The sequence below is a fragment of the Archangium violaceum genome, from assembly GCF_016887565.1.
Lineage (GTDB): Bacteria > Myxococcota > Myxococcia > Myxococcales > Myxococcaceae > Archangium > Archangium violaceum_B.
Window position 1 is genome coordinate 7,758,455 of sequence record NZ_CP069396.1, and the last position, 229,188, is coordinate 7,987,642.

The 229,188-nt window shown below is 68.9% G+C and carries 192 protein-coding genes, 6 tRNA genes and 2 pseudogenes (1 of these 200 running past the window's edge); 91 read left to right on the forward strand and 109 right to left on the reverse strand.

What is annotated here, in order from left to right; translation table 11 throughout:
• Positions 1–22: 22 nt before the first annotated feature.
• Both JRI60_RS55185 and JRI60_RS30815 read left to right on the forward strand, forming a co-directional pair.
• Positions 23–478, forward strand: a pseudogene (locus JRI60_RS55185) (MFS transporter); the annotation flags it as partial.
• A 43-nt stretch (positions 479–521) separates the two neighbouring features.
• Positions 522–725 (forward strand): hypothetical protein, encoded by a 204-nt coding sequence (locus JRI60_RS30815; RefSeq protein ID WP_204219512.1) that lies wholly within the window; start codon positions 522–524, stop codon positions 723–725.
• Between the two features lie 186 nt (positions 726–911).
• Here the strand turns inward: JRI60_RS30815 and JRI60_RS30820 are convergent, their stop codons facing one another.
• Entirely contained in the window at positions 912–1,817 is a 906-nt protein-coding gene (locus tag JRI60_RS30820) for a LysR family transcriptional regulator (protein WP_204219513.1), read from the reverse strand.
• A 190-nt stretch (positions 1,818–2,007) separates the two neighbouring features.
• Between JRI60_RS30820 and JRI60_RS30825 the strand changes: the two genes are divergently transcribed.
• The gene (locus tag JRI60_RS30825) at positions 2,008–2,457 is read left to right on the forward strand and encodes a cyclophilin-like fold protein (RefSeq protein ID WP_204219514.1); all 450 of its coding nucleotides are present in this window, start codon (positions 2,008–2,010) and stop codon (positions 2,455–2,457) included.
• A 209-nt stretch (positions 2,458–2,666) separates the two neighbouring features.
• On the opposite strand, the gene JRI60_RS30830 is transcribed toward JRI60_RS30825, so the two are convergent.
• From JRI60_RS30830 to JRI60_RS30840, 3 genes are all read right to left on the reverse strand, one after another.
• Entirely contained in the window at positions 2,667–3,914 is a 1,248-nt protein-coding gene (locus JRI60_RS30830; RefSeq protein WP_204219515.1) for an imm11 family protein, read from the reverse strand.
• Positions 3,915–3,925: 11 nt separating this feature from the next.
• Positions 3,926–5,290, reverse strand: coding sequence for an AHH domain-containing protein (locus JRI60_RS30835; RefSeq protein ID WP_430384329.1), 1,365 nt, complete (start codon positions 5,288–5,290; stop codon positions 3,926–3,928).
• A gap of 129 nt (positions 5,291–5,419) precedes the next feature.
• Positions 5,420–5,495: transfer RNA gene (locus JRI60_RS30840), tRNA-Thr, on the reverse strand.
• A 332-nt stretch (positions 5,496–5,827) separates the two neighbouring features.
• Here JRI60_RS30840 and JRI60_RS30845 point away from each other — a divergent pair.
• Positions 5,828–7,378: a Glu/Leu/Phe/Val family dehydrogenase gene (locus tag JRI60_RS30845; protein ID WP_204219517.1), complete on the forward strand. Its 1,551-nt coding sequence runs from the start codon at positions 5,828–5,830 to the stop codon at positions 7,376–7,378.
• Positions 7,379–7,466: 88 nt separating this feature from the next.
• On the opposite strand, the gene JRI60_RS30850 is transcribed toward JRI60_RS30845, so the two are convergent.
• Positions 7,467–7,829: a PilZ domain-containing protein gene (locus JRI60_RS30850; protein WP_204219518.1), complete on the reverse strand. Its 363-nt coding sequence runs from the start codon at positions 7,827–7,829 to the stop codon at positions 7,467–7,469.
• 180 nt (positions 7,830–8,009) lie between these two features.
• Between JRI60_RS30850 and JRI60_RS30855 the strand changes: the two genes are divergently transcribed.
• Complete coding sequence (locus JRI60_RS30855) at positions 8,010–8,672, forward strand: DUF6066 family protein (protein ID WP_204219519.1); 663 nt, start codon at positions 8,010–8,012, stop codon at positions 8,670–8,672.
• Positions 8,673–8,681: 9 nt separating this feature from the next.
• On the opposite strand, the gene JRI60_RS30860 is transcribed toward JRI60_RS30855, so the two are convergent.
• From JRI60_RS30860 to JRI60_RS30890, 7 genes are all read right to left on the reverse strand, one after another.
• A complete protein-coding gene (locus JRI60_RS30860) occupies positions 8,682–10,142 on the reverse strand; it encodes a trypsin-like peptidase domain-containing protein (RefSeq protein WP_204219520.1) in 1,461 nt (486 codons plus the stop codon).
• 131 nt (positions 10,143–10,273) lie between these two features.
• The gene (locus tag JRI60_RS30865; RefSeq protein WP_204219521.1) at positions 10,274–10,885 is read right to left on the reverse strand and encodes a nucleotide exchange factor GrpE; all 612 of its coding nucleotides are present in this window, start codon (positions 10,883–10,885) and stop codon (positions 10,274–10,276) included.
• A gap of 50 nt (positions 10,886–10,935) precedes the next feature.
• A complete protein-coding gene (locus JRI60_RS30870; RefSeq protein ID WP_204219522.1) occupies positions 10,936–11,181 on the reverse strand; it encodes an RNA polymerase sigma factor region1.1 domain-containing protein in 246 nt (81 codons plus the stop codon).
• Positions 11,182–11,295: 114 nt separating this feature from the next.
• Positions 11,296–13,353: an ATP-dependent zinc metalloprotease FtsH gene (ftsH, locus tag JRI60_RS30875; RefSeq protein WP_204219523.1), complete on the reverse strand. Its 2,058-nt coding sequence runs from the start codon at positions 13,351–13,353 to the stop codon at positions 11,296–11,298.
• A gap of 207 nt (positions 13,354–13,560) precedes the next feature.
• Positions 13,561–14,523, reverse strand: coding sequence for a hypothetical protein (locus tag JRI60_RS30880; RefSeq protein ID WP_204219524.1), 963 nt, complete (start codon positions 14,521–14,523; stop codon positions 13,561–13,563).
• A 1-nt stretch (position 14,524) separates the two neighbouring features.
• Complete coding sequence (locus JRI60_RS30885) at positions 14,525–14,932, reverse strand: (deoxy)nucleoside triphosphate pyrophosphohydrolase (protein WP_204219525.1); 408 nt, start codon at positions 14,930–14,932, stop codon at positions 14,525–14,527.
• A 68-nt stretch (positions 14,933–15,000) separates the two neighbouring features.
• A complete protein-coding gene (locus tag JRI60_RS30890; RefSeq protein WP_204219526.1) occupies positions 15,001–16,152 on the reverse strand; it encodes a serine/threonine-protein kinase in 1,152 nt (383 codons plus the stop codon).
• 246 nt (positions 16,153–16,398) lie between these two features.
• Between JRI60_RS30890 and JRI60_RS30895 the strand changes: the two genes are divergently transcribed.
• From JRI60_RS30895 to JRI60_RS30910, 4 genes are all read left to right on the forward strand, one after another.
• Positions 16,399–16,818 carry a helix-turn-helix transcriptional regulator gene (locus tag JRI60_RS30895; RefSeq protein ID WP_204219527.1) on the forward strand — a complete coding sequence of 140 codons (420 nt, stop codon included), beginning with the start codon at positions 16,399–16,401 and terminating at the stop codon, positions 16,816–16,818.
• Between the two features lie 118 nt (positions 16,819–16,936).
• Complete coding sequence (locus JRI60_RS30900) at positions 16,937–17,446, forward strand: cytochrome c-type biogenesis protein (RefSeq protein WP_204219528.1); 510 nt, start codon at positions 16,937–16,939, stop codon at positions 17,444–17,446.
• Positions 17,443–18,378, forward strand: a complete 936-nt coding sequence (locus JRI60_RS30905) for a tetratricopeptide repeat protein (RefSeq protein ID WP_204219529.1) — start codon at positions 17,443–17,445, stop codon at positions 18,376–18,378. The genes JRI60_RS30900 and JRI60_RS30905 overlap by 4 nt, the downstream gene beginning before the upstream one ends.
• A gap of 163 nt (positions 18,379–18,541) precedes the next feature.
• Positions 18,542–22,075 carry an Ig-like domain-containing protein gene (locus tag JRI60_RS30910; protein ID WP_204219530.1) on the forward strand — a complete coding sequence of 1,178 codons (3,534 nt, stop codon included), beginning with the start codon at positions 18,542–18,544 and terminating at the stop codon, positions 22,073–22,075.
• On the opposite strand, the gene JRI60_RS30915 is transcribed toward JRI60_RS30910, so the two are convergent.
• The 3 genes from JRI60_RS30915 to JRI60_RS30925 all read right to left on the reverse strand — a co-directional run bounded on the left by JRI60_RS30915 (position 22,072) and on the right by JRI60_RS30925 (position 25,644).
• Complete coding sequence (locus tag JRI60_RS30915; protein ID WP_204219531.1) at positions 22,072–23,283, reverse strand: GNAT family N-acetyltransferase; 1,212 nt, start codon at positions 23,281–23,283, stop codon at positions 22,072–22,074. The genes JRI60_RS30910 and JRI60_RS30915 overlap by 4 nt on opposite strands.
• A 79-nt stretch (positions 23,284–23,362) precedes the next feature.
• Entirely contained in the window at positions 23,363–24,538 is a 1,176-nt protein-coding gene (locus JRI60_RS30920) for a DegT/DnrJ/EryC1/StrS family aminotransferase (RefSeq protein ID WP_204219532.1), read from the reverse strand.
• Positions 24,526–25,644, reverse strand: coding sequence for a GNAT family N-acetyltransferase (locus tag JRI60_RS30925; protein ID WP_204219533.1), 1,119 nt, complete (start codon positions 25,642–25,644; stop codon positions 24,526–24,528). Before JRI60_RS30925 ends, JRI60_RS30920 begins: the two co-directional genes overlap by 13 nt.
• 224 nt (positions 25,645–25,868) lie before the next feature.
• Here JRI60_RS30925 and JRI60_RS30930 point away from each other — a divergent pair, with 224 nt between their 5' ends.
• A complete protein-coding gene (locus tag JRI60_RS30930; protein WP_204219534.1) occupies positions 25,869–27,275 on the forward strand; it encodes an FAD-dependent oxidoreductase in 1,407 nt (468 codons plus the stop codon).
• Positions 27,276–27,303: 28 nt separating this feature from the next.
• On the opposite strand, the gene JRI60_RS30935 is transcribed toward JRI60_RS30930, so the two are convergent.
• The 6 genes from JRI60_RS30935 to JRI60_RS30960 all read right to left on the reverse strand — a co-directional run bounded on the left by JRI60_RS30935 (position 27,304) and on the right by JRI60_RS30960 (position 33,971).
• Positions 27,304–28,383 carry a gluconeogenesis factor YvcK family protein gene (locus JRI60_RS30935; protein ID WP_204219535.1) on the reverse strand — a complete coding sequence of 360 codons (1,080 nt, stop codon included), beginning with the start codon at positions 28,381–28,383 and terminating at the stop codon, positions 27,304–27,306.
• An 87-nt stretch (positions 28,384–28,470) separates the two neighbouring features.
• Positions 28,471–29,856, reverse strand: a complete 1,386-nt coding sequence (locus tag JRI60_RS30940) for a sugar transferase (RefSeq protein ID WP_204219536.1) — start codon at positions 29,854–29,856, stop codon at positions 28,471–28,473.
• Positions 29,857–29,938: 82 nt separating this feature from the next.
• Positions 29,939–30,676 carry a CpsD/CapB family tyrosine-protein kinase gene (locus JRI60_RS30945; RefSeq protein WP_204219537.1) on the reverse strand — a complete coding sequence of 246 codons (738 nt, stop codon included), beginning with the start codon at positions 30,674–30,676 and terminating at the stop codon, positions 29,939–29,941.
• Positions 30,677–30,716: 40 nt separating this feature from the next.
• Positions 30,717–32,138: a GumC family protein gene (locus tag JRI60_RS30950; protein WP_204219538.1), complete on the reverse strand. Its 1,422-nt coding sequence runs from the start codon at positions 32,136–32,138 to the stop codon at positions 30,717–30,719.
• Positions 32,139–32,180: 42 nt separating this feature from the next.
• Positions 32,181–33,332 (reverse strand): hypothetical protein, encoded by a 1,152-nt coding sequence (locus JRI60_RS30955; protein ID WP_204219539.1) that lies wholly within the window; start codon positions 33,330–33,332, stop codon positions 32,181–32,183.
• A gap of 60 nt (positions 33,333–33,392) precedes the next feature.
• On the reverse strand, positions 33,393–33,971 hold the full coding sequence (locus JRI60_RS30960) for a polysaccharide biosynthesis/export family protein (RefSeq protein WP_204219540.1): 579 nt from the start codon (positions 33,969–33,971) through the stop codon (positions 33,393–33,395).
• Between the two features lie 361 nt (positions 33,972–34,332).
• Here JRI60_RS30960 and JRI60_RS54655 point away from each other — a divergent pair, with 361 nt between their 5' ends.
• The 3 genes from JRI60_RS54655 (at position 34,333) to JRI60_RS30975 (ending at position 38,631) form a co-directional block, all read left to right on the forward strand.
• Positions 34,333–34,527: a hypothetical protein gene (locus JRI60_RS54655; protein WP_204219541.1), complete on the forward strand. Its 195-nt coding sequence runs from the start codon at positions 34,333–34,335 to the stop codon at positions 34,525–34,527.
• Between the two features lie 190 nt (positions 34,528–34,717).
• A complete protein-coding gene (gene treZ, locus JRI60_RS30970; protein WP_239469810.1) occupies positions 34,718–36,598 on the forward strand; it encodes a malto-oligosyltrehalose trehalohydrolase in 1,881 nt (626 codons plus the stop codon).
• Positions 36,595–38,631: an amylo-alpha-1,6-glucosidase gene (locus JRI60_RS30975; RefSeq protein WP_204219542.1), complete on the forward strand. Its 2,037-nt coding sequence runs from the start codon at positions 36,595–36,597 to the stop codon at positions 38,629–38,631. The genes treZ and JRI60_RS30975 overlap by 4 nt, the downstream gene beginning before the upstream one ends.
• A gap of 107 nt (positions 38,632–38,738) precedes the next feature.
• Here the strand turns inward: JRI60_RS30975 and JRI60_RS30980 are convergent, their stop codons facing one another.
• Together JRI60_RS30980 and JRI60_RS30985 are read right to left on the reverse strand one after the other, a co-directional pair.
• Positions 38,739–39,197, reverse strand: a complete 459-nt coding sequence (locus JRI60_RS30980) for a DUF6918 family protein (protein ID WP_239469811.1) — start codon at positions 39,195–39,197, stop codon at positions 38,739–38,741.
• 121 nt (positions 39,198–39,318) lie between these two features.
• Positions 39,319–39,843 (reverse strand): hypothetical protein, encoded by a 525-nt coding sequence (locus JRI60_RS30985; RefSeq protein ID WP_204219543.1) that lies wholly within the window; start codon positions 39,841–39,843, stop codon positions 39,319–39,321.
• A 126-nt stretch (positions 39,844–39,969) separates the two neighbouring features.
• Between JRI60_RS30985 and JRI60_RS30990 the strand changes: the two genes are divergently transcribed.
• Positions 39,970–40,827 (forward strand): SDR family oxidoreductase, encoded by an 858-nt coding sequence (locus JRI60_RS30990; RefSeq protein WP_204219544.1) that lies wholly within the window; start codon positions 39,970–39,972, stop codon positions 40,825–40,827.
• Positions 40,828–40,834: 7 nt separating this feature from the next.
• On the opposite strand, the gene JRI60_RS30995 is transcribed toward JRI60_RS30990, so the two are convergent.
• Positions 40,835–41,818 (reverse strand): 3-oxoacyl-ACP synthase III family protein, encoded by a 984-nt coding sequence (locus JRI60_RS30995; RefSeq protein WP_204219545.1) that lies wholly within the window; start codon positions 41,816–41,818, stop codon positions 40,835–40,837.
• Between the two features lie 20 nt (positions 41,819–41,838).
• Positions 41,839–43,077 (reverse strand): cytochrome P450, encoded by a 1,239-nt coding sequence (locus JRI60_RS31000; RefSeq protein ID WP_204219546.1) that lies wholly within the window; start codon positions 43,075–43,077, stop codon positions 41,839–41,841.
• A gap of 329 nt (positions 43,078–43,406) precedes the next feature.
• Here JRI60_RS31000 and JRI60_RS31005 point away from each other — a divergent pair, with 329 nt between their 5' ends.
• Positions 43,407–44,792: a cellulose binding domain-containing protein gene (locus tag JRI60_RS31005; RefSeq protein WP_239469812.1), complete on the forward strand. Its 1,386-nt coding sequence runs from the start codon at positions 43,407–43,409 to the stop codon at positions 44,790–44,792.
• Positions 44,793–44,839: 47 nt separating this feature from the next.
• Here the strand turns inward: JRI60_RS31005 and JRI60_RS31010 are convergent, their stop codons facing one another.
• Positions 44,840–47,440, reverse strand: a complete 2,601-nt coding sequence (locus JRI60_RS31010) for a response regulator (RefSeq protein WP_204219547.1) — start codon at positions 47,438–47,440, stop codon at positions 44,840–44,842.
• 419 nt (positions 47,441–47,859) lie between these two features.
• Here JRI60_RS31010 and JRI60_RS31015 point away from each other — a divergent pair, with 419 nt between their 5' ends.
• A complete protein-coding gene (locus JRI60_RS31015) occupies positions 47,860–49,572 on the forward strand; it encodes a glycoside hydrolase family 71/99-like protein (protein WP_204219548.1) in 1,713 nt (570 codons plus the stop codon).
• Between the two features lie 67 nt (positions 49,573–49,639).
• Here JRI60_RS31015 and JRI60_RS31020 read toward each other — a convergent pair whose 3' ends face one another.
• Positions 49,640–50,359, reverse strand: a complete 720-nt coding sequence (locus tag JRI60_RS31020; protein WP_204219549.1) for a hypothetical protein — start codon at positions 50,357–50,359, stop codon at positions 49,640–49,642.
• Between the two features lie 350 nt (positions 50,360–50,709).
• On the opposite strand from JRI60_RS31020, the gene JRI60_RS31025 reads away from it, so the two are divergent.
• Positions 50,710–52,044 carry a replication-associated recombination protein A gene (locus tag JRI60_RS31025; protein WP_204219550.1) on the forward strand — a complete coding sequence of 445 codons (1,335 nt, stop codon included), beginning with the start codon at positions 50,710–50,712 and terminating at the stop codon, positions 52,042–52,044.
• Between the two features lie 273 nt (positions 52,045–52,317).
• Here JRI60_RS31025 and JRI60_RS31030 read toward each other — a convergent pair whose 3' ends face one another.
• Positions 52,318–52,923: a malonic semialdehyde reductase gene (locus tag JRI60_RS31030; RefSeq protein WP_204219551.1), complete on the reverse strand. Its 606-nt coding sequence runs from the start codon at positions 52,921–52,923 to the stop codon at positions 52,318–52,320.
• 103 nt (positions 52,924–53,026) lie between these two features.
• Between JRI60_RS31030 and JRI60_RS31035 the strand changes: the two genes are divergently transcribed.
• The 4 genes from JRI60_RS31035 (at position 53,027) to JRI60_RS31050 (ending at position 57,140) form a co-directional block, all read left to right on the forward strand.
• Complete coding sequence (locus JRI60_RS31035; protein WP_239469813.1) at positions 53,027–53,911, forward strand: LysR family transcriptional regulator; 885 nt, start codon at positions 53,027–53,029, stop codon at positions 53,909–53,911.
• A 384-nt stretch (positions 53,912–54,295) separates the two neighbouring features.
• Complete coding sequence (locus tag JRI60_RS31040) at positions 54,296–54,397, forward strand: kelch repeat-containing protein (RefSeq protein ID WP_204219553.1); 102 nt, start codon at positions 54,296–54,298, stop codon at positions 54,395–54,397.
• 276 nt (positions 54,398–54,673) lie between these two features.
• On the forward strand, positions 54,674–56,104 hold the full coding sequence (locus JRI60_RS31045) for a carotenoid oxygenase family protein (protein ID WP_204219554.1): 1,431 nt from the start codon (positions 54,674–54,676) through the stop codon (positions 56,102–56,104).
• A 40-nt stretch (positions 56,105–56,144) separates the two neighbouring features.
• Positions 56,145–57,140: a helix-turn-helix domain-containing protein gene (locus tag JRI60_RS31050; RefSeq protein WP_204219555.1), complete on the forward strand. Its 996-nt coding sequence runs from the start codon at positions 56,145–56,147 to the stop codon at positions 57,138–57,140.
• Positions 57,141–57,230: 90 nt separating this feature from the next.
• On the opposite strand, the gene JRI60_RS31055 is transcribed toward JRI60_RS31050, so the two are convergent.
• Complete coding sequence (locus JRI60_RS31055; RefSeq protein ID WP_204219556.1) at positions 57,231–58,367, reverse strand: HEAT repeat domain-containing protein; 1,137 nt, start codon at positions 58,365–58,367, stop codon at positions 57,231–57,233.
• A 477-nt stretch (positions 58,368–58,844) separates the two neighbouring features.
• On the opposite strand from JRI60_RS31055, the gene JRI60_RS31060 reads away from it, so the two are divergent.
• Positions 58,845–59,138 carry a hypothetical protein gene (locus tag JRI60_RS31060; RefSeq protein WP_204219557.1) on the forward strand — a complete coding sequence of 98 codons (294 nt, stop codon included), beginning with the start codon at positions 58,845–58,847 and terminating at the stop codon, positions 59,136–59,138.
• Positions 59,139–59,481: 343 nt separating this feature from the next.
• Here the strand turns inward: JRI60_RS31060 and JRI60_RS31065 are convergent, their stop codons facing one another.
• The 4 genes and pseudogenes from JRI60_RS31065 to JRI60_RS55190 all read right to left on the reverse strand — a co-directional run.
• Complete coding sequence (locus JRI60_RS31065; RefSeq protein ID WP_204219558.1) at positions 59,482–59,808, reverse strand: hypothetical protein; 327 nt, start codon at positions 59,806–59,808, stop codon at positions 59,482–59,484.
• Between the two features lie 10 nt (positions 59,809–59,818).
• On the reverse strand, positions 59,819–59,962 hold the full coding sequence (locus JRI60_RS31070; protein ID WP_204219559.1) for a hypothetical protein: 144 nt from the start codon (positions 59,960–59,962) through the stop codon (positions 59,819–59,821).
• A gap of 515 nt (positions 59,963–60,477) precedes the next feature.
• Positions 60,478–60,663 carry an RICIN domain-containing protein gene (locus JRI60_RS31075; RefSeq protein ID WP_204219560.1) on the reverse strand — a complete coding sequence of 62 codons (186 nt, stop codon included), beginning with the start codon at positions 60,661–60,663 and terminating at the stop codon, positions 60,478–60,480.
• A 73-nt stretch (positions 60,664–60,736) separates the two neighbouring features.
• A pseudogene (locus JRI60_RS55190) lies at positions 60,737–61,000 on the reverse strand (RICIN domain-containing protein); the annotation flags it as partial.
• A gap of 159 nt (positions 61,001–61,159) precedes the next feature.
• On the opposite strand from JRI60_RS55190, the gene JRI60_RS31080 reads away from it, so the two are divergent.
• Positions 61,160–62,101, forward strand: coding sequence for a phosphotransferase (locus tag JRI60_RS31080; RefSeq protein WP_204219561.1), 942 nt, complete (start codon positions 61,160–61,162; stop codon positions 62,099–62,101).
• A 30-nt stretch (positions 62,102–62,131) separates the two neighbouring features.
• Here the strand turns inward: JRI60_RS31080 and JRI60_RS31085 are convergent, their stop codons facing one another.
• Positions 62,132–62,947, reverse strand: a complete 816-nt coding sequence (locus JRI60_RS31085; RefSeq protein ID WP_204219562.1) for an SIR2 family NAD-dependent protein deacylase — start codon at positions 62,945–62,947, stop codon at positions 62,132–62,134.
• 320 nt (positions 62,948–63,267) lie between these two features.
• Here JRI60_RS31085 and trpS point away from each other — a divergent pair, with 320 nt between their 5' ends.
• The 3 genes from trpS (at position 63,268) to JRI60_RS31100 (ending at position 69,502) form a co-directional block, all read left to right on the forward strand.
• Positions 63,268–64,290 (forward strand): tryptophan--tRNA ligase, encoded by a 1,023-nt coding sequence (gene trpS, locus JRI60_RS31090; protein ID WP_204219563.1) that lies wholly within the window; start codon positions 63,268–63,270, stop codon positions 64,288–64,290.
• Between the two features lie 138 nt (positions 64,291–64,428).
• Positions 64,429–69,276 (forward strand): CARDB domain-containing protein, encoded by a 4,848-nt coding sequence (locus JRI60_RS31095; protein WP_204219564.1) that lies wholly within the window; start codon positions 64,429–64,431, stop codon positions 69,274–69,276.
• On the forward strand, positions 69,254–69,502 hold the full coding sequence (locus JRI60_RS31100; RefSeq protein ID WP_204219565.1) for a hypothetical protein: 249 nt from the start codon (positions 69,254–69,256) through the stop codon (positions 69,500–69,502). Before JRI60_RS31095 ends, JRI60_RS31100 begins: the two co-directional genes overlap by 23 nt.
• Before the next feature lie 252 nt (positions 69,503–69,754).
• Here JRI60_RS31100 and JRI60_RS54660 read toward each other — a convergent pair whose 3' ends face one another.
• A complete protein-coding gene (locus JRI60_RS54660) occupies positions 69,755–69,877 on the reverse strand; it encodes a hypothetical protein (RefSeq protein ID WP_275439031.1) in 123 nt (40 codons plus the stop codon).
• 87 nt (positions 69,878–69,964) lie between these two features.
• On the opposite strand from JRI60_RS54660, the gene JRI60_RS31110 reads away from it, so the two are divergent.
• From JRI60_RS31110 to JRI60_RS31165, 12 genes are all read left to right on the forward strand, one after another.
• Entirely contained in the window at positions 69,965–70,300 is a 336-nt protein-coding gene (locus tag JRI60_RS31110) for a putative quinol monooxygenase (protein ID WP_204219566.1), read from the forward strand.
• A gap of 121 nt (positions 70,301–70,421) precedes the next feature.
• Positions 70,422–71,096 (forward strand): spermidine synthase, encoded by a 675-nt coding sequence (locus JRI60_RS31115; RefSeq protein WP_204219567.1) that lies wholly within the window; start codon positions 70,422–70,424, stop codon positions 71,094–71,096.
• 111 nt (positions 71,097–71,207) lie between these two features.
• On the forward strand, positions 71,208–72,653 hold the full coding sequence (locus tag JRI60_RS31120; RefSeq protein WP_204219568.1) for an MATE family efflux transporter: 1,446 nt from the start codon (positions 71,208–71,210) through the stop codon (positions 72,651–72,653).
• Between the two features lie 276 nt (positions 72,654–72,929).
• Positions 72,930–74,150, forward strand: coding sequence for an inositol-3-phosphate synthase (locus tag JRI60_RS31125; protein WP_204219569.1), 1,221 nt, complete (start codon positions 72,930–72,932; stop codon positions 74,148–74,150).
• 3 nt (positions 74,151–74,153) lie between these two features.
• On the forward strand, positions 74,154–75,086 hold the full coding sequence (locus JRI60_RS31130; RefSeq protein WP_204219570.1) for a hypothetical protein: 933 nt from the start codon (positions 74,154–74,156) through the stop codon (positions 75,084–75,086).
• A gap of 42 nt (positions 75,087–75,128) precedes the next feature.
• A complete protein-coding gene (locus tag JRI60_RS31135; RefSeq protein ID WP_204219571.1) occupies positions 75,129–76,166 on the forward strand; it encodes a Gfo/Idh/MocA family protein in 1,038 nt (345 codons plus the stop codon).
• A complete protein-coding gene (locus JRI60_RS31140; protein ID WP_204219572.1) occupies positions 76,157–76,990 on the forward strand; it encodes a hypothetical protein in 834 nt (277 codons plus the stop codon). The genes JRI60_RS31135 and JRI60_RS31140 overlap by 10 nt, the downstream gene beginning before the upstream one ends.
• A complete protein-coding gene (locus JRI60_RS31145) occupies positions 76,987–78,462 on the forward strand; it encodes a YcaO-like family protein (RefSeq protein ID WP_204219573.1) in 1,476 nt (491 codons plus the stop codon). Before JRI60_RS31140 ends, JRI60_RS31145 begins: the two co-directional genes overlap by 4 nt.
• Positions 78,459–79,325 (forward strand): sugar phosphate isomerase/epimerase family protein, encoded by an 867-nt coding sequence (locus tag JRI60_RS31150; protein ID WP_204219574.1) that lies wholly within the window; start codon positions 78,459–78,461, stop codon positions 79,323–79,325. Before JRI60_RS31145 ends, JRI60_RS31150 begins: the two co-directional genes overlap by 4 nt.
• Positions 79,322–80,608: a glycosyltransferase family 4 protein gene (locus JRI60_RS31155; protein ID WP_204219575.1), complete on the forward strand. Its 1,287-nt coding sequence runs from the start codon at positions 79,322–79,324 to the stop codon at positions 80,606–80,608. The genes JRI60_RS31150 and JRI60_RS31155 overlap by 4 nt, the downstream gene beginning before the upstream one ends.
• Positions 80,605–81,402, forward strand: a complete 798-nt coding sequence (locus JRI60_RS31160; protein WP_204219576.1) for a PIG-L deacetylase family protein — start codon at positions 80,605–80,607, stop codon at positions 81,400–81,402. Before JRI60_RS31155 ends, JRI60_RS31160 begins: the two co-directional genes overlap by 4 nt.
• 62 nt (positions 81,403–81,464) lie before the next feature.
• Positions 81,465–82,874, forward strand: a complete 1,410-nt coding sequence (locus JRI60_RS31165; RefSeq protein WP_204219577.1) for an FAD-dependent oxidoreductase — start codon at positions 81,465–81,467, stop codon at positions 82,872–82,874.
• Between the two features lie 33 nt (positions 82,875–82,907).
• On the opposite strand, the gene JRI60_RS31170 is transcribed toward JRI60_RS31165, so the two are convergent.
• Positions 82,908–83,489 carry a TIGR02265 family protein gene (locus JRI60_RS31170; RefSeq protein ID WP_204219578.1) on the reverse strand — a complete coding sequence of 194 codons (582 nt, stop codon included), beginning with the start codon at positions 83,487–83,489 and terminating at the stop codon, positions 82,908–82,910.
• Positions 83,490–83,515: 26 nt separating this feature from the next.
• Entirely contained in the window at positions 83,516–85,012 is a 1,497-nt protein-coding gene (locus tag JRI60_RS31175) for an amidase (protein WP_204219579.1), read from the reverse strand.
• A 117-nt stretch (positions 85,013–85,129) separates the two neighbouring features.
• Between JRI60_RS31175 and JRI60_RS31180 the strand changes: the two genes are divergently transcribed.
• Complete coding sequence (locus JRI60_RS31180; protein ID WP_204219580.1) at positions 85,130–85,567, forward strand: EVE domain-containing protein; 438 nt, start codon at positions 85,130–85,132, stop codon at positions 85,565–85,567.
• Positions 85,568–85,661: 94 nt separating this feature from the next.
• Here JRI60_RS31180 and JRI60_RS31185 read toward each other — a convergent pair whose 3' ends face one another.
• The 5 genes from JRI60_RS31185 to JRI60_RS31205 all read right to left on the reverse strand — a co-directional run bounded on the left by JRI60_RS31185 (position 85,662) and on the right by JRI60_RS31205 (position 89,605).
• Complete coding sequence (locus JRI60_RS31185) at positions 85,662–86,273, reverse strand: hypothetical protein (protein ID WP_204219581.1); 612 nt, start codon at positions 86,271–86,273, stop codon at positions 85,662–85,664.
• A 73-nt stretch (positions 86,274–86,346) separates the two neighbouring features.
• On the reverse strand, positions 86,347–87,807 hold the full coding sequence (locus tag JRI60_RS31190) for an amino acid permease (RefSeq protein WP_204219582.1): 1,461 nt from the start codon (positions 87,805–87,807) through the stop codon (positions 86,347–86,349).
• A gap of 63 nt (positions 87,808–87,870) precedes the next feature.
• On the reverse strand, positions 87,871–88,455 hold the full coding sequence (locus tag JRI60_RS31195; protein ID WP_204219583.1) for a hypothetical protein: 585 nt from the start codon (positions 88,453–88,455) through the stop codon (positions 87,871–87,873).
• A gap of 26 nt (positions 88,456–88,481) precedes the next feature.
• A complete protein-coding gene (locus JRI60_RS31200) occupies positions 88,482–89,057 on the reverse strand; it encodes a hypothetical protein (protein ID WP_204219584.1) in 576 nt (191 codons plus the stop codon).
• The gene (locus tag JRI60_RS31205; protein ID WP_204219585.1) at positions 89,054–89,605 is read right to left on the reverse strand and encodes an RNA polymerase sigma factor; all 552 of its coding nucleotides are present in this window, start codon (positions 89,603–89,605) and stop codon (positions 89,054–89,056) included. The genes JRI60_RS31200 and JRI60_RS31205 overlap by 4 nt, the downstream gene beginning before the upstream one ends.
• 112 nt (positions 89,606–89,717) lie before the next feature.
• Here JRI60_RS31205 and JRI60_RS31210 point away from each other — a divergent pair, with 112 nt between their 5' ends.
• Positions 89,718–90,161: a GNAT family N-acetyltransferase gene (locus tag JRI60_RS31210; protein WP_204219586.1), complete on the forward strand. Its 444-nt coding sequence runs from the start codon at positions 89,718–89,720 to the stop codon at positions 90,159–90,161.
• Position 90,162: 1 nt separating this feature from the next.
• Here the strand turns inward: JRI60_RS31210 and JRI60_RS31215 are convergent, their stop codons facing one another.
• The 5 genes from JRI60_RS31215 to JRI60_RS31235 form a co-directional block, all read right to left on the reverse strand.
• Complete coding sequence (locus JRI60_RS31215) at positions 90,163–90,750, reverse strand: tetratricopeptide repeat protein (protein ID WP_204219587.1); 588 nt, start codon at positions 90,748–90,750, stop codon at positions 90,163–90,165.
• A 105-nt stretch (positions 90,751–90,855) separates the two neighbouring features.
• Positions 90,856–92,949 (reverse strand): caspase family protein, encoded by a 2,094-nt coding sequence (locus JRI60_RS31220; RefSeq protein WP_204219588.1) that lies wholly within the window; start codon positions 92,947–92,949, stop codon positions 90,856–90,858.
• Positions 92,946–93,752: an ActD protein gene (locus tag JRI60_RS31225; RefSeq protein ID WP_204219589.1), complete on the reverse strand. Its 807-nt coding sequence runs from the start codon at positions 93,750–93,752 to the stop codon at positions 92,946–92,948. Before JRI60_RS31225 ends, JRI60_RS31220 begins: the two co-directional genes overlap by 4 nt.
• A 1-nt stretch (position 93,753) precedes the next feature.
• The gene (locus JRI60_RS31230) at positions 93,754–94,233 is read right to left on the reverse strand and encodes an RNA polymerase sigma factor (protein ID WP_204219590.1); all 480 of its coding nucleotides are present in this window, start codon (positions 94,231–94,233) and stop codon (positions 93,754–93,756) included.
• A gap of 127 nt (positions 94,234–94,360) precedes the next feature.
• Positions 94,361–95,155 (reverse strand): SDR family oxidoreductase, encoded by a 795-nt coding sequence (locus tag JRI60_RS31235; RefSeq protein ID WP_204219591.1) that lies wholly within the window; start codon positions 95,153–95,155, stop codon positions 94,361–94,363.
• Positions 95,156–95,330: 175 nt separating this feature from the next.
• On the opposite strand from JRI60_RS31235, the gene JRI60_RS31240 reads away from it, so the two are divergent.
• The 3 genes from JRI60_RS31240 to JRI60_RS31250 are packed head-to-tail and all read left to right on the forward strand — an operon-like array spanning position 95,331 to position 100,472.
• Positions 95,331–96,662 (forward strand): sensor histidine kinase, encoded by a 1,332-nt coding sequence (locus tag JRI60_RS31240; RefSeq protein ID WP_204219592.1) that lies wholly within the window; start codon positions 95,331–95,333, stop codon positions 96,660–96,662.
• Positions 96,663–96,707: 45 nt separating this feature from the next.
• The gene (locus JRI60_RS31245; RefSeq protein WP_204219593.1) at positions 96,708–98,447 is read left to right on the forward strand and encodes a DEAD/DEAH box helicase; all 1,740 of its coding nucleotides are present in this window, start codon (positions 96,708–96,710) and stop codon (positions 98,445–98,447) included.
• 54 nt (positions 98,448–98,501) lie between these two features.
• Positions 98,502–100,472, forward strand: a complete 1,971-nt coding sequence (locus JRI60_RS31250) for a putative metal-binding motif-containing protein (RefSeq protein ID WP_204219594.1) — start codon at positions 98,502–98,504, stop codon at positions 100,470–100,472.
• A 48-nt stretch (positions 100,473–100,520) separates the two neighbouring features.
• Here the strand turns inward: JRI60_RS31250 and JRI60_RS31255 are convergent, their stop codons facing one another.
• The 4 genes from JRI60_RS31255 to JRI60_RS31270 form a co-directional block, all read right to left on the reverse strand.
• Positions 100,521–101,075, reverse strand: coding sequence for a DsbA family protein (locus JRI60_RS31255; protein WP_204219595.1), 555 nt, complete (start codon positions 101,073–101,075; stop codon positions 100,521–100,523).
• 309 nt (positions 101,076–101,384) lie between these two features.
• Entirely contained in the window at positions 101,385–103,022 is a 1,638-nt protein-coding gene (locus JRI60_RS31260; RefSeq protein ID WP_204219596.1) for a sigma-54-dependent transcriptional regulator, read from the reverse strand.
• A 64-nt stretch (positions 103,023–103,086) separates the two neighbouring features.
• Positions 103,087–104,028 carry a GGDEF domain-containing protein gene (locus JRI60_RS31265; RefSeq protein WP_239469814.1) on the reverse strand — a complete coding sequence of 314 codons (942 nt, stop codon included), beginning with the start codon at positions 104,026–104,028 and terminating at the stop codon, positions 103,087–103,089.
• A gap of 122 nt (positions 104,029–104,150) precedes the next feature.
• Positions 104,151–104,429: a glutaredoxin family protein gene (locus JRI60_RS31270; protein ID WP_204219598.1), complete on the reverse strand. Its 279-nt coding sequence runs from the start codon at positions 104,427–104,429 to the stop codon at positions 104,151–104,153.
• A 22-nt stretch (positions 104,430–104,451) separates the two neighbouring features.
• On the opposite strand from JRI60_RS31270, the gene JRI60_RS31275 reads away from it, so the two are divergent.
• On the forward strand, positions 104,452–105,624 hold the full coding sequence (locus JRI60_RS31275; RefSeq protein WP_204219599.1) for a DUF4388 domain-containing protein: 1,173 nt from the start codon (positions 104,452–104,454) through the stop codon (positions 105,622–105,624).
• 73 nt (positions 105,625–105,697) lie between these two features.
• Here the strand turns inward: JRI60_RS31275 and JRI60_RS31280 are convergent, their stop codons facing one another.
• Both JRI60_RS31280 and JRI60_RS31285 read right to left on the reverse strand, forming a co-directional pair.
• The gene (locus JRI60_RS31280) at positions 105,698–107,341 is read right to left on the reverse strand and encodes an ELWxxDGT repeat protein (protein WP_204219600.1); all 1,644 of its coding nucleotides are present in this window, start codon (positions 107,339–107,341) and stop codon (positions 105,698–105,700) included.
• Between the two features lie 213 nt (positions 107,342–107,554).
• Complete coding sequence (locus JRI60_RS31285) at positions 107,555–109,039, reverse strand: penicillin-binding transpeptidase domain-containing protein (protein ID WP_204219601.1); 1,485 nt, start codon at positions 109,037–109,039, stop codon at positions 107,555–107,557.
• 139 nt (positions 109,040–109,178) lie between these two features.
• Between JRI60_RS31285 and JRI60_RS31290 the strand changes: the two genes are divergently transcribed.
• The 3 genes from JRI60_RS31290 (at position 109,179) to JRI60_RS31300 (ending at position 113,300) form a co-directional block, all read left to right on the forward strand.
• The gene (locus JRI60_RS31290; protein ID WP_204219602.1) at positions 109,179–110,066 is read left to right on the forward strand and encodes an ABC transporter permease; all 888 of its coding nucleotides are present in this window, start codon (positions 109,179–109,181) and stop codon (positions 110,064–110,066) included.
• Positions 110,063–110,977, forward strand: a complete 915-nt coding sequence (locus tag JRI60_RS31295) for an ABC transporter ATP-binding protein (RefSeq protein ID WP_204219603.1) — start codon at positions 110,063–110,065, stop codon at positions 110,975–110,977. The genes JRI60_RS31290 and JRI60_RS31295 overlap by 4 nt, the downstream gene beginning before the upstream one ends.
• A 337-nt stretch (positions 110,978–111,314) precedes the next feature.
• Positions 111,315–113,300: a DsbA family protein gene (locus tag JRI60_RS31300; protein WP_204219604.1), complete on the forward strand. Its 1,986-nt coding sequence runs from the start codon at positions 111,315–111,317 to the stop codon at positions 113,298–113,300.
• A gap of 133 nt (positions 113,301–113,433) precedes the next feature.
• Here the strand turns inward: JRI60_RS31300 and JRI60_RS31305 are convergent, their stop codons facing one another.
• The 4 genes from JRI60_RS31305 to JRI60_RS31320 all read right to left on the reverse strand — a co-directional run bounded on the left by JRI60_RS31305 (position 113,434) and on the right by JRI60_RS31320 (position 117,660).
• Positions 113,434–113,820: a RidA family protein gene (locus tag JRI60_RS31305; protein ID WP_204219605.1), complete on the reverse strand. Its 387-nt coding sequence runs from the start codon at positions 113,818–113,820 to the stop codon at positions 113,434–113,436.
• Between the two features lie 108 nt (positions 113,821–113,928).
• Positions 113,929–114,606 (reverse strand): YsnF/AvaK domain-containing protein, encoded by a 678-nt coding sequence (locus JRI60_RS31310; protein ID WP_204219606.1) that lies wholly within the window; start codon positions 114,604–114,606, stop codon positions 113,929–113,931.
• Between the two features lie 50 nt (positions 114,607–114,656).
• Positions 114,657–115,235, reverse strand: a complete 579-nt coding sequence (locus JRI60_RS31315; protein WP_204219607.1) for a hypothetical protein — start codon at positions 115,233–115,235, stop codon at positions 114,657–114,659.
• 211 nt (positions 115,236–115,446) lie between these two features.
• Positions 115,447–117,660: a RelA/SpoT family protein gene (locus tag JRI60_RS31320; RefSeq protein WP_204219608.1), complete on the reverse strand. Its 2,214-nt coding sequence runs from the start codon at positions 117,658–117,660 to the stop codon at positions 115,447–115,449.
• Between the two features lie 119 nt (positions 117,661–117,779).
• Here JRI60_RS31320 and JRI60_RS31325 point away from each other — a divergent pair, with 119 nt between their 5' ends.
• Positions 117,780–118,853 (forward strand): FHA domain-containing protein, encoded by a 1,074-nt coding sequence (locus JRI60_RS31325; RefSeq protein WP_204219609.1) that lies wholly within the window; start codon positions 117,780–117,782, stop codon positions 118,851–118,853.
• A gap of 15 nt (positions 118,854–118,868) precedes the next feature.
• Here JRI60_RS31325 and JRI60_RS31330 read toward each other — a convergent pair whose 3' ends face one another.
• Positions 118,869–120,725, reverse strand: coding sequence for a serine/threonine-protein kinase (locus JRI60_RS31330; RefSeq protein ID WP_204219610.1), 1,857 nt, complete (start codon positions 120,723–120,725; stop codon positions 118,869–118,871).
• Between the two features lie 139 nt (positions 120,726–120,864).
• On the opposite strand from JRI60_RS31330, the gene JRI60_RS31335 reads away from it, so the two are divergent.
• A complete protein-coding gene (locus tag JRI60_RS31335) occupies positions 120,865–121,623 on the forward strand; it encodes an FHA domain-containing protein (RefSeq protein ID WP_204219611.1) in 759 nt (252 codons plus the stop codon).
• Between the two features lie 62 nt (positions 121,624–121,685).
• Here JRI60_RS31335 and JRI60_RS31340 read toward each other — a convergent pair whose 3' ends face one another.
• The gene (locus tag JRI60_RS31340; protein WP_204219612.1) at positions 121,686–122,048 is read right to left on the reverse strand and encodes a TraR/DksA family transcriptional regulator; all 363 of its coding nucleotides are present in this window, start codon (positions 122,046–122,048) and stop codon (positions 121,686–121,688) included.
• Positions 122,049–122,177: 129 nt separating this feature from the next.
• Between JRI60_RS31340 and JRI60_RS31345 the strand changes: the two genes are divergently transcribed.
• Positions 122,178–123,059 (forward strand): DNA integrity scanning protein DisA nucleotide-binding domain protein, encoded by an 882-nt coding sequence (locus tag JRI60_RS31345; protein ID WP_204219613.1) that lies wholly within the window; start codon positions 122,178–122,180, stop codon positions 123,057–123,059.
• 99 nt (positions 123,060–123,158) lie between these two features.
• Here the strand turns inward: JRI60_RS31345 and JRI60_RS31350 are convergent, their stop codons facing one another.
• The 9 genes from JRI60_RS31350 to dnaK all read right to left on the reverse strand — a co-directional run bounded on the left by JRI60_RS31350 (position 123,159) and on the right by dnaK (position 136,934).
• The gene (locus tag JRI60_RS31350; protein ID WP_204219614.1) at positions 123,159–124,298 is read right to left on the reverse strand and encodes an acyl-CoA dehydrogenase family protein; all 1,140 of its coding nucleotides are present in this window, start codon (positions 124,296–124,298) and stop codon (positions 123,159–123,161) included.
• A 27-nt stretch (positions 124,299–124,325) separates the two neighbouring features.
• Positions 124,326–125,522: an acyl-CoA dehydrogenase family protein gene (locus JRI60_RS31355; protein ID WP_204219615.1), complete on the reverse strand. Its 1,197-nt coding sequence runs from the start codon at positions 125,520–125,522 to the stop codon at positions 124,326–124,328.
• 33 nt (positions 125,523–125,555) lie between these two features.
• Complete coding sequence (locus tag JRI60_RS31360; RefSeq protein WP_204219616.1) at positions 125,556–127,640, reverse strand: 3-hydroxyacyl-CoA dehydrogenase NAD-binding domain-containing protein; 2,085 nt, start codon at positions 127,638–127,640, stop codon at positions 125,556–125,558.
• 35 nt (positions 127,641–127,675) lie between these two features.
• Positions 127,676–128,875 carry a 3-oxoadipyl-CoA thiolase gene (locus tag JRI60_RS31365; protein WP_204219617.1) on the reverse strand — a complete coding sequence of 400 codons (1,200 nt, stop codon included), beginning with the start codon at positions 128,873–128,875 and terminating at the stop codon, positions 127,676–127,678.
• 4 nt (positions 128,876–128,879) lie between these two features.
• Positions 128,880–129,434, reverse strand: a complete 555-nt coding sequence (locus JRI60_RS31370; RefSeq protein WP_204219618.1) for a PspA/IM30 family protein — start codon at positions 129,432–129,434, stop codon at positions 128,880–128,882.
• Positions 129,435–129,447: 13 nt separating this feature from the next.
• Positions 129,448–131,757, reverse strand: coding sequence for a vWA domain-containing protein (locus tag JRI60_RS31375; RefSeq protein WP_204219619.1), 2,310 nt, complete (start codon positions 131,755–131,757; stop codon positions 129,448–129,450).
• 14 nt (positions 131,758–131,771) lie between these two features.
• On the reverse strand, positions 131,772–134,297 hold the full coding sequence (locus JRI60_RS31380; protein ID WP_430384414.1) for an AAA family ATPase: 2,526 nt from the start codon (positions 134,295–134,297) through the stop codon (positions 131,772–131,774).
• A gap of 107 nt (positions 134,298–134,404) precedes the next feature.
• Positions 134,405–134,812: a thiol-disulfide oxidoreductase DCC family protein gene (locus tag JRI60_RS31385; RefSeq protein WP_204219621.1), complete on the reverse strand. Its 408-nt coding sequence runs from the start codon at positions 134,810–134,812 to the stop codon at positions 134,405–134,407.
• Positions 134,813–135,014: 202 nt separating this feature from the next.
• Complete coding sequence (dnaK, locus tag JRI60_RS31390) at positions 135,015–136,934, reverse strand: molecular chaperone DnaK (protein ID WP_204219622.1); 1,920 nt, start codon at positions 136,932–136,934, stop codon at positions 135,015–135,017.
• Positions 136,935–137,279: 345 nt separating this feature from the next.
• On the opposite strand from dnaK, the gene JRI60_RS31395 reads away from it, so the two are divergent.
• Positions 137,280–138,371, forward strand: coding sequence for a diacylglycerol/lipid kinase family protein (locus tag JRI60_RS31395; RefSeq protein ID WP_204219623.1), 1,092 nt, complete (start codon positions 137,280–137,282; stop codon positions 138,369–138,371).
• 136 nt (positions 138,372–138,507) lie between these two features.
• Here the strand turns inward: JRI60_RS31395 and JRI60_RS31400 are convergent, their stop codons facing one another.
• The 4 genes from JRI60_RS31400 to greB all read right to left on the reverse strand — a co-directional run bounded on the left by JRI60_RS31400 (position 138,508) and on the right by greB (position 141,906).
• The gene (locus JRI60_RS31400) at positions 138,508–139,269 is read right to left on the reverse strand and encodes an SAM-dependent methyltransferase (RefSeq protein WP_204219624.1); all 762 of its coding nucleotides are present in this window, start codon (positions 139,267–139,269) and stop codon (positions 138,508–138,510) included.
• Between the two features lie 81 nt (positions 139,270–139,350).
• On the reverse strand, positions 139,351–139,668 hold the full coding sequence (locus tag JRI60_RS31405) for an HP0495 family protein (RefSeq protein ID WP_204219625.1): 318 nt from the start codon (positions 139,666–139,668) through the stop codon (positions 139,351–139,353).
• A 27-nt stretch (positions 139,669–139,695) separates the two neighbouring features.
• Complete coding sequence (locus JRI60_RS31410) at positions 139,696–141,018, reverse strand: PhoH family protein (protein ID WP_204219626.1); 1,323 nt, start codon at positions 141,016–141,018, stop codon at positions 139,696–139,698.
• Positions 141,019–141,333: 315 nt separating this feature from the next.
• Positions 141,334–141,906 carry a transcription elongation factor GreB gene (greB, locus tag JRI60_RS31415; RefSeq protein WP_204219627.1) on the reverse strand — a complete coding sequence of 191 codons (573 nt, stop codon included), beginning with the start codon at positions 141,904–141,906 and terminating at the stop codon, positions 141,334–141,336.
• Positions 141,907–142,093: 187 nt separating this feature from the next.
• On the opposite strand from greB, the gene JRI60_RS31420 reads away from it, so the two are divergent.
• Positions 142,094–142,166: transfer RNA gene (locus tag JRI60_RS31420), tRNA-Lys, on the forward strand.
• A 5-nt stretch (positions 142,167–142,171) separates the two neighbouring features.
• A tRNA-Glu gene (locus JRI60_RS31425) sits at positions 142,172–142,244 on the forward strand.
• A 277-nt stretch (positions 142,245–142,521) separates the two neighbouring features.
• Here JRI60_RS31425 and JRI60_RS31430 read toward each other — a convergent pair.
• The gene (locus JRI60_RS31430; protein ID WP_204219628.1) at positions 142,522–143,403 is read right to left on the reverse strand and encodes a LysR family transcriptional regulator; all 882 of its coding nucleotides are present in this window, start codon (positions 143,401–143,403) and stop codon (positions 142,522–142,524) included.
• Between the two features lie 74 nt (positions 143,404–143,477).
• On the opposite strand from JRI60_RS31430, the gene JRI60_RS31435 reads away from it, so the two are divergent.
• A complete protein-coding gene (locus JRI60_RS31435; RefSeq protein ID WP_239469816.1) occupies positions 143,478–144,467 on the forward strand; it encodes an NAD(P)-dependent alcohol dehydrogenase in 990 nt (329 codons plus the stop codon).
• Positions 144,468–144,827: 360 nt separating this feature from the next.
• Here the strand turns inward: JRI60_RS31435 and JRI60_RS31440 are convergent, their stop codons facing one another.
• Both JRI60_RS31440 and sitA5 read right to left on the reverse strand, forming a co-directional pair.
• Positions 144,828–145,442: a hypothetical protein gene (locus tag JRI60_RS31440; RefSeq protein WP_204219629.1), complete on the reverse strand. Its 615-nt coding sequence runs from the start codon at positions 145,440–145,442 to the stop codon at positions 144,828–144,830.
• A 7-nt stretch (positions 145,443–145,449) separates the two neighbouring features.
• Complete coding sequence (gene sitA5, locus JRI60_RS31445; protein WP_430384415.1) at positions 145,450–147,012, reverse strand: SitA5 family polymorphic toxin; 1,563 nt, start codon at positions 147,010–147,012, stop codon at positions 145,450–145,452.
• A 216-nt stretch (positions 147,013–147,228) separates the two neighbouring features.
• On the opposite strand from sitA5, the gene JRI60_RS31450 reads away from it, so the two are divergent.
• Together JRI60_RS31450 and JRI60_RS54665 are read left to right on the forward strand one after the other, a co-directional pair.
• Positions 147,229–147,465: a DUF3606 domain-containing protein gene (locus JRI60_RS31450; protein ID WP_239469817.1), complete on the forward strand. Its 237-nt coding sequence runs from the start codon at positions 147,229–147,231 to the stop codon at positions 147,463–147,465.
• A complete protein-coding gene (locus tag JRI60_RS54665) occupies positions 147,458–147,592 on the forward strand; it encodes a hypothetical protein (RefSeq protein WP_275439032.1) in 135 nt (44 codons plus the stop codon). Before JRI60_RS31450 ends, JRI60_RS54665 begins: the two co-directional genes overlap by 8 nt.
• 103 nt (positions 147,593–147,695) lie before the next feature.
• Here JRI60_RS54665 and JRI60_RS31455 read toward each other — a convergent pair whose 3' ends face one another.
• Positions 147,696–148,289, reverse strand: coding sequence for a dihydrofolate reductase family protein (locus tag JRI60_RS31455; protein WP_204219632.1), 594 nt, complete (start codon positions 148,287–148,289; stop codon positions 147,696–147,698).
• A gap of 129 nt (positions 148,290–148,418) precedes the next feature.
• Positions 148,419–149,258, reverse strand: a complete 840-nt coding sequence (locus JRI60_RS31460; RefSeq protein ID WP_204219633.1) for a class I SAM-dependent methyltransferase — start codon at positions 149,256–149,258, stop codon at positions 148,419–148,421.
• Between the two features lie 127 nt (positions 149,259–149,385).
• On the opposite strand from JRI60_RS31460, the gene JRI60_RS31465 reads away from it, so the two are divergent.
• The 3 genes from JRI60_RS31465 to ygiD all read left to right on the forward strand — a co-directional run bounded on the left by JRI60_RS31465 (position 149,386) and on the right by ygiD (position 155,139).
• On the forward strand, positions 149,386–151,350 hold the full coding sequence (locus JRI60_RS31465; protein WP_204219634.1) for a PAS domain-containing sensor histidine kinase: 1,965 nt from the start codon (positions 149,386–149,388) through the stop codon (positions 151,348–151,350).
• A gap of 84 nt (positions 151,351–151,434) precedes the next feature.
• Positions 151,435–154,113 (forward strand): hypothetical protein, encoded by a 2,679-nt coding sequence (locus JRI60_RS31470; protein ID WP_204219635.1) that lies wholly within the window; start codon positions 151,435–151,437, stop codon positions 154,111–154,113.
• A gap of 96 nt (positions 154,114–154,209) precedes the next feature.
• The gene (gene ygiD / locus JRI60_RS31475; protein WP_239469818.1) at positions 154,210–155,139 is read left to right on the forward strand and encodes a 4,5-DOPA dioxygenase extradiol; all 930 of its coding nucleotides are present in this window, start codon (positions 154,210–154,212) and stop codon (positions 155,137–155,139) included.
• A 26-nt stretch (positions 155,140–155,165) separates the two neighbouring features.
• Here the strand turns inward: ygiD and JRI60_RS31480 are convergent, their stop codons facing one another.
• Genes JRI60_RS31480 through JRI60_RS31490 form a run of 3 tightly spaced genes read right to left on the reverse strand, consistent with a single transcriptional unit; the run spans position 155,166 to position 159,263 of the window.
• On the reverse strand, positions 155,166–156,059 hold the full coding sequence (locus JRI60_RS31480; RefSeq protein WP_204219636.1) for a LysR family transcriptional regulator: 894 nt from the start codon (positions 156,057–156,059) through the stop codon (positions 155,166–155,168).
• A gap of 17 nt (positions 156,060–156,076) precedes the next feature.
• Complete coding sequence (locus tag JRI60_RS31485) at positions 156,077–158,059, reverse strand: ATP-binding protein (RefSeq protein ID WP_204219637.1); 1,983 nt, start codon at positions 158,057–158,059, stop codon at positions 156,077–156,079.
• A gap of 4 nt (positions 158,060–158,063) precedes the next feature.
• Positions 158,064–159,263, reverse strand: a complete 1,200-nt coding sequence (locus JRI60_RS31490) for an ABC transporter substrate-binding protein (protein ID WP_204219638.1) — start codon at positions 159,261–159,263, stop codon at positions 158,064–158,066.
• Positions 159,264–159,545: 282 nt separating this feature from the next.
• Here JRI60_RS31490 and JRI60_RS31495 point away from each other — a divergent pair, with 282 nt between their 5' ends.
• The gene (locus JRI60_RS31495) at positions 159,546–160,589 is read left to right on the forward strand and encodes a hypothetical protein (RefSeq protein ID WP_239469819.1); all 1,044 of its coding nucleotides are present in this window, start codon (positions 159,546–159,548) and stop codon (positions 160,587–160,589) included.
• Positions 160,590–160,592: 3 nt separating this feature from the next.
• Here JRI60_RS31495 and JRI60_RS31500 read toward each other — a convergent pair whose 3' ends face one another.
• Entirely contained in the window at positions 160,593–161,654 is a 1,062-nt protein-coding gene (locus tag JRI60_RS31500) for an alpha/beta hydrolase (protein WP_204219639.1), read from the reverse strand.
• Between the two features lie 390 nt (positions 161,655–162,044).
• Between JRI60_RS31500 and JRI60_RS31505 the strand changes: the two genes are divergently transcribed.
• Both JRI60_RS31505 and JRI60_RS31510 read left to right on the forward strand, forming a co-directional pair.
• Positions 162,045–163,160, forward strand: a complete 1,116-nt coding sequence (locus tag JRI60_RS31505) for a M35 family metallo-endopeptidase (RefSeq protein WP_204219640.1) — start codon at positions 162,045–162,047, stop codon at positions 163,158–163,160.
• A 69-nt stretch (positions 163,161–163,229) separates the two neighbouring features.
• Positions 163,230–163,697 (forward strand): MaoC family dehydratase, encoded by a 468-nt coding sequence (locus tag JRI60_RS31510; RefSeq protein ID WP_204219641.1) that lies wholly within the window; start codon positions 163,230–163,232, stop codon positions 163,695–163,697.
• Positions 163,698–164,004: 307 nt separating this feature from the next.
• Here JRI60_RS31510 and JRI60_RS31515 read toward each other — a convergent pair whose 3' ends face one another.
• The 4 genes from JRI60_RS31515 to JRI60_RS31530 form a co-directional block, all read right to left on the reverse strand.
• Positions 164,005–165,123 (reverse strand): polysaccharide deacetylase family protein, encoded by a 1,119-nt coding sequence (locus JRI60_RS31515; protein WP_204219642.1) that lies wholly within the window; start codon positions 165,121–165,123, stop codon positions 164,005–164,007.
• A 38-nt stretch (positions 165,124–165,161) separates the two neighbouring features.
• A complete protein-coding gene (locus tag JRI60_RS31520; protein WP_204219643.1) occupies positions 165,162–166,913 on the reverse strand; it encodes an NADase-type glycan-binding domain-containing protein in 1,752 nt (583 codons plus the stop codon).
• Between the two features lie 181 nt (positions 166,914–167,094).
• A complete protein-coding gene (locus tag JRI60_RS31525; protein WP_204219644.1) occupies positions 167,095–168,279 on the reverse strand; it encodes an aminotransferase class I/II-fold pyridoxal phosphate-dependent enzyme in 1,185 nt (394 codons plus the stop codon).
• Positions 168,280–168,415: 136 nt separating this feature from the next.
• A complete protein-coding gene (locus JRI60_RS31530; RefSeq protein ID WP_204219645.1) occupies positions 168,416–169,981 on the reverse strand; it encodes a glycoside hydrolase family 16 protein in 1,566 nt (521 codons plus the stop codon).
• Between the two features lie 169 nt (positions 169,982–170,150).
• Here JRI60_RS31530 and JRI60_RS31535 point away from each other — a divergent pair, with 169 nt between their 5' ends.
• Together JRI60_RS31535 and JRI60_RS31540 are read left to right on the forward strand one after the other, a co-directional pair.
• Complete coding sequence (locus JRI60_RS31535; protein ID WP_204219646.1) at positions 170,151–170,627, forward strand: hypothetical protein; 477 nt, start codon at positions 170,151–170,153, stop codon at positions 170,625–170,627.
• A gap of 48 nt (positions 170,628–170,675) precedes the next feature.
• Entirely contained in the window at positions 170,676–171,260 is a 585-nt protein-coding gene (locus JRI60_RS31540; RefSeq protein WP_204219647.1) for a hypothetical protein, read from the forward strand.
• A 55-nt stretch (positions 171,261–171,315) separates the two neighbouring features.
• On the opposite strand, the gene JRI60_RS31545 is transcribed toward JRI60_RS31540, so the two are convergent.
• From JRI60_RS31545 to JRI60_RS31580, 8 genes are all read right to left on the reverse strand, one after another.
• Positions 171,316–173,496, reverse strand: coding sequence for a PAS domain-containing protein (locus JRI60_RS31545; protein ID WP_204219648.1), 2,181 nt, complete (start codon positions 173,494–173,496; stop codon positions 171,316–171,318).
• 298 nt (positions 173,497–173,794) lie between these two features.
• The gene (cysI, locus tag JRI60_RS31550; RefSeq protein WP_204219649.1) at positions 173,795–175,492 is read right to left on the reverse strand and encodes an assimilatory sulfite reductase (NADPH) hemoprotein subunit; all 1,698 of its coding nucleotides are present in this window, start codon (positions 175,490–175,492) and stop codon (positions 173,795–173,797) included.
• A 12-nt stretch (positions 175,493–175,504) separates the two neighbouring features.
• Complete coding sequence (locus JRI60_RS31555) at positions 175,505–177,328, reverse strand: assimilatory sulfite reductase (NADPH) flavoprotein subunit (protein ID WP_204219650.1); 1,824 nt, start codon at positions 177,326–177,328, stop codon at positions 175,505–175,507.
• On the reverse strand, positions 177,325–178,992 hold the full coding sequence (locus JRI60_RS31560; RefSeq protein ID WP_204219651.1) for a sulfate adenylyltransferase subunit 1: 1,668 nt from the start codon (positions 178,990–178,992) through the stop codon (positions 177,325–177,327). The genes JRI60_RS31555 and JRI60_RS31560 overlap by 4 nt, the downstream gene beginning before the upstream one ends.
• Positions 178,992–179,909, reverse strand: coding sequence for a sulfate adenylyltransferase subunit CysD (gene cysD, locus JRI60_RS31565; protein WP_204219652.1), 918 nt, complete (start codon positions 179,907–179,909; stop codon positions 178,992–178,994). The genes JRI60_RS31560 and cysD overlap by 1 nt, the downstream gene beginning before the upstream one ends.
• Positions 179,902–180,696: a uroporphyrinogen-III C-methyltransferase gene (gene cobA, locus JRI60_RS31570; RefSeq protein ID WP_204219653.1), complete on the reverse strand. Its 795-nt coding sequence runs from the start codon at positions 180,694–180,696 to the stop codon at positions 179,902–179,904. The genes cysD and cobA overlap by 8 nt, the downstream gene beginning before the upstream one ends.
• Positions 180,693–181,334, reverse strand: coding sequence for a precorrin-2 dehydrogenase/sirohydrochlorin ferrochelatase family protein (locus JRI60_RS31575; RefSeq protein WP_204219654.1), 642 nt, complete (start codon positions 181,332–181,334; stop codon positions 180,693–180,695). Before JRI60_RS31575 ends, cobA begins: the two co-directional genes overlap by 4 nt.
• Positions 181,335–181,355: 21 nt before the next feature.
• Complete coding sequence (locus JRI60_RS31580) at positions 181,356–182,093, reverse strand: phosphoadenylyl-sulfate reductase (RefSeq protein ID WP_204219655.1); 738 nt, start codon at positions 182,091–182,093, stop codon at positions 181,356–181,358.
• Between the two features lie 406 nt (positions 182,094–182,499).
• Between JRI60_RS31580 and JRI60_RS31585 the strand changes: the two genes are divergently transcribed.
• Together JRI60_RS31585 and JRI60_RS31590 are read left to right on the forward strand one after the other, a co-directional pair.
• Positions 182,500–182,901, forward strand: a complete 402-nt coding sequence (locus tag JRI60_RS31585) for a VOC family protein (RefSeq protein WP_204219656.1) — start codon at positions 182,500–182,502, stop codon at positions 182,899–182,901.
• Positions 182,902–182,916: 15 nt separating this feature from the next.
• Positions 182,917–183,723 (forward strand): MOSC domain-containing protein, encoded by an 807-nt coding sequence (locus tag JRI60_RS31590; RefSeq protein WP_204219657.1) that lies wholly within the window; start codon positions 182,917–182,919, stop codon positions 183,721–183,723.
• Positions 183,724–183,744: 21 nt separating this feature from the next.
• Here the strand turns inward: JRI60_RS31590 and JRI60_RS31595 are convergent, their stop codons facing one another.
• A complete protein-coding gene (locus JRI60_RS31595) occupies positions 183,745–187,875 on the reverse strand; it encodes a protein kinase domain-containing protein (protein ID WP_204219658.1) in 4,131 nt (1,376 codons plus the stop codon).
• A gap of 183 nt (positions 187,876–188,058) precedes the next feature.
• Between JRI60_RS31595 and JRI60_RS31600 the strand changes: the two genes are divergently transcribed.
• The 3 genes from JRI60_RS31600 (at position 188,059) to JRI60_RS31610 (ending at position 191,833) form a co-directional block, all read left to right on the forward strand.
• A complete protein-coding gene (locus JRI60_RS31600; RefSeq protein ID WP_204219659.1) occupies positions 188,059–188,994 on the forward strand; it encodes a YihY/virulence factor BrkB family protein in 936 nt (311 codons plus the stop codon).
• A 161-nt stretch (positions 188,995–189,155) separates the two neighbouring features.
• The gene (locus JRI60_RS31605) at positions 189,156–190,673 is read left to right on the forward strand and encodes a hypothetical protein (protein ID WP_204219660.1); all 1,518 of its coding nucleotides are present in this window, start codon (positions 189,156–189,158) and stop codon (positions 190,671–190,673) included.
• Positions 190,673–191,833, forward strand: coding sequence for an ARPP-2 domain-containing protein (locus JRI60_RS31610; RefSeq protein WP_204219661.1), 1,161 nt, complete (start codon positions 190,673–190,675; stop codon positions 191,831–191,833). The genes JRI60_RS31605 and JRI60_RS31610 overlap by 1 nt, the downstream gene beginning before the upstream one ends.
• On the opposite strand, the gene JRI60_RS31615 is transcribed toward JRI60_RS31610, so the two are convergent.
• Together JRI60_RS31615 and JRI60_RS31620 are read right to left on the reverse strand one after the other, a co-directional pair.
• The gene (locus tag JRI60_RS31615) at positions 191,807–193,357 is read right to left on the reverse strand and encodes a cyclic nucleotide-binding domain-containing protein (RefSeq protein WP_204219662.1); all 1,551 of its coding nucleotides are present in this window, start codon (positions 193,355–193,357) and stop codon (positions 191,807–191,809) included. The two genes, JRI60_RS31610 and JRI60_RS31615, sit on opposite strands and share 27 nt — an antisense overlap.
• 16 nt (positions 193,358–193,373) lie before the next feature.
• Positions 193,374–194,558: a M24 family metallopeptidase gene (locus tag JRI60_RS31620; RefSeq protein WP_204219663.1), complete on the reverse strand. Its 1,185-nt coding sequence runs from the start codon at positions 194,556–194,558 to the stop codon at positions 193,374–193,376.
• A gap of 144 nt (positions 194,559–194,702) precedes the next feature.
• Here JRI60_RS31620 and JRI60_RS31625 point away from each other — a divergent pair, with 144 nt between their 5' ends.
• Complete coding sequence (locus tag JRI60_RS31625; protein ID WP_275439033.1) at positions 194,703–195,443, forward strand: PPC domain-containing protein; 741 nt, start codon at positions 194,703–194,705, stop codon at positions 195,441–195,443.
• A 75-nt stretch (positions 195,444–195,518) separates the two neighbouring features.
• Here JRI60_RS31625 and JRI60_RS53630 read toward each other — a convergent pair whose 3' ends face one another.
• On the reverse strand, positions 195,519–196,187 hold the full coding sequence (locus tag JRI60_RS53630) for a hypothetical protein (protein WP_239469820.1): 669 nt from the start codon (positions 196,185–196,187) through the stop codon (positions 195,519–195,521).
• A gap of 189 nt (positions 196,188–196,376) precedes the next feature.
• Positions 196,377–197,123: an endonuclease III domain-containing protein gene (locus tag JRI60_RS31635; protein WP_204219665.1), complete on the reverse strand. Its 747-nt coding sequence runs from the start codon at positions 197,121–197,123 to the stop codon at positions 196,377–196,379.
• A gap of 147 nt (positions 197,124–197,270) precedes the next feature.
• Here JRI60_RS31635 and JRI60_RS31640 point away from each other — a divergent pair, with 147 nt between their 5' ends.
• The 5 genes from JRI60_RS31640 (at position 197,271) to JRI60_RS31660 (ending at position 201,648) form a co-directional block, all read left to right on the forward strand.
• Positions 197,271–199,109 carry a sensor histidine kinase gene (locus tag JRI60_RS31640; RefSeq protein ID WP_204219666.1) on the forward strand — a complete coding sequence of 613 codons (1,839 nt, stop codon included), beginning with the start codon at positions 197,271–197,273 and terminating at the stop codon, positions 199,107–199,109.
• Positions 199,106–199,828 (forward strand): response regulator transcription factor, encoded by a 723-nt coding sequence (locus JRI60_RS31645; RefSeq protein WP_204219667.1) that lies wholly within the window; start codon positions 199,106–199,108, stop codon positions 199,826–199,828. The genes JRI60_RS31640 and JRI60_RS31645 overlap by 4 nt, the downstream gene beginning before the upstream one ends.
• Before the next feature lie 133 nt (positions 199,829–199,961).
• Positions 199,962–200,654, forward strand: coding sequence for an energy transducer TonB (locus tag JRI60_RS31650; RefSeq protein WP_239469821.1), 693 nt, complete (start codon positions 199,962–199,964; stop codon positions 200,652–200,654).
• Between the two features lie 156 nt (positions 200,655–200,810).
• A complete protein-coding gene (locus JRI60_RS31655) occupies positions 200,811–201,173 on the forward strand; it encodes an energy transducer TonB (protein ID WP_239469822.1) in 363 nt (120 codons plus the stop codon).
• A 172-nt stretch (positions 201,174–201,345) separates the two neighbouring features.
• Positions 201,346–201,648: a hypothetical protein gene (locus JRI60_RS31660; protein ID WP_204219669.1), complete on the forward strand. Its 303-nt coding sequence runs from the start codon at positions 201,346–201,348 to the stop codon at positions 201,646–201,648.
• Here the strand turns inward: JRI60_RS31660 and JRI60_RS31665 are convergent.
• Entirely contained in the window at positions 201,635–202,027 is a 393-nt protein-coding gene (locus JRI60_RS31665) for an Ig-like domain-containing protein (RefSeq protein WP_204219670.1), read from the reverse strand. The two genes, JRI60_RS31660 and JRI60_RS31665, sit on opposite strands and share 14 nt — an antisense overlap.
• A gap of 323 nt (positions 202,028–202,350) precedes the next feature.
• Here JRI60_RS31665 and modA point away from each other — a divergent pair, with 323 nt between their 5' ends.
• From modA to JRI60_RS54670, 4 genes are read left to right on the forward strand one after another with little or no spacing between them, the layout of a single operon-like run.
• Positions 202,351–203,193, forward strand: a complete 843-nt coding sequence (modA, locus tag JRI60_RS31670; protein WP_204219671.1) for a molybdate ABC transporter substrate-binding protein — start codon at positions 202,351–202,353, stop codon at positions 203,191–203,193.
• A gap of 42 nt (positions 203,194–203,235) precedes the next feature.
• On the forward strand, positions 203,236–205,584 hold the full coding sequence (locus JRI60_RS31675; protein WP_204219672.1) for a M28 family peptidase: 2,349 nt from the start codon (positions 203,236–203,238) through the stop codon (positions 205,582–205,584).
• 3 nt (positions 205,585–205,587) lie between these two features.
• Entirely contained in the window at positions 205,588–206,265 is a 678-nt protein-coding gene (gene modB / locus JRI60_RS31680) for a molybdate ABC transporter permease subunit (protein ID WP_204219673.1), read from the forward strand.
• Entirely contained in the window at positions 206,247–207,335 is a 1,089-nt protein-coding gene (locus JRI60_RS54670; protein WP_204219674.1) for an ABC transporter ATP-binding protein, read from the forward strand. Before modB ends, JRI60_RS54670 begins: the two co-directional genes overlap by 19 nt.
• Before the next feature lie 15 nt (positions 207,336–207,350).
• Here JRI60_RS54670 and JRI60_RS31690 read toward each other — a convergent pair whose 3' ends face one another.
• On the reverse strand, positions 207,351–207,752 hold the full coding sequence (locus JRI60_RS31690) for a response regulator (protein ID WP_204219675.1): 402 nt from the start codon (positions 207,750–207,752) through the stop codon (positions 207,351–207,353).
• Positions 207,753–208,254: 502 nt separating this feature from the next.
• Here JRI60_RS31690 and JRI60_RS31695 point away from each other — a divergent pair.
• The 6 genes from JRI60_RS31695 to JRI60_RS31720 all read left to right on the forward strand — a co-directional run bounded on the left by JRI60_RS31695 (position 208,255) and on the right by JRI60_RS31720 (position 216,396).
• Positions 208,255–209,220, forward strand: a complete 966-nt coding sequence (locus JRI60_RS31695; protein ID WP_204219676.1) for an efflux RND transporter periplasmic adaptor subunit — start codon at positions 208,255–208,257, stop codon at positions 209,218–209,220.
• Between the two features lie 2 nt (positions 209,221–209,222).
• Positions 209,223–210,170, forward strand: a complete 948-nt coding sequence (locus tag JRI60_RS31700; protein ID WP_204219677.1) for an efflux RND transporter periplasmic adaptor subunit — start codon at positions 209,223–209,225, stop codon at positions 210,168–210,170.
• Complete coding sequence (locus JRI60_RS31705; protein ID WP_204219678.1) at positions 210,160–212,388, forward strand: peptidase domain-containing ABC transporter; 2,229 nt, start codon at positions 210,160–210,162, stop codon at positions 212,386–212,388. The genes JRI60_RS31700 and JRI60_RS31705 overlap by 11 nt, the downstream gene beginning before the upstream one ends.
• 90 nt (positions 212,389–212,478) lie before the next feature.
• The gene (locus tag JRI60_RS31710) at positions 212,479–212,739 is read left to right on the forward strand and encodes a mersacidin/lichenicidin family type 2 lantibiotic (RefSeq protein ID WP_204219679.1); all 261 of its coding nucleotides are present in this window, start codon (positions 212,479–212,481) and stop codon (positions 212,737–212,739) included.
• A gap of 153 nt (positions 212,740–212,892) precedes the next feature.
• Positions 212,893–213,132 (forward strand): mersacidin/lichenicidin family type 2 lantibiotic, encoded by a 240-nt coding sequence (locus JRI60_RS31715; RefSeq protein ID WP_204219680.1) that lies wholly within the window; start codon positions 212,893–212,895, stop codon positions 213,130–213,132.
• 36 nt (positions 213,133–213,168) lie between these two features.
• Positions 213,169–216,396, forward strand: coding sequence for a type 2 lanthipeptide synthetase LanM family protein (locus tag JRI60_RS31720; RefSeq protein WP_204219681.1), 3,228 nt, complete (start codon positions 213,169–213,171; stop codon positions 216,394–216,396).
• 1 nt (position 216,397) lies between these two features.
• Here JRI60_RS31720 and JRI60_RS31725 read toward each other — a convergent pair whose 3' ends face one another.
• Positions 216,398–217,219: a WecB/TagA/CpsF family glycosyltransferase gene (locus JRI60_RS31725; protein WP_204219682.1), complete on the reverse strand. Its 822-nt coding sequence runs from the start codon at positions 217,217–217,219 to the stop codon at positions 216,398–216,400.
• Positions 217,220–217,346: 127 nt separating this feature from the next.
• Positions 217,347–218,036 carry a response regulator transcription factor gene (locus tag JRI60_RS31730; protein ID WP_204219683.1) on the reverse strand — a complete coding sequence of 230 codons (690 nt, stop codon included), beginning with the start codon at positions 218,034–218,036 and terminating at the stop codon, positions 217,347–217,349.
• A gap of 492 nt (positions 218,037–218,528) precedes the next feature.
• Between JRI60_RS31730 and JRI60_RS31735 the strand changes: the two genes are divergently transcribed.
• Positions 218,529–219,044, forward strand: coding sequence for an Hsp20/alpha crystallin family protein (locus JRI60_RS31735; RefSeq protein WP_204219684.1), 516 nt, complete (start codon positions 218,529–218,531; stop codon positions 219,042–219,044).
• A 78-nt stretch (positions 219,045–219,122) separates the two neighbouring features.
• On the opposite strand, the gene JRI60_RS31740 is transcribed toward JRI60_RS31735, so the two are convergent.
• Positions 219,123–219,635: a DUF2267 domain-containing protein gene (locus tag JRI60_RS31740; protein ID WP_204219685.1), complete on the reverse strand. Its 513-nt coding sequence runs from the start codon at positions 219,633–219,635 to the stop codon at positions 219,123–219,125.
• A 189-nt stretch (positions 219,636–219,824) separates the two neighbouring features.
• Between JRI60_RS31740 and JRI60_RS31745 the strand changes: the two genes are divergently transcribed.
• Entirely contained in the window at positions 219,825–220,589 is a 765-nt protein-coding gene (locus tag JRI60_RS31745; protein ID WP_204219686.1) for an RDD family protein, read from the forward strand.
• 1 nt (position 220,590) lies between these two features.
• A complete protein-coding gene (locus tag JRI60_RS31750) occupies positions 220,591–221,562 on the forward strand; it encodes a stage II sporulation protein M (protein WP_204219687.1) in 972 nt (323 codons plus the stop codon).
• A 55-nt stretch (positions 221,563–221,617) separates the two neighbouring features.
• Here the strand turns inward: JRI60_RS31750 and JRI60_RS31755 are convergent, their stop codons facing one another.
• Together JRI60_RS31755 and JRI60_RS31760 are read right to left on the reverse strand one after the other, a co-directional pair.
• Positions 221,618–222,505 (reverse strand): hypothetical protein, encoded by an 888-nt coding sequence (locus tag JRI60_RS31755; RefSeq protein ID WP_204219688.1) that lies wholly within the window; start codon positions 222,503–222,505, stop codon positions 221,618–221,620.
• A 131-nt stretch (positions 222,506–222,636) separates the two neighbouring features.
• Positions 222,637–223,596: a carbon-nitrogen hydrolase family protein gene (locus JRI60_RS31760; RefSeq protein WP_204219689.1), complete on the reverse strand. Its 960-nt coding sequence runs from the start codon at positions 223,594–223,596 to the stop codon at positions 222,637–222,639.
• A gap of 66 nt (positions 223,597–223,662) precedes the next feature.
• Here JRI60_RS31760 and JRI60_RS31765 point away from each other — a divergent pair.
• The 3 genes from JRI60_RS31765 to JRI60_RS31775 all read left to right on the forward strand — a co-directional run bounded on the left by JRI60_RS31765 (position 223,663) and on the right by JRI60_RS31775 (position 223,894).
• Positions 223,663–223,733 (forward strand) — tRNA-Ile (locus JRI60_RS31765).
• A 12-nt stretch (positions 223,734–223,745) separates the two neighbouring features.
• Positions 223,746–223,816, forward strand: a tRNA-Ala gene (locus JRI60_RS31770).
• Between the two features lie 9 nt (positions 223,817–223,825).
• A tRNA-Ala gene (locus JRI60_RS31775) sits at positions 223,826–223,894 on the forward strand.
• Between the two features lie 10 nt (positions 223,895–223,904).
• Here JRI60_RS31775 and JRI60_RS31780 read toward each other — a convergent pair.
• The 4 genes in view from JRI60_RS31780 to JRI60_RS31795 are tightly spaced (at most 40 nt apart) and all read right to left on the reverse strand, a layout consistent with a single transcriptional unit that may run on beyond the window.
• The gene (locus JRI60_RS31780) at positions 223,905–225,341 is read right to left on the reverse strand and encodes a DUF92 domain-containing protein (protein WP_204219690.1); all 1,437 of its coding nucleotides are present in this window, start codon (positions 225,339–225,341) and stop codon (positions 223,905–223,907) included.
• A gap of 40 nt (positions 225,342–225,381) precedes the next feature.
• Positions 225,382–226,872 carry a DUF4340 domain-containing protein gene (locus JRI60_RS31785; RefSeq protein ID WP_204219691.1) on the reverse strand — a complete coding sequence of 497 codons (1,491 nt, stop codon included), beginning with the start codon at positions 226,870–226,872 and terminating at the stop codon, positions 225,382–225,384.
• 20 nt (positions 226,873–226,892) lie between these two features.
• Positions 226,893–228,527 (reverse strand): GldG family protein, encoded by a 1,635-nt coding sequence (locus JRI60_RS31790; RefSeq protein WP_204219692.1) that lies wholly within the window; start codon positions 228,525–228,527, stop codon positions 226,893–226,895.
• Between the two features lie 8 nt (positions 228,528–228,535).
• Positions 228,536–229,188, reverse strand: partial view of an ABC transporter permease subunit gene (locus JRI60_RS31795; RefSeq protein ID WP_204219693.1) — the 3' portion only. Its footprint extends 67 nt past the window's final position; the window shows 653 of its 720 coding nt (coding positions 68–720); its start codon lies beyond the right edge, outside the window — the gene reads right to left on this strand; its stop codon occupies positions 228,536–228,538.

Consider the following 229,188-nt stretch of genomic DNA (forward strand, 5'->3'; position numbering starts at 1 on the left):
CCTGGGGGCCGGCACGTTCCTGATGGGAACGACCGAGTTCATCACCGCGGGCCTGCTGTCCGAAGTCGCACGCGATCTGGGAATCTCGGTCGCCAACGCGGGGATGATGATCACGGTGTTCGCCATCGGCATGATCGTCGGATCCCCTCTCATGGCGATCGCGACCCTCCGGCTTCCGCGCCGGGTCACGCTGAGTCTCGCGCTCGGTATCTTTGCCATCGGTCACGTCGTCCTGGCTGCGAGCTCGAACGTCACGCTCCTGCTGGGCGCTCGTTTTGTCACGGCCCTCGCAACCGGTGCGTTCTGGTCGGTGGCCGCGGTCGTCGCGGCGCGTGCCGCCGGCGACAAGGCGAGCGTCCGCGCCATGGGGATCGTGCAGGCGGGAGGAATGCTCGCCGTCGTGCTCGGCGTCCCGCTAGGCGCGTTCGCAGGCCAGATCATGGGGTGGCGCGGCCCGTTCAGGGCGCTCGCCGTGCTGGCGGCTGTCAGCGCCGTCATTGTCTACCGCATGGTGGCGCCCGATGACGCGAATCAACCTGGGCACGGCGATCGGCTCGTGGATCGCCGGGATCGCTCTGGAGACGTTCCTGGGTGCGACGGGACCCGTCGTCGTGGGAACCGTCATCGCCGTTCTCTACTTCATTCCGCTGGGTCTTCTGGTTGCCAGGGAGCGAACCGCTGTACCGCTCCGGCGGAGTCCACACCCATCGTCAAGCAGGGCTTGATGGCCCGTTTCCATCCCGACAAGCCGCTCGTGCCCGTGACCATCGAGCGCCGCGAGCCCGGCTCTCTTCGCCAGGAGTCCTCGCCCTCTTCCCCACGTTCCGGAGCCTCGGACTTTGGCGGTGCGGCCCGTGGGGCCGGTCGCTGCGCAGTTCATCGTGGCCAGCGCACCCGAGAGGTGCATGGCGTCACATCCTCATCGCGGCCAGCTCCTTGGCCGTCTCGACGAAGAGGCGGAGCGGGCCGGAGCGCTGCGCGCGACTTGGGTAGTAGAGGAAGAAGCCGGGGACGGTGGGCGCGTAGGCCTCGAGCACCCGCACGAGCCGCCCGGAGCGCAGATGCTCCTGCACCGCCGGCTCGAAGGCGTACGCCAGGCCCAGCCCCTCGGCCGAGAGCGCCACGCTGGTCTGTTCGTCGTTGGTGGCGACGCCGCCGCGCACCGGCACGCGCCAGTTCCTGCGCCCGCGCTCCAGCTCCCATGCGTAGGGTGTCCCGGTCGTCTGTGAGCGCAGGATGACGCATTGGTGGCGCAGCAAGTCCTCGGGACGTTCGGGAGTCCCATGGCGCGCGAGGTAGCCGGGTGCGCCCACCACCACGAAACGGAAGGGGTTGGTCAGTCGCACCTGCACCATGTCGCGCTCGAGGAACTCGCTCAGGCGTACGCCCGCGTCGTAGCCTTCCGCGACGACGTCCACGAGGCGATCCTCGATAACGATGTCCACCTCCACGCGCGGGTGGCGCGCGCGGAAGGTGGGCAGCACCGGGGTGATGACGAAGGGCACGGCCGTGCGCGGGACCGACAGCTTCAGCCTCCCCACGGCCTCCCCGGGCTGCGCCGACACCCCTTGGAGCGCGGCGAGTGCTTGCCCCAGGCCTGGGCCCGCGTCCTCCACCAGTCGCCGCCCCGCCTCCGTCAGCGCCACGCTGCGGGTGGTGCGGGTGAGCAGCACCACGCGCAGCTGCTCCTCCAGCTGCCGCACCGACTTACTCACCGCGGCCGTGGAAACGCCGAGCTCGCGTGCCGCACCGCGGAAGCTCTTGAGGCGCGCGACGGCAAGGAACACATGGAGCTGCGGGAGGAGAACCGTCTTCATTGCAGTGGCTCCTGCGAAGCGCCGGTGGAGAGCTCCGTGACGGCCCGGCGGAGGAATGCAGCGACGTTCGGCGAAGAGGCCCTCCACTTTCAACCACCAGTTAACGGCCCGTTCGCGCCTCGCCAGCTAGTCCGCGGAGGGCACGGGGCGTACTCCTTCCATCAAGCCTGCGTCTTCAAGGAGGAAGAACATGAAGCTCTTCGCCGCAACGCTCATCTCACTGCCGCTGCTCGGCGCAGCGCTCGCCCAGACCCACCCCAAGGGCGCGCCCGCTTACGAGGCAAAGACCATGAAGATTCGACTGACGATTGGAGAGGCGGTCCTGACGGCCACCCTGCGCGACAACGAGACCACGCGCGACTTCGTATCCCTGCTGCCACTGACCCTGACCCTCAAGGACTACGCGGCAACCGAGAAGATCAGCGACTTGCCGAGGAGGCTGTCCACGAAGGGCACGCCTCCAGGCACCGATGCCTCGGCCGGAGACATCACCTACTACGCCCCCTGGGGGAATCTGGCCCTGTTCTACAGGGACTCCGGCCATGCGAGCGGGCTCGTCACGCTCGGGAAGATCGACGGTGGCGTCGAAGCCCTGAGGGAGCCCGGTCCGCTGAAGGCGAGGATCGAGCTCGTCAAGTAGGTGAGCAGCACCACGCGCAAGTGCTCCTGGAGCTGGCGCACGGGCTGACGGGCCGGAGCCGTGAAGGCGCCGAGTTCGCCCACTCCGGACGTCTACGAGGAGCCCGTGCCATCACCCAGGAGCCGGTCATGACTGCGTTGTCACAGCCCGAGGTGTCCCATCACGGACTCCAGGCACTGCCGCGGGCCACCACGCCGACACTGCGGCCCCTACGCCACGGGCTTCCTTTTGAGACGGGACAGGTGCTCCTCGCCGCTCTCCACGAAGCGTCGTGCCAGCTCGGCCAGGCCCTCTGCGCCATGCTCCAGCAGGTACGCCAGCTCCGAGGGCAGCAGCACCTTGACGGTGACGAGCTTCACCTCCCCATACGGTGTGGAGAAGTGACTCGGCAGCGTGCGTGACTCCACGCCCAGCAGCACGGCCACCCTGCCCTCCTCGGTGACGAGGGACTTGGGCATACCCTTTCCGGACACCTCCATGGAGAAGAGGCCCGCCTTCACTCCCTCGCGCACCTGCTCGTGCTCCGCGACTTCATCCGCCACACGGTCCAACAGCAACAGAGGCCACCCCTTCGAGATGTCCTTCACGGCCGCGTCCACCTCCAGGGCGAGTTCCAAGCCGAAGCCCACAGAGGGCTCCAGGCGCTCGATGAAGGGGTCCGAGAGTCCGTGCGTGACCAGCAGCGTACGCCCCGCCCCGCGACGGATGACGCTCCAGAGCTGCCGCTGGCCCGGCCACGCACCGCTCATGGCGATGGGCATGAAGACCTCTTTGTCCAGCGACCCCAGGGTGCGCCAGGCCGTCTCACGAGCGGTGTCCGCGGCCTCGAACAGCTCACGGCGCTTCCGGTGCCGCTCGAGTTCCTCCGGAGTGTTGACAGCCGGGCCTGTGACCTCCGTGAACCGAATGCCCGTAGCGCCCACGCGCTCCAGGGCCTGCTTGACGTCCTCGGAGACAATGAGATCTCCCTCATAGCCCCGGGTGCGAAACACCTGGGCGTCCCCCACCTTCGTGGGATCGATTCGCATGGCATACACAACCCGGTAGGTTCCCGTCATCTCCGGGCGCCCGTCTTCCGGCTTCCAATACTGCACCTCGCCGGACTTCTCATCGTCGATGCATTTCACGAGGTGCGTACAAACCAGGATGTAGAACGGCTCGGCGTGCGCTTCGACATCCACTGGGATGAGCTGCATGTCACCAGGAGCCATCGCGGCGAAGATGGATGCGACTCTGGCGCTGACGACAGGGACCCCAAGGCCCGCCTCGGTGAAATCCAGCACCGTCCCCTCTCCTCCACGGAGGGGAATTCTGAGTCGCCCGTCTATAGGGAGCGGCGTCCCCTTTCTGAACAGCCAATCGTCCAGATTCCGGCCCTGAGCATCCATGGGGGTGCCCAAGTCCCAGCGTCCGGGAATGTAGACATCATCATTGAGTCTGAAGTACCGCTTCAACATAGCGCCAGTCCTCAACGCGCAGCGCCTTGGGTGAGAAGCTTGTAGATCATGGAGTCCTTGTCGGTGAGTTCCCGCGCCAACCTTCGGAGTTGATCGACGAGCGCAACCCGACATTGCTGGGTGTTCTGGCAGCTTGCCGTCGCTCGTTCCAGTCGCCTGTAGACCTCCTCGTGATACGCCTGAGGGTGAGGCCCCGTGTGTCCGGGAAGTTGGACCTTGTTGGCCGGGTCCTCCATCGACATGCCTGCCTTGTCGAAGATCTGCTTGAACCGCTGCGTCCAGGGCCCGCCGCGCAAGGTGGACTTCTCGTTCTCGACGGTGGCGATGTGGTGCACCTCCGGCTTTTTTTTCGGCGGGTCCGCGCGAGCGGGAGAGCCCCTCGCAGCCATGCTCAAGACGTTGGCGGGCAGAGCGACACTGAAGGTGCCCTCGGCCACGGCGACCTTCACCTTGTCCGCTTCCTGCACTGCCGTGAGCACGTCTCGGATGCCGGCATGGGACTCGAGCGCTCCGGCGGCTTTCGCGAAGCCCGGCAGCTTCGGGGCCTTGGACACCAGCGCCGCCGTCTCCCCCACCGCCGCCGTTCCCAGCAGCAGGAGAATCCGCACGCTGTTGGGCCCGATGACCTTGCCGAAGCGCTCTCCCGCCTCGCGCAGCTCCGCGAATGTGCCGGCCTCCGCCGCTTCTTCCCAGAGCTTGAACCAGGCCCGCACCAGGTCGAAGAGCTCCCAGCCCAGGTAGCCCCACATGAGCAGGGCGAGTGCAGCGGCCACGCCTTTAGAGACGGGCTCGGGTGCCGCGACCAAGGCGAGGTATCCGATGATGGTGACGCTGAGCGTCGTCCACAGCTGCGTCGTGGAGAACATGGAGCGCAGCTCCGTGTCCCGGGCCTCCAGCGCCGCATTCACGGAGAGCGCCAGGGCCAGGTCGCGCTTGTCCTCGCCGTCCAAGCCCGGCCCATCCTTGAACAACCCGAGGCAGTCGCCCGGAGTGCCTTGCCGCTCGCAGAAGCGCCCGTAGGACCGCGCCAGGGGCGTGCGCCACTCCTCGCCCGTGAGTGGAACGGAGGCCAGCGCCAGCTTCCGGTGGAGGTAGAGCGGGAAGTGGGAGCCGGCCACCCTCAGCGGCATGTTCAGCACCAGGGTGGTGAGGGCTTCGTTGAGCTCGAAGTCACTCACCTGCACTGCCCCGAATCGGGTGGGCAGGGAGAGGCGAACCACCTCGCCCTCTACCTCCGCTTCAGCCATGACAGGCCGCACGTGAGGCACGCCCGTGACGCACGCGGCGTGCAGCAAGAGGACGATGAGGGCCCAAGCGCCCAGCCAGGGGCGCTGCCGCGTGCCTGCCGGACACGGACCAACAAGACGGGTGGACACGCCGCACCTCCGAATCCGAGGACTGGCCCCAGGATGACAGAGGGGCTCGATGGGCACGGGAGGAGGCGGGAGACGCCGGAGCCAGAAAAGAAAAAGGGCCGCCAGACTCGCGTCTGGCGACCCTCTTTTTGGAGCCGACACCCGGATTTGAACCGGGGACCTACTGATTACGAATCAGTTGCTCTACCGACTGAGCTATGTCGGCACAAGGACGACGCTTTTTGGCGTCACCGATGTGGGCGCGCGAAGTAACACGCCCCTCCAACCACGGCAAGCACTTCTTTCATTCCACCCCACTTCCGACCCCACCCGCCTTCCGACTGGCCCCACCCGACCCCGTCCACGGCCAGCCAGAGACCAGGCGAGCAAACAGGCGGAGACCCCCCGTGAATGACACGCCGCGTTGGCTAACTACTTGAAAAAACTAAAACTTTGCTCCCCAATAAGTCCGTCCAGCGATTGACCCATGCTGGCTGCTATGCACATAAGGGCCCCGCCTCTACCCAATCGCCTCAACCCCAAGGAGCGATTTTTCACATGGCAAGCGAAGAGAACTTCATGCGCGCCCCGGCCCCGACGCCGAAGCGCACCGTCTACACGGAAGCGATGGAAATCTTCCATCGCGCCGCGGACCTCATCGGTCTGGACAAGCGCGTGCGCCTCGAGCTCGAGGAGCCGGACTACGAGCACATCTTCTATGTCACCGCGAAGCTGAAGGATCGCCTGGTGCCGCTCGCCCCCGAGCAGGCCCGGGACTTCTCGGACCTCCAGGTCACCCAGGTCCGCAACCCCGAGGGCCTGGAGCGTCTGGCCGACGGGAAGATCATCCTCAACGGCCGCGCCCTGCTCGGCTCGGACGTCTCCATCCGCCGTGGTCACCTGCGCCTTCCCGACGGCCATGTGTACCAGCTCGTTCCCGGCGAGTCGCAGCGCTTCAAGGCCTACCGCGTCCAGCACAACCAGGCCCGCGGCCCCTACAAGGGCGGCATCCGCTATCACCGCGAGGTCTCCCTGGACCTCTTCAAGGCGCTCGCCGCGGAGATGACCTGGAAGACCGCCATCTCCGAGGTCCCCTTCGGCGGTGGCAAGGGTGGCATCCAGATCGACCCCCGCTCCTACGGCAAGGAGGAGCTGGAGAACATCACCCTGCGCTTCATGTACAAGCTCAAGGGACTGATCGGCCCCAACATCGACATCCCCGCACCCGACGTGGGGACGAACGGGGACATCATGGCCCTCATGTACCGCCAGTACTCGGACGGCGAGCGCGAGCGGCACAACCTGCGCGGCATCGTCACCGGCAAGGACGTGCGCATCGGCGGCTCCGAGGGCCGTGCGGCCGCCACCGGCCAGGGCGTGGCCTTCTGCATCGAGGACTACTACGCCGAGAAGGGTGAGACCCTCAAGGGCAAGAGCTTCATCCTCCAGGGCTTCGGCAACGTGGGCAGCCACGGCGCCGCCATCCTCCAGCGCATGGGCGCCCGCCTGCTCGCGGTCAACGACGCCGACGGCACCATCTACAACGGTGACGGCATCGACGTGCCCGCACTGCTCGCCTACGTCAATGACCCGAAGAACCTGCGCCGCAGCGTGCTCGGGTTCCCCGGCGCCCAGAAGATCGACAAGAAGGACTTCTGGGAGGTCCAGGCCGACATCTGCTTCCCGGCCGCCCTCGGTGGCGAAATCACCGCCGACGTGGCCGAGCGCCTCAAGGTGAAGCTGGTGGCCGAGGGCGCCAACGGCCCCACCACCCCCGAGGCCGACCGCGTCCTGCAGAAGCGCGGCATCGACATGATCCCCGACATCATCGCCAACGCCGGTGGCGTGACGGTGAGCTACTACGAGTGGATCCAGAACAAGCGCATGGAGCGCTGGAGCGAGGGCGAGGTCAACCAGCGCCTCGAGCACGCGATGAAGCGCAACTACCGCATCATCCGCGACATCTCCCGCAACCAGTCGCGCCGCACCGACTCGCACGACAGCCGTCCGTTCTGCATCGGCAAGGAAGTGGATCCGCGCTGCGCCGCGATGATCCTCGCCCTCAAGCGCATCGAGGCCCACTACCTCCTCGAGGGCTTCTCGCAGTAACTCCCGGGTAGCTCCGGAAGCACGAAGGGCACGGCTGCTCCTGGCGGCCGTGCCCTCTCTCTTTTCGCACCGCCCTCCCCCACAGGCCTCAGTGCATGACGCGCTCGCGCGCCACCAGCAGCAGCGGTGCGTCCTCCTGCACCTCGTACGCGACGATCCGCAGCCCCACGCCCCGCGTGTTGCCCTCGCGCCCGTCCTTGCGCCCGTACGCCAGCGCCACCTGGTAGCGCACCTCGCACAGGCACGTCATCTCCGTGCCGTCCTCGCCCGCGAACGTCACCTTCACCCGCTCGCCCAGCGACAGCTGCTCCCGCGTCTCCACGAACATGCCCTGGGCGCTGATGTTGCGTCCGATGCCTCGGCTCAACCCCCCCTCCGTGGAGAGGTAGATGGTGAAGACCTTGTCGAACCGCAGGTGCGTGCGTCGCTCTCGGACCTGTACTTCCGCCAAAGGGTGCCTCCGGGTAGGTGGACGGTGACGCAGAAACTACATGGTGCGGACATGTAGTCAAACTATCCACCAACCCATACCGGCACGTACCACTACGTACCCGCATCCGAAGTGCCCGGACACGTGACGGGGTGGCACCATCGGCCCCGCCCTTACCCCTCAATCAGGAGCATCCCCCGCGTGAGAAGACTCTTCCTGGCCGCCCTCCTCCTCGTGCCCACGCTCGCCCTGGCGGACGTGGATGCGCGCTTCGCCCGCCTGAGAGATCAGGCCGAGCCCCTGGGCAGCCTCACGTCCTTCCTGGAGAAGTACATCGGCGAGTGCGCCAGCATGTTCTCCGGCCCCAACTGCCGGGCCAGCTCCGAGGAGTTTCGCGGAAAGTACGAAGGCAAGAAGCTCTACATGATCATCGGAGAGGATGCGGCGACCATGCTCAGCCCGGGGCCGTACCAGCCCGGCTCGGGCAACTACACCATCCAGGTCGTCCCGTACTTCCCCGGGGGCTCCTACGCCCTCACCCAGGGCCAGCCCACGCAGACGGACGCGGACGGCAACCCGCTGCTCCCGCTCATCCGCATCACCGGCACCACCCCCGAGGGGTGGACGGCCATGGACTTCATGCGCCTCTTCTCCTCGCGCCAGGTGCGCGCCCAGCTCATCTTCACGCCCCAGGGGGTGTGGAGCCTGCCGCGCAAGCGGGGCGTGGGGAAGACGACCGGTGTGGCCGCCCGCATGGAGGCCATCCTCCTCACGCACGCGCGCACCGGCGAGACGCTCGGCCTGTGGTTCGCCGAGGAGCCGCCCGCCGCCGGGGGCGCGAAGAAGGCCCCCAAGAAGAAGTAGCCAGGGGGCTCAGGGCTCCAGCACGACGTACTGCTGCACGTCCCCACGCTGCACCCGCAGGAGCACCGTCGAGCCCGCGCCCTTCTCCAGCGCGCCCTTCACCGCCGCGATGTCCTTCACCTTGCGGCGGTTGACCTCGGTCACCACGTCCCGGGTCCGCAGCCCCGCGCGCGCCGCCGGGCTGCGGGGCGTCACTCCCGACACCAGCACCCCCTCGTAGGGCTCCAGCCCCATGGGCGCCGCCACTTCGGGGGAGAGATCCCTCAAGAGGAGGCCGAGCTCGCCCAGGTTGCCCGGGCTGGCCATCGCCGCCAGCACCTCCTGCGCGGGGCGGGCGGCCAGCTTCAGCGTCACCTCCTGCTGGGCACCTCCGCGCACCAGCGTCAGCTTCGCCTCCGTGCCCGGCGCCAGCATGGCCACCTTGCGCAGCAACTGCTGGTACGAGTCCACCTGCCTGCCGTTCACCGCCACCACCTGGTCCCCCACCCGCAGCCCCGCCTGCGCCGCCGGGCTGCTGGGGTACACCTCCTTCACCACCGCGGCGCGCTGTTGCGGCGTGCCCACCTGGGACCGCTCGTCGATCACCACGCCCATCCAGCCCCTCTGCAGCTGGCCGTTCTTGCGCAGGTTGGGCAGCAGATCCTTCACCATGTTGATGGGCACCGCGAAGCCGATGCCCTGCCCCTGGCTGATGATGGCCGTGTTCACGCCCACCACCTCGCCCCTCATGTTGAAGAGCGGCCCGCCCGAGTTGCCCGGGTTGATGAGCGCGTCCGTCTGGATGAAGTCGTCGAACGGCCCCACGCCGATCACCCGCTCCTTGGCGGAGATCATCCCGTGCGACACCGAGTGATCCAGCTCGAACGGGCTGCCAATGGCCACCACCCAGTCGCCCACCTCCAGCCGGTCCGAGTCTCCCAGGTACACCGCCGGCAGGCCCGTCAGCCCCTGTCCCATCAGCCGCAGCAGCGCCACGTCCGTGGAGGAGTCCCGGCCCACCACCTCGGCGGGGAACTCGCGCCCGTCCGCCAGGCGCACGACGATCTCCTCCGCCACCGAGTCCCCACGCGCCACCACGTGGTTGTTCGTCACCACCAGCCCGTCCGGCGTGAGGAGGAAGCCCGAGCCCGTGTTGCTCATACGCGCCAGGCCCCGCAGGGGATCCTGCGTCGTCCCCTCGGCCTTGATGTTCACCACCCCCGCCTCCACCGCCCGGATCAGCGGCGCCAGCGAGGTGGGCGGCACGAAGCCCGGCAGCATCGGCTCCTTGGAGACCCACTCGCGCCACAGCCCCATCGGGCCACTGCGCACACGGGTGGAGTCCTCCACCCAGGCGGCGTGCTCCCGTGCACGTGCCTCGAGCCAGGGAGCGAGTGGCCCCCGTTGCTGCGCGCCCGCCCGGAGAGCGGGCATCAGCGCCAGCAGCGCGAAGAGGAGGAGGAAGGGAAGAGAACGGCGGATGGGGGGCATGGCGAAGGGTCGAACAGCCACTCCCTCCGCCTATTTCCCGGAGTGTCCGGGTTCCCGTTCACGGTGTGGAGGGGCGAGGGAAACAGACCCTCACCCTAGCCCTCTCCCAGAGGGAGAGGGAACAAACACGGTCAGGCCTGGGCGGGGGCGACGTACTTGGCCACCTTTACCCGCGCCGGACGAATGATCCGATCCTTCAGCCGGTACCCCGCACGGGCCTCGGCCACCACCTTCTGGTCCTCGTCCGGATTGGGGGTGATCTCCATGTCCGTGGCCTCCGCCGTGTTCGGATCATACGGCAGGCCCACCACCTGGATTCGCTCGATGCCCGTCTGCTGCAGCTTCGACAGCAGGCCGTCTCGGATCATCTTCACGCCCTGCGCCAGCGGCGAGGACGTATCCCCTCCGCTCATGGACAGGCAGCGATCCAGCTCGTCCACCGCCTCCAGCAGCGTGGTGGCCACGTTGCCGCGCTCCACGTCCATCATCCGCTCGCGCTCGCGCGTGAGGCGCTGCTTGAACTCCTCGCGATCCTTCATCAACTCCTGGTAGGCGCGCGCCAGTTGATCCACGCGCTTCCGGGTCGCGTCGAGCTCCGTCTCCAACCGCTGCCGCTCCACATCCGCCGCGGCCTCCTGGGCCGGCTGCTGCTCGGCGGACGTCTCGGGCGTCGCGGTGGCCGCGGCGGCTTCCTGTCCCTGTGCCTCCTGGGGCGGACCGTCGGTCCGGGGATTGCCATTCATGCGCCGAACCTAACCAGCCCTGGAGGTGTGTCAACGTACGGACGGCGGGGCTAGTGCTCGGCGGGCGCGGAGGGCGGCTCGGACATGAAGCCGTGATCCACCTGTCCGGTCACCTCGTCGACGATCTCCACCTGGGCCGCCCGGAGCGAGTAGTACAACAGCCACCTCTCGGCGGCCGTGAGGGTGCCGGCGGGCAGTGCCTTCTCGATCTCCTGCACGGTCAGACGGCCCTCACGCAGCCCCTTCGCGAAGAGTGCCTTGCGCGCCGTATAGCTCTTCCCGATTCTATTCTCCACGGCCACTCCCTCCTTCCCGGGCAAGATAATTTCGCCCTTCCAACACCGCAGAACATGCGGCGTGGAAGGGCGAAGGCAAGCCCGGAGGGCAGGCGACCAGGCGCCTGCTGGGCCTCAGGCGTCCGGCAACTTCCCGTCGGAGTGCTGGATGCCAGGAGGAGGCGGCTCCTCGCCGCCGGCCGGGTGCGCGGAGATGACCTGGCGGGCCTCGGGGTGCAGCAGGCCCTTCACCGCGGTGGCCTTGGGGCCGAGCAGCTTGAGGATCTCCTCCTCCTCCACCACCTCGACGGCGAGCAGCCGGGCGGCGAGCGCCTCCACCTTGTCCCGGTGCAGGGTGAGCACCCGGCGGGCCCGGTCGAGCGCCTCGGAGACCATCTTGCGGATCTCCTCGTCCACCATGCGCGCCGTCTGCTCCGAGTACGTGCGGACCTCCGGACCCAGGGCCGAGCGCAGGAAGGCATTCTGCTGCTCCGCCCCCAGGGCCACCGGCCCCAGCGAGCTCATGCCGTAGTCGCGCACCATCAGCCGGGCGATCTCCGTGGCCTGTTTCAGGTCATTGGAGGCACCGGTGGACACCTCGCCGATGAAGATCTCCTCGGCGGCGCGCCCGCCCATCATCGAGGCCATCTTGTCGCGCAGCTCGTCCAGCGACATGAGGTAGCGGTCCTCGAGCGGCATCGACATGGTGTAGCCCAGCGCGGCGATGCCGCGAGGGATGATGGAGATCTTCGTCACCCGCTCGGCGTGCGGCAGCATCCAGCCCACCACCGCATGGCCCGCCTCGTGGTGAGCGACGATCTCCTTCTCGCGCTCGTTCATCCGGCGGTTCTTCTTCTCGAGGCCCGCCACCACGCGCTCGATGGCCTCCTCGAACTCGGCCCGGGTGACGTTGTCGCGGTTGCGGCGCGCGGCCAGCAGGGCCGCCTCGTTCACCACGTTGGCCAGATCCGCGCCCGCGAAGCCCGGGGTGCGCGAAGCGATGGACTTGAGGTCCACGTCCGGTCCCAGCTTCACGCCCCGCGAGTGAATCTCCAGCACCCGCTCGCGGCCGCGCTTGTCCGGCCGGTCCACCAGCACCTGCCGGTCGAAGCGGCCCGGACGCATGAGCGCGCTGTCGAGGATCTCCGGCCGGTTGGTGGCCGCCAGGATGATGAGGCCGGCGCGGCTGTCGAAGCCATCCATCTCCGCCAGGAGCTGGTTGAGCGTCTGCTCGCGCTCGTCATGGCCGCCGGCCACACCCGCGTTGCGGCTCTTGCCGATGGCGTCCAGCTCGTCGATGAAGATGATGCACGGCGCCTTGGCGGTCGCCTGGGCGAACAGATCCCTCACCCGGGCGGCGCCCACGCCGACGAACATCTCCACGAACTCGGAGCCCGAGAGGCTGAAGAAGGGCACACCGGCCTCCCCCGCCACCGCGCGGGCCAGCAGCGTCTTGCCCGTGCCCGGCGGGCCCACCAGCAGCACCCCCTTGGGGATGCGGCCGCCCAGCCGGCGGAACTTCTCCGGCGTCTTGAGGAACTCGACGATCTCCCGCAGCTCCTCCACCGCCTCGTCCACGCCGGCGACGTCCTTGAAGCCCACGCCGGTGTCGGACTCGGCCTGCACCTTGGCCCGTGTCTTGCCGAAGCTCATGACGCTCTGCGGACCCTGGCCGATGCCTCCGGCCATCCGCCGCATCATGAAGCTCCAGAAAAGGAACGCGAGGCCCAGCGGCAGCAGCCAGATCCACAGCACCTCGGAGAAACTGGACTGGGGCACGGCTTCGTACTGGACCCCCTGCTGCTCCAGCAGCGGGACCAGCTCCTCGTCGCCCTGGACGCGGTAGGCCAGCCACGGCAGGGCGCTGGGCTCGCTGCGCAGCGGCCCGGGACCGGTGGCCTGGCTGTCGGCCGGTGGCTGCGTGGAATCCTTGAGGATTCCCTTGACCCACTCCTGCGACAGCTGCACCCGGGAGAACTTCCCCTCCGTGATGGCTTCACGGAACCGGCTGTAGCTCACCCGCTGCACACCCGCGTCCTGGAAGACGTTGCGGAACAACATGAAGCCCAGGACGAGCAATATGATGTAGCCAAGCGGAGAGCCGAACCTGAAGCCCTTGTTGGGAGGTGGTGGCTTTTCCTGCTTCTTTCCGCGAGGGCTGATCCCCGGCGGTAGCGTGTTCTGAGGCTTCATCGTCTGCGCACTCCCCCTCCCCCATTCCACGCACCCCAGGTGGTACGTGGTACGACGACCCTGCGGGCAAAAGATGTTCACACTCGCCCGCCGGTCAACCCGACATGCGATACACATCCGGGTATCTGAGGTAACGCCGGAACAGCACCCGTCCATCCAGCCAGCAGCACTGCTCACCAGCTGACACCCTCCCCACGGAGGCACCGGTCAGCGGCAGTCCACCCGGTACAGGAGTTGGCCAGCGAACTCGGAGCCGAGCACGAAGGAGCGGCCACCGGGCAGGTAGGTGATGGCCTCGGATTGAGCCTGGCTGGGGCCGGGCACCTCCGCTACCTGTCCCTGCACGAGCTCCTCCAGGCCGCTGGCGCCGGGACGGCGCACCTCCCACACGCGGGTATAGGTGCGCAGCACCAGGCGCTGCCCCGACTCGTGGAGGTCCGCCGCGGTGGTGCGGAAGTCAACGTTCCCCGGTGCGCGCAGCTCGCCCAGGCGCGTGGCCTTCGCCACCGTGCCCGGCGCCAGCCCGTCCAGGGCGAAGACCTCGCCCAGCGAATCGCGCGCCTTGGTGATGACCGCCAGCCGGGCGGTGCGCGGCTCCAGGACGAGCGCCTCGGCGTCGTGGGGCTTGTCCGGATAGGTGAAGGGCAGCGTCTCCACGGGGACGGTGGCATCGGCCACCTGCTCCGGCTCCGGGAAGCGGAAGACGCGCACCTGCGCGCGGCGCTCGAAGTTGTCGCCGGTATCAGCCAGATAGATGCAGGAGCGCTGCTCGCCCGGAGCGCACGGCCCCACGGCGATGTCCTCCAGGTCCATCCGGGGGATGTCCTTGGGCTCCACGCCGGTGAGCGTCAGGGTGGCGCGCACCGTGCCCAGCTCATCGATGGCGAAGACCTGGAAGGTGTTGCCGGAGTCGTTGTGGGTCCACAGCACGCCCGGGTGGCGGGAACTCGCGGCGAGGCCGGACAGCTCGGCCAGCACCAGGGGGACGCGGCCGACGTCCGGGGGCTGGCCCACGACATGGGGCTCCCCATAGAGCCGGCAGCCGGGCAGGCCCTCGGCGGCTGGGTAGCGCGAGTCGGTGGTGGCGAGGGCCGCCTCGGGGCTGGACGACTTCTTCGTCGTACAGGCCCCCAGGAGCAGCCCCGTGAGCACCAGGACACGCCCGCGCACGTCAGGCTTCCAGGCCCAGCAGCTTGGCCAACGTCTTCGCGTCCGCGTCGGGGAACTGGTACTTCGACATCTCATCCAGTGCCACCCAGCGGTGGTCATGCACACGCAGGTGCTGGATGGCGGACTCGGGGCTGGTGAGCCGGCAGTGGTAGACGCGGAAGTCGATGTCGTACGTGGGGTACTCGTGATGGGTGTGGAGCGCCTGTTCCCCCACCTCCACCTCCACGCCCATCTCCTCGCGGATCTCCCGGGCGAGCGCCTGGGGATCCGACTCCCCTTCCTCCACACGGCCTCCGGGGAACTCCCAAAGCAGGGGCAACGTGGCCTTGGGAGGGCGCTGGGTGATGAGGTAGCGGCCCTCGGCGTTCTGCAGCATCGCGCCGACGACGCGGATGTGACGGCGAGCCATCTCCGGACTCCTTCTCGCGCAAGCGGGAAGGCGGCGGACTAACACGGCCCGGGGCCCCAGGCCAAGCCTCAGGGCTCCCGTCCAGGCCCCCCGCGACGTCCCCGGGACGAACCCCGGCCCCGTTTCGAGCGGCTGGAGTCCTCCAGATCCCCCAGGGCGGCGGCACGCAGGGCGGCCACCTCCGCCACCAACTCGGCGCGTCCGAACCGATGACCGGCGCGCCACTGGTAATCGCGGAGCGCCTGAGCCACCTCCGCCCCCGTTGCATAACGGTCCTCCCGCCGCCGCGCGAGCATGCGGTGGAGGATGGGGCGCAACCCCTCGGGCAGCGAGCCCGTCGCCGCCTCCACCTCCCGCGCTTCCAGCTGGCGCAGCCGCTTCATCAGCTCGCCGGTGCGCGTGGGGCCCAGCTCCTCCATGGTCGACAGGCGGCTGGCGCCGGCGTCCCCGCGGGTGCGCAGCTGACGGCCGAGCAGCTCCGCCTCGTGGCGCTCGGTGGCGTCCAGCAGGTGCCGCCCGGTGAGCAGCTGCAGGAAGACGAGGCCCAGGGAGAACAGATCCGCGCGCCCGTCGAGCAGCTCCATCATGGCCCGCTCCGGGGAGCTGTAGGCCAGGTCTCCGATGTCGCTGTCGCCCTCGGTGGAGATGCGACCCTCGAGACGGGACCAGGCCGCCCCGAAGTCGATCAGCTTCACCTCGCCATGCTGGCCCAGGAGGATGGACTGGGGCGTCACGTCCCGGTGGACGACGCCCAGGGACTCCCCGTCGTCATTGAGGAGCGAGTGCGCGTAGTGGAGCGCCTCTGCGACCTCGGAGGTCACATGGCAGCAGAAGGCCTCGGAGAAGGAGCGGCCCGATTTCGCGGCCTGACGCACGAGGTCACCCAGGGCAGGGCCCTCGCAGTAGTCCATGAGGAGGAGCGGCTCCGCCGGAGTGCCGGCGAGCAGCTGGACCGAGACGATGTTGGGGTGGCGCAACCTGCCGCCCAACCGCGCCTCCTCCACCAGACGCTGGTAGTCCTCCTGGCGCACGACGCGGTTGAGCCGTTTCAGGACGGTATAACCTCCCGTGCCCTGACGGTAACGCTGGCGCGTGAGCACCAGTTCTCCATGATGGCCCTGGCCCAGCGAGCGTACGAATTCGTAGCTCGCCAGCCCGGCATCCAACACCACCGGAGACGTGGTGCGCTGGGGGTTGTCAGGGGACGACCGGATCGACATGCGGGGAACTCCTCGGGAGGGTGTCGGCGAGATGACCCGGAAGGTAAACCTGGACCCCGGCGGTCACCAAGAACGATGACGCGGGGGGGTGCGGAAAAGTTGGGGCGCTGACCTCGAAAGTCGGGTCTACCTCGCAGATGACTCTTGAAGTCACCACTTTTCCGGTTATCTTTGAAGTCAGGTCGGTCCGGGTGTTCCGGGCCGTACGCCTTCTTCCAATCAACTCCTACTTCAGGACTGCACGGTATGGCTCTCCCACGAGGACTGGCGGCCACCATTGGGACCGCGGCGCGGGCGGCACGAATTCGAGCCAATCTCACTCAAGAGGACGTGGCCGAGCGCGTGGGGCTGGCCACCGAGGTCTACGGACGACTGGAGCGCGGCGGAATGCTGCCCAGCGTGCCCACGCTCAAGAAGCTGTGCGAGACACTGCGAATCCCCTCGGACGTGTTGTTGGGGTTGCAGCCCGCACAGGAGAACTTCTGGACCAAGGAGGCTCCGGCCCGGCCGGTGGAGGAGCCCGCGGAGATCCGCCGGCTGGTGAGGACGGTGAAGAAGCTGGAGCCGGCCGAGTTCCGCCTGCTCAGCCTCATGGCCACCGGCCTGGTGCGGCTCAGACACATGAGACAGAGCCGGGGACAGGAGGACGCCTCGCCCTCCCAGTAGGCCTCCCTCTCACCCCCGGGCGGCGGGCGGACGGGCGATGAAGTCGCTCCCCTGCCCTCGGGTTTCCCTGGGCAACACCCGGCCTGTGACGATAGGTAGGCCGGACCCCGGGTAACCCATGACCGCCGCCCTTCTCTCATTGACGCTCTTTCTCGCCTCGGGCCAGTTCGCGCCCCAACAGGCCGGGAGTGAACCCCTCGCGCCACCTCTGGAGATGCGCGTGCAGAAGCTCGGCAAGGAGCTGCGCTGCGCCGTGTGCCAGGGCCTCTCCGTGGCCGACAGCCCCTCCTCCATGGCTCGCGCCCAGCTGGACAAGATCCGCGAGCTGGTGGCGCAGGGCCAATCGGACCAGGAGGTCCGTGACTACTTCGTGGCCCGCTACGGCGAGTGGGTGCTGCTGCAGCCCACGGCCGAGGGCGTCAACCTGCTCGTGTGGGTGGGCCCGGTGCTGCTGCTGCTGGGCGGCGCCTACGTCATCGCGCGGCAGGTGAAGCGCGGCGAGCCGTCCGCTCCGACGGCCTCCACTCCGACGGCCTCCACGCCCGCGACGCCCGCGGAGCCCACCCCGTCCACGACCGACGCCGTGGACCCGTACCTTCAGGCCGTGCGCCGGGAGCTGGATCAATGAACCCGCAGACGTCCACCAACTGGATTCCTGGACTCGTCGTGCTCGCGGTGGGCTTCATCGCCGCGGCGTTGTTCCTGCTCACCCAGCGCCGCAAGGGCGGGCCCGCGCAGGAGTCCGTGAAGGATGGAGCGCTCGAGGATCTGGAGAGGCGCTACCAGTCGCTGATCGAGCAGCTCAAGGAGCTGGCGGCGGACAAGCACTCGCTGGCGCCGGAGCGCTACGAGGCGGAGCGGACGCGGCTGGAGCAGGAGGCGGTGGCGGCGCTGCGCGCGAGGGACGAGCACCAGAAGAAGCAGGGAGCGAAGGGGCCCGAGCCACGGACGGCGCCGGTGACCACGGGCTTCCTGTCGCCCCAGCTCAAGGGAGCGCTGTGGGGCGGGGGCATCGTGCTGTTCTTCGGAATCCTGGGCTACACGCTGGTGTCCGAGCAGCGCGCGCGTGGCGAGGACGACACCGCGACGGGCCGGGTGCCGCCGGGGATGGGGGCGAACGGGCAACAGCAGCCGCAAGAGGAGGACGCGGAGCTGGCGCAGGCGTGGGAGAGGCTGAAGGAGAACCCGTCGGACCTGGAGACGGCGGCGCTGCTGAGCCACGAGCTGATCCGGCGGCAGATGTACGAGGACGCGGAGCGCGTGACGCAGCGAGGGTTGGCGGTGGATCCGTTCAACGTGGAGCTGCGGGTGCACCAGGGAGTGCTGAGGGCGGTGAGAGGAGACGAGGCGGGAGCGGAGCGGGAGCTGGTGACGCTGGTGGACACGTACCCGGACGCGCAGGAGTCGTTGCTCTTCCTGGGGGCGCTGGCGATGAGGCAGGGGAACAAGGCGAAGGCGCTGGAGTACTTCGAGCGATTCGCGGTGGAGGTGCCGGCGAACCTGCAGCCGCCGCCGTTGCTGGCGGCGATCCAGCAGCTCCGAGGAGAGCTGGGAAGGTAATGACCCGACAACCACCCCTCTCCCGCCGGGAGAGGGACGGGGTGAGGGTACCGAGCATCCCAGGTTGAGCCCGTGAATGCCCCCTCTCCCTCTGGGAGAGGGCTGGGGTGAGGGTCAACGAACCCGCGCCCGAGCTGTCATCCCCTGGACCTGGAGTGGCACGATGCAACCCGTGCTGGCGAAGTCCTACAGGTCGCTGCGGAAGCTGTCCGAGGGAGGAATGGGAGAGGTCTTCCTCGCCCTGACGACCAATCCGCTCCGCAAGCACATCGTTCTCAAGAAGCTCAAGCTGGATCCCGAGGATCCGTACGGCCGGGATCGCTTCCTGGACGAGGCGCGGATCACGTGCGCGTTGCGCCACCGGAACATCGTGGAGGTGTACGACGCGTTCGAGAACGGGGGCGAGCTGTACCTGGAGATGGAGTGGATCCGGGGGAGGAGCCTGAGGCAGGTGGTGGACACGCTCCACCGGCAGCCGGTGCCGCCGCGAATCGCCGGGGCGATCGTCCACGACGTGTGCCGGGCGCTGGACGCGGCCTACCGGACGGAGGGGCGAGACGGACGACCGCTGGCGGTGATCCACCGGGACATCACGCCCAACAACGTGATGGTCAGCTTCGAGGGGGTGGTGAAGGTGATCGACTTCGGTCTCGCGAGGGCGGCCAGCACGCTCTCGGGGACGGCAGGGGTCGAGCGCGGAACGCCCGAGTACCTGTCTCCGGAGCGGGCGAAGGAGATCCTCCGGTACACGGATCCCCCGGGAGAGAGCGCGCCGGATGAAGCGCGGGAACCGGAGCCGCTCGATGGCCGGAGCGATCTCTTCTGCGCGGGGCTGTTGCTTCACGAGCTGCTCACGGGCAGGTCGCTGTTCGGCGGGCCGCCGCCGCGAGGAGACCTGACGCCCGAGGAGAGACGGGCCTGGCAGAACGAGGCCCTGCGCCGGATCGTCCGGTGCGAGGAGCCGCTGGAGGGGCTTCCCACGGAGCTGGAGCCCATCGTCCGCAAGGCGCTCGCGAGGGAGAGGGAGGCGCGCTACGCGACGGGCCAGGAGATGGCGGACGCGCTGCGCGAGGCGGTGGGAGCGGTGGAGGCCGCGGAGCTGGCGGGCTTCCTGCGGCAGTGCTTCCCGGATGGCCTGGAGAAGCTCGCGGCGTTGGAGGCGGCCATCGAGGCGGAGCCGCTGCGCCTCGTCCCCGTGCCCGAGGCACCGCCCGTCCCAACGGCTCCGCCCAGAGCGCCCGAGCCGCCCACCCAACCAGCCCGTTCACGGAGTTGGCTGCTCGCGCTTCCCGTGCTGCTGGCCCTGGTCGCGGGAGTGGCCTGGTGGCTGTGGCCGGGCGTTCAGCCGAGCGCGCGGCATTCCACGGTGGACGTCGTGGTGGCCGACCCGCGCAACCTGGTGGGGAGCAAGGTCACGGTCATCGTGGGGGTGAACGACACCGAGGGCCGGCCCCTGCCGGAGCAGCAGGTGTGGCTCACGGTGGTGGGCGCGTCCGGGACCTCGAAGCGCTTCCAGGGAGTCAGCGAGGGGACGGGCACCGCCCGGTTCGAGTTCTCCTGGCTGGCCCCGGAGAAGGTGACGCTCTCGGTGCTCGTCAACCCGGGCCCTCGCGAGGTGCCGTTGGAGGGGCAGCCGGTGACCTTCACGGCCGGCCTTCCGGACGCGGAGAACTCCTCGTTCATCGAGGTCTCCAAGAAGGCGCCCGTCGGGGAGGAAGCCGTCTTCAAGGTGGCGCTCCGGGATGCGGGGAACCATCCGACGGCCGGATGGGAGGTGACCTTCACCGTCGAGGGCGGCGACGACGCGCGGGAGACCCAGGTGAAGGCGGATGAGCGGGGCATCGCGGAGCTCCGCTACCGGACGAAGTGGGCGGGTGCCCGGAAGGTGGGCGCCAGCGTCGTCACGGAGAACGGGCGGCGGGAGCTGCAACCGGTGGAGGTGTCGTTCGAGGCCGGGCCACCGCACGAGCGGGAGTCCACCCTCGAGGTGCGCGTCGCGCCGAAGCCTTCCGGGAGCGAGCAGCTGCCGGTGGCGGACGGGCAGGAGCCGGTCGAGCTGGAGGTGACGGCACGGGACGAGTACGGCAACCCCGTCTCCGGTTGGCCGGTGCGGCTCGAGGTCCCCGAGACGGAGGGGTACACCCTGGAGCAGCCCGCGGTCACGGACGAGCAGGGCCACGCGAAGGGCATCCTCCGCACGACCCGGACGAAGCCGGTCCACGTCCGGGTGCTCCTGTCCGAAGGCCCCCGGCCCGTGGAGCTGGGCGCGGACGTGACGTTCGCCCCCGGGGCGCCCAACTCGAAGCGCTCCGGGTTGTTGGCGAAGCCGGCGAAGGTCACCCTGAGCGGGAAGAACCGCTCGGTGCTCACGGCCACGGTGCAGGATGCCCACGGCAACCCCATCCCGGGGCTGGTGGTGCGATTCGAAGCCAGGGGGACGGGCAGCCGGGTCGAACCACGGGAGATGACCTCGGACGAGGAAGGGCGCGCCTCCGTCAACCTCTGGTCCACGCGGATCGGGAAGAAGTCCGTGGTCGCGACCGTCCATCGCGCCGGGCGGCGCGAGGTGCTGTTCTCGTTGCAGGCGGAGGTCCTCTTCGAGGCGAGCGCCCCCGGCGCGGACAAGTCCACCCTGAGCGCCAACACGGAGACGGCCGCGGCGGACGGGAAGGAGGCCATCACCGTGACGGCGGCGGTCCGGGACGCGAACGCGCATCCCGTGCAGGGCCGGTACGTCCTCCTCTCCTCCAGTGACGCCGAGGGCCAGTTCGATCGGCGCCTGGGGCCCACGGATGCGCGAGGGCTCGTCACCACGAGCCTCACGTCCACCCGTGCGAAGGAGATCACCTTCTCGGCGGTGATCGAACCCCTGCGGCCCGAGGAGCAGGCGATGCCCCTCGGCGATCAGGTGACGGTGCGATTCGTCTCCAGTGCGCCCGACGCGAACCTCAGCCGCCTGACGGCCTCGGCGAGCACCCTGACGGCGGGAGAAACCAGCACGCTCCGGTTCGAGGTGATGGACGCCAAGGGCCGCCCCATCCCCGGCGCGAAGGTGCAGTGGAAGGCCTCGGATGCGAAGGCGCGCTTCCAACAGCGCGACCTCTCCACGGATGAACGGGGGCTCGCGAGCGCGATCCTCCTCCTCACGAACGCCGGGAAGACACGCGTCACGGTGACGGCCGAGCTCGAGGGCCGCGCCGCGACGAAGGACACCGATATCGCGGTGGGCAGCGGGCCCGTGGACACGGTGAGCCTGACGACGGACACCTCCGGGCTGCTCGCGGATGGGCGAGCCACCGCGACCCTCACGCTCCTGGCGAAGGACCGCTACGGCAACCCGGTGGAGAACCAGGAGATCGTCGCCTGGGAGGGCGTGCAGCCGGAGGATGGATTCAAGCCGGCCGCGTCCACGACCAACGCGGCCGGAGTGGTGACCGCGACGCTCGCCACGAGCAAGGCCGGCCGGAGGTCCCTGAAGGCCGTGGTGGGCCGGGGTGACAAGGCGCTGTCGGCGGAGTGCGCACTGACCTTCGAGGAGCCACCGAGCCAGGTGGACGGCGACGCCTCACCGGAGGCGGAGAAGCCCTCCACCGCCCAGACCGAGGGTGCTCCCGGCCAGGAGCTCGCGCCTCCAGCGCCGGAAGGCACGTCCCCGGACGAGGAAGAATCGGAGGCGAGCACCGCCCCCGTGCCCTAACCGCGCACCGCGGCCTTCCTGCGCCGCCACCGGCGTACCCGCTCGACCATGTCCTGGGGCAGCACGAGTTTGGCCACGTCGCGCACCTGCTTCATCGCCTCCTCGCGCCGCACGAGCCACTCCCCTCCCCCGCCCGGCGAGAGCACCCGCACGGACACCGTGCGCCGCTGCTGCGTCGTCCAGTCGGACTTGTAGGACTCGGTGCCTCGCAGGAAGTCGTACTCGGTGAGCCCGGACTCGATGGCGTCGCGGAACGTCTCTCCCACGAGCACCAGCCCCACGCTGCGGTTGCGCCAGGCGGGGTCATACCCGGACTGGAAGTAGATGAACGAGTCCCGGTGGAGGATGCCGTACACCGAGGCCACCGCCTGACCGCCCACCTTCATCGTGTAGAGGCGCAGCCGGCCCCGCTCCGCCAGCAGTTGCGTGGCATCGCGATGGAAGGCCTCGACGCCACTCCCCTTGATGCCCTGCGAGCCCCCGTCCGACTCCCACCGCATCGCGTGCAGCCGGAAGAAGTCCGTCAGCGGCGCGGCCAGCTCGCCCGGCGCCTCCGTCTTCTCGATGCGGTAGCCCTCCTGCTTCTCCAGCCACTTCTTCCGGCGCAGGTAGTTGTCCCGCCGGCTCGTGCGCCGCAGGAAGGCATCGAAGGACTCGCCCTTCGACAGCGGCTCGTAGGGGCACACGTACCGCGTCGACAGGCTCAGCTCCGCGCGGGTCTTCTCGAACGTCTCCCGCAGCACCCGCACCGTCACCGAGTCCTCTCGCAGGTCCGTCAGGTCCAGCACGTCCCACTGATCCCTCAGCTCCCATAGCGCCGTGGCGAAGAGACGCGCGATCTCTTCCTCGCGCCCCCGCCTCGCGACCACGTCCAGGTAGTCGCTGCCCACGTGCGTCTCGCCCAGGAAGGACAGCCGGCGCACCGGCCGCCCCAGCACCCACTGGTACTCGAAGCCCAGCGGCATCAACCCCACCAGCGCCCCGGTCCGGTCCTTGGCCTGCAGGATGAACGGCTTCCGGTCCGGCGCGATGCGCCTGCACCACGGGTACAGCCACTCCCACGCGTTGAAGGGGCCCGCGTTGCTCCCATCGAGCAGCGCGTTCCAGGCTCGCCTCAGGCCCGCGATCTGTGACAGCTCCCGCACCGCTCCAACGTCCAGCCACTGCGCCGGGCTCGGTGTCGGGGACAGTTCCGCTTCGTGAATCACGGTCTCGACCTCGTGTTTCGAGATACCCTCACCCCGACCCTCTCCCAGAGGGAGAGGGAGGGGTTTCTCAGTCTCAGACTCAGCCCGCGTGCTTGCGGTTGCGGCGATCCTGCGTCAGCGCGCCTCGCACCACCCCGGCCACCTCCGCCATCACCTCCGGCGTGAGATCCTGGTGACACGGAATCTCCACGATGCTCCGTCTCAGCTGCGCCACCTCCGGGAATGCCGACGCGTCGCACGCCGGGTGGAAGTGCCGCCAGAAGTCGATCGCCTCGATGCCCTTGGCGTGCAGCCTCGCCAGCACCTCCGCCTTGTCCTCCACCACCAGCGGGTAGAAGAGCGGGCTCACCCCCGCCGGCAGCTGGTTGAACAGCGGCTGCGACACGTCGCGCAGCCGCCCCAGCAGGAAGAAGTAGTTGCGCCGCCGCCGCTCGACGATCGCCTCCAGATCCTGCGCCTGGGCGATCCGCTTCGCGAACGGGCTCATCCCCAGGTCCACGTGCCGCCGATCGAAGTGCTGCGTGCCCGTGGCCACGCGCTCGATGTCCGCCGCCTTCACCGCCCCCTTGCCCAGGCTCCGGATGAAGCGGCGCACGCCCCGGCCGAACGAGCCTCCTCGCAGCTCCAGGTTCTGCAGCAGCGCGGACACCGTGTGGCTCAGCGTGGACGTGAAGGGCGGCTTGGGCGGCTCCGGCAGGCTGTACTGCCGGGGGCCGTTGACGGTGAGCGCCCCGCCGTGCGGCAGCGGCAGCGTCTTGTAGAGGCAGAAGATGCCGATGTCTCCCGTCGTCCCCAGCGGCACCGAGCCGTCCGCGCTCAACAGCGACAGCGCGCAGTCCTCGATGAGCGGCAGGCCGTGCTTGTCCGCCAGCTTGCGCATCTCGTCCACGGGGCCGGGGAAGCCCGCGTAGTGGGTGAGGTAGAGCGCCTTCGTCTTCGGCCCGATGCGCCGCTCCACGTCCTCCACGTCCACGTCCCAGCGGCTGCCCACCCGGTAGAAGCGCGGCGTGGCCCCGGCATCCGCCACGGCCTCCACCTCCACACCGTGGTGGTAGGCCGGCATCAACACCTCGCCCTTGTCCAGCCCCAGCATCTTCACCGTCGTCCAGACGGCGTTGCGGGCGAAGTAGAACCAACGGACGTTGGACGCGTGGAAGGGCATGAAGCCGCTCGGCTCCCGGTGGCCGAACAGCATGCCCGGCCAGAGCGTGGGCAGAGCGGGGACGAACAACCTCGAGTTCTTCACTTCTTCCATCGCGCCACCACCTCCCTGGCCACGGGGGCCCACCGGAACTTCGCCGCGCACAGCGCGCGGCCGTATGCCGTGTCGTTGAAGACGTAGAGCCAGGTGTGCCGGCGGACCTTGTCCGTCCAGTCCCGCTTCCACACCATGTCCGGCCCCAGGAAATCGAACTCGCGCAGGCCTCGCGCGATGCACTCGCGCAGTACCTCCTCCATGAGGAGCTGGCCCGGGCTGCAGTCGCCCAGCGACTCGTCGTAGCCGGGCTTGAGCAGGAAGTAGCGCCCGCCGTACTCCAGCCCGTACTGGAAGGCCACCGCGCGCCCGTCCAGCCTCAGGTAGTACAGCGCCAGCCGGCCCGCGTACCCCGCCTCGCGCGCCAGCTCCGAGTAGAAGCCCCGGGTGCGCCCATCCTGCGCCATGGCCGTGCCCCGCCGGCCCTTCCACCCGCTGGCCTCCAGCTCGAAGCCCTCCTCCAGCTTCACCTCCAGATCCAGCCCGCCCTCCACGCGCTCCACCGTGACGCGGCCCTTCTCTTCCAGCTTGCGGCGCCGGCGCCGGCAGTTCGCCTTGAACTTGGAGTGCAGCGTCTGCTGGTACGCCTCCCACGAGCCCGGCAGCGGGATGTAGGGCGATTGCAGCGACTCCCACGTCCCCAGGGGGAACCCCGCCGCGCTCGCCGCCTCGTACAGCTTCCAGCCCGTGCCACCCTCCGGCACGTCCGTGAGCAGCAGCACGTCCCAGCTCTTGTCCTGGCGCAGGTGCTCGAAGAACGCCGCCGCGGCGGCCTCGGGCTCGCGCGCCACCAGGTCGAAGCGGCACGAGTGCGGGTTGGCCGTGGCGGACAGCTGCCGCACCGGCACCCCGTACATCGAGCCCTTCCCGGCCATCAGCGGCAGGGCCGCGGTGAGGCGCCCCTCCCCATCGCGCTGCGTCAACACGCGCAGCCGCGACTCCGGGGCGAAGTTGTCCACCCAGATCCGGAGGAACTCATGACGGTAGAAGGGCTCGTTGGCCGTGGACTCCACGAGCGCGTTCCACTCCGGCTCCAGCCCCATGAAGGCGGTCCGGTCCGTCGCCTCGACGACGCGCGGCGCGGGAGTGAGCTGTCTGGCTTCCATGTGTTGTGTCCGGCTCCTGACGGCGCGGGGCCCCCGAGGTCCCGCGTGGGCCGCAAGGTGGTAACGGACGTGGCCGCCAACAACCCGCGCGCGTCGTTTCGCCCGCCCGAGCCGCCGAGCGGACAAGCGCGTCCGCCCATCTGTCGAGCAGACGAAACTCCGAGGCGATACGTCCCGGGTTGCCCGATTCGACTCCACGGCGGAGGTCGCCTAGGATCCGGTGCATGAGCACTCCGAACCCCACTCCCTCCAGGCCCGTGGGCGGGCACGCCATCGTCTATGGTGGCAGCATGGCCGGGCTGGTCGCGGCGGGCGTGCTGTCCCGCCTCTTCGAGCGCGTCACGTTGGTGGAGCGGGACCGCTTCGAGGACGGGCCCCAGCCGCGCAAGGGCGTCCCCCAGGGGATGCACATCCACGGACTGCTCACGCGCGGCATGAACATCCTCGGGGACGTCTTCCCCGGCTTCCGGGAGGACCTCGAGGCCGCCGGGGCCCAGTGCCTGGACATGACCGGGGATCACGCCTGGTACATGTCCGGCCTCTGGCGCCCGCGGCTCCAGAGCGGCGTCTACCTCCACGCGCAGAGCCGGCCCCTGCTCGAGTGGGTGACGCGCAAGCGGCTGCTGGCCCTGCCCAACGTGCGCCTCCTCGAGGGCCGGGAGGTGACCGGCTTCCTGACGAGCGCGGATCACTCCCGCGTCACCGGCCTCCAGGTCCGGGCCCCGGGTGGTGGCGAGGAGCAGACGCTCGAGGGCGAGCTGGTGGTGGACGCCAGTGGCCGCGGCTCGCGCACCCCCCAGTGGCTGGAGGCGCTGGGCTATCCCCGGGTGGAGGAGACGCGCATCCACGTCGACGTGGTCTACTCCAGCCGGCTCGTCCGGATGCCGCCGGGCTTCAAGCCGGGCTGGAAGATGCTGAACATCGCGCCCGAGCTGCCCAGGCAGCGGCGGCTGGGCACCCTCGTGAACATCGAGGGTGACCGCTGGCTGATCTCCATGTGCGGCTGGCTGGGCGATCACCCCACCCTGGACGACGCCGGTTACCTCGAGTTCGCCCGGAGCCTGGGCGATCCCTACCTCCACGACGTGTTGCGGCACACCGAGCCGCTCTCACCCATCACCGTCTTCCGCTTCTCCCACAACCAGCGGCGCCACTACGAGCGGATGCCCCGCTTCCCCGAGGGCCTGGCGCTGGTGGGAGACGCGTCCTGCTCCTTCAACCCCGTCTACGGCCAGGGCATGACCACGGCCGCGCTGCAGGCCTGGTTGCTGGGCGAGTGCCTGCGCCAGGGCCAGGGCGGAGCCGCCCAGCGTCACCGGCAGCGGGTAGGCCAGCTCCTCGAGGTGCCCTGGTCGCTCGCCACCAGTGGAGATCTCCGCTTCCCCGAGGTGGAGGGCAGGCGCGCGCCGACGAGCGGACTGTTGAACTGGCTCGGAGACAGGATCCACCGCCTCGCGAGCCACGACGAGGAGGCGCTCCGCGTCTTCGTCCGGGTGATGCACATGCTCGAGTCACCCACGGTCCTCTTCTCCCCGCGGATGGTGCTCAAGGCGCTCACCGCCCGGCCCGATGCCGCCGCCCTGAAACGGAGGCCGGAGCCGATCTCCGTCCCCCAGTCCCGGGCGGCGTGAGGGGCCCCGGAGTCGAGGCCCCACCCGACTACAGGCCGCTGCGCGCCATCTTCATCAGGCAGCGGGCCACCTTGCCGCTGTCGTGCCGGATCCGCGGACCCTCCTTGAGGAGATCCGCCTCCACCGGGACGACGCCCGCGCTGAGCAGGGCGCGGCGATCCACCTTCACCGGGTACGAGCCCTTGAGCGCGTAGCGACGGGCGGCCTCCTCGGAGGGCGCGCTGCCATTGATGAGCACCGCGTCCAGCACCGGGCCCACGTGGTCGATGACGGCGCGCACGTGGTCCAGGCAGTCCATGCCGTCCGTCTCGCCCGGCTGGGTCATCAGGTTGGCCACCATCACCTTCAGCGCCCGCGTCTCGCACAGCGCCCGGGCCACCCCGTCCACCAGCAGGTTGGGCATCAGGCTCGAGTACAGCGAGCCCGGGCCGATGGCGATGAGGTCCGCCGTGTAGATGGACTCCAGCAGTCCTTCCACCGGAGGCGGCGAGCGGGGGCTGAGCAGCACCTTGCGGATGCGGCCATGGGCGCGGCTGATGTTGCGCTCGCCCACCACCTCGGTGGCGTCCTCCATCTGCGCCACCAGCTGCACCGGCGACGTGGTGCTGGGCAGCACGCGGCCCTTCACCCCCAGCAGCTCCCCGGAGACGCGCACCGCCTCCAGGAAGTCGCCCTTGAGCTCGGCGAGCGCGGCGATCAGCAGGTTGCCCACCGCGTGGCCCGCCAGGCCCTTCTTCCCGCCGAAGCGGTACTGGAACACCTCGCTCAGGGGGTTGTTCGTCTTGCCCCCGGCCAGGGCCACCAGGCAGTTGCGCACGTCCCCGGGGGGCAGCACCCCGCGCGTGCGCCGCAGCCGGCCCGAGCTCCCCCCGTCATCGCTCATCGCCACCACGGCGGTGATGTCCAGACCCGGATCCCCCACCTTCGGCGAGGCCCGCCGGGCCAGGCCCTTGAGCACCATGGGAAGCCCCGTTCCTCCGCCCATGGCCACGATCCGCGTCGGCCGGACATCGAGCGCCTGCAGCAGCTCGTTCCGGTTCGCCGTCCGGCGCTCCGCGCGCGCATCCCTCTCCCACGCCTCTTCGAGAGACGATTCCGACTCGAGCATGTCCCCAACCCCTCTCCAACGCCCATCCGACATACCCACCGCCGGGCCCTCCCCGGCGGTGCCAGACACGAGCCCCTCCGGCCCGTCCTACCTCGCGCCCCGCGCCAACAACACGTGCCTCACCGTATGGAAGATGATGCCCATGTCCAGGAACAGCGAGCCGTTCTTCACGTAGTACAGGTCGAACTCCAGCTTGTTCCGCGCGTCCTCCACCGACGCCCCGTACGGGTAGCGGATCTGCGCCCACCCGGTCAGCCCGGGCTTCACCGCCTCGCGCAGTCCGTAGAAGGGAATCTGCTGCTTGAGCTGCTCGACGAAGACGGGGCGCTCCGGCCGCGGCCCCACGAAGCTCATGTCCCCCATCAACACGTTGAAGACCTGGGGAATCTCGTCGATGCGCGTCTTGCGGATGAAGCGGCCCACCCGCGTGACGCGATCATCATTGGCCCGGGCCCACACCGCGCCGTTCTTCTCCGCGTCCGTGCGCATGCTGCGGAACTTCCACAGCCCATACGGCTTGCCCCCCAGCCCCGTGCGCTCCTGCCGGTAGAAGATGGGGCCCTTGGAGTCCAGCTTGATGGCCAGCACCACCAGCACCAGGAAGGGCGCGGCGCACAGCAGCAGCGCCGAGGCCACGAGGATGTCGAAGACGCGCTTGGCCGCGCGCCGCACGGGCGAGACCGTCAGCTCGTCCGCGAAGGCGAAGTCGCTGGTGCGCAGGTGCGCCACCGGAATCCGGCGCAGCACGCGCTCGCAGAAGCCCGTGGCGTCGTACACCCGGCGCCCGGCCAGGCGGCAGCGCAAGAGCGCGTCCATCCACTGCCCCCCGCGCATGTCGTCCATGGCCTGCACCACGAACCCGGCCTTGTACCGCTCGGCCACCACGTCCACCGGCTCGGGCGGCCGCCCGTTGGCCAGCGGCGCGCGCGGGTCCACCAGGGCCACGACCTGGAAGGTGTCCTCGCCGCCCTGATCGATGAGCGTGGCCACCGCCCGCGCCTTGAGCCCATCTCCCACGATGAGCACCCGGCTGGGGCTGCCCACCACCGCGCGCAGAGAGGCCCTCACCAGCAGCGTCCCCGCGAAGGCCCCCACGCCGCCGCCCAGCAGCGCGCCCGGAGGCAGCCGCACCGGAAGAAGCGCCGGCGCCAGCATCATCAAGACCCCGACGAAGGCCGTCGTCACTCCCGCGGCCTTGAGCAACCGCGCCCCCCGGCCCCGGTCCTCCGCCGCCACCCTCAGGTCGTACAGATCCATCAGGTAGAGCGAGAACTGGAACGTGGGAACGAAGGTGGCCCCCAGCAGGACCAGCGCTGGCACGGACTGGGCCAGCGGCATGTGGGTGTTGGCTGGCGCCAGCATCGTCGCACAGCCCACCGCGCCCATCAGACAGGTCAGGGCGATGGCAGCGCCTTCGATGACGAAGAGCGTCAGCTTCCTGGATGAAAAGTAATGGTGGAAAACCCGAAGCACGTATCTCCCTCCGACCGCCGCACCGCCCCGTGCCACGACATCCGGCCGCGCGCCTCCTCTCACGCGGCCGGATGCGGACTCACTACTTCCTGACGTAGTTCTTCAGATACGGGGTGTCGCTCAGCTCCGCCCCGTTGAGCACACAGCCCAGGATGGGCGCGCCACCCAGCTGCTCCACGGCCTGGCTGACCGCCCGGGCCGGGGTGACGTTGGCGCGCACCACCATGAGCAGACCGTCCGCCTGGTGGCCCAGGATGGCCGAGTCCGCGAACGGCAGCGTGGGCGGCAGATCCAGGTACACCTCGTCGAAGTGCTCGCGCACCACCTTGAGGAACTGCTTCATCCTCGCGCTGGCCAGCGCCTGGGTGGGCTCCTCGGGCGTACCGCCCGCGGTGATGACGGCCATGCGCGTGGCCTGGAAGCGGCGCACCAGGTCACGGATCTCGCACTCCCCGGACAGCAGCTCCGACAGGCCCGGCCTGCCCCGGATGCCCAGCACGTCCGCCACCTGGCCGCGGCGCAGGTCCGCGTCGATGAGGAGGATGCGCCGCTCCGGATTGGCCCGGGCCGCGGCCAGGGCCAGGTTCACCGTCGTCACCGTCTTGCCCTCGCCGGGCATGGCCGAGGTGACGCCCACCACCTTGAGCGGTCGCAGCTCGCGCATCCGCTCCAGCCGGTAGTACAGGCTGCGGTACTGCTCCGCCGCGCTCGAGGCGGGCGCCGTCAGCGACACCACCCGCTTGTCCACCGCGTTCGGCGAGCCCGCGGCGTCGTCAACGCGAGGAAGGAAATTTCCCGCCCTCTCCATGGTCTGTTCCATCTTGTTCCTCTCCGATTCCGCGTTGTTCACCCGAAGACCCCTAGTTCAGCGGCGAGTCCGACGAAGACGGCGGCACCACCCCATTGCGCACTCCGGTCGCGGGCATCAGCACCCGCTTCTCCGCCTTGCCATGCATGTTCGGGACCACCGCGAGCACGGGGAGCGGCAGGCGATCGCGCAGCTCCTCGGTGTCTCGGATGCTGTCGTCACGCATCTCCAGCACCATGGTGGTGAGCACGCCCAGGGCCAGGGCGACCAGGAAGGCGATGATCATCCCGCTCACCCGGTCCGGCCTGGCGGCCACCGCCGGCACACCCGCCGGGGACACGACGTGGAAGAGGCTCTCGGCGCTCTTCAGCTCCAGATCCTGGGCGATCTCCGCCTCCACGCGGCGGGACACCACGCTCTGGTACTTGGTGCGGGCGATCTCGTAGTCGCGCTGCAGCACGCCCAGCTCATGGGCCCACTTCGGGGTGCGGTCCAGCCGCTGCTGGTACTCACCGGCCTGCTGGTGCAGCGCGTCGATGTCCTTCTGGATGGTGGCGATGAGGTCGCCCACGCGGGCGCGCTCCTGACGCTCCACCCACTGGCGGCCCTCGGCGTCCTTGCGCTTCTCACGCATGGAGGAGAGCTCCTGGGACAGGCGCTTCACCTCGGGGTGATCCGCCGTCCAGGAGGAGCGGGCGCCCACCAGCTGCTGGGTGAGCGAGTGCTCGGCGGACTCGAGACGGCCCGCCTCGCTGTCCGCGGCGTTGCGAGCCCGGGCCAGCTCGGAGCGCCGGGCCTCGGCCACGCGCAGCTCCTCGGACTTCGTCTGCAGCAGCGCGCCCACGCGCTCCAGCCCGCGCATGTTCATCTCCAGCTGCTCGGGCAGCTCGCCCAGGTGGTCCACCTTGAACTGGGCGATCTTCCGCTCCCAGTCGGTGACGCTCTTGGAGAGCGACGTCAGCTCGTCCTGGAAGAGCTGCGTGGCGCGGGCAGCCTGCTCCTGGCGCGACTTGAGCGCCTGCTCGGAGAAGAGCTGCGGCAGCCGGTTGGCCACCTGCGCCGCCACCTGCGGATCATTGCTCGCGTACGTCAGCTCGAAGGCGCTCTCGCCCTCCACGCGCACGGTGAGATCCTTGCGCATGCGGGTGACGGCCGCCTCGATGCCGTCCTCGGAGACAATCTCCGGATAGAGGTTCATCTCCTCGATGGCCCGCTGAAGGACCGGGCGCGACATCAGCTCCTGCCGGACGGTGAGCAGGCGTTGCTCCACCAGCTCACTGACGGTGCGCTGCACCATCTCCTCCCCCGGCCGCTGCGGCTGAACACGCACCACCGCCGTCGCCTCGTACACCTTCGGCTGGCTCAACACGATGGCGGCTCCCACCGCGAACACTGCCAGCACGATGGCCCCGACCAGCACCTTTCGGCGCCACAGTGCCTTCAGCACCTGGTCTGCCGTCATCCCACGCTCCATGTGCGCTCCTCCTCCTCGCTCCACCTTGTCGCTCCAGCTCAACTACCAGGCCGTCATGTGCAGGCGGACAGCCGCGACATTCCGGGTCAGGTTCACGTCTTCCGCGGCCTCTGCCACGCCCACCTGGGCGATGCGGTCCACGGCACCCTGCATCGACACATACCGATTGATCTTGAACTCGACTCCCGCTCCCAGCGCGTAGCCCTGGGCCACGCTCGAGCCTCCATTGAAGGAGAAGGCCCCCTCCCCCGGCGCCCGCCCGTTGCGGAAGAAGCTGGCGGCACCGTAGACGGACAGCCGCTGGGAGAAGTGGTGGTTGAACACCAGGCCCGCGTAGTCCGCCCACAACACGTTGGTGAAACCGCTCGCGCCCACCAGGTCATGGCCCGCGATGAGGCCCAGGTCGAAGCGCCTGGCCTCGTGCAGCAGCTCCAGCTTCACCCGGGGCACCAGGCCGCGGGTGCCATCCCCACCCAGATAGGACACCGGACCGCCGCGGGCCGTGAAGGTGGTCTGCCGGGTGAGCCGGTAGCGCAGGGCCGCGGAGACGCCGTGCGCCTGATCGAAGCTGTCGCCGAAGATGAAGCCCTGGTAGCGATACTCCGCGCCCAGGGAGAGCCTGCGCGTGGTGCGCAGCCAGAGCTCCGCGTACGGGTTGTGCACGAAGCCGGGGGTCTTGTCCCCGAAGAGCATTCGCACCCCCTCGAACCCGTAGCCGGCCCCCACGTCCACCTGCCGGCTCAGCCGCCCCGACACGTACAGCCGCGTCTGTCCGTAGAGGACGGGCTGGGCCGCGCGCGCCACGCTCTCGCGAGGCAGTGAGGCGGGATCCGTCACCCGGTAGATGCCTCCGGAGACCTCCACCCGCAGGCGGCGCGACAGCATCTTGCGCACCGACAACCCCAGGCGGTGGTCCAGGGTCACCTTCCCGGAACCGTGCCGCATGAGCAGGTCCGCCGCGTAGAAGCTCTCCAGCTTCAACGTGGGATCCTTCACGTCCAGCCCGAGCCGCGGTGTCACCTTCGTCATCAGCTGGCCATCGATGTCGCCCGTCGAGCTCAGACGGAAGTCATCGTCGTAGCGCTCCTCGAGCGACAGCCTGGCCCGAGGCTCCACCACCGTGGCCGCGAGCGCGGCCGGAGCGGCACCACACACCACCGCCGCCGCCACCCATCCCTTCCATGAACGTCTCACGGCACCCTCCATCCCCGCACTCCGACCCCGAAACCGCACGCCCCGGCCCCAGCCTCCGCACTACTTGACGATGACGGTGTCCCCCGGCCGCAGGATGAGCGGCTCGTACTTCTCCGGCTCGTCGACCAGGTCGCTGTAGCTCACGGGGATGTAGTTGCCGTCCTGGCCCGTGCGGCGCAGCACGACGATGCCCTCGCGATCCGCGAAATCGGTGAAGCCACCCGCCAGGGCAATGGCCTGCAGGATGGACACGCGGCCACGCAGCGGGTAGGCGCCAGGGTGGGCCACCTCGCCGGTGATGAAGACGCGGCTGCTGTTCACCTCGCGGACGATCACCGTCACCCGGGGCTCCTGCACATAGGACTTGAGGGCCTCGCGCAGCTCATCGGCCAACTCGGTGGGCGTACGGCCCTCGGCCTTCACCTCGCCCACCATGGGCATGGAGATGAAACCATCCGGGCGCACCGGCACGGTGCGCGACAGATCCGCGTCACGCCACACCGCCACATCCAGGATGTCCTCACGGCCGATGCGGTACGGCTGCTCCGCGTTGTCCACCCGCGCCGTGGCCTGGTGGGCGCACCCCGACAGGAGGAGCAATCCCAGCACCACCCACCACCTCGCGCTCGTTTTTCCCATCGCTCGCCTCTCCCCAATGTCCCTGTCATCCATCGGAAGGACAGGAACCATGTGTTCGGGGAGGGCCTTAGCAGCGGGTGTGCCAAAGGCCTCACGAAGGCAAAGTCCCCGGATCGTCGTGGGTTACGCGCTACAGCCAGTCGGAACCGGGCCGGATGTCCGGGAAAAAATTCCGACATTGGCCTCTGGGGCGGGAGCAAGGAACAGCCAATGGTGCCCTCGGAGAGGGAAAGACTTTTCCCAGGGTGTGCCGGGGTTTTGCCCATTTCCCGGGGGCGGGGCACGGCACGCCATTTGAATTCAGTTCCCGCGGAGCCCGGACTGGGAAGGGACGGGGCACCGAGGAGATTGGACGGCGGCTATGAACAAGGCGGCGGGAGCGGTGATCGCGATGTTCACGGTGGGGGCGGGGATGATGACGCTGCTCGGTTCGGTGCTGGGCGCCTATACGGAGGCGGCCACGCTGGCACTGATGGGCGTGGGCCTGCTCGCGGGGAGCTCGGTGTTGAGCAGCAGCAAGGAGGTGGCGCCGGCCGGAGTGGCGAAGGAGGCCTGAACGGGCCTGGTGGTTCGGGAGTTGGGGGGGAATCAGAGGGCCGCTCGAGGGTTCGAGCGCCCTCCCATCCAGAAGGACGAGCAAGCGCTCGACTCCCAAGGAGGGGTGCGAGGGGTGGTGAGCTTCCCCCCCTCGGCGGGTCTGCACACCCTGTACGTGAGTACATCCCGCTTCTGCTTGGGAGGTGCCAGTGGGGACCGGAAGCTTCCATCTCACCCTGGGTGCGCGCCCGCTCGATGATGGCCGCACGCATTTCCGTGTCTGGGCACCCCGGCGCCGCCGGGTGGACGTCTGTGTCCACGAGGCCAGTGGCCTGCGCTATCTCCCCCTGGAGTCCTCGGGGCGTGGCTACTTCGAGGGCACCCACCCCGTGCCCGTGGGCGGCCTCTATAAATACCGGCTTGATGGGGGAGAGTCCTTTCCGGACCCCTGCTCCCGCTTCCAGCCCGAGGGGCCCCATGGCCCTTCGCAGGTGGTGGATCCCTCGCGCTACGCCTGGAAGGACGGAGATTGGCGGGGCATCACGCTCGAGGGCCAGGTCCTCTATGAATTGCACGTGGGCACCTTCACGCCCGAGGGCACCTACGAGGCGGCGGCCCGCAAGCTGCCCCTGTTGAAGGAGCTGGGCATCACCACGCTGGAGTTGATGCCGCTGCACACCTGCCCGGGCCGCTTCAACTGGGGCTATGACGGCGTGCAGCTCTTCGCGCCCCACCCCGCCTATGGACGTCCGGACGAGCTGCGGCGCCTGGTGGACGAGGCGCACCGGCTGGGGCTCGGCATCATCGTCGATGTCGTCTACAACCACCTCGGGCCGGACGGGAACTACCTGTCCCAATACTCCGAGGGCTACTTCAACAAGAAGTACCCCAACGAGTGGGGCGACCCCACCAACTTCGATGACGGGGAGGCGGCCGGCCCCTCGCGCGACTTCTTCATCCAGAACGCCTGCTACTGGGTAGCCGAGTACCACTTCGACGGGTTGCGTCTGGACGCCACGCAGAGCCTGTACGACGCCTCGCCCCGGAACATCGTGGGAGAGCTGATCGAGCGGGTGCGCGAAGCGGCGGGCACGCGGCGCCTCCTGCTCATCGGGGAGAACGAGCCGCAAGACGTGAAGCTGGTGAAGCCGCCCGCGAGGGGAGGGTATGGAGCGGATGCCCTCTGGGTGGACGACTTCCACCACTCGGCGAAGGTGGCGACGACGGGCCGCTCCGAGGCCTACCTGATGGACTACTGCGGCACCGCGCAGGAGCTGCTGTCGTGCGTGCTGCGCAACTCGCTGTACCAGGGGCAGTACTACCAGTGGCAGAAGAAGCCCCGGGGCTCGCCGCTGCTGCACACCGAGGCCAGGCACGCCGTCTTCTTCCTGCAGAACCACGATCAGATCGCCAATGCGCTGAAGGGCGAGCGGCTGCAGCAACAGGCGGGACAGGCGCGGGCACGGGCGCTGACGACCTTCTTCCTGCTGCTGCCCCAGACGCCCATGCTCTTCATGGGGCAGGAGTTCTTCTCCTCCTCGCCCTTCCTCTACTTCGTGGACCACCACGCGGAGCTGCAGGAGCTGGTGCGCAAGGGGCGCAACGACTTCCTCTCCCAGTTCCCGAGCGCCCGCCGGGCCCTGGAGAAGGAGGGATACCGGGTCCCCTTCGGCGAGGAGGCCTTCCGCCTGTCCAAGCTGGACTGGGCCGAGCGCGAACGGAACACGCAGGCACTGGCACTGCACAAGGATCTGCTGAAGCTGCGGCGGGAGGATCCGGTGTTCGCGAGGCAGGATCTGAAGCAGCTCGCGGGGGCGGTGCTGTCGCCCCATGCGCTGGTGCTGCGCTATTTCGGGAGCGAGCAGGAGGGCGACCGCCTGGTCCTGCTCAACCTCGGGACGGAGCTGGAACTGGCCCCGTGCCCCGAACCGCTGTTGGCGCCACCCGCGGGAAATAAGTGGAACCTCCTCCTGGCTTCTGAGCAGGTCCGCTACGGCGGAATGGGAGCTCCGGAGTTCATGGACGGAGCGCGCATGCGAGTGGCCGGGCAGACGGCACTCGTGCTCGTGAGCGAGGAGACGAAGACGTGACCCCTGGAACTGAGTGCCCCTCCCTGCCCCGGATCGCCTTCGAGTGGCCCACGGGAACGGACTGGTCGGAGATCATCACCCGCGAGTGGCTCGTGACCAACGGCCGGGGTGGGTACGCCTCGAGCACGGTGGCACGGTGCAATACGCGGCGCTACCACGGGCTGTTCATCCCCGGCGTGGAGAAGCGCGGCCGCACGGTGCTGCTGGCGCGACTGTGCGAGCACGCCACGGTGGGCGGCAGGACGTACCGGCTGGACGCCGAGGAGAATGCGGACGGGACGCAGGTGTCCGAGTCCGCCAGTCTGCTGCGCGGCTTCCACCTGGACGGGCTGGTGCCGCACTGGACCTACCAGGTGGGCGAGACGCGCCTCCAGCGCAAGCTGACGCTGGTGCACGGGGAGAACACGCTCGTCATGGTGTGGGAGCACCTGTCGGGGCCGGAGGTGACGCTGCGGCTGCGGCCCTTCCCCGCCACGCGCATGCATGACGACAAGCTGCACCACTCGCCGCTGGAGCCCGTCGTGCAACTGAAGGGCTCGCTCCTGGAGATGCGGGCCGATGACAGCGCGCCGCCCATGCGGATGCGCCTCTACCCGCCATGTGCCGCGCCCTTCGTGGGACTCACCGAGAAGAGCGCGCCGCAGTTCTACCGGGTGGAGAAGGCACGCGGGTACGACTCGGTGGAGACACTGACGAGCCCGGGCTACTTCGAGTACACCCTGGGGCCGGGCGGGTTCCTGGCGATGGGCATCACCACGGAGGATCCGGTGGTGCTGGACCGGGATCCGCTGGAGACACTGGCGCTGGAGTACGAGCGCGAGCGGCGACTGCTGGTGCGGGTGCCGGAGGAGGCCCGGACGGGCGTGCCGGCGCGGCTGCTGCTGGCGGCGGATCAGTTCATCATCGACCCCATGCGCTCGGCGGACGATGCCTGGGCGCGCGCGGTGGGTCAGGACGCGCGCTCGGTGATCGCCGGCTACCACTGGTTCACGGACTGGGGCCGGGACACGATGATCTCCCTGGAGGGGCTGACGCTGTGCACGGGCCGGCACCGCACGGCATCGGCCATCCTCCGCACCTTCCAGCACTACGTGCGGGATGGTCTGCTGCCGAACCTCTTCCCCGAGGGTGAGAGCGAGGGCCTGTACCACACCGCGGATGCGACGATGTGGTTCTTCCACGCGGTGGAGCGGTACCTCGAGCACACCAAGGACGAGGAGCTGCTGCGGGACCTCTACCCGACGCTGGCGAAGATCATCGAGCACCACCAGAAGGGAACGCGCCACAACATTGGAGTGGATCCAGCGGATGGCCTGCTGAAGCAGGGCCAGGAGGGCTACCAGCTCACCTGGATGGACGCGAAGGTGGACGGCTGGGTGGTGACCCCCCGGCGCGGGAAGGTGGTGGAGATCAACGCGCTGTGGTTCAACGCGCTGCGGCTGATGGTGGACTGGTCGGAGCGGCTGGGGAAGGACGCGAAGCCGTACGCGGCGGCGGCGGAGCAGGCCTACGTGAACTTCAACCGGCGCTTCTGGAACCCGGAGCAGGGCTGCCTGTTCGACCTGGTGGACGGCGAGGACGGGAAGAACGATCCGGCGGTGAGGCCCAACCAGGTATTCGCCATCTCGCTGAGGCACCCGGTGCTGAGGCGGGACAAGTGGGAGCCGGTGCTGGAGAAGGTGCGCAAGGAGCTGCTGACACCGGTGGGCCTGCGGAGCCTGGCGCCGGGACACCCGGACTACAAGCCGAAGTACGACGGCGATCTACGGGCGCGGGACGCGGCGTACCACCAGGGAACGGTGTGGGGCTGGCTGATCGGCCACTACGTGGACGCGACGCTGAAGGTGAACGCGGACAAGGGAGCGGCGCGGGCACTGCTCAAGGGGCTCGAGGAGCACCTGGAGCACGCGGGCCTGGGGCAGATCAGCGAGATCTTCGACGCCACGGAGCCATACCGGCCGCGCGGGTGCATCGCGCAGGCCTGGAGTGTGGCGGAGGCGCTCCGAGTCTTCCTCAAGACCGGAGTGCACTGAACAAGAGGGGCCCCATCTCCCCCCACCCTCCCCTTTCCCCACCCCACCCCTCTCCCCCTGGGAGAGGGACAGGGTGAGGGTATCGGGAGGAATCAGGTTGCCCGCTCTCAGCCCGCGTGCTTCTCGATGAGCTTGCCGACGCGAGGAACAGCGGCCTCGACGTTCTTCTTGGCGGTGCCGCGGAGCTTCTCGTAGGTGCCCTTCACGAGGCCGCTCTGAGCGCGCTTGACCTTGCCGTCGGTGATGGTGAGGAGGGCATCGGCGACGCGCCCGGAGTTGGACGAGAAGTAGGAGGAGACCGGCTTGCCGGCCGTCCTGGCCTCCTGGAAGAGCGGGTCGAGCGCCGCGGCGAAATCAGGGAGCAGGTCGATGACGGCGTGACGGATGAAGCCGGGCTTGATGCCCTTCACGGCGCCATAACCCGCCTTGATGGCGAGACCGGAGATGCCGCTCTTGTCGGCGACCTCGGCGTCGATGAGCGAGCAGCAGTCGTCGACGACCGCCGTCTTCCTGGTCTCGTTGGTCAGTGTCTCGGTGAGTGACGCCATCGAATCCATGCCTTTCATTCGCCGGGAGCAAGGGCCCCGGCAGTGGAAGTCCCATCCGGCCCGGACGGGCGCATACCACACCCCACGCGCAGCCGCGCCCTCGATGCGGAAGCGGAGCGCGGGAAGTGAACAGGGAACGTCAGGGCGGTCCGTTGTAGGTGGGGTCATCACCGGGCACGTAGTTCTGGCCCCGGACGTCGTAGGTGCACTCGAGCCGCGAGCCGTCCTCGAAGCGCGCGTCGAACCGGCCCTGGAGGTTGTTGGCGTCCGCGAGCTCGACGGAGAAGGTGCCGCCCGTCAGGCGCGGCGCGTCGGAGGGCGCCGCCATCTTCCAGAGGGACACCGCGCCTTCCTGGGGCAGCCGTTGAGCCCACTCCTCCTCGGTCATGACGAGGGGCAGGTCCGTCAGCTCCTGGTCCGCCGGAAGCTTGATTTGCACCGCCAGGTCCAGCGCGCCGTCTCCGTAGCGGAGATGGAGGAGCGCGCCCCGGACGATCGCCGCCTCCTGCCGGGGCCGGAACGGTGCCGGGCGGATGTCGAGCAGGCTGTCCCCATCGATGCTGCCCCGGATGGGCGTGGCGCCCACGAAGCCCTCACACTCGCCGCTCGGTCCGCAGCCGGCGAGCAGCGCGGCACAGAGGCAGGAACAGAGGAAGCGAACCATCTGGACCCTCCAGGCTGGAAGTGGATTCTCCGCCCGCGAGCCTCGCAAGGGAGGCGTTCGAGGCACAAGGAAGCAATTCCACCCCTGTCGTCCCGGATGCAGCCGGCCCGGGCTACAGTGGGGCCCATGAACAACGTGCTGATCACGGGAGTCTCCACGGGAATGGGGCGGGCCGCGGCCGAGTATCTGGTGGCCCGGGGCTATCGGGTCTTCGGCAGCGTCCGGCGTGCCGAGGACGCGCGGGCCCTGCGCGAGCGGCTGGGGGACAACTTCACCCCGCTGCTCTTCGACGTCGCCGACGAGGCGGCCGTGAAGGCGGGGCTCGCCCAGGTGACCGAGGCGCTGGCCGGCGCGGGGCTCGATGCGCTGGTCAACAACGCTGGCATGGCCGTGTCGGGGCCGCTCATGTACCTGTCGGCGGAGGATCTCCGGCGGCAGTTCGACGTGAACGTGTTCGGGCTGATGAACGTGACGCGGGCGGCCCTGCCCCTGCTCGGCGCGCGCGAGGGGCACACCCATCCTCCGGGGCGCATCCTGAATATCAGCTCGGTCGGAGGGCGGCTGGCGTTCCCGTTCCTCGGGGCCTACACCTCCAGCAAGCATGCGCTCGAGGCCCTGTCGGACACGCTGCGGCGGGAGCTGCGCATCTGGGGCATCGACGTCATCGTCCTCCAGCCGGGCTCGGTGCGGACGGAGATCTGGGACAAGGCCGAGGCGCAGGACCTCTCGCCCTATGCCCGGACCCCGTACGGACCCATCCTCGAGAAGTTCCGCGAGTTCTTCATCGCCCAGGGCCGCAAGGGGCTGGCACCGGAAGTGATGGCGCGGCTCATCCAGCATGTCATCGAGACGCCCCGGCCCAAGGCACGGTACGCGGCGGTCCCCGACTACGTCTCGGGATGGGTGCTGCCGCGCCTGATGCCGGACCGGTGGCTGGACGCGCTCGTCGGCAAGCAGCTCGGCCTGGAGCGGCGGCGCCCCTGAGCCCCGCTCAGAAGCGGAGCACGTGGGCCATGGCCGTGAAGCCCGCGCCCATGCCCAGCATCAGCATGCGGTCTCCCCGCTGAAGCCTCCCCTCCTCCATCAGCTCCGCCAGGCAGATGGGAATCGACGCCGACGAGGTGTTCCCGTACCGGTCGGCGTTGACGGGGTGCTGCTCGGGGGAGAACCCCAGCTCCTTGCGGATCACCTCCAGCATGTCCATCTGCGGCTGGTGGGAGATCAACCAGCGCACGTCCTGGATGCCGACACCGGCCTCGGCGAGCGCGCGGTGACACACCTCGATGGGGAGCCGCAGGAACGCGCTCACGATGCCCCGCTCGTTGGCGTAGAGGATCTTCCCCGGGGGAATGTGAGGGAACTCCGGCATCGGCTCATAGTTGGAGCGGAACACGCTGCGGCACTGCTCGGGCATCGTGGCCCGCCCCGTGCCCTCCACGCCCGGCTCCTCGCTCCGCTCCAGCAGCACCGCGCCCGCGCCGTCCCCGAGGATGGCGGCGAACTTGTGATGCTGACCGTCCGCTCCGAGGTACACGTGCCGGGACTGGACCTCGCTCGACACGATGAGCACCCGCCTGGCGGCACCGCCGCGCAGGTACTGATTGGCCAGGTCGAGCGCCAGGACGAACCCCGTGCAGGCAATGGCGATATCGAAGGCCACCCCGGGCTTCAGCCCGGCCATGTGGGCGAGGTTGAGGGCGCCTCCACTCACCTCGCAGGTGGACGACGTCATGATGACCACGTCGATGGAGTCCGGGGCCACGGACGTCTTCTGGAGGAGTTGGCGGATCGCCGCGGCCCCCAGGGTCAGCGTCGTCTCCTCGGGACCGGCGAACCGCCGCTCGCGGATGCCGGTGGTGCTGCGCTCGAACCACTCCAGCGGGAAGGGAAAGCCGTGGGACTCCACGAGGTCACGGTTGGTGACGACCTTCTCGGGCAGGTGCCGGGTGGCGGCGATGATGCGCGTATGAGGCATGTCGGACTCCGTTCCTCGTCTCAGCGGAAGCGCACCTGGAGCGACTTCAAGGAGCGCACGGACAGGTTCTCGTGCCACTGGGGGGGCCCATCGCTCTCCAGGCGCAGCTCGGACACCCGGCGGCACAGCTCGCCGAAGACGATCGACGCCTCCAGGTGGGCCAGCGTCGAGCCCGGGCACGTGTGGATCCAATGGCCGAACGCGATGTGCTGGGTGCTGTCGCGGGTGATGTCGAAGCGATCCGGGTCGGAGAAGATCGCCGGATCCCGGTTGGCCGCCGAGGACATGAAGAAGATCAGGTCGTTCTTGCGGATGGTGCGGCCACGCAGGACCAGATCGCCGAGCGCCATCCGCGACAGCCGCTGCACCGGAGCCTCGTAACGGAGGATCTCATCGACGGCACCGCGCATCAGCGAGGGCTTGCCTTGCAGCAGGGCGAACTGCTCCGGGTGCTTCGCGAGCAGCAGGATGCCATTGCCCAGCAGGTTGCACGTGGTCTCGAAGCCGGCGAAGACCATCAGGATGCAGGTGGCGATGATCTCGTCGTCCTCGAGCGCCTCCCCCGCCCGCCGGGCGGCGATCAGGCCACTGATCAGATCCTGGCGAGGCTCCCGCTCGCGCTCCCGGATGAGGTCGCGCAGGAGCTCGGCGGTCTCCAGGACGCTGCGCATGGCCACGTCGGCGGTGGGGAGATAGGTGGCGGGCGGAGTGCCGAAGAAGTTGACGATGTCGATGGCACAGCGCTTGAGCAACCCGATGCTCTCGCGCGGCGCGCCGATGATCTCCGCGATGACGTAGAGCGGCAGCGGCAGGGCCAGATCGGCCATGACCTCCATCCCGCCCCGGGTGACGGCCGCGTCCACCAGCTCGCGGGCGATGCGCTCGATCATCGGCCGGAACCCCATGATGATGGGGCGGGTCATCGCCTTGGTGATGAGCGCGCGGAACCGGTTGTGGTCCGGCCGATCCAGCATGAGCGCCCACATCGAGAGCAGTCGGGTCAACGGCTGGAACTTGGGCCGGTGCTGCTCCGGGAACTGCAACAGGCGCGGGCTGATGCGATCGGCGGAGATGGAGGAATGGGCCAGGCCCGTGAGCACATCGTCATGGCGGGTGATCACCCAGGCCCGGATCTGCTCGCTGAAGTGGACCGGCTCCTGCGCACGCAGCCGGTGCAGCACGGGATACGGATCCTGCCGGAAGTCGGGTGACAGGAGGTCGTACTCATACTCGGGCGACCAGCGCTTCAGCGGCAGCATGGGAGTCCCTTCCGGCTTGCGGCCAACTCCGTTCGAGAGGAGGAAAACCATTTTAACCGGAAGGATTTTTCTTTCTGAGAGGTCAGGGATTTCATGACCCAGCTCCTCATGCTCTGTCTACTTCATAACGTGATGACTCGAACGCAGAGGTTGAAAAATTCCAGTGAGACAGGCAACCCAGGTCCGTAAGTCCCCCTCATCTAGAAGACCCTGACGGAGCGGCTCCGGGCACTCAGCCCCTCCGCGCTCCTGGGCCTCGGACATGAAAACCCGAAAAATCCGGCATCTGGCTCTTTCCGCACACCGGAACTCCACAAGGAGAAGAGTCGATGCAGAGCATGAGAAATGAGCAGGCGCGCCAGGGCACTCGCGGAATGCTTTTCGCCGCCGTGATGTCGGTGGTGGTGCCCTCGGGCGCGAGCCTGGCCGGGACGACGGACTTCACTGTCCAATACCAGAACTACAATGCCGCTGGCCCGAGCGACAACATCATCGAGGCCGGGGTGAAGCTTCGTAACAACACCGCGGCTTCCATCCCGCTGAGCAATATCGTTGTCCGGTATTGGCTCACGAAGAACGGCGCCACGACGGTGTCCCCCGTGTGCTGGTGGTGGAACCCGGCCTGCGGCGCGCTCGTCCTGAAGACCGGGAGCGTGTCCGCCACGGGAGCCGATCAGTACGTGGAGATTGGCTTCACCAGCAGCGCCGGAAGCCTGGCGCCGGGGGCCTCGACCCAGCCAATCGATCTTGGCATCACATTCGGCGGCGCCAGCGTCGACGAGACGGATGACTATTCCTACGCCAACCAGCTCTCCTTCGCCGACTGGAGCCGGATCACCGTGCACGACGTGGGCTCCACGCCCCTGGGAGGGCTGCGGGGCGGGACGCTCCCTGGAAGCGGCGGCGGCGGCGGAAACCCGGTGTCGGCCGAGTTCTTCGATGACTTCAGCTACACGGGGACCAGCGATTCCAACTTCACGAGCTGGTGGTCCATCCGGACCAACGCGGGGAAGCCGGGAGTCGACGGCGCGCAATGGCTGGCATCCAACGTGTCCATGGTCACGGATCCCTCCTCCTCCACCAACAAGCTGATGCGGCTCCGGGCGAGCACGAGCGGCTCCGGAGCGAGCACCTCGCACGTCGAGGTCATCTCCCGCTCCAAGAAGTTCCAGTTCGGGACCTACGCCACCCGGATGAAGTTCAACGACATCCCGCTGTCCGGCTCGCGCTTCTTCGCCGACAAGCCCATCGAGACCTTCTTCACCATCACCAACTACATCGACAACGATCCGAACTACTCGGAGCAGGACTTCGAGTACATGCCCAACGGCGGCTGGGGACAGGGCAACACCAGCACCATGTGGATGACGTCGTGGGAGACCACGACCGTGAGGACGTCGAACTCGCGCGCGGCGAGCCATGACGGCTGGCACACGCTCGTCCTCCAGGTCTCCAGCACGGGCATCAGCTACTACATCGATGGCGTGCTGTGGGTGTCGCACGCGGCCATGTACGCCCCGGAGACGACCCAGTACCTCGACTTCCAGCTCTGGTTCGACGAGCTCGACACCACCCAGGGCAGCACGCGGACCTATTACGAGGACGCGGACTGGGTCTACTTCGCCAAGGACGCGATCCTGACGCCCAACGAGGTCGCCACGAAGGTGGCCGGCTTCCGCTCCTCCTCCGTCACCCGCAGGGACACGGTTCCCTGAGCCCAGGGCCCCGGAGGTGCTCCTCCGGGGCCTGAAGGCGGCTCACCTCAAGGCAGGGTCACCGCCTGCTCGAGCGCCTGTTGGATCTGCGGAAGCGCGTAGGGCTTGGGCAGCACCACCACGCCCTCCAGGGGCTGCTCTCCCCTGGGGAGCGCCACGTGCCCATGGCCCGAGGCGAGGATGATCTTCATCCCGTTCTTCCTGCCCACCACTTCCCGTGCCAGATCCACGCCCGACGAGCCCGGCAGCGACACGTCCGTGAACAACACGTCGAAGTTGCTGGCCGCCATGGCTCCCTTGGCCTCCTCGGCGCTGGTGACCGCGAGCACCTCGTGACCCAGCAGATCCATCAGCTCGCACGCCGAGGAGCGCACGTCCTCGTCATCCTCCACCAGCAGCACGCGCAGCCGGCGCGACGCGGCGGGCACGGGGGCGCGCTCGGTCGTGGTGGGCGTGGTGGGCGTGGACGCCGCGCGGGGGGGTCCGCGGACCGCCAGCCGCTGCTGGCGGTTGTCGAGCAACTGCCGCAGCTTGCGGGCCAGGTCCTCCCGGCTGTAGGGCTTGCTCAGCAGCTGCACCCCCGCATCGAGCCGTCCGCCATGCACGATGGCGTTCTCCGTGTAGCCCGAGGTGAAGAGCACCTCGATGTCCGGGATGAGCGTCCGGGCCTGTTTGGCGAGCTCGGGGCTGCGCACCGGACCGGGCATCACCACGTCGGTGAACAACATGTCGATGGGGACACCACTCTGGAGGATCACCAGCGCGCTCTGCGCGTCCACGGCCTTGAGCACGCGGTAGCCCAGCTCGGTCACCATCTCCACCACCGTGGCACGCACCTCGGCGTCGTCCTCCACCACCAGGATGGTCTCCGTGCCACCCATGATGGGGCCGGTGACGACCTTGGCGTCCGCCGACTCGGCCTCCAGGGCGCGGGGCAGGTAGAGCTTGATGGTCGTGCCGTGCCCCACCTCGCTGTAGAGCTTGATATGGCCGCCGCTCTGCTTGACGAAGCCGTACACCATGCTCAGGCCCAGACCCGTGCCGCGGCCCTCGGGCTTGGTGGTGAAGAACGGCTCGAAGGCGCGCTCCATCACCTCTGGCGTCATGCCAGTGCCGGTGTCCGACACGGCCACCAGCACGTACTGGCCGGGCAGGACCTCGGGGTGCGCCCGGCAGTAGCGGTCATCCAACATGGCATTGCTGACCTCGATCGTCAGCTTGCCATTGTTGTCCATGGCGTCACGGGCGTTGATGGCCAGGTTGAGGATGACATTCTCGAGCTGGTTGGGGTCGATGGCCGTGTTCCACAGCCCCCCGGCGGTGACGGTCTCCAGCTGGACGTCCTCGCCCAGCGTGCGGCGCAGCAGCTCGTCCATGCCGCGCACCAGCCGGCTCAGGTTGACGACGAGCGGCTGGAGCGGCTGGCGGCGCGCGAAGGAGAGCAGCTGGGAGGCGAGCTTGGCGCCGCGGTCCACGGCGCGGGCCGCGGTCTGCACGCGAGTCATGGCGCGCTCGTTGCCCTCCACCTCGCGCTGCAGGAGCTGCAGGTTGCCGGCGATGACCTGGAGCAGGTTGTTGAAGTCGTGCGCCACGCCGCCGGTGAGCTTGCCCACCGCCTCCATCTTCTGGGACTGGTGGAGCAGTGCCTCGGTCTTGCGCCGCTCGGCCTCGCTCTCCTCGAGCGCGCGGGTACGCTCGCGGACCAGCTCCTCCAGGTGCTGCTGGTAGTGGAGCACCTGCGCCTCGGCGCGCGCCTTCTCGGTGACGTCCTGGCCGTAGACGAGGATGGCCTGGACGGGCCCTCCCTGCACGCGGACGGGCCGGTAGTCGAAGTCCACGACCATGTCCTCGACCGGACCGTCCACCTTCTTGCGGATGGCGACCTTGAAGCCCCGCATGCTGACCGACTCACCCTGGTAGAACACCCGCCCGAGCATGTCGAAGATGGCCTTGTTGCCCTCGAGCTCCGGGCGCGACTTGATCAACGACATGCCGATGACGTTCCGGTGGCCGAGGAACGGCAGGTAGTTGTCGTTGACCATCTCCCAGACGTATTCGGGACCCCGCAGGATGCCCACGGCCCCGGGGAACAGCTCGAGCAACTGGCGGAGGTAACGGCGCTCGTCATCCAGCGCCTTGTTGTTCTCCTGCACCGTCCACACCTGGCCCAGCAGGGTGGCGAGCTGATCCGGGGAGAAGCCCTCCCGCCGGTCCTCTCGCGCCCACTTCGCGGTTTCCGTGGAGCGCAGGTCCGTCACATCCACGGCGTGCTGGAGGATGAAGGCCACGTTGCCCGAGGAATCGAGCAGGGGCTTGTGGGAGAAGCTCCAGAAGCGCTCCTCGAGCACCGGCCCCTCCCGAGTGGAGCGCATGACGGGCTGGGCCAGCATCGGGACGAGGTCCGGCAGCCGCCGGGAGAGCACCCGCTCGAGCGACTCCCGGAACCGGCGCGGGCCATCGTCGCCCGGACCCTGAGCCACCTGGGGGAGCACCTCGAAGACGTTGCGGCCGACGACCGCATCGAGCCGCAGCGAGGTGGCCTCCAGGTAGGCCTGGTTGGCCGTGACGTACTTCAGCTCCCGATCCAGCACCATGAGGGGCGCGGGAGCGGCGTCGAAGAGCTTCTGGGAATCGATAGAGTCGAACATGGCGAACAGTGGGATGGTACCCCTCGGCTCCCTTGTCTGGTGGCGGAACGGCGTGCCTGGCGGCCCCCCAGGATACCGTCTTCGCGCAAACGAAGAACCAGAGAAGAATTCAACCCGGCGCGATTCCCTGGGACCCGGTGCGCACACGAAGCGGCCAGGCGTGCGGACACCTCCATCCCGTCCTCCCGACCGGGCCCCGAGCAACCGGGCGAGCCCACCCAACCAGCACCGGGAATACCATTTACATATTTAACGTCTTTTACTGGTTTGTTGATTCTTTCCGGTTGATGAGGGCTGTGCTACGGAGGGGCGCGCTGCGAGCAGCAGTCGTGCCGTTGTTTCATCGCGGCCTCGTTCCCGCTGTCCCTTCTCAATTCCAGACACGGTGTGGTGAGGCCCTCGAGCCAAGGAGCAGTCCCATGACGCATCGTCGTTTCATGAACGAGGGAGCGGGTGTGTTCGCCGCGCTCATGCTGGCGGGCTGTGGTTCGGCCTCATCCGATACCGGGAGCGTGGTCCGTGAGGGAGCCGCGGAGCCGACCGCCACCGTCACCGCGCCCGTGGCGGTGAGCAAGACTTTCACCAAGAAGATCTACGTCCACCTCATGCCCTGGTTCGAGAGCAATACCTCCTCGGGCAATGGCTCCTGGGGTGTCCACTGGACCATGGCCAACAAGAACCCCAACGTGGTCGACTCCACGGGCAGGAGGCAGATCGCTTCCTACTACTACCCGTTGATCGGGCCCTACGCGTCGGGCGACCAGGACGTGATCGAGTACCAGCTGCTGCTCATGAAGTACGCGGGCGTGGATGGCGTGCTCATCGACTGGCCCGGCACGCTCAATTGCGTGGACTACCCCAAGAACAAGCAGAACGCCGAGGCCCTCATCAACAAGACGGCCGCGGTGGGTCTGGATTTCGCCATCGTCTACGAGGACCACAACCTGACGCTGGCGCCCACCTACGGCTGCTCCGTTCCCGACAAGTACGCCGCGGCCCGCAATGACATGATCTACATGCGGGACAACTACTTCTCCCGTGGCAACTACATCAAGATCAACAACGCCCCCCTGCTGCTGGACTTCGGTCCGCAGACGTTCAAGTCACCGAGCGATTGGAGCAACATCTTCTCGCCGCTGTCGACCAAACCGACCTTCCTGACGCTCTGGTACCAGAACGGGGATGCGGGCGCCAACGCGCAGGGCGAGTACCCGTGGATCTACTCGGACTTCACGACCGGATTGCAGAACTTCTACAACAACCGTCCGCTGAACGTGAAGTTCGGCGTGGCCTACCCTGGCTTCAACACCTTCTACACGGCGGGTGGATGGGGCGGCCCGACCTGGGGCCTGCCCTACAATGGGACCGGCACCTTTGGCCAGACGCTGGACATGGCCAAGAACAGCGGCGTGAACTGGATCCAGCTCGCCACCTGGAACGACTACGGCGAAGGCACGATGCTCGAGCCGACGCGCGAGTTCGGTTATGGCTTCCTGACCACCCTGCAGCAGAAGCTCGGCGTGCCCTATGGGCAGAGCCAGCTGGAGCTCATCGCCAAATTCCATGAGCAGCGCAAGCAGTACGCGGGCAACGCGTCCAAGCAGGCTCAGCTCAACGAAGCCTTCAACTACTTCGTGGCCCTGCAGCCGGACAAGGCGGCGACCATTCTCGGAGGAGGCACCACGCCGCCGCCCAATCCCACGGTCACCAACGCGGGATTCGAGTCCGGCATGACGGGTTGGAACACCTGGTCACCCAATGGCACCGCCGGGGCCGCGTTCACCGAGACCTATAACGGGGGCTACAACAGCACCTATCACCTGACGCACTACAGCCCGGGGGCCTTCGAGACGTGGACCTACCAGCAGGCCTACAACATCCCCAACGGCAACTACCGGGTGCGCGCCTGGGTCCGCAAGGGAGGGGACTTCGGCTTCTCCCGGCTCCAGGCCAAGACGTGCGCCGAGTGCACTCCGGCGGCCACGAACCTCGGCACGTACAGTGCCTGGACTCAACTGGAGACGCCGACCATCTCCGTGACCGGGAACTACCTGGAGTTCGGCCTCCACACCCAGGCCACGAGCGGCAGCAGCTTCGTCCACCTGGACGACGTGCAGCTCATCCGCCAGTAGTCCCCGAGCCTACCCGCTGACCCGCTCGCGCCACCGGGCCGAGCGGGTCCTCCTTCAACGAGCTCGACTACCGGTCCTCGCGAGGCGTCGGCTCAGCCGCGTACGGCCAGGGCTGGGTCTTGTCGTACTGGACGCTCGTCCAATAGACGCGCAGCGCCGCCGTGTCATTGTAATACACGCGCGTCTCGATGAGGTCGAAGCAGGGATCGTAGAGGGCCAACCCGAAGTAGCACAGCTTGCCGCTCCCCATCTGGCAGTCCTTCATCTGGTCTCGACGGATGTTCGTCCGGGAGTACACCCTGCCGCCCACCCCGCCCGCCACGTCGATGGTGGCAACGACGTCCGAGCCCGTCGCGGCATTGTCGATGTCCATCGCGAAGACGGCGGTGTGCCTGCCAACGCCATAACTCCTGTCATACGGGCCGTACCACATGTGCCCGGCCACCTCGCTGCTGATGTTGACCGCCCACGTGTCCTCGCAGCCCCAGTCGTGACAATTCCCAGCCTCCCAATACCCGACGGAGTGCCCGATCCGGCCGTCGAGCGGATAGTAGAACTGCGGCTCTATCTGGCCCAGGAGGCACATGGGAACGCTCGCGCTACGGCTCTGCTCCCCTCCGGGGAGGGTGGAGGGCAGCATGATGATCTCCGACGGATCCGGCATCGGGGAGACAACCGCTGGCGCATTCCCCGCCGGGGCCTCGCCGGCCTCTCCTCCACACCCGAACACGGCCGTGGACACGCACAGGACCGCGAACCTCATCTTCCAGGACTTCGTTACCCTCATGACGCACTCCTCACGGTGAAGAACAGAACGGCGGAAGGCGGCTCTTTAATGATTCATCGCAAAGACTGTCAAGCATTCCAGACCGATGCGACGAATCACGCGAAGTGTGACAAGGAATGGATTCTGGCGTCACACGACTGGCCACGGATCCAATGTCTTGCTCAGAGGGGAGAGGCTCCCAGTGGAGTCGTGGGTCATGCCCCTGCGGCGGTAGAGCACATCGGCGCGCCTCCGCCCTGACACCGGCTGGCGCGTTTGTTAGGGTGCCGCCGGTTCTTCCCCCTGGTCCGGAACCGTCCCGGCGCAACCCGTCCGGGCCGGTTCCGGGCCGAAGCCGAGACGCTCTCCAGATGACCGCAGGACCCGACCTGTTCGCCGCTTCCGTCGATGTGAACCGCTTCGCGCCGCTCGCCGAGCGGATGCGCCCGCGCACCCCCGATGAGTTCATCGGGCAGTCCCACCTGCTCGGCCCTGGCGCTCCCCTGCGCCAGCTCATCGAGCGCAAGGCGCTCGTCTCCTCCCTGTTCTGGGGACCTCCGGGCGTGGGGAAGACCACGCTCGCGCGCATGCTGGCGGCGGGTGTCGACGCGGAGTTCGTCATCCTCTCGGCGGTCTCCGATGGCATCCCCCGCATCCGGGAGGTGGTGGCCGAGGCCGAGCGCCTGCGCAACCAGTACCACCGGCGGACCGTCGTCTTCGTGGATGAGATCCACCGCTGGGCGAAGAACGTCCAGGAGCAGGCCCTGCCCCATGTCGAGAGCGGGCTGTTGCTCCTCCTGGGGGCGACGACCGAGAACGTCAGCTTCGAGGTGAGGCCCGCCCTCATCAGCAGGTGCCGCGTCTTCCAGCTCCGCGAGCTCACCCCCGCGGACATCCGGACCGCGCTCTCGCGTGCGCTCACCGATGAGAAGCGGGGGCTCGGCGCCAGGCGGCTGACGGCGGGCGACGAGGCGCTCACCGTGCTGGCGGAGGGCAGCGGGGGCGACGTGCGCAAGGCGCTGGGGGCGCTGGAGCTCGCGGCGCAGCTCACCGCGGATGGCGGGGAGCTCACGCGGGAGATCGCCGTCCAGGCGACCGGCACGCGCCTGTCGCGGCACGACAAGGATGGGGATCAGCACTTCGACCTGCTGAGCGCCCTCCAGAAGTCGTGCAGGGGCTCCAACGCCCAGGGGGCCATCTTCTGGGCGGCGCGGCTGCTCCAGGCGGGGGATGACGTGGCGCTGTGGCGCCGGCTCAAGGTGATCGCCGTGGAGGACGTGGGGCTGGCGATGCCCGAGGCCATCAACATCGTGCGCGCGTGCGAGGAGAGCTTCTACTCCGTGGGCATGCCGGAGGGGCGCATCTTCGTCGCCCATGCCACCCTCACCCTGGCCACGGCGAAGAAGAGCAACCGGGCCTATCAGGCCATGGATGCCGCGCTGGCGGCCGTGGAGGCGCACCCCAACGCGGCCCCACCGCTCCACCTCCGCAACGCCCCCACGGAGCTCATGAAGGAGCTGGGGCACAAACAGGGCTATCAGCCGCCGTGGAACCACAAGGACCACTACGCACCCGGTCAGACGTACCTGCCCGAGCCGCTGGAGCGCTCCATCTTCTACCGGCCCAGCAAGGAGGGCCACGAGGCGGAGATCCACGAGCGGATGAGCCACTGGTGGCGTGAGGACAAGGCATCCCGGGGGGAGTGACCGCCTGCTCTTCTTCCTGGCTCTCCAAGGGAGTTTGAGGTTGAAGGTCGAGCGGCACCGTGGACGGTGCAACGACTTGCGCAGCAACCCCGCCCACTCCAGCCTCCGGGCGCGCTGACGCTTCCGGCACATGGCCCGAGCTGCCCCATCTGAAGCTGGTGCCTCCTCCTCGCCCGGGGCCGCCGCCGCGGAGAGCCCGCCCTCGCGCTCCTACCCCGAGCCCCGGGAGAAGCTGACACCGTCTCAGGAGAGCCGTCGGCTTCCGCGCGGCGCTCAAACAATCGTGCAGACTTCCTCGAAAGACAGGCGCGGTCCCCGCGGGTAGAGCTTCGAACTGTCACCATACCCGATCGTGCAGATGAAGTTCGATTTGAGGTTCGTGCCCGCGAAGAAGACCTTGTCCACCTCCGCATTGTAAAAGCCTGACATGGGGCAGACATCCAAGCCAAGCGCGCGGGCCGCGAAAATCAAGTAGGCTCCCTGGAGGGAGCTGTTGCGAAAGGCCGTGTCGTAGCTGAACCTGGGATCATTGACAAAGAAAGGCCTCGCATCATAGCTCGGAAAGAGCCGGGGCAGGTCTTCGTAGAATTTCTCATTGTAGGCAATAATTGCCGTCACGGGGGCCGATTTCACCTGCTCGATGTTGGACCCCATCAAGGCTGGATAGAGCCTGGCCTTCTCCGATTCACTCCGCACGAACACGATCCTCGCCGGTGCGGAGTTCACCGACGTGGGTCCCCACTTCATCAGCTCGTAGAGTTCCCGCAGGGTCTGCTCCGAGACGGGCTTGTTCTGCCAGAAATGATGGGTGCGGGCTTCGGTAAAGAGCTGCTGGATGGATTCCTTCGCAATGGTCCTGGTCATCGGGGTCTCGTTCATTTGATACCCCCATTCTTGGCCCGACAGACCACATTGAGAAGAGCGAAGAATCCCAATATATCTTCCGGATAGGCGAAAGATGAATCCGGACTTGAATGCAGCGATGATCTTCGTGAACGTGGTGAGGGCGGGAAGCTTCAGCAAGGCCGCTCGGAGCCTCGGTCTCTCCGTCTCCACCGTGAGTGACCGGGTGGTTGGCCTGGAAAAGGCCCTGGGGGTGAGCCTCCTGACCCGAACCACCCGGAAGTTGAAACCGACGGACGAGGGGGCCGCCTTTTTCAAGGAATCCGAAGCCGCGCTCCAGACCCTGCTGGGTGCCTTCGAAGGAGCCACGGCGGCCCGGCAGCACCCCACCGGTACCTTGAGGATCACCGCGCCCGCGGATTTTCCGCCCTCGGAGATATCCGCTGCCGTCATCGAGTTTCGGGAGAAGTATCCTCAGGTCAAGGTGGAGACCCACATCAGCAATCGCTACGTAGACCTCATCACCGAGGGATTCGATATCGCCATCCGGGGAGGGCACCTGGAGGATTCCGGCCTGCGCTCCAAGCGCCTCGGGGTGGGAAACCTGGTCGTGGTGGCGAGCTCTCGCTATCTCCAGGGAGCCTCGGCCATTCAGCACCCACGAGACCTCACGGCTCATCCGTGCATCGGCTTTGTGAGCAAAGAGGGAAACAAGGGCAACATGCTGTGGCACCTTCGCTCGGCGAGCGGAGAGGCCGTCCGGTTGAAGCCTGATTTCGTGGTCTCGTCTACGTCCTTCACCTGGATCCTGAGCCTCGTGAGGCGCGGGGCGGGATTGGCCCTGGTGCCCCAATCGCTGCTGAAGGAAGACTTCGCCAGGAAGAGGCTCGTCCGGGTACTTCCGGATTGGGCCACGGAGTATGCGCCGGTGCACCTTGTCTACCCTCCTCAACGCTTTTCTTCGCCCAAGGTGAGGGAAATGATCCCCATCCTGGAGAGGCACTTGCGCGAACTGTTTGCGTAGAGCCGCTCGGCCGCCCTGCTGAAGAGCCGCGCCGTTACATGGCCTTCTATCCCGCCTATACGCGACGGGGTGAGGGTATCGAGGATCGCGAGTTGAACCCGTGTATGCCCCCTCTCCCTCTGGGAGAGGGCTGGGGTGAGGGTCTACCGTCATCCACTCTTTGAATACACGGTGGATGAAGGTGCTGAAGCTGCTGCGGGTGGTGCCGGCACCATGCCCAGGCCCACCACGCTCATCAACCGTCCGCGGCGCGAGCCGGGGCCGGACGTGGCGGACGTTGGATTTCAGCCTGGCGTCGAGGGGGCGGATGGAACCCCGGCCTTCGTGTTCGGGAGGTGGCCATGAAGGCCGCATCGACCCGCGGCCCGGGAGGGGCACACGGCGGTGGTGCTGCCCACGGGTGAGGTGCTGATGGCGGGCGGCTCCTCGGCGAGTACCACGCTCTCCTCGGCCGAGCTGTATGACCCGGCCACCAACACATTGTAGTCCCAAGGTGAAGGTGGACAAGCACAAGCTTCCTCTCTCCTAGACTGCGAGTTTGCAATCCTGCAGTCACGGCCGAGACGAGTCCCCGGACGACCACGGCAATGCTGGACCGGGACTGACGGCAGGCAGACTCCTCCGGATGCGCAGTCAAGAATCCCGGACGCACGCGATAACGGTGGTTCGAGCCCCGGGCGTATGAGGAGCCCGGAGCGGCGAGGAAAGCCTCACGCCGACACCGCCGGTGCCATCCGCACCGGTCACCTCCGGAGAACCGCCATGGACCGCCGTCCTTCCATCAACCCCTACCTCATGGGCAACTTCGCGCCCATTCGCTCCGAGGATGATTTCACCCTGCAGGTCAGGGGCGAGCTTCCTGCCGGGATACGCGGCACGCTCTACCGCATCGGTCCCAATCCGCAGTTCGAGCCGCGTGACCCTCACCACCACTGGTTCGCCGGCGACGGAATGGTTCATGCCTTCCACTTCGAGGGCGGCACCGTGACCTACCGGAACCGGTACGTGCGGACTCCGAAATGGGAGTGGGAGCACGCCGCTGGACGCTCGCTGTTCGCGGGCTTCAATACGGCGCTCAATGATCCGCTTGCGCAGGGGCGGGACGCGGGGGTCGCGAATACCAACATCCTCCACCACGCCGGCCGGCTGCTGGCTCTGAACGAGTCCTCTCCTCCCTTTGAAGTCGCCCACGGGAGCCTGGAGCCTTGTGGCTATGTTTCCGGCCCTGGAGGACGCGTCACCGCGCATCCCAAGGTCGACCCCCGGACCGGGGAATTGGTCTGGTTCGCCTACGACGTCGGTGAAGCGCCGTTGAGTGCCACGGTCCGCTATGGGGTGACGGATGCCAGGGGCAGGGTCATCCGACGGGACGACTTCCAGGCGCCCTACTGCTCCATGATGCATGACTTCCTGGTGACCGAGCACTACGTCCTGTTCCCGGTCCTGCCGCTGACCGGAAGCGTGGAGCGGGCCGCGCGGGGCCTTCCGGCCATTGCCTGGGAACCCTCGCGCGCCGCCTATGTCGGCGTGATGCGCCGGGATGCCGACGTGTCGACGCTGCGCTGGTTCAACACCGAGGCGTGCCACGTCTTCCATCCAATGAACGCCTGGGAAGCGGACGGCAGGCTCTTCGCGGATGTCTTCCGTTATGACGCGGCTCCGATGTTCCCCCTGGCCGATGGCACTGCCGGCCCCCATGGAATGGCCCGCCTCTGGCGCTGGACCTTCGACCTGTCGGGCGCTTCGGACACCATTCGACAGGAGCCCATCGACGACCTGGAGGGTGAGTTTCCACGCTTCGATGAGCGCCGGACGGGCCTGCCCTACCGCCACGGCTGGTATGGCGCGGACCTCCACGGTGAGAACACCTGCGAGCCATTGCGCCTCAACGCCCTTGTCCACCTGGACGTGAAGACGGGCCAGCGGCAGGTGTATGCTCTCCCTCGCGGAGACCTCGTCTCGGAGCCCGTGTTCATCCCTCGCTCCGCCACTGCCGCGGAGGGAGACGGGTGGCTCACCGCGGTGGTGTGGCGGGCCGCGGAGAATCGCAGCGACCTGCTGGTCTTCGAAGCGCTGGACATCGGCCACGGCCCCATCGCGACCGCGGCCGTGCCACGGCGTGTCCCCTTCGGGTTCCATGGAAACTGGGTGGTGGACGCTTCCGCGCCACGCCCTGGTGCCCAGGAGGCTTGACGGGACGCCGGGGGTCGCGCAGAAAGAGGCCCGGTACCCCTTGACGACGCCCCCACTACCCATTGCCCGCTTCTCGACGGAGGCACTGCCCGAGGCGGAGCGCTTCGGGGCGTGGCACGACGCCATGTCGGCGCTGTACGAGGTCTCTTCCTCCACGGACGCGGCCCGGGGCCGGTTCCGTGCCAGGGCCACCTGCATCCAGCTCGGACCGATGATTCTGGGCACCATGCGCGCGGATGCGCTGGCGTATGAGCGCTCGCCCGCAAGAATCCGCTCGGACTCGCTCGACCATTTCATCCTGGGATTGGCCGACGGGGAGGTGCTGATCCAGGACCTGGGTCAGCCGCTGTCCCTGCCGATGGGGCCCCTGTCGGGCGCCTGCATTGTCCTGCCCCGGAGCATGATGGCCCAGGTGCTGCCCGCGACCGAGACGCTGCATGGTGCCCGGCTGACGGGCGGAATGGCGCGGTTGCTCCTGGAGCACACGCAGTCCCTGATTCGTGCCGCGCCTGCGCTGACGGCCAGCCAGGCGCCGCAACTGGCCCGCGCTACCCAGCAGGTCATCGCGGCGTGTCTGATGCCGACACGGGCGACCCTCGGTGGAGTCCGGCCACACCTCCAGGCCACGGCGCTGGTGCGCGCACGGCGCTTCATCGAGCTGAACCTGACGGAGCCGGACCTCTCGTCGGCGCGAATCAGCGCGGCCGTGGGAGTCTCGCGCTCGGTCCTCTACGAGCTCTTCGCGCCATTCCAGGGGGTCGCACGATACATCCTGGGGCGTCGCCTCGAGCGCATCCACTCCGCCCTGGCGGACTCCGGTGAGCACCGCCGTATCGCGGACGTCGCATCGGAATTCGGGTTGATGAACGAGGCCCACTTCAGCCGGGTCTTCCGGAAGCGATTCGGCTATGCGCCAAGGGAGATTCGCGGCACGGGGTTGGGAAGGCCGGTGCAGCCCCGTGCTCGGGGCGCAGACGCCGAGACCAGGTCTCAGCGCCTGGAGTTCCCGATGTGGGTCGAGCAGCTGCGTGAGTAGACGACGTCCCGGCGCTCACCACTCCGGCACCTTGTCGGCACCAACAACCGACTACGTCTCCGTCATGGTGTCATGGGCCATATCGAATTTTCATCCACCCCCGTCACCGATCTTCCCGAGGGCCAGACTCGCCTCCGAGCGAACCTGTTCAATCTCGCTCTTCTCCAAGTGGCGAAGCACGAGGACAGCACGCTTCCGCAATTCGCCGTTCCTCGTCTCCCTGGCGAGGACTCCGAGTCCATGCGGGACGAAAGCTCTCGCCGGCAGGGACGCGACTCCCGCCAGCTTCACGAGTGCATCCAGCGCGGCTCGGTCGCCATAGCGGCCTCCAAGGAGCTCTCCGATGACGAATGCCCCCATCGGATTGAAGCCCTTGTCGAAGTGGGCAACCAGCAATGGCCGGAGCGTCTCTCGCTGACTCGACGAGAGGAGATTCCAACTGTCTCCAACCTCTTTCACGAACTGCCAGGTGTCCTCGTGCATCCAGAATGCCGGATCAGCAAGAAGTGACGTGTATCGCTCGAACGCGTCTTCAGGGAATTTGTCGTACCGACACAGCCCGAGTTCGAGCTCTATCAAAAGGCTGAACAGCTTGCCTCCGGACCCAGCATGAACTTCTGCCCGAATAGCATCGAGCACATCCGCCGGTTCGCGCCCGATCGGTATGCCGTCAGGGGGCTGTGAGTTTCCTCGCTTGATCCATTCGATTGCCCTGGACGCCTCATCGCCCACGGAGCCCAGCCATCCTTCAACGGGCGTCTGGTCCCTGAGCATTCCTTGAAGCACTGGGACGATCGGCAGATATTTGGTCGAGCCAAGCGCATTGACGGCGCAGTATCGGACCTCGGGCGAATCGTCTTTCAAGGCCTCCTGAAGAGCATCGACGGCGGCTTTGAACTCCTTGGAATCGGTCTCGATCTTTTCGAACAAGTAGGAGATGCACTCCGCGGCCTGACCTCGAACCTTGGGGTGCTCCTTCTGGTCCGAGAGAATCCGGATCATGAGGTCCCACAAGCTGACGTCGCCATGCCAGGTCAGCGCATAGAGGATACCCTGTCGCACCTCGACATGCTCCTCGCTGGCGAGCAACTCGAGCAGCCTCGCCGTCGTCGAGCTGTCCGCCGAAAGCAGCTTCGCCGCCTCAACGATGTCCCCGCGGTCCGGTCCTCGGATGTTCCTCAGTGCGGCTTCCCTCTGCTCTTCGGGCAAGGGCTCTCTCTGACTCATACGCGTATTCCGATCTTCGCCACCCCATGGGAGTGGACCGTGTACCAGGAGCATAGGCGGCATGGGAGCCCTGTTGCGGGCGAGGGCCGGGGTAGGTGGTCGTCCAGGAGGGCCGCGCGACACGCATTGGACGGTGCAGGAGGGCCCCGAGGAGGCCCGCCCGTCGCGCTCCAGGCACACCCCTCCCCTGCGCAGGCGACCGCTCGCCTTGGGCTCCGCCAGAGAGCGCATCCCTCAGCCGTGCGTCACTCCCACAGCGCCTGCTGCGCTGGCCCCCTGGCTGCCGCATCTGAAGCTGGTGCCTCCTCCTCGCCCGGGGCCGCCGCTGCGGAGACCAGAAATGGTCGGACTCTCGCCTCCGGAGCAAACACGCCATGGACGCAGTCACGGCTGGGGCCTGGAGGCGTGATGGCGCAGCACATCTTCGGGCCGGACATGGCGACGCTGTAACACGGCATCCACGAGGTGTTCCCGCACGTGAAGGCGATTCCGTCGTACGGGAACGGGTTGACGGTGATGGCCTCGATGGACCCGCTAGAGCCGCGCCAGCGAGAGCTGTTCATGCAGCGCTATGACGAGGGCCGTGCGCTGCTGGGAACCATTGGCATCAAGAACGGGCTGATGGGCTTCGAGCGGCTGGTGCTGCTGGGAGACCAGACGCTGAAGGAGCTGTCCTCGCGCGCGCCGGCGTTCCGCAACAGCGACGACATGCCGGCGCTGGAGTTCCGCCGGCTCCCGGGCCAGTTGGGCCTCTTCTACTCGAACAACTGAACCCTCCTGCGCCCAACCGCAGGAGGGAGTCGATGCAGACGAAGTGCTCCCAGGAAGCCTCTCAGGGCGAGTAGAGCTCCGCCGAGGAGAGGTAGCTGCCTCCGGTGGTGTAGCCTCCCGTCACGAGCACTCTCCCCGAGGTCAGCAGGGTGGTGCCCGGAGCCGAGCGTGCCACGGACAGGGGCGCCGTCGAAGACCAGGTGTCGGTAGCGGGGTCATACTGCCGTTCGACTCGGCCAGGTCGACGACAATGGGTGTCATGTCGGAAGCGGAGATGGTGACCGTGACGCGAGTGACGTCCCTGGCGGAGAGGGCTTGCTGGACGGCGGCGGCGAAGCTGACGCTACCGGGCGCCTCCAGCGCGCGAGACACGGATCATCGCGTCGGCGCTCACGGGCAGTCCGTGATCCATGCGCGTACGGGTGATGTACTCCTCTCCGAGACCAGCGTTCGCCAGCTCGGTCAGCTCCCGCGCGCGTGCGGCGTTGGCCTTCTTGAATATGAAGTTCGAGGCGATCGAGACGACCATGCACGCCAACCCGGCCCAGACCGCCAACGCGCTGCCCTCGCCTCCCCCGACGCAGAAGAGCACGAGACCGAGCGCGAGCAGCGTGCTGCGCATCAACGCCGCAGCCACCGACTTCCTGCTGGTGGGGATGGGAACACCCACCCACCCCTCGCTATCGCTGGACCACGACGAAATAGCTCTCGATGGGAACGAGCGGCACGAGGTTGATGTGGAAGAACTTGGTCGCGACGTGACCCAGCTCCGGCACCACGTCCACCTTCCCGAACAACCACGTGCCTCTGACGGAAACCCCCATTTTTGTCTCCTGTTCGAACGCAATGGGCGAATCCACGCATCGAGGCGCGCCATCACCGCGAGTCCGCGCTCCCTACAATACCCCTCCGCCAACTACGACAACTTCATGATGGCGCTCGTGCCTCGGATTTCGCTCAAGCTGGCGGGAGTCGTCGTGTTCGTCGCCACGACGGTCTACTATCTGCTTCCCGAGCATCCAGTCAGGGCCCTTTTCCTGGCAGTGGCTGGCGCGAGCTGCTGCCTCCTGGCCATTTTGCTCTGTAGCCGTGTCCCCCTTCGAGCCCGGGTCGGGTGAACGAAGTGGCTCCCGGGACGGTGCCCGGGGAGCCGGGAAGCTTCTTTGACGATACACCGCCCGTCGTCCGTCCGGGGCAACTTCGCCGCTCGCTGGAGGTTGGCGAGCCTCGGGTCCCGGGAGGATGAGAGAGCTGGGGTGCCGTCGAGCCGGAACAGCACCCGTCTGACCTGCACCGCCAGCAGCCCCGCCACGTGCACCCGGTACGCGTGCTCCTACGGCTACGGCGCCATCAGGTGGAAGCGTTGGCAGATGTTGTCCAACCAGCTCCACTGCGCGATGTCGGTGCCATCGGCGAGGCCACAGCTGGCCAGGTCGACGACCTTGCCGCTGTGCCGCGCGACCAACCGCACCGAGCCATCGGCGAGGAAATCGACGCGCCATTGACTCTGGGTGCCCGAGCACATTGTTCAACCAGGCCCACTGGCGCACGTTGGTGCCGTCGCCGGTGCCACAATCCGCCACATCCAGCACCTTGTTGCTGGTGCGGTTGACCAGCCGGTAGTAGCCGTCCGCGGAGGGGTCGAGCATCCACTCGGTGGAGGTCGTGCCGCAGGCGTACTGTGCCACGTCGGCCCCGTCCGAGCCGGAGCTGCCGGTCACTCCCGCGCACAGGCCGCTGCCGCGGTTGACCAGCTGGTACGCCGCACCTCGAACCGCGGTGGTGATGGGTCCGTGTTCCCCCGATGGAACGGCCAGCGCGGTGCTGGTCGACACGGGGGAGCCGAAGGTGCGGTGCGTCACCGGTGCTGCGTCTCGAGCCCGTTCACTTCCGGACAAGCGGGTTCGCGCTCGCTCTGAAGCGGCTTGCGCCTCAATCCCCGCTTGGGGAACGGCCCCAGGCTCGTAGCGCGCGAGGATTGGGGTAGAACGGAGGCCCCCTTCCAGGCGCCGGAGTCGAACATGACCGTCGAAGACTGCTTGCCCGCGGACCTCAGAGGACCCACCACCACCGTCACCCGGATCGCCGCGGGGCTCTCGGGTGCTGGCGTCTACCGCGTCGACGCCGCCGGGCAGTCGTACGTGCTCAAGATCGCCAGCGAGGCCGAGGACGAAGCCGACTGGCACCGCGCGATCCACATCCAGCGGCTCGCCGCCGACGCGGGCCTCGCACCTCGCATCTTCCACGTCGATGAGACGCGGCGCGCGGTCCTGACCGCCTTCGTCGTCGACCGTTCGTTCGTGGCCTTCTTCCGCGACCCGCGCACCCATGAAGCCGCGCTCGCCCAGCTTGGCCGCACCGTGCGCCGCATCCACTCGCTCCCCCTCCCCGCCGACATGCGCATGCGCGAGCCCCGCGAGTTCCTCGTCCAGATCTGGAAGGGCTTCCTGGCCGACTTCGCCCTCCCGGCCTTCACCGTCGGAGCGGTCCAGCGCGTGCTCTCCGAGGAGCCACCTGCCAGCGAACGCCCCCTGGTCCTCGGCCACAACGACCTCAACCCCTCCAACCTCGTCTACGACGGCGAGTCGATCCTGCTGCTCGACTGGGCCACCGCCGCGCCAATGGACCCCTTCTACGATCTCGCGGTGCTCTCCGTCTTCCTGCGCATGGACGAAGGCACCTGCCTGCGATTGCTCTCGGCCTACGACGACAAGCGGTTCACCGAGCTCCCCAACCGCTTCATCTACACCCGCCGGCTGGCGGCGACACTCGCCGGCACGATGCAACTGTACCTCGCCCGCCAGATGAAGCACGCGGGAGCCACCGGCGCGGAAACGCCCGACTCCACGCCCTCGCTCGGCGAGTTCTATCAGCGGATGATGTCCGGCGCGCTGAAGCTCGGCACCGCGGACGGCCAATGGGCGTTCGGTCTCGCGCTGCTGAAGGAGAGCCTCGCGCTGTGAGCGGGCATCCCCTGGAACAACCCCTCAGGGTCAGGAGAGGCTCGAGGCCACGACACGGGGAAGCAGCACCTCCGCCCGCTCCGCCAGGACCTGGATATGCGGGGCCGGCTGGGTCCCAGCGGGGTCGATGCTGAAGACGGGAATGCGGCGCTTGAGGGCCAGGGCGCTGATGCGAGCTGTCACTCCGACGGAAAACGAGGTTCCGACGAATACAATCAGGCTGCTCTTCCTCGCCTGGTGGAGCACCCGCTCGAACTGATACGCCTCGTGCTCCGTGTAGAGCTCGTCGAACCACAAGACGTGCGGGCGAAGCCTGCTGCGGCAGAGAGGACAACGCGGCACGGTTTCACGGCTCGGGTCGGCGTGGAGCGGCCCGAAATCCACCGACGCCATGGGCACCGTGCCGCTCGGCGGGCCGTTGGCGCAGTTGCGGCGCGTGCACCGCGCCTGGTCCAGACTGCCGTGCACCTTCACCAGGGCACGGCTGCCCGCCTGCTCATGGAGCGTATCGATATTCTGGGTGACGAGGAGGAACTCGCGCCCGTGGCGCTCCTGCCAGCGCTCCCACTCGGCGAGGGCCAGGTGCGCCTCGTTCGGTCTGGCTCCGCGAGCCCGCTCGAACCGCTGGAGGTACCACAACCAGGACTCCTCTGGAGCCCTCCGGAAGAAGGCAAGAGTGCCCTTCTCCATCACGTCATTCGCCCACACCGCGCCGGGGTCCGTCCCTCGGAACGTGGGCAGGCCGCTGGCCAGGCTGACGCCCGCCCCCGTGACGACGAGGAGGGCCTCGCCCAGGGGACCACTCACCGCCGCGAGAAATTCCTCTACCCCCTTGGATGTCGACACGTGCTCCCCTTCTGGTGCCGCGATGTCCGCTGGGGACGAGCCTACCCTGTCACATCCACGCGGGATGGACTCCGTCCATTCTCAAAGCCAATCCCGGCGAAGCCACTTGACGGCGCGTGGCGCCGCATGCAGTGTTCGAAGACATGAATTCCCGCATCGCAACCGCATCCTTCTTCTGGTGGTGGCGCCTCTCCTGAGGTGGCCCCGGCGATTGCGCACACACACAACCCGGAGGCCGCCGACAAGGCGGATCCGGGTTTTGTTTTTCCAGTCCCTCCTTGTCGGTGGTCTCCGTCTGGCCTGACTTGACGGAGCACGACATGAAACTGAGCGACATCACTTCCCGCGACATCATTCTCACCGGCGACCGCACCACCGGTCCGCTGCACCTGGGCCACTATGTGGGCTCGCTGCGCAACCGCGTCATCCTTCAGGACCGCTGCCAGCAATTCCTGCTGCTGGCCGATGCCCAGGCGCTGACCGACAACATGGGCAACTATCTGAAAGTGCGCGACAACGTGCTGCAGGTAGCTCTGGACTACCTCGCCGTCGGCATCGAGCCGCACAAGAGCACTGTCTTCATCCAGAGCCTGGTGCCAGAGCTGACCGAGTTGACCTCCTACTACCTCAATCTGGTGACGGTTTCGCGGCTGGAGCGCAACCCCACCATCAAGGACGAGATCAAACAGCGCGGCTACGAGCGCGACATCCCGGCTGGATTCCTCACCTACCCCGCCGCCCAGGCCGCCGACATCACCGCATTCAAAGCCACGGTCGTGCCAGTGGGGGAAGACCAGATCCCCATGATCGAGCAGACCAATGAAATCGTGCGCCGCTTCAACGCCAGCGTGGAGCAGGCGGTGCTGGTGGAAGCCAGGGCGGTGGTGCCGGAAGTGGGGGCGCGCCTGCCCGGCATCGACGGAATGGCCAAGATGTCCAAGTCGCTGGGCAATACGCTCACCCTGTCAGCCAGCGCCCATGAAATCCGCCAGGCGGTGAGGATGATGTACACCGACCCCCACCATCTGCGCGTCTCCGACCCCGGCCAGGTGGAGGGCAATGTGGTGTTCAGCTATCTGGATGCCTTCCACCCCGATATCGAGCAGGTCGAGCGCCTGAAGGACCACTACCGCCAGGGCGGCCTGGGCGACACGGTGATCAAGAAGCACCTGGAAGAATGCCTGCAGGAACTGCTGGCCCCCATCCGCCAACGCCGCGAGGAATACGCGCGCGACCCGGCCGCCGTGATGGCCATGCTGAAGGAAGGCACCGCTCGCGCACGCCAGGTGGCCGCCGTCACCCTGAGCGAGGTCAGGGCCGCCATGGGGCTGAACTACCCCTGAGCGAACACGGCCGCACGGCGCTGGCGGGTCAGGTCCACGGCGGGAAATCCGTCCCATCCCCGCCGTCAGATCGAAATGCGAAGTTCTCGAAGGCGCCCGCCAGGCCGTGTGGGGGTTGTTTTCAGAGGGGAAAGCCAAGTGAATCGGAGCAATACGCGTGTCATCGCGCTCGCCGCCGCGAGCGTGTGGTCCGGCATCATGGGCTGTGGAGGATCACATTCCCAGGAGCCGGGAATCGATACACCAAAGTCCGTGGCGCAAGCGCTGAGCGGTAGCCCGGATTTCTTCATCAAGCAGGTGAGCGGGGCATCCATCGCGGCGCCGGGGAACTTGTTCCGCACGAGCATCACTGTGTGCAACCGGGGCAGCGAGAGCGGTCATCCCGATTCCGTGGACTTCGTCCTGTCCCAGGATGCGCTCATCGTCCCGGGTCAGGATACGGTCATCGGAAGTTTCTGGCCGAGAGCCTCGCTGGTGCCGGGAGAGTGCGCCACGCAGGAGGCTCGGCTCCCGGCCAGCGTGGCCGAGGGAAACTGGTTCCTGGGTGCGATCGCCGATCCCCAGGGCTCGAGCGCGGAGCTCGATGAGGGCAACAACACCCTGGCTGGGGGCCAGGTGGTGGTGGGCTCGAAGCCCGATTTCGTCGTCCAGTCGGTGAGCGGACCCGCCAGCACCCTCACCGGAAAGACCCTCACGGCGAACGTCACGGTGTGCAACCAGGGCACCGTGGCCGACAGCGCGGTCGTGGGCCTGTTCCTGTCCTCGGATGCGGTCATCACCGAGGCGGACCTGAGTCTGCGCGGCTCCGCGTTCACGAACACGCTCTACCCGGGACAGTGCATTCCACTGCCCCTCCGGGGCACGGTGCCCCCGGTCGCCACGGGGGCCTGGTACCTGGGCGCCTCCGTCGATCTGGGCAACATGAAGCAGGAGCTCCTGGAGACCAACAACGGGCGCGGCACGCTCATGGGGGTGGGCTCCCGACCCGACCTGACCATCACCGCGATCAAGGGAACCCCCCAGAAGGTGGCGCTCGACACGCCCTTCACCGTGGACGTCACGGTGTGCAACTCCGGCACCACTTCCTTCTCCAGCACGACTCCGGTGGAGCTGTTCCTCTCCCAGGACGCGCTCCTCTCCAAGGACCAGGACTTCCTCGTGGGTGCAACCTCCGTGGGCGCGTTGTCCGCCGGGGCCTGCACCACCGTGCCGCTCAAGGGGAATGCAATCATTCCCGAGGCTTCGCGGGGTGAGCTCCATCTGGGCGCCGTCGTCGACTCCTCCAACACCGTGCTGGAGCTCATCGAGAGCAACAACGCCTTCGTGGCCGGCACCCTGGGGGTGGGCAAGGCGCCGGACTTCGTCGTCACTCGGGTGAAGGGGCCTGCCTTCGCGAAGATGGGGACCTCCCTCACGGCGTACGTCACGGTGTGCAACCAGGGCACGGCGGAGGGGAGCACGGAGGTGGACCTCCATCTCTCCAAGGACGCGGCCATCCTCCCGGCGGCACCGGTGACGGGTGACGGAGACCTCTTCCTGGCCCGGGCGGCCACGCAGCCGTTGACGCCGGAGCAGTGCCAGACGGTCCCGGTGACGGCCCCGGTGTCCCTGCCCTATTCGGAGGGAGATGGGGAGTACCACCTGGGAGCCATCGTCGATCCACTCAACACCCAGGCCGAGCTCCTCGAGAACAACAACACCCGGGCCGGTGATGGGGTGGGAATCGGTGACGGTCCGGACTTCGTCGTCCAGTCGGTGAGCGCGCCGTCGAGCATCACGTACGGCCAGGTGTTCTCCGCGACCGTCACTGTCTGCAATCAGGGAAACACGTCGGGCAGCGCGTTCGTGGAGCTGAGCCTGTTGTCCGAGCCGGATCCCTTCTCCATGAGCTCCTGGGGCACGTACCTGGGCGGCGTGTATGCGGCGTCCCTGGCCGAGGACCAGTGCGCCCCGTTCACGTTCTCCGCCCCCGTCTATCTGGGCGAGGGAGCCTGGCACCTCGTGGCCGTCGTGGACTCGTCGAACCAGATGCAGGAGCTCTTCGAGAGCAACAACGTGCACGTCGAGGGTCTCGTTGGAGTCGGCAGCCGGCCGGACTTCGTCGTCTCGAAGGTGTCAGGGCCCTCGGGTGTGAAGCCGGGCGAGTCCTTCTCGACGGCCGTCACCGTTTGCAACCGGGGCACCACGAGCGGCGCGACGAGCGTGTCGCTCCTGTTGTCGTCCGATGCGGACCTCGCCTCGCCGGGCGGCTCGCGGGTCATCGTGAAGGAGACGGGTGTGGACCCCATGGACCCGGGCGCGTGCACCGAGGTCGAGATGACGGGCAACGCTTCCCTCCCCGAGGGCACGTACTATCTGGGCGCCATCGCCGACCGGTCCAACTCGGTGACGGAGCTCATCGAGACCAACAACGCCTTCGTGGGCGGGCAGATGGGGCTCGGCAGCCGGCCGGACTTCATCGTCACGAAGGTGTCCGGGCCGGGCAGCGCGCGGCCGGGGGACTCCTTCAGTGTCTCCGTCACCGTGTGCAACCCGGGCAACCTGGAGGCGAGCACGGACGTGTCACTCCTGCTCTCCCGGAACGAGGTCCTCTCCGTGCCGGGGACTCCGGACGAGGAGGGGGATGTGTTCGTGGGCAGCGCCCCGGTGGAGCCGCTCGGGCCCGGTGTGTGCCGTGAGTTGACGGTGGAGGCCAACGTTCCCGCGGCCTTGAACCTCCCGGTGGGCGAGTACCGCCTGGGGGCCGTCATCGACCCGATGCAGCTCCAGGCCGAGTTCATCGAGAACAACAACGTGTCGGCGGGAATCGTGGTGGGCGTGGGTGATGCGCCGGACTTCGTCGTCACGGCCGTACGGGGAGACCCGAGCGCGATGCAGAGCCAGAACTTCACGGCGTCCGTCACCGTGTGCAACCAGGGCACGGCCGCGGGTGACGGGGAGGTCATGCTGGTGCTGTCCTCCGACAAGGACATCTCCATGCCGCAGCCGTACGGAGGCCCGGATCCCTTCGCGGGCTGGATGCCCTTGGGCATGATTCCCGCGGGGCAGTGCGCCACGCGGTCGGTGACGGCCTACGCCAGTAGTTCGTTGACGGATGGAGCCTGGTACCTGGGCGCCATCGTGGATCCGTACAACTCCCAGGTCGAGCTCTTCGAGCGCAACAACACGCACGCTGGAGACCTGATGGGCATCGGCTTCAAGGCGGACTTCATCGTCACGAAGGTGGCCGGGCCGTCGGGTGTGAAGCAGGGCGAGCCCTTCACGGTGTCCGCCACCGTCTGCAACCAGGGCACCGCGAGCGGTGCCTCCGAGGTGACGTTCTTCCTCTCGGAGGACGAGGTCATCGCCTCTTCCGACCTCTCGCTCACGAGCGTGTCCGCGGGCTCGCTGACGCCGGGAACGTGCACCACGGTGTCGGCACGGACCAGCACCCCGCTGTCCGGAGTGGCCCGGACCCTGGGCGCCATCGTCATGCCTGGCATCCCCCACGAGGAGCTCATCGAGAGCAACAACTCGCGCTTGGGTGAGCGGATCGGGTTCGGCGACGCGCCGGACTTCATCGTCACGCGCGTGACGGGGCCGTCGATCGTGAAGCCGGGAGAGCCCTTCACGGCTTCCGCCACGGTGTGCAACCAGGGCACCGTGAGCGGCTCCACGGACGTGCAGGTGTTCCTCTCCTCGGGGGAGCAGCTCCAGCCGCTCGGCCTCGCGCCGGTGGGGCTGCTGGGCGTGGGGCAGTGCACCACGGTGTCCGTGCAGCTCACGGGAGCTCCCGAGGGGGAGTGGCACCTGGGCGCCATCGCGGATCCGCTCCACACCCAGGGCGAGCTCGTCCCGGGCAACAACACGCACGTGGGGGGAGTGCTGGGCGTGGGTGAGAAGCCGGACCTGGTCATCCGGGAGGTGACGGCGCCGACGAGCGTGTGGCCGGGCAACTTCTTCACCGTGTCCGCCACCGTGTGCAACCAGGGCACTCAGAGGGGGACCTCGAACGTGGAGATCGTGTTGTCGCCCGACGAGGTCGCCTCGCCGGAGGGGTCGACGGGCTCGATCCTCGGCAGGGTGTTCCCGCCCGACCTGGCGCCGGGGCAGTGCACCACGGAGGTGCTGACCAGCGCCTTCTCGCCCAACCTCCAGGGCGCGTACCGCCTGGGAGCCGTGGTGGATCCGTCCAACCACCTGCCCGAGCTCCTCGAGTCCAACAACACGGCCATGTCCGGCCTGATGGGCTTCGGTACCTCGGAGGACTTCGTCGTCAAGGAGGTGTCGGGCCCGGCGGCTGCCCGTCCGGGAGCGCCGTTCCTCGTGTCCGCCACGGTGTGCAACCAGGGCAGGCTGACGCGTTACACGGATGTCGTCTTCGTGCTGTCGGCCGACGAGAACATCTCGCTCCCGTCGGAGGCATCGTCCCAGCAGGGAGGCGATGTGCTCCTGGGCCGCCACTTCATTCCGGGCTTCGTGGAGGTGGACCAGTGCGTCTCCGTGTCCATGGAGGTCAGCACTTCGCTCGAGGGCTCGTGGTACCTGGGCGCCATCGTCAACCCGGACGACCTCCAGTGGGAGATCATCGGGAGCAACAACACGCGCGTGGGCGAGCGGATGGGGCTGGGCAACCTGCCAGACTTCATCATCCAGGAGGTGTCGGGGCCGGCGAGCGTCGGGTCCGTGGATTCCTTCACGGCCTCCGCCACGGTGTGCAACCAGGGCACCGCGAGCGGCTCCACGGACGTGCGCTTCCTGCTGTCCCGGGACGAGGAGATCATCCCGCCAGGCACGCCGCTCGCCGAGTGGGACGTGGAGCTCGGGAGTACGAGCGGCGGCACGCTGGCCCCGGGGCAGTGCGGCACGGTGCGGGTGTCCGTCCCGACTCCCGGCGTTCCCCAGGGTGCGTATCACCTGGGGGCCGTGGCCGTACCGGTCAACGGTCAGCAGGAGCTGCTCGGGCACAACAACACGCGCGCCAGTGGCCCGATGGGCATCGGCTAACCTGCCGGACTTCCACATCACGGCGGTGATGGGGCCGGCGAGCCGTGAGCCGGGTTGGGTCCTCGACGCCTCCGCCACGGTGTGCAACCAGTGCACCGTGAGTGGTTCCACGGACGTGTCCTTCTTCCTCTCCGCGGATGCTGTCATCACCGCGCCGGGGTCACAGGGAGGAGACACCATCGGGCAGCGGATCGCGGGACGAGGCGCAGGAGCCTTCACGGTGTAGCGAGGATGCGATGACACATCGAGAACAGCAATTGCCCTGTGGACGGAACAACAGGCTCAATAGTCTCCAGTCTTCTCCACGCCCACCTTTGGAGTTGGCCTGCATGTCGGCAGGAAGCGCGTGGCTCGTCTGAACCGGAGCTGGTCGAGCGGACCTTCGACGCCGACGGACCAACAGTCCTCCCATCCTTCTTATCCGCACACAGCAGAGCATTTGCCAAGCTGGGGAAAGAATGACCACCGTCTTCATTTCCTACTCTCGCAAGGATACCGGTGTGTTGGCGTGCAGGAAGAAGCCTTCCAGGAAGGAGCACCGAGGCTGCTTGCTGGGAGGGAGCAGGACATCCAGCTCCAGCCAGCGCAGTCGCTGCTGCACGCGCAGCAGGTTATTAAACGACTTCTAGCCCGCCGAGTGGTACGACGAAAACCGACCCTCAAAGCGCGGCCTGCGTAGGAGAATCGTATGAGTCTTCTGGTACTATGTGAGTTCAGAGCACGGACCGACGGGGAGGCAGAGTTCCTGCGGGTGGCGCGGGCATTGGCATCCGCCGCCGCGACCGAGCCGGGAACGTTGCGCTACCAGTGGTTCGTCACGCAGAGGCCCGGTCATTATTCGATAATTGAGGAGTACGTCGACGCTGACGCGGCCGAAACGCATAACAACCATGTGGATTCACTGCTCCGCGAACTCTTCGCGGTGGCTGATCTGGTGTCGGTGTCATTCTACGGGGAGCTCAACCAGTACTTGCGCGAGTGGATTTCCGGCCGCGAGGGAATCGCAGTCAATTTGCCGTTGTGACGTCGCCCGAGCGGCCTCAAACGTGCGGAACGGGCTGGAACAGGACGGGACGAGACGGGACGCCCGGCGCGGGTTCGATTCCCGCTGCCTCCCGGCCAGTTGGGGCTATGGTGACGGGACGATGAAGCCGTGGAAGGTGATCGATCGAGCGCCCGCTCCGGGCGGTGGTGAGCTGGTGCTGCACCAGCGCGGCGAGGAGTTCGCCATCCGCGCGAACGGCCGCGAGCTCATGTCCAGCCGCCAGCATGGCTCCGAGGAGAAGATGGCCGAGGTGGCCTGCACGGGCCTCGCCGGGAAGCGGCCCCGCGTGCTCGTGGGCGGTCTGGGGCTCGGCTACACGGTCCGGGCCGCGCTGGACCGGCTTCCTCCGTCAGCCGAGGTGGTGGTCTCGGAGCTGGTGCCCGCGGTCGTCGAGTGGAACCGGGGCGTCCTCGCGCCCCTGGCCGGACGGCCGCTCGAGGACCCTCGCGTGAAGGTGGAGGCACGGGACGTGGGAGAGCTGCTCCGCGAGGCCGAGGGCCACTATGACGCCGTGCTACTGGACGTGGACAACGGCCCCGAGGCCCTCACCCAGGAAGCCAACCGCTGGCTCTACGGCGAGCGTGGGCTGAGCGCCATCCGGCGTGCGCTGAAGCCTCGCGGCCTGGTGGTGGTGTGGTCCGCCTCGTCGGACCAGGCCTTCGCCAACCGGCTGAAGCGGGCGGGATTCGACACCGAGGTGGTGGAGACACCCGCCCGCTCCAAGGGCGGCGGGCCCCTGCACACGCTGTTCATCGGGCGCGTCCGGGCCTCGTAGGCTCCAGGCCTGGCGACCGGGCGGCCCTCAGCCGGATGTGGATGAAAAACGCGGTTGGACCCGTTCCCTCGCGTCCCTCACACGCGCACGAGTCCCTCCGCTTTTCATTCCATGTCGCAGCCCTCCACACCCGAACTCCTCACGCCCGCCGCCTCCCCTTCCATCGAAGAGGGCAAGGGCTGGCTCCCCGTGCTGTGGGATGCCCTGCGCGGCGCCAGGCATGACCTCACCGCCGGCTCCGTGGATCGCGCCTTCCTGCTGCTCTCGGTGCCCATGGTGCTGGAGATGGTGATGGAGTCCATCTTCGCCCTGGTGGACGTCTTCTTCGTCTCGCGGCTGGGCGCGGAGGCCGTGGCCACCGTCGGCATGACGGAGTCCATGCTCACCTTCGTCCAGACGCTGCCCATGGGCCTGTCCATCGGCGCCACGGCCCTGGTGGCCCGGCGCATCGGGGAGAAGGATCCGGAGCGCGCGGCGAGCGCGGCCATGCAGTCCCTGTGGCTCGGACTGTTGCTGGCGCTGCCCGTGGCGGTGGGAGGCATCCTGTTCGCGCGCCCGCTGCTCTCGGCCCTGGGCGCCTCGCCCTGGGTGGTGGAGCACGGCGCTTCCTACACACGGGTGATGTTGGGCAGCACCCTCGTCCTCACCCTGCTGTTCCTCATCAGCGCCATCCTCCGCGGCGCCGGGGACGCGGCCACCTCCATGCGCGCGCTGTGGCTGGCCAACGGCCTCAACATCGTGCTCGCCCCCGGCCTCATCTTCGGCCTGGGCCCCCTGCCCGAGCTGGGCGTGCTCGGCGCGGCGGTGGCCACCACCTTCGGGCGCTCCGTGGGCGTGCTCTACCAGCTCCACGGGCTGATGCGCGGCAGTGGCCGGCTCGTCATCCGGCGCCGCCACCTGCGGCTGGAGCCCGCTACCCTGCTCGCCTTGCTGCGGCTGTCGGGCAGCGCCCTCGTCCAGTCCCTGCTGATCATGTCCAGCTGGCTGGTGCTGATGCGCCTCGTCTCCAGCTTCGGCAGCGCGGCGATGGCCGGCTACACCATCGCCATGCGCATCCTCCTCTTCGCCCAGCAGCCCTCGTGGGGCATGAGCCACGCCGCGGGCACCCTGGTGGGCCAGAGTCTGGGGGCCAGGGATCCGGAGCGGGCCGAGCGGGCGGCCTGGCGGGCCAGCTTCCACACGCTGCTCCTGCTTGGTGCGATGGCGCTCGGCTTCCTGGTGTTCGCCGAGCCCCTCGTGCGAGCCTTCACCTCGGAGGCCGAGGTGGTCCTGCATGCCACGCGCTGCCTGCGAATCGTGAGCTGCAGCATGGTCTTCTACGCCTTTGGGACGGTTCTCCCGCATGCCTTCAATGGCGCGGGGGATACCACCACGCCCACCGTCATCAACCTGCTCTGCTCCTGGATGCTGCAACTGCCCCTGGCGTACCTGCTCTCCAGGACCATGGGGCTCGGCCCCTCCGGCGTGTTCCTGGCCATCGCCCTCGGCTATTGCGCGCTCGGCACGCTGAGCGCCGTCTTCTTCCGGCGCGGACGGTGGAAGGCTCGCATCCTCTAGCCCATCCAATCCCTCTCAACTCCCGGAGCCCGGCGCGAAACATGTTCGCGCCGGGCTCTTTTTTTCATCCGCGGACGCATGACCTGCCCTTCGGGACATTCAGGTTTCCCCGACTTGAAGGACTTCTGTCCCGTGATGACTCATTACGTGGGCTCGTGAGGGACCCGCTTCGGAATCATCCGACGAGCACGTCCCCCACCTCGAAACGAGGAGCCTCGGTTCCTCCGGGGGAGCACGAGCCCGACACGTGGTGAAACTCAAGGGGAGTTGTCTGACATGTACGGGGATCGTCTGGGGATCGCGGTCGTGGGGATGGGTGGGGCCGTGGCGACCACCGCCATCGCGGGGATGGAGCTGCTCAAGCGGGGCGTGGTGGACACCACGGGCCTGCCGCTGGCCGGGGTGAAGGGCGCGGGCCTGGTGGACTACGGGGCACTCACCTTCGGGGGCTGGGATTTGTACGATGATGATCTGGCCAAGGCGGCGCGCACTCATGGCGTGCTGACCGAGAGCCAGCTCCAGGCAGTGGAACCCGTGCTGTCGAAGATGCGCCCCTGGCCCGCGGTGTCCAACAGGAACTTCTGTCGCAACGTGGTGGGCTCATCCAACAAGAAGATGAGCAGCCTGCGCGCCCAGGTGGAGGCCATCCACCAGGATCTGGAGCGCTTCCAACGCGAGCAGCAGGTGGATCGGCTGGTGATGATCAACTGCGCCTCGACCGAGCGTCCGGTGAACACGGCCCTGCCCCAGTTCGCCACGCCAGAGGCCTTCGAGGCGGCGATCGACGCGAATGACCCGGAGATCAGCCCGGCCATGCTCTACGCCTACGCCGCCATCTCGCGAGGCCTCCCCTTCGCCAACTTCACGCCGAGCGTCGCCGCGGACGTGCCGGCGCTCCTGGAGCTCGCCCGGCGCAACGGCGCGCCCGTGGCGGGCAAGGATGGAAAGACGGGCCAGACGCTGCTCAAGACGGTGCTCGCCCCGGCCTTGAGGGATCGCGCGCTGTACGTGTCCGGCTGGTACTCCACCAACATCCTGGGCAACCGCGACGGCGAGGCCCTCAACGACCCGGCCTCGAAGGCCTCGAAGCTCGACACCAAGGGTGCCGTGCTGGACAGCATCCTCGGCTACAAGGTCCAGGATCACATCGTTCAAATCCAGTACTACCGGCCGCGCGGCGACAACAAGGAGGCCTGGGACAACATCGATGTCCTCGGCTTCCTCGGCCAGCCCATGCAGCTCAAGGTCAACTTCCTGTGCAAGGACTCCATCCTGGCCGCGCCGCTGGTGGTGGAGCTGGCGCGCACGCTGGACCTGGCCAAACGGCGCGGCGAGGGCGGAGTCATCGAGTCCCTGGGCTGCTTCTTCAAGGCGCCCATGACGCCGGACGGCCGCACGCCCGAGCACGCCATGCCCGAGCAGCAGCGGCGCCTCATGAAGTGGCTGTCCGCCGGGAGTGCGCGGCCCACCGTCGGCAACGAGCTCCTGCGGGGTTAGCCCATGACCGCCTCCGTCTCGGACACGGCCCCGGTCCCGGACCGCCTGGCCACGCTGCGCCCGCTGCTGGGGGAGCTGATGGACCTCAAGCGGGTCCGCACCGCCGACCACCTGGAGGGTCTGGCGGCACGAGGGTTCCGGCGGGCCTGGGCGGCGCTCGTCGCGGGCGTGGAGCCGGAGGCGCTGGCGCTGCGCGAGACGGCGCTCGCCCTGGTCTCGGTGCGGCTCGGAGGCATCGACGCCGAGGTGCTGCACCGGGCCGGCCTGCCACCTCCCCGCGCGTTGGAGCTCCTCCACCGCGCGCTGGATGCGGCCGCCGGTCCCCTGGAACCGGGCCTCCGGGAGCGGCTGCACGCCGCGCTCGCGGAGCCGCTCGGCACCGAGGGCACCGCACCCCCTCCCTTCGTGGAGCGGCTGGTGCGCCAGCCACGCGCCGGGGCCACGCTCCCCGGCCGTCCCCGCATCCTCCTGGAGCCCGCGGAGAGCCACGCGGACCACTGCTACGCCGTCGCCATCGCGGCGGTGCTCGTGGCTCCCCTCTTCGGTGCCCGCCCCGCCCTGCCCTTCGTGGCCGGGTTGAGCCACCACCTCTTCAACGTGGTGCTGCCGGACGCGGGCTACGCCGGAGACGTGCTGCTGGGTGATGCGGTGGGACCCATGGTGGAGCGGCTCACCGAGGAGGTGCTGGCCACGCTGCCAACAGGACCGGTCGATCGCATCCGGGAGGCCCGGCGCGTGCTGCCACGCACCGACACGCCGGAGGCCCGCGCCTTCCACGCCGCCGACGTGCTGGACCGGGTGTTGGAGATGGACTTCCACGCCCGCGCCGCCGGCTTCACCCTCCGCCATGCGTTGGAGGACCTGGAGCTGGTCCACGACGGGCCCATGCAGTCCTACGAGAACGCGGTGCTGGTCGCGGCGGGCATCCAGCCCTGAGCGCGGCCCTCCGCGGGCAATGAATCTTCGAGAGGTGTGCTCATGGAACGTTCGTTCCAGCGCTCACGGCGGCTCGGATGGGCCATCGTGGGCTGTGGCTGGGTGGCCCGGGACTATGTGGCCCCCGCCCTGTTGCAGGCGGGCAATGCCCGGCTGGTGGCCCTGTGCGATCCGGATTCCGAGTCGCTGGCGCGCATGCCCGGTGATGGAGCGGTCCGGTACACGCGGTTGGACGACGTGCTGGCCCACCCGGAGGTGGAGGCCGTCTACGTGGCCACGCCCAACCACGTGCATGCGCCGGTGACGGTCGCCTGCGCCGCGGCCGGCAGGCATGTGCTGTGCGAGAAGCCCATGGCCATCCGCCCCGAGGAGGGCGCCCGCATGGTGGAGGCGTGCCGGCGCGCGGGCCTCCAGTACGCCACCGCCTTCGACCAGCGCCACCACGCCGCCCACCGGAAGCTGCGCACCCTGGTGCGCGAGGGCGTGCTCGGCACCGTCACCCAGGCGCGCATCCACTACGCCTGCTGGCTGCCTCGCGACTGGGCGCCGCGCAACTGGCGCATCGATCCGCACCAGGCGGGGGGCGGCGCGATGATCGACCTGGCGCCTCATGGAATCGATCTGCTGGAGGTGCTGCTGGAGGACGAGTGGACGTCCCTCACCGCCCTGATGCAGCGGCGCGTCCACGACTACCCGGTGGATGACGGCGCCATCCTCATGGGCAGGTTCCGCAGCGGCACCCTGGGCGTGCTCCAGGTGGCCTACAACTGCCCTGACAACTACCCGCGCCGCACCCTGGAGCTGATCGGCACCCGGGCCCGCGCGCTGGCCCGCAACACGATGGGCCAGACTCCTGGCGGCACACTGACGCTCACGGATGCGGCCACCGGCGTGGAGACCGTGGTGCCCATCTCCCCGGAGGAGGACCGGAGCCCCTTCCTCCACCAGGTGGAGGCCTTCTCCGCCTGCGTGCTGGAGGGCCGCCCCTCCCCCTTCGCGCCCGAGCGGGACGTGCGCCTGCTCACCCTGCTGAGCCAGGCGTGCGAGCCCCGCTCCTGGGAGGACGCGCCATGCCGTTGAGCCGCTATGCCTGCTGCAACTGCGGCTCCTGGCAGCCGTGGTTCGTCCACGAGCGCCCTCCGCACTGCCCCATCTGCATGGACGTGCGCAACGCCCTGCCCCGGGACGGCTGGGAGTTCCGCTCCGCCGCCCAGGTGTCGGAATCGTTGGAGACCTCCTGGTACGAGGCGCTGCCAGGAGTGCTCGGCTTCCACTGCACCCCGAGCTTCGGACTGGGCGGCACCGGCTGGCTGCTGCGGCGGCCCGAGGGCAACGTGGCCTTCGAGGGCGCCCCCTGGTACTCGCGGCGGGCGCTGGAGCACCTCGCCTCGCTGGGGGGCATCCAGGTGCTGTCCGCCTCGCACCCGCACGGCTTCGGCGCGCTGTGGCAGTTGCAGGAGCGGTTCGATCCGCTGCTCGTGCTCCACCGCGACGCGGTGCCCTACACCAAGGCCTTCCAGGTGCGCTGGCCCGTGGACGACGAGCACGAGCTGGCCCCCGGGCTCACGCTGCACTGCGTGGGCGGACACTACGAGGGCCAGTGCGTGCTGTACGACGCGCGCACGCGCTCGCTCTTCTGCGGAGACGTCCTCAAGGTGGAGCTGGACGCCCGGGGCCGGCCCGCGGCGCTCTCGAGTCACAAGGGCTTCCACGCCGCCATCCCCCTGAGCCACGGCGAGCTGCGCCGCTACCGGGCGGTGCTCGAGCGGCTTCCCTTCGAGAACGTCTTCACCCCCTTCGAGTCCGCCCGCGGCGTCACCCGCGCCCACGCGCTGGCGCTGTTCGATCGATTGCTCGCCGGAATGCCGCATACCCGGCCCATTTCCATGGAGGAACTGACATGAGCCTGAGAGCCGCACGAGACGCCTATGCCCGGGCCATGCCGCCCGGAGAGCTGCTGTTGTTCCGGGACGATGCCATCGATCGCGTCGGCATCCCGGTGGTGGCCTCCAGCCTGCGCATGGTGGGTGGGCCGTGGATCACCTCCCACGGTTACGGCGCCACCGAGGAGGAGGGCATGGTCAGCGCCATCGGCGAGCTGGCCGAGGAGGTCTTCGCCGAGCGGGCCATGACCACCCTCCCCCGCTTCCACGGCAGCTACACCGAGATGGTGCGCGCGCGCGGAAGGTCCGGTGTCGCGGATCCGCTCACGCTGAGCCTGCCGGCCGGCAGCCCCTATCACCCGGACATGCTGCTCACCTGGGTGGAGATGCGGCGGCTGTCCACCGGCGAGCCCGTGCTCGTACCGGAAGAGTACGTCGCCATCCATCCCAGCCAGCTCCACGGCCGCTCGCCGCTCATCCTCCCCATCACCAACGGCCAGGGCGCGGGGCTCACCCGCCATCAGGCCCTGGCGCACGCCCTGCTGGAGCTGCTCCAGCGCGATGGCAATGGCCTGTGCTTCCGCGCCATGGATCAGGGCGTCGTGCTCGACCTGGAGGGGGCGAAGCTGTCTCCCGACGTCCAGGCCCTGCTGGAGCGCTACCGCCAGCTCGGCATCGAGGTGATTCCCAAGCTGGCCACCACCGAGTTCGGCCTGGTGAACCTGTACGTGGTGGCGAGGGACCCCGACGTGGGCGATCAGCCCCTGATGGTGACGGCCTGCGGCGAGGCGGCCGATCCGGATCGGGAACGGGCCCTGCGCAAGGCCTTGCTGGAGTACGCCGGCTCGCGAGCACGCAAGGCCTTCATGCACGGGCCGCTGGAGCACGTGGCCCGCGTCGCCCCACCCGGCTACCTGGAGCGGTTCCTCCCCCAGGTGAACGTGGACCGGGAGGAGGAACGGGCCCTGTACGGCATGGTGGAGTGGGCCCGCATGTCCGCGGACGCGCTGCGCGCGCTGACGGCCCGCACGGTCGCGTGCAACCGCAAGGTGCGCTTCACCGACCTCCCCCGCGTCCAGGTCTCCGAGGAGCCGGCGATCCGCTGCCAGCTGGTGGTGGATCAACTGCGCTCCGCCGGCTTCGACATCCTCGTGGCCGACATGTCTCCGCCGGACCACTCCATCCACGTGGTCAAGGTGCTCGTGCCGGGACTCGAGGTGGAGACGATGACCTACTCCCGCATCGGTGAGCGGAACGTGGCCCGGCTGCTCGCACACGAGGAGCCCCTGGTCGGGCTCGGCACACCGCCGGAGGGTGCCCGGCCCGTGCGCCTGACGCCCGCCGCCGAGGAGCGGCTGGGAGGACCGGCCTGGTTCAACGTCCGCCTGGCCGAGCAGCGCGTGGGCCGCCTCTACTCGCTCTACCGCGAGCCGGGCCGCCACAGCGTGCAGCAGGTGCTGCGCGGCCGTCGTTTCGGAGGAGGTCTGTCATGAGCCTGCGTTTCGCCTACAACACCAACGGCGTCGCCAACCACCGCTTCCAGGACGCGCTGCGGCTCATCGCCGACAGCGGCTACGACGGCGTCGCCCTCACGCTGGATCATCACCACTTCGATCCCTTCGCCCCCCGGCTGGGGCACCGCTCCGAGATGCTGGCGGGCCTGCTAGAGCGGCTCGGCCTGGGACTGGTGGTGGAGACGGGCGCGCGCTTCCTGCTGGAGCCACGGGCCAAGCACGAGCCCACGCTGATCAGCCCGGAGCCCGAGGGCCGCGAGCGGCGGCTCGACTTCCTCCGGAGGGCGGTGGACATCTGCGCCACCTGCCGGGGCGAGGCGGTGTCCTTCTGGGCCGGAGTGCCCCGGCCCGGTGTGGACACGGAGGCGGCCTGGGGCTGGCTCGTGGACGGCGTGGCCCGGCTGTCCGACTACGCGGCGTCGCGCGGCGTGGTGGCCGCGGTGGAGCCGGAGCCGGGCATGCGGGTGGAGACGGTGGACGAGTGGCGCCGCCTCCAGGAGGAGGTGGCACGGCTCGGCGCGGCCCCCATCCGGCTGGCGCTGGACGTGGGACACCTGCTGGTGACGCAGGAGCGGGTGCCCGCGGACGCGGTGCGCGAGCTGGCGCCGGTGCTGGGCACGGTGGCGCTGGAGGACATGAAGCGCGGCGTGCACGAGCACCTGCCCTTCGGCGAGGGGGACCTGGACGTGTCCTCGGTGCTCCGGGCCCTGGTGGAGATCCGCTTCGACCGGCTGGTGTGCGTCGAGTTGTCGCGCGACTCGCACCGCGCGCACAGCATGGTTCCCCAGGCTCGCGAGTGGTTGCGCGCCCACATGCCCTCGGGCGCGGAGGTGGCGGCATGAGCGGCAAGAACTCGCTGCGGGTCTGCTTCATCTCCCGGCGCTTCTTCCCGGCCATCTCGGGCATGAGCGTCTACGCCCTCAACCTGGTGCGGGAGCTGGCGGACCGTGGTCACGACGTGACGATGGTCAGCCAGTACCGCAATGACCGGGCGGGGGTCTCGGTGTACGGCGGCGGGCCTCCGCCCCCCGTGCCCGGTGTCACGGTGCTGGGCCGCGAGTCCCTGGGCGAGCAGCGCGTCGGCGACGGCCTGCCGGCCAGCTTCGAGCAGGACGTCGAGGACATGGTGGCGACCGTGGAGCGCGAGCACCGCCGGAAGCCCTTCGATCTCATCCACGCGCAGTATGGCTACCCATGCGGGCTGGCCGCGCTGGAGGCGAGCCGACGGCTCGGGCTGCCCAACGTGGTGTCCATCCAGGGCGGTGACGGCCACTGGGTGGGCACCTGCTGCGGGACACACAAGCAGGCCATGCTGGCGGTGCTGGGCCACGCCGGGGCGCTGCTGATCGGCAGCCGCTCCTTCGCCGAGGAGGTGCGGGGCCACCACGGGACACCCCTGGAGCGCTTCACCCTCGTGCCCGGCGCCACCGACACGCGCCGCTTCCACCCGCGTGACGAGCCCTCACTGGGCGCGATGCGGAATCCGCCGGTGCTGCTCTACCACGGCCGCGTGGACGCGCGGAAAGGCGTGATGGAGCTGCTGGACGCGATGCGGATGCTGACGCGCAACGGCCGCGAGCTGAAGCTGGTGGTGTCCGGCATCGGCCCGGACCTGAACGCCGTGCGCAACCGGGTGACGGAGCTGGGTCTGGGTGACCGCATCGAGCTCACCGGCCATGCCTCCTACGAGGACGCGCCCGCCGTGTACCGGCGTGGAGACCTGTTCATCTCGCCCACGTACTCGGAGGGCTTCTCCAACACGATCCTCGAGGCCATGGCCACCGGCCTGCCCATCGTCTCCACTCGGGCGGTGGGCGTGGTGGACTGCCTGGAGGACGGCCGAAACGCACTGCTGGTCCCTCCCCGGGACGCCCGCGCCCTGGCCGATGCCATCGCCCGGATGCTGGACGATCCGGAGCTGCGCCGCCGCCTCGCGCGCACGGCCCTCGCCGAGGTGCGGGAGCTGTACTCGTGGCAGGCGGTGGGCCGGCGCATCCAGCAGGTCTACGGCCAGCTCACCGGCACCGGTCCGGACACGGGCTGGACACACCTGTACGACCCGGCCACCACCGTGGACACCGCCGATCCCTCCTGCCGCTTCCGGAGCGCACCGCACCTGCTATGAGCACCGCCCTCTTCCTCTCACCCCACCTGGACGACGTCGCCTTCTCCTGCGGTGGCACCCTGGCCCGGTTGAAGGCTCGAGGGTGGACGGTGGCCCTCGTCACCGTCTTCACCCGCTCGATGCCGCACCCGTCGGGCTTCGCGCTCGCCTGTCAGACGGACAAGGGCCTCCGGCCCGAGGTGGACTACATGGCGATGCGCCGCGAGGAGGATCGCGACTTCGCGGAGCTGATGGAGGTGGATGTACTGGTGTGGACCAACCTGCCGGAGGCACCGCACCGCGGCTATGACAGCGCGGCGGCCCTCTTCACCCCGCCACGCGAGGACGATCGCATCGGCGCGGTGGTGGTGGAACGGCTCGCACCGGTGCTGGCCGAGCTGCGACCGGACCTCGTGCTGGCTCCGCAGGCGCTGGGCAGCCATGTGGACCACGTGCAGGTGGTGCGGCTGATGCCGTCATTGGGAGCGTGGGACTCCCGCACCTTGTGGTACCGCGACACGCCCTACGCCGTGCGCCAGCCCGGAGCCCGGCCCGATCCAGCGCTGCCCGCGGACCTGCGCCCCCTGGTGGTGGACGTGTCGGCCGAGTTGCCGCGCAAGGTGACCGGATGCACCTGCTACCGGACCCAGGTTGGCTTCCAGTTCGGTGGAGCCCAGGCCGTGGGCCTCACGCTGACAGCCTTCCACCAGCGCGAGGCGGCGGCCCATGGACGTACCGGCCATGCCGAGGTGTTCCTCGCGGGAGCCGGTCTCGCTCCGGACCTGCGGGAGGCACTCACGGACGAGCCTCCTTGACTGGGAGGTCCCGGGTTCCGTGATTCGACGGCCCGCGCGAGGTCTCCTACGATCCACCCCGTATGAGCACTTCGAATGCCCTTCCCTCCACTCGCGCCGGTACACACGCCATCGTCTATGGCGGCAGCATGGCCGGACTGATGACCGCGGGCCTGCTGTCCCGCCACTTCGATCGCATCACCCTGGTGGAGCGCGACCGCTTCCAGAACGGGCCGATGCCGCGCAAGGGCGTCCCCCAGGCGCAGCACGTCCATGGCCTGCTCACACGGGGAATGGACATCCTCGCCGGCATCTTCCCGGGCATCCGGGAGGACATCGAGGCCACTGGAGCCGAGTTCCTGGACGTGATCGAGACCACCGCCTCGTTCGGGTCCGGCACCTGGCGCCCACGGTTTCGCAGTGACGTGAAGGCCGCCTCCATGAGCCGGTTGCTGCTCGAGTGGGTGGTCCGTCAGCGTCTCCAGGCCCTTCCCAACGTGCGCATCCTCGATGGCCGGGAGGCGGTGGGCTTGAAGACGAACGGGGAGCGGACGCACGTCACGGGACTCCAGATCCAGGCGCCAGGCGGCGGGCAGGAGGAGACGCTCGAGGCCGAGCTGGTGGTGGACTCCAGCGGCCGTGGCTCGCGCACGCCCCAGTGGCTGGAGGCGCTGGGTTACCCTCGCGTGGAGGAGACGCGCATCCACGTGGACGTGGGCTACGCCAGCCGCCTCTACCGCCAGCCGCGGGGTTTCGACCCAGGGTGGCGGAGCCTGGCGATCGCGCCCAGGCTGCCGAAGGAAAGGCGGATCGGCATCATCCAGGAGATCGAAGATGACCGCTGGCTGGCGCTGGTGGGGGGCTGGCTGGGAGATGCCGTCTCGACGGCGGACGACGCCGCGTTCCTCGAGTTCGCTCGCGGCCTGCCCCAACCGCACCTGTACGAGGCCATCAAGAACGCCGAGCCGCTCGGACCCATCCACCTCTACCGCTTCTCGCACCACCAGCGCCGCCACTACGAGCGCATGCCCCGCTTCCCCGAGGGGCTCGCGGTGGTGGGGGATGCCTTCTGCTCGTTCAACCCCATCTACGGCCAGGGCATGAGCACGGGCGCGATGCAGGCCGAGGCGCTGGGCGGGTGTCTGCGCCAGGGCGTGCGCGGGGCCTCCAATCGCTACCGCCGGCGTGCGGGTGAGATCCTCGCGGGGCCCTGGGCCCTCGCGACGGCTGGCGATCTGGCCTTCCCCGAGGTGGAGGGCAAGCGTCCGCCGGGGTTCGACTTGATGCGCTGGTACGGCAACCGGTTCCAGCAGCTCGCGGGCTACGACGAGGAGACGATGAAGACCTTCGTGCAGGTGCAGCACATGATCGAGTCACCCGCCGCCATGTTCTCCCCTCGCATGGTCCTCAAGGTACTCACCGTCGATCCCGACAAGGCCACCCGGAACCCGGGGCCGCGGCCGCTCTCCATCTCCACTCAACGGGTGGCCTGAGCGAGCCCCCCGCGTGAGGGGAGCGCCATCCCCTCACGACCAGGAGATGTCGTACTCCACCCGGTCGATGGACAGAGGCCGCGCCTGGGCCCGCCCCTGGAGCTTGAGCACCCGGAGCGCGCCGACGAGGACCCCCTCATGGTAGGCCGGGGGCACCATGTCGCCCGTGGTGGACAGGACACCCGATTTCGCTCCGGTGCGGAGGTACTCGCGACGCCCGTACGTCACCGCGCCGCTGTAGCCCAGTTGCACCACCGAGAAGAACTTGTGCGGATCCCCCCGGGCGATGACGCCGAAGACGAAGCGGCCCGGGCCGGAGTCGTAGCGCGCCACGCCGTGCTCCCCACACGCCCGGAAGACGGCCTCCGGGAAGCCGAACACTCCTTCCATCACGTCCCCCGCCGCGTAGAGCAGATGGAGGAAGTCCTGCACCGGGTACATGCGCAGCTCTCCGTGCTCCCGTATGAACCCTCCGGCTCGCAGCCTCTCCAACCCCCCCTCCCCCGCCCGCTGCTGGACGAGGTCGAAGACGGTCTGGAAGAAGAGCCCGAGAACGGAATCCCCTCGCTGGGCCACGACGAGCCGTGCCGCGAGATCGGCCTTGTCCGACGGCATGAAGCACTCCCCCGTGTCCTTCCAGTCTAACGGCTCCCCGCCGAAACCAGGGGCGTCCGCCCCGCCCACGGCCGGGCCTGCTCCAGTTGCGCCGCGAGCCGGAACAGCGTGGCCTCGTCTCCGAAGCGTCCGGCGAACTGCACCCCGATGGGCAGCCCGGCCGCGTTCCAGTACAGCGGCACCGACATGGCCGGCTGCCCCGTCTGGTTGAAGAGCTGTGTGTTGGGCGTCCGCTCCAGGCTGTTGGCCGCGAGCTCGTCCAGCATCCGCAGGAAGGCGGGCTTCACCGGCACCCTGCGCAGCACCGCCAGCGCCGCGAGTTCCGTGGGCTTGAGTGCCAGCTCGCCGATGCGCACCGGCGGATACGCGAGCGTCGCGTCCAGGAAGAGATCGTACCGCTCGAAGAAGGCCGCGACCTTCCGGCTCGCGCGGTGGGTGGCGCTGCGCGAGCGCTGCAGATCGGCCGCCGTGAGGATGTTACCGAGCTGCGAGAGCGCCCAGGTCGACGGCTCGAAGTCACTGGCGTCGAGCGGCTTGCGCGTCAGGTGGGAGATCTCCTCCAGCTCCACCGCCACGTTGGCCGCGACGTTCACCAGGTACGCGCGCACCAGCTCCCCCCAGTCGAGCCGGGGTGCGTCCTCGACCACCTCGTGGCCGAGATCCTCGCACAGCTTCGCCGCATCCTTCACCGCCGCCACGCAGTCCGGGTGCACGTGCTTGCCGAAGAGCGAGCCCGTGGAGAACGCGATGCGCAGGCGTCCCGGTGGAGCCCCCACCTCCTGGAGGAAGGGCCTCGCCGGCGGAGGCGCCGCGTAGGGCGCTCCCGGATCCGCGCCGTGCGTCGCATCGAGCATCGCCGCGCTGTCCCGCACGCTCCGCGTCAGCACGTGCTGCTGGACGTAGCCGCCCCACGACTCGCCGATGATCGGCCCCAGCGGGTTGCGGGCCCGCGTCGGCTTGAGCCCGAAGAGGCCACACGCGGACGCGGGAATCCGGATGGAACCCCCTCCGTCACCCGCATGCGCCATGGGCACCACCCTCGTCGCCACACACGCCGCCGAGCCTCCGCTCGAGCCTCCCGTCGAGTGCTCCGGATTCCACGGGTTGCGCGTCGGCCCTCGCAGCGCCGGCTCGGTCGTCCCGAGGATCCCCAGCTCGGGCGTGTTCGTCTTCGCCACGAGGATGACGCCCGCACGCCGGAACCGCGCGATCAGCTCCGAGTCATGGTCCGGGACGAAGTTCACCAGCGCCTTGCACGAGCCCGTGAAGGGCACCCCCGCCACGTAGCCATCCAGGTCCTTCACCACGAAGGGCACTCCCGTGAATGGTCCCTCTGGGAGCGGTCCCGCCGCCGTCTTGCGCGCCTGGTCGTACATCCGGTGGACCACCGCGTTGAGCTTCGGGTTCACCTCCTCGATGCGTGAGATCGTCTCCTCCACCAGCTCGCTCGGGTGCAGCTCCTTCTTGCGCACCCGCTCGGCGAGTGCGGTGGCGTCGAGCGCGTCGTATCCCTGGATGGCCATGCGTGTGCGGTCTCCTCCGCCCGAGTCTGGCACGGGTGGGCTCCCGCGCCAGCGAGATCTCCTCACCTCGCGGATCCGACTCCACCGGTCAGGCCCCCTGCTCTACCATGCGCCCCCATGGCGAAACCCCAGTACTGGCTGATCAAGAGCGAGCCCTCCGTCTACCCGTATTCCCAGTTGGAGAAGGACGGCCGCACCGGGTGGACCGGCGTGCGCAGCTTCGAGGCTCGCAACAACCTCCGGGCCATGAAGCCCGGCGACCTGTGTCTCTTCTACCACTCCAACGAGGGCAAGGCCGTCGTCGGCGTGGCCCGTGTCCTCACCGACCCCGGTCCCGACCCCACCGCCCCGGACGAGGACTGGGCCTCCGTCGACGTGGGACCCGTGGTCGCCGTCCAGGAGCCGGTCACGCTCTCCACCATCAAGTCCACCCGCGAGCTGAAGGACTTTCCCCTCATTACCCGCAGCCGCTTGAGCGTCGCCTCCGTGTCCTCGGAGCACTTCAAGCGTGTTCTCGAGATGGGCGGGACCAGGATTCCCAGAGCCGCCCGCTGAGGGCGCTCGGGTTGGAAGCCGGGGGGCTCCATACCCTCACCCCGGCCCTCTCCCAGAGGGAGAGGGTCGAAACCTTTTTCTGGGGTCGGGATCTTCAGGCGTTCGCCGGATGCAACTTCTGCTGCAACAGGTTCGCCCGGTTTCGTGCTGACAGCAGTTGTTGCCGCAGTGACTCCGCGTCTCTCGAGATGTCCGCGAAGTCCTGCGCCGCCGCGTCGCTCGCCAGCGACTCCGCGCTCTCCGCTACCTGCGTCATCCGATCGTTCATCGTCTGCAGCGAGGAGATGATCTCCTCCGCCTTCATCTGCTGCCCCTGCTGCGTCTGGCTCGCGATCCCCTGCATGTGCCCGCTCAGCGCCGCCGCCTCCTGCCCCAACGCCGCGAAGCGCTCCATCAGCGACTGGTACACCTTCGTCCGCTCCTGCAGCTCCAACGCCCGGCTGTTCACCTCCGCCGCCAGCGCCTGCTGCCGATCCCTCCACTGGTTCAGCACCCCCAGCAGCGAGCGCATGTGCGCCACCATCCGCTCGTCGCAGTCCGCCACCGAGTTGAGCAGCTTCCCCATCTTCTCCAGGTTCTTCTGCGACCGGAGCGGCCCGGTTCTCACCTCTTCCGCCAGGGTCTCGAACTTGCGCAGCTCCTCCTCGATGGCCATCGCCGCGGCGACCAGCTCGGACGACTCGGCGGACTGCGGACGCTTGCTCATATGGATGCGGCTCCGATTCGGAAGGGGGCTCTCTCCGACTTCCTAACGCGTTCCTAGCAGATCGCCCCCGGACTCATTCCCCTGAACTTGCCCCGATGACGGGAGACGGAGCGAGCAATGTCACCTTCGGTCCCACGAAGGTATGCCGCTGGAATGCCACCCAGTAGACAGTCAGCAGGGCCAGCGCCCCGGCGAACGTGTACCCGGCCAGCTCGTTGGGCGGCAGCACGAAGAGCACCATCACCACCGCGCACCAGCCCAGCGCCACCACGTTCACCAGCGTGGAGTAGCGTCCCAGGTCCCACGGCCCCTGGTGAGACCACGTCCCGTTCTTCCTCGCGCGCAGGCCCACCCACACCGGCAGTGCGTAGGAGGCATACAGGGCCAGCGTGCTCAGCGCCACCATGGCCGCGTACGCCCCGCTCCAGATGGCCACCACGAACGCCGCCGCCACCGACACCCAGATGGCCACGTGCGGGCTCCGGAAGCGCGGCGACACGCTCGCCAGGTGCGTCGAGCCCGGCAGCCCCCCGTCCCGCGCGAACGCGAAGAGCATGCGCGAGTTCGAGGTCACCGAGGACAGTCCGCAGAACCACATGGCCCCAATCGCGATCCACACCAGCGCCCCACCGAGCGCCGGTCCCAGGGACTCACGCAGCACGTGCAGGAAGGGGTTGGGCGCCGCCGCCGCCGCCGGCAGATCTCCAATCGCCAGCGTCACCCCCACCAGCAGCGCGTAGCCCACCACCGCGCTCACCGCCACCGACAGGAAGATGCCCCAGGGCGCGTTGCGCGTCGGATCCATCGTCTCCTCGGAGACGTGGGCGCTCGCGTCGTAGCCCGTGAACGTCCACTGCGCCTGCAACAGGCCGATGAGGAAGCCGTACGTGTAGACGCTGCTCTCCGTGGTGAAGCGCGTGAGCAGGAAGCCCGGCTCCTGCTTGGGCGCGAAGGCCACCAGCGCTCCAATCACCACCGCCACCCCCGCCACGTGGTACCAGGCCGACACGTTGTTGAGCAGCGCCACCGCGCGCACGCCCACGTGGTTGAGGATGGCGTGCGACAGCAGGATGACCGCGTACAGCGACAGCACGTGGAGCCGCGACTCCCTCGGCCACCCCAACATGTCCGCCACGAACTCCGCCAGGCCGTAGTCGATGCCCGCGGTGATCGCGAACTGGCCGATGGTGTTCAGCCACGCCGTGAAGAAGCCCACCCGCGGGCCTCCCAGCATGGCCGACCAGTGGTAGAGCGCCCCCGCCGTCGGGAACGAGGAGGCCAGCTGCGCCAGACTCGCCGCCACCGTCAGCGTCATCACCGCCACCAACGGCCAGCCCACCCCCATGACGAATGGCCCGCCGAAGCGCAGGCCATGGCCATAGAGCGTCACCGCTCCCGTGAGAATGGAGATGATGGAGAAGGAGACGGCGAAGTTGGAGAAGCCGCCCATGTCACGCAGCAACTGCTGCGCGTATCCCAGCCGTTGCAGCTGGGCCGCATCCGCATCCAGTTGGTCCTTCTTGTCCGCGTCCATGCCCTCACTATGGCCCTTCTGGCTGGCGGGAGGCGAGGGACCCGGGTGCGGAGTGTGGGACCGTCAGCGCTTGCCGTCCTGCCCCTGGCGCTCCTGGGCGGGGGCGGGAGGCGCCATCATCCGCCGCTCGATGCGGAGCTGCCTCGGGTAGGCCCCTCCCATCACCATGGGCATCTCCGCCTCCAGCTTCTGCCAGTAGTCGGGGCCCAGCGTCTTCTTGATCGCCACCATCAGGCCCACCCGGTTCTGCCTCACCGCCGTCTCCGCTCGGCCCACCTTCTCCACCAGCTCCTTCACCGTGCCCTCGTTGGGGCTCGTCTGGCGCAGCTCGCGCTCCAGGTTGAGCTGGGACCGCTTGAGATCCGCCTCCAGGCCGATCAGCACGTCATTGGCCTCGAACGTCAGATCCTGAACCTTCTGCATCAGGTTCTGCGGCAGGCCGATCTTCGCCGCCACCTCCGCCGGAATCCCGAAGGACGGAGGCGCCAGCGGGGCTACGGGCGGCAGGGGGGGCAGCGGAGGCAGGGGCGCCACCGCCGACGCTCCACCGTGCACGAAGACGCGCACGTCCTGCTTCTCCTGCTTGTCCTCGGCGAGCGCGGGCACGGCGGTGAGGACCACGAGGGCGCACATCAGCTTCTTCATCATGGTACGGCTCCTTTCATCACTTCGGTTCACTGGGACCGCGAGACATGGAAGGCCGCGAGGGCCGTCTGGAAGGGCTCGCCATCGAGCGCCGTGGCGTCCGGCGGACGCACCCAGACCGCGAGCGTCCCGAACGGCTGGTACATCGCGTCCTCGACGCTCGGGTTGGTGCGCGTGTAGCCGTGCACCTGGTCGAACAGCACCCCGAGGGAGAGGACCTCGCCCCGCCCGGCCGGCGCGGTCCGCACGGGTTGCTCGACCCGCAGGGAGCCCTCGAGCGGGCCGCCCACCACAGGCTCGCCCTCGCCGGACACCGGCGTCACCGCCCGGGGTGAGACGAGCAGCACCAGCAGGGCCACGGCGGCGGTGGCGGCGGCACTGGCCACCCCGCGGCGGAAGTGCTGGCGGCGGCGCACCTCGCCGAGGATGGCCTCGCGCGGGAGGGGGGCCGGGGCCGGCGGCTCGGGCAGGCGGAGCGAGGCGGCGGACGCGTGGAGGCCGGCGAGGGCCCGGCATCCGGCGCACTGCTCCAGATGGGCCTGGAAGCCCGGTGGCCGGGGCAGACTCTCGTCCAGGAGGGCCGCGGTGACGTCCTGGCAGCTCATGGGGTGTCTCCTTGGAGGGCGTCAGCGGCCTTGAGCTTCTGGAGCGCCCGGTAGAGATGGATGCGGACGGTGCCGCGGGCGAGGTTCATGGCGTCGGCGATGGCATCGAGCTCGAGCCCCTCCAGGTAGCGGAGGGAGAAGGCCGTGGCCTGCTGGGCTGGGAGCGTCCGCAGGGCCCGGCCAAAGGCCCGCCACCGCTCGACCCCGGCGAAGCACTCCTCCGGCGAGGGTCGCGGGGCCGGGCCCAGGTCCAACACCTCCCGGACGACATTCCACACCCGGCGCCGGCGCAGCAGGCCCATGGCCCGCGAGACGAGGATGCGCCGCAGCCAGGCGGGACCGGCCCCGGCGTCTCGCAGGGTGTGACGCTTCTCGTAGGCATCCGCCAGGGTGGCCTGGACGAGGTCCCTCGCCTCCTCCCCGTCCCAGATGAGGCGCCGCGCCAGGCGCAGCAGGGCGGCCTGCTCACGCTCCACGAGCGCGTCGAAGTCGAGGGGGGTGACCCTCGCTCCCAGCGGCGTCTCGTCCATGATGGCGGTGCCCTTCAAGGTTGGACCTCGTTGCCCGGTTTCCACAGGAGAGGACGCACGAGCCCCGCTGGCGGCATACACGTGAATTATTTCCCCTATTTTTCCGCCCCTCCGGAAGAATCCCAGCCCCATGCCCCCGTACGAGATCCGCCCCATCTCCGCGGCCGAGACCCGCCACCTTCGCCACGTCGTGCTCCGCCCCCACCAGCGCCCCGAGGAGCTGGTCTACCCGGGGGACGATGCCCCGGACACGGTGCACCTGGGACTGTACGTGGAGGGGAAACAGCTCGGCGTGGCCTCGCTCTACCGCGAGCCCCAGCCCGGCTCGAAGTCCCCCACCGAGTGGCGCCTGCGAGGCATGGCGGTGCTCGCTCACGAACAGGGCCGGGGCAACGGCGCCGCCCTGCTCCAGGCCTGCATCGATCACGCGGCGCGTCATGGTGGCACCCGGCTGTGGTGCAACGCGCGCACGACGGCCGCGGGCTTCTACCGGCGGCTGGGCTTCAGCGTGGAGGGTGGGGAGTTCGAGCTGGCTGGCATTGGCCCGCACTACCTGATGTGGCGGGCCCTCTGAGTCAGCTGGCGATGCTGCGCAGCAGCCGGCCCGCCAGCTGGGTGTACTGATCGCGCTTCTCGGTGTCCCCGAGGTGCGCCCAGACATCCGCCAGGGCCTTGGCCGCCTCCGCCAGCCCCGGGTGCAGCTCCAGCGCCAGCTCCAGCACGTGCCGCGCGTGGCGGTAGCGCGCCTTGCCCGTCAGCCCGATGCCCCGGGTGCGGTGCTTGCCCGACTCCGTCAGGAGCGCCTCGCCCAGGTTGGCGATCTCCACCGCCGTGGCCTCGCGCCAGGCCTGCTCGGTGTTGAGTTGCAGGGCCTCCTCCAGCAGGCCCCTGGCCGCCTCCGGCTCGTCCAGCTCGAGCTGGCAGAGGGCCGCGTTGCGGTAGTGCTCGGCCGTCTCTGGATCCAGATCGATGGCGCGCTCGAAGCACTTCAGCGCCTCGCGCGGGCGCCCCAGGCTCACCAGGGAGGAGCCCTTGGCGCTCAGCGCCAGCACATCACTGGGGTCCTGCTCCAGAAGGCGGTCGAAGACCTGGATCGCGGCCTGATGGTTGCCGGACATCGAGTGGCTCACGCCCTCGTTGAATGCCGCTAGCAGATTGGACATATGCCCCCTTCCCGCCGGCTCCGATGCCGGCCCGTGCAAACCGGCACATTCTATCGCCGGAGGCGACAGCCTGACAGGGCGGGGGGCCCTTCGCGCAACGGAAACCTAGAAGCGCAGGCCCACCTGGAACCCGGGCCACATCTCCAGCTCGCCCCGGGCTTCACCGGACATGAAGCTCACCTTCTGCATCGGTGCCCCATCGAGCGAGATGGCGGTGTTGAACGAGGGGCCGGCGATCACCGCGAAGCGCGGCGCTATCTGGAAACCCCCCAGCAGCCGGAGCTGGGCCAGCAGGAGGTTGCTGTTCGCGGTCCTGCCCACGAAGACGGAGCGACCCACCGCGTCAAGGTCGATGAACCAGCGGTCGAACGACACGTGTCCACCCAGGCCCAGGCCCATCGACCAGCGCGCCTCGCCTCCCACCAGGGTGCCATAGCCGCCCGTGAACACCGTGTAGAAGGACTTGCTGCCCAGCTTGATCGCCAGGTCGAGGGGGTGCAAGTCGCTGCCGGTCACCTCGACGTGGAACTGGCCATTGCCCGCCACGCTGATCAACCCGAAGGGGACACCCTCCATGTCGCCCGACACGTTGACCAGCCCGAGCTGCAGGCCCCTCATGCGGCGGGCGATGTTGAGGAGGCCCACCTGCGCGCCCGATACGTCCCCGCCCACGTTGACGAGGGAGAGCTGCGCGCCCTCGGCCATGGCCGCCCAGTTCACGGCCACCGACCCCTGGATGCCGCGCATCCGGCCCTGGACGAGATTGACACCCGCCGAGGCCTGCACGCCCGTGACATCGCCCCTGGCGTGATTGAAGGCCACCGAGGCCTGCCCGCCGGCGATGCTCCCCGAGGCCCAGTTCGCTCCCACGGAGGACTGCAGTCCGCGGACATCCGCCCCGGACACGTTGGCCAACACCGAGAGCTGCGCGCCCGCCACCTCGTCCGTCGCCCAGTGGCCGAGGAGCGCCAACGCCACGCCCCTCAGCCGCGCCGAGCTGCCCACGAGCAGGGAGAGCGACAGGTTGTTGTCCACCGGGCCCTCGAGCACGGAGTTCGTCTGCAGCAGCGGGACCAGGCCCACGTTGAAGAACCGGCTCGAGTGCTCCCGCGCCGGGGCGCCCATCGCCATCGCGCCACCCCCGCGCGACACGGTCAGCTCGCCCGCCATCGGGGAGAAGTCACTCTCGCCCAGCGAGGTGCGCCGGCCCTCCGCGAGCGCGAAGGAGGCCCGGGAGCCCCCTCCCTGCCGCTCGCGCGTCACCGTGTACTGGCCCGGTGGGAGGGCCAGCTCGGTGGGACGTCCCGCCCGCTTCTCCAGCTCCATCACCAGGTTGCCCGGCGCGTCACGCACGTAGAGCCGGCCATCGAGCGGACCCGCCAGGACGAGGCCCGCCGTGTTCGTGCGCAGCTCGGTCATCACCAGGTCGCCCGAACCGGCCAGGTCGATGTCGTACGCCGGATGCTGCGCGCCGGCCCGCGTCTTCTCCGTGCGCGCGAGCGTCTCGTTGAAGGCGAACTGGTACGCCTCGTTGAGCGTCACCCGCCCGTCCCCGCTCAGGTCCGCCGCGCCGCGCAGGCCCGACACCAGGTTGTGCGTGAAGTACGAGCCGCCGATGCGATCCGACTCCTGGGACACCTCGTCCTCGGAGGAGGAGGTGAGGATGGCGTGCCCCCGCACGGACGAGGACGCGTCCACCAGGAAGGCTGGCCGCCGCACCCCACCCTTCTGCCGCGCCATCGCTCCGGACGCGCACGAGTCCAGGATGGCGATGCGCACGTCCGACGTCAGCGCGTTCAAGGCCTGGCGCAGCTCCCGGTACGAGAGGCGGTCCTGCTTCAGCATCAGGCCCTCCTCGTCCGAGTGCCCCGAGTAATAGAGGAGCGCCTCGGTGCGCCCGCCGGAGGACTTCGCCGCGTCGATCATCCGCCGCAGGCGGTTCATCCCGTCCTCCAGCGCCGCGCGGTCCGCGTCCAGCACCAGGATGCGATCTCCCGGCAGCACCCCGCCGAGCTCGCCGAGCACCTGGCTCACGGCCTTCGCGTCGGAGACGGCGTAGCGCAGGCGCACGCGGCTGGGGCCCCCGTCGTTGACGCCCACCAACAGCGCGAAGCGCCGCACCGGCGGCGGGCCCTCGTCCGGAGAGGCCGCGGCCAGGAGGGGAAGGAGCAGAAGGGAGACGAAGAGCGCTCGCTTCACGGGGACTTCTCCAGGGTAAGGGACGACTGCGAGAGCGATTCCGGCAGGGGCAGCGGCGCGTGGCGGGCCGCCTCGGAGGAGCGGGCCAGCTGGCGCGCCGCGTCCATCAGCGCGTTCAGATCGAAAGGCGCGGTGCTGGTGACGAAGAAGAAGCGCTCGAAGAGGGGCGCGTCGTCCAGCTCATAGGCGCTCGACAGCGACACCGTTCCCCCCGCGAGCGCCAGCGAACCGGTGAGCGACTCCGGGTAGTGCAACGTGACGGAGCCCCGGCCATCGACGGACAGCACCGCGCCGTAGGGCCGGCCCGCGGACACGTAGCTGAGCTGCAGCACGTCCCCCGGCCGCGCCCGGGCCGCGTCCGCGAGCGGCTCGGGCTCGCGCCGCGTCTGGCGATGGATGAGCAGCTTCGGCTCCAACCCCTTGGTGCGCGTCGTCTCGAGCAGCGCCACCTGCTCCGGCCGGGTCTCCTCGGGCAGCTCGCTCCGGGAGAAGAACATCATCAGCGCGAGCCCCGCGGCCACGGGTGCTCCCAGTGCAACGGCCGGCAGCCACCCCCGGGAGCTGGAGGAGGCCCCCACCGAGCGCGAGGCCTCCCGCACCCGGCGGCGACGAGCCACCTCGGCGACGACCTGGGACGGTGGGAGTTTCGCCAGCGTGGCCCCATCATCCGCCTCCAGCTTCGCGAGGCGCTCGAGTCCTCCAGGCTCCGTGGCCAGGCGCGCGCGGGCGGCGGCCAGCTCGTCAGGAGGCAGTTCCCCCAGGGCGATACGCTCCAGCAACCAATCGGGCGTGTGGTGGGACATGTCAGGCGGCCTCCAGTTGCTGCAGGTGGGAGCGCAAGGTGCGCAGGCGCTTGCGGACGCCGGAGACGGAGAGTCCCACCTCCTTCGCCACGTCCTCGTACGTCATTCCATCCACCAGGTGCAGCACGGCGATGGTGCGCGTGGACACCTGCTCCCGTCCGAAGAGCCGGTCCAGCACCGCCAGGGCTCCCGTACGCGCCTCCAGGTCCTCCATCGACGCGATGCGCACCAGCAACTCCTCGTCCGTGTCCGCCGGGCGCCGACGCTCCGAGCGCATCCGGTTGAGGCACACGTTCGTCGCCATCCGGTGCAGCAGGCTCGACGGAGCCGTCTGCATCAGCGCCTCCTGATGGTCGAGCAACTGGACGAAGACATCGTGCATGGCATCCACGGCCCTCTCCTCATCGCGCAGGAGGAAGCGGCAGCGCCGGAGCACCATCGGTCCATACCGGCGGTAGCAGGCTTCCACATCAATGGCCAACGATCGCTTCCTCCGTCCTCGCGCGAACCTGAACACCGGAGCGCGCGCGAACTGTTACCGCGCACGTGATACCGCCGTGCAATGGGATGGGATGGAGCTGTAAGTAGCCGGAATCGCTCCTGTCAGCTCAGGCTCCGGCCTCCAGGAGGGCCGAAAAACCCACGATGAAATCCGGGTAGCGGGGCCGCCACCCCAGCGCCTTCAGCCGGGCATTGGAGATGGCCCGATCCCCGCGGAGTGACTCGTGGAGTGAAGTCAGGGGCACTGCCGGTGGGAGTGGCAGCCCGAGCCGCGCGCACAGCCACTGGCTCGTCTCCGCCTGCGTCGCCGGCCGATCGTCCGCCACGCAGTACATGCCTCCCGGCTCACCCCGCTCCAGCACCACCCGGAGGGCCTCCACCAGGTCATCCACGTGCACCCGGGAGATGCGGCCGCCTCCACTCTCGGGGATGCGGAGCGTGCCCGAGCGGATGCGCTCATGCAGGCCCCGGCCGGGACCGTAGATGCCCGCGATGCGCAGGCTGATGCCGCCGAGCCGCCGGTAGTGGGCCTCCGCGTCGATGCGGCCCCGGGCACGCGTGGAAGTGGTGTCGAGGGGGGTGGACTCGTCCACGTGTCCCCGCGCATCACCGTAGACCCCCGTGGAGGAGAGGTAGACGAGACGGGCGGGTCCGACGCGCGCCAGGGACTCGGACAGGGAGGCATCGAGCCCGGCCTCCGGCGGGATGGAGCTCACGACGTGGGCCCCCTTCGCGGACGCCACGGCTTCGTCCAGGGACGGGAGTTGGACTCCCGCTCGGGACAATTCCTCGCGGCGCTTCTCGTCCCGGGTCACCGCCAGCACCGGGCGCCCGCTCCGTGCCTCCACGAGTGCCAGCCGCGTCAACGTGTAGCCACATCCGAGCAGGATGAGAGGAACCATGCCTCCGAGCTTATCGGACCGGCACGGATATCGGGTCCAGGTGAACGACTCACACGGAGATTGAAATGACTCTCATGAATTGAGACTTCTTGTGTCATAAACCGGATGGCCCAAGACGTGAACGACCCCGCCGTCAACGACTGGCTTCACGGCGACATGGCAGCCTTTTGACGTGATGACGGCGGATCACGCCACGCTCCAGGCACAACTCCGAGTGAAGAGGCGAAGCTGCTTCGTCTCAGCGGCGCTGATCCTCGGAATCTTCCTGGTGCACAGGTTCCTGCTGCCCGGCGACCTCGATTCGCGGCTGGTGCTGGTGCAGCTCGCCTGGAGTACGAGCTTCGTGCTGCTCGGCCTGGGAGTGGGGGTGCTGCCCGGGTGGTTCCCGGGGTTGGCGGCCGGGTTGGTGTGCCTGGCATCGGTGACGGCGATCATCCACTTCACCGGCGGACCCGCGAGCCCCTACCTCGCACTGCTCGTCGCCGTTCCCCTCCTCCTGGCGATGTTCACCCCGGACTCCCGGCTGCCCATGCTGCTGACCCTCGGAGCGACGGTATGCGCGGTGGCGGTGTTGGACGTGCTGGCCGGAGTGCCCACCCGCGTCCTCGTGCCACGGGCGGTCACCTTCGCCCTCGTCGGGATGATCGGCGCCTTCGGGAGCAAGACCTACCGGCGGCTGCGCGAGGCGGAGCGGGTGGCACAGGAGGAGCGACTCGCGGCCCTGGAGCAACTGGCGAAGAGCGAGCGCCTCCGGCTTCACGCCGAGCGCGAGCGCGCGGAGGTGGATCGGCTGGTGATGGTGGGCCAGCTGGCCGCCGGAGTGGCCCACGAGGTGAACAACCCGCTGGCCTTCGTGAGGGCCAACCTGAGCTACCTCAAGGAGGAGCTGCGGCGTGAGGACTCGCCGCCGGACCCGGCGGAGCTCGGCGAGGTGCTGACCGAGACGGAGCAGGGCCTGCTGCGCATCCAGCAGATCGTCACGGATCTCCGGCGCTTCTCGCGCGAGGGAAGCGAGCACGAGCGGGTGGAGCTGGGCTCACCGAAGGAGGCCATGGAGGAGGCACGCCGGCTGGCCTCGGTGCGCCTGCGCGGCCTGGGCGAGGTGGTGTTGGACGCGGACCCGGAGCTGCCCCGGGTGGGCCTGGGGCAGCGCCACCTGGTGCAGGTGCTGTTGAACCTGCTGCTGAACGCGGCGGACGCGGTGGAGTCGGCGAGCCCGCCCCGCCCGGCCCGTGTCGTGGTGAGGGCCCGGCGGGTAGCGGGCGGAGTGCGGTTGGAGGTGGAGGACAACGGCCCGGGGATTCCTCCAGAGGTGCTGCCGCGCCTCTTCGAGCCCTTCTTCACCACCAAACCGCCGGGCAAGGGCACCGGGTTGGGACTCGCCCTGTGCCGCGGCTACGTCACCCAGGCCGGAGGGACGCTCCACGTGGAGAACCGGACCGAGGGCGGCGCCCGCTTCGTCCTCTTGCTGCAAGAGGCAACAGAAGTCACCGTCTCGGCGGCCTGAGTGCTCGTCTGGACGGCGGACGCGGTGGTACAAGCCCGTTCCAACGTGACCACTCCCAAGACCGAGAAGACCGAGACCCCCGCCACCTTCGAGCAATTGGGCCTCCTCCCCGCCCTCGTCGAGGCGCTCAGCGCTCTCGGCTACGAAGAGCCCACCCCCATTCAGCGGGCCTCCCTGCCCCCGCTGCTCGCCGGGAAGGATCTGCTCGGCATCGCCGCCACCGGCACCGGCAAGACGGCCGCCTTCGCCCTGCCCCTCCTCCAGCGCCTCGAGCCCGGCAAGCGCGAGCCCTTCTCTACCTCCGCGCTCGTCCTCGTCCCCACCCGCGAGCTCGCCATGCAGGTGGCCGAGGCCATCCACCGCTACGGCCAGAAGCTCGGCGTGAGCGTGCTCCCCATCTACGGCGGCCAGCCCATGGGACAGCAGCTGCGCGTGCTCAAGCGCGGCGTGGACGTCGTCGTCGCCACCCCGGGCCGCGCGCTCGACCACCTCAAGCGCCAGTCGCTCCTGCTCGACTCCGTGCGCACCGTGGTGCTCGACGAGGCCGACGAGATGCTCGACATGGGCTTCGCCGAGGACCTGGAGGCCCTCCTGGAGGCCACCCCCGAGGAGCGGCAGACGGCCCTCTTCTCCGCCACCCTGCCCCCGCGCATCGCCTCCATCGCCGAGCGCCACCTGAGCGAGCCCGTCCACGTGCGCATCGCCAAGGAGAAGGTGGCCCCCGGCACCGGGCCCCGCGTGCGCCAGACGGCCTACATCGTCCCGCGCGCCTTCAAGGCCGCCACGCTCGGGCGCGTGCTGGACGTGGAGGCCCCTACCGCCGCCATCGTCTTCTGCCGCACCCGCACCGAGGTGGATGAGCTCACCGTGTCCCTCAACGGCCGGGGCTGGCGCGCCCAGGCCCTCCACGGCGGCATGGACCAAGCCCAGCGCGACCGCGTCCTCAAGCAGTTCAAGGCGCATGCGGTGGATCTGCTCGTCGCCACTGACGTGGCCGCGCGCGGGCTGGACATCGAGAAGCTGACCCACGTCGTCAACTACGACGTGCCCAATGCCCCCGAGGCCTATGTCCACCGCATCGGCCGCACCGGCCGCGCCGGGCGCGAGGGCGTGGCCATCACGCTCGCCGAGCCCCGCGAGCACCGCCTGCTGCGCAACATCGAGAAGCTCACGGGCCAGAAGATCGAAGTGGCCACCGTGCCCACCGTGGCGGACCTGCGCGCCCGCCGGCTCGAGCTCGTCCGCGCCTCCCTGCGCGAGGCCCTCGTGGCCGGCGAGCTCGACTCCTACCGCTCCGTGGTGGAGAGCCTCGCCTCCGAGTTCGATCTGGTGGATGTGGCCGCCGCCTCGGTGAAGCTGCTCCATGACGCGCAGGTGGAGGGCCACGAGCAGGAGGAAGAGGAGGAGATCCCCACGCTGCCTCCTCCCACGGCGAGGCCCTCGCATCCGGGCAAGAATGCCCGGGCGGCCGCTCGCCAGGGGCCCGGGGGGCCGGGTGCGAAGGAGCCCCGAGGCGTCAAACGCCGCGCGGGTCCGGCGCAGGACTTCGATATGACCCGGCTGTTCATCGGTGCCGGCCGGGGCACGGGACTCCGTCCCGGGGACCTGGTGGGTGCCATCACGGGCGAGGCGGGCGTGGAGGGCAAGCGGCTCGGTGCCATCGAGATCGGCGACAACTACTCGCTCGTCGAGGTGCCCGAGTCCGAAGCCGAGCAGATCATCACGGCGCTGCGCCAGACCACCCTCCGGGGTAAGAAGGTGCAGGTACGCCGGGACCGGGGCTGAGCCCCGGTGCGACTTCGCGGCCCGCTGTCCAAGGCGGGCCACGGGAGGAACATCATGGGTCGACTCACCTCGCTTCTCTTGCTCCTGCTTCTCGTTGGAAGTGGGTGCAAGCCACGAGCGACAGAGGCCGCCGTTCGGCTGAAGGTCTCCTACAACTTCAAGGTTGGTTGCATCACCGTGCTCGCCCGGGATGCGAACGGTCAGGGCCAAGAGACGAGTGAGTTCACGGATCTCGCTCGTGAGTCTTCGGAGGTGGTGCTCGCCGTCTTCCGCAAGGAGGACTGGAGCCACACGCTGGAGATCACCACGACCGCCCACGAGCTGACTTGTGACGGAGCCGAGGTGGCCCAGGAAGTACGTATCGTGGAGCTCGACAAGAAGGGTGACATCAAGGAGTCCGAAGTCACCCTGACGGCCCACGATACCGATGAAGATGGGTACATGGCCGAGGGCACGGACTGCGACGACAATGACAAGAACAGTCGACCCGGGCTCAATGAGGCATGCGATGGCCGGGACAACGACTGCGACGGAAACATTGATCAGGGCCTGCCCACGAGGCCCTGGTACCCCGACCGGGATGACGATGGCTTCGGCGACCGAGATGCCACGGCGCTGATGAGCTGCGCCGAGCCCGCGAACACGGGCAACACCCGCTACGTGCAGAACAACACGGACTGCGGGGACTCGGATGCGGAGATCTACCCGCGCCCTGGCCTCTCCGAGGCACTGTGCGACGAAGTGGACAATGACTGCGACGGCGAGAAGGACGACGGTTTCGCCAAGGGCGCCGCTTGCAGCAATCCCTGTCCCGGTGGGAAGTACGTCTGCAATGCCAGCCACAACGGGGTGAGTTGCGTCGAATCCCCGGCCCCGGCCCTCTATTACCCGGACGTGGATGGCGATGGCGCGGGTAACGAGAACATCACTCCGTCAAATGTGTGCCCAAACGAGACAGCACCCACGGGCTTCGTCGCCAACAAGAACGACTGCGACGATCTGGACAAGCACAACCTACGCGGCAAGGCCGAGGTGTGCGACGACCGGGACAACAACTGCGACACGCAACGGGACGAGGGCGACATCTGCGGGGGCAAGGGATGGAAGGTGCTGGATGACGCAGCCCTCACTGGCAATTCCCGTCAATGGAAGACGGTGGCGATCGGCCCGGGCGGGTTGCCAGTATGGGTCGCGGGAGATAACGGCGCACTCGCGGTTCGCACCGCGGCGGGTCAGGCCTTCAAAAGCCTTGATGGAGGTTGTGGTAACCATAACTGGCGCGCTGCCTGGGTTCGCCCCGCCAACGGCCACGTACTGCTGGCCGGTGAAGGCGGGCGCCTGGCCGAGCATGACGGCATCAACGTCTGCTACAACCAGGCAACCCTCTCACCAAGCAACAACGTCACTGGCCTGATTGAGTTCAACCAATCCAATCCCCCGGTCTACCTCGTTGAAGACAAGGCACGAATGTACGCGTGGACGCCCGGCACCCTCCCGGAGCAGCGTTACAACGAGGCTGTGCAAACCTACTTTGGCATCCACGGATTGGCCCCCACGCAGTTGCTCGCCGTTGGAGGCGCGACTGAAGACAACGAAGCGCCCTACATCGCCAGTTACTCCGGCAGCGGAGGCCTTGGCTCGGTGGTACGCCACACCCTCAATAATGTGCCCGGCAATAATCCCGGCCCTTTGCGTGCCGTGTGGATGGGTGCTTCCAACCTCGCCTATGCCGTAGGAGACACTGGTCAGGTGATGAGGTGGGACGGAGCCACGAACTGGAATTACGTGAACCCGCCGTCCGACAACACCACCGCTCCCTTCTCCAGTGTCGTGGTGCTGGACCCCTCCTCCATCTACGTCACCGATGCCACCACCAACGGTGGTTCCATCCGTCGGTTGAACGCGGCCGGCACGTGGTTCACCGCTACCACCGTGAACAAGCCCCTCCGGGATATTGCGCTCAGCTCGCCGAGCGACATTTGGGCCGTGGGCGACAACGGCAACGTGGTGCACTTCCCGGAGTAGCTCGGCAGGTGCACGGCCATGAAGCCTGAGCGGTGAAGTACCCGCCGCTCAGCGCCACTGTTCCTGGGAGTCGGCCTCCGCGATGGCTGCTTCCAGGGCCCCGAAGAGGGGGCGCACGGCCCAGTTGCCGTCATACCTCTGGCCGTTGATGAAGAACGTCGGCGTGCCGCTGACGCCGGCGCGGCTTCCCCCGAGGCAGTCCGAGCGCACGCGCTCGGCCACCGCTCGGCTTCCCGCGTCCCGGTCGAACTGCTCCACGTCCAGCCCCAGCAGCTCCGCGTAGCCGATCAGATCATCCGGCTCGAGCGACTCCTGGTTCTCGTAGAGCAGGTCGTGCATCTCCCAGAATCGGCCCTGCATCGCCGCCGCCTCGGCCGCGTACGCCGCCAGACGCGCGTGCGGATGCAGCTCGGAGAGCGGGAAGTTGCGGAACACGAAGCGCACCTGCCCTCCCAGCCTCTGCCTCACCGCCTGGATGATGGTGTAGGCCTCGCCACAGTAGGAGCACTCGTAATCTCCGTACTCCACCAGTGTCACTCGCGCTTCGGCCGCGCCCATCACATGGTCGCGCTCGGATACTGGAGGCGTCAGTCTTCCCATCATCGCGAGACCTCCCGCGAGACAACCACGCCCTCTCGGGCCTGGAGCTCGGCGGGAAAGGTGCGCAGATACCCCCTGGATGACGACCCTGTCCTCAAGGCTCGCCTGCTCGTGTGGAGAGCGTTCGGGCTGGCGGTAGGGGTACCCGTGAAAAGCGGGGCCCCGGACACCACCGCGGGTGCTCGGGGCCTCGAGTTGTGCTGACAGGGTTCAACACGGGGCTGGATACCCTCACCCCGTCCCTCTCCCAGAGGGAGAGGGTCTGAACCTGGTTCTACACCGTTGATCCTTCCGTAACGGCCTTCGTCTTGATCAGAACTCGGCCGACGCCCTCGGATCCACGATGCCGCACTCCTTGATCTTGTAGAGCAGCGCCTTGTAGCTGATTCGCAGCTTGCTCGCCGCACGACGCTTGTTCCACGCCGTCCGCTGCAGCATCGCCAGTATCGCTTCCCGCTCCGCCAGCATCGCCGCCCTCTTGCCGATGTCCTTCAGCGACATCTCCCCCTCCGGCACGCTCGGCGGCGGCGGCGGCGGCTGCGGCACGTCGAACGGATTCGCGTACCGCACCGGCGGCACCACATGGTTCGTCGGCACCTCCGCCGGAGGCACGTTCCCCTTCGACGGCATCTCCAGCACCTGCACCGCCGTGCCTCCACCCGCCGCGGGCACCGTCACCGGCGTCCGCACCACTGTCGGCGCCGGAGGCTCCACGTCCCCGTCTCCCGCGTACGACGTCGGCAGCGACGGCGCGCTCGCCGGCGCACGGCCTCCCGCTCGCAGCTCGTCCAGCACCAGCGTCGGATCCTTCAGCACGCACAGCCGGCGCACCATGTTCTCCAGCTCGCGCACGTTGCCCGGCCACTCGTACTCCGTGAAGGCCCTCAGCACCTCCGGCGGCAGCTCCGCCACCCCGCTCATGTACTGCCGCCCGTACTTCTTCAGGAAGTGGTCCGTCAGCGGCACCACGTCCTCCGGGCGCTCCCGCAGCGGCGGCAGCCGGATCGCCACCACGTTCAGGCGGTAGAACAGGTCCTCGCGGAAGTTGCCCAGCTCGATCTCCCGCTCCAGGTCCCGGTTCGTCGCCACCACCACCCGGCTGTCCACCCGGACGCTCTTCTTGCCTCCCACCCGGAAGAACTCCTCGTCCTGCAGCACCTGCAGCAGCTTGGCCTGCAGCCGGATGGCCATCTCGCCGATCTCGTCCAGGAAGATCGTTCCCTGATCCGCCAGCTCGAACTTGCCCGGCTTCTCCGCCGTCGCGCCCGTGAACGCACCCCGCTCGTGGCCGAACAGCTCGCTCTCCAGCAGCTCGCCCGGCAGCGCCGCGCAGTTCACCTTGATGAACGGCCGCGCACGCCGATTGCTGCGCGCGTGGACCTCGCGGGCAATCACTTCCTTGCCCGTGCCAGACTCACCCAGCAGCAGCACCGGCACGTCCGTGTCCGCGATGCGCTCCACCAGCGCGCGCACCCGGCGCATGGCCGGCGAGTGCGAGATGAGCAGCCGCTCCCCACTCGCGTCCACCAGCGCCGCCGACTGGGCCGCCACCGGTGCGCTCGCCGCGGGCTGGCGCGCCGGCATACGGCTGCCCAGGGCCCGGCCCATCGCGTCCTCCAGCTCGTCGTTGCCAAAGGGCTTGGACAGGTAGTCGCTGGCGCCCAGCTTCATGGCACGCATGGCGTCCTCCGCGCCCGACAGCGCGGAGAGCACGATGACCGGCGCGTTGCCGCCGGAAGCCCGGTAGCGCCGCAGCACCTCCAGGCCACTCATCTCCGGCATCATCACGTCCAGCAACACCACGTCGAACGAGCCCCCGGCGAGCATCTCCAGGGCTTGAGCTCCATTCGACGCGCAGCGCACCTGGTACCCCGAGCTGCCCAGCAGCTCGGCGAGGAACGTCCGCACCTGCTCCTCGTCGTCCACCACCAGCACCGCGATCCGATCCATCCCCTCGCCTCCCCTCACCATCTCGAATCACCCCGGGGCCTACCCTCGATGGGTCCGCCCCTCATCAAACCGTCAGTCCCACTCCCGCACCCCGCCGCTCCTCGCGTGCCCGGCGCAACGCCTGCAACGCGTGGGTGAGCAGCTGGGCCGGAGCCCCCACCATGTCCGGATAGCTCACCGCGCCCAGCGTCAGCGACGGGCGCAGCACCTTTCCCTCCACCTGCAGGCGCGCCAGGGAGAAGCGCTCGCTCACGCGAGCCATCACGTCCGGCACCCCCTCCGCCGGAGTCCCCGGCAGCAGCACGGCGAACTCGTCCTCGCCCACTCGCGCCACCACGTCCGCCTCGCGCACCGTCTGGCCGAACACCACCGCGCTGTACACCAGCAGCCGCTCGGCCACGCCCCGTCCGGACTCCTTGCGCAGGGTGCGGAAATCCTCGAGCGACCCGGCCACCACCGAGAAGCTGCCCCCGAAGCGCTCCGTGCGCCGCATCTCCAGCGTCATGAGCTCCAGCAAGAAGGTGCGCGTGTACAGCCCGGTGAGCGGATCATGCAGGGCGGCGGAGCCCGCGTCGTCGGGCAGCATCGCCCGGCGCACGGCCTTCTTCAGCCGCAGCTGGGCGCGCAGGCGAAGCACCAGCTCCTCGCCCGAGCCGGTGCGCGGCACCATGTCCACGCACAGGCCCTTCTCCAGGCAGTGGCGGTGCGCCTCGGTGTCCCCCGGATCCACCAGATACAGCAGGGGAATCGCGCCCCGGCCCATCTGCCGCAGCCGCCGCGCCACTGACACCGCCGCGAAGTCCGGAGCCTGCGCGGCGAGCACCACCGCGTCCGGGCGGATGGCCTCGAACAGCGGCCCCGCCGCGTCGAAGCGCGTCACCGGCACCACCCGGAAGCCCGCTTCCCCCAGCACCACCCGGGTTCGCTCCAGGTCTCCCGCACGCGGCTCCACCACCAGCACCGTCAGCGGCTGATCCGCCCTCTTGTGCTTGCGCCTCAACGCCACCGCCCCTCCCCTCCGGCCAGAACCTTTTTCCACATCGCTTCTCCGCCCCATCCCCAGGTTTACAGCCTCACCCACCCCTACTCCCTTCCATCCCCATGTTTTTCCTGGGGTTGGGAAGGCCGTTACCCCTCATGGTCCCCTGAAGGAGCAACAGGCGTGCCATCCATGACCCGCCGGAGGTACGCCTCGACCTCCCCTTCCTCCAGGCGAAGCTTGAACGCCTGGTGGCCGTCGATGATGACCACGGGGATGTCGTACCGGAAGGCGGCGAAGATGGAGGGATCGGCGCGGATGTCCTCCTCCACCAGATCGAAGGGGATGCGTTCGCGCACCCGCTCGAGCACGGCCTTGGCCTGGTCGCAGAGGCAGCAGTTCGGTTTCGAGTAGATTCGGACAATCATTTCGGACGAAGGATGTGATGCGATGCGCGGTCTGTCAGGTGACTTCTCGACGATGCCGTTGAAGGATCTCGTCGCGTACCTCGGCAGCCGGCGGGTGATGGGGACGTTGAGGGTCACCCGAGCGGGCGTGCGCAAGCTCATCCTCCTGCGCGAGGGGCAGGTGCTGAGCGCCAGCTCCAACCAGCCACGCGAGTTCCTCGGACAGTTCCTCATCAACATGGGGCACCTGAACGAGGAGCAGTTCAGCAAGGCCTACGCGACCCAGCGCGAGACGCGGGTACCGCTGGGGAAGATATTGGTGATGACGGGGATGGTACCCGAGCAGACGGTGCGCGCGGCCCTCTCCCTGAAGTTCCGCGAGACGCTGCTGGACATGTTTCCCTGGGAGGAGGGCGAGTTCTCCTTCGACGCGGGCCCGGTGGCGGAGATCGACGGCGTGGATGCGCGCGTGGAGTTGGCGGACGTGCACCGCGAGGGCGAGTTCCGCGAGACGGCCTGGCAGGCGATCCGGACGGCCTTCCCCTCGGGGAACCTGTACCTGGAGCTGGACGAGCGCCGGCTGGCGGAGTCCCCCAAGGCGGGCAGCCTGGACGCGAGGCTGGTGAAGCGCATCCGCGAGGGGCTGAGCATCGACGAGATGGCCAAGGTGCTGCACGCCTCGGAGTTCCTGGTGTACCAGCGGCTGTACGCGCTCTACCGGTTGGAGGCGGTGAAGGTGCGGAGCACGCCACCCGCGGTGCGCCAGCGGCCAGCTCCCGCCGAGGACGAGGACGAGGCGCAGGTGGTGGACGTGGACGTGCTCGGCGCCGAGTCCCCCACGAGCGAGGTCATCCAGGCGGCGCAGTCGTTCCTGGCCAACGGCAACTTCCGGGACGGAGAGGCACTGGCGCGCCGGGCGTACGAGATGTCGGCCACGCCGGAGACGGAGGCACTGTTGCGCTCGGCGGAGGCGGCGCTGCAGGGCGCGTTGCGCCGGGAGATGCTGGACAAGCCACAGGTGCCCTCGCTGGTGGTGTCGGCGGCGCAGTTGAAGACGCTGCAGCTCAGCTCGCCCGAGCGCTACCTGCTGTCGCGCATCGACGGCAAGCGCGACCTGGGCGCCATCATCAGCGTGTCCCCCATCAAGGAGGTGGAGGCGCTGAAGTACTTCCGGGCCTTCGTGGACTCGGGGCTGGTGAAGCTCACGCCCCGGTAACGCCTCGTCCCCGCCCCGGGCAGGCACCCCGTGTCGCGGATGCCCGCCCGCTGACGGTCCTCCTTCGAGGGTCCTACTCCCTCGGGAAGCAGGCCACGGGCAGTGCCCACGGCTCGCTTCCGTGAACGCCATCGTTCGCCGAGAAGTAGAGCCACTCACGGGTGACGATGAAGGCGGACGGAGACGACGATGCGGCGCCCGGTGCGATGTCCGCCATCTTCGTTCCCGCCTCCGTGCCATCGCTCCACCACGGCTCTTCCCCATGGACGCCATCGGAGGCCCGGAAGAAGACACCGCCACGTACCGGGAAGACCGGGGAGGGATCTCCCGAGATGGAGTTGGCGGGGCCCGGCTGGATGTCCTTCACCAGCCGAGTACCGGCGGGAGACCCATCCGTGACCCAGGGCTCCTGGCCCGTATCGGGCGCGGTGGCGTAGAAGAAGACCTTTTCCCCCGCCCTGACCAGGCCCGAGACCCCGAACCCGGGGGGAGGCTCGCCCGGATGGGTGTCCGCCAGCAGCAGCGTGCCTTCCGGCGTGCCATCGCTCCGCCAGGGCTCGCGGCCGTGGGTGCCATCATCGGCGGTCATGACGACGTCCCCGTCCAGCGGGGTCAGCTCGAGGGGCCGCGAGCCCTCCAAGCCAGGCCGGATGTCCTCCACGAGCCGCGTATCGTCGGCGCGGCCTCTGGAGGCCCAGAGCTCGCTCCCATGAACCCCGTCATCCGCGGAGAAGAAGAGCGTCCGCCGCGCCACGGTCAGCTCCGCGATGCTCGACCCCTCGGGACCCGAGCGGATGTCCTCCACGAGCCGGGTGTCGTCCCGGGTGCCATCGGTCTTCCAGAGCTCGCGGCCGTGGACGCCGTCGTCGGCCACGAAGAAGATCCGTCGGTTGTCCATCCGGAGCAGGGAGTCGGGAGAAGAGCTCGCGGGCCCGCGGGCGATGTCCTTCACCATCCGGGTGTCGTCCCGGGTGCCGTCGCTCTTCCAGAGCTCGCGGCCGTGGACACCATCATCGGCGGCGAAGAGGAGCCGGTTGCCGTCCACCAGGAACGATCCGGGCGAAGAGCTCCCGGGGCCACTGGCGATGTCCTTCACCAGCCGGGTGCCGCTCCTCGTACCGTCACTGCGCCACAACTCCTCGCCGTGGGAGCCATCGTTGGCGGCGAAGTAGAGCGTCCGGCCCACGACGACGGGGCGCGGAGAGAAGGTGTGGAAGGCATCACCCTGGGGGTTGATGTCCTCGACCAGGACCGTGCCCTCGGGTGTGCCGTCGCTCTTCCACAGCTCGGTGCCGTGGACCCCGTCATCGACGATGAAGAAGAGCTTCTGGCCCACGACGGTGAGGAACCTGGGACCGTCGGAGAGACCGCCGAGCAGAAGGGTGGTCTTCCATTCGGGAGCCGACTTGCGGCCCCTCGACACATCTTCCAGCTTCCACAAGGCGGCGGTGCTGGTCGAGGCGTTGAACGTACTGATGAAGACCACCCCTTCCACTTCGGCCTGATCGATGACGTTGGTGTGACCAGGCGCTGGGGTGAGATCCGCGACCATGACGGGCGGCTGGCAGCGCCGTTCATTGCGCCAGTCCGACTCCGCTTCGAGCCGCGCCGTGGCAGTGGATGACTGCCCGTTCTCCTCCACCGATTCATCCAGCGGGCCGCAGGCACACCACAGCGCACAGCCGCTGGCCAGCCAGAGCAAACTTTTGCGAGACATAGGTTTCCCCCTCCACCGAGCGGACACACGCCACACGGTGCCGCGCAATATGGAGAGGCTCCGACGCATGTCCAGTGCACCCGGAAGCAAGGCGAGTTCGTCACCACCCCGTAGGAGTCGCCTCCACATGGATGTGACATTGCCCGCTGACGGGGAACGGCCGATGCAGGAGAGAGGCGAAGACCGAGCGCTTGCTCGGCGCCTCGCGACGGCTCAGGGCCCGGTGGTCGCCGTCTTGGTGGCCGCCGGAGCATGGGGCGCGGGCGAACCGGCCACCTCCTCGACGGGAGTCTCCTCGTCGGAGGGCTCCTCCTCGGTGGGCTCCTCTTCGTGCGGCGCGGACGGATCCTCCTTGGCGGGAGCCAGGGACCCGGGAGGCAGACGCGCCAGGCCCAGGCGCATGGCCTCGCGGCCGAGCCACGTGGCCCGGATGCGCCAGAGGGGCTCGTTGACGATGACCGCCGCCACAGCGACCTTCGGGTTGTCCTTGGGCGCGAAGCCCACGAACCACGAGTAGTCGCGGAAGGGCTTGCGATCCGCCAGCGTCCCCGTCTTGCCCACCGCGCCCGGCACGCCCATGCCGCGCTCGCGGAAGATGCGGCGCGCGGTGCCCTTGGTCACCGTGGCCTCCATCAGGGTCGTCAGGTCGCGCGCCACCTCGGGCGACAGCACCTGCTCGGCGGGCTGGGACTGGGACTGGGACTGGGCGTTCGGGTCGGGCTCGAAGAGCACGGGGTCCTTCCAGACGCCCTTGTTGGCCGCCACGGCCGCCAGCAGCGCGCCGTGCAGCGGCGAGAGGTACACGTCCCCGAAGCCCGCGCCCGTCTGCGCGAAGCGGAACTCGTCACTGTCCGGCACCGAAGCGAGCGACACGTCCGTGGGCACCGGGAAGGAGATCTCCCGGTTGAAGTGGAAGCGGGCCGCGGCATGCTTGAGCGCCCCGGGCGACAGGTAGCGCTGCGTCAGCTTGGCGAAGACGACGTTGGCGCTCTTGCCCATGGCCTCGGCCAGCGAGTGGCACTGGCCATCCCGCTCGCTGTCCGCCAGCAGCTTCTCGGACAGGCGCCGCTTGCCGCCGTGGAAGCACGTCTCGTCCAGGGGCGTCACGCCGGCCTCCAGCAGCGCGCTGCCGGTGACGATCTTGAAGACGCTCGCCGCGGGGAACACCGCGCGCGTGGCCAGTCCGCGCAACCCCGGCTGCGCCTGCGAGTGCTCGGACATGGCCAGCACCCGGCCCGTGGACGGCTCCAGCACCACCACCGCGCCGTAGGGCACCTGGTACTGCTCGAGGAGCCCCTTGAGCTGCGACTGGAGGGTCGGGTCGATGGTCAGCGGCACGTTGCCGTTGGGACCCGGCACCACGAGCCGCCCCTGCGCGTCGCGCTTCGCGCGGGCGAGCACGTCCTGCTTGGGGGCCAGCGAGCGCAGGCGGGCGATGGGGGGGTCCGCCTCGCGCGAGGGTACGGGCACGGGAGGAACGAGCCCCGGCAGCACCCCGCCGTCCGTCACCTCGGCCACCGCCGTCCCACCGTCGTCGGAGGAAGCGGCCTCGTCCACCGTGACCATCCCGCCATCCGAGTAGGCGACCTCGATGGCCGGAGCCATCGTGGTGGTCCCCGCACTCCCCTCGTCCGCACCGACGAGCAGGATGAACAGGGGCAGGAGCAGCGTGGCGGGGAGGGCACGGGAAAGGGTCATGCGGGACCGTCGCGCGAGGGGGGTTGGGGGGGTCCGAATGGTACCTGTCCCGGGCGTTCCGTCCATTCCATCGTGAAGGCCCGCCTGGAGAGCGAGAATCCTGGCGAGCCTCCGCCGGGCCCGGTAGGGTCCACCCGCCTTGAACGGATTGAATGAGACTGCAGTGATCTGGGGCGCGGAGTGCCGCCGCACCGTGCGCAGCGCGCGGGTGGTGGCGCTGCTGGCGCTCTACAGCATGTTCTCCCTGCTGGTGCTGCTCGTGGTGGGGGGCATCACCAAGGCCCTGCGCGAGCAGCTGGACACCCAGGTGGCCCAGGCCGGCGCGGATGCCGCCGCGGCCACGCAGGTGGCCGACCAGTTCCGCCAGGGATTCCTCGGGTTCCTGCTGGGGGGCGATCAGGCCATGATGGAGGCGCTGGCGCAGGTGCCCCTGGTGGTGCTGGTGGTCTTCAAGGTCACCCTCTTCTTCCTGCCCGTCTACATCGCCATCATGGGCTTCGATCAGGTGAGCGGCGAGGTGGGCCCGCGCTCCATCCGCTACCTCACCGTGCGCTCGCGGCGCTCGTCGCTGCTGCTGGGCAAGTTCCTGTCCCAGGCCACGGTGCTGCTGGGCCTGGTGCTCATCATCGACCTGGCCATCTTCATCTACGCCGCGTTCACCACGCAGGACTTCACGGCCGGGTCCTTCGCCATCAACCTGCTGAAGTTCTGGCTGGCGGCGGTGGTGTTCTCGCTGGCGTACCTGGCGCTCACCACCTTCTGCTCCAGCCTCTTCCGGGCCCCCGCGCTGAGCCTCATCTTCAACATCTTCATGCTCTTCGGCTTCTGGCTGGTGAACCTGATGGGCAGCTTCGCCACGGAGAAGAGCCCGATGTCGTACGTGCGCTACCTGACGCCCTCGCACTACGCCAACAACCTGCTGCACCCCCGGCTCGCCGAATTCGCGGTGAGCGGTACGGCATATGCCGTCTTCGCGCTGCTGTTCCTCGGCGGCGCCCTCTTCGTCCTGCGCGCGAGGGACCTGTGAGCGAGCTGGCCATCGATCTCGTCAACGTCACCAAGCGCTTCGGCGCGAAGATGGCGGTGGATGGAGTGAGCTTCACCGTCCAGCGCGGCCAGGTGTACGGGCTCATCGGCCCCAACGGCGCCGGGAAGACGACCACCTTCTCCATGATGTGCGGCTACCTCTACCCCACCGGCGGCACCGTGCGGGTGATGGGGGTGGACCCCTCGAAGGACGGGGCCCTCAAGGGGGCACTGGGCGCGCTGCCCCAGGACGCGGTGCTGCCCGGTGGCTGGAAGGTGGGCGCGCTCCTCACCTACTGGGCGCGGCTGAGTGGCCTGGACAAGCCGGAGAACGAGGCGCGCGAGGCGCTCGACAAGGTGGGCCTGATGGAAGCCTGGGGCGTGGAGACGCAAGCGCTGTCCCACGGCATGGCCAAGCGCGTGGCCATGGGCCAGGCCCTCATGGGCAAGCCGCCGCTGGTGCTGCTCGACGAGCCCACCGCGGGGTTGGATCCGCGCATCGCCGCCCAGGTGCGTCAGGTCATCCGCGACATGCGGGGCCAGCAGCAGACGGTGGTGGTGTCCAGCCACAACCTCCAGGAGCTGGAGGAGCTGTGCGACGCGGCGGCCATCCTCGATCGGGGCAAGCTGGCCCAGGCCGGCACCATGGCCGAGCTCACCAGCCAGACGGCCGAGTTCCGCGTCCAGGTGGCGAGCGGCACCGTCATCGTCCCGGAGCTCGAGGCGATCCCCGGCGTCACCTCCGCTCGCATGGAGGGCGAGACGGTCCTCCACGTCCGCTTCGATGGCCAGGGCCACAAGCCCGAGGAGGTCATCAGCCGCGTGGTGGGCCACCTGCTGCAGACGGGCGTGCTGATCCTCGGCGTCTCGCGAGGCCGCCGGCTGGAGGAGCGGGTGCTGCAGCTGCTGTGAGGAAATCCCCCGGAAAATCCGGGTGAAACTCCGGGGCGGCTCGGGTCACCACGGGACTGATGGTGGCCCGACCCCTCTCACGACCCCGAGACATCCACGCGCACGCCTGGCCGCAGGGCCTCGGTGTAGGCGCGGAGCGGGCGTCCTGCCGGGGGGAATTTTGGCCGAAAAGCGTTGTGTTTCCGGGGCCCTGGGTGGATTCATCGCCCGGGTCGGGCACGCCTGGTCGTCTTGCGTGCTCCGAACGCGCTCTGTTATCTACCCGCGCCCTGCTGACTTGAACAAAGCCCGGGACCGCAGTCGGACCTGACGACGTACCTAGGAGCAGAACAGACTCATGAAACCCAATGTGATCGTGGCCCTGCTGGTGGGCCTGGTGCTGGGATTCGTTGGCGGCCGTGCTGTCACCGGCCCCTCGAAGGACTCCGCCGCTGGCAACAAGCCCACTGCCGCCGCCGCGGCCAACCCGTCCCGGCCGAGCGCCCGGCCGACGGACCCCACCGTCTTCAAGGTTCCCATCGACGGCTCTCCGGTGCTCGGCAGCGCGGACGCGCTCGTCACGCTGGTCGAGTTCTCCGACTACCAGTGCCCGTTCTGCTCCCGCGCCAACGCGACGGTGGAGCAGCTGCGCAAGCAGTACGGCAACAAGCTGCGCGTCGTCATGAAGGAGAACCCCCTCTCCTTCCACCCGCGCGCCAAGCCCGCCGCCCTGGCCGCCCTGGCCGCGGGTGAGCAGGGCAAGTACTGGGAGTACCACGACAAGCTCTTCTCCAACAGCAAGGCGCTCGAGGACGCGGACCTGGAGAAGTACGCCACCGAGATCGGGCTGGATCTGAACCGCTGGAAGGCGGACATGACCAACCCCAAGCTGTCCGCCCTCATCGATCGTGACCAGGCCCTGGCTGGCAAGCTCGGCGCCAACGGCACCCCGGCCTTCTTCATCAACGGCCGCTTCCTCTCCGGCGCCCAGCCGATCGACAACTTCAAGGCCATCATCGACGAGGAGCTCGGCAAGGCCGAGGCCCTGACGCGCTCCGGCACCCCGGCCAATCAGGTGTACGCCGCCATCCTCGCCAAGGGTGTGGAGTCCGCTCCCAAGGCCGCCGCCCCGCAGCAGGAGGCCCCGGCCACCGCCTACCGCAAGGTGGACGTGCCCGCCGACTCCCCGTCCTTCGGCCCGAAGAACGCCAAGGTGACCATCGTCGAGTGGTCCGACTTCCAGTGCCCCTTCTGCAGCCGCGTCACCCCGACGCTCAAGCAGATCAAGGAGAACTACCCCAACGACGTGCGCGTGGTGTTCCGTCACCAGCCGCTGTCCTTCCACCCGAACGCCAAGCCCGCCGCCGAGGCCTCCATGGCCGCTCATGAGCAGGGCAAGTTCTGGGAGATGCACGACAAGCTCTTCTCCAACCAGGGCTCGCTGGACCGCGCCACCTTCGAGCGCTACGCCGAGGAGCTGAAGCTGAACATGGGCCAGTTCAAGGCCGCGCTGGACTCCGGCAAGTACCGCGCGAAGGTCGAGGCCGACGCCTCCGCCGGCGCCGCCGTGGGCGCCAATGGCACCCCGACCTTCTTCGTCAACGGCCGTGAGTTCGTGGGCGCCCAGCCCTTCGACTCCTTCAAGCGCGTCATCGACGAGGAGCTCGCCCGCGCCAACAAGCTGGTGGCCGCCGGCACCAAGCCCGAGGAGCTGTACGGCAAGCTGATCGAGGAGGGCCTGAAGTCCAATGGCTCCGCCCCGCAGGCCCAGGCCCAGGCCCCGGCGGCCGAGGCCCCCGTGCAGAACATCGAGGTCGGCAACGCTCCGGCCATCGGCCCGAAGAACGCCCCCATCACCATCGTGGCCTACTCCGACTTCGAGTGCCCGTTCTGCGGCCGCGCCGTCCCGACGCTCAAGCAGATCGAGAACGACTACCACGGCAAGGTGCGCATCGCGTTCAAGAACTCGCCGCTGCCCTTCCACGCGAACGCCAAGCCGGCGGCCGCCGCCGCGCTGGCCGCCCATGAGCAGGGCAAGTTCTGGGAGTACCACGACAAGCTGTTCGCCAATCAGCGCGCCCTGGATCGCGCCTCGCTCGAGCGCTACGCCGAGGAGCTGAAGCTGAACCTGCCCAAGTTCAAGGCCGCGCTGGACAGCAACAAGTTCGAATCGCAGATCACCGCGGAGATGGCCGAGTCCAGCCGCGTGGGCGTCAACGGCACCCCGACCTTCTTCATCAACGGCCGCTCGCTCGTCGGCGCGCAGCCCGTCGATGCCTTCAAGCGCATCATCGACGAGGAGCTGAAGAAGAAGGGCGGCCCGATGGCGGCGGACCAGAAGTAATCCCCGCCGCCTCTCGCGAGGCCGCTGAATGAAAAAGGCCGTCGGACCAACAGGGTCCGGCGGCCTTTCTCTTTCCAGCTCCCTCTCCCCCTGGGAGAGGGTCGGGGTGAGGGTCTCCCCTCCCCGCGCATGCTCAGGACACGGCGATGGCGTCGATCTCCACCTTGGAGCCACGGGGCAGCGCGGACACCTGCACCGTGACGCGGGCGGGAGGCTGGCCGGTGAAGTACCGGCCGTAGACCTCGTTCACCTTGGCGAAGTCGCCCAGGTCGACGAGGAAGATGGTGCAGCGCACCACGTGGGAGAAGTCCAGGCCCGAGGCCTTCAGCACCGCGCCCAGGTTCTTCATCACCTGATCGGCCTGGACGACGACGTCACCCTGGACGATCTCCATCGTCTTCGGATCCAACGGAATCTGCCCCGACAGGAAGGTCATCTTCCCCGCGTCCACCTGCACGGCCTGCGAATAGGGGCCGATCGCCTTGGGCGCGTCGTCGGAGTGCACGATCTTGCGAGCCATGAATCCACCTCGGAGGTGTGGCGGCCAGCGAGGCCGCGAGTTCGCGGCGGCTCTACCACCGGAGGCCGCGACCGGCCAACCCCCACGGACGGAACCTGTTCACCGCCCTCAGTGGGAGTGCGTGTCGCCCTCCTCCTCTACGGTGGCCTCCTCGCGGCGCAGGGGCACCTCCTCCGTCCAGGTGCGGCGCTCCACGGCCTTCTTCAGGTGCACCTCCTCGTAGACCACGGGGCGCTTCACCACCTCCACGTCCTCGCGCCACAACGGGATGACCTGCTCGAGCTCCTCGAACATGCCCGAGGCTCGCGCCGAGGAGGCGGAGGTATCGGTCGCGCCCGGCTGGACGGGGATGCGCTCCACCACGAGCTCCTCGCGCCGCACCTCCACGGTGAACTGCTTCAGCTCGGTGCGAACCACCTTGCGCACGCGCACCGCCCCCACGTCGCGCGTGCGCACCTGGGGCCAGGCCTCCTCTCGCGCCAGGGGCACCCGCACGTCGCCCGAGTCCTCGTGCGCGCGGACGCTGGCCAGGGGCGGCTCGCTCACGGCGGGCGCCTCCACCTCGGAGCGCACCGGGCGCGGCGCGGCCCCCGCGAGCAGCCGCACCTCCCCGTCCGCCACCGTCCCCACGTCACTGCGGGAGATGGTGAAGCGCTGGGGCCAGAAGAAGCCGCGCTCCACCACCAGGGCTCCCCCCTCGAGCCCCACCACCGTCCCCAGGCGCCTGCCGTCCGCCGCACGCACCTCGAGGCCCTTCCTCAGCTCCTGCGTCGCGTCTGCCGCCATGCCCGTCGCTCCTCGGTTGCCCGTCGTGTCGTGCCTCGCCCGTGCCGCCCTCAGTGCAGATCCCGGTCCGGGCGCCCCGCGTCCTCGTGGGCCCCGGGCCTCCGGGCCTCCGGTGTGCTTCGCCTCCCCGTGAGCATCTCGCGCCACGGCAACCGGCTTCTCCGTGTCTCGACGCGTTCTCCGCCGAGCCCGGAGCGCAGCCACGGTGCCGCTACCCGCCCGGCCAGCAGGGCTCGCCCGAGCGCGGCGCCCGTTACCGCGCCCACCACCGCCGCGAGCCCGCTCCACACAGGCTGAGGAAGGACGCCCGCGCTGCCCGGCCCCGCCACCGCGGCCAGCAGGAGCGCGCCCGCGCAGGCCAGCAGCCCGTGCAGGTACGCACCGCGAATGCCGTGCTCGCCTGACGCGGACGCCCCCGTCCATGACGCCACCCCCGCCGCGAGCAGCGGCGCCACCACCCACCACAGCCGGAGTCCGATTCCGGGGCCGTCCCCTCGCGTGAATTGAGGCACATCCGCGAAGCGCAGGAGCACCAGCCACGCCGCGGCACCCAACAGCGCCCCCGCCGCCACCGCGCCCCAGCGCACACCCGGCAAGGGCTGGAACGTCCTTCCCTGTGTCTCGTCCATGGTGCCTCTCCTCACTCGGGAGTCGCGAGCGCTCCGACAGGCGCTCCGCCTGGCATCATGTGCAGCTTCCCCGCTCGTCGCAGCGCACGGCCGGAGGACCCTCCCCTTGAGCACGGGCAGGCAGGCCCACAGCGGGGACTCCGGGAATGAACTCGCGGGGGCCTATACCCTCACCCCGACCCTCTCCCAGAGGGAGAGGGAGGGTTGGGACTCAGATTCGCTCGACGGAGTAGACGCCCGGGAGGCGCTCGATGGTGCGCATCAGATCCGTCAGCTGCTTCAGGTCCGAGATCGTCACCTCGAAGGTGTTCACCGCCCGGTCATCCCCCGTCGCACGACAGTTGGCCTGCGAGATGTTCACACCCTTCTTCGAGAAGGTGTTCGAGATGTCCGCCAGCAGGCCCGTCCGATCCGCCGTGAGCACTCGCAGCGTGACCGGCCTCTTGAAGTCGCCACGCACGTCCCACGACACGTCCACCCGCCGCTCCGGATCCGTCGCCAGCGCCTTGTCGCAGCCCACCGTGTGCACCGTCACGCCCCGGCCCCGGGTGATGAAGCCCGCGATCGGATCTCCCGGCACCGGGTTGCAACACCGCCCGAAGCGCACCAGCACGTCGTCCACGCCGCCGATCTGCACCCCGCTGCTGTTCTGCTTGCCCACCAGCTTCTTGGCGAAGTCGGTGACCCTCGACAGGCCCGGCAGCATGCTGTTGGACGTGGCGGACGCCGACTCCACCGACGTGCCCTTCCCCTCCCCCGAGCTGGCCGCCAGCTTCTCCGGCGGCACCACACGGGAGATCACCTGGTTGGGCACCACCTTGCCGTAGCCCAGGGCCACCAGCAGATCGTCCTCCACCCGGTAGCCCAGCTCCTCGCAGACCTTCTTCAGCTCGCCGTTCTTCAGCAGCCTGTTGAAGTTGAGCTGGAAGCGCTTGAGCTCGCGCTCCAGCAGCTCGCGGCCCAGCTGCAGGCTCTTCTCGCGCTGCTGCTGCTTGATGAAGGCGCGGATGCGCTGCTGCGCACGGCTCGTCTTGACGAACGTCAGCCAGTCCTTGGACGGGTGCGCCTGGGGGCTGGTCAGCACCTCCACCGTGTCCCCGTTCTTCAGCTTGTAGCGCAGCGGGACGATCTTCCCGTTCACCTTCGCGCCCACGCACCGCCCACCCACGTCCGAGTGGATCGCATAGGCGAAGTCCACCGGCGTGGCGCCTCGCGGCAGGCTCTTCACGTCTCCCCGGGGCGTGAAGACGAAGACCTCGTCGGTGAAGAGGTCCACCTTCACCGTCTCCAGGAACTCCTTGGGATCCTTGAGGTCCTGCTGCCACTCCATGAGCTGGCGCAGCCAGGCGAACTTCTCGTCGTCCTTGCTGACGGAGAGCGCCTTGCCCTCCTTGTACGCCCAGTGCGCCGCGATGCCCTCCTCGGCCACCTTGTGCATGTCCGGGGTGCGGATCTGCACCTCGATGCGCTCGCCCAGCGGCCCCACCACCGTCGTGTGCAACGACTGGTACATGTTGGGCTTGGGAATCGCGATGAAGTCCTTGAAGCGCCCCGGCACCGGCTTCCACAGCTGGTGCACCAGTCCCAGCGCCTCGTAACAGCTGGGCACCGCGGGCATGATGATGCGGAAGGCGATGATGTCGTGGATCTGCTCGAACTCGATCCCCTGCGACTTCATCTTCTTGTAGATGCTGTAGACGTGCTTGAAGCGGCCGCTCACGTCGCCCGACAGGCCCCGCTCCTCCAGCTTCGTGCGGATGAGGGTGCTGACGTCCTCGATGTACTTCTCCCGCTCCTTCTTGCGCTTGTTGAGCTTGTCCTGCAGCGCCACGAAGTCCTGGGGCTTCACGTAGCGGAAGGACAGGTCCTCCAGCTCGGTCTTGATCCAGCTGATGCCCAGGCGGTTGGCCAGCGGGGCGTAGATGTCCAGCGTCTCCTGGGCGATCCGCCGCTGCTTCTCCTCGGACATGTGGTCCAACGTCCGCATGTTGTGCGTGCGGTCCGCCAGCTTCACCAGGATGACGCGGATGTCCTGCGCCATCGCGATGATCATCTTGCGGAAGTTCTCCGCCTGCTTCTCTTCCTGCGAGAGCGTGGCCGAGGCGGAGAACTTGGAGAGCTTGGTCACCCCGTCGACCAGCTGGGCGACCTCCGGGCCGAACAGCTCGGTGAGCTCCTCGGCGGTGGCGAGCGTGTCCTCGATGGTGTCGTGGAGCAGGCCGGTGACGATGGAAGCCTCGTCCAGCTTGAGCTCGGCCAGAAGTCCGGCGACCTCGAGCGGGTGGATGAGGTAGGGCTCACCAGACTTGCGTAGTTGGCCCTGATGCACCTTGGCCGAATAGACGTACGCCTTCTTGATGATGTCCAGATCGGGGTCCGGGTGATAGGACGCAACCCGTTGGAGGATGTCGTTGAGGCGGATCATCGAAGCGTCAGCAATGGTAACTGCCGCCCCCAGGGGGGGCAACGTCGCGTCCTTGGGATTTACTCGGGATTCGCTTTCGTTGACCCCGTGTTCCGCCCACTTCTAGAGTCGATCCGCCCATGTCACAGCTCCTGCTGTCCGCTCTCGCCGTCGTCTGCCCGAACTGTGACGGGTACAATCCCCCTCGTGCGGAGGGTTGCGCGACCTGTGGAACCTCGTTCATCGAGACTCCGGCCCCGGTGAATGCTTCACCCGCCCGGGCGGCGCCTGCTCCCTCTCCGGGCAAGCCCGTCCCCGGAGTCCCCCGCTCCCCTCCGATTCCCGCCCGTCCGCCCGAGGCCCCACCTGGTCTCCGTCCGGCCTCGCGCACCCCGGCCCCCGTCGCCGCGGCGGGGGGTATCCCACTCGCCGCCCGGCCCCTGTCCGCCCCGCGCCCGGTGGCGGCCCCCCTGCCCCTGGCGGCGCGCCCCGCCGCGCCGCCCGTCCCGGCGGCGGCACCCAAACCCGGCCCCGCGCCCGCCTCTGGAGCCCGTCCCGCCCCGGCCGCTTCCCGCTTCGGGCTGGCCGTCATCGCCGGATCCACGCGCGGCCAGCGCTTCAAGCTACCCGTCACCGGCTGCTCCGTGGGCCGCACCCGCGGCGCCATCCTCTTCGCCGACGATACCTTCGTTTCCGCCCAGCACGCCTCTTTCCTCATCAAGGACAACGTGCTGCATGTTCGCGACGAGTCCAGCGCCTCGGGGGTGTACGTCACCATCCCGGGCGTGGAGACGCTCCTCCCCTTGTCGTTCTTCAGCATCGGCCAGCGCCTCTTCCGCTTCCTCGGCAAGCTCGAGGCCCCGCCGCCCCTCGCCGGTCGCCCCACTGTCTACGGCGCCCCCGTGCCCCCGGGCCAGGGCGTGTTCGGTGTGGAGGAGGTGCTGGTGGGAGGCCGCAGCGGTCGGACGGTGGTGACCTCGGCCCCGTTGCTGACCCTCGGACAGGCCAACTGCGACTTCAGCTACGGCCAGGAAGAAGGGCTGGCCAGCCGCCACTGCGAGCTGAGCTTCAGCCTCGCCGGTGCCCAGCTGAGAGATCTCTCCGGAGGCCTGGGCACCTATGTGCGCATCCCCCCGGGGGTGGAGCGGCCGCTGCGCCCGGGAGACCGGGTGCGCATGGGCCAGCACATCGTCCAGGTGGAGCTGATGGGCTGAGCCCCCGCCTCCGGACTAACGGCCGGCGGCGGAGGACAGTTCTGGTATCCGCTTGAGGATGGTGGCGCGGGCCTTGGAGTCCGGCAGGTCGCGCAGGTGGCGCTTCCACCAGCCGCGCGCCTCGTCGGTGATTTCACGCGCCCAGTACACCTCGCCGAGCATCAGCGACAGCTCCGGCGACGGATTGAGGACGAAGGCGTTGCGGAACTCCGTGGCGGCCAGGTCCAGGTTCTTGTTCTTGTAGGCGTCGTATCCCGCCTGCTGCCGCCGCTGTGCCTCCGCGAGGTTGCGCGGATCCTTGGGGATCTGCTGCTCGTACAGGGGCATGCCTGGGTCCGGCACGAAGGCGCCAGCCTCCTGGCCGGGGATGGGCGCGTTCACCGGGGGAACGAAGGGAGCCTTCGTCGCCTGGTTGCGCCAGCTCGTGTACAGCCAGTAGCCGGCCAGGCCGAGCGTCACCAGCGCCAGGGTGAGGACGAAGGCCTTGAGGAAACCGAACCCGCCCCCGACGTCGGGGACGGTGGCCACGATGGCCTCGGTCTTGTCGTTGGCCAGGGCCTGAACGGGTGGGAGCCGCTCGGTGGCCGAGCGATCGGCGGGGAGCCGCTCGGTGGCCGAGCGCACGGGAGCGTGCGCCGCGGGCGGTGGCGGGCGCTCCCTCTCACGCTCCGGCGCGGGCCGGCTCGGAGGCGCCAGCTGCGTGCGCTCCTGGGACATCCGGGCCATGGCGGCGCCGGGCTGCATGCGCTCGGGCATGGCGCGCACGGTGGCGTCGGACGCGCTCCCCCACGGGTCGGTGATCTCCGTGCTCACCCCACTGGGAGGAGGCGTGGCCCGGCGAGGCAGCGGTGCGAACACCCCCGCCGAGCCCCCGGCCGTGCGCCGGCCGGAGGCGGACACGCTGGTGCGGCGCTCGCGCGGCTCACGCTCCTTCTCCTTCTCCACCGCGAGCAGCTCGGCCTTGAAGGCCTCCGCGTCCTGCGGCCGGTCATCCGGGCTCTTGGAGAGGGCCCGCATGATGAGCCGCTCCATGGCCTGGGAGACGCGGATCTCCGGGCGCTTGCGCGACGGAGGGACGGGCTCCTCGGTGAGGTGCTTGGTGGCATAGCCCACCGCGGAGTCGGACTCGAAGGGGAGCCGGCCGGAGATGAGCTGGTAGAGGATGACGCCCACCGCGTACAGGTCCGAGCGGTGGTCCAGCGTGGCGCCGCGGGCCTGCTCGGGAGACATGTACTCCGGGGTGCCGCAGACGAAGCCGGTGCGGGTGAGCGTCGGGCCGTCCTCGCCGTCCTGGATCTTCGCGATGCCGAAGTCGAGCACCTTCACGAAGTCCGGCTCGTTGCGGCGCTGCTCCACCATGATGTTCTCGGGCTTGAGATCCCGGTGGATGACGCCAGCGGCGTGCGCGTCGTAGAGGGCGGAGAGCACCTGACTGACGATGCGCGCCACGCGCGACTCGGGCAGCGGGCCGTCCTTGCTCAGGACGGTGTGCAGGTCCTGCCCCGGCACGAACTCCATGGCGATGAAGAGGGCGCCGTCCTCCGTCACGCCGAAGTCGAGGATGCTGATGGAGTTGGGGTGGTTGAGACGGCTGGCGGCCTTGGCCTCGCGCTTGAAGCGGGCCACGGTCCGGTCATCACCCAGCAGGGTGTGACGCAGCACCTTGAGCACCACCAGCTTGTCCAGGGCGACCTGGCGGGCACGGTACACCTTGCCCATCCCGCCCTCACCGATGAGGGCCTCGACCTGGTACTTCTGGGCGATGGTGCGTCCGATGTACTCGTCCGCCTCCCCGCGCGCGAGCGTGGCGCCGCAGGCGGGGCAGTATTTGGAAACGTCACCGGCGTCAGCGCGGCAGCTCGGACAATGCAAGGGACTTCCCGGAAAGCAGGGGTCTGGGGGGTGTTGGTCCCCGAACTTCCCACGAGCGTCGGGTCGCCCGCAAGGTGGACGGGCACTGCTTTGTGCCCGCGCAACCCTCCACCGGGCTTGATATGTAAGCCCGCCCGCCATGGTCTACTGCCCCCGCTGCGACGCAGAGAACCCCGACTCCGCCTCCACCTGTCACGCCTGTGGCTCGCCCATCCGCTCGGGCGGCACGATGGTGATGGCAGCGCCGAAAGTGACGGCCCGGCCCCAGGTGGCCCTGCGCGTGGTGCGGGCCGACGGTGGCCCCGAGTCCGTGGTGCGGATGACCCGGGACACCCTCACCTGCGGCCCCCAGGGGGACCTGGTGCTGATGGACGACCCCTTCATCATGCCCGTCCAGGCCCGCTTCTTCTTCTCGGGGGCCCGGCTGGCGGTGGAGGACGTGGGAGGGGCCAACGGCGTCTTCGTGCGCCTGCGCCAGGACAAGGAGCTGCCGGTGGGTGGCGAGCTGCGCCTGGGTCGGCAGCGGCTGGTGCTCGAGCCCATTCCCGCGGCGGCGGTGGGTCCGGGTGGCGCCCACATCTGGGGCTCTCCTGACCCGGGCTACCGGCTGCGGCTGGTGCAGATACTGGAGGGAGGCGTGCGAGGGGCGGCCTTCCCGCTCAAGGAGGGGGACAACCACCTGGGGCGCGAGCAGGGGGACATCGCGTTCCCGACGGACGGCTTCGTGTCGGGGCGCCACGCGCTGCTGCATGTGAAGCAGGACCGGCTGCGGGTGCGGGACGTGGGTTCGTCCAACGGCACCTTCATCCGGCTGACCGGCCCCGTGTTCGTGGAGAACGGGGACCACTTCCTCATCGGCCGCCAGCTGCTCCGGGTGGAGATCCAACTGGCGGCCTGAGAGAGGCAGGTGGTCTTCACGCGGGCCCGTGCGCGAGGTCCACCTGCCCTGTTCCCACGGCATCAGCCGTAGGACTTCTCCTTCTTCTCCTGCTCCTCCTTGCAGCGGATGCACAGCGTGGTGACCGGCCGCGCCTCCAGCCGCTTGGGGGAGATCTCCTCCTCGCACCGCTCGCAGATACCGAAGGTGCCGTCCTCGATGCGGGCCAGGGCCCGATCGATCTTCTGCATCAAGAACTTCTCCCGGTCGCGCAGGCGGAACGCCATGGACTGGGCATACTCGGAAGAGGCCTGGTCGATCTCGTCGGGGAGATCATCGGTGTCGAAGCTGGCTTCCTCCACCAACGTCTTCTTGGCGCTCTCCAGCAGGCTCGTCTTGCTGTCCTCGAGCATCTTCTTGTAACGCTTGAGATCTTTCTGGTTCACAGCCTTAGGCTCCCGTCTGCGGGGAAATGGGCCCGGTACTCCGGAAAAAAAGGCCGGAAAGCTTTATTCACCTGCGGTCTGATGTCAAGGAGACCTGACCTACCTATAACAGGGGGCGAGGTCGTACCCATGAGCGAAGCCTCGAAATTCGATCGGGAGTTCCTGCGAGCCGCCCTCTCGCTTGCTGGAAAGGGGGACGTGGACCACTTCCTCTACATCAGCGATGCGCCCATTCCCCCCGAGGACCTGAGACGGCAGCAGGCCAGGCGCAAGCTCGTCTACGCGGTGACCTCGGACAACATCGCGCAGGATCTGCTCTCCAAGAAGCAGAAGGCGCTGGTGATTCCGGCCTACGACTACTCGCGCACCGAGCGGGTGAAGGTGGCGCTGGTGTCGGCGCTGTCACAGGGGGCGTTCAAGGAGGGGGACCTGGTGCTGGCGATGACGGGCAAGCTGGGGCGGGCCCCGGACACGCTGATGCAGATGCGCATCGGGGGCTCACTGGACGACCGGCTGACGATCGAGGGCGTGAAGCTGGGGGACGAGTTCAACTCGCAGGTGGTGGACGCGCTCATCCAGCTGGCGCTGCAGGTGGGCCAGGAGGGCTTCGAGGGCCACCCGATCGGGACGATCATCACGATCGGCGACCACACGAGCGTGATGGAGAAGAGCCGGCAGATGACGATCAACCCGTTCCAGGGTCTGTCGGAGGCCGAGCGCAACGTGCTGGACCCGAAGATCCGCGAGGCGATCAAGAACTTCTCGGTGCTGGACGGGGCGTTCGTCATCCGGGAGGACGGAGTGGTGCTGGCGGCGGGCCGCTACCTGTCGGCGTCGGATGACGCGGTGAAGATTCCGCTGGGGCTGGGGGCGAGGCACGCGGCGGCGGCGAGCATCACGTCGATGACGAAGAGCATCGCGCTGGTGGTGAGCCAGACGTCGGGAGCGGTGAGGCTCTTCAAGGGCGGCAACATCGTGCTGGAGCTGCACCAGACCGCGCGCCGCACGTAGCCCCACACCCCTCTCCCCCTGGGAGAGGGACGGGGTGAGGGTATCCGGCTCCCGGGTTCCCCCGTGGCGCAACACGGCGTCACGGGTGCCCCACACAGCCTACGCCGCGTCCACGGTAGCGAAGCGGGTCAGGTGGAAATCAGCGTCACCGAAGGTACGGTCGATGGTGGTCAAGCGCTTGAAGTAGTGGCCAGCGCTGTACTCCAGGGTGGTGCCGATACCGCCGTGCAGCTGAATCGCCTGTTGGCCGATGAAGCGGCCGGACCGGCCGATCTGGACCTTGGCCGCGGAGATCGCCTTGGTGCGCGCCTGGGCATCGGCGCTGTCCGCGCGATCGGCGGCGAGGATCGCCATGGATCTTGCCTGCTCGTGGGCAATGAACATGTCGACCATGTGGTGCTGCAGCACCTGGAAGCTGCCAATCGGCACGCCGAACTGGATGCGCGTCTTCAGGTAGTCGAGCGTCAGCTCGTTGAGCGCCTGCATGTTGCCCACTGCCTCCGCGCACAAGGCGGCGATGCCGCGATCGATCGCCTGCTGGATGAAGGGAAACGCACCGCCCTCCCCTCCCAGCAAGGCCGAGTGCGGCACCCGTACGCCCTCGAGCGCGACCTCGGCGGCGCGGGTGCCATCGACATTGGGATAGCCGCGAATCCGCAGGCCCGGCGCACCGCGCTCGACCAGGAACAGCGACAACCCGTCCCGGTCGTCCGCCTTGCCCGCCGTGCGCGCCGAGACGAGCAGGAGGTCGGCGCAGTCGCCCCCGAGCACGACCGCCTTGGCTCCATTCAGCGTGTAGCCCTCGGCGTCGCGTCTCGCCGTGGTCGCCACGTGGGTGAGCGAATAGCGCGACCTGGGCTCACCGTGGGCGAAGGCCAGGAACAGCGCGCCCTCGGCCACGCGAGGCAGCACGCTGGATTTCTGCGCCTCGCTGCCCGCGGCGCGGATGAGTCCAGCGCCCAGGACGACCGTGGGGAGGAAGGGCTCCACCACCATGCCGCGGCCGAACGCCTCCAGCACGATGGCGAGGTCCTGGAAGGTGCCGCCAATGCCACCGTGCTGCTCGGGGAGCTCCACCCCGAGCAGGCCCATCTCGGCGAAGGTGGCCCACAGCTCCCGGGAGAAACCTTCCGCCGAGGCCAGGATCTTCGCCCGGCTCTCGAAGCCGTAGCGTTCGCGAATGAGACGGACCGCGGTGTCCCGCAGCATCCGCTGCGTGTCGGTCAGACTGAAGTCCATGAGGGATCTCGCTCCTTGCGCGCCGCCTCAGAGGCCGAGCACGGCCTTGGCCAGGATGTTGCGCTGGATCTCGTTGGAACCGCCGTAGATCGTCACCTTGCGGTAGTTGAAGTAGTCCGGCGTCAGCGGGGCGGCGTACTCGGGGCCGATCGGCTCGCCCTTCCAGCCGGGCTCACGGGCCTCGGGGTTGAACGGCAGGGCGTAGGGGCCCACCGCTTCCATCATCAGCTCGGTCAGGGTCTGCTGGATCTCCGAGCCCTTGATCTTGAGCATGTTGGCCTCGGCGCCTGGAGCCTGACCGGCCCGCTCGGCGGCGATCATGCGCAGGTTGGTCAGCTCCAGCGCCATCAGCTCGATCTCCACCGCCGCGATCTTCTCGCGGAAGCCCGCGGTCTGGCTCAGCGGCACGCCGTCCACCTTCTCCTCGGTGGCGATCCGCTTCAGCCTCTTCAGTTCCGCCTTGGAGCGGCCGATGCGCGCGATGTTGGTGCGCTCGTGGCCCAGCAGGAACTTGGCATGGGTCCAGCCCATCCCGGGCGCGCCGACGATGTTCTCCTTCGGCACGCGCACGTTGTCGAAGAAGACCTCGTTGACCTCGTGCTCACCGTCGAGGGTGATGATCGGACGGACCGTCACGCCCGGCGTGCTCATGTCCGCCAGCAGCATGGAGATGCCCTGCTGCTTCTTGGCCGCCGGATCGGTGCGCGCCAGCAGGAAGATCATGTTCGCGTGCTGACCCTGGGTGGTCCAGGTCTTCTGCCCGTTGAGGACCCAGTGGTCGCCCTCGAGCTCCGCCTTCATCCGCAGTGAAGCCAGGTCGGAGCCGGAACCCGGCTCGGAGAAGCCCTGGCACCACCAGTCGTCCTGCCGGAGGATGCGCGGCAGGTAGTAGTCCTTCTGCCGCTGGCTGCCGAAAGCCATCAGCACGGGGCCGATCATGCTCAGGCCGAACGCGAGGGGCTGGGGGGCTCCCTCCTCGGACAGCACCTCGTCGAAGAGATGGCATTGGACGGAGTTCCAGCCAGTCCCGCCATACTCCTTCGGCCAGCGCGGCCCTCCCCAGCCGCGCTCGTGGAGCCGGCGCTGCCACGCGACCTGCTCCTCCTTGCCGAGGCGCTTGTGGTGGAGGACGCGGTCGCGCGTCTCGGGCGGGAGATTGGCTCGCACCCACTGCCGCACCTCGTCGGCGAAGGCGAGTTCCTCGGGGGTGTAGTTCAGGTCCATGGTGCTCTCCAGGGCGTGCCGTTCGTTCCCGGTTCAGAGGGCCTGGGCGAAGCCCTTGCCCTCGGCGACCAACCGCTCCAGCAGCGGCGACGGCGTCCACCAGCGGGTGCCGTGCTTGCGTCCGTACTCGCGAATCTTCTCCAGCGCCTGGGGCAGCCCGAGCTCGTGCTCCGCCCAGAACATCGGTCCCCCCCGGTGGGCCGGGAAGCCGTAGCCGTAGAGGTAGACGATGTCGATGTCGCTGGCCCGGTAGGCGATGCCCTCGCGCAGCACCTCGCAGCCGATGTTCACCATGGCCAGGAAGCAGCGTTCGAGGATCTCCTGCTCGCTGATCTCCCGGCGCTGGATGCCGTACCCGGCGGCCGTCTCCTCGATCACCCTGGCGACGACATCGGAGGGGATCGGGGTGCGCTGGCCCGCCTGGTAGTCGTAATAGCCCGCCTGCGTCTTCTGTCCGAGCCGGCCCATCTCGACCAGCTTGTCGGCCACGGCTCCGGCCTTGACCTCGAAGGTGCCGGGGTCCCGGTCCTTGCGCGACTTGTAGCCGATGTCGAGGCCCGCCAGGTCGCCCATCTGCAGCACGCCCATGGGCATGCCGAACTTCACCAGGGCCTGGTCCACCTGCTGTGGCGTGGCGCCTTCCAGGACCAGCAGGCTGCCCTCACGCATGTAGCCCTCCAGCATGCGGTTGCCGATGAAGCCGTGGCAGTTGCCGGCGACCACACCCACCTTCTTGATGCGTTTGGCGACGTCCAGCGCGGTCGCCAGCACATCGGGCGCGGTCCGGGCGCCACGGACGATCTCCAGCAGCTTCATGACGTTGGCGGGGGAGAAGAAGTGCATCCCCAGGACGTCCGCCGGCCGGGAGGTGTAGCCGGCGATGGTGTCGATCGACAGGTAGGAGGTGTTGGAGGCCAGGATGGCGCCCTTCCGGGCGACCCGGTCCAGGGTCTCGAAGACCTTCTTCTTGACCTCCAGCGTCTCGAACACCGCTTCGATGATGAGGTCCGCGTCGGCCAGCGCGTCGTAGGACAGGGCCGGTTTGATGAGGCCCATGCGGGTCTCCACCTGCTCCGCCGTCAGACGCCCCTTGGCCGCCGTGGCCTCGTAGTTCTTGCGGATGACGCCCAGGCCCCGGTCCAGCCCTTCCTGGTTCACCTCCAGGAGGGTCACCGGGATGCCGGCGTTCGCGAAGTTCATGGCGATGCCACCGCCCATGGTGCCGGCACCGATGATGGCCACGGACTTGATGGAGCGCGGCTTCACGTCGGCGGGCAGACCGGGAATCTTGGCGACCTGACGCTCGGCGAAGAAGACATGCTGGAGCGCCTGGGCCTGGCTGTTCCGCGCGCACTCGATGAACAGGTCGCGCTCGCGTTGGATGCCCTGATCGAAGGGCAGCGTGGCCGCGGCCTCCACGGCGTCGATGATGCGCTGCGGGGAGAAGAGGTTCCGCTTCTCCTTGGCGGTGCGCTGGCGAGCCGCATCGAAGAAGCCCGCGGGAACCGCGTCCGGCGCGAGGGTGAGGTCACGCACCCGGCGGCGCGGCGAGCCGATCTTCTCCCGCGCGAAGGCGACGGCGGCCTCGGTCAGATCTCCGTCCACGATCTTGTCGATGGCGCCCATGTCGCGCGCGACGGGCACTGGAATCGGGTCGCCGGAGATCATGGCTTGCAAGGCCGGCTCGATGCCGACGAGACGCGGCAAGCGCTGGGTACCGCCAGCGCCCGGCAGGATGCCCAGCTTCACCTCGGGCAGCCCCACCTGGGCGTTCCCCAGGGCCACGCGATGGTCGCACGCCAGCGCGACCTCGAAGCCGCCACCGAAAGCCGTGCCGTGGATTGCCGCCACCACCGGCTTGGAGAAGGCGTCGAGTGCGTCGATCACCTCCGGCAAGCCCGGCGACCTGGGCGGGCCGCTGAACTCGGTGATGTCGGCGCCCGCCATGAAGGTGCGCCCCGCGCAGGCGATGACCACGGCCTTGATGGCGCCGTGGGACTCGGCCTGCTTCAGCCCGTCGAGGAGTGCCACCCGCACGGACTGGCTGATGGCATTCACCGGCGGGTTGTCGATCCAAAGGATGCCGACGTCACCGCGCGCTTCGAAGCGTCCAGACATTCGTCTCCCTCCCTGTTTCGTATCGATTCCGGTGGTTACACCCGCTCCAGCACCACCGCGATGCCCTGGCCCACGCCGATGCACATGGAGACCACCGCGTACCGGCCGCCACCGCGTGCGAGCTGGCGCGCCGCCGTCAGCAGCAGCCTCGCGCCCGAGGCCCCCAGTGGATGGCCGACGGCGATGGCACCGCCGTTGGGGTTGACCCGGCTGTCGTCGAAGCCGAGCCCCAATTGCTTCAGGCAGCCCAACACCTGGGTGGCGAAGGCCTCATTGATCTCGAGGAGGTCCATGTCCTTCAACGTCAGCCCGGCCCGGTCCAGCGCCTTGCCGATCGCGGGCACGGGGCCGAGGCCCATGACACGCGGAGGCACGCCTGCGACGGCGCCCGTGAGGATCCGCGCCAGGGGCCTGGCCCCCATTCTCCGGCCGATCTCCCCGGTGCCGATCACCAGGGCCCCGGCACCATCGTTGATGCCCGAGGCGTTACCCGCCGTGACCACGCCCTCCGGGAACAGGGGCGTCAGTGCGGACAGCCGCTCCAGGGTCGTCTCGGGCCGGGGGTGTTCATCGGCCGCCACCACGGTCCGGGCACCGCGCCGTCCCTCCAGGACAACGGGCGTCAATTCCCCCTCGAAGAAGCCCTCCTTCAGTGCCGCCGCGTACTTCCGCTGGGAGGCCAGGGCGAAGCGGTCGCTGTCCTCCCGGCCGATGCCGAGCTCGTGGGCGATGTTGTCCGCGGTCTCCGGCATGGTGTCGTTGCCGAAGGCCTCGGTGATGACCGGATTCGGGAAGCGCGCACCCATCGTGGTGTCGAAGACCCGGGCCTCGCGGCTGTAGGCGGTCTCCGCCTTCCCGAAAACGAAGGGGGCGCGGCTCATGCTCTCCACCCCGCCCGCCAGGAAGAGCGCTCCCTGTTCCGTGCTCGCGGCGCGCGCGACGTCCAGGACCGCCGCCAGGCCACTGCCGCACAGGCGGTTCACCGTCACCCCCGGAACCTCGACCGGCAGGCCCGCGAGCAACGCGGCGTGACGCGCGACATTGCGGCTGTCCTCGCCCGCCTGGTTCGTGCAGCCGATGACGACGTCCTCGAACTGCTCGGGCCGGAAGGGTCCACGGGCCACCAGCGCCTTGAGCACGCCGGCCAGCAGGTCGTCCGGGCGGACCGCGGCGAGCGCTCCGCCATGACGGCCGAACGGCGTGCGGAGGCCCTCATAGAGCCAGGCGTCGAACATGCGCCTACCCGCGCTCCTCGCGGTAGATCTCCGCGAGCGCATGGGCCCGTTCGATCTCATCGCGCGCGGCGTCCAGCGCGAGCACCTTGTCGAAGCGCTCCACCTGCTCTTGCAGCGCTCCGGTGACGAGCCCTCCCACGGCGAGCCGGGCGGAGGCGCTCTCGCGCTCGGCCCGAAGCTCGGCCACCCGGCTGCCGATGTCCGCGGCGGCCTCCAGGAGCAGCTTGCTGTCCTGTTCGGCGCGCTGGAGCGAGTCCTGCGTGGTCCTCAGCAGCGACTGGGTCTGGGCACGGTCGCGCTCGAGCGTGGTGGCGACCTTGGCGTCCCCCTTCTCGTCCGCGGTGGCGCGCCGCTTGGAGAGCTCCTCCAATCGGCGGGCGTACCGCTCCTCGGAGCGGGCCAGGTCGCCCTTGAGCGCCAGGAGCGTGGCGGCGGACTTGCGGACCTCGGCCGCCTGGCGCTCCAGGTCCTCGATGAGCTGATCAAAGGCCGCGAGCGGATCCGTGGGCTTCTCGGGCTTCGTCGGCTTCTTCTTCTTGCGCAACCAGTCGAAGAGCATGGGCGGCGCCAGACTACTCGAACGGGCGGCAGAGGAGGCGCACGCGCTCGAGGCGCTCGTGCACCTGTGAACCTCCCGTGGCGAGCGCGGCGAGGTAGCGCGTGGGGTTGAGCTGGTACACCCCGAGCAGGTGCTGCAACAGGGTGAGGCCCTCGGTGGCGCGGCGCTCGACGGGGGCGAGCGCGGCGGCCTCCACGATGGCGTCGAGGACGTCGGCCACGCGGGCGATGACATCCGGGCCGGGGAGCTCGCCCGCCACCTTCTGGGCGGAGACCCGCGAGGGCTCCGGGAAGAGGGCATCGAAGGAGGCCTCGGAGGCCACGGGCCCGGCGGACACGGTCCGCCCCGCCGCGAGCGCCTCGAGTGCGTCCAGGTGGGGCATGAGCGCCTCGACAGTCTCCGGGGTGACGGGCACGTCGCGCGGCAGGAGGGTGCGCCAGGGGCTGTCGAACTCGGTGCGCGCCCACTGGATCTCCTGGTCGGAGAGGTGGTGGTAGAAGGCACGGCCTCCGAGACCGCGCTGCTCCTGGACCAGTGACTTGAGGTCCGGGTTCTCCTCGCCGAGCGAGATGAAGCTGAGCGCGATGTCCAGCGCGTCCATGGGAGCGCGGGTGCGGCGGATGAGCTCCAGGTCGACACGGTCCTCGCCGTCGGTGATGAGGACCACGGTGGCGCGAGCGAGGTACGGGTCCCTTCCCCGCGCGGCGCGGATGGAGTCGAAGGCGGACATGAGCGCGAGGGTGATGTCCGTCTGTCCCTCGGCGGGCGAGTCGCGGAAGAGCTTCTCGATCTGCCGGGTGGCCTCGCGGGCCGTGTCCACGCGGGCCAGCTCGGTGGGAATGTCGTTGAAGAAGGAGAAGTAGAGCGGGTCGAAGGGCAGCCCCTGGCGCGCCTTGACGCGGAGGTTGTTGAGCTCGGCGATGATGAGGGCGTCGCGGAAGCGGGCGCGCGAGCCGTGCATGGAGCCCGAGGCATCACAGACGTACACGCGCACGGCGGTGCGCCGCATCTTCTTGACCCGCGGAGGTGGCTCGTCCTCCAGGTAGGCACGCACCGTCTGGCGGTGCGAGGCCAGATCGTGCAGGAGCATCCGCGGGTCGGAGATGACGAAGTTGTGCACGTCGTGCAGGCTGCCCGTGCGCTCGAACGTCATGTTCTGCGTGGGGTACGGCACCCGCTTCGGCACGGGGCGCACCTTCTGGGTGTTCACCTCGACGACTTCCTCGGTGAGCGAGTCCTCCACGTCGAAGTAGCGGCCACAGCCAGCCGCCAGCTCGAACGCGGCGAGCTGCTCGGGCTTCAGCGAGAAGGCGAGGTCCGCGAGCAGATCATCCGCGGTGGAGGGCTTCGGGGCCTCCCGGGCCGCCTTCCCGCCATCGATAGCGGGGGGTTCCTCTCCAAACCAGCGGGTCAGATCGTCGCGCTCGGCGGACTCCAGCAGGGCCCGCATCGGCTCGCGGGAGGGCATCAGCGGCTCGAGTGCCGCGCGGGCCGCCGCCGCCAGCCGGGCATCGTTCGCCTCCACCGCGCGCTCGTAGAGCCCCCGGAGCGAGCGCCAGGCCATCCCCGGCTCCCTGCGCGCGGTGCGCTTCACCTCCTGCACCAGCGCCTCGAGCGAGCGCGTCGCCGGCTGCTCCCGGACGCGCTCGCGGGCCTGGGCCACCTCGTTGCGCAGGGCCACGCCCCGGTCCCGGTCGTGCTCCATGCCGATGCGCAGGAGGATCTCATGGGCGATGTCCAGGTCGCGCCGCTTCTGGACCAGGTCGTCCACGTTGGCCCGCGCCCGCTGCGCGAGGAACTCGGCCACGGCCATGCGGGCCTTGCTCGGAGGCGCCCCCCGCTCGTTCCAGGGGGAGCCGGGCCGGGCGAAGATCTCGAGCTCGTCCTCCTGCTGGGAAGGGCGCGAGGGGTTCAGGAAGAGGTCCGCCACCCGCAGCACCCGCGCGAGCCGGATGAAGCCCCGCTCCAGCGCGGTGCGTGCCCCGGGAGGCGTCCGCCCCGCGTGGTGCATCTTCTCCACCGCGTCGAGCGTCCGCTCGAACTCTTCCAGCGACTCGTCCGCCCGGGAGCGCAGGCCCGCGGCCAGGTCCCCCACCCTGCCCTTCTTCACGCCAAGCTCGAGCAACAGGCGCGCGTCCGCGAGGGTGTGCACCCCCACCCGCTCCAGCGCCCGATCGAGCGTGGTCACGATGGGCAGGGACAGGTCCACCTCTCCTGGGGCGGTGAGTCCGAGCCACCACCCGCGCAGGCCCTCGGCGTTGGACGAGCTCCCCTGGAGCGCGTCCAACCGGAGCCGCAGCCGTGCGAGCCGCGATGCGAGCACGCGTCAGCTCCTCCTCACAGCGAGGCCCGCAGCTCCAGCAGCTGCTTGCTGAAGCGGCTGAAGTCCTCGTCGATGCCGCGCAGCACGCCCTCCAGCTTGCGGGCGCTCTCACCCAGCTCGCCGGGAATGGCGCTCAACTGCGCGAGCAGGCCCTTGATGCGCACCAGCTCGCCCTCCTTGAGGGTGAGCAGCGGGAAGCGGCTCTTCACCAGGCGATCGAAGACCTGATCCGCGGTGGCGCGGTTCTGGATGGCCTGTGCCCCGGGCAGTCCGGTGAGGAGCTGGGTGAGCCAGCTGCGCAGGTACTTGATGCGCGTCTGCACGAAGGACAGCTCCACCCGGGCCAGCGCCTCGCGGATGCCGTCGGAGAGGAAGGAGGCGGCGGAGGGCGGCCGTGCGAAGGCGAGCTGTCCGTCCAGGCCGGACAGCGCGGCGAGCTCGCCATCCCGGAGATGCGAGGAGAACTCGCTCCGGTAGAAGGTGTAGGCCTCGCCGCTGACGGCGGCATGGGGGGCGGGCGGAGGACTGGCCACCTCGCGCCCGATGGCTCGCACGTACTCGCGCAGGCGCACCTCGAGCAGCTCCCGGCACTCGGCGAACACGGGCTCCGGGGTCAGACCCTCGCGCCGCAGGTTCTCCGCCACCACCTGCACCGTGCGCGAGAGCTGATCGATCCGCTCGAAGGGGGTGGTGGACAGCACGTCCCGCGCGTAGGCGAACCCGAGCGGCTGCAGCAGCTCCTGCTTGAGGCCGCGCTGCGCCGGGTCCAGCTTGCACAGGGCCTGCTCGAGCTGGCCGAGCCGGCGCGAATCCGCCGCGAGCGCATCGAGCGGATCCCTCCGGCCGCGAGTGCCCGGGAAGGCACTCTCCGAGCGCTGACGGAGGGCGGCCACGGCGCGCCGGCGGGCCTCGGACTCCGCGGCCCGCAGCCGCACCACCGCGCCCGCGCTCCCCTCGGCGATCAGCGCCAGGAGCTCTCCCACCCGGCCCAGCTCCTCGGCGAGGTTGTCCGCCAGCCCGACGAGCGCCTCCAGCACCACCGACTCGTCGAAGGCGAGGCTCTCCGCGTTCAGCGCCATCAGCTCCAGCGCCTGCATGACGAAGCGGGCCACCGAGTCACACACGGCGGGCAGCCGGGGACGCAGCTCCGGCACCTGGCGGCACAGCTCCAACGTCTCCGAGAGCGCGGCGAAGACGGCCACGCCCGCGCGGGGCTCCGTCCCCTCGACGGGTCCGCGCGCCACCCGCTGCTCCACCACCGCGAGCAGCCCGCGCGCGGCGCCCAGCAGGGCCGTGCGGTTCTCCGGGTGCCGGGGTCCCGGAACGAGCTTGATGCGCAGGCGCTGCGCCGTGGTGGAGACGATGCCGGGCTGGAAGTTGCGCGCGAGCGCCTCCACGGGCTTGAGGTCCTCGGCCGCGCCGAGAGAGACCGCCTCGCGCTCCACGCCCGTGCCCAGCTCCGCGCGAACCTTGGTCAGCGCGGCGTCGAAGGCCTTCTGCTCGATGCGGACGATCTCCAGCTGCGCGCGCTCGCGCGGGTCCACGGCCACCTTGAGGAGCGACTCGACCTCCTCGGCCTGCGGCCCGCCGAGCAGGAAGAACCAGCGCAGCGCGTCCAGGTCCTCCACGGTGGCCTCGAGCGGCCGGTCCGGACGGCGGTAGAGCTGATCCCTCACCACCGCGGCCTTGAGGGCCCAGAGCGCCTTCACCACCGAGCGCTGGGAGAAGTACTTGGTGGGGACATAGTCGGGCAGCTTGGACACCTGGGCCGTGAGCGCGCGCTCCAGCTCGTCGGCGAGCAGCTCGATGGCCTCGAGCAGGTGACTGGACACCGTCACCCGCTCCACGGCCTCCTGGAGCACGTCGAGCTGCTGCAGGGTGAGGCCGGCGCGCAGGTCCGGCCGCATGTTGGAGGCGAAGCGGTGCAGCATGGCCGCTCGGCTGGGGCGCCGGGCGAAGGACTTGGGCACGAAGGAGATGAAGCTGAGCCGATCCGCGAAGGCCAGCAGCAGCTCCGGCGAGCGCGCCAGCACCTCGGAGAGGTAGCGGTTGCTGGTCATGATGGCGCACTCGATGCGCCCCGTCGTCACCCGGCGCCCGTGCTTGAGCTCGCGCTCGTGCAGGACGTTGAGGATGGAGCGCAGGAGCATGTCGCGCCCGTCGAAGACCTCGTCGAGGAAGGCGTGGGTGGCGCCCAGCATGCCGTCCTCGGTGATGAACTCGGTGCGGCCCGTCTCGGTGAGCACCTTGAAGTCCACCGGGCCGATGAGGTCCGTCTGCACGGTGGACTCGGCGATCTGCTTGGCGAAGAGCGACGGCTGCCCCGTCTTCTCGTCGAGGATGCGCCCCAGCACCGACGAGGCGATGGCGCTCTTGGCCGTCCCCGGCGGTCCCACCACGAGCACGTGCTCCCGGCACAGCAGCGCGAGCTCGATCTGGGTGAAGAGCGTCTCACGCTCGAGGTAGGCCTCGCGCAGCTCCTGGAAGAAGTGGCGGAAGGCCTGCGCGGCCTGGGGGTGGACCTGAGAGGGAGAGTGGATCACGATCGCTCTGGCTGAGACAGGAGGCGACATCGTAGTCCCCCCCGCCGCCCCATTTGAAGGGCGCGGCGCCCCCCGTGCTCAGGATTGGACCGGCCGGACGACCCTCACTTGAAGTGCACGGCGCACGCGCCGTCCGAGCACGTCCGCCCCGCGATGCGGAAGCGGTAGCGGGCGACGAGGCCGTAGAACCAGTCCGCCACCTGCCTCAGCCCCGGCACGTAGTAGACGAAGAGCAGCTTGCCGAGTGGCCTGCGCCCCAGCGCCTGCACCACGGCCTCGGCGCCCTCGAAGACCCTCCCGTCCCCCTGGACCAGTTGCATGGCCTTCTCGCACCGCTCGGGCTCGACACCCGGGAAGGCGGCCAGCACCCCCTCGTCCCGGAACGAGCGCAGCTCCGTACCGCTGCTCCCCAGCAGCCGCTCGAACTGCTTCGCCGCTCCCCGACACAGACGGCAATGCCCGTCGTACAGGATGACGTCATGCCCCGGGGGCGTCGTCGTCAGCGCCTTCATGGGTCTCCTCCCGCCGTGTCCGGCCCTCGCTGCGAATGGAGTTTCTCATACAAGGGGCCGTTTGTTCCGCCCGCAAAACGGAAGGGCCGGAGATTCCCTCTCGGGAACTCCGGCCCTTCTCGGGGTTCAACCCTGGATGGCAACTACCCTCACCCCGGCCCTCTCCCAGAGGGAGAGGGTGTGTGGGGCGGGGGGCACCGGATTACGACTGGCGGAACTCGGCGTCCACCACGTCGTCCTTCGGCTTGGCCGAGCTGCCCGGCGCCGCGCCCTGCTCGGCCCCCGGGGGAGGAGCACCAGGAGCGCCAGCGCCAGGAGCGCCGCCCGTGGCCTTGTACATCTCCTCGGCCACCTTGTAGCTGGCCTGCTGCAGCTGATCCAAAGCCGCCTTGATGGCGTCCTTGTCCTGGCCCTCGCGCACGTCGTTGACGCCCTTGATGGCCGCCTCGAGCGTCGACACCGCGTCCGCGGGCAGCTTCTCGCGGTTCTCCTTCACCATCTTCTCCGCGGCGTACACCTGCGCCTCGGCCTGGTTCTTCACCTCCACCAGCTCGCGGCGGGCCTTGTCGGCGGCCTCGTTCTCCTTGGCCGCGTTGACCATCTTCTCCACCTCGTCCTTCGCCAGACCGGACGAGTGGGTGATGGTGACCTTCTGCTCCTTGCCCGTCGCCTTGTCCTTGGCGCTGACGTTGAGGATGCCGTTGGCGTCGATGTCCAGCGTCACCTCGATCTGCGGCACGCCGCGCGGCGCCGGCGGCAGGCCCGTCAGGTGGAAGCGGCCCAGGCTCCGGTTGTCACCGGCCATCTCGCGCTCGCCCTGCAGGATGTGGATCTCCACCTGCGTCTGGCCATCCGCCGCCGTGGAGAACGTCTCCGACTTGCGGGTGGGGATGGTGGTGTTGCGCTCGATGAGCTTGGTCATCACGCCGCCCAGCGTCTCCACGCCCAGCGACAGCGGGGTGACGTCCAGCAGCAGGATGTCCTTCACCTCGCCCGCGAGCACGCCGGCCTGCACCGCCGCGCCCACCGCCACCACCTCGTCCGGGTTCACCGAGCGGTTGGGCTCCTTGCCGAACAGCCGCTTCACCGCCTCCTGCACCTTCGGGATGCGCGTGGAGCCGCCCACGAGCACGACCTCGTTGAGGTCCTTGAGGTCCACGCCCGAGTCCTTCAGGCACTTGCGGCACGGCTCCAGCGAGCGCTCGACGAGGGTGTCGATCATCGCCTCGAACTTGGCCCGCGTCAGCCGCACGTTGAGGTGCTTGGGACCGGAGGCATCCGCCGTGAGGAACGGCAGGTTGATCTCCGTCTCCATCGTGCTGGACAGCTCGATCTTGGCCTTCTCCGCCGCCTCCTTCAGGCGCTGGAGGACCATCTTGTCCTTGGAGACGTCGATGCCGTTGTCCTTCTTGAACTCGGCGATGAGCCAGTCCATGAGCGTGTGGTCGATGTTGTCGCCGCCCAGGTGGGTGTCACCGTTGGTGGCGAGCACCTCGACCACGTTCTCGCCCACCTCCAGGATGGAGATGTCGAACGTGCCGCCGCCGAAGTCGTAGACGGCGATCTTCTCGTCCTTCTTCTTGTCCAGGCCGTAGGCGAGCGCCGCCGCGGTGGGCTCGTTCACGATGCGCCGCACGGTGAGGCCGGCGATCTCGCCCGCGTCCTTGGTGGCCTGGCGCTGGGCGTCGTTGAAGTACGCGGGGACGGTGATGACCGCCTCGGTGACCTTCTCACCCAGGTAGTTCTCCGCGGCGCGCTTGAGCTTGAGGAGCACCTGCGCGGAGATCTCCGGCGCGCTGTACTGCTTGCCGTCGAGCTCCACGCGCGCGTCACCATGGGGGCCGCGCACCACCTTGTAGGGGACGAGCTTGGCCTCCTCGGTGGTCTCCTCGTAGCGCCGGCCCATGAAGCGCTTGATGGAGTAGATGGTCCGCTCGGGGTTGGTGATGGCCTGACGCTTGGCTACCTGCCCCACCAGCCGCTCCCCATCCTTGGCGAACGCGACGACCGAGGGCGTGGTGCGGCTCCCCTCCTCGTTGGTGAGAACCTTGGGCTCGCGACCCTCCATGATCGCCACCACGCTGTTGGTGGTGCCCAGGTCGATGCCGATGATCTTACCCACGGTGTGTAACCTCCGGAAATTACTACGGAAAACATCCCGGAGCCCTCGAATGGCTCCGACATGTGCCCAACGTAACCACCCACCTGGGGGTGTCAAACCGTGGCGAGGCGCGTCACGGGCGAGCCACCCGGCCGCCACGGGTGCGTAACGCGCTCTCCACTTCCGCCACCGTCCGTTTGCAACCAGACGGCCGGGCGCTCACTAACGAACGCGCCAACCCCCTGAAAACACAGGTGTAGGTGGAGCTAACGCCTCGCGTCAGCCATTGGCTGAGAATGTGCACTGGGCGAAGGCCGCGTTGTCGTGTGGCAACGACATGCCCCTACCCCCCTTGGAGGCAGCCTCATGCTGGTACAGCCACTTCGGTCCGTGGATCCGCGCCAGATTCCGTCCGTCACCGGTGCGCCCGAGCACAAGGTCGCGGTGCTGCTCAACGCCAATGCCCGCAAGGTCGACGCACGGGTGGTGAAGTCGCTCTCACATGTGGTGCCGGAGCAGGACCTGTTCCTGTCGCGCTCGGAGCTGGACTGCCGGCGCATCGTGCAGACGGTGTTGGAGCGCAACTACCCGATGGTGTTCACGGGAGGCGGAGACGGCACGTTCCTGGGCTTCGCCAACGAGATGTTCCGCCAGTTGGATGCGCGAGGCCGCTTCGCGGGCAAGCGAGCGCCGCGCTTCGGAGTGCTGAAGCTGGGCACGGGCAACGGCCTGGCCACGTACGTGAATGCGGGAGGAGGCCAGGACGGCATCCTGCAGGACGTGGTGAGGGCGCGAGCGGGCCAGGTGCCGGGCCACCGGCGGATGGACCTGCTGATGGTGGACGGCCAGCGCACGCCGTTCGCGGGGCTGGGCGTGGATGGGAAGCTGCTCAACGACTACATCTGGGTGAAGAGCAACCTGGGCCGCGGCTTCTTCAAGAAGATGCTGTCGGGGCCGGGAGGCTACTTCTCGGCGGTGGCGTTCAAGACGGTGCCGCACTACCTGACGAACTCGACGTTCGTGGATTGCGAGGTCATCAACGGCCAGGCGGGAGAGGCGTACCGGGTGGGGCCGGATGGCACTCCGGTGGGAGCGCCGATCGCACCGGGAGAGCGGATCTTCAAGGGCGAGCTGATGATGGCGGCGGCGGCGACGATGCCCTTCTACGGGTATGGCTTCCGGATGTTCCCCTTCGCGGGGGAGCGGCGGGGGATGATGCAGCTGCGGCTGGGCCAGTTGCAGGCGGCGAACATCCTGGCGAACCTGCCGAAGCTGTGGGCGGGCCGCTGGTTCCCGGAAGGCCTGCAGGACTTCTACGCGAGCGAGGTGCACATCCGCTTCGCGAAGCCGATGCCGTTCCAGGTGGGAGGGGACGCGGCGGGCTACCGAGAGGAAGTGAAGCTGAGCGTGGCGCCGGATCCGGTGGAGCTGCTGGACTTCCACGGAGCGGTGCACTGAATGAAGCCCCCTCCCTCTCCCGCCGGGAGAGGGTCGGGGTGAGGGTACCTGTCCCCCCGGTTAACATCCGTGCAATGCCCCCTCTCCCTCTGGGAGAGGGCTGGGGTGAGGGTCTGAAGCGCCCTACCCGTTCCCACTACCCGCGATCGCGCGAGGCAGGAGGACGCTCCCCGGGCTCCTTGCGGCGACCCACGAGGAACGCATAACTGGCGGTGGCCTTGTTGCCGCTCTCGCGGTGCAGGGCCATCTCCTCGCGCAACCAGCGAGCCTGCTCAGCGGGAGCACTGGCGAGATGAGGCTCCAGCTCCTTGTAGAGCGTGTCCATCTCCGCGTCCTGAAGAGACTCAGCGGACTCGGGCTCGAAGCCGGACTGAGCCAGAGCGTGGAGCAGCTCCCGGGGCAGCAGCAGGGGTGCACCCAGGCGGCGCTCCCAGAACTCGATCACCGCACGAGGCGTCACCCGTCCCACACGCACGGGGTAGGTAATTCCCACCCGCCCCTTATGGGCAAGCAGGGGCCGGAAGGTGTTGAGGGCCTCGGGCAGGGACATCAGCACGCGGCCCTGGCAGAGGACGGCATCGAACTCGCCCTCCCGGAAGGCGGGCTTGCGGAGGTCGATGCGCCGGACCTCGACGCGGCCGTCCAGGGCGAGCGAGTGCACCCGCTCCTTCATGCGGGAGACGAGGGCCTCGTCCGTGTCCGCGGCGACGACCGAGCAGCCGAACTCCTGGGCGAGCAGCACACTGGCCAGGCCGGAAGGGCCGCAGCCCAGCTCGAGCACGCGCCCCCCCTCCTCCAACTGCGCCACCTTCGCGAAGCGGCGCGTGGCGGCCTCGGAGCAGAAGGGACGCCGAGCATCACCAGGGAAGTAGAGCGGGAAGGGCTCGGCCGTGCTCATGAGAAGCCCCTTCTACACTGCCGGACCCGAATCGCCAATTCCCCTCGACAGGGCGCTGGGGGGACGTGGTGCCGGCCGCCCTCAGAGGTAGTAGACGACCCGCTGCTCCTGCCGGAGGCGGGCGTAGATGGAGCGGCGGTGCTCCTCGGAGAGCAGGTAGACGGAGACGCTCAAGGAGACGTAGGTGCCCTTGCTGCTGGGCTGCTCACGGATGGAGTCCGGGGAGATCTCCGTCCCCATGAGCGCCCGGAAGAGACCGCGCACGTAGTCAGCGAAGTCCGGGGCCTGCCGGCCCATGACCTTGAAGGTGTAGACAGTGGGGTACTCGATGAGCGGCTTGTTCTCCTGGCCGTCACCGCCGCCCTGGGTGGCTCCGTCGGCGTTTCCGTCTCCCTTCATGACTGCATCCTCGTGCGGCGCAGGGGGCTAGAGGAGGTTGGCCGCGAGCTCGGCCAGGGCGCTGCGCTCACCCTTGGCCATGGTGATGTGGCCCGCGATCTTCTCGTTCTTGAAGCGGTTGACCACGTGGACGAGGCCGTTGTTGGTCGCGTCCACGTACGGGTTGTCTATCTGGAACGGGTCCCCGGTGAGAATGATTTTCGTGTTGTCGCCCACGCGGGTGATGATGGTCTTGACCTCGTGGGGGGTGAGGTTCTGGGCCTCGTCGATGATGATGTACTGGTTGGGGATGCTGCGCCCGCGGATGTAGGTAAGGGCCTCGATCTCCATGAGCCCCAGGTCGATCAGCTCGTGGTAGCCGCGGCCGGCCTTCTTGTCGGCGCGGCTGAGGTTCATGAGGAACTCCACGTTGTCGAAGATGGGCTGCATCCAGGGGTTCATCTTCTCTTCCAGGGTGCCCGGCAGGTACCCGATGTCCCGGCCGAGCGGGAAGACGGGCCGGCTGACGAGCAGCTTCTGGTAGGTGCCCTCCTCGGTCACCTTGTGGAGCCCGGCGGCGATGGCCAGCAGCGTCTTGCCCGTACCGGCCTTGCCCACGATGGTGACGAGCTTGATGTCGTCGTTCATCAGGAGGTCGAGGGCGAAGCTCTGCTCCATGTTGCGCGGGCGGATGCCCCAGACGCCCTCGCTCTTCATGCCGCGCAGCAGCGGCACCACGCGGCCGCGGGCGGCGTTGAAGCGGCCCATGGCGGTGTGGGACGGGTTGGTCTCGTCCTTGAGGAGGATGAACTGGTGCGGGGAGAGCTTGTCCTGACCGGAGAGCTCCACCTCGGCGCCGGACTTGTACATCTGGTCCACCACCTCGCGGGGAACCAGGCGCTCGGTGAAGCCGGTGTAGAGCTCGGTGATCTCCACGCGTTCGGCGTCGTAGTCCTCGGCGATGAGGCCCAGGGCGTCCGCGCGGATGCGCAGGTTGGTGTCCTTGGTGATGAAGACGGCCGGGGACTGGGGCTCGCGCTCCATCAGGTCGATGGCCACCGCGAGGATGCGGTTGTCCATCAGGTTGCTGTCCGCCATGGAGAGCGGCAGATCCCTGTCGGTGAAGCACACGCGCAGCACGCCGCCGTGGGGCAGGCGCACCCCGTCCTTGAGAGACCCCTCCTCCCGGAACGAGTCCAGGTAGCGCGCCACCAGACGCGCGTTGCGTCCCAGCTCGGAGAGATCGCGCTTGAACTGATCGATCTCCTCGATGACGTAGATGGGGATGATGACGTTGTGTTCCTTGAAGCCGTAGATGGAGCGCGGGTCGTGGAGGAGGACGTTGGTGTCGAGAATGAAGTTCTTTCGCATCGTGTGGAGCGCGACCTCGAAGTGGGTGCGACCGCTGGAACCGACCGTGCGACGGGACTCCGACTGACGGACCGCTTCTGCGTCTGACTGCCAGCCTGAATATAGGCCCGGCTTCCCACGTGGACAGCCCACCAGGGCCATGTGGATGTGTACCTGGAGTGTAACGCGCGGGGTCATGCGGGGAGTCCCACGGGACCCCTGATCCGAGGATCAGGGGACGCGCCCCCGAAGCGGTCCTCCCGCCCCATCCCGGCGTCTCCCAACGGACACTCCGGGGCCGGGCAAGGGAGCGGGGGGTGGACGAAGCGCTCGTGGCTACGCGTAGCGGATGCGGACGAGGGTGTACTCGATCTCCCCGCGAGGGCGGATCACCTCGACGGTGTCGCCCACCTTCTTGCGCATCAGGGCGCGCGCGATGGGCGACTCCACGCTGATGCGGCCGCCCGCGGTATCGATCTCGTCCGAGCCGACGATCTGATAGGTGACCTTCTGGCCGTCCTCGTCCTCGAGGGTGACGGTGGCGCCGAAGTAGACGCGCTCGGTGTCGGTCTGCTCGGAGGGCTCGACGATGGTGGCGGTGTCCAGGCGCTTCTGGAGGAAGCGGATGCGCCGGTCGATCTCCCGGAGGCGCTTCTTGCCGTAGATGTACTCGGCGTTCTCCGAGCGGTCGCCCTGGGCGGCGGCGGCGGACACCTCGGCGGTGACCTTGGGGCGCTCCTCGTTGAGCAGGCGCAGCAGCTCCTTGTGCATGCGCTCGGCCCCTGACCGGGTGAGGTAGCGGCGAGGGCCGGAGGAGGACTTCTCCTCCTCCTCTTCATCCCCACCCTCCAGTTCCAGCTCGTCGTTCTCCTCGGGGGCTTCCTTGGAATTCCGGACGTCTCGACGCATGGGCCCTGTATAGCGCCTCCGGAGGGCGGGGACAGGGAGGAGGCGCGGGGGGGTCGGCCGTTGACCGTTGGCCGTCAGGAACGGAGGGAGCGAATCGCCAGTAGAAGTCCGAAAGAAGTGCTGGTAGAGAGCGCGCAGATGCCGGGGGGGTTGCGGAATCCGGCGATCGGCCAAAAAAGAATAGTGCGAGTCGCTAGCTCAGCTGGTAGAGCACCGGCCTTTTAAGCCGAGGGTCGGGGGTTCGAGCCCCCCGCGACTCACAGAGGTCCCCGTCGTCTAGAGGCCCAGGACGCTGGCCTTTCAAGCCGGTAACACGGGTTCGAATCCCGTCGGGGACACAAAAGCCAAGGCCGGAAGCCGCTGAGCGATCAGGGGTTTCCGGCCTCGGTGTTTTCAGGCCCCAGCGCGTCCCGACTACCAGTTCAACAAGCAGGTCATCCATCACCTGTTCTGCAAGACCTGCGGCATCCGCTCCTTCGCGCGCGGCACCCGTCCGAATGGCCCGGTGGTGGCGATCAACACCCGCTGCCTGGATGACGTGGATGTGACCAGGCTGAACATCCAGCACTTCGACGGGAAGAGCCGCCAGGCACGGCTTGTCCGATGGTCCGCGGCCTATGCGTTCCCCTCAAGTGTGCGCTGATGGGGTTTGAAGGCGTCGTAGACGTGGTCCATGAAGGCACGAATACGCCTGTTGTTGCGAAGCTCTGGCAACGTCAGCACCCAGAGATCGCGCGCCTCTTCGGAGAGGCGCGCTCCCACGCGCACCAGCCCTGGATCGGCATCGCCGTCGAAGCACGCCAGGAAGGTGACGCCCATGCCGGCGGAGAGCGCGCGCCGGCGGACCGCGAAGTCGTCGGAACGCAGCGACACCTTGGCTCCCGGCGCGTTCCGGGCCAGCCAGTCATCGAGCCAACGCCCATCGGAGCGCTCGTCCGAATGCAGCCACGGAAAATCCGCGAGGGTGGCACCAGGGCCCATCCGATCGACGAGTGAACGCGCGGCGTAGGCCTCGAACTGCATTCGACCGACGCGGCGGCCCACCAGGCCCTCCGCCGGATTGTTGCCCAGACGCAGCGCCACATCGGCCTCGCGGCGAATGAGCGACACCTGCTCATTGGTCACGCCGAGGGTCACCTCCACCCCCGGATAGCGCTGGATGAAGCTGGAAAACACCTCGGGAAAACCCGCGAACAGGAAGTCCACCGTCGAGACCCGCAGCCGGCCGCGGAGCTCGGCGTCACGGCCCAGAAGCCGCCCCTCGGTCACGTGGATCTCCGCCTCCAGCCGCGCCGCGGTCTCGGCCAGCTCGTCGCCGGCGGCCGTGGCCGCGAAGCCTTCTTCGGTGCGGTCGAAGAGCCGGACGCCCAGCCGATCCTCGGTCTCCTTCAGGCGCCGCCCGACGGTGGTCCGGGAGACCCCGAGGGTGGCGGCGGCGCCGGACAACGTCTTCTCGCGGTGGATCGCCAGCACGTAGCGAAGGTCGTCCCAGTCCATGCGCACATTTTTGCACGCCGACATCCCGAAATCATGCGTGGGGCGCCAGTTTCCGCACGCGTAGGGTGGTCCTCATGCGAACCATCTTGCAAAGCGGTTACGGAGAGCCTGAACGGGTCCTGGTGCAGGGCGAGAGCGACATCCCCACGCCGGGCGACGGCGAAGTCCTCGTCCGTGTGCACGCGACGTCGGTGAACACGCCGGACTGCATCGCCACCCTCGGAGTTCCCTACGCGCTGCGCCTGGTGTCCGGCCTGCGTGCGCCCATGTCGCCGGTCCGCGGCTCGGACGTCGCCGGCGTCGTGGAAGCGGTGGGCGCCCACGTTACCGGCTTCGCACCCGGCGACGCCGTGTTCGGCTCGGTGTGGACGGGAGGTTACAAGCGCGGCGCTCCCGGGACCTTCTGCGAATACACCGTGGTCCCGGCGACACAACTGGCGCACAAGCCGGCGCAGCTCAGCTTCGAGGAAGCCGCCGGGGCGGTGATGTCGGGCGTGACGGCGCTGGTGGCCATGCGCGATGTCGCTCGCGTCCGCGCAGGTCAGCAGGTGCTCGTCAACGGTGCCTCCGGTGGCCTGGGGACGTTCGCCGTGCAGATCGCCAGGGCCTTGGGTGCCAGGGTCACGGGCGTGTGCAGCACGAGGAACGTCGAGCTGGTGCGTTCGCTCGGTGCCTCCCACGTCATCGACTACACGCGGACGAGCTACCCGGAGCAGGACGCGCGCTACGACGTGGTGATGGACAACGTGATGAACCACCCTCCGTCGGTCTCGGCGCGCGTCCTCACCGCGAATGGGATGTTGCTGCCCAACAGCATCGGCACCCACAAGTGGCTGGGAACGCTGCCCAGCATGGCGTTCGGGGCGCTCTTCAAGTCCAGGCAGTGGCGCACGATTCAATTCGTCCCGTCACGCAAGAACCTCGAGGACATCGGCGCGCTGATTCAATCGGGCGCCGTGAAGGTCGTGATCGACAGGACCTATCCGCTCGCGCACGCCGGCCAGGCCGTGGCGCACATGGTGAGCAGGCGCGCGCGCGGACAGATCGTGATCAGCGCCATGTAGGCAACGGCGAGCAGGCGTCCCCCCTTCTGTGCACTTGGATGGAGCATAGGCGGCATGGGAGCCCTGTTGCGGGCGAGGGCCGGGGTAGGTGGTCGTCCAGGAGGGCCGCGCGACACGCATTGGACGGTGCAGGAGGGCCCTGAGGAGGCCCGCCCGTCGCGCTCCAGGCATACCCCTCCCCTGCGCAGGCGACCGCTCGCCTTGGGCTGTGCCAGAGAGTGCATCCCTCAGCCAGCAGTCGCATCACTCCCCGCTCTACGGGGTTCCACCACCTGAACGCACTGCGACGACAGCCCCGGCTCCGAGGTCTCTCCTCGGGCCGGGGCTCTTTTTCATGCTCGAGCTGGCTAGTCCCGCGCTCTACATGAAGATCCCGGGTGCCCTCTCCAAGGCTGCGCGCAGTTCCTCGATCGTCGTGTCCATCTTCTCGGCCACAGTGGGCGCGTGCCAGGTCGACGCGACTGTGCCCTCGGGCGCATCACACACCACCTTGATGACCGAGCCGAAGAAGCCGGGCCACTCTTGCTGCCCCAGGTCCGCGCCGTGACGGCGTGCGTCCATGAAGGTGAAGCACGGCCAGCGCGGCAGTCGAATCGTGCTCATGTCGCAGTTGAAGAACCGACAACCATTGAGCCGTGCCTCCGAGAAGTCACAGTCCTCGATTCCGCCGAGCCGCCATCTCTCGTCCACGTCCTCGCGGAACCCGAAGTCGTTTCCGCCGAACCGGCCCTTGAACCGGCACCCCTTCAACTTCATTGCCGCCCAGGGCAGCGTCTTCAGCTCGCTCTTCGCGTGAATGGTGCAGTCGATCAGCTTCCCCGACACCAGATGCAGCCACCGCGCCGAAATGTTGGTGACCAGCGTACAGCCCCGGAGCGTGACGTTCGGCCCGAGCCAGTAAATGGCCTTCTTGTCCGTAAGCTCCAGTCGCTCGCCCTCAATCTCTCGATTCTCGTAGTGGATGTTGGGAGTCACGCGGCCCTCAGAAGAAGATCATGCGAAAGAAGGTGCTCGCCATTCGTCGCCCGTGCAGCGCGAAGTTGGACTCCGTACCAGACAGGATCTCGTAGTGGTAGCTCTGGCCACCCGGACCGGTCACGTCCACGCCTCGCTGGTTCCACGACAGGTGCGGGAAACGGTTGGCCACCTGTCTTTCGACCCATCGCCCACGAGCCTGACGCTCGAGCAGATTTGCCCGGTGCTCTTTTCCAGCACGCAGCATCTTGTCAATCGCCGCCGCCTCCTCATTCGACAGCGCCGCCCGAGACCACTTCGCCGCCTCCTCCCTCACCGCCGCTTGCAGTTCGTCGCCCAGGCGGTCCTCCGCCGGAATGTCCCTGTAGCTCTTGCCGCGCGGGAGGTGCCACCGCTCGCCAGTGCTGAGAATGACCTGCTTGTTGCCACCGCGGTGCTGGATGGCCACGGTGCCCGAGTGCCCCCCAGCAGCTCCCGAGCTGCCGCTCCTCGCCAGCACGTTGATGGCCACCGGCGCCTGCGGGGACATGAGGACGACGAGGGCGCGGCTCTGCTCCACCACCACCTCCACCGCGGCGGCCTCCTCCATCGCCACCGCCACGGAGCCCTCCATGCCCTGGGCCGCCCACTGCGCCTGCACCTGGTTGAACCTCGGCAACGAGCGAAGGTGCGTCGCCATCTCGCCCAGGGTCCGTCCGGTGAGAGTGGCCACCGCGAGGATGAGGGCCCGGGCCGCGTCCGTGCCTATGCGCTTGCCGAAGACCTCGCCAGCGTCGCGCAGCTCCTCGAAGGTGGTGGCCTCGTGCGCCGCGTGCGCCATGCTGGCCCACCCGTCCATGAGGCCCCACATGGCGTCCACGCCCAGCCAGGCCAGAAGCACCACGGAGAGCGCGGCCGCCACCGCCTTCGTGCTGGGCTCTGGTAGCAGCCAGAGCGCCAGGTACAGACCCGCGGCCCACACTAGGCAGGAGAGCAGCGCCTGCGGACTGAGCTCGCGTCCAAGGGCCGCTCGCGTCTCGTCCAGCACGCCTCCGAAGGCCAATGCGAGCGCCAGGGTGCGCCTGTCGTCCGTGCGCAGGTAGGGCCCATCCGTGAAGAGGCCCAGGCAGTCACCGCCGCCACGTGGCTGACACCACCGGAGGTACTTCTCTTTGAGCGCCGCCTCGGCCTCGGGCACCAGCGAGCCCTTGTCGGTGAGGGGCACCAGCGTGAGAACCCTGTCCCGGTACACCTCGGCGAGCAGCTCCTCCTCGGGCATGGCCTGGAGCAGCCCTTGGGCGGCCTCCTGGGGAGTGCCGCGCACCTGGTGGTGCTGGAGCAGCTGCGCAACCGCGCGTTGGTACTCCTCCCGCGAGACAGCCACCACCCGCGTGCTGTCGCGCGCCTCCACCTCGGCGGCGTACACAACAAGCACCGGCTGCAGCTCCCTCGGCGCCGAGCGCGCCTCGCTCTCAGCAGCCTCCTCCCCCGCACGCCCTCCCCCTGCCCTCCTGCCCGCCGCGGGCCCCTGCGTCGCGCAGGCCGCGTGGAGGAAGAGGACGATGAGCCAGAGGGCCCCGGCCGGCGCCAGGGTGGCGGGCCCCGCCTCCGGGCCTCGAGCTGCGTTCCGCCGCCCTCCCCCACCGCAGGACTCGGGTGCTTATAAAACATGGCGCTGGCCTCCCCCAGGAGCATCAGTCCCGAAGGATAGGATGCGGGACGGCCAACCCTGCAGGGGGCGGGCGCGCAACGCCCCACAGTCCGAGCCCCATCTACTGTGGGATCCTGGACGTGCGCGAAAACGGCCGTGCTCCGAAGACGGAGTGCCAGACGTCGGAGGTCGGTTTCAGGGTACTGGTGCAGGAAGTTCGGCTGCACCGAGTCGGAGCTGCGTGAGGCCGTCAGGGAAGTCGGCACGAGCGCTGCTGCCGTCGAGGAGTATCTCAAGAAGCTACGTCTGGCCCGCCACCGAGCAGGACTGGGGCAGCGAGACCACCTACAAGGGCCAGGTGGAGCCCACCGCCCCGAAATCGTTCGTGGATAATCTGCGCCGTGACCTGCCGCTCATCCGCTCCAAGATGCGGCGCGTGACGAACAACAGCCCGTCCACCCCGAATGCCCCGGGCGAGCGCCGGGTGCCCATGGTGACCTCGCTGGCGCCGCCTCCGTGACGCGCGGCGGGGAACGCCGGATTCGATCCCCGCCGCCTCCATCCCGAGAAGCCTGGCAATCTCGTGGGGTTGCCGGGTTCTTCCTGGCCCTCGGATTCTTCATTCAGAGTGCCGATTTCCGCTCGCGTTCGTAGTGGAGGCCCACGACACCACTGGGATAGGGCGTCGCCGCCTTCAGCTTGAAGGTCGTGTGAACTCCTTCGGGAAGCAGTCGCTTTCCGCCGCCCAGGATGAGCGGATAGAGCAGCAGATGAAGCTCATCGACCAGGTCGTGCTCGAGCAGCGTGTGCACGAGCTCGTGGCTCCCATCCGTGAGGATGTTCTTGCCGGGCGCTGCCTTGAGCTTCCGAACCGCCTCGACGACGTTGTCGCGAATGATCGTCGTGTTTCGCCAGATGGGCTTGTCGAGGCTCTTCGATACGACGTACTTCGCCGGGGCGTTCATCATGTCCCCGAAGGGGTCGCCAGGCTTCATCGGCTCGAACGCGTTCGCATGAATCTCGTACGTCTTTCGTCCGAGGAGGAACGCATCGGTCTCCCGCATGAACGCGCCGAAGGCGTTGCCGATGTCGTCATGCCAGTAAGGCAGGGTCCAGCCACCGTGCTTGAAGCCACCTTCGGTGTCTTCGTCGGCGCCACCGGGAGCCTGCATCACACCATCGAGGGAAAGGAACTCTGAAACGATGAGCTTGCGCATGTGTTCTCCTCCTATTCCCAGCCTACTTGCCCGCTCGCTTTTCGATCTCGGCGCGCAGGCGCTCCTCTTGCGCGCGGAGTTCGGGGGTGAACCCTGCAGCACGACCTCCCATGCAGCCGAGTCATCGGCTCACCTCCTCGCGACGACGAGCCACGTCACCCCACCGAGCAAGACCTTCCCTCCGGTCCGATATTGCTCGCATTCGCGGGCGACATCCGCCTCCCACGTGCGCTGTGCCTCCGGCGGCAGTCCCTCCACGACCTTGGCCACGGGGCCCCCGAGCTCTCGAATCCAGCGCACGACCCCCGCCCCATCCTCTGCTTCCATCACGGGGACATGCATGGACTCGACGTGCTCCATCTCGAACCCGCTGCGCGTCAGCAGCGGGCGCAGGTATTCGGGATCGGAGAAGCGGAACACGCCCGGGGCATCGGGCTCGACGGGGGGAAACCGATGGAATGGCGCCAGGGTCCTGCGCGGCAGCGACCAGTACTCGACCTGCCCGGGCCCCGCCCAGCATGCGCACACCAGGCGTCCGGAGGGACGGAGCGCCCGCCACAGCCGTTCGAGCGCCAGCTCGGGCCGGGCCATGTACATCAATCCCCAACGTACGGTCGCCGCATCGAAGGACTGCTCCGGCACCTCGAGCGTCTCCGCATCCCCGGTACGAAACTCGATGTTCGAGAGGGCCTGGGCTCGTGCCTTCTCCCGTGCGGCCTCCAGCATGCCGCCAGCCACGTCCGTTCCCAGCACGGAGCCGGAGGAGCCCACCCGTTGCGCGGCGCGGAGGGAAGGCTCGCCCATCCCCGAAGCCACATCGAGCACCCTCATTCCCGGCCGAAGGCAGGCCAGGTCGAGCATCCGCTCGCTGACGGACGCCGTGAGGCGGGACTCCATCTCGTCGTACCGGCGGATGACGGTGGTGCGCTCGGCCCACCAGTTCTGCGGCGGCGGTCTCTGGGATGTCATGTCTGAAATATAGGAGGGGGGTGCAGGGGCCGTGCTACCGGACTTCTCCTCGAGAGAAGCCGGCGTCGTCCATTTCGTTCGAGTTGCAAGAGAAATCTCAATCACCCTCCAGTACACTGTTCGCTCCATGACAGTGACGGCGGACCCGCGCATCTCGACATTCCTCCTGCGACTGGCCCCTGTCACGGCCAGCCTCAGCGTCCTCGTCGGCACCGTCGTGCTGGTGGGCGGCTGGTGCTTCGGCGTCGAGGCGCTGACGGTCCTGGTGCCCGGTCTCCCCGCCATGGTGGCCCTCACCGCGGCGGGGCTCATCCTCACCGGCCTGGCGCTCTGGCTGCTGAGTCCCCTCCCCCCGGTTCCACGCCAGCGCGCGGTGGGCCGGCTCTGCGCCGCCCTGGCCAGTCTCATCGGCGCGATCACCCTGGCCGAGTACCTCTTCCTCCAGAACTGGCTCAGCCGGCTCTGCGCCTGGCTGACTCCCGCCCAGGACGCGCCGCTGCAGCCCTCGCCCCAGACGGCGCTCGCCTTCCTCCTGCTCGGCCTGGCCCTGCTGCTCATCGACGTGGAGACCCGGCGTGGGCACAGGCCAGCGCAATACCTCACGCTCGTCGTGGCCGCGCTCTCCTGGACGGCGCTGATCGGCTACGGCACCGGCGCTTCCCAACTCCATACGCTGCCGGGTCTGCCCACGAAGATCGGCATGGGCCTGCACACGAGCTCGGTCTTCTTCGCGCTGTGTCTCGGCATCCTCGGGGCCAGGCCCGAGCAGGGACTCATGAGCACCCTCTCGGGAGCGCACGCGGGCAGCTCCATGGTGCGCCGCCTGCTCCCGGTCCTGCTCCTCGGCCCCTGCGTGGTGGGCCACCTGTCCCTGATGGGGACCCGGGCCGGCCTCTACACTCTCACGACGGCCTTCGCCCTCGTCACCGGCATGCTGACCTTCATCGGGCTGCCGTTCATCTGGTCCGCCTCCCGCCGGCTCAACCAGGCCGGTCTCGCGCTCGAGCACGCCTACCGCACCGAGGCGCTCCACCGGGCGTGGCTCATGAGCATCATCGAGCAGATGCCCGATGGGATCCTCATCCTGAACGAGCAGGGACACGTCCTCCTGGCCAATGCGGCCGCCAAGTCGCTCCGCGCCAGGACGTCCGACGGGCTCGAGCCCCCGGGACACCCGCTCCTCTTCGACATGCGGAGCCCCTCCGGACAACCCCTGCCCTCGGGCGCGGGCCCCGTCGTACGGGCTCTGACCCACGGCGAGCCGGAAGCCGGCATCGAGCTGTCACTTCGGACGTGGGATGGGCGAAGTGTCCCGGTGCTGGCGAGCGCGACCCCCATCCAGGGGACCCAGGGGACGCCAGGTGGAGCGGTCGCCATCTTCCGCGACATCTCCCTGCTCAAGGATCTCGAGCGCCAGCGGGAGGAGTGGACCTCGCTGGTTGCCCATGATCTGCGCCAGCCGGTCAGCGTCATCGCCCTCGCGCTCGATGCGCTGCGCCATGACACCCCGGGCGGCCCAGCCGAGGAACAGCAGGAGCCCCTCCAGTGGATCGACACCAGCGTGGGCAGGCTCCGCAGGATGATCGAGGACCTCCTGGATGCCTCGCGCATCGAGGCGCGGCAGCTCCGTCTGGAGCGCCAGCCTGTGTTCTTCTCGGTGCTGGTACACGAGAGCGTCAGGCGGATGGAGGGGCAGTCCGAGGGACGCCCCTTCCGCATCACCGCCGCGGAAGAAGTCCGGACGCTGGTGGACCCGCTGCGCATCGACCAGGTGCTCACCAACCTGCTCTCGAATGCCGTGAAGTACGGCACGCTCCATACTCCCATCGACGTCGAGGTCACCCGCCAGGACGATGAGCTGCGGGTCTCGGTGTCCAACGAGGGGCCTGGGATCGCACCGGAGGATCTGCCTCACCTGTTCCAGCGCTTCCATCGCACGGCGGAGGGCCGCAAGCAGGCGGCGGGCATCGGCCTGGGCCTCTATATCTGCAAGGGGCTCGTCGAAGCGCACGGCGGCCAGCTCTGGGTCGAGAGCGAGCCCGGCCGCAGGACGACCTTCTCCTTCAGCCTGCCGGTGGTGGAGCGGGCGTAACTGGAGAGGGCCCGAGGAAATGGTGGTACGAATGCATGTGCACTCCATCATGCGCAAGCCTTCGCGTCGGCAAGGGAGTCGAGGATGACCCAGTGGCACCCCAAGAAATCGATTGATGAGAAAAAGAAAACGGGTGACGCGGAGCAGCTTCAAATCCTCTGGGCCGTGTACGAATCCGTCGTGAAGTCGCCAGCGGACCCGGCATTGCGCCCCTCCCTGGAAGAGCTGTCCACGGATCTGACGAAGTTCGCGGATCGAACGACGATGTCCGCGAGGACGTCGGCAATGGTTGGGGATTACAAGGCATTGAAGAATGCCCGCAAGATGCTGGAGCAGATCTCCAGCGCCCTGAATGGGGGGTATCACCAGTTCCTCGTGAATCTGGCTTGCTTCAACTTCAGGACGGCCATGGGGGGGCGAGCGAGAAAAGCCACATCCGTGTTGCGGAAGGGTTCGGACGACCATTACTCACGCCCGTTCGAGGACGAGGTCCCTCTGTATGTCAGCTTCTTGCTGGCGAATGTCCCGAACGTGTCGTCGACGTCGAGCACCCAGCCGGAGACCCTCACGCTCGAACCCCAAGGGGGGTACATTCTTCCGACCCGTTTCACGGCGACGTTTCCGCTCTCCTTGAGAGGGAGCGAAGGCAGTCCCATGATCATGAGGAATCCCCGGGTTCCCAACCGGGGGCTGAGTGCGCCCACCATCAAGTACGCGTTCATGGGCTCGTTCGGGTTCTCCGAACCTGGCTATTGCACGTGGGACGAGTCTCCAGGCGTGCACGAGTCCGCCGGCACGCGTCTGTCTTTGGGCGCATACTCGCTGGATCCGCAATACCTGACGCATGTGCTGTCCCTGGTTCGCGGATTGAATCCGGAGGCCAAGGAGCTCTACAGGCAGTACGGCAGCGTCGGAGAGCGACACCTCAGGGCCCTGCTCGGCAAGTTCGGAGGGAATGCGGGCCCCCGGCTCGCCATCGCCTGGATCAACCAGATGGCGGATGTCGCGAGCGCGTTGATCCAGAGGGCTTCGTACGGCCACACGGAGTCGCAGCCGTCCCCCTTGGAGGAGTTCTTCAAGAAGATACAAGAGAAGATCGACGGGCGGAGGAAGAAGCTCGCGCAGATCCAGGCCAACCTGGTGGAGAAGGAAGGGATTGGAGCTGCCTCGAAGACCACCCTGTTCGAGTATCTGTGGGTGTTCGAATCAACCCTGTGGGAGTTCGCCTTCCTGGGCGCGAGCTGCCTGTCGATGGACACGATCGCCAGAACCCTCCAGGGAGTCTTCAGCGATTGGACGCCGACGGTCGGTCTCTCCGAGGACAACCTCGTGGAGACCCTGTCGGTCAACGGGACGAGATTTCAAAGGCTCTACTTCCCGTCGGGCACGGCCGCGGCCAATACCGTGTATGACGCCTTGTGGGCTCTCGGCTTCGGGCCATTCACGCTCAAGGTGGACCCCAAGAAGCTCTCCACCTTCACCCCCTACTTCGAGTTCTACCAGAACACCACCTCCATCCTCCACCCGACGGAAGTCGGAATCAAAGCCAGGAGCAGGAACCCCAAGTGCGAAGCCGCGCAGGTCTGGCTGAACCTCTCGGACGGGCTCCACTCGGAGCTGCTGGACGAGCGTCGGGCCAGGCACGACGTCGCGGAGGTGATCGCCCAGATGGCGTCGCAGTACGTCCAGGAGTTGTACAACCAGAAGCTTCACTGCTGCGTGACCGATGGCCAGGGCCTCACCATCAATTACGAAAAGGTATGCCTCGTCATCGACTACACGAAGTTCGCCGGGGATATGCCCAATGGCCGGCTGTATCCCATCCTCGAGAAGCTCCGCGACCTCTTGCTGGACCTTCGAAAGAAGGAGCCCGAGGTAGTCGATGTCGTCTTCCTGCGCTCGAATCTGAAATACAACACGGGCTCCCTGGACAGGTACCAGTCGGGAGAGATTCTCGTGGGCCCGGGCAGCCACGGACAAGGGCTCTCCAAAAGTCTATCCAACCTCGCACCGGACTCATTCTCGAGTGATAGCGAGTGGAGCCTGCGGGGGGATTACATTCCCCTCATGAAGAAGATGTACCTGTTGTCCGACGCCGTCGGCTTCGGACGCTGGAGGGAGTACTCCAAGCTGTGGCCGGGCGGCGTCTTCCGGCCGCGCCCGCTCGACGTCAAGCTCGCCGCGTCGAGGGTCGAGATCGTCATCCTCGTCGACTACACCCTCTCGCCCATCTTCACGCATCTCATCAGGGAACTCTCGGATGGGAAGTACCAGAAGGATTTGCCCGAGAAGGTGAAGAGCGCCATCCGCGATTACTGGAAACGGATCGTCCAGGACAAAGTCGCTCTCGAGGAGCACTACGACGTCGAGTCGAAGGTGCTCGAGGTCACCGGTTACCTCGAAAGGGAGCTGAGCCAGATCATCGATATGTTGACCGACGCCGTCCAACGAATCCCCAAGTCGTACGTCGGGACGTCGAGGCAGCCTCTTGGTCAGTACGTACAGCGGATGGTGAGCGCCAGGGAGAAGATGGCGTCGCTCCAGGTTGGCGAGGACTCCGGACTCGCGGACACGCGTTGCTGTCGCTGCAAGAAGGCGCGTGGAGGGGTCTCCTCGAGGGAAGCGAAGTGGCACGTCTGCACGAAGTGCGGTGCCAACTTCTGCCCCACCTGCGGCTCCATGCTCCCGCTCCGCCGCTTCCAGTCCCAGGTGGCGCGCGCGTGCTCCTCATCCTCGTGCAAGGGTCCAACGAGGTTCGCTTGAGCGTGCCGCCCCCCGGCCCGTTTGTTCCACCCCGGGAACGGTGATTTGCCCGGCGGGGCTCTAGTGGAATGACGGCCCGCCGCGCATGCTCTCTCTATGTCTTCGTACCGACCCGACAGGCGCAGCATCCTCAAGGCCGCTGCGTTCGGCGTCGCCTCGACCCTGCCACTGCTGGGGTGCCGCGATCCGGCTCGCTCCGCGCGCTCGCCCCAGGAGGGAACTTCCACCATGACCGCCACCTCCTCCGAGCAACGCATGCCGGTGCTCTTCATCGGGCACGGCTCCCCGATGAATGCCATCGAGGACAACACCTGGACCCGCGGCTTCCGCTCGCTCGCCGGGCAGCTGCCCAGGCCCAAGGCCATCCTCTCGATCTCCGCGCACTGGTTCCTCCCCGGCACCTTCGTCACCGGGAACGAGCACCCGCCCACCATCCACGACTTCGGCGGCTTCCCTCGCGAGCTCTACCAGATGCAGTACCCGGCCCCCGGCAGCGTCGAGCTCGCCCGGCGCGTGGTGAAGCTGCTCGGGCCCTCTCGCGCGTCGGTCCAGGACGACTGGGGCCTCGACCACGGCACCTGGACCGTGCTCCACCACCTGCGCCCCGCGGCGGATGTCCCGGTCGTGCAGCTCAGCATCGACGCGCGGCTCGCTCCCTCCGAGCACCTCGCGCTGGGCCGCGCGCTCTCCGGGCTCCGCGACGAAGGCGTCCTGGTGATGGGCAGCGGCAACGTGACGCACAACCTCCGCCACGCCTTCTCGAGCATGCGCTCGGGCGATATCACCATCCCGAGGTGGGCGGAGAGCTTCGACCAGGACGTGGCCCGGGCGCTCGAGCAGCACGATGGCGCCTTCCTGGCGCGCGTCATCGAGACAGACGCGGGCCAGATGTCGCACCCGAGCATCGACCACTTCCTCCCCCTGCTGTACGCCGCCGGTGCCGCCAATGACCGCGATGCGGTGCGCTTCCCGGTGAGCGGATTCGATCTCGGCTCGCTGTCGATGCGCTCCGTGCTCCTCGGCTGAGGCCGCGGTGGAACCCTCCCGGCGGCTCAGCCTCCGGTGGGGGAAGCCGAGAGCGGCCGCCCGTTGAGGAACTCGAGCAGGAAGTCACGGAAGGCCAACACCTTCCTCGGGACATGCTGGGTTCGCGGGTACAGCATCACCAGGGACGTCGACGGTTGCGTGTAGCGCGGCAGCACGCGGACGAGCTGCCCGGACGTCACGTCCGCCTGGGCGAGGAACGTGGGGAGGGCCGCGATTCCCGAGCCCGCCTTCACCGTCTCGCGGATGAAGAGCATGTCGTCGGCGAGCACGCGCGCATGTTTCTCGGGAAGGCCCAGCTCTCCGAGGAACTTGAGCCCCCGGAACGCGACGAGGTCGTGCTGGGCGAGATCCTCGGGCGCACGGGGCGTCCCCCGGCGGGCGAGGTACATCGGCGAGGCGTAGAGCTGCACGTCGAGCGTCCCGAGCCGCCTGACCCTTAGCGACGAATCCGTCAGCTTCGAGCCCGAGGCGCGCAGCGCGAGATCGAACCCCTCCGCCACCAGATCCACGTTCCGATTCGTCAGGCGGCAGTCGATCCTCACCGAGGCGTAGCGCGCGGTGAAGCGGGCGATGACCTCGGGCAGGAAGGTGGCTCCCATGTCATGCGGCGCGGTGAGCCGAAGCTCGCCAGAGGGGGCCTCCTCCCGCTCGGGCAGGGTCCCGACCGCCTCCTTCAACGAGGCGAGCAGGGGCGCCGTCCGCTCGTACAGCGCGGTCCCGGCGGTGCTCAACGAGACCTGGCGTGTGGTGCGGTGGAGCAGTTGTGTGCCCACCGAGGCCTCGAGGCTCGCCACTCCCCTGCTCACGGAGGACTTGGGCAGCCCGAGCTTGCGGGCCGCCTTCGAGAAGCTGCCGGTCTCCGCGACGGCCACGAAGAGGCCGAGGAGGTTCAAATCCATGTCAGTACCGTCTGGCCTCACTTCGGATTCCGCCCCTCATCGCCCGGATCCTCCCCCACCGGCAACTCCACCGTGAACGTGGAGCCCTCTCCCGGGTGGCTCTCGACGGAGATGGTCCCTCCATGGGCCTCCACCAGCCACCTCGCCAGGTAGAGCCCGAGCCCCAGCCCGCCATAGTTCCACTCCGGTACCCCGCGGCCGAAGCGCTCGAAGATGCGCGCCCGCTCGCTCTCTGGCATGCCGATGCCGCGATCCTTCACCACCAGGAGCACCGAGCCGTTCCGCGGTGTCACGCGCACGTCGATGGGCTGGCCCTGGCCGAACTTCAGCGCGTTGTGCATCAGGCCCGTCACCACCTGCTCCATCCGGCGCGCGTCCCACCAGCCCACGGCCGCGGTCGCCAGCTCACGCCGTACCTCGGAGCCACAGTTCGCTGCCTGCTGCCGCATCCCGTCGAGCACGCCCGCGACCAACCCTCCCAGGTCCACCCGCTGACAGCGCAGCTCCAACGGGTGGCCCGCGCTGAGGTTGGACACATCCAGGAGCTGATCCACCAGCCGCCCCAACCGCTTCGTCTGCTGCTCGGCGGCGGCCACCTCGTCCAGCACCCAGGCGGGCTCCAGGGGAGCGGCACTCCGGCCGCGGCGCAGCAGGCCCTGCACGCGCAGCTGCAGCGGCAGCAGCGGGGTGCGCAGCTCGTGCGCGGCCACGGAGAGGAAGACCTCGCGCAGGCGGATGGCCTGCTCCGCCTGCCGGTACAGCCGCGCATTGTCGATGGCGATGGCGGCGCGGAGCGCCAGCTCCTGGGCCAGGGAGAGCTCGGCGGTCCCGTAGCGCTCCGGCGTGGACGACACGAGCGAGATGGAGCCCAACGTGTGCCCGCGGGCCACCAGCGGAACCACCAGCAGGCTCTGGATGCCGAGCGCCCGCGCCAGTTGGAAGTGCTCGTCATTCGCGCACATGGCGCGCAGCCGCTCATCGGTGACGTGGGGCTCCAGCATCGGCTCGCCGCTGCGCACGACACGAGACTGAGGGGACGTCGAGCCAGGCCTGGGAGGAAAGCGGCGCCGCAGCTCATCGAGCAGGGGCTGCTTCGCCGCGTCCACGTGCGCTCCGCGCACCCGTCGCACCTCTCCGCCCTCCTCCAGGTCGATGACGCACCAGTCGGAGAGCCTCCCCACGCACAGCGAGGCCACGCGCGACAGCACCGTCTCCAGATCGAGCGAGGTGAGGAGGACCTCGCCGGCCTCGGCCAGGAAGGCGCTGGCGGCCTCGGAACGCTGGCGCTCGTCCAGCTCCTGGCGCAGCGACTCGCGCATCTCGTTGATGGCCGAGCACACCTCGTCGAGCTCGTCGTTGAGGGTACTTTCCGAGGCCCTGCGTTGCAGCACCAGGGGCGAGTCCAGGTGCTCCGGGCTCAGCCCGCGTGTGTAGGCGGCCATGGTGGCCAGGTGCTGCGTCACCAGGCGCTGGACGATGAAGAGGACGAACAGGGCGATGAGGAACGTCTTGGCCGCCTGTGTGGCGAGGATGACGAGCACCCGGTCCCACAGGCGCGCGTAGATGCCGTCCAGGGTGGCGCGCACCCGGAGCGTGCCCAGGTAGAGCTGCTCGTGATAGAGCGGGATGGAGCGCTCCACCACCTTCTCCGGACGGGGCGGGCTGCCCGCCACGTACTGGGTGCCCAGGGCGCTGTCCACCTGGGCCTGGGCGATGTCCGGCAGGGTGGTAATCCCCTCGAGCTCAATGCGCAGCGGGGCCTCGTCGAGCGACCAGAGGCTCTGGGCGATGCTCTGGGCATGGCTGGAGCGGATCTGCTCCAACCGCTCCTCCAGGGCGTGGACCTCGCGCTGGTAGTCCGCGAAGAGCTGCACCGTGGTGCCGGCCAGGCTGACGACGGCGCTGAAGAGCATGATGGCGACGAGCAGCCGACGGCCCAGCCGGTTGTCGGGACTCAGCCACCACCCGGTCAAAGACGACCCGGAGCGGGCGGAGGCCACGGCCTCAGGGTTGCCGCTCGAGGGGGACTGGGCGCGTGAATCCATACAACTCCAGGAGATTGCCCGGGAGGCGGAGGTGCCGCTGCGCGAACAGGGCTCGGAGAGAGAAGTCGTAGTGCGTCAGCGCGGGGTTGGCCGCCTTGGAGAAGGCACGGAAGTCGATTGCTTCCCAGTCACCCTCGCCGAGGAAGCGGAGGACGGTGTCCACGTTGTCACGTGAGACGGGGGCCATCGTCGTGCGCCAGTCGAGCCCCTCGGAAGCGAAATCGCGTCCCTGGTGGTAGTCGTGGAGCAGCACCAGCACCCACGCGCCCTCGAGGAAATGGCCGCCGAGCGTCGTCACCATGAGGCCCTCGCGCACGGCCTCGAGGGCGCCGGGTGTCCAGTCCATGCCACCCACCCAGACGTCCTGCCCCGGGTGACGTCCGGCGTCCTCCACGGCATGCAGGGAGGCTCGCGCCATGTTGTCGTTGGCGGCCCAGATGACCTGCAGCTCCGGGTAGCGGCGCAGCAGCAGCCGCGTCTTGCGCAGGGCCACGTCCTCATCCCAGGAAGCCGAGACCCCCTGGAGGAGCACGGCACCGTCCCACTCGGACACGGCCTGACGCAGCCCCATGGTGCGCCCCAGCGCGGCGGCATCCCCGAGCTGTCCCTCGAGCGCGACGAGTCCCACGGGAGCGCCGGGAGCGCCGGGAGCGCAGCCTCGGGTCGCGGCCTCGAGGATGAGCCGGGCCAGCAACTGGCCGGCGTGTTCCTCGTCCGGCCGCATCTGGCCGAGCCAGTGCGGAAAGTGTCCACGGGGTCCGCCAAAGCGAGCCGTGTCCTCGGGCATCAGGCCGGAGTTGATGACGAAGACGGGAACGCGGTTCCGCTGGGAGAGCTCGAGGAGGCGGCTCCCCACGCCCCGGTGCATCGAGAGGATGACGTAGTCGGGCTTTCCGGGCCCGGTCATCACCTGACGCGCCTGCTCGAGGATCTCCCCGGGCCAGTGGCCGCTGGAGTGGATGGAGAGGTCGATGCCCAGGTCCCCCGCCGCGGCCCGCATGGCGTCCAGAACGAGCCCCCTCCAGGGATTGGCCGGTCCCATGCTGTCGAGGAAGGCCACCCGCATCGGCCTGTCCGCCGGAGCTACCTGGGCCGCCGCGTCTGGCGCGAGGAGCAGCAGAGAGAGGATGAGGACGACGAGCCGCCAGACGACGGGCATGGGCCAGTCCCCCCTTCCGCGCGCGGTGCTGGAAACGAAAGCTACACCGTGCGTCCCATCGTGCGTAGCCCCATCGACCCGTTATCTCGGTGCGTCGAATGCCCGACAGAGCCCGAGCGGGCGGAGGAGTACGGCGCCGGCCCGCCTGAAGCCATTCGCGGCGCCGTATTTCGTACGCCTCAGGGGCAGAACCAGCCGTCCTGCACAGTGAAGACAACGGGGCGGGTCAAACGCATGCGCATCTCTCGTCTGACAGATATTGCCAGCAACCAGGGCCTTCTCATGGAGCGCCCTCCTGCACTGACGCATCCGTTCGGCGCACCGGCCCGCTTCGTGGTAGTGGGGCGCTCGACCATGGACTCCCACCACGGCGCCGTCACGCTTCAGATCAACCTCGCGCCCACCGACCTTCCCCACGCGCGCCACATCCTGCCGCACCAGTTGCGGCAGCTCGCGGCCTCCGTGGACGAGGTGCTGCTCGTGCTGGACCTGCACCGCAGCAAGGGCCATCGCTTCGCGGCGGCGTGGGAGGAGCGCCGCCCGGGGATGGAAGCCCTGCTCGCGGAGCTGTGCGCACGCTACCCGCGGGCGAAGGTGCGCGAGGTGGACTACTCGCCCACCACCGCCTCCGCCATGGCCGAGCGATTCTTCGGCGGAAAGCCCGTTCCCCTGAAGGACTCGCGCGGCGGGCCGTACTACTCGTACGTGTACGGGCTGCACGCGGCGACGCACGATCTCGTCTTCCACCTCGACGCGGACATCCTCCTGGGAGGCGGCTCGCCCACCTGGGTGTCCGAGGCCGTACGGCTGCTGGACTCGCGGCCGGAGCTCCTCTACTGCGCGCCCCACCCCGGCCCTCCCGCGGCCGACGGGCGCCTGCGCATCCACCTGCGCGGTGGCATCGAGCCCGATTCCTCCGTGCCCTCCGGATTCCTGATGCGGCGCTTCAGCACCCGCGTCTTCCTGATGGACCGGCGCAGGCTCCTCGAGCGGCTCGTGCCCCTCAAGCGCAAGCTGGCGCCCCCCATCCATCTGCTGCGGGCTCTGCGCGCGGGCAATCCCCCCTACCGCGAGCCGGAGAACATCCTCACCCGGGCCATGGAGCGTGAAGGTCTGCGGCGGCTCGACTTCCTGGGCCAGTCGCCGGGGCTGTGGAGCCTGCACCCGAAGTGGCGCTCCAAGGAGTTCTACGACGCGCTCCCCGAGGTCATCCGCCGGGTGGAGGCGGGCGACATGCCCGAGGCCCAACGCGGCGACGACGACCTCAACGACAGCCTCGTGGACTGGACGAGCGCCCGGGCCGCCCTGCGCCAGCGCAAGTCCTGACGTTCAGGGCCTCGCACCCCGCTCCCTGTCGAGCAGCCACGAGGCGATGGCCTTCCCGCACGTCTCGTGGCGGTCGAGGAAGGCGAAGTGGCCGCTGTCCACCTCGACATAGGTGGCGAGGTGGCCGGCGCGTCGCGCGAGCTCGCGCATCAGGCGCGCGGGCATCATGGAGTCGTGCTGGCCCTGGACGAGCAGCACGGGGACACGAGGCGTCGGTGCCTTCGTCGTGGCCCCGGAGATGAGCACGAGTCCCCGGAGCTCCAGCCCGGGATGCGCGGCCCGCCCGGCCAGCACGCTCGCGCCCACCCCTCCATTGGAGAGGCCCCCGAGGTACACCCGCCGGACTCCGCGCCGCGCGAGCCATGCGTAGGTGCGCTCGAGGGTCTCCTCTCCCTGGCGCGACCACCAGTCCCCCATCGGCCCCACCGAGGGACAGACGGTGAGCGCGGAGATGGCTCGGGCCGCGCGCGCCATCTCCCAGCAGTACACGGCGAAGTTCCCCGTGTAGCCGTGGAGCATCACCACGGCGACCTCGGGCGAGGCCCCGCCCTCGGGAGGGATGACGAGGGTGTCGAAGGACTCGGGCGACTGGAGCCCCAGCCACGTCGCGATGGCGGGCGTGGCCACCGGCCCCTCGGCCTCGCGCAACCGGGCGAAGGCCGACTCGAGCGCGGGGATGAAGTCGCGCGTGTCCGAGCGGGGAAGCCGTCCGGAGAGGAGGAGCACATGCGCCGCCAGGAGCGTTCCATCCCGCTCCTCGACGAGGCGGTTGGTGAGCCGCGTTCCCTCGTCCGGCAGGCGCAGGGTGCGCAGGCCGTTGCCCTCCGCCAGCACGAGCCGCGCGCCCGCGACGAGCACCAGGAGGCCGAGCCCCACCCGGGTCAGGCCGCGCCACTTCCGCCAGCGCTTCGTGAGGAGCCCCGCCGAGGTGACAACGGCGCCCACCACATACCCCCAGCCCGATGGGGACGCGCCGATGAAGAGGGCCGCCACGACGAGGAAGGCGGAGACCGGGCCGGCGAGGAGGCCGAGGAAGAACGCGAGCCGTGAGGCCGAGGTGTCCATGTCGCCACTGTGGAGCACCCACCGGGCCCGGAGCGCCGCGCCTGGGTGAGTGGCCCCAAAGAGGTGCTGGACGGTCGGAGGCCATGCTCGAGGGCTCACGCCCGTGCCTTGCGCCGCACTTCAAAGAAGAACAGGCCCTGTCCGAGTTCAGGACACCCTGACGAGTCCATCGAACCCCGCGTGATGACTGGAGAACCATCACCCACATGTCACGACTCTTTACGCATCCACGCCTCGGAGGTGGAGCATGGATGCTCCACTTTGGCCGCATCGCCGCTGTAACCCTTCATTTCCACGAAATCGAGAAACTGGCCCACGCCTTGCTAGGGGAGACTCCTTGCCCCGGAAGCACGCAGCAGCAAGCTCCCCCCTGCAAAGGAAGTCGGTCGCATGAGCAAGAACGTTCGAGGCGGATTCAAGTGGATGGCCGGATGGCTCGTGGGTGCGTCCCTCATCGGCGCCTGCGGCGCTCCCGCGGACGATTCCACGATGAACGGGGATGCGCTGGCACGGGAATCCCAGGAGCTGGCCTCCAAGGCCGTGTCGGTGCGGTTGAGCACGGACAAGGCCATCATCGGCGCCAACGAGAAGGCCTCGGTGACGATCACCCTCACCAACGACTCGCGTCACGCGGTGAAGCTGCTCAAGTGGTACACGCCCGCCGAGGGCCTGGAGGAGGAGCTGCTCCAGGTGAGGTTCGCCGGAACGCCCGTGGCCTTCCAGGGCCCGCACTACAAGCGGCCGGCGGCCCAGGAGAAGGACTACATCACCCTGGAGGCCGGTGAGAGCACGACGAGCACGGTGGATGTCGGGGAGGTGTATGACCTGTCGAGGACGGGTCAGTACATCATCCGCTTCACCGTGGCGCCCAAGCAGCTCCACGGCAACGCCGCCCTCCAGGGCGGGACGATCGAGTCCAACGAGGTGAGCCTCTGGGTCGAGGGCCGCACCCTCGCCCAGGCCAGGCCGGGTGACGTGGTGACCGTGGGCAGCATCTCGTTCAGTGGCCGCTGCTCCACCACGCAGCAGTCCACCCTCCTTGACGCCATCAACGCCGCCAGCGCCATGGCGAACGACTCGAACGCCTACCTCACCGGCAATACGCCCTCGGGCACGCCGCGCTACACCACCTGGTTCGGCGCCTTCTCCAGCAGCGGCTGGAGCACCGCGCAGAGCCACTTCGTGAAGATCAAGGACGCCTTCGACACCAAGCCGATCACCGTCGATTGCGGCTGCAAGAAGAGCTACTACGCCTACGTCTACCCGAACCAGCCCTACACCATCTACGTGTGCAACGCCTTCTGGTCCGCGCCCATGACCGGCACGGACTCCAAGGGCGGCACGCTCATCCACGAGATGAGCCACTTCACGGTGGTGGCTGGCACGGATGACCACGTGTACGGCCAGGCCGGCGCCAAGAACCTGGCGCTCACCAACCCGACCAACGCCCTCGACAACGCGGACAACCACGAGTACTTCGCCGAGAACACCCCGTTCCTGCAGTGAGCGGGTTCTGGCGGTGAGCGCGCGGGAGCCCTCCAGACAGGGGGGCCCCGTGCATGCTATGGGCGGCGCATGCCGAACAAGACGCTCATCGACGGACTGGACGGACTCAAGGCACTTCGCGGACAGAAGCTCGGCGCCTCCGAGTGGAAGGAGCTCGCGTACGAGGACATCGCGCGCTTCGCCGAGGCCACGGGGGACTTCCAGTGGATCCACCTGGACCGCGAGCGGTGCAAGCGCGAGTCGCCTTTTGGAGTGCCCATCGCCCATGGGTACTTCAGCGTCTCGCGCATCGCGGGGCTGTTCTTCGAGGTCGTGGACATCCGCGGCTTCGCGCTCGTCCTGAATTACGGCCTCAACAAGGTCCGATTCCCCGCCCCGCTCAAGCTGGGCGCCCGCTACCGGCTGAGCCTCGAGCTGGCCGAGCTCAAGGACATTCCCAAGGGTGTCGAGGCCCTGCTGCTCGCGAGCATCGAGATCGAAGGCGAGTCCAAGCCGGCGTGCGCCGCGGAGGTGCTCTACCGCTACATGCTCGGGTGAGCGCCTCGCGCCTCCACGGAGACCTTGCAGGCGGAGGCGCGGACCACCGGGCTCCGAGGAGAGAATCCCCTGGGAAGAGGGCGTCGCGGCCGCGGTGTTGAAGAGTGCGAAGTGGCCGTGATCCGAAGATTGCCGCACGTGGTCGTCACGCAAGTGCACAGCGCTCGACGTGGACCCACGGGCCGTCAGGCCCAAGGGCCGTCGATTCGAATCATCGTTGAAGGTGCGTGCACCCTCGCAAGCACGGCACTTCCCCGGAGGGGGGCGGAAACGCCCCCCTTCGTCGTTGCGGGCCCCCGCGACTCCCCTACTCCTCGCGGCAATCCACCCAGCTCACGCCCGAGCCACGCGTCTCGCGCCAGATGCGCGGGAGGGCCTCGAGCGCCTTCGGGTGGATGTCGTGGAACAGGATGTTCCCGTGCCGCCACAGCAGCATCAGCGACAGCACACGCCCGGCCGCCTTCGAGCCCGTGGTGCGCGCGTGCCAGTCCTGGGAGTCGATGTTCCACAGAATGCTCTTCATTCCGACGTGTTCCAGGGCCTGGAGGAAGGACGCGTTGCGCTGGCCGTACGGCGGGCGGAACAGCGTCAGCTTCGCCTGACCCTCCGGCAGGCTCTCCGCGAGCCGGGCGTGGAAGGACTCCATTCCCGGCACCGCGCCGGCCCAGGTGACATGGGAGCGGTGCTCCTGTCCGTGCGAGCCGACGCACATCCCCGCGTAGAGCGCCCGGAACTGCTCCACCGAGGTCGCCTTCCGCCGGGACTCGTACTGGGTGCCCAGCAGGAAGAAGGCCGCGTGGATGCCCTCGGCCCTGAGCCGCGTGGTGAGCGTGTCCGTACCGCCGCCCCTGGGCGTGGGGCCGTCATCGAAGGTGAGCAGGAAGTGCCGATCCGGCAGCTCGAGGCCGAAGCGCTCGGAGGACGCCAGCGGGAAGATCTCGCTCGTCACCCTCGGGAACAGCCCCGCCAGCCGGACCTGCTCGTACAGGTAGCCCTGGTGGAAGGGCTTCTGCTCCGCGTACCAGGGCGCCAGCTCCGCCGGCAGCTTCCCGAGGCCCGTCCGCGCGGTGGTGACCAGCGCCTCCCAGCTCGGGGGCACCTGGCCCTCGCAGAAGAGCTCCCCGGCGATACACGTCTCCCGGGCCTTCGCGAAGTTCTCCACCAACACCTTCCGCATCCACGCCTTCCACCGCGCCACCGACGCGGCGTCCCCCGAGGCTCCTTCCCGTGTGTCGGAGTCCGCCAGCGCCTCGACGAACACGGCGAGCTCCGCGCGGGAGGCCACATCGAAGGCGCTGGGAGATTCCAGCGGCCAGGGCCAGTGGGCGCGCTCGGTCACTGACACCTTCAGGCCCGCCGCGTGGGCGGAAGACGCGAGCAGCGGGACGCAGAGGAGCGCGGTCAGGAGGCGGAACGAACGGAACATGGGAAGGGAGTCCTCTCGGAGACGTGCGGGCGGGAGCGCTACCTCGCGACCTCGACGTCGCCCTGCTTGCGCTGCATGCGCAGGATCGCGTCGTCGTAGACCTTCATGGGCCGGTTCTGGTTCGCCCACCAGAAGTTCTGCTCGGCCTGCTTCCAGTCCCCCTGGGCCTCGAAGATGCGCGCGATGTTGTAGTACGAGCTGGCCATCACCCCATTCTTCCCCGAGCCCCGCGCCAGCGCGATCGCCTTGCGGTTGGCCCAGATGGCGTTCGGGAAGTCGCCCACCTTCTGGTACGCCAGCCCCAGGTTGCTGAAGGCCTGCGCGTGCGACGGATCCTTGTCCACCGCCTGCTGGTAGAGCGCGATCGACTCCTTCAGCTTGCCCTGGTGGTAGAGCTGCTCGCCCTTCTTGTTCAGCGACTGCGCGCTGTCCGTCTCGGCCACCGTGCGGCGCGAGCGGGAGATGCGCTCGAGCAGCGCCGGAGGCTCGCCGGTGTACACCTGCACCTCGGCGAGCCCCGTCAGGTCCGAGCCGCCGTACACGCTGACGATCTCCAGCTCCAGCGAGCCGGCGGAGACCGCGGGGGAGAGGTCGAACTCCTGCCGGCCCTTGCCCTTCTCCAGGGTGACGACCTTGCTGTAGCTCCCGAGCGTGAGCCGCACCTCCTTGGGGCACCCGTAGCCGGCCGGCGGCGGAGTCAGCGCCACGCGGCTCACGGACTCCTGCTTCTCGAAGCGCATGTGGAGCCACTCACCGATGCCCTGGCCGGGCACGCCCTCGGCCCACACCGTGTCCGGCGAGCCGTCCACCACGTGGAGCGGCGCATAACGGCTCTCCTCGCCCGCGAAGAAGTCCATGCGGGAGCTGGCGGTCACCCAGCTCGGCGCCTGGTACTGCGTCGCGTCCAGGCCGGTGTCCTTGCCCACCTTCACCCGCACCTCCACGGCGCGGCGGGTGGCATCGTCCTGCGGCCGGGGGCTGCGGTAGCTGACGACGTAGTTCACCGCGACACCGCCCGCGAGCGAACGGACGATCTCCTGGAAGTCGCCCGAGTCCTTGTCGAAGAAGGTGCCGCCCAGCCGCTCCGGCATCCAGTGGTAGGGCTCCAGGTCCGGCCCCACCACGTGCAGCTGCACGCCCTTGGACTGGAGCGACTCCACGACGCCCTGCGCGGTGCGGGAGGTGATCGAATCGCTGGAGTGGAAGGAGGCGTCGGTGACGAGCAGGAAGACCTTCTTGGCGCCCGGCCGGTGCGGCAGCTTCGAGGCCTCCACGAGCGCATCGAGCTGGTTCTCCGGCTCGTCGTCCCCGCCATCCGCCGTCAGCTTCGAGAGCTGCCGTTTGAACGCCTCCACGTCGGAGGTGTACGGAAACACGCGCTCGACGCGATCCGAGTACGAGACGAGCGCGAGCCGGAAGTCGAAGCCGCTGTCGCCGAGGATGTCCGCGAACTGGCGCGAGCGCTCCACCAGGCCGGCGATCTCCTCGCTCATGCTGCCCGTCTGGTCGAACACGAAGACGACGTCCACCGGAGAGGCGGTGGCGGTGCCCTCCTGGCGCTGCTCCTCGAAGGAGACGAGCTCCCCGGGGCTCATGTCCTCGCGCACGGAGAAGGCCTCGCGGGTGAGCCCGCCAATGCGCTTGCCCGTGCCGCGATCGCGCACGTTGACGGTGAGCTTGATGAAGGGGAACTGGCTGCTCTGCGGAGTGATGATGACCTCGGGCGCCGCGGCTCCGGCGGTGGAAGCGGCGAGGCACAGCGAGGCGGCGAAGGACTTGAACCAGCGCATGAGGGCACCTGCGGATGAGGGATACCCTCCCCCAAAGCACGCGGCGTGCCGATGGCCGGGCAGGCGGACGAGCCCAGGAAAGGCTCCTCCTGGCCACGGTCTCGGCCCCTCGGAGGCCAGGCGACGTGGCCGGGCAGCCACATCGCGCGGACCGGCGACCACGGGGCGCGGTCCCCCTGGGCTACGCCGCGCGCTGAGTCAAGATGCCCGAGCGGCCGATGCGCTCGACGGCCTCGGCCAGCCGCGCCTCGCTCTGCACGAGGGCGAGGCGCACATGACCCTCGCCCATGGAGCCGAAGCCACTGCCGGGCACCACGGTGACGGCGGCCTGCTCCAACAGCGCCATGGCGAAGGAGAGACTGGACTCGAAGCCCCGGGGCACGGGAGCCCAGCAGAACATGGTGGCCTTCGGCTTGGGGATGGCCCAGCCCAGACGGTTGAGCCCATCCACCAGCACGTCCCGGCGGCGCTGGTAGGTGGAGGCCATGTCGTCCACGCACTGCCGGGGCCCGGTCAGCGCGGCGACGGCGGCGACCTGGATGGGCCGGAAGAGCCCGTAGTCGAGGTGGGCCTTCACCTCCGCCAGCAGCCCGAGGAGCCGCGCGTTGCCCACGGCGTAGGCGATGCGGGCTCCCGCGAGGTTGTACGTCTTGGACAGGGAGTTGAACTCCAGGCCCACCTCCCTGGCGCCCGGCGTCTCCAGGAAGCTGGGGGGCCGGTAGCCGTCGAAGGACAGCTCGCTGTAGGCGGCGTCATGCAGGATGACGGTGCCGTACTTGCGAGCGAAGGCGACCGCCTGCTCGAAGAAGCCGGGCCGGACGACGGCGGCCAGCGGGTTGCTCGGGTAGTTGAGGATGAGCAGCTTCGCCCGCCGCTTCACGTCCTCGGGAAGGGCCTCCAGGTCCGGGAGGTAGCCGTGCTCGGCCTTCAGGGGCACGGGGTAGAGCTCCGCTCCGGCCAGGACGGGCCCCGCGGTGTAGATGGGGTAGCCGGGGTCGGGCACCAGCACCAGGTCCCCCGGATCGGTGACCGCCTGGGTGATGTGCGCCAGGCCCTCCTGCGAGCCGGTGAGCCCCAGCACCTCGGTGTCCGGATCGAGCGCCACGCCGAAGCGGCGCTGGTACCAGCCGGCCACGGCCTCACGGAAGGCGGGCAGGTCGCGCATCGGGTACCCGTAGTTGCCCGGGTCGCGGATGGCCTGGGCCATGGCCTCGGTGATGTGCGGAGCGGGAGGGAGATCCGGGCTGCCGATGGACAGGTTGATGACGTCGGCGCCAGTGGCGAGCTTGCGTTTGCGCGCCTCGTCCATGGTGGTGAAGACGGCGGCGGCGAGTTTCTCGAGACGCTGGGGCTTGCGCATGGACATGAGCGGCGCCCCCTCTATCACGCCCGGATGGCGGCGGGGGCTCCCGGGTGAACCGGCCCGACCCCGCCCCAGGCAGTCGGAACGTGAGGCAGCCTGGCCGACTGCCCCACGTGCTCAGGTGACCAACGGGGCCGCGTTACTTGAACTGCCAGACCCGGACGTAGTTGATCTCGTACGAGTTGCCCTCGCCGGTCGGCGTGGAGCTGTCAGGGGAACCGCTCGCGCTGCCGAACCACAGGTCCAGGAGCACGTACATCGGCCTGTTGTAGTAGCCGGCGGTATCCCAGTACTTCGGCCCGAGCTGCTGACCGTCGAAGTAGAAGGTGATTCCAGACGGCTCCCACTTCACGGCATACGTATGGAAGCCGGCGGACAGGTCGATGCCGTTCTGGTAGGGCGAGAAGTTCCTCAGCGTCGTCGAGTACGGCTTCTCGTGGTACGTGTAATCCGCGTTGGCCTTGTGCAGCGTGAGGCCGAAGTTGGTCGGGTGCAGGTTGCCATCGCCCCAGCCACTGTCGGGACCACCGCCCGGGTAGGCTTCCATGATGTCGATCTCGGGGCGATCGTCCCCCGGGTGGGCGTAGAGCCAGAACGCGGGCCAGACTCCCCTGCCGATCGGCAACTTCGCCTGCATCTCGAAGTAGCCGTACGTCTGGGAGAACTTGCCGTCGGTGTCGATGGTGCGGTCGACGAACCCGGCGGCCGGCCAGATCTTCAGCGAACCGTTGCTGACCTTGTAGTTGATGACCGGATCGGAGCTCTTGTACCAGATGTGGTCGTTCCACTTGCTGGTGCTGAAGCCGCTGTCGAACTCGTCGGAGAAGGTCAGCTGGTACGCGTTCGCGTCCTGCCCGAGTGGTCCACCGGAGTTCTGCGAGGAGCCCGTGACGGTGAGCGTTCCGACGATGTAGCGGAGCTCGCCATCGGCGGTGACGCCACTGCCCGGCGTCAACGGGACGCGGTCGTTCGGCGAGGCCATGGGATAGAGGCCCACGCGGATCGTGTACGTCCCCGCGGCGAGGCTCGAGGGAAGGGTCTTGCTGACATTGTAGGCAATGGCGCCGCTCCACACGGAGGTGGCGACGGGCGGCAGGTGGTCGGCGTTGAGCGTGGAGTGCTGCACGCCGTTCTGATCGACGAAGTGGACGAAGACGTAATAGTCCGCGGCCATCGGCACGGCGTTGAACCGCATCGCCAGCGTCACGTTCTGCCCCGGCTGCGCGGACAGGCTCGGATTTCCGAGCTGAAGCACCTGGGTGGTGGACGGCTGCTGGCCGACGGTGAGCGTTCCGACGGCGTAGCGGAGTTGATCGTCGACGGTGACGCCAGTCCCCATCGTCAACGGCACGCGGTTCCACGGCGAGTGGTTCTGGTAGAGCCCGACCCGGATTGTATAGGTGCCCAGCGGGAGCGACGCCGGAATCGACACGGTGCGGTTGTAGGCGACGGAGCCGCTCCACTTGGAGGTACCGACGGGCGGCAGGTGGTCGGCGTTGAGCTCGGAGCGGTGCACGCCGTTCTGGTCGATGAAGTGGACGAAGACGGCGTAGTCCTCAGCCAGCGGTACGGCGTTGAACCGCATCGCCAGCGTCACGCTCTGCCCCGGCTGCGCGGACAGGCTCGGCGTTCCGAGCCGAAGCACCGTCGACTGGGCGGCTCTCGCCTCCGGGCTCAGCGCCAGGAGCAGGAACGCGAGCAGCACCGTGGATATGGCCTCAAGACGTAACCTGTGTGGTCTCATGCGATCTCCCTCGTGTGGATGCAAATCAGTTCGATGTTATTACTGAATTACCAATTTAACCGTCAGTAAAGCTCTTTCAGCTAAACTGCGATTGCTGAGGCAACTCGCATGCGGAGAAGAGGGAAGACTCATGCACGGCTGGAATGCACCCGCCACACGAGGAATCCTGCTGTCCCTGGCCCTCTTGGGCGCAGTCCTGCATGCGTGTGTAGGCGGCCATATCCCGCCTTCCACGTTCCAGTTCACCAACATCGTGCCCCTTGTCGGGACAGAAAGAAGTGGATGGAAGGTCGCCCAGGTGATCGTCCTGATGGGCAGGATCTCCCGCCTCTTTCCTGAAGCCGCGACCTGTGAAGTCGAGGTGGGCGTTCCGGAAAGAAACGTGCACGGGCTCGTAACGGACGAGTTCGCACAAGTGGCGGCCGCCAAGGCGGCGGACGAGACCGCACGCATCGTCCTGCGGGAGCAGCAGCCAACCGCCCTGGCCTGTAATCAGTTCAGAAAACACATGCAGAGCATCTTGGGAGACCGGAACTTTGGCTCCATCCCTGGTGCCAGGGTCACCGGATTCCTGGAGGTGGGCGTCCCCAGGACGACGTTTCCGTGAGAACGGAGGACTCCTCGTGCCTTCGAGACAGTATGAAACCGCCCCCATATGAAACCGGAATTGGAGGCCGGCGCGCTCGTCCGGCTCGTCCACAGTTACTACCCGGCGGGTATCGAGAAGGAAGATCCCCGCTACACGGACTCGGAAGAAGCCCAACGTCTCAGGACGCTGCTCCAGGCCCATGCGGCGGGGACACCGGCCTGGAAGAGCTTCGTTCAGCGACTGCGGGGAGAATTCCCGGCCTGCTCCATCTGGGACACGACCGTGCCCCGGCATGATCCCTGTTACAGCTGCCGCGTGTCCCAACCGGGATTCGTGTCAGGCGACCCTATCTGTGAAGACGTCGTCTGCCTGCTGAGTCAGCTCGCACCGGTGTACGCCCTCTACGCGTCCCATACGGAGAAGACGACCCCTCCCGAGCGCAGGGGCTGGTTCGGCTTTCCGCCGTTTCCCCCCGAGTACCAGGCGCACGAAGCGAAGCTCGCCGGACTCATCGAGTCCACTTTCGGCTTCACCCGCCTGTCCAACGACATTCTCTTCACCCCCGTGCCGGATCTCGTGCCACGAACGGCCAACTTCGGGTTGGGTGAAGCGCAGCTCATCGACTGCCTCTTCACCACGCACCGTTGGTAGGCACGATGTCCGTCTTCATCCGAGGGATGCGCACGGCCCGGAACATCCTCCGGGCTCACGTGTCGGGGTCGTCCTTCTCCCGCGTGGGCAGGAGCAGGGTGAAGGTGGTGCCAACGCCCGGCTCGCTGCGCACCCGCAGGTCTCCGTCCATCTTCTGGATGAGGGAGAGGCTGATGGACAGCCCGAGCCCGGAGCCAGAGCCCACCGCCTTGGTGGTGAAGAACGGATCGAAGATGCGCGGCAGCACCTCGGGAGGAATCCCGTGGCCGGTGTCCGAGATGTCGATCCGCACCCACTCCTCTTCCCTCGAGGTGCGAACTCCGAGGACATGCCGCCGCGACGCCTCGGGCCGCATCGCCTGGGCGGCGTTGACGACCAGGTTGAGGAAGACCTGGCTGAGCCGTCCCTCGCTGGCGAGCACCGGAGGCAGCCCCTCCTCGTACTCCTTGCGCACCTCCGCCGCGTGCTTCAGCGCGTTGTGCGCCATGCGCAGCACGAAGTCGAGGCAGGCGTGCACGTCCACGGGCGCCAGGTCCTCGCCCGCCGTATGCGAGAAGAAGCGCATGTCTCGCACGATGTCCCGGATGCGCCGGCCTCCGTCCAGACTCTCGGCGATGACGTCCTTCGCCTCGGAGAGCATCTCCACCAGCCGCGGCGGAAGCGCTCCCGGTGCCGACAGATCCTTCTCCAGCTCGTCCCGCCACTCCTGCAGGAAGGAGAGGTTGGAGAGCACATAGGAGGTCGGGTTGTTGATCTCGTGGGCGATGCCCGCCGCCAGCGCGCCCATCGAGGCGAGCCGATCGTTCTGGAGCGTCTGCTGCTCGAGCCGCCGCTTCTCGGTGAGATCATGCCCGACGACGAGCAGGAGCCGGTCCGCGCCAGCCACCTGCAGCGAGGCGGAGATGTCGAAGGCCACGCGCCCCGCGGCGGCCGAGCGCAGTCCCTGCTCCGACAGACGGACCGTGCCGCGGACACGCAGATCCGACAGCGCCCGGCGCAGGGCCTCGCGCTCGTTCTCCGGGGCGAGCAGCTCGAAGAAGGTGCCGACCAGCTGCTCCCGCGACAGCCCCAGCAGCCGCTCCGCCACCGGGTTGACCTCCTTCACCCGTCCCTTGTCGTCCAACAGGAAGACCGCGTCACCCGAGTACTCCATGAGCTGGCGGGTGCGGGCCTGTGCCTCCTGCACCTGCGCCTCCAGGTGGGCGGCGTGCTGCTCGACGAGCCTCTTGGCTTCCTGGAGCACGTTCTCCTGGCGCCGGCGCTCGCTCAAGTCGATGTAGATGCCGAGCACCCCCCTCACCGTCCCATCCGGGTTCTTCAGCGGCACCTTGCTCGTCATCACCCACGACTCCCGCCCGTCCGGGGTCCGGATGGTCTCCTCGTAGCCGAGATGGGGGACGCCCGACTCCATCACCTCCCGGTCACCCCGGCGGAAGAGGTCGGCGAGCTCTCGCGTCAGGTAGGGCATCTCCAGGTCCGTCCTCCCGATGACCTCTTCCGGTGAGGACACGCCCATGTCGCGGGCGAACTGGTGATTGCACCCCAGGAAGACGCTGTCGCGGTCCTTCCAGAACACCGAGTGGGGAATGTGGGCGAGGACGCTGGAGATGAGCGTCTGCTGATCCTGCATCTGGCGCTCCATGCGCTGGCGCTCGCGCATCTCCATCTGCAGGTACGAGTTGAGCGAGCGCATCCGCTCCTGGGACTGCTCCAGCTCGGCATTGCGCTCCTGAGCCACCCGGAGCTGGGTGCGCAGGTGGATCTGCAGCTCGACCTGGCGCTTGAGCCCGAGCAGGCCACGGCGCTGGGCCTCGCTCAAGGTCCGCGGGCGCCGGTCGATGACGCAGAGGGTACCGAGCGCATGGCCCTCCTCCGTCAGGATGGCAGCACCGGCATAGAAGCGGATGAAGGGCTCGCCCTGGACGAGCGGGCTGAAGGCGAAGCGCTCATCGGCCCTCGCGTCCTCGACGAGGAAGACGCCCTCGCGCTCGATGGCATGGGTGCAGAAGGAGATGCCGCGCTCCGTCTCGCTCACCCCCGACAGCCCGACGTTCGCCTTGAACCACTGGCGAGACCTGTCCACCAGACTCACGAGCGCGATGGGGGTACCACACAGCTCCGCGGCGAGCCGCACGATGTCATCGAAGTCGGGCTCGGGGGGTGTATCGAGGAGGCTGGAGCGCTCGAGCGCCAGCAGCCGTTGCGCTTCATCTCTCTTCGGGGCAGGCGGTGGCATGGAGGTTTCGTGAGGGACTGTTGCAGCATAGAAGGAAGCTCCCCCACAAATGGTTCGGCCATGAACCATGCCTGCTTCCTCGCGCATGTAGGCATCAGCGCCACAGGCGTGCAGTCATCTTGGACAACAGCCAACCTTATTATACTTCCAGCATACCGGCCGCCCTGGCGCTCGTCAGGCCGCCCTCTTACCGCGACGGCGAACGCCTTGAGCCCCCTGAAAAGGGAAAGGCCCTGCTTCCTCACCGGGAAGCAGGGCCTTTTTCGGCTGGAAGCACCGCGTCGTGACTCGCGTTCGCCTATGCGGCCGGAGCACCCAGCGGTGGGGCGACATGGCCCGCGCGAACGGTGAAGTCGCCGAATCCCTCCCCGGCCTTCCTGTCGCGCGCATACGCGGCGAACAGCGGCTCCAGGGCCTCCAGGATGCCCGCCTCGTCGACGTTCTCGCGGTACAGGCGGTTGAGGCGCTGGCCCCGCACGTCGCCACCGAGGAAGAGGTTGTAGCGGCCGGGCCCCTTGCCCACGAGGGCGATCTCCGCGAGGTACGGCCGGGCGCATCCATTGGGGCAGCCGGTGATGCGCAGGAGGAGGTTCTCCTTCTCCAGCCCATGGGCCGCGAGGCGCTCCTCCAGCAGGCCCACCACGCGCGGCAGGTAGCGCTCGGCCTCGGCCATCGCCAGGGCACACGTCGGCAGGGCCACGCAGGCGAGCGCGTTCTTGCGCAGGGGGCTGGCGCGCTGGGTGCGCGTGATGCCATGCGTCTCCAGCAGGGCCTCGATGGCCGGACGGTCCGCGGGAGCCACCCCCGCGATGATCAGGTTCTGGTTGGGCGTGAGCCGGAAGTCGCCCTTGTGCACCCGGGCGATCTCCCTCAGCCCCGTCAGCAGCCGCAGCTCCTCCCGGTCCGCCACTCGGCCACTCTCGACGAACAGCGTCAGGTTCCAGCGCCCGTCATGACCCTGGAGCCAGCCGAAGCGATCGCCGTTGTGCTCGAACACGACCGGGCGCGCGGGCTGCAGGGAATAACCCAGACGCTTCTCCAGCTCGGAGACGAACCAGGCGATGCCGCGATCCTCGATGGTGTACTTCAGGCGCGCGTGCTTGCGGCTGGTGCGGTCGCCATAGTCGCGCTGCACCTTCACCACGTTCTCCGCGACCTCGAGCAGCTGCTCGGGGCGGATGAAGCCAATCACGTCCGCGAGCCGGGGGAAGGTCGCGTTGTCACCGTGCGTGGCGCCCATGCCTCCGCCGACCGCGACGTTGAAGCCCACCAGCTCCCCGCCCTCCAGGATGGCGATGAAGCCCAGGTCCTGGGAGAACACATCCACGTCATTGAGGGGCGGCACCACGATGGCCGCCTTGAACTTCCGGGGCAGGTAGGTGGGGCCGTAGATGGGCTCCTCCTCCTCGACGCCCGCGACCTTCTCCTCGTCCAGCCAGATCTCGTAGTAGGCGCGAGTCTTCGGACGCAGGTGCTCGGAGAGGCGGATGGACCACTGTTGCACCACCTCGTGGGCGCGCGAGTCCACGGGGTTGGGGTTGCACATCACGTTGCGGTTGACGTCACCGCAGGCGGCGATGGTGTCCAGCAGCGTGGCGTTGATGCCCGCGATGGTGCGCTTCAGATCGGTCTTGAGCACGCCATGGAGCTGGAAGGCTTGGCGCGTGGTCAGCCGCAACGTCCCGTTCGCATGGGTGCGGGCCAGCTCGTCCAGGGCGAGCCACTGCTTCGGCGTGCACACGCCGCCCGGCAGGCGGGTGCGGATCATGAAGCTGTAGGCCGGCTCGAGCTTCTGCAGCCGGCGCTCCTCGCGGATGTCGCGGTCATCCTGCTGATAGCTGCCGTGGAACTTGATCAGCTGGGTGTCGGCCGGGGCGATGGCGCCCGTGACCGGGTCGGCCAGGCTCTCGACCAGGGTGCCACGCAGGAGACGGCTCCGCGCCTTGATGTGCTCCACCTCGCTCAGCGCGGGGGGCGACGGGTTCTTGCTGCTCATGGTGTTCCTCACTCAGTAGACGTCGCGCAGGTAACGCTGCTGCTCGCGCAGGGACTCGAGGTACGCCTTCGCGTCCTCGCGGCTCTTGCCGCCATGGGTCGCGATGACATCGATCAGGGCCTCGTGGACGTCCGGGGCCATGCGCTTGGCATCGCCGCAGACGTAGAGGTGGGCACCGCCCTCCAGCCACGAGTGGAGCTCCTGGCCCTTCTCGCGCAGGCGCTGCTGCACGTAGACCTTCTGGCCCTGGTCTCGCGAGAAGGCGAGATCCAACCGGTGCAGCTGCCCCTTCTTCAGGGCCTCCTGCCATTCCGTCTGGTAGAGGAACTGGGAGCGGAAGTGCTGCTCGCCGAAGAAGAGCCAGTTTCGGCCGCTCGCCCCCGCCTCCGCGCGCTCCTGCACGAAGGCGCGGAACGGAGCCACGCCCGTACCGGGGCCGATCATGATGACGTCCCGGCTCGGGTCCTTGGGGAGGCGGAACCGCTCGTTGGCCTCGATGAAGACGTTCACCGTGTCCTGCTCGGCGGCGCGCGTCGCCAGGTATTGCGAGGCGGCGCCCACGTGGCGCGTCCCGAAGGCCTCGTAGTCCACCACGGCCAGCGTGAGGTGGACCTCCTCCCCTACCCGCTTCTGGCTGGAGGCGATCGAATAGAGCCGGGGCGTCAGGCGGCGCAGCGCGCCCACCAGCTCCTCCGCCGTCCACTTCGCGGGCCAGGCGCGCAGCAGGTCGATGACCTGATGGCTGGCCAGCAGCTCGCGCAGGGCCTCGCCGCCCTCCGGCGTGAGCAGGCGCTGCAGCTCCCCGCTGCCGGAGCGAGCCGCGTGGCTCGACAGGAACGGGCGGCTCAGGCGGGTGATCTCCAGCTCCTCCGTCAGCCACCGCACGAGCGGCAGGACGCGCCCCTCGCGCGTCACCTCGGTGGCGCCCTCCAGCCGCAGCTCGGAGAGCACCGCCGCGACGAGCTCCGGCGGATTCCGGGGCAGCACCCCGAGCGCATCGCCCGGCTCGTACTTCAGGCCCGAGCCCTCCAACGACAGCTCCAGGTGGCGGACGTCCTTGAGGGCTCCACGCCCGGTGATGCGCTGGTTGGCCAGCACCAGGGAGGGATAGGGATTCTCCCGGCTGAAGGTGGGCGTCACCGGCACGCTGCGCAGCGGGGTGACGGTGGCCAGCGAGGTCCGCGGCCCGAGCTCCGTCCGCGCACGCTCCAGGGCCTCGCCCAACCAGGGCTCGGCCACCGGCTCGAAGTCCACGTCGCAGTCACCGCGCGCCAACAGCCGCGAGGCCCCGAGCTCGGCGAAGCGCTCGTCGAGGACGCGGCCGATCTCGCAATACTTGGGGTAGCTCGAATCGCCCAGCGCCAGCACCGCGAACCGGAGCTGCTCGAGCCTGGGGGCGCGCTTGCCCACGACGAAGTCGAAGAAGCCGCGCGCGTCGTCGGGGGGATCGCCATCCCCCTGGGTGCTGATCACCACGTACAGGAGCCGCTCGTTCTTCAGCTCGCGCTGAGGGTACTCGCTGGCGCGGAAGGTGCGCACCGCGAGCCCCGCGGCCTCGGCCCGCTGCTTGAGCCGCTCGGCGAGCAGCCGGCTGTTGCCCGTCTGGGTGCCGTAGATGATGGTGAGCGAGCCCTGGGGCGAGGCCTCCACGGCCGGCGCGGGCTGGGTGGCGGTGACGGGCACCTGCCGGGCGGCGAGCCCGGCGAAGTACCCGCTCAACCACGTGAGCGAGGAGGAATCGAGGCCCTCGATGAGGCGCTGCACCAGCGCGCCCTTCTCCTCGCCCAGCGACGTGGCCAGGGAGGGGATGGAGGGGGCATTCACGGGAGGAGTCACGGCGTCGTCTCCTGAGCGGCCAGGACCTGCTTCACCTGGTGCTCCAGCTCCTGGGAGGGCTCCAACTCGAGCCAGGGGATGCCGGCGTCGCGGAGCTGCTCACGCAGTCCCAGCCGCGCCTGCGGAACCGGGGTGTAGAGGATGGCGAGCAGCCCGGCCTCGGCCAGCGAGAGGGCGGCCTCCGCGTCGCCACGGACGGTGGCCACGTGCCGGCCCAGGTCGAACAGCGCCCGCTCGAGCCGCAGCGCCCCCTCCTGGACCTCCGGGGTGCCGGCCAGCACGAGGACCGCACCGGATTGCCCGAGGCGCTTGCGCCGCTCCTCGGCGGAGATGAGGGAGCGGGACTCCCGGCTCCCGGCGCCTTCCGACTCCGCGGGCCCGAGGATCATCCCCGCGGCGACCGTGTCGTTGGAGAGCGGGTCGACGAGGATGAAGGCTCCGGTCTTCCGGTTGTCCTGGTAGGGGTCGCACACCAGCGGGCGCTTGCAGACGAGGCGGACCTTGCCGATCTCGTTGAGCGACAGGGACTGGGCGGGGACCTCGGACAGGTCCTCCAGCTCCTTGCGCCAGAGCACCTGCTCGACGTGGGCCGGGACGTACTTCGAGGTGTGCTTCACCAGGTACCGGCGCGAGCCGTCCAGGGGCTTCTCGCCGAACCACACCAGCATGGCGTCCAGGTGCTGGAGCACCAGCGGGGACTGCCCGGCGTGCGCGATGAGGTCTCCCCGGCTGACGTCCACCTCGTCGGTCAGACGCAGGGTGACGGAGGACGGCGCGCTGGCCTCCTGGAGGCCCCCGTTGAAGGTGTCGATGGACGCGATGTGCGTGCGCCGCTTGGAGGGATGGATCACCACCTCGTCGCCCACGCGCACCGTGCCGGAGGCGATCTGCCCGGCGAACCCGCGGTAGTACAGGTCCGGCCGCAGCACGTACTGCACGGGGAAGCGGAAGGCCGCGCCGTCCAGCCGCCGCTGGTGCGGCAGGGACTCCAGCCACCCCAGGAGCGTCTCGCCGTCATGCCACGGCGTACGGGCGCTCGGCAGGGTGATGTTGTCCCCGGCGCGCGCGCTGATGGGGAAGAAGCGGACCTGCTCGAAGCCGAGCGTGCGGGCGAACTCACCGAACTCCGTCGCGAGCCGATCGAAGACGGCGCGATCGAAGTCCATCAGGTCCATCTTGTTGATGGCCACCGCGAGGTACGGAATGCGCAGCAGCGAGGCGATGTACGCATGGCGCCGCGTCTGCGGGAGGATTCCCAGGCGCGCGTCCACCAGGATGACCCCCGCGTCGGCCGTGGAGGCGCCGGTGGCCATGTTGCGCGTGTACTGCAGGTGTCCCGGCGTGTCGGCGACGATCACCTTGCGCCGGCGCGTGGAGAAGTAGCGGTAGGCCACGTCGATGGTGATGCCCTGCTCGCGCTCGGCCCGGAGCCCATCGGTGAAGAGCGAGAAGTCGATCTCCTCGCCCGCGCTGGCGCGCTTCACCGCGGCCACCTGGTCCTCGAAGAGGCCGTTGCACTCGTAGAGGAGGCGGCCGATCAGCGTGGACTTCCCATCGTCCACCGAGCCCACCACCGCCAGGCGCAGCAACTCCTTCTCGGAGTGATCGGCGAGGAACCGTTGAACGTCTTGATTGCTGTCCTTCAACTGCTCCGCGGCGGTCATTAGAAGTACCCCTCGCGCTTCTTCAGCTCCATCGAGCCTTCTTCGTCGTGATCAATGAGACGGCCCTGGCGCTCGGACACGCGGGCCTCCAGCATCTCCGCGATGACGTCCTCGACCGTGGTGGCCGAGGACTCCACCGCGCCACTGAGCGGGTAGCAGCCCAGCGTGCGGAAGCGCACCCGCTTCTGCACGGGACGCTCGCCCGGACGCAGCCGCATCCGCTCGTCATCGACCATGATCCACATGCCATTGCGGTTCACCACCGGGCGCTCGGCGGCGAAGTACAGCGGGACGACGGGGATGCGCTCCTTGAGGACGTAGTGCCACACGTCGAGCTCGGTCCAGTTGGAGAGAGGGAAGACGCGCATGCTCTCGCCCGAGTCGATGCGGCCGTTGTAGAGGTTCCACAGCTCGGGGCGCTGGCGCCGCGGCTCCCACTGCCCGTGACGGTCGCGGAAGGAGTAGACGCGCTCCTTGGCGCGGGACTTCTCCTCGTCGCGCCGGGCTCCGCCGAAGGCCGCGTCGAAGCCGTTCTCCGCGAGGGCCTCGAGCAGCGACTGCGTCTTCATCGCGTGGGTGTACTTCTGGCTGCCGTGGTCGAAGGGGTTGATGCCCTCGGCGAGCGCCTTCTTGTTCTGGTGCACGAGCAGCTTCAGCCCGTGCTTCGCCGTGAACTGGTCGCGGAACGCGTACATCTCCCGGAACTTCCAGGTGGTGTCCACGTGCAGGAGCGGGAACGGCAGCGGGGCCGGATGGAAGGCCTTCCGGGCCAGGTGCAGCAGCACCTGCGAGTCCTTGCCAATGCTGTAGAGCATCACCGGGTTGGCGAACTCGGCGGCCGTCTCGCGGATGATGTGGATGCTCTCCGCCTCCAGCACCGCGAGGTGCGAGAGACGAGCGGAAAGGGTTTCACTCATGACCAGCCTCTGCCTTCAGGAATTGCGCGTACTCGGACATCACGGGTGCCGACCGGGACAACGAGGGGAGCTGGGAACGGAGCGAGACGACCTCGCCCACCACCAACAGGGCCGGAGAGCCGACGGCGGCCTCGCGGGCGCGAGCGGCGATGCTCGCCAGGGGAGCCTCGATGACCCGCTGGTGCTCCCAGGTGCCCGCCTCGACGATGGCGGCCGGGGTATTCGCGGAGCGACCGGCCGCGATGAGCGCCAGCGTCGCCTCCTCCAACCGGCCGCCCGCCATGAACAGCACGAGCGTCTCCGCCCCGGCCAGGTGCGCCCAGTCCGGCGCCTTCCCGGCCCGATGCCCGGTGGCGAACGTCACCGAGCCCGACACGCCCCGGTGGGTGACCGGAATGGCCGCCGCCGCCGGAGCCGCCACGCCGCTGGAGACGCCCGGCACCACCTCGTAGGGGATGCCCGCCGCCTCCAACGCGAGTGCCTCCTCGGCGCCACGGCCGAAGACGAACGGATCCCCGCCCTTGAGCCGCACCACCATCCGCCCGAGCCGGGCCTGGGAGATGAGCAGCGCGTTGATCTCCTCCTGCGCCACCGACTCTCCCCCACCCTCCTTGCCCACGAACAGGAGCCGGGCCCGAGGCCGCGCGTGCTTCAGCACCTCCGGATGGATGAGACGGTCGTAGACCACCGCCTCCGCGTCTCCGAGCAACCGGGCCGCCCGGAGGGTGAGCAGACCGGGATCTCCGGGCCCCGCTCCCACCAGATACACCTTGCCGTGCTTGCTCATGTCGTCTCTCCAAAACTCTCGAGCGCGGCGCGCACGCGGGCCCAGGCGGCCTTGCGCTGACCGCGCGCCAGCAGCTCTCCGGCCTCGCCCTCCACCAGTTGCTTCAGCAGCCGCATCCGCTCGGCACCGCACGGCAGGCGCTTGCGCAGCCACCCACTGAGCCGGGCGATCTGCACGTGGCCGGGCCCCACCTGCGCCAGGAACCGGCGCCGCAGCTGCCGGGCCAGCGAGGGGGACTGCCCGGAGGTGGAGACCGCCACGACGATGGGACCGCGCCTGCCCACCGAGGGCAGCGTGAAGTCACACAGCTCGGGGATGTCCGCCGCGTTCACCCAGACTCCGAGGGCCCGCGCCTCCTCGGCCACGGCCTCGCTCACCTGCCTGTCATCCGTGGCCACGAACACGAGCTGCTGCCCGTGGACATCACCCAACGTGTAGGCACGCTCCAGCAGCTCCAGGCGGCCCTCGTCCGCGAGCCGGCGGAGGGCCGGGCTCACACGAGGCGCCACCACCCGCAGCCGCGCTCCCGCGTCGACGAGCTGCTGGCCCCGCTCGTCCGCGATGTTCCCCGCCCCGACCAGGAGGACCCGCTTGCCTTGCAGGCGGAGGCAGACGGGGAAGTCCACGTGCGTGCTCATGACGAAACCTCGAGTCCCGGGCTAGCGGCGGACATGCAACCCGCACTCGCGATTCTCGGGGGACTCCCACCACCAGCGGCCGGCGCGCTCGTCCTCGTAGGGGCGCACCGCGCGTGTGCAGGGGGCGCACCCGATGGAGGGGTAGCCCCGGTCGTGCAGCGCGTTGTAGGGGACGCCGTGCGTCTTCACGTACTCCCACACCTCACGGGAGGTCCAGCGTGTCAGGGGGCTGACCTTGACGAGCCCGTGCGTGGCATCCAGCTCCACGCTCTCCACCGAGGTGCGGGTCACCGACTGCTCGCGGCGCAACCCCGTCACCCAGGCCTCCCGCCCGGCGAGCGCGCGCCGCAGCGGCTCCACCTTGCGGATGCCGCAGCACTCCTTGCGCTCCTCGATGCTCTGCTTGAAGGAGAAGTACCCCTTGGCGGACTCGAGCGCCTCGACGCGCTCGCGCGCCGGGAAGAACGTCTCGATCTCCACGCCGTAGCGGCGGCGCACCACGTCCATCACCTCGTACGTCTCCGGTGGGAGCCGGCCGGTATCCAGCGTGAACAGGCGCACGCTCGGCGCGTGCGTGCGGGCCAGATCGATGAGGACCATGTCCTCCACGCCGAAGCTGGAGGCGATGGCCGCGCGCGCGCCGAATCGCCGCTCGACCCAGGCGAGCACCACTTCGGCGGGAGCGTCACGCAGCTCCTCCGCCGCGGTACGCAGCTCTTCCGGCGAGACACCGTGGGATGACTGGAGGGACGAGGACATGGGGGGCCCGGGGGGGAAGAAGGCAAAGCGGAGCCGGTCGCCTCTGGCGAGGACATGCCGGGACAAAGGGATATAAAGACAAGCGGCCCGACTCCTCTTCCGAGGGCGGGCCGCGAGTCAGGGACGAATCAAGTAGTCACTTGCTCCTCGACAACTCGGCACCCGCTGACTGGCTGCCGGAACACATCCGACAGCATCGACACATGACACGTGCGGTGACTGTCGAAGGGTGGAGCGTCATCGTGGTTCCTTAGTAACGCTGGTCGGCGTCATCCGTCAAGATGGACATCGCGCCAATATGGCGGATGCCTTCCGGGGAGTGCCCTCGGGGGTGACCCTCGCGGTTCTTTGACACTGGAGAACGGGCTGACTAGAAGCCCTGACTCCCACCCACTCCGGAGGTCATGTGATTCAGCGTGTCACCCACGTCACCGTGTACGTGAAGAACGAAGACGAGGCGCTCGCCTTCTTCACGAGCAAGCTGGGCTTCAAGAAGCAGTCGGACAGCGAGATGGGCCCGGGAGGGCCTCGCTGGATCACCGTGTCGCCGGCCGGCCAGCCTGACTTCGAGATCACCCTCTTCAATCCCTCCACCTGGTTCAAGGGCGAGGAGGCGAAGACGGCCACGGAGCAGATCGGCCGACAGGCCATGATCATCCTCGCCAGCGACGACATCGAGGCCGACCACCGTGCCCTCACCGCCGCGGGTGTCGCCGTCGAGGGACCGGTTCGCGATCTGCCCTGGGGCCGGGACCTCGTCTTCAAGGACCTCTACGGCAACAGTTACAACCTGGTGCAGTCGAAATAGGGCATAAAGGGCTCCGTGCCCACCCTGACGTCCCTCACCATCTATCCCCTGAAGTCGTGCGCGGGTCTGCCGCTGACCCGCGCCACGGTGGAGCCGCTCGGAATCCAGCATGACCGCCGGTGGATGGCGGTCCGCTCGGATGGCTCCTGCATGACCGGACGGGAGTTGCCCGCGCTCGTGCGCCTGCGTGCCGTCCCCGGGCCGACGGGTCTCCAGCTGTCGGCGCCGGGCATGCCGGAGCTCCTGGTGCCTCTGCCGCCGGCTGACGCGCCCCGCCTCGACGTCACCGTCTGGAAGGACACCTGCTCCGCCGCCCGCGTGGCCGCCGAGGCGGACCGCTGGCTGTCCGAGTACCTGGGGCAGCCCGCGGTGCTCGTGCACGTGGATGCGCGGATGAACCGCCCGGTGGATCCGACGTACGCCACCCCGGATGACCGCGTCGGCTTCGCGGATGCCTATCCCCTGCTGCTCATCTCCCAGGCCTCGCTGGACGACCTGAACCAGCGCCTGGCGAGCCCCGTCCCGATGGCCCGCTTCCGTCCCAACCTCGTGGTGGCGGGCTGCGGTGCCTTCGCGGAGGACGGCTGGAAGCGGCTGCGCATCGGCACCGTGGAGCTGGACGTGGTGAAGCCCTGCGACCGCTGCGTCTTCACCACCGTGGATCCGGAGACAGCCCGGGCCGATCCCCAGCAGGAGCCGCTGCGCACGCTCGCCACCTACCGGCGCATGGGCCCGAAGAACAAGGTGATGTTCGGCCAGAACGTCATCGTGCGGCGTCCGGGAACCATCAGCGTGGGAGACGTGGTGGAGGTCCTGGAGTAGGCCGGAACGGAGGGGAGTCCCTCACGCGGAGACTCCTTCCCGCCCGCCCTCCCGGAGTTGCTCGAGCAGCAACCGGGCCTCGTGGAGCTCCTTCACGTCGAGGTCCGGCGCGAATCGGCCACAAAGACGCGCCAATCTCCGCGGTGCCGCCTCCGGGTGTGCCATGTCCGGCTGTCGTGCCAGGGCCAGGGTGGCCCGCAGCTCGAAGAGACTGGCACGCTGCCGCCGGGCCACGGCCAGGGCCCGGAGCAGACAGCACCTCGCCTCCGCCTCCCTCCCGTCCGCTCGGAGCAGTTCCCCGTGGATCCGGTGGAGTTCGGCCTCGAAGAAGCGCGCCCCCGTCTCCTCCGAGATCCTCAACCCCGCCTCCACCGCGGACAGTCCTTCCTCCACCCGCCCCAACTCCAGGTATACATCCGCGAGCAGTCCGAGGAAGTAGTGCATGAAGGCCTTGGAGCCCAACTCCTTCAGCTGATCGATGCCGCTCCGCATGGCCTCGAGCCCCTCCCGCGTCCGCCCCAGGCGCGTCAACGCCCAGCCTCGGAGTGCCCTGCCTCCCGCCACCAGGGGTTGGAGCCAGATACCGGAGGCGAGCCCGAGTCCCTCCTCGCTCAATCGCAGGGTGCCCCGGGCATCTCCGTGGAGTTGATGGATTCCGGCCGCATGGATCAGTGCACAGACCCGATTGACGGGATGGCCCCGGCCACGGGCCAGCGCGAGCAGCTCGTTCATGCACTGTTGGGACTCGAGTGGCTGGATGCGCAACACGTAGACGAAGGACTGGATCACCAGATCGTCCACCCGCTCGGTGGACCAGAGCTTCTCGTCGAGGACACCGTTCAGCGCACTCCTCGAGCTCATGAGCCACGTCACCTGCTCGCGATAGTCCAGGGCCCTGTCGAGCTCTCCTTTCTGGAAGCACAGGGTCGAGAACATCCGGTAGCCCTGGGCGATCAACTCCGGGCTCTTCCGCCGTTGGCCCAGCAAGAGCAGCTGCTCGGCCAGCTCCTGCATCCTGTCGAACCGCCCCGTCATGGAGAAGTAGGCGCCCAGTCCCATCCAGAGCAGCTCGAGCTGCGGAACCACATCCCCCATCTGGCGGAACAATTCCAGCACGCGAGCATAGGTCCGCTCCACTTCGGGAGAACCGTAGCCCTTGATGTCCATCAGCAGGATGCCGAGGCTGTTCAACAGCCGCAGCTCGTCCCCCTGGTACGCGCGGCGATCCGGAAGGTGGCGCAGCAGCGCCAGCGCCTGCTGCGTATGGGAGAGCGCTTCCAGACTCGCCGAGCGCACGATGGCCATCTGAGCGGCCCGCTCCCAATGAGGGAGGGCCACCGCGTACTCACCCGCCTCCGTGTAGTGGTGGGCGAGCACCTCGGGCCGCGCGCTCACCACGTCCTGGAACCGCTCCACCAGGGCCTGGGCCACGCGCCGGTGGTGCTGCCTGCGCGAGCTGCGCGGCAGTGACTGGTAGGCCGCCTCCTGGATGAGCGCGTGGCGGAACTGGTACGCGTCTCCGCCGGGCTCCTCCCAGGAGCGTTGCAGCAGCCCCGCCGAGACGAGCCCCGCGAGGTCCTCCTGGAGCAGGGCCTCGTCCCGGGCGAGGAGCTGGGAGATCAGCGCGTGACTGAAGCCGCGTCCCACCACGGCGCACAGCTGTGCCAGGGCCTTCTGCCGGGGCGGGAGCGCATCCAGGCGGGACAACAGCAGCTCGCGCAGGGTCACGGGGATGGGGGGCAAGTGCCCGCCGGGCTCCCGCTCGAGCACCAGGCGCGTCATCTCCTCCACGAAGAGGGGGATGCCGTCCGTCTTCGCCACCAACTGGGAGACCGTCTCCTCCGGAAGGCTCCTGCCACGAGCGAGTCCCCGCACCAGGGCCACCGTGGACTCCGACGACAGCCGGTCGAGCACGATCGGATGGAACCCCAGGTGTGGCGGCCAGGACGGCTGGAATTCAGGACGGGCACTGAGGACGACGAGGAGCCTCGCCTTCGAGATGTGCTCGCTCAGCAGGCCGAGCAGCTCCAGCGTGGAGGGGTCGGCCCAGTGGAGATCCTCGACGACGAGCAGCACCGGCCGCTCTTCCGCCATCCGCAGGAACAGGAGCCGCAGCGCATCGAGCACCATCCGCTTGCACTCCTTCTGGTTCTCCAGAGCGGCCAGGCAAGAGTCATCTCCGGTACAGGGAGCGGCGAGGAGCACGGAGATCTCCCGCCACAGCTTCGGAGGAACGCCGAGCGCCATCAACCGCGCATCCACCTCGCTCGGCTTCTGCCGCTGGAGCGCGTCCGATCCGAACTGGAAGAAGCACCGCAGCAGCTCGATGAGCGGGGAGAAGGCGCTGTTGCGGAACTGCCACCAGCACTGGCAGCGCAGGCGGTAACTCGACTCTGGAGACACCCGCTCCCATAACTCCTGGATGAGGCGGGACTTGCCAATACCGGCCTCCCCGCTCAGCAGCAGGCATGCGCCAACCCCATCGCGAGCCCGCGTCCAGAAGCCCCGCAGCCGCTCCAGCTCGCAATCTCGCCCCACCAGCGGCGAGAGGCCCCCCGCCACGAGCGCCCGCTCGAACCGGGACGCCACCCCTCGCTCGCGCAGCACGCGATACGTCTCCACGGGCGGAAGTCCGATCGGCTCGGACTCGAAGGCCCCCCGCACGAGCCTCCAGGTGGTGCCGCTGAGCAACACCGTGCTGGCACCCGCCTGCCGCGACAGGGAGGCCGCCACCCTCGGGGCCTCGCCCTGGAGGGCGGGCAGTCGCCCCTGTCCGTCCAGGGAGAGCGCGTCGAACACCACCTCATCCGTGTGGATGCCCACCCGCACGGCCAGCCCAGGGTGATCCAGGTGCCGGGATTCCTCCTGGAAGGCCCGGGTCAACTGGAGCCCCGCGCGGACCGCGCGCTCCGAGTCGTCCTCCCGGGCCGTGGGGTAGCCGAAGCAGGCCAGCATCTCCTCACCGATGGAGAGGGCGATGGCGCCTTCATACCGCTGGATGATGTCCGCGCAGCGGCGGTGGAAGGCCGCATGCCGCTCGCTGGCGTCCTCGGGATCGAGCCACCCCTCGTTGCTGGAGGAAGTCACGAGCGTGCAGGACACCAGCGTCACCTGCCGCCGCTGGGGAGGCACGAACTTCGGCGTCTCGCGCCAGGGCCCGAGCGAGTCCTCCAACCGGCGCAGCCACGTCCGCAGCTCGGACGCGCTGCCCAGGCGCCGCGCGGGCTCCTTGACCAGCAGGGCGGCCACGAGCCGCTCCACCTCCTCGGGGAGCTCCGGGACGCGCTCGCGCACGGCAGGCACCGGCTCGGGAGACAGCACCCGTTCCCGCAGCTCCTGGAGCGAGGTGAACGGATAGGGAAACTCCCCCGTGAGCATCTCGTACATCAGCACGCCCGCCGCCCAGAGGTCGGTCCGCGCGTCCTGCTCTCCTCCCCGCCACTGCTCTGGCGCCATATAGGCGGGCGTGCCGGCCGTGGGCAGGTGGGGAACGATCGGGGAGCTGCTGGACATGAGGTGCGCCAGCCCGAAGTCGAGCAGCTTCACCCTGCCGTCGCGGGTGAGGAGGACATTGCTCGGCTTGAGGTCGCGGTGGACGATGTGGTGCGCGTGGGCATGGGCCAGACCCGCGGCCACGGCGTCCAGGATCTCCAGCGTCCGCCGAAGGCCCGGCCTGCCCCGCCGCAACACCGAGGTCAGCGACTCCCCCTCCAAGCACTCCATCACCAGGAAAGGAACGTTGGGCTCCCACGGCGCGCCTCTCCACTCGGAGACATCGAAGAGCCGGACGATGTTCTCGTGATCGAGCTGGGCAATGGCCCGGGCCTCCTCCCACAACCGGGAGCCCGACAGCTGCCCGGCCCGCGCGCTCCGGGGCAGCAGGAACTTGAGGGCCACCTCGCGTCGAAGCTCGACGTCCCGGGCCCGGAAGACGCGTCCCATCGCGCCTCCGCCCAGCTCCTCGAGAATCTCGAACCGGCGCCCCTCGCCTCCTCCCATCCGCGCTCCGGGCAGGGGCACCCGGAGCAGCGCATCCGCATGGGCCACCTCGCGCAGGAAGGAGTCCTCGAAGTCCCCCTCCTCCTCGGAGACGGAAGCCTCTGACGGGGGCACGTCCCCCTGCTCGCTCTCCCGGATGTATTCCTCCTTCATCAATCGCCCCCATGCCGTGCGTGCACCCTCCTCATGGGTAACGGCGAGTCATCAAGAGGACTGAAAGAATTACCCCCCTTCCGGAAGCGGTCCCGGTCTCCCGGGCTCCTCCTTCCTCTCGATTCGAGGCCATACCGAGCGCCGGGAGGGCTGGCACGCCGCATGCTGTACGGACTGTCCACCATGAGCGTCGCGCTTCGTGCTCGAAGCACCTTGCAGCTGGTGAAGCAGGCCTTCTCGGAGTGGAACGAGGACAAGGCGCCGATGTTCGCCGCCTCGCTCTCCTACTACACGATGTTCTCGATCGCGCCGGTGCTCGTCATCGCCGTCAGCGTGGCCGGAATGGTCTTCGGCGAGGAGGCAGCGCGGGGCCAGGTCCAGGCGCAGCTCCAGGATCTGGTCGGCCAGAGCGGAGCCGAGGTCATCGGGCAGATGATGATCAGCGCTCGGAAGCCGAGCGCCGGAATCCTCGCGACGGCGCTGGGGGTGATCGCGCTGATCTTCGGTGCGACGGGTGTCTTCGTGCAGCTCCAGGAGGCGCTCAACCACATCTGGCACGTCCAGCCTCCGCCCCGGAACGGAGTGCTGAACTTCCTGCGCAGCCGCTTCCTGTCGTTCGCGATGGTGCTGGTGATTGGCTTCCTGCTGCTCGTCTCGCTGGTGGTGAGCGCCGCGCTGGCGGGAATCGGCGCCTGGTTCGACCACGTGTTTCCCGGCTGGACGCTGCTGTGGCAGGGGCTCAACCTCGTCATCTCCTTCGCCGTCATCACCGTGCTGTTCGCGATGATGTACAAGCTGCTGCCCGACACACACGTGGCCTGGCGGGATGTCTGGCTCGGCGCGGCCGTGACGTCCCTGCTCTTCAGCCTGGGGAAGCTCGGCATCGGCCTGTACCTGGGACGGAGCACCGTGGCCTCGAGCTACGGCGCGGCGGGCTCGCTGGCCGTCGTGCTCATCTGGGTCTACTACTCCGCGCAGATCCTCTTCCTGGGGGCGGAGTTCACCCAGGTCTACGCCCGGAGCCACGGCAGCCGCACGGGAGAGCCCTGGCCGGTCCGGGAGAGCGCGCTCCCGGTCACTCCGCGCGAGACCCCGCGGACCCCGCGCCCGACGTCCTGACTCCTCCCGGGTGTCAGGAGCCAGCGGCGGGCCCGTCATGGTAGGGTGAAGGGGCCGCTCGCGGGACTGTGATGCGACTTCCGAACCGAGCCTTTGGAGCTTGACTAGCCAGTCGTGTCCTCTCTCCCCGAGCGGCTCCTCTTTTCCCGCCCGAGCCCTGGATGGGGTCGAAGGAGTTCGCCGTGAAGGACCCGGCGTTGGCGCGCGCCGAGCAGGTCGCCCGCGAGGATCTGGTGATGTTCGTGAACGCGTGCTTCTCCTGCACGGGGCAGCGCGAGTTCTACAACGACGCGCGAGGCCAGTCGGTCGCCATCGACTTCCTGCACGAGTACATCCTGGGCAACTACCGCCGCCTCTACGCGCGGACGCTCGCCGCGGGCATCAACCACTTCAACCAGGCGCAGATCCTCCTCAACCTGCTGGCCACCGGGAAGCAGACGCCTCCCGAGGATCGGCGGGAGGAGGGAGCACTCATCGCCTCGGCGCTCCGGGCCCTGCCGCCGCAGCGGGCCTTCCGGGTGCTGGAGCTGCTGCGCGAGCGGCGCATCAACAACCGCCGGGCACGCGCCATCGCCCGCGAGTACCTGGAGGGGCGTCCGGACCTGAGCTTCGACGCGGTGAAGTACCGCGCCAAGCTGCGGGCCACGGTGGCGCACGGGCACATGAAGCTCCCGGGTGAGCTGAATCCCTTCCTCTTCCACGGCTGGCGCAAGCGCGTGTACACGACGCCGCTGCTGGAGAAGTTCCGCCAGGCCCACTACGACCAGGGCGCCCTCTTCGAGCTGCCCTTCACCATCGCCGAGGGGCTGGCCATGAAGCACGGCATCCCCCGGGGGGTGTTCCTCGAGCGCATCGAGCCGCGCCTCACCATGGCCGAGCGGCTGCGCCTGCAGGGAGCCGCGGCGCGCGAGGACGGAGCCATCGCCATCGACCTCGGACGGGCGCCGCTCACGAAGCTGGCGCTCTACGTGCTCTCCCTGAAGCCGGAGACGCGGCGGGAGCGGCGCGCCGAGCTGCATGCCGCGCTGGAGCAGTCCGCCGCGAGGACGCTGCGCCGGGCCCCGGTGCCGCTGGGCCGGGTGGCCGCCGTGCTGGACAACAGCTATTCCGCCTCCGGCTCCACCGAGAAGCGCCGCCGTCCGTTGGGCGTGGCGCTCGCCGCGCATTACCTGCTGTCCGCCTCGGCCCGCGAGTACCGCGCCTTCTGGACGAACCCCCTCGAGGATCCTTTGCTCCTGGAGGCTCGAGGACAGACCGACCTGGCCACCCCGCTGCTCGACGCCCTGGACTGGAGGCCGGACCAGGTGGTCGTCGTGTCGGACGGCTACGACAACGATCCGCCGAACGCCGTGGCCGAGGTGACCCGCGTCTTCCGCACGAGGCTGGACCCCTCGCGCCGCACGTCCATCGTCCACGCGAACCCCGTGTTCGCCTCGGAGCTCTACGCACCGCGAGGCATTGGCGCCCTCGTGCCGACGGTGGGCGTGCGGGACGCGGAGGATCTCCCCACGGTGCTGGGCTTCGCGCGCTTCGCGGAGGGCGCGGCCCCGCTGTCGGAGCTGGAGGACTACCTCGCGGCGCGCGTCCGGCGGCTGCTCGAGCGCGGGCAGCGGGGACAGGAGCCGGTGGAGTCCCAGATGACGGCTGGGGAGCCCCTCCCCGCCGAGGAGGAGGCGTGATGACCCGGGAAAAGACGAGGCGCCTCCTGCCCACGGGCCTGCGGCTGGCGCCCTCACAGGTGTGGGGCAACATCCGCCTGGTGCCGGTGCTGCGGGACGAGGTGCGGGGAGATCTGCGCTTCGCCCGGCGGACGTACGACGATGCCCTCGCCGTCGTCTCGCTGAAGGGCGGGCTGATGGAGCCCGGGCTCAAGTACGTCTCCTACGTGCCGCACGGGCTGGTGATGTCGTGGGACAACAAGCAGGCGGAGGTGGTCGCCGGAACGCGGCTCCAAAAGCCCGATGGCAAGGTGCTGAAGGCCGGCCCGTTCACCGTGCGCGTGATGCACCGCATGGCGCGCCGGGAGGACAAGAACCGGCTGCGGCTGCTGCCGCTGCACCTGGCGATGGAGGGCTTCCTCGCCATGCACTTCGGCGGACCGGAGGTGGCGTGGACCGAGTACTCGCAGGAGGCCCTCTCCCACGGGTTGGATCCCCGGAGCGAGTGGTCGGTGCCCGGCTGGGCGAGCGCGGCCTTCGACGAGGCCCTGCGCGTCTTCGAGATCCACGAGCAGCAGGTGGGGGTGCTCATCTTCAAGGCCGACATGCTGCTGTCCGCCTGCATCGTCTCGCACCCCGAGGACTACCGGGCGTTGCACCGGGCGCTGCTGGAAGACTTCTACGGCGAGCTGCTGCTGCAGTATGGCTTCCTCGCCAACGCGGCCGACCTGTGGCTGTCCATCGACGACCAGCGGGTCGCCTCGATGGCCGACCTGCGGGATGCCGTCGGGCGCATGCGGCGCGACTGGGCGGACTTCCAGGGCTTCATGGCCGGAGGCCTCTTCGGCGCGGAGGTGACGACGAGCACCGTCTACGAGGCGGGGCCGTTCCACCTCGAGCGCTTCGTCACCAGCCTGGTGCCCTCCGAGGAGAACCACATCGGCGAAGTCATCGTGCGAGCAGACGGCACGCTCGAGTACCTCAAGACGTACCGCCTCTCGGCGGCGCAGACGCGGCGGGCCTATCTGCTCAAGCAGCTCGCGGGCGCCGGCTGGAACCTGGAGCGCGCGGCGGCCGGCCTGAAGACCACCCGGGAGGACCTGGTGGTCCGCCTGCACAACGCCGGCTTCGGCTACCTGCTCAAGGAGTCCGTGCTACGCGAGGCCCTGCGGCACGCGTAGCCCGGACGCGGTGGACGCGCCCTCCCCCGCCACCCGGGGCGACTCGGGCGCCGCGTCCTTCGACAGCAGGATGAGCCGCGTGGCCTCCTGGGCCCTCACCTTCATGGGCCGCGTCACCTCCATGAGCATCGAGCCACGAGCGACCGTCCACAGGCCCTCGTGCTCGACCTCCAGCACGCCCGACAGCACGAACACGTGGGTGCCCGCCTCGAGGGAGAGCGTCGCCTGGGCCTTCAGATCGCGGTGCTCGCCGCGCTGCACCCAGGCCAGCCGCCCCTTGCGTCCGAGGTGCCCGTAGCGATCGAGCCCGCGCACCAGGTCGTCGAAGCGGCGCTCGGCGAACCGCAGCCACACGCCCTGCCGGAGGTTGACGTTGGACTCCATCAGCGGCAGCAGCGCCGAGCGGGGGATGCGCACCAGCATGGACGCGGTGGCGGTGCGGATGGAGGCGGAGCGGCGCTCCCCCGCGAGCATGGCGATCTCCCCGAACAGCGAGCCGCTGCCGAGCTCGTCCACGACCTTCTCCCGCTCACCGCCCTCGGCCAGCACATAGACCGCGCCGCTGGCGAGCAGGTACATCTCGTCGCTGGCATCGCCCCTGTGGAAGACGTACTTGCCCCCCGCGATGGTGATGATCTCCGAGCGCCGGGCCAGCTCCCGCAGGGTGACCTCGTCGAAGTGCGAGAAGAGGGCCGCCCGGCGCAACTGCCGCAGCACCTCGGGGCGCAGCATGCGGGCACCGATGGACGTCTTCTGCACCAGGGCCGCCGTCGCCTGGATGGGCTGGCGCAGCTTCCGCTGGCCCATGGAGCGGATCATGTTCACCAGGTTGGGCACGGTGATGGGCACCACCGTCACCAGCCCGTGTCCCTCGACGTAGCCCGGGTTGGCCTCGACGAAGTAGCGCGCCGGGGGCTTGTCACAGTGCAGCCAGTACTCGCGCTCCATCTCCGTCTCGCGCGTGCGCCAGCCCACCTCGCGCACCAGGGGATTGGCCGGCGCCACCCGCTCCAGGCCGAACTCCGTGGCCAGCTCGTCCATGAAGCCCAGCAGCTCCGGCGGCGTCTCCTGCTCGCGCCGGGGCCAGACCTCGCCGAAGTACTTGGCGAACAGCGAGTAGCTGGACGGGTGCACCAGCGAGCCCAGGTAGAACGCCCGCCGGCCCGGGTGCTTCAGCAGGTAGCTCAGCGCCATCTTCAGCCCGAAGCGCGCGTTGGCGTTGCCCCCCCGGTACGCACGCAGCGAGCCCGCCTCCGCGCGGAACACCGCCGTGGGCACTCCGCCGAAATGCTTCTCGAAGATGTGCAGGGCGAAGTAGCCGACCGTCTCCCCGGCCTCGTTCTTGTGGAGCTGGATCCACGTGTGATCGGCCTTCGAGTCGATCACGTACTTCCTGAAGGACTCCCGCTCCACGCCGTCGAAGATCTGCCGATGCACCTCGTAGAGCGCGTCGGTGAGACTCGCGCGCTCCTCGGGGGACATGGACTTGGGAATGACGACATCGCTGTGCGTGATGGCGGGCATGTCTCCCGCTTTTACCTCACTTCACGCCCGCCGCGCGGCGGAGCAGCACCCCCTTGAGGCGGTTCAGCCGCTTGCTCGCCGTCACGGTCATCGAGGCCAGGTCCGTGGGATACCGGGTGAGCGACTCGTACCCGTCCCGCGTCACCAGCACGGTGTCCGAGTGGCGGATGCCTCCCACGCCGGGCAGGTAGATACCGGGCTCGATGCTGATGAGCATGTTCTCCCGCAGGACGTCCGTGCTGCCGTCGGCCACCCAGGGGGCTTCGTGGTTGCCCAGTCCGAAGCCATGACCCGTGCGGTGCAGCAGCCGGTCGCCGTAGCCCTCCTGGTGGAGGAAGTCCCTCGCCGTGGCGTCGAGCTCCGCGCAAGCCACGCCGGGCCGCACCAGGGCGAAGGCCCGCCGCCGCGCCTCCATCATGGCCGCGAACGCCGCCCGCTCCTCCTGCCGGGGGGGTGAGAGGAAGTAGGTGCGCTCGCACTCGGCGGCGTAGCCATTGACGCGCAGGAAGGCCAGGGCGATGTGCGGGCCATCCTCCAGCCGGTCCGCGATGGACGGCACCCCGTGGGGCTGAGCGCTCAGGGGCGCCGGCCAGCTCCCCACCAGCACGCTGCTGGTCAACACGTCGTAGCCGGACTCCCGCATGATGTGCAGCTGCACCGAGCGCCCCTGCGAGAAGAGCTCCAGCACGGACACGCCGTGGTACGAGGCCGCCAGGAGCCTGCCCACCGCCGCGTCCGAGTAACGCGCCGCATCACGGAGCATCCGCACCTCGGCGGCGGACTTCACCACGCGAAGCTCCTCGATGAGGGGCAGCACCCGCGGCGAGAGGTGCGCGAGCCGGCCGGCGATCTCCTGTGACAGGGACGGCTCGAGGCCCACCCGGGTGTGGCCCGCGAGCAGTTCCAGCAACCGGTCCGCCCAGCCCTGCCCGGCGGGCGCGGGATAGTCCCAGTAGTGCAGCACCTCCTCCACGTTGGGCGCGGCGCGCAGGTGCTGCCGCTCGAGCGCGGGCACCAGCAGCACGGGCGGACCCCCGGGTCGTACGAGGATGAAGAATGGGCGCTCCAGGGGCCGGTAGGAGACGCCGGTCAGGTAATAGATGCTGTCCTCGCTGGTGACGAGGAACGCATCGAGCCCGGCCTCGGCCACCTTCTGGCGCAAGCGCTCCATCCGCTCCAGGTATTCGCCGCGTGGAATCATGTACGCCCTCTCCTCACAGGAAGGGACGAGTCTCGCCCGAACCCGTGACAGATTTCGACTTCTTCCCGCCATTCAATTCCAGACATGAGACCTTGTGAGACGATGAATTCGATCTCCCCTTCGTGCCTCACAGGAGGTAGCAAGTTGGCTCGTCAGTTCCCTCGCATCCTGCTCCTCGCGGGACTGGTGCTCTCCGCGTCGGCCCTGGGCCGCGCCCCTCCGGCCCCTCCGGCCCTGGCGGACTGCACGCCCATCGCCCTCTCCAATGGCGTGGCGGTGACGAACATCTCCGCCAGCACCGGCGGCCAGGTGTGCTACTCGCTGGAAGTAACCCTGGGCGCCACCGACCTCGAGTTCGACGTGAGCGGCGGCACGGGTGACGCGGACCTGTACGTGAAGTTCAGCTCCGCCCCCAGCGCCAGCAGCTACGACTGCCGTCCGTTCCAGAGTGGCAACGCGGAGCGCTGCACCTTCGCCAGCCCGGGTGTCGGCACCTATTACGTGATGCTCACCGCCTTCTCGACCTTCTCGGGCGTGCAGCTCGTGGGCAAGTTCGCCACCAGCGCCGGCAGCATGTTGACCAACGGTGTCGAGTCGGCCCCCTATTCGGGCTCCTCGGGCGCGATGAGGTGCTTCACGCTGAACGTGCCGAGCGGGAAGACCTCGCTGGTCTTCAACCAGACGGGCAAGACGGGCACCACGGGCGACGCGGACCTGTACGTGAAGTTCGCCGCCGCTCCCAACACCAGCAACTACACCTGTCGTCCGTACCAGTCCGGCAGCACCGAGACGTGTACGATCAGCAACCCGGCGGCGGGGACCTGGTACGCGTGCTCGTACGGCTACAGCACGTACACCGCCGTGACGATGAAGGGCACCTACTAGCCCCGCCCCGAAACAGGAACGCCCGGGTGCCACGAGGCCCCGGGCGTCTTCACTCCAGCAGCAGCGTCCCCGCGACTACGCCTTCGGCGACTCCTGCTGCGGCTGCTGCTCGGCCTTCTTCGGAGAGACCAGCGAGTCCAGCTTGCGCGTCAGCCGGTCCAGCTCGCGGTTGATGGCCTGCACCTGCGACTGGCTGGCCACGTTGCCCACCACCTGCACCATCCGGCTCTGCAGCCCACCCAGGCGCTGACGGACCTCGCCGCCCACCCAGGTCGCCTTCTTCTCGAGCTCCTGCACCTTCGGGTTCTCCCGCAGGCGCTGCTCGCCCTCGTTCAGCTTCTGCAGCACCTCGCGGCCGGACTCGCGGCCCTTGGCCACCAGCGTCTGCAGCGCCTTCTGCGCCTCCGCCTCGAGCTGACCAATCTGCTTCTGCGCCAGCTCCAGCCGCTCCTTCACGAAGGACGCCACTTGGCCCGCCGTCTCCGTCACCACCGTCTCGGCCCTCGCCGCCTCCGCCTTCACGGCCTCCGCCACCTTCTCCACCACCGGCGTCTCGGCCTTCGCCGTCTCCGCCTTCACCGCCTCGGCCACCACCGCCTCACCCGTCACGGTCTCGGCCTTCACGGCCTCGGCCACCACCGTCTCGGCCTTCACTTCCACCACCTCGGTCTTCACGGGCTCGGCCGTCTGGGCCTCCGTGTCCTTGGTGGCTACCTCGGTCTTCGCGGTCTTGTGCTTCGCCATGTGCTCTTCCTCCCCAAAAAGCGATGTACGAAGAGATAACGCATCGCGTCAACCACGTCAACACCCCCTGACGCGCTGCGGCAATACCCTGGTCCCGAGAGGGGGCGACCAGGCGAACGGCCCTTGATTCCCCAATCATGTGGCGAAAGAACCCAGGCGGGCAAGTCCCTAGAGGTGGAATTCAAGGACTCAACGCATAGGCTGGGAGTCCCGTACGCGGGAGAGGCGGAGCCGTCCCGTCGGGCACAGGTCGAGCACGGCGCACCGCTCGCACGCGGGCTCCCGGAAGAAGCAGCACCGCTGGCCGTGCAGCATCAACGCCTCGTGGTTGTCGTAGACGCGCTGCGCGTCCCAGTCCGGCGGAAGCTGGGCCTCCAGCACCTGGTGGGCTGGCCCCACGGGAAGGCTCTCGGGGACGAGCCCCAGCCGCACCGCCACCCGGTGGTGGTGGCTGTCCACCGGCAGCGCCGGCATCCTCAGCTGGCTGAACAGCAGCGTCGCGGCGCTCGTCTTCGGCCCCACCCCGGGCAGGTGCTCGAGCCAGTCGCGCGCCTGGCGCACCGGCAGCGCCCCGAGGAAGTCCAGTGACAGGTCTCCGCTTCGCAGCTCGGAGATGCGCCGGAGCACCTGCTGGATGCGGGGGGCCTTCTGCTCCGGCCAGGTGACCGCGGAGATGGCCTCCTGGACCTCCACGCACGGGGCATCACGCACCGCCTCCCAGGTGGGAAGGCGAGCGCGGAGCTGGCGGAAGGCCGCGCCGCTGGAGGCATTGCGCGTGCGGTGGCTCAGCAACGCCGACACCAGCTCGCTGAGCGGATCCTGCCCGCGGAAGAAGGGAATGGGACAGCCGTACACGGCGCACAGGCGCTCGTGCACCCGGAGGGCCTTGGCGTTCAGCTCGGACGAGACGTCGGGAAACAACGGGAGAGATGGCATGGGATGGAATGACCTCGGAAGTCACCTCACATCCTTCGCATCGCCCCCTTCCGGCGCGGCGGCCGGGCCAGCGGGCGCCCGGGGCTCCGCGCGAGGACTGACCCGCCGCGCATGCGCACGTATAATGCGCGCGGCCCACCGGCCCCCATGCTTCGCAGGCTCCTTCCCACCCTCCTCGCACTCGGATGCGGACTCCTCGCCCTCACCTGGGGGCTGGTGAGCCTCCAGCGCATCTTCACCCAGGAGCGCGAGGACGCCCACGAGCAGCTCCGCTCCAGCCGCGCCACGTTCGAGGACTACGCCACCCAGACCCTCCAACGCACCCTCGCCCAGCAGCTGGAAGGCAACCTCGTCGCCCTCCACGCCGCCATGGGAGACCCGCTCGCGCCGAGCGAGGGCTTCTACCTCCAGTTCCGCGGCACCCAGTTCCTGCCCCGCCTCCCCCTCTCGGCCCCCGGCTCGCGCGCCCTCCTGCGGCGCAACTACCAGCAGCTCGTCCGCGCGCTCGCGGAGGGCACTCCGGGAGGCCCCTGGCAGGAGCGGCTGAGCCGGCTGCGCGCGGTGGAGAAGGCGCTCGGCGACAAGAGGAACCCCAGACGCGCCAACGCGCTCGCGGACGAGCTGCTGCGCTACCACGCGGCCAACCCGCTCACGCCAGACCAGGAGCTGCCCTTCGTCCTCCTCCTCCTGGAGCGGCTCCAGCGGGGCGAGGCCACCCCGCCCCTGGTCCGCGCGCTGCTGCGCGAGGGGCTCCCCGAGGATCTCGGCGGCATCGAGCGCTCCGCGGGGCTCCAGCGCGACCTGCTGCGCGAACGCTGGCGCTTCACCCAGCCCGACTTCGACTTCCTGCTCGCCCACGTGGTGCGGGTCAGCGCCGCGCTCGGCGAGCCCTCCGACGACTTCCAGGCTCGCGCCCGGGAGGCCGGCGCCGGCATATTGGTGATGCCGCCCGAGGGCCTCACCGGCCCCACGCTCATCGGCGAGCGCTGGTACGTGGAGCCCAGGGGCGAGCTGGTGCGCGGCATCGCCGTGGACCTCGACGCGCTCCTGAGAGACCTCACCCGGGACATGCAGGAGCGCACCCGCTTCGACAAGAATGGCTTCGTGCGGCTGAAGGCCCCCGACGCGGTGCAACCGCTCGAGTCGCTCCGGCTGGAGGTGGTCGTCCCCCAGTGGACCGCCGCCGAGACGGCCATCGAGCAGCGCTACGGGCTCAAGACGCTGCTGGTGGCCACCTGCGGCGCGCTGGCGCTGGCCATCGTGGTGATGGCGGTGGTGGCCCAGCACGGCCGCTACCGCTACGTCGAGCTCAAGAGCGACTTCGTGGCCACCGTCTCCCACGAGCTGCGCACCCCGCTGGCCTCCATCCGGCTGCTGGCGGAGACGATGGAGCGCAAGCTCTCCCAGCTGCCCGAGATGCGCGACTACCCCGCCCGCATCATCCAGGCCGCCGACGGGCTGCACTTCCTCGTGGAGAACATCCTGTCCTTCAACCGCATCGACAAGGGCCGCTGGAAGCCAAGGCCCGCCCGCGTGCGGCTGGAGGAGCTGCTCGGCACGCTCCGCTCGGACCTCGAGGGAAACACCGCCGTCCCCGTCCGGCTCACCTCGGACGTGGGCGACGTGGAGCTCGAGGTCGACCCGTCCCTGCTGCGCCTGCTGCTGTCCAACCTGGCCCGCAACGCGTGCGCCTACAACCGGCGCAATCCCGTGGAGCTCTCCCTGCGCGCCTACCCCCACGAGGGCCATGGCTGCGTGGTGCTCTTCGGTGACAACGGCATTGGCATCCCCGAGAGCGAGTGGGAGAACGTCTTCCGCGACTTCTACCGGCTGAGCTCGCAGGGCCCCGAGGTCCATGGCAGTGGCCTCGGGCTCGCGCTGTGCCGGAAGATCATGGCCCTCCACGGGGGCAGCATCTCCATCGAGAGCTCCAGCCCCCTGGGCACCACCTTCTCCCTCTACTTCCCCGAACCCCGCCCATCATGACCACGCCGAGCAGCGCCCCCAACCGCCCCTCCATCCTCGTCGTCGAGGACGACGCGAACCTGCGGATCGGCCTGCGGGACAACCTGCAGGACGAGGGCTACGAGGTGGCCGTGGCCACCCACGCCCGCGAGGCAGAGCCCCTGCTGGCCCAGCGCGCCTTCGACCTGCTCATCCTCGACGTCATGCTGCCGGGCGAGGACGGCTATTCCTTCTGCCGCAGGCTGCGCTCCAGCGGCGTGCAGACCATGGTGCTGATGCTCACCGCGCGCTCGCTCGAGGACGACATCGTCCGCGGCTTCGAGGCGGGGGCCCAGGACTACCTCACCAAGCCCTACCGGCTGCGCGAGCTGCTCGCCCGGGTGGGGGCCCTGGTGCGCCGGGCCGGCGGCGCTCCCCCCCAGGTCATGAGCTTCTCCGGTTTCAACCTGGACCTCGGCCGGCGCACCCTGTCCCGGGGCGACGGGAGCGTCATCGACCTGACCCGCACCGAGTTCGACCTGCTCGTCTTCCTGCTCAAGCACCGGGACCGGGCCCTCACCCGGGGGGAGATCCTCGACGCCGTCTGGGGCCGGGACGTCATCGTGGACCCGCGCACCGTGGACAACTTCGTCTCCAACCTGAAGAAGAAGCTCGGCTGGACGAGCGCCTCCTCCTTCACCATCCACACCATTCGCGGGGTGGGGTACCGCATGGAGCTCGAGTCCATGACGAAACCATGACGAAGAGATGGCCGGCCCAAGGCCACCGGCCCTCCCGGACTCCGTAGTTTGAACGGTGTCAACAGGAGGGAATCCAGTGTTCCAGTCGGTCATCAATCAGCCAGGGTTGAGGGCAGGTCGTCTCGGGGCAGGCATGTGGGTGTCCTTGATGCTCCACGCGGGCGTGTTCGGCGGCGTGCTGGGCCTGTCGGGCAAGGCGGTGGAGCAGATCCCGAAGGAGCCCGTGCTCACCTTCAACGTCCCCCGGCCGCCCAAGGGCAACCCCAACCCGCCCAAGGCCGTGCAGCAGCCCGTTGCCGCCAAGCCCAAGAAGCCCAAGACCGAGCTGGTGCAGCCCAAGAAGATTCCTCCTCCGCCTCCGGAGACGCAGCCGGTGGCCGAGCCGCCCCCCACCCCGGATGAGCCGGAGACCGCCGCCAATGACCTCCCCTACGTCCCGGGCAGCCATCCCGACGGTGTGGACAAGGATGGAGTCCCCGGCGCGGCGGCCATCGCCGACATGATGCTGACCAACATCCCCGCCGGGACCGGCGAGGAAGTCATCCCCTTCGGTGCCGGCATGACCCCCCCGGAGCTCATCTCCGCTGGCAAGCCCATCGAGTACACGCGAGAGGCCGTCGAGGCCCGCGTCAGCGGCCTGGTCATCGCCCGCTGCACCATCACCCGCGAGGGAGAGATCGAGGACTGCCGCGTCATCAAGGGACTGCCCTACATGGACGACGAGGTGCTCTCGTCCCTGACGACCCGCCGCTACCGCCCGGTGAGCTTCCAGGGCAGGAACGTCAGCGTGTCCTACATCTTCAACGTGAGGATCCGGATGCCCTGACGGGCATCCCTGGCACCCAGGAGGTCGAACGTGAGTCGCTACCGCACAGGCCCCTGGGTGTCCTCGATGTTGCACGCGTTCTTGCTGGCCTGCGTGCCGGCCTCCTCGGACAAACACCCCTCCCCTCCTGAACGCCCTGTCGAGAGTCCTCCCCTCGTGGATGATCCCGATGCGGATTTCGCTGGTGACGGGGTGCTGGGGAACAGCATCACCGGAGAGAATGGTGAGGAGGTGACTCGCTGTGACTTCTCCAGCATGACCCCGCCGGAGATGCTCTCCGGTGCGGCGGTTCGCTACACACCCGAGGCCCTGGTGGCCCGCGTCAGCGGCCTGGTCATCGCCCGCTGCACCATCACCCGCGAAGGCGCGGTCGAGCACTGCCGCATCCTCAAGGGACTGCCCTACATGGACGAGGCTGTCATCGAAGCCCTGGAGAGCCGCCGCTACCGCCCGGTGCTCTTCCAGGGCAACCCCGTCAGCGTGCCCTACACCTTCAACGTGAAGCTCCGGATGCCCTGACGGGCACCGCGAGCAGTCATCCGGCGCAATCGTCTCGGGGGACGAGCACGGCGCGCACCATCCAGCCGCATGCCGCGCGAAGTGGCCAGGACCGTGACCGGCGGGTCTCCTTCCGCCCATGCACGGATTTCCTCCGGAAGTCATGGGCTCAACCTGTCACTGCCCGGCCCTGATGCGTCGTTCAGAACCCCTCATCACGCCCCCGAGTGAGATCGCCTCTTCCCCGCCCTCCGAAGCCTACGAGGTTCGGATTCCTCCCCATGTCCGCGCCATCCTGGACAAGGCCCCTCGGCGAAGCCGTACGGCCATCGAGCGCAAGCTCCAGGACGCGGCACGACTGGCCTCGCTGCGGCAATGGGTGGACCACGCCGAGGGGCAGCACCCCATCCGGCTCCAGCTCGCCGGATACGAGGGCTCCTACTCGATCGACCCGGGCACCCGGCAGTTGACGCTGTGGGATCTCACCCGGCGCTGACCCCCGAGGGGGCCGGGGACACACTCACCGTGACGTGCACGGTGCGCGGGTTGCCCGTGTTGTCCGTGGCGCGGACATAGAGCTCATGGTTGCCCTCCGTCACGGCCTCGGGCCTCCAGGTGCCCTTGTATGTCATTGAGCTCGAGTCCAACGACAGCGGCATCCATGTCCCCGAAGTGGAGCCGACCTGGAACTCCACCTGGCGCACCCCCGAGCCCAGGCGTCCGTCATCCGCCCGGACCTCGATGACCATCGCTTCACCACCCGTCGCGGCCCGCGCCGTCTGGACGATGGTGACATCCGGCGCCGACGTATACAGGCCAAGCACCGCGGCCGAGAGATGCGCGCCCACCAGCGACACCGGGAGCGACGTGAGCAACAAAGACGACCACCTGGCCGACCCATACCTCCGAGACATGTCTCTCCTCTCGCCCGGGGATGAGGGGGGCTCTCCCGGGCCGGAATGCCTTCGAGGCCGGGCAAAGCCAGATTCGTGCCGGAGCCCGAACCCGCCCTCATCCGGGAGGCTCCGAAGCAACGGTTTCTTCATTTCTTCCGAGAAAACAGCAGGTTGGAAAGGACCCATGGAATGAGCCCGGCCCCGGAGGCTCGCGTCCACCCGGAAGTTCCTTCCACGCCCGCGAGGAAGGATCGGGAAAAACCTCCAGGCTTCCACCGGGTGGGAGATTGTAGAAGGACCGGATGAACACGATCGTGAAGGGTTCACTCGTGGTGGGTGTCCTGCTCATCCTGGGAGCGGGCCTCGCCGCCGGTCTGCGCGGTGGAGGAGGCTCCGCCGCACCGGAGACAACGCCCTCCTCCGAGGCGGGGAAGAAGCGGGTCCTGACCATTGCCGCGGCGTCGGATCTCAAGTTCGCACTGGACGAGTGGGTGACGCTGTTCCGCGCGAAGAACCCCGACGCGGAGGTGCGGGTGACCTACGGCTCATCCGGCAACTTCTCCGCGCAGATCGCCAATGGCGCGCCCTTCGATCTCTTCCTCTCCGCGGACGTGTCCTATCCGCGCACACTGGCCGCACGGGGACTGGTGCACGAGAGTGGCGTCTTCCTCTACGCCGTGGGCCGGATCGTGGTGTGGGTGCCGAAGGACTCGCCGCTGCCCGTGGAGAAGCTCGGGATGAAGGCGCTGCTGGAGCCCGCCGCGAAGCGCATCGCCATTGCCAATCCCCAGCACGCGCCTTATGGCCGCGCGGCCGAGGCCGCCCTGAAGAGCCAGGGAGTCTACGACGCCGTCAAGGACAAGCTGGTGCTCGGGGAGAACATCGCGCAGACCGCGCAGTTCGTGCAGAGCGGCTCCGCCGACGCGGGCATCATCGCCCTGGCGCTCGCGCTGGCCCCGGCGATGAAGGAGCAGGGCCGCGCCTGGGAGGTACCGCTCGACGCGTACCCGCGCATGGAGCAGGGCGGCGCCATCCTCGCGCGGGCCCGGGACGTGGAGCTCGCGAAGCGGTTTCGCGACGGCCTGCTCGGCCCGGACGGCGAGGCGCTCCTGAAGCGCCACGGCTTCTTCCTCCCTGGGCAATGAGTGAAGCGCGCGTGAGCCGAAGCCACGTATAGTGCGCGCCCCGTGTCCCCCGACGACCCCGCGCAGTCACCCCGTACCTCCCCGCTGGCCCGGTGGGGCGCGCTGGCCTTGCTGGTGGCTGCCCTGCTGCTGGGCTTCCTTCCCTTCCAACCCCCCTCGCCCCTGCCCGCGGACGCACCGGGCACCGAGTTCTCCGCCTGGCGCGCCCGGAAGCGGTTGGAGGTCATCGCCGCCGCCCCCCGCCCGATGGGCAGTCCGCGCCATGCCGAGGTGCGCGAGTACCTCGTGAGCGAGCTGCGGGCCATGGGGCTGGAGACGGAGGTCCAGGTCGCCCAGGTGTTCGTCCCCGAGTACGGCCACGCCTTCGGCGCGGCGACGGTGCACAACGTCGTGGCGCGGCTGCCCGGGCGCACGGGCGCGCACGCGGTGCTGGTGGTGGGCCACTACGACTCGGTCCCCACCGGCTCGGGGGCGAGCGACAACGGCGCGGCGGTGTCCAGCATGCTGGAGACGGCGCGCGCCCTGCGCCAGGGCCCTCCACTGGAGAACGACGTCCTCTTCCTGTTCTCGGATGGCGAGGAGCACCGCCTGAACGGTGCCGCGGCCTTCCAACGGTTCCACCCCCGGGCACGCCAGGTGTCGGCGGTCCTCAACTTCGACGCCCGCGGCACCAGCGGCTCCGTCCTGATGTTCCAGACCGGGGCCGACAACGGGTGGCTGATCCGCCAGCTCGCGGCCGCGCCCCACCCCGTCGCCAACTCGCTCTCGGCCGAGGTCTACAAGCAGATGCCCAACAGCACGGACCTCACCGTCTTCATGGACGCGGGGCTGCCGGGCCTCAACTTCGCCAACATCGAGGGCGGGCTGCACTACCACACGCGGCTCGAGGACCTGGAGCACCTCGACATGTCGACCCTCCAGCACCAGGGCGAGCTGCTGCTGTCGATGGCGCGCCGGCTCGGGGACGCCGACCTCGCGCACGTGCGCGAGCGGGACGCCATCTACTTCAACCTCGGAACGGTGCTGGTGCACTACCCGGTGACGTGGGCCATGCCCTTGTTGGTGCTGGCGCTCGTGCTGGGGGCGGGTGCCTGGGGGTGGGCGATCCGCCGCGGCCAGCTCCGCGCCCGGGGGCTCGGCTGGAGCGTGTTGGGACTGCTCTCGGCCCTGGTGCTCTCCTGCGTGACGGTGTGGCTCGCGTGGAGCGCCGTGGAGTGGCTGGTGCCCGGCGTGCGGGCCCTGCCGGAAGGGCAGACCTACCGCGACGGCCCCTTCATGCTCGGCTTCGCCCTGCTCGCCCTGGGGTGCCACTCGGGCGTGCTCGCCCTGCTGCGCCGCAAGACGACCCCCGCCGAGCTGGCCGCCGCCGGGACTCTGCTGTGGCTCATCCCCACGGTGCTCACCACGTGGATGGTGCCCGGGGCCAGCTACCTGTTCTTCTGGCCCCTGCTCGGGCTGACGGTCGCGCTGGCCGTGGCCGCGGGCCCGTCGAGGGACGGGGGCCTCGCTCCGGGAGGGGTGCTGGCACTGGGCCTGTCGGCCGCGCCGGGGCTCGTGCTGGTGGCCCCCTTCGTCTTCTCGGTCATGGTCGCCCTCACCCTGGCGCTGGCCTTCGTGGCCATGGTGCTCGCGGCCCTGCTGCTCGCCGCGCTGGCGCCCGTGCTGCGGGTGGTGCTGGGACGGATGCAACCGTTGACCACCGCGGCCTCGTTCGCCCTCGGCCTGCTGCTGGTGGGGACCGGGGCGGTGCTGGGAGCCCGCTTCGACGCGACGCAACCCCGGCCGAACAGCGCCATCTACCTGCTCGACGCGGACACCCACTCCGCTCAGTGGGTGTCGAGCGATGCACTCCAGGATGACTGGCTGGCCCGCTTCCTCGGTGCGAACCCCGAGGCCCGCCGCCTGGAGGCCTACGCGAATTGGAGCCGGAACGTCTGGACGGCGCCCGCGGCACAGGTCCTGGACCTGCCCCCGCCCACCGTGGAAGTGGTGAAGGACGAGACGCACGGCGGCGTGCGCGAGCTCACGCTCCGGGTGGCCTCGCCCCGCGGCGCGCCGATGGTGGAGCTGCGGCTCGAGCCCCAGACGAAGCTCCGGGACGTGAGGCTCGCGGGCACGGGGCTGAACGCGGAGCAGCTCGAGGAGGCCCGGATGGCACTGGGAGGCCCGAGGATCCAATACTGGGCGGCCCCACCCGAGGGCTTCATGCTCACCCTCGTGGTGGAGAGCGGGCAGCCCCTCCGGCTGCGCGTGAGCGATCACACCTTCTCCCTGCCCGACCTGGAGAACCTGGACGAGTCCCGCCCGGCCGGCACCACGCCGGTGTCCTACGGAGAGGCGCTCGCCGAGGGGACGCGGGTCACCCGGACGCTGCAATTCCGGGAGGAGTGAGACGTGGACTGGGCCGCCATCGCGTTGAGCCTGCGCCTGGCCGCATGGACGACGGGCATCCTCCTGGTGCTGGGTCTGCCCATCGCCTGGTGGCTGGCCAGCTCGCGCTGGCGCTGGAAGTTCCTGGTGGAGGCCGTGGTGGCGCTGCCGCTCGTGCTCCCTCCCACGGTGCTGGGCTTCTACCTGCTGCTGGCGCTCGGCCCGCGCAGCCCCCTGGGACGCGGCTTCGAGTCGCTCACCGGGCACACCCTCCCCTTCAGCTTCGAGGGCCTGCTGCTGGCCTCGGTGCTCTACAGCCTGCCCTTCGCGGTGCAGCCCTTCACCGCCGCCCTGGCCGGCGTGGATCGCCGCCTCATCGAGGCCTCCTGGTGCCTGGGCGTCTCGCGCTTCCAGACGTTCGTCCGTGTCGTGCTGCCCCTGTCCGCCACGGGCATCCTCTCCGGCATGGTCCTCACGTTCGCGCACACGCTGGGGGAGTTCGGCGTGGTGCTGATGGTGGGCGGCAACCTGGAGGGCCGCACACGCACGGCCTCCATCTCCATCTACGACGCGGTGCAGGCGCTGGACTACACGTCCGCGGGCAACACGGCGCTGCTGCTGCTCGTCTTCTCGTTCGTCGTGCTGGCGCTCACCTACGGGCTCCAGCGCAGGGTCTGGGCACCATGGCCGACACGCTCGTAGTCGACCTGGAGAAGCGCTTCCCCGGAGGCCCCACCGTCCGGGCGGCCCTGGAGCTGAGGGCCACGCCGGGCCGGGTCGCGGTGCTCTTCGGGCCCTCGGGCGCGGGGAAGACGACGGTGTTGCGGTGCCTGGCGGGGCTCGAGCGGGCCGAGCGCGGGCGCATCCTCTTCCACGGCGAGCCCTGGTGGGACGCCGCGGCCCGCGTGGACCTGCCGCCCCAGCGGAGGCGCGTGGGCTACCTCTTCCAGGACTACGCCCTCTTCCCCCACCTCACCGCGGAGCAGAACGTCCAGTACGGGCTCGCCCACCTGCCTGCGGCCGAGCGCCGCGAGCGCTCGCGCTCCCTCTTCTCGCTGCTGCGCCTGGAGGGGCTGGAGGGACGCGGGCCGCGCGAGCTCTCCGGTGGGCAGCAGCAGCGGGTGGCGCTGGCGCGGGCGCTCGCCATCCGTCCCCGGCTGCTGCTGCTGGACGAGCCCCTGTCCGCGCTGGATGCCCCGTCGCGCGAGCAGCTCCGGGGCGAGCTGCGGCGGATGCTCCGGGAGCTGGGTGTGCCCACCGTGGTGGTGACGCACGACAGACTGGAGGCGCTGGCGCTGGGGGACGATCTCGTGGCCATGGAGGGGGGCCGGGTGTGCCAGGTGGGGCCGGTGGCCGACGTGTTCAACCACCCGGTGGAGCTCGCGGTGGCGAGGATGACGGGCATCGAGACGGTGCTGCCGGGCAAGGTGCTGCGGCGCGAGGAGGGACTGGCCACGGTGGCGGTGGGCCCGCATCACCTCACCGCGCTGGAGCCCTCGCTCGGGGGAGACACGGTCTTCGTCTGCATCCGCGCCGAGGACGTCACGCTGGGCCCGCCCGAGTCCTCGCCCACCAGCGCGCGCAACCGGCTGCCCTGCACCGTGGTGTCGCTCTCTCTCGAGGGCGCCCTGGTCCGCGTGGCGCTCGACGCGGGCTTCCCGCTCGTGGCCCGGGTGACGCGCTTTTCCTGCGAGGAGCTGGGGCTCGCCGAGGGCAAGCCCGTCACCGCGACCTTCAAGGCCCCCTCGGTGCGGCTCGTGCCGCACCCGTGAGGGGGCTCGGCGCGACTAGACGGTCGTCTGGCGCGAGGCGGCCAGCGACACGGCGGCGGACCGTACGTCCTCCACATCGAAGAACTGATCGAGCACGTACGCCCCGTCGATCCGCGCCAGGCGCTCGCGCATCTTCGGCGTGGTGAAGGCGCTCAGGAGGATGACGGGAATCTCGGGATGACGCGCGCTCAGCCACGCGAGCGCCTCCAGACCGGCGTCACCCAGCATCCGCACGTTGCAGATGATGAGCTCCGGCATCTTCCCCTTGCCGGAGAAGAGCCCCTGGGAGAGCAGCTGGACGGCGTCCCGCGCGTCCTCGACCGCCCCGACTTCGAAGCGCTCCTGCGAGAGCATGTCGCACAGAAGCTGGCGACGCTCCCTGAGGTTCTCGATCACCAGTACCTGACCCTGGAACATGACCGGACGCTTCCGGGACTCCTTCCAAGACGCCACCGGCGAAGAGACCACCGGAATCGACTGCGAAAACCGCCTGCTCCGCGCGTACACCGCATTCTCTCCCATGACGGCCACTCTGTCCCTTCCCGACTGGCCGCTTTTCAGCAGGACTTGTGCCATTCCCGCTGGCGCCGCGCCCATACCACGATTGTCGGCGGAATGACTAAGCATGCCCGCTGGGTCTGACCAGTGGGTGAGTCAGGGAAAACCGCCACATGTGGCGTTCCGCTACACTTCCCCCTCGCTCCCGCCGGATACGGGATCTTCCGCCCGACAGAAGCGTCGGATTTCGCACTGTCGCGAAAAATGAGAATCCACCCAGGACCCTCACGCGGATGAAGCCTTCCAGGAGGGCCACCGAGTAAGCGGAGCCAAGAATCCGGCTCCCCGTCGTTGCGCCGCCTCCCGTCACAACGCCCTCGCGCCCCCTCTCCCCGAATGGGACCTGCCACGGGAGAGATGGATGCAGCACAGGGTGCGGATGATGGCCGTGGGGTGGGGACTGGTTTTTCTGGGGAGCGTGGGGGGTACGGCGCCTGCTCTCGCGAACCCCGATTCGAGTGGGAACGGCCCGACGCCCGCCCTGGTGGTGGACGGCGGAGCCGCTTCCCGCTCGGATAACGAGGAGCCCTTCCTGGGCGTCGTCATTCCCAATGACACCGTGGAGGTGAGCTCCCGCTTCGACTCGCGGCTGGAGCAGGTGGAGGTCGAGGTGGGCCAGTCCGTGCGCGAGGGGCAGGTGCTCGCGCGGCTGGACACGCGCTCGCTCCAGCAGGAGCTGGCCGCGGCCCGGGCCACCGTCCAGGGCTCGCGCGCCGAGGAGCACGCCGCCGCCCTCGCCCTGTCCGAGGCCCGCGCCAGGAAGCGCCGCTATTTCACCCCGCGCTCGCTGCAACTGGGCGTCTATTCGAAGGAAGAGTTGGACAAGGTCCGCTACGAGGAGAGCACCGCCGACGCCCGCTTGCAGGCCGCCCGGGCCCAGACGCTCCAGCGCCAGGCCCAGCTGACCGAGCTGAAGCAGAACCTCGACGACGCCACGCTCGTGGCGCCCTTCGATGGCGTGGTGGCCGCCCGGCTCGTCGGTCCCGGCACGCGACTGGCGGCGGGACAGCCCGTGCTCCGGCTGCTGGGCAGCGGCGAGTGGAAGGTGCGCTTCGCCGTCCCCGAGGACGAGGCGCGTGGGCTCCAGCCGGGCGCGTCCGTGGAGCTGAAGGTGCTCCAGCGCGGCCTCACGCTGATGGGAGCCGTGGAGAGCATCGCGCCCGAGGTGGACGCCGCGGCCCGCCTGGTCTTCGCCACCGCCACCTTCACCCAGCCACCGCCGCCCGAGGTCTCCGCGGGCCAGGTCGTCCACGTCCGCTCGGGCCCCACGCAGCGGCTGGGCGGGAGGGGCACGGGCGGCTCGGCGCCAACGGGAGCAACGCATTGACCATGGAAGCAACCCAACGCACCCGCATCTTCCGCGAGGAAGCCCTGCGTCACCACGAGGGCTCCCAGGACGAGGGGGACGTCCTCCGAATCTCTCCGAAGTGGACCCAGTGGACCTACTGGGTGCTGATCGCCCTGATCGTCGCCGCGGCCCTGTATTCGCTGCTCGGCACCATCCCCGAGTACGCCTCTGGCCCCGCCATGGTGAAGGTCGAGGGCCGGAGCGAGCTGACGGTCGAGGCACCGGGAATCGTCGCCTCGGTGGACGTGCGGCCCGGGCAGCGGGTGGAGGCGGGGCAGCCGCTGGTGAGCTTCCTGTCGCGGGAGGAGACATCCACGCTGGAGCGCATCGAGCGCGAGTTCGAGCTGCAGCTCGTCCGGGTGCTTCAGAACCCCGCGGACGAGTCGGCGCGCCAGGCGCTCACCTCACTGCGAGCCGAGAGGGAGCTGGCCCAGGCACGGCAGCAGGCCCGCACGCTGCGGGCCCCGCAGGCCGGGGTCGTGAGCACGCTGAAGGTGCGCAAGGGCCAGTACGTCAACCCGGGCGAGAGCGTGGTGTCCGTCACGGGTGACGAGGTGCACGTGACGCTGGTGGCGCTGCTGCCCGGCGGCTACCGGCCGAGGCTCGAGCCGGGCAAGCCGCTGCGCGTGGAGCTCAACGGCTTCAGCCACGAGTACCAGACGTTCACCATCGAGTCCGTGGGAGATCAGGTGGTCGGGCCCAACGAGGTGCGCCGCTACCTGGGGGCGGACAGTGGGGATGCCGTCCAGCTGTCGGGCCCCATGGTGGTGGTGAAGGCGAAGGTTCCCGCGACCACGTTCACCATCAAGGGAAAGACGTTCAACTACTTCGACGGGATGCTGGCCCAGGCCGACGCCCGAGTGCGCACCGAGCGCATCCTCGTCACGCTGATTCCGGGTCTGAAGGGAGCATTGGGACATGAGGACTGAACCCGCCCGGCATCCGGGTCTCACCGAGCGGTTCCCCGCGTTCCGCAACCTCCACGTGAGGGGCCGCGAGCGCCGCATCCCGCTCGTGCGTCAGCTCTCGGAGATCGAGTGTGGCGCCGCCTGTCTCGCCATGGTGCTCGGCTACCACGGGAAGCCGGTACGTCTGGAGGAGGTCCGTCAGGCGATGGGGGCGGCGCGCGACGGAGTCTCCGCGCTGGAAATCCTGCGCACGGCCCGCGCCTTCGGGCTGCGAGGCCGGGGCGTCTCCGTGGACGAGGACGCGCTGACGTACCTGCCACCCGGCACCATCCTGCACTGGCAGTTCTCGCACTTCGTCGTCTTCGAGAAGCTGGGGCGGGACGGTGTCCACCTGCTCGACCCGGGGCACGGCCGGCGCAAGGTGTCCCTGGAACGGTTCCGCCAGTCCTTCACCGGCGTGGCGCTGCTGCTCGAGCCGGGGGAGAACTTCGAGACGGGCAAGAAGCCCCGTCCCCGCTCCGCCGCCAGGTACGCGCTGCAGGTGCTCCAGCACTCGCATGTCCTGCAGCGCATCATCGTCGTCTCGCTCATCCTGCAGCTCTTCGCGCTGGCGGTGCCGGCGCTGACGGGGCTGATCATCGATCGCGTGGTGCCCAAGGGGGACAAGCACCTGTTGCTGGTGGTGGGCCTGGGCTTCATGTCGCTGGCGGGCTTCCAGCTCCTTACCTCGCTCATCCGCAGCCACCTGCTGCTCGAGCTGCGCACGCGCATGGACTCGAGCATGACGCTGGGCTTCCTGGAGCACCTGGTGGGACTCTCCTACGCCTTCTTCCAGGTGCGCGCGGCGGGCGATCTGATGCAGCGGCTCAACAGCAACGCCACCGTGCGGGAGATCCTCTCCTCCAGCACGCTCTCCGCCCTGCTGGATGGCGCCCTGGTGGTCATCTACCTCGCGCTGCTGCTCGTGGTGAGCCCGATCATGGCGGCCATCGTGCTGGGGCTGGGCACCCTGCAGATCCTCGTCCTCCTGCTGTCCACGCGGCGCCAGCGCGCGTTGATGTCGGAGAACCTGGAAGTGGAGGCGAAGAACCAGAGCTACCAGATCGAGATGCTCACCGGCATCCAGACGCTGAAGGCATTCGGCGTGGAGCACCAGGCGGTGCAGCGCTTCTCGGAGAACTTCGTCAACGTGCTCAACGTGTCGCTGAAGCGGGGCCGGCTGATGGCCTGGGTGGACGCGCTCACGGGCACGCTGCGGCTGGTGGCGCCGCTGGTGCTGCTCACCGCGGGAGCGCTGCTGGTGCTGGCGGGGAAGATGTCGCTGGGCACCATGATGGGGCTCAACGCGCTCGCCGGGGCGCTGCTGGTGCCCCTGGGCAACATGGTCACCACGGGCTCGCAGCTGCAACTGCTGCGCAGCTACGTCGAGCGCATCGACGACGTGCTGGACACGCCACCCGAGCGGGACGCGTCCAAGCCCGGCCGCGCGGTGAAGCTGAAGGGCGGCATCGAGCTGGACCGGGTGTCCTTCCGCTACGCGGGCACATCCCCGCTGGTGGTGCAGGACGTGTCGGTGCGCATCGAGCCCGGCCAGTCCGTGGCCATAGTCGGCCGCTCGGGCGCCGGGAAGACGACGCTGGCCAACCTGCTGCTCGGCTTGTACCTGCCCTCCTCGGGGCGCGTCCTCTTCGACGGGGAGGATCTCACGGAGCTGGACCTGCACTCGGTGCGCAGTCAGATGGGCGTGGTGCCCCAGGAGCCGACCTTCTTCAGCTCCACGCTGCGCGCCAACATCGCCATCTCCGACCCGGCCGCCCCGCTGGAGCCCATCATCGAGGCGTCCCGACTGGCCCAGCTCCATGACGACGTCATGTCCATGCCCATGGGTTACGACACGCCGCTGGTGGATCGGGGCGCGTCGCTCTCGGGCGGCCAGCGGCAACGGCTGGCACTGGCCCGGGCGCTGATGCAGAAGCCGGCGGTGCTGCTGCTGGACGAGGCCACCAGCTCCCTCGACGCCATCACCGAGAGCCGGGTGCAGCAGTCGCTCGCCTCGCTCCGGTACACCCGCGTCATCATCGCCCACCGGCTGAGCACCGTGGTGGACGCGGACCTCATCCTGGTCATGGACCAGGGCCACCTGGTGGAAGCCGGCAAGCACCAGGAGCTGCTCCTGCGCGGCGGCATCTACGCGGAGCTGGTGCGCGCGCAGATGCGCAGCGGCGGCCGGGTGGAATGAAACGTCCTCCGCGTGACATCGGATGACAGCTGACTCCTTCTGGTTGCCCGCGCCACACAACCCGGCGCGGGCATCCCCACAGGAGAAGTCATGAAGAAGGAACTGATCATCCGTGCATGGAAGGACCCGGCGTTCCGCGCGAGCCTCTCCGCCGAGGAGCGCGCTTCTCTTCCCGAGAGTCCCTCCGGGAAGTCGATGACCGAGCTCGATGAGTCCGAGCTGGATGGGATCTCCGGCGGTGGAAGACCGAGTCCCAAGTACTCGGTCGACACGTTCCGTTGTCCCGCCCCCACGTTCTTCTGCCCCCCGCCCAAGACCATCAACTCCTGCGGAATCGTCGCCTGCATCTAGGCGCCCGAGCGCGGTGAGCCATCACCGGAACGCGGCGCCCCGATACACACCAGCCGGGCGCCGCGTTCCGCTTGTCACAGACCTCCCCCACACGCTCCACCCGGATGCCGGCGCTCGAAGACCGGCTCCCCCCCAACTCCGGAGTCACAAGACATGAAGAAGGAATTGATCATCCGCGCCTGGAAGGACCCGGCGTTCCGAGCCAGCCTCTCCGCCGAGGAGCGCGCCACCCTTCCCGAGAGCCCTTCCGGCAAGGCGATGACCGAGCTCGACGAGGGCGAGCTGCTCGCCATCATCGGTGGACGTTCCGCGGAGATGCAGCCCGCCACGGGGTGTGACGGTCCCGAGCGGCAGACGTGCGGAATCATCAACTGCTCCCTCCTCGACAGCTGACCGCGCGGCCCCCGGACATCGGCACAGGTGATACCCATGCAAGTCATTGCTCCTGTCTTTCCCTGGAAGAAGGCGACATTCCTTCACGAGCGGGCCACCGCGAAGGGAGGTGCCCCCTCCGAGGGAAACGACTCGGCTCGCGAGGAGGCCGAGCGCCGCGCGGATGCCTGGCGCCAGCTCATGTCGGGAGACGACGCGACCCTCGACGAGCGGCTCAGCAGCGTGGGGCTCGACCGTCAGGCGTTCCTCCAGCTCCTCGCCCACTCGGGGGGCCAGGACGACGAGCCCGAGGACAGTGGCTCATGGGTCTTCCTCATCCAGGAGGTGATCGAGCAACGGCACGCCGGAGAGGCCCTGCCCACCTCGCTCCAGGCGCCCTCCAGCCCGGGACAGCCCGGGCTGTCGTTCTCGGGACTGCTCCACCCGTTCCTGCGGATCGCCACCGCGAGGCTGCGGACGAGCCTGGCCGCGCTCCAGGCCCGCCACGGTCTGGAGCGCCCCATCCTGGCGCCCGAGGCCGAGGCCGCGCTGCTCGAGGGACTCGCGCGGCGGCTCCAGTTCCTGGCCACCCGGACCCTCATCCTCGAGCTCAACGTGGCCCGGATGCTCGAGCAACTGCCCGGCGACTCGCCCCAGGAGCGCTTCCATTACTTCTCGACGCGGCACCTGGGGGAGCCGCGGGTCCTGGTGGCGCTGCTGGAGGAATACCCGGTCCTGGCCCGGCTCCTGGCCACCAGCACCGAGCGGTGGCTCGACGTGAGCCTGGAGCTCCTCCAGCGCCTCGTCGCGGACCATGAGTTGCTCGGCCAGACCTTCCTGGGGGGCCAGGACATCGGACTGCCCACCGGACTCCAGTCCGGCATCTCCGACCTGCACCGCGAGGGCCGGAGCGTGCTCCTGCTCCAGTTCAGCTCCGGTCTGAAGCTCGTCTACAAGCCGAAGTCGCTCGCGGTGGACATCCGCTTCCAGCAGCTCCTCCAGTGGATGAACGCGAAGGGCGTGCGCCATGCGCACCGGGTGCTCACCGTGCTGGACCGTGGCTCCTACGGCTGGGTCGAGTACGTGGAGACCGCGAGCTGTGACTCGCGCGAGGCCCTCCAGCGCTTCTACTGGCGGCAGGGCAGCTCGCTGGCCCTGCTCCACACGCTGGCCGCCGTGGACTTCCACCTGGAGAACCTCATCGCCGCTGGCGAGCACCCCGTGCTCGTGGACCTGGAGGCGCTCTTCCACCAGCGGTCCTCCCAGGAGACAGGGGACTCGGCCCACCAACGTGCCTGGGCCGCGCTCGACCGTTCCATCATCTCCGTCGGCATGCTGCCCATGCTCATCTTCGGCCGGGGGGGACGCGCGGGCGTCGACATGAGCGGGTTGGGGGGCGAGGCGGGCCAGCTGTCACCCCAGGCGGTGCCCATGGTGGAGGACGCGCTCCACGACACCATGCGCGTGGTCCGCCGCCAGGGCCGCACGTCCGGCTCGAGCAACCGGCCCCAGCTCCAGGGCCAGCCGGCGGACGCCGCCGAGTACACCGAGGACATCGTCCAGGGCTTCGAGGAGACGTACCGGCTCCTCATGCGTCACCGCGAGGAGCTCGGGCCCCGGCTCCAGGACTTCGCCGACGTGGAGGTCCGCCACATCGTGCGCGCCACCCAGCGCTACGCGCTCCTCCTGCAGGAGAGCGTCCACCCCGACTTCCTGCGCGATGGCCTCGAGCGGGACAAGGTGCTGGACAACCTCTGGGCCGAGGCCACCCTGTGGCCCTCGCTGCGGCGGCTCGTCCCCTACGAGCACGCGGACCTGCGCCTGGGCGACATCCCCATGTTCACCACGCGGCCCGGCCAGCGCCACCTGTGGAGCAGCACCGGCGAGTGCATCCGCGACTACTTCGCGCATGACAGTCTGGGCGAGGTGCGGGAGCGGCTCACGCGGTTGGATGAGAGGGATTGTGCCTGGCAGGTGTCGCTCATCCGCAAGTCGATGGTCTCCCTCGACAAGGGCCGGGGTGCCGCGCCCGTCATCACCCGGACCGGACAGCGACCTCCCCCCGCGCCCGCCTCGCGCGAGGAGTGCCTCGCCGCCGCCATCTCCATCGCGGAGGACCTCGCGGCCAAGGCCATCCGGGGACGCACGGACGTGTCCTGGATTGGCATGAACCTGGAGGACCTGGGGCGGTGGCGTTGGAGCCTCGCGCCTCTCGGCACGGACGTGTACGAGGGCGTCGGCGGGCTCGCCCTGTTCCTCGCGTACCTCGCCCGGGAGACCGGACGCGCGGACTTCGAGCAGCTCGCCCACGCGGCCCTGGAGCCCGTACGGGACTCCTGGCGCAACCCCGACCCGAGCGACGCGGGCGTGGGCGCCTTCGTCGGCCGGACCTCCGCCGCGTACGTGCTCGGACACCTGGCCGCCCTCTGGAACCAGCCGGAACTGCTGGACGAGGTGCGCGAGGGACTCCCGGCGCTGGAGGCGCTCATCGACACCGACACGCGGATCGATCTGCTCAGCGGCTCCGCCGGGTGCGCGCTCGTCCTGCTCGGACTGCACGCCCGGACCGGGGACTCGCGCTTCCTGGAGGCCGCCAGGCGATGCGGGGAGCGGCTCGCCGTCATGGCCCAGCCCATGCCGGAGGGAGGCCTGGGCTGGAAGGGCGCGGCGGGAGAGCGGCCCCTGTCGGGCTTCTCCCACGGTGCGGCGGGCATCGCGTACGCGCTCCTGGAGCTGGCCGCCGCCACCGGCGACACGCGCTACCGCGAGCTCGCGCAGAAGGGGCTCGCCTACGAGCGCGCCCTCTTCGTCCCCGAGCGCGCCAACTGGCGCGATCTGCGCGAGCCCGAGAAAGGCGCGGAGGGCATCGCCACCGGCTTCATGGTGTCGTGGTGCCATGGTGCCCCGGGCATCGCGCTCGGGAGGCTGTGCTCGCTGCGGCACCAGGATGACGTCCAGACACGCGCGGAGCTCGCCACGGCGCTCGACACGACCCTGCGCGAGGGCTTCGGCGGCAACCACTGCCTGTGTCACGGAGACATGGGCAACCTGGAGCCGCTGTACCTGGCGGGCGAGCGGCTCGGCGAGCCGCGATGGATCCGCGCCGCCCTGGAGCGCGCGGCCCACGTCATCCACACCGGACGCGAGCGCGGCTGGCTCTGCGGGCTGCCCCGGGGCACGGAGACCCCGGGGCTGCTGATGGGACTGGCCGGCATCGGCTATGGCCTGCTGCGGCTGGCGGCCCCGGAGCGCGTGCCGTCGGTGCTCTCCCTGGCGATGCCCTGAGTCAGCGCCTGGAGCCCGCGAGGATGCGGAGGAACGACAGGTTCCGGCGCAGCAGCCGCACCGGAGCCGTCAACCACCGCCGGCACCGGTCGAGCCACCCGCGCCCGGCCAGCTCCCGCCAGCGCTGCGCCGGACGCCCCTCGTCCCAGGGCGACTCCAGCGCCGCCCCGGTGCCCACCAACACCGCCGGCTGCAACCGCGCGCCGGCGTACTGGCAGAACAGCTCCTGCTTCGGCGTCGCCATGGACACCAGCACCAGGTGCGGCCGCGTGAGGGCGATGCGATCGATCAGCCGGTCCACCCACGGACCGCGCCCATCCTCGGGCACGCCCGGCGCGGCCACGCCCACCGCGAGCAGCCCGTACCGGTCCCTCAGCCCGCACGCGGTCCACTCGGCGACCCCTGGCCGCTCCGCCACCACGAGCACCCGCCAGGCCCGCTCACGCGCCAGCTTCGCCAGCGGCGACAACCACTCCGCCCCCACCAGCGACTCCGGCACCCGCGGGCCGATCACCCGGGCCGCCCGCGCCAACGCCGGGCTCCCCGCCAACGAGAGATCCGCCGTGGCGAGCGCCTGACGCAGACCCTCGTTGGCCTCCGCCAGCACCACCTGCTCCACATCGGGCGTGAGGATGCGCCCACCCTGGCCACGCGCCACCAGGGCCTCGATGGACTGCAGCACCTCACCCGGGCGCCCCAGATCCAACGGCACGTGACCGATCCGTACACGAGAGAAGACCCGCCCCTGCTCCCACTCCGCTCTCCTCGGCGCCAGCGACGCCAGACCGCTCCGCGGCGTCTCCAGCCCGACAACCCCGTTCATCGCCCTCCTCCTCCCGGCTCCCGCGGTGCGCGGGACAGTGGTGTCTGACACCACGATCTGCCAGGGGGGTCTGACGTACTCGGGACCCGGGGGCTGACGGCGGGTAGACCCGCCCCCGGGAGCGCTCCTACAGGTCCGGCGGCGGCCTTACACCCAGGTGGCACGCGCGCAGCGCCAGCTGGGTCCGGTTCTCCGCACCCAGTTTCCGGTACAGCTGTGTCACGTGCGACTTCACCGTACGCTCGGCGATCTGCAGGTGCGCGGCGATCTTCAGGTTGTCCGCGCCGCCGGCCACGTAGGCCAGCACCTCACGCTCGCGCTGGGTGAGGGTGAGCAGCACGCTGGCCGTGGCCGCGGCCACCGGCGGGTGCTCGAAGTCGTTGCGCAACAGCTGCACCGGGAACAGCTTCTCCCCGCGCACCAGGGCACCGACCGCCGTGCACACCGCGTTCGTCGTGAGGCTCTGCCGGAAGAGGTAGCCCGAGGCCCCCTCATCGAAACACTGGGAGATGAAGTCCTGGGCGTTCGCCGAGGACAGCACCAGCATCCTCACCTCCAGGCGCCGCTTGCGCGCCTCGCGCAGGACGTTGAGCCCCTCCATCGCGGAGCAACCCATGTCGGCGGCCCCCTCGGGCTCCACGTCCAGGATGGCCACCTGCGGCGGGTCCGTCCCCATTCCATCCAGGAGTGTCCGGACGTCGCGGGTCACCCACAGGACGTTCAGCCCTTCGACCCGCAGTCCATCGGCGAGGCCTTGCCAGGCCGCCCACGGTCCTTCCAACAATCCAACGCGCACATCCGCTTGATTCGATGCCATGCGAGGGCCCCCCAGCCGTCATGGCGAACTGCCTTTTGATACGAACAGCCCTGACCTCGAACCCACCTTGCGGCACCAGATGTGGGTCGGACTCGTCGATCCGCAAGGGTGTTCATCCCACAGGTCAGCAGCTTCCCCAACCAGTTGACGCTTCTGCTCTGCTCTAGACGACCTCCGACGCCTACTGGAAAGATTTACCCAACCTGGCCACCAGTCCACCCAACGTGAGACCGGGGCTACCCACGAATGCTCATTGGAATATCGCAGGTCCAGTCCCAGCTCACGCCAATTTGCCGCTGACTGTGCACGGGCATACCCAAAGCGCGGAGCGGCTGTTGGGTGGTGAGCGCTCCCGTGCTCCTCGGGCAATTGGCCTCGGGGGCAATGCGCGTTCGCGCCGGGCACCTTGTGCGAGCCCCGCTCCGCTCTACCGTGAATGTGGGGGCCGCGCTCCAGGGAGGGTGCGACCCGAGCACGAAGGAGGAATGAGTCATGGCGGATCTTCCGGTGCGTCGAGGAAGCGGCTCATCGTCGGTAGGTCGGTGGACGCGAGGGTTCGATCCATTCGAGCAGATGAGGGAATTGATGGGGTTCGATCCGTTCGAGCGGATGGGCCGCATCGTGGGAGGCGGTGGCGAGCAGACGTGGAACTTCGTCCCGGCCTTCGAGGTGAAGGAGACGAAGGACGCCTACATCTTCAAGGCGGACCTGCCAGGGGTGAAGGAGAGCGATCTGGACATCACCCTCACGGGTGATCGGCTCACCATCGGCGGGAAGCGGGAGACGGAGCAGCAGGAGGAGTCGGACCGCTTCTACGCCTACGAGCGGAGCTACGGCTCGTTCAGCCGCTCGTTCACGCTGCCCGAGGGCGTGGACGGGGAGCACGTCACCGCCGAGCTGAAGGACGGCGTGCTCAACCTGCGGCTGCCCAAGCTGCCCGAGGTGCAGCCCAAGCGCATCCAGGTGGGCGCCACCGACAGCGGCAAGCAGGGCAAGGTGAAGGCCTGAGTCACGAGCGGTAGGTGACCGGGTGAAGGGGGCTGGAGCAATCCGGCCCCCTCTGCCATTCGGGACTGCGGCCCGGGGTCAGATGGTGCGCTGCCACAGCTCGCGCAGGTCGGCGGGCAGCTGGCCGATGACGTCCTCGATCTCCCCTTCGGAGACCTGCTCGCGGACCGCGCTGAAGACGGCGCGAATCTGCCTCTCGGCCTCGATGGCCTCCACGCCCAGATCCTCCGAGACCATCTGGATGAAGCCATCCTTGCCGAACTTGCTCGCCGGCTTGCCCAGGTGCCGCTCGCACCGCACCAGGAGATCCTGAAGCTTGCCGGGCAACTGGGCCTCCAGGTGCGCCGCCTCCTCGCCGAAGAGCCGCTGTTCCAGCACGCACAGCACCGAGACCGCGGCGCGTTCGGCCTCCTCCTCGTTCATCGAGCCGATGACGGCGAGGTTGCCCAGGAAGGCCTTGTACGTCTGGTTCCGCCGCGTCTCCCGCCGCTGCTGGCGCCGGGCCTCCAGGTCGATCCCCTGCTGCTCCTGCTGCTCGATGCCCTTCGTTTCCTGGCCCTTGTCCGTGCCCGTCCGATCCATGTCCGCCATGTCCGCCTCCGTCGGATGAAGAAGGTTCCACCCTGTCCCCTTGACCTTGACCATGCTTCGCGGGGCGTGAAGAGGGAGCGGCGCGCGAGGGGGCTCGCCCTGGTGCCTGCCCTGCCGAGAGGGTGGCCTCCCCGAGCCGCGTGATGGAAGGCGTTCCCCCGAGCGCATTCCGGGTAATCTCCCGGGTGAATGGATTCCGCCGCCTCTCCGAATCTCGACGTCGCCACACCCGAGCGGGTGGCCCTCTCGCTGCCCGTGGCGGGCATCGGCTACCGATGCCTCGCCTATCTGATCGACGTCTTCCTGCTCTTCCTCTTCTGGGTCATCACCTACTTCACCTTCACGCTGCTGGTGAGCGACGTGCTCGGCTTCCTGGAGGGGCTGTCTGGCTTCACGCGGACGCTGATGGTGGTGGGGGTATTCGCCACGCAGTGGCTGTACTGGACGGCGTGCGAGGTGCTGATGGGCGGGCAGACGCCGGGCAAGCGCCTCATCGGCATCCGGGTGGTGCGGGTGGACGGCTCGCCCGTGGGCGTGCTGGAGAGCGCGGTGCGCAACCTGGTGCGCGTGGTGGACTTCCTGCCGGGGCTCTACGCCACCGGCTGCCTGAGCATGCTGCTGACGCGCCAGCACCGGAGGCTCGGGGACATCCTCGCCGGCACCCTGCTGGTGCGCGAGGAGCGCATCGACCTGGACAAGTACACCACCCCGGCGGCCGAGGCCCCGGCCGTGTCCGCCACCACCAGCCGCGTGCGGCTCGCGCCGGAGGACGTGGAGCTCATCCTCGCCTTCCTGACGCGAGCGCCCCAGCTTGAACCGGCGGCCCGGACGCGGCTGGGGACGAAGCTGGTGGACCGCTACGGGGGCCTTGGAGAGACGGAGCGAGCCACCGTGCTGGCCTCGCCCCAGGCCACCGAGTCCTTCCTGAGGACGCGCGTCCAGGCGGAGCGCTGACGTGGCCACGCCCCTGCCCGCCTTCGTGGCGCGCCGCCGCCCCGACTGGGACTCGCTGAAGGACCTGCTCGCCCGGCAGCGCTCGGGCACCCTGCGCCTGGAGGAGCTGCGCACGCTCGATGTCCTCTATCGCCGGGCGGCGGCGGACCTGGCGCACGCGCAGACGTTCTACGCGGGCACGGACGTGCACCGCTTCCTCAACCAGCTCTGCGGCCAGGCCTACGGCGCCATCTACCAGCCCCCGCGCGAGCGGCTGGCCTCCACCCTCGCCTTCTTCCGTCGGGACTTCCCGCGCACCCTGCGCGCCAATGGGGCCTTCGTGGCCGCGAGCGCGGGACTCTTCGTGCTGGGCATCCTCCTGGGGGCGCTGGTGGTGCTGCTGGAGCCGCGTGGCGCGGAGCTGCTGGTGCCCGAGAACCTGCGCGACTTCATCGCCCGGAAGGAGATGTGGACGGACGGCATCCTCTCCGTGGCACCGCCCAACGCGGTGGCCTCGGGCATCGCCACCAACAACCTCACGGTGATCATCGTCACCTTCGCCTCCGGCATCCTGCTGGGGCTGGGCACGGTGTTCACGCTGATCAACAACGGGGTGCACCTCGGCTCGGTGGGCGCGCTGTGCGTGCACGAGGGCATGGGCCCCAAGCTGTTCGACTTCATCGCCGCGCATGGGCCCGTGGAGCTGTCCATCATCGTCATCGCGGGTGGCGCGGGGCTCATGGTGGGCCAGGCGCTCATCGACCCCGGAGAGCTGCCCCGAGGACAGGCCCTGGTGCTGCGCGGGCGCGAGGCGGTGAAGCTGGTGCTCGGCTGCGCGCCCTTCCTCGCGCTCATCGCCGTGGTGGAGGGCTTCGTGTCCCCCGGCGACTTCTTCTCCTCGTGGATGAAGGCCGTGCTGGGGCTCGCGCTGGGGGCGCTCTTCTGGACGTACCTGCTGCGCGCCGGCCGGAACGAGCCGGGCGGGACCTCGTGAAGAAGCCCGGCTCTCCCCAGGAGAGGAGGCCGGGCTTCGTCATGCGCGGGGAGGATTACAGCGGATCCACCGGGCAGAACCGCTGCCCGGTCGGGCAGGGCTCCCGGCAATCCAGGGAGCAGGTCTCGCCGGGCTCGCAGATGCCATCGCCACACGGCGGCTCGCAATCCAGGGAGCAGTCATTGAGCTCGCAGATGCCATCGCCACACGTCGGAATGTAGGGGCAATCCGCGGAGCACGACGCATACGACTCCTTGCCGCTGCTGCTGTCACAGATGCCGTCACCACAGGCGATCTTCCGGAGCCGGACGCTCTGGGCACAGCCGCCGCCGCGGTCGTCCATGTCCATCACGAAGGACGCCGTGGTGCTGGAGGTCACCGTGTACGTGCCGGGGTAGTCGCACTGGCTGTTATAGCTGGTGTCCTCCCACTTCACGTCCAGGGCGACGTCATCGCGGCCCGTGAGGCTCCACACCTGCCGGCAACCGCCGTCATTGCCGTCGGTGTCGATACCCATGGGGTAGCTCCACGACAGGTAGGACGTATTGGGGATCTCGCGGATGCCCGGGTTGTCGCACTGCCCGGAACCCGTGTTCTGCGCGTAGAAGTTGATCGACACGCGGAGGCCGGAGACCTCCCCCGTGCCGTCGACGATGGAGAACTTCTGCCAGCACCCGCCGGAGCGGCTGTCCGTGTCCAGCGTGATGCGGCGAGTCCAGGAGCCCAGCGGCGTGGACTCCGAGATGTTGACCCCGCCGTTGCACTGGCCGGAGGTGCCGCTGTACGCGGTGAGCTCCTGCCAGAGGTACACGCCGCCGAGCGCGCTCTCGCTGGTCGCGAGCGACGACATCTCCTCGGACGGGTCCATCGTTCCGCCGCAGCCGGTGGACAGCACGGTGGCGGCCAGCATCGCGGCGGCCCCGTTGAAGCTGATCTTGAACATGCGTTTTCCCCTCTTCGACACGTTGGGTGACAGAGCGGAGCCAGGTGCCTTGGAGCACCTGACCTCCCCCTTCACTGGGAAAACGGATGCCGCCCGGATTTGTCGCATCGAGGGCGGAACGATTTTCGCGCTCACCCCTGGATGCGGAACGCGGCCACGGGCCGCTCGCGCTCGTCCACCTCCAGCCGGAAGACATCGGGCCGGGCGTAGTGGCCGCACGGGTCGAAGTCGAGCCGCGCCCGGGTGAGCATCCCCAGGTCGAGGTCCGCGGTCAGCAGGCCCTCCTCGTCCCAGAGAGGCCCGGCGAGCACCTCGCCGAACGGGGAGACGATGACGCTGCCACCGCGGGACATGATGCGGGGAGCATCGGCGGGCAGGGCCTCCTCGCGCAGGACCTCCTCCGGGTACATGTCGCGGGTGACGAACTGGTTGCACCCGAGCACGAAGCAGCGGCCCTCGCTGGCGATGTGGCGCACCGTGGCCTGCCAGGTGTCCCGGTTGTCGGCGGTGGGGGCGAGGTAGATGTCGACGCCCTTGGCGTACATGGCCGTCCGGGCGAGCGGCATGTAGTTCTCCCAGCAGATGAGCCCTCCGAGCCGGCCGAAGGGGGTTTCGACCGTGGAGAGCGTGCTCCCATCACCCTCGCCCCAGATGAGCCGCTCGGAGCCGGTGGGCTTGAGCTTGCGGTGCTTGGCGAGCAGCGCGCCGTCCGGCCCGAAATAGAGCAGCGTGCAGTAGAGCGTCCCGCGCGTCAGGCGATCGCGCTCGATGACGCCGATGGCGAGGAAGACACCGTGCTGGCGGGCGATGCTCCCGAGGTGCTCGATCGCCGGGCCGGGGATCTCCACCGACTGCTCGTTGTAGCGCTGCCAGAGACGGCGGCCGGCCTCGGTCCTGCTGCCGACGATGAAGCCGAAGCCCAGGCCCCGGGGATAGGCCGGGATGAAGGCCTCCGGGAAGAGGACGATGCGAGCGCCCGCCTGGGCGGCACGGGCGGTCCACGAGGCGACGCGTTCGAGCGTCCCCTCGCGATCGAAGAGGACGGGAGCGGCCTGAACGACGGCGACACGAACCTGCTGGGACTGAGACATGCGGCGGAGGATAGGCGAGAAGTCCCGTCAGGAACGAGCGCCACCGTCCGTCCAATCCCTCATCACGGGGACGTAGCTCAAAGGTAGAGCACCTGCCTGATAAGCGGGAGACAGCAGTTCGAGTCTGCTCATCCCCATTCAAGGACAACGGGGTCATCGTCCAACAGGAAGATGCCGCCATCGCAAGGCGGAGATCCGGGTGCGACTCCCGGTGACTCCACTCACTCTCGGGCTGACCGCTGGGGCGGAGCCGGGCTTTGCAAGCCTGACGTGCCGGGTTCGATTCCCGGTCGGTCCATCCGCGCGCGCTACGCCCAGAAGGCCAGCAGCGCTCCCGCGGCCGTGGCCAGCACGTTGACCGTGTCGTTGCCCAGCCAGGAGAAGCCCCGGAGGGGCCGGGCCGCCCGACCGCAGCGATGCACCCGGCGCTCCGTCTCCCGGCCGCAGGCATCGCACCAGCGCACGTCCTGCACCGTGGCGCCCAGGAAGCTGTCGAACAGCGAGCCCACCACCCCGGCCAGCACGAGCCACGGGAGGAGCGTCCACCGGGCTCCCGCGAGCGCGGCCACCACCGCGACGAAGGCGGCGCCCGCGGTCGAGGCCATCAACCCTGCACCCGACACGGCACCGGACGTGCCGGCGGGCACCTGCCTCAGCGTGGTGACCAGCCGGGGGGGCGAGCGGGAGAGGACACCCAGCTCGGTGGCCCACGTGTCCGCGTTGGCGGCGACCAGGGCCCCCAGCATGGCCAGGGCATAGCGCTCGTCGCCGGTGACGGCCAGCAGCACCGCCGCGAGCGCGGCCACGCCACCGTTGGCCAATGCCTGTCCCAGGTCGCGCGTCCCCGTCTTCGCGTACTCCTCCTCCACGCCGGCCTTGCGGGCCCGGAAGGCCTTGGAGAGCGCGCTGGAGGAGATGAAGAAGGCGAGCAGGGCCGAGGCCCCCACCGCCCCCGCGAGCCCGAGCACGGGCGTGCCGATCAGAATGGCCCCCAGCACGCCGCTCGGGCTCAACGAACCCCGGAGCCAGGACACCACGCCGATGAAGACGGCGATCACCGCGCCCAGGCCCAGTCCCGCGGCATGCGAGGGGGGAACCAGGTAGAGGACGGCGCCCGCGGCCAGCGGCACGAAGAGGTTGTCCCGTCCCCGGGTGCCGAGCGCCTCGGCGCAGGTGGCCACCACGGCGCACAGGGCGGCCAGCGGCACCTTCGGCATGTCCGGGGCGAGGCCCGGCAGCCACGTGAGCGTGGCCAGCACGGCCACGAAGGTGCCGGCCAGCATGGCGAGGGAGCCCTCCAGGCTCTTGCGCTCTCCGCCGAGCGTCTCGTACGGGTGGCGCCCGAGACGCGTGCCCACCAGCGCGGCCAGGGCATCACCCACGGTCATGGCCATGACACCGCCCGCCGCGGCCACGGGCTTGTCCCAGGCCAGCCACACCAGGGCCGAGAAGGCCAACGCGAACCAGACCGTGCCCAGGTTGTCGGGCTCGGTCTCCACGGACTTCAGCAGGCGCTTGCGATGGATGATCCAGTTGGCCACCGCCGCCGTCAGAGACGGCACCACGGCCAGCGCCGGGTTCTGGAAGAGCCACAGCGTGCCGAAGATCCAGAAGCCCACGCTCACGTGGATGATCTTGCGCGCGAGCTCCCGTGACAGGCCCAGGCGCAGGGACGACTCCCCCGCGGCCACGCAGGCTCCGACATATCCGTAGGACCACAAGAGCGCCTGGATGTCCTGGCTCATGGGGACCGATTGTAGCCGGATCCCCATGAGCCCCAACGTCTCACTGCGCCGCGCGCAGCTGGGCCTCCAGTTGCTTCCTCACCTCCGGCGGGAGCGAGTCGAGCCCCTGCATCTGCCCGCCGGCTCCGGCGAAGCTCGGCTGCGGGCGGCGCTTGAAGAGCTCGAGGCCCTGTGCCAGCCGGGCTCGCACGCCCTCATCCACGGCGTAGGTGAGCGCGTCGATCGTACTCCGGGCATACAGCTCCTTTCCGCCGTTCGCCACCCCCGGCGCCTCCTTGCCCAGCCGCAGAGTCTGGTCAGGCCCAGCCTCCACGGATACCTCCACGAGCGCTGCCGGCGAAGCGAGCCCCGCCTGCCCGTCCGAGACCTGCCCCTCGACGAGACGGTCCGCGCGCAGGCTCCGCAGCCAGGCGAGCTGCATGTCCACCTGCGACGGCTCGAGCTCGAAGCCGTCCGGGAGCTTCCGCGGCTCGACGATCTTCCAACTCTGGCCCTCCTTCACCACGAGGACCTCCTTGCCACCGGCCTGGAGCTTCAGCTTCGTGACCTTCTGGGGGTCGAACCGCAGGAGGCTCAAGTCCCGGAAGTCCACGAGGCGCTTGCGCAGCTGCGCGGCGGCGTACTGGGGGAGCTGGTACACCTGGGCGTCTCCCTCGACACGGACCGCGACGGTGCCCGAGCCATCCTTCGTGTCGGGCTGACGGCCCAGGTGCACCACCACCTTCTTGCCGTCCTTCAGCTGCGCTTCCACGCTGTCGTGCGCCTCGCCGAGCCCCGTGGCCGAATCCGCCGCGGCATCACCCTCGAGGAAGTCCTGCGCATGCAGGCTCGCCAGCTGCAGCGCGAGCTGCTGGGCCGCCTGCGAGCTGAACCGGAAGCCCGCGGGCGTCTGGGTTCCCTCCGCGAGGCTCCACTCGTCCGGGTTCGCGCCCGCCTTCAGGGTCACGCTCTCCCCGTCCTTGGAACGAACGGTGAGCTGGGCGAGCTTGTCCATTTCGAGCGCCACGATCCGGCGCTTGCGCCAGTCCTTGAGCTCCTTGCGCACGGTCCAATCCAGCCGGCCCTGGTGCACGAAGACGTCGTTGCTGCCCGCCTTGCGGAGATACGCCCCACCGTTCTTGGAAGCCTTGCCGAGCACCAGCTCCACGGCTGGACCGCCGCTCTGGATGACCTTGAGCTTCAGCCCCTTCGCGTCATCCAGCTCGTACTCCGCCAGCCGTTCGGCCCGGTCGCTGACGAAGTCCGGATTCCGCACCTCTCGCAGCGCGTCGATCGCGCTGGTCACCAGGTTCTCGTCCGCCGCGTACTTCGCGTCCGGCTTGCCCGGGTCGGCCACGATCCAACCTTCACCCTCCTTGCGGAGGGTGACATTCCGGGCCCCCGTGAGCTCGAGCGCCGTGACCTGGGCCTTGTCCAGCTTCGGCAGCTCCAGCTTGTGGACCCCCACGCTGACCTGCCGCTCGCGCGTGGCGAGCACGAGCACGAGCAGCACTGCGAACGCGCCAAGGGCGATGAGCGTTCCTCTCTTCATGGCTCTTCCTCAGCTCCGCTTCAGACGGTGACAGTGGCCCGACGCGACTCCCGCATCCGCCAGCGGACGAGCCCGAAGGCGGCGAGCGCGAAGGGAATTCCGAACGCATTGCCGAACTTGACGGCGTTGCGCGTGGTGGCGCTCAGCTCCTGCTGGATGGGCACCTCGGCCAGGCCGCGAGTGCGCATGGCCAGGAGCGCGGGATCCAGCAACAACCAGTCCGCGACGTTCAAGAGCAGGGCCTGGTTCGGTCGGCCCATGAAGTCATCCCAGAGGGCCGCCGAGCCGCCCGCCACGATGATCCGCGGCTCGCCCTTGCTCTCCGCGAGCATGGGCGTACCGCTGGCGGTGCTGGTCTGCGCCTCCGAGGCGAAGTGGCTCTTCAGCTTGCCACTCACCTGGACCATGAGCGGGTGCGGACCGTCCGGCGTGACGGTCTCCGAGCGCCAGTCGCGCCGGGGATCGATGTTGTAGGGCTTGTTCTCCAACCAGCTCTTGCGCGAGGACTTCGCGAGCACCGTGGCCTGGGCGCCCTCGGGCGCGGTGGCGGTGACGACGGTGCTGAACGGCAGGGTGACGCCCGAGAGGCCCTGGGTGACGGGGCTGTCGCCCTCGAGCCGCGCGAGCATCGGGATGAACGGGTATGGCACCGGCATGGAGACGACCATGAAACCGCGACGCTCCTGGACGTTGAGCTGGGCCGACTCGACATCCGCCACCAGCTGGTCCCCGACCTTGATGCCATAGGTCGCCAGCAGGAGCCCGAGCCCGTGCGTGGCCTCGCTCGGCTCGAAGGTCTTCAGGTCGACCTGGACGGAGTCGAGGAAGAACGCCACGCTCTTGCCCTCCATCACGAACTGGTCGAGGGCCTTCAGCTCCTGGGGTTGGAATGCCGTCTTGGGGCCGATGACGAGCAGCGCGTCGATGTCCGCGGCCACGCGCTCCCTGGCGGACAGGTCCACCGGGCGGACCTCGTACATCTGGCCGAGCAGCGTCCGCAGGCTCGAGAGCTTCTCGTGAAGCGCGGGCGCGTCATGCCCCTGCACCACACCGATGACCGGCGTCTTCGGACGCGTCAGCTTGCGCACCAGCGTGGTGAGGTCGTACTCGAGCGTCCGGATGTCCTGGACGACGGGGATGACCTCCTTCTTCTCCTGATGCTTGATGACGATGCCCATGTAGGCGCGCTTCGTCTGCATCTGATCGTCCTCGACCACTCGGATCTCCACGGGCTGGACACCTTCTTGAGCCAGCTCGCGCTCCACGGAGGTCGGCTCACGGAAGACCCGGCCGAAGATGTCGCGCCGCGTCTCCTTCTTGGTCTCCTTGTCCTCGGCCGTCTCCTGGGTCATCGGGTCCAGGAACTCGAAGGAGAGCCGGCCCTTGGAGGCGGCCCGGAACTCCTCGAGCAGGTCGCGCACGTAGCGCGCGTTGCTCGAGTACGGAGGCGGCAGATCGTCGGTGAAGTAGGCCGTGACCGTGACGGGCTCCTCGAGCCCCGCCATCGTGTCCTGAGAGGCCTTGGACAGCGTGTAGAGCGAGTCACGGGTGGCATCGAAGCGGCCGAACGTGCGCAGCGCCAGGATGTTGAGCAGCACCAGGCAGCCGATGATCGCCGCCAGGAAGATGTTCGCGTTGGAGGAACCGGGTTTCATCGTCGACCTCACTGACGGACGTTGCCCAGGGTGCGCGTGGTCAGCGCGAGCCCCACGGCCGTGAGCGACAGGTAGAAGAGGAGATCACGCGTATCCAGCACGCCACGCGCGATGTTCGCGAAGTGGTAGTCGACCGAGAGGTACTGGAGCAGCTCACCGATCGACTCCGGCAACACCATCGCGAACTTGTCGATGAAGTAGAAGGCGAAGCACAACAACAACCCGATGATGAAGCCGACGATCTGGTTGCGGCTGAGGGCGCTGGCCCAGAGCCCCAGGGCCAGGAAGCTGGACGCCATCAGCAGCAGCCCCAGATAGCCCATCACCACGGGTCCCCAATCGAACCGGGCGCCCTCGGCGGTGAGGCCCGCCACGGTGAGCGGATAGGGCAGCGTCCACAGCAGGCCGACCGCGACCATCCCCAGCGCCGCGAGGAACTTGCCCGCCACCAATTCCCAGTCGCGCAGGGGCATGCTGAAGAGCAGTTCCAGCGTACCGCTCTTGCGCTCCTCGGCCACCAGACGCATCGTCACGGCCGGCGCGAAGACGACGAACAGCACGGGGGCGATGCCGAAGAACGCCCGCAGCGAGGCCTGCCCGGCGACGAAGACGGTGCTGAAATACAGCCATCCCGCCACGACCAGGAACACGCCGATGACGA

Excerpts from the sequence above, each read along its gene's own strand:
- JRI60_RS30815 (WP_204219512.1), top strand. The coding sequence starts at position 522 with ATGACGCGAATCAACCTGGGCACGGCGATCGGCTCGTGGATCGCCGGG.
- JRI60_RS30820 (WP_204219513.1), bottom strand. The coding sequence starts at position 1,817 with ATGAAGACGGTTCTCCTCCCGCAGCTCCATGTGTTCCTTGCCGTCGCG.
- JRI60_RS30825 (WP_204219514.1), top strand. The coding sequence starts at position 2,008 with ATGAAGCTCTTCGCCGCAACGCTCATCTCACTGCCGCTGCTCGGCGCA.
- JRI60_RS30830 (WP_204219515.1), bottom strand. The coding sequence starts at position 3,914 with ATGTTGAAGCGGTACTTCAGACTCAATGATGATGTCTACATTCCCGGA.
- JRI60_RS30845 (WP_204219517.1), top strand. The coding sequence starts at position 5,828 with ATGGCAAGCGAAGAGAACTTCATGCGCGCCCCGGCCCCGACGCCGAAG.
- JRI60_RS30860 (WP_204219520.1), bottom strand. The coding sequence starts at position 10,142 with ATGCCCCCCATCCGCCGTTCTCTTCCCTTCCTCCTCCTCTTCGCGCTG.
- JRI60_RS30865 (WP_204219521.1), bottom strand. The coding sequence starts at position 10,885 with ATGAATGGCAATCCCCGGACCGACGGTCCGCCCCAGGAGGCACAGGGA.
- ftsH (WP_204219523.1), bottom strand. The coding sequence starts at position 13,353 with ATGAAGCCTCAGAACACGCTACCGCCGGGGATCAGCCCTCGCGGAAAG.
- JRI60_RS30885 (WP_204219525.1), bottom strand. The coding sequence starts at position 14,932 with ATGGCTCGCCGTCACATCCGCGTCGTCGGCGCGATGCTGCAGAACGCC.
- JRI60_RS30890 (WP_204219526.1), bottom strand. The coding sequence starts at position 16,152 with ATGTCGATCCGGTCGTCCCCTGACAACCCCCAGCGCACCACGTCTCCG.
- JRI60_RS30895 (WP_204219527.1), top strand. The coding sequence starts at position 16,399 with ATGGCTCTCCCACGAGGACTGGCGGCCACCATTGGGACCGCGGCGCGG.
- JRI60_RS30900 (WP_204219528.1), top strand. The coding sequence starts at position 16,937 with ATGACCGCCGCCCTTCTCTCATTGACGCTCTTTCTCGCCTCGGGCCAG.
- JRI60_RS30905 (WP_204219529.1), top strand. The coding sequence starts at position 17,443 with ATGAACCCGCAGACGTCCACCAACTGGATTCCTGGACTCGTCGTGCTC.
- JRI60_RS30910 (WP_204219530.1), top strand. The coding sequence starts at position 18,542 with ATGCAACCCGTGCTGGCGAAGTCCTACAGGTCGCTGCGGAAGCTGTCC.
- JRI60_RS30920 (WP_204219532.1), bottom strand. The coding sequence starts at position 24,538 with ATGGAAGAAGTGAAGAACTCGAGGTTGTTCGTCCCCGCTCTGCCCACG.
- JRI60_RS30925 (WP_204219533.1), bottom strand. The coding sequence starts at position 25,644 with ATGGAAGCCAGACAGCTCACTCCCGCGCCGCGCGTCGTCGAGGCGACG.
- JRI60_RS30930 (WP_204219534.1), top strand. The coding sequence starts at position 25,869 with ATGAGCACTCCGAACCCCACTCCCTCCAGGCCCGTGGGCGGGCACGCC.
- JRI60_RS30935 (WP_204219535.1), bottom strand. The coding sequence starts at position 28,383 with ATGCTCGAGTCGGAATCGTCTCTCGAAGAGGCGTGGGAGAGGGATGCG.
- JRI60_RS30945 (WP_204219537.1), bottom strand. The coding sequence starts at position 30,676 with ATGGAACAGACCATGGAGAGGGCGGGAAATTTCCTTCCTCGCGTTGAC.
- JRI60_RS30950 (WP_204219538.1), bottom strand. The coding sequence starts at position 32,138 with ATGGAGCGTGGGATGACGGCAGACCAGGTGCTGAAGGCACTGTGGCGC.
- JRI60_RS30960 (WP_204219540.1), bottom strand. The coding sequence starts at position 33,971 with ATGGGAAAAACGAGCGCGAGGTGGTGGGTGGTGCTGGGATTGCTCCTC.
- JRI60_RS54655 (WP_204219541.1), top strand. The coding sequence starts at position 34,333 with ATGAACAAGGCGGCGGGAGCGGTGATCGCGATGTTCACGGTGGGGGCG.
- JRI60_RS30980 (WP_239469811.1), bottom strand. The coding sequence starts at position 39,197 with ATGAAAGGCATGGATTCGATGGCGTCACTCACCGAGACACTGACCAAC.
- JRI60_RS30985 (WP_204219543.1), bottom strand. The coding sequence starts at position 39,843 with ATGGTTCGCTTCCTCTGTTCCTGCCTCTGTGCCGCGCTGCTCGCCGGC.
- JRI60_RS30990 (WP_204219544.1), top strand. The coding sequence starts at position 39,970 with ATGAACAACGTGCTGATCACGGGAGTCTCCACGGGAATGGGGCGGGCC.
- JRI60_RS30995 (WP_204219545.1), bottom strand. The coding sequence starts at position 41,818 with ATGCCTCATACGCGCATCATCGCCGCCACCCGGCACCTGCCCGAGAAG.
- JRI60_RS31000 (WP_204219546.1), bottom strand. The coding sequence starts at position 43,077 with ATGCTGCCGCTGAAGCGCTGGTCGCCCGAGTATGAGTACGACCTCCTG.
- JRI60_RS31005 (WP_239469812.1), top strand. The coding sequence starts at position 43,407 with ATGCAGAGCATGAGAAATGAGCAGGCGCGCCAGGGCACTCGCGGAATG.
- JRI60_RS31010 (WP_204219547.1), bottom strand. The coding sequence starts at position 47,440 with ATGTTCGACTCTATCGATTCCCAGAAGCTCTTCGACGCCGCTCCCGCG.
- JRI60_RS31015 (WP_204219548.1), top strand. The coding sequence starts at position 47,860 with ATGACGCATCGTCGTTTCATGAACGAGGGAGCGGGTGTGTTCGCCGCG.
- JRI60_RS31020 (WP_204219549.1), bottom strand. The coding sequence starts at position 50,359 with ATGAGGGTAACGAAGTCCTGGAAGATGAGGTTCGCGGTCCTGTGCGTG.
- JRI60_RS31025 (WP_204219550.1), top strand. The coding sequence starts at position 50,710 with ATGACCGCAGGACCCGACCTGTTCGCCGCTTCCGTCGATGTGAACCGC.
- JRI60_RS31030 (WP_204219551.1), bottom strand. The coding sequence starts at position 52,923 with ATGAACGAGACCCCGATGACCAGGACCATTGCGAAGGAATCCATCCAG.
- JRI60_RS31035 (WP_239469813.1), top strand. The coding sequence starts at position 53,027 with ATGATCTTCGTGAACGTGGTGAGGGCGGGAAGCTTCAGCAAGGCCGCT.
- JRI60_RS31045 (WP_204219554.1), top strand. The coding sequence starts at position 54,674 with ATGGACCGCCGTCCTTCCATCAACCCCTACCTCATGGGCAACTTCGCG.
- JRI60_RS31055 (WP_204219556.1), bottom strand. The coding sequence starts at position 58,367 with ATGAGTCAGAGAGAGCCCTTGCCCGAAGAGCAGAGGGAAGCCGCACTG.
- JRI60_RS31070 (WP_204219559.1), bottom strand. The coding sequence starts at position 59,962 with ATGGGGGTTTCCGTCAGAGGCACGTGGTTGTTCGGGAAGGTGGACGTG.
- JRI60_RS31075 (WP_204219560.1), bottom strand. The coding sequence starts at position 60,663 with ATGTGCTCGGGCACCCAGAGTCAATGGCGCGTCGATTTCCTCGCCGAT.
- JRI60_RS31080 (WP_204219561.1), top strand. The coding sequence starts at position 61,160 with ATGACCGTCGAAGACTGCTTGCCCGCGGACCTCAGAGGACCCACCACC.
- trpS (WP_204219563.1), top strand. The coding sequence starts at position 63,268 with ATGAAACTGAGCGACATCACTTCCCGCGACATCATTCTCACCGGCGAC.
- JRI60_RS31110 (WP_204219566.1), top strand. The coding sequence starts at position 69,965 with ATGAGTCTTCTGGTACTATGTGAGTTCAGAGCACGGACCGACGGGGAG.
- JRI60_RS31115 (WP_204219567.1), top strand. The coding sequence starts at position 70,422 with ATGAAGCCGTGGAAGGTGATCGATCGAGCGCCCGCTCCGGGCGGTGGT.
- JRI60_RS31120 (WP_204219568.1), top strand. The coding sequence starts at position 71,208 with ATGTCGCAGCCCTCCACACCCGAACTCCTCACGCCCGCCGCCTCCCCT.
- JRI60_RS31125 (WP_204219569.1), top strand. The coding sequence starts at position 72,930 with ATGTACGGGGATCGTCTGGGGATCGCGGTCGTGGGGATGGGTGGGGCC.
- JRI60_RS31130 (WP_204219570.1), top strand. The coding sequence starts at position 74,154 with ATGACCGCCTCCGTCTCGGACACGGCCCCGGTCCCGGACCGCCTGGCC.
- JRI60_RS31135 (WP_204219571.1), top strand. The coding sequence starts at position 75,129 with ATGGAACGTTCGTTCCAGCGCTCACGGCGGCTCGGATGGGCCATCGTG.
- JRI60_RS31140 (WP_204219572.1), top strand. The coding sequence starts at position 76,157 with ATGCCGTTGAGCCGCTATGCCTGCTGCAACTGCGGCTCCTGGCAGCCG.
- JRI60_RS31145 (WP_204219573.1), top strand. The coding sequence starts at position 76,987 with ATGAGCCTGAGAGCCGCACGAGACGCCTATGCCCGGGCCATGCCGCCC.
- JRI60_RS31150 (WP_204219574.1), top strand. The coding sequence starts at position 78,459 with ATGAGCCTGCGTTTCGCCTACAACACCAACGGCGTCGCCAACCACCGC.
- JRI60_RS31155 (WP_204219575.1), top strand. The coding sequence starts at position 79,322 with ATGAGCGGCAAGAACTCGCTGCGGGTCTGCTTCATCTCCCGGCGCTTC.
- JRI60_RS31160 (WP_204219576.1), top strand. The coding sequence starts at position 80,605 with ATGAGCACCGCCCTCTTCCTCTCACCCCACCTGGACGACGTCGCCTTC.
- JRI60_RS31165 (WP_204219577.1), top strand. The coding sequence starts at position 81,465 with ATGAGCACTTCGAATGCCCTTCCCTCCACTCGCGCCGGTACACACGCC.
- JRI60_RS31170 (WP_204219578.1), bottom strand. The coding sequence starts at position 83,489 with ATGCCGTCGGACAAGGCCGATCTCGCGGCACGGCTCGTCGTGGCCCAG.
- JRI60_RS31175 (WP_204219579.1), bottom strand. The coding sequence starts at position 85,012 with ATGGCCATCCAGGGATACGACGCGCTCGACGCCACCGCACTCGCCGAG.
- JRI60_RS31180 (WP_204219580.1), top strand. The coding sequence starts at position 85,130 with ATGGCGAAACCCCAGTACTGGCTGATCAAGAGCGAGCCCTCCGTCTAC.
- JRI60_RS31185 (WP_204219581.1), bottom strand. The coding sequence starts at position 86,273 with ATGAGCAAGCGTCCGCAGTCCGCCGAGTCGTCCGAGCTGGTCGCCGCG.
- JRI60_RS31190 (WP_204219582.1), bottom strand. The coding sequence starts at position 87,807 with ATGGACGCGGACAAGAAGGACCAACTGGATGCGGATGCGGCCCAGCTG.
- JRI60_RS31195 (WP_204219583.1), bottom strand. The coding sequence starts at position 88,455 with ATGATGAAGAAGCTGATGTGCGCCCTCGTGGTCCTCACCGCCGTGCCC.
- JRI60_RS31200 (WP_204219584.1), bottom strand. The coding sequence starts at position 89,057 with ATGAGCTGCCAGGACGTCACCGCGGCCCTCCTGGACGAGAGTCTGCCC.
- JRI60_RS31210 (WP_204219586.1), top strand. The coding sequence starts at position 89,718 with ATGCCCCCGTACGAGATCCGCCCCATCTCCGCGGCCGAGACCCGCCAC.
- JRI60_RS31215 (WP_204219587.1), bottom strand. The coding sequence starts at position 90,750 with ATGTCCAATCTGCTAGCGGCATTCAACGAGGGCGTGAGCCACTCGATG.
- JRI60_RS31225 (WP_204219589.1), bottom strand. The coding sequence starts at position 93,752 with ATGTCCCACCACACGCCCGATTGGTTGCTGGAGCGTATCGCCCTGGGG.
- JRI60_RS31235 (WP_204219591.1), bottom strand. The coding sequence starts at position 95,155 with ATGGTTCCTCTCATCCTGCTCGGATGTGGCTACACGTTGACGCGGCTG.
- JRI60_RS31240 (WP_204219592.1), top strand. The coding sequence starts at position 95,331 with ATGACGGCGGATCACGCCACGCTCCAGGCACAACTCCGAGTGAAGAGG.
- JRI60_RS31250 (WP_204219594.1), top strand. The coding sequence starts at position 98,502 with ATGGGTCGACTCACCTCGCTTCTCTTGCTCCTGCTTCTCGTTGGAAGT.
- JRI60_RS31255 (WP_204219595.1), bottom strand. The coding sequence starts at position 101,075 with ATGATGGGAAGACTGACGCCTCCAGTATCCGAGCGCGACCATGTGATG.
- JRI60_RS31260 (WP_204219596.1), bottom strand. The coding sequence starts at position 103,022 with ATGGATCGGATCGCGGTGCTGGTGGTGGACGACGAGGAGCAGGTGCGG.
- JRI60_RS31270 (WP_204219598.1), bottom strand. The coding sequence starts at position 104,429 with ATGATTGTCCGAATCTACTCGAAACCGAACTGCTGCCTCTGCGACCAG.
- JRI60_RS31275 (WP_204219599.1), top strand. The coding sequence starts at position 104,452 with ATGCGCGGTCTGTCAGGTGACTTCTCGACGATGCCGTTGAAGGATCTC.
- JRI60_RS31280 (WP_204219600.1), bottom strand. The coding sequence starts at position 107,341 with ATGTCTCGCAAAAGTTTGCTCTGGCTGGCCAGCGGCTGTGCGCTGTGG.
- JRI60_RS31285 (WP_204219601.1), bottom strand. The coding sequence starts at position 109,039 with ATGACCCTTTCCCGTGCCCTCCCCGCCACGCTGCTCCTGCCCCTGTTC.
- JRI60_RS31300 (WP_204219604.1), top strand. The coding sequence starts at position 111,315 with ATGAAACCCAATGTGATCGTGGCCCTGCTGGTGGGCCTGGTGCTGGGA.
- JRI60_RS31305 (WP_204219605.1), bottom strand. The coding sequence starts at position 113,820 with ATGGCTCGCAAGATCGTGCACTCCGACGACGCGCCCAAGGCGATCGGC.
- JRI60_RS31310 (WP_204219606.1), bottom strand. The coding sequence starts at position 114,606 with ATGGCGGCAGACGCGACGCAGGAGCTGAGGAAGGGCCTCGAGGTGCGT.
- JRI60_RS31315 (WP_204219607.1), bottom strand. The coding sequence starts at position 115,235 with ATGGACGAGACACAGGGAAGGACGTTCCAGCCCTTGCCGGGTGTGCGC.
- JRI60_RS31320 (WP_204219608.1), bottom strand. The coding sequence starts at position 117,660 with ATGATCCGCCTCAACGACATCCTCCAACGGGTTGCGTCCTATCACCCG.
- JRI60_RS31325 (WP_204219609.1), top strand. The coding sequence starts at position 117,780 with ATGTCACAGCTCCTGCTGTCCGCTCTCGCCGTCGTCTGCCCGAACTGT.
- JRI60_RS31335 (WP_204219611.1), top strand. The coding sequence starts at position 120,865 with ATGGTCTACTGCCCCCGCTGCGACGCAGAGAACCCCGACTCCGCCTCC.
- JRI60_RS31345 (WP_204219613.1), top strand. The coding sequence starts at position 122,178 with ATGAGCGAAGCCTCGAAATTCGATCGGGAGTTCCTGCGAGCCGCCCTC.
- JRI60_RS31350 (WP_204219614.1), bottom strand. The coding sequence starts at position 124,298 with ATGGACTTCAGTCTGACCGACACGCAGCGGATGCTGCGGGACACCGCG.
- JRI60_RS31355 (WP_204219615.1), bottom strand. The coding sequence starts at position 125,522 with ATGGACCTGAACTACACCCCCGAGGAACTCGCCTTCGCCGACGAGGTG.
- JRI60_RS31360 (WP_204219616.1), bottom strand. The coding sequence starts at position 127,640 with ATGTCTGGACGCTTCGAAGCGCGCGGTGACGTCGGCATCCTTTGGATC.
- JRI60_RS31365 (WP_204219617.1), bottom strand. The coding sequence starts at position 128,875 with ATGTTCGACGCCTGGCTCTATGAGGGCCTCCGCACGCCGTTCGGCCGT.
- JRI60_RS31370 (WP_204219618.1), bottom strand. The coding sequence starts at position 129,434 with ATGCTCTTCGACTGGTTGCGCAAGAAGAAGAAGCCGACGAAGCCCGAG.
- JRI60_RS31385 (WP_204219621.1), bottom strand. The coding sequence starts at position 134,812 with ATGAAGGCGCTGACGACGACGCCCCCGGGGCATGACGTCATCCTGTAC.
- JRI60_RS31395 (WP_204219623.1), top strand. The coding sequence starts at position 137,280 with ATGCTGGTACAGCCACTTCGGTCCGTGGATCCGCGCCAGATTCCGTCC.
- JRI60_RS31400 (WP_204219624.1), bottom strand. The coding sequence starts at position 139,269 with ATGAGCACGGCCGAGCCCTTCCCGCTCTACTTCCCTGGTGATGCTCGG.
- JRI60_RS31405 (WP_204219625.1), bottom strand. The coding sequence starts at position 139,668 with ATGAAGGGAGACGGAAACGCCGACGGAGCCACCCAGGGCGGCGGTGAC.
- JRI60_RS31410 (WP_204219626.1), bottom strand. The coding sequence starts at position 141,018 with ATGCGAAAGAACTTCATTCTCGACACCAACGTCCTCCTCCACGACCCG.
- greB (WP_204219627.1), bottom strand. The coding sequence starts at position 141,906 with ATGCGTCGAGACGTCCGGAATTCCAAGGAAGCCCCCGAGGAGAACGAC.
- JRI60_RS31430 (WP_204219628.1), bottom strand. The coding sequence starts at position 143,403 with ATGGACTGGGACGACCTTCGCTACGTGCTGGCGATCCACCGCGAGAAG.
- JRI60_RS31435 (WP_239469816.1), top strand. The coding sequence starts at position 143,478 with ATGCGAACCATCTTGCAAAGCGGTTACGGAGAGCCTGAACGGGTCCTG.
- JRI60_RS31455 (WP_204219632.1), bottom strand. The coding sequence starts at position 148,289 with ATGCGCAAGCTCATCGTTTCAGAGTTCCTTTCCCTCGATGGTGTGATG.
- JRI60_RS31460 (WP_204219633.1), bottom strand. The coding sequence starts at position 149,258 with ATGACATCCCAGAGACCGCCGCCGCAGAACTGGTGGGCCGAGCGCACC.
- JRI60_RS31465 (WP_204219634.1), top strand. The coding sequence starts at position 149,386 with ATGACAGTGACGGCGGACCCGCGCATCTCGACATTCCTCCTGCGACTG.
- JRI60_RS31470 (WP_204219635.1), top strand. The coding sequence starts at position 151,435 with ATGACCCAGTGGCACCCCAAGAAATCGATTGATGAGAAAAAGAAAACG.
- ygiD (WP_239469818.1), top strand. The coding sequence starts at position 154,210 with ATGTCTTCGTACCGACCCGACAGGCGCAGCATCCTCAAGGCCGCTGCG.
- JRI60_RS31480 (WP_204219636.1), bottom strand. The coding sequence starts at position 156,059 with ATGGATTTGAACCTCCTCGGCCTCTTCGTGGCCGTCGCGGAGACCGGC.
- JRI60_RS31490 (WP_204219638.1), bottom strand. The coding sequence starts at position 159,263 with ATGCCCGTCGTCTGGCGGCTCGTCGTCCTCATCCTCTCTCTGCTGCTC.
- JRI60_RS31495 (WP_239469819.1), top strand. The coding sequence starts at position 159,546 with ATGGAGCGCCCTCCTGCACTGACGCATCCGTTCGGCGCACCGGCCCGC.
- JRI60_RS31500 (WP_204219639.1), bottom strand. The coding sequence starts at position 161,654 with ATGGACACCTCGGCCTCACGGCTCGCGTTCTTCCTCGGCCTCCTCGCC.
- JRI60_RS31505 (WP_204219640.1), top strand. The coding sequence starts at position 162,045 with ATGAGCAAGAACGTTCGAGGCGGATTCAAGTGGATGGCCGGATGGCTC.
- JRI60_RS31510 (WP_204219641.1), top strand. The coding sequence starts at position 163,230 with ATGCCGAACAAGACGCTCATCGACGGACTGGACGGACTCAAGGCACTT.
- JRI60_RS31515 (WP_204219642.1), bottom strand. The coding sequence starts at position 165,123 with ATGTTCCGTTCGTTCCGCCTCCTGACCGCGCTCCTCTGCGTCCCGCTG.
- JRI60_RS31520 (WP_204219643.1), bottom strand. The coding sequence starts at position 166,913 with ATGCGCTGGTTCAAGTCCTTCGCCGCCTCGCTGTGCCTCGCCGCTTCC.
- JRI60_RS31525 (WP_204219644.1), bottom strand. The coding sequence starts at position 168,279 with ATGTCCATGCGCAAGCCCCAGCGTCTCGAGAAACTCGCCGCCGCCGTC.
- JRI60_RS31535 (WP_204219646.1), top strand. The coding sequence starts at position 170,151 with ATGCACGGCTGGAATGCACCCGCCACACGAGGAATCCTGCTGTCCCTG.
- JRI60_RS31540 (WP_204219647.1), top strand. The coding sequence starts at position 170,676 with ATGAAACCGGAATTGGAGGCCGGCGCGCTCGTCCGGCTCGTCCACAGT.
- JRI60_RS31545 (WP_204219648.1), bottom strand. The coding sequence starts at position 173,496 with ATGCCACCGCCTGCCCCGAAGAGAGATGAAGCGCAACGGCTGCTGGCG.
- cysI (WP_204219649.1), bottom strand. The coding sequence starts at position 175,492 with ATGAGCAGCAAGAACCCGTCGCCCCCCGCGCTGAGCGAGGTGGAGCAC.
- JRI60_RS31560 (WP_204219651.1), bottom strand. The coding sequence starts at position 178,992 with ATGACCGCCGCGGAGCAGTTGAAGGACAGCAATCAAGACGTTCAACGG.
- cysD (WP_204219652.1), bottom strand. The coding sequence starts at position 179,909 with ATGAGTGAAACCCTTTCCGCTCGTCTCTCGCACCTCGCGGTGCTGGAG.
- cobA (WP_204219653.1), bottom strand. The coding sequence starts at position 180,696 with ATGAGCAAGCACGGCAAGGTGTATCTGGTGGGAGCGGGGCCCGGAGAT.
- JRI60_RS31575 (WP_204219654.1), bottom strand. The coding sequence starts at position 181,334 with ATGAGCACGCACGTGGACTTCCCCGTCTGCCTCCGCCTGCAAGGCAAG.
- JRI60_RS31580 (WP_204219655.1), bottom strand. The coding sequence starts at position 182,093 with ATGTCCTCGTCCCTCCAGTCATCCCACGGTGTCTCGCCGGAAGAGCTG.
- JRI60_RS31595 (WP_204219658.1), bottom strand. The coding sequence starts at position 187,875 with ATGAAGGAGGAATACATCCGGGAGAGCGAGCAGGGGGACGTGCCCCCG.
- JRI60_RS31600 (WP_204219659.1), top strand. The coding sequence starts at position 188,059 with ATGAGCGTCGCGCTTCGTGCTCGAAGCACCTTGCAGCTGGTGAAGCAG.
- JRI60_RS31605 (WP_204219660.1), top strand. The coding sequence starts at position 189,156 with ATGGGGTCGAAGGAGTTCGCCGTGAAGGACCCGGCGTTGGCGCGCGCC.
- JRI60_RS31610 (WP_204219661.1), top strand. The coding sequence starts at position 190,673 with ATGACCCGGGAAAAGACGAGGCGCCTCCTGCCCACGGGCCTGCGGCTG.
- JRI60_RS31615 (WP_204219662.1), bottom strand. The coding sequence starts at position 193,357 with ATGCCCGCCATCACGCACAGCGATGTCGTCATTCCCAAGTCCATGTCC.
- JRI60_RS31620 (WP_204219663.1), bottom strand. The coding sequence starts at position 194,558 with ATGATTCCACGCGGCGAATACCTGGAGCGGATGGAGCGCTTGCGCCAG.
- JRI60_RS53630 (WP_239469820.1), bottom strand. The coding sequence starts at position 196,187 with ATGGCGAAGCACAAGACCGCGAAGACCGAGGTAGCCACCAAGGACACG.
- JRI60_RS31635 (WP_204219665.1), bottom strand. The coding sequence starts at position 197,123 with ATGCCATCTCTCCCGTTGTTTCCCGACGTCTCGTCCGAGCTGAACGCC.
- JRI60_RS31640 (WP_204219666.1), top strand. The coding sequence starts at position 197,271 with ATGCTTCGCAGGCTCCTTCCCACCCTCCTCGCACTCGGATGCGGACTC.
- JRI60_RS31645 (WP_204219667.1), top strand. The coding sequence starts at position 199,106 with ATGACCACGCCGAGCAGCGCCCCCAACCGCCCCTCCATCCTCGTCGTC.
- JRI60_RS31650 (WP_239469821.1), top strand. The coding sequence starts at position 199,962 with ATGTGGGTGTCCTTGATGCTCCACGCGGGCGTGTTCGGCGGCGTGCTG.
- JRI60_RS31660 (WP_204219669.1), top strand. The coding sequence starts at position 201,346 with ATGCGTCGTTCAGAACCCCTCATCACGCCCCCGAGTGAGATCGCCTCT.
- modA (WP_204219671.1), top strand. The coding sequence starts at position 202,351 with ATGAACACGATCGTGAAGGGTTCACTCGTGGTGGGTGTCCTGCTCATC.
- JRI60_RS54670 (WP_204219674.1), top strand. The coding sequence starts at position 206,247 with ATGGCCGACACGCTCGTAGTCGACCTGGAGAAGCGCTTCCCCGGAGGC.
- JRI60_RS31690 (WP_204219675.1), bottom strand. The coding sequence starts at position 207,752 with ATGTTCCAGGGTCAGGTACTGGTGATCGAGAACCTCAGGGAGCGTCGC.
- JRI60_RS31695 (WP_204219676.1), top strand. The coding sequence starts at position 208,255 with ATGCAGCACAGGGTGCGGATGATGGCCGTGGGGTGGGGACTGGTTTTT.
- JRI60_RS31700 (WP_204219677.1), top strand. The coding sequence starts at position 209,223 with ATGGAAGCAACCCAACGCACCCGCATCTTCCGCGAGGAAGCCCTGCGT.
- JRI60_RS31705 (WP_204219678.1), top strand. The coding sequence starts at position 210,160 with ATGAGGACTGAACCCGCCCGGCATCCGGGTCTCACCGAGCGGTTCCCC.
- JRI60_RS31710 (WP_204219679.1), top strand. The coding sequence starts at position 212,479 with ATGAAGAAGGAACTGATCATCCGTGCATGGAAGGACCCGGCGTTCCGC.
- JRI60_RS31715 (WP_204219680.1), top strand. The coding sequence starts at position 212,893 with ATGAAGAAGGAATTGATCATCCGCGCCTGGAAGGACCCGGCGTTCCGA.
- JRI60_RS31720 (WP_204219681.1), top strand. The coding sequence starts at position 213,169 with ATGCAAGTCATTGCTCCTGTCTTTCCCTGGAAGAAGGCGACATTCCTT.
- JRI60_RS31725 (WP_204219682.1), bottom strand. The coding sequence starts at position 217,219 with ATGAACGGGGTTGTCGGGCTGGAGACGCCGCGGAGCGGTCTGGCGTCG.
- JRI60_RS31730 (WP_204219683.1), bottom strand. The coding sequence starts at position 218,036 with ATGGCATCGAATCAAGCGGATGTGCGCGTTGGATTGTTGGAAGGACCG.
- JRI60_RS31735 (WP_204219684.1), top strand. The coding sequence starts at position 218,529 with ATGGCGGATCTTCCGGTGCGTCGAGGAAGCGGCTCATCGTCGGTAGGT.
- JRI60_RS31740 (WP_204219685.1), bottom strand. The coding sequence starts at position 219,635 with ATGGCGGACATGGATCGGACGGGCACGGACAAGGGCCAGGAAACGAAG.
- JRI60_RS31745 (WP_204219686.1), top strand. The coding sequence starts at position 219,825 with ATGGATTCCGCCGCCTCTCCGAATCTCGACGTCGCCACACCCGAGCGG.
- JRI60_RS31755 (WP_204219688.1), bottom strand. The coding sequence starts at position 222,505 with ATGTTCAAGATCAGCTTCAACGGGGCCGCCGCGATGCTGGCCGCCACC.
- JRI60_RS31760 (WP_204219689.1), bottom strand. The coding sequence starts at position 223,596 with ATGTCTCAGTCCCAGCAGGTTCGTGTCGCCGTCGTTCAGGCCGCTCCC.
- JRI60_RS31780 (WP_204219690.1), bottom strand. The coding sequence starts at position 225,341 with ATGAGCCAGGACATCCAGGCGCTCTTGTGGTCCTACGGATATGTCGGA.
- JRI60_RS31785 (WP_204219691.1), bottom strand. The coding sequence starts at position 226,872 with ATGAAGAGAGGAACGCTCATCGCCCTTGGCGCGTTCGCAGTGCTGCTC.
- JRI60_RS31790 (WP_204219692.1), bottom strand. The coding sequence starts at position 228,527 with ATGAAACCCGGTTCCTCCAACGCGAACATCTTCCTGGCGGCGATCATC.